This is a genomic window from Streptomyces yamdrokensis (genome assembly GCF_053890455.1).
The window spans coordinates 3,641,152-3,869,820 of record NZ_CM132679.1 but is presented as its reverse complement, the minus strand read 5'-3'; the positions used below and the strand labels follow the sequence as shown (position 1 = coordinate 3,869,820).

Sequence of the window (228,669 nt, the reverse complement as noted above, 5' to 3'; positions counted from 1 at the left end):
TGGTGTCCGGCGCCCGCCCGGATGTCCTTCTTCCTGGTGGACGCTCTGTTCGCGGGGCCTTAGCTCAGTTGGTAGAGCGCTGTCTTTGCATGGCAGATGTCAGGGGTTCGACTCCCCTAGGCTCCACAAGAAAACCCCTCCCACCTGCAGAAACGCAGAGGGAGGGGTTTTTGCGTATCGGCCCCCGCCGTCCGACATCAGCCTTCCGGCGCTCGCGCCCGCCCCGACCCCCGCCCCGGAACCTGTTTCACGTGAAACAGCCCGGTGGGGCAGAAGACATTGAAGTCTTCTGCCCCACCGGGCTGTTGACACCGCAGGTTGTTGATACCGCAGACTGATGATGCCGCCGCGCGGACAGACCTAGGGCTGCTCGTCGCGCTTGGCGGCCTCCTCTGCCTCCTTCTCCCGGACCTCGGGGTCGAGCGTGGACCCGCGGCTGCCGTCCACCGACGTCAACGTGCCGGACTCCTGGACATCGGTCGCGGGCGGCGGCTCCACCAGCCAGTCCGGGTTGGCCTGCTTGTCCCACCACTTCCAGGCGGCGAAGGCACCACCTGCGACGGCACCCAGAACAAAGACCACCTTCGCGGCACGGCCGGCCTTCGCACGCCGCTGCTGCTTGCGCACCAGCTTCTGGATCTGCTGAGCCGAGACCTGACCTCGGAGGGCGGCCAGCACCGCCGCGCTGCGCGCCGCCGCCTCGTCCTTCGCCGGCCCGGCGGCGGCCCTGGCCTGCTCGAGCCTCGGCCGGGAGTAGTCCGCCGCCTGCTGGGCGGCCTTGCGGGTACGGGCGGCGGCCTCATGAGCGGCCAGATCGACCTTCGGCGGCACATGGGTACGAGCCTGCTCCACGTACGGCTGGACATGGGCTCCGTACTGGACGAGGGCATGCCCTGCGGCCTGCGACACCCTGGGGGCCAGCCGTACGCGTGCCTCCTGCGCGTACTGCGCGGCCTTCACCTTGGCCGTGTCGGCGTAGGGCGCCACCACGTCCGCGGCGTGCAGCACGCTGTCCTTCGCCGAATCAGTCGCAGCGCGCACGCTTTCGATGCGGGTCACGGTTCCTCCTCCTCGGTGGCGTACGTTTTTCGACTGTCCACCCTTTTACGGATCATGCCTCCCGCTTCGCCGTGGGGCATGTGCGGGCGGGCATACGGGTTCCGATGGCGTTGACCGAGTGGGACAGCGGATGAATACGGGGAACGCCGGCCAGTCGTCGACAATGCCACGGATCGATGCCGAGTGCCCCCGTCGCGTCGGCACTCACCCGGTTTCCGCAAGTCGTTCGGCACAGTCGCCCCCTGTGAACGGGCGTCGGGCGACTGCGCGCCCCGTCCGTGCGAGGATCAGGGCGTTACGGAAAGACAACGGAAGGCACACCGTGGCTGACCAGCTCTACGCCACCCTGAAGACCAACAACGGCGACATCGAGGTCCGGCTCTTCGCGAACCAGGCACCGATCACCGTCAAGAACTTCGTCGAGCTCGCCAAGGGCGAGCGGGAGTGGACGCACCCCGAGACCGGGGCGAAGTCCACGGCCAAGCTCTACGACGGCACGGTCTTCCACCGGGTGATCAGTGGCTTCATGATTCAGGGCGGGGACCCGCTGGGCAACGGCACCGGCGGTCCCGGCTACCAGTTCGAGGACGAGTTCCACCCGGACCTGCGCTTCGACAAGCCCTACCTGCTGGCGATGGCCAACGCCGGCCCGGGCACCAACGGCTCGCAGTTCTTCATCACCGTCTCTCCGACGGCGTGGCTGAACCGCAAGCACACCATCTTCGGCGAGGTCACCGACGCCGCGAGCCAGAAGGTGATCGACACCATCGCGGCTGCGCAGACCAACCCGCGCACCGACCGTCCGCTCAATGACGTCGTCATCGAGTCGGTCGAGATCCGCGAGGGCTGAGGACGGCCCCGTCCCCGAGGAGTGCGCAAGCCCCCAGAGGGAACCAAACGCCCCGCTCATCCGTAAGGATGGGCGGGGCGGGTTTTTTCCACACGACCTAGGGGATCCCATGGACGACCAGGCTGCCGGCAGCCCGCAGAACGCCCACGGCGTCCTCGCCTGCTATCGCCACCCGGACCGTGAGACCGGCATCCGCTGCGCCCGCTGCGAGCGCCCGATCTGCCCCGAGTGCATGATCAGCGCCTCGGTCGGGTTCCAGTGCCCCGAATGTGTCCGCGGCGGCTCGGGCACCGGCCACGCGCCCACGGCCTCCATGCCCCGCACCATCGCGGGCGGCACCATCGCCGCGGATCCCCGGCTGGTCACCAAGATCCTTCTCGGGCTCAATGCCGCGGTGTTCGTCGCGGTGCATGTCTGGTCGTCGCTGCTGGGCCATCTCGTGCTGATCGGGGTCTGGCCCCCGGTGTCGTTCAACCCCACCGAGGGCGTTGCCGAGGGCGAGTGGTACCGCCTGGTCACCTCGATGTTCACCCACGAGGCGATCTGGCACATCGCCTTCAACATGCTCAGCCTGTGGTGGCTCGGCGGCCCGCTCGAGCAGGCCCTGGGCCGGGCCCGCTATCTCGCGCTCTATCTGATCTCGGGCCTGGCGGGCAGTGCGCTGACCTATCTGCTGGCCTCGGGGACCACGGCCTCGCTCGGTGCCTCCGGCGCCATCTTCGGGCTGTTCGGCGCCACCGCGGTCCTGGTGCGCCGGCTCAACTACGACATGCGGCCGATCATCGCACTGCTGGTGATCAACTTGATCTTCACCTTCGGCTGGAGCAACATCGCCTGGCAGGCCCATATCGGAGGGCTCGTCGCCGGTGTCGTGATCGGGTACGCCATGGTCCATGCCCCGCGTGAGCGGCGGGCGCTGATCCAGTACGGCACCTGTGCACTGGTTCTCGCCGCGGTCGCGCTGGTGACCCTGGTGAGGACGGCCCAGCTCGCCTGAGTGCGGGTTGTCCACAGCATGTGGCGGATCTTGTGCACACGGTGCGCACACGTCGGTGCCCGATGCCGCCGACCTTCGTTTCCCCAGGTCAGAGGCGCGCGAACGGGTATTCGGTTACCGGTACTTCTGTCGTACCGGCGTCAACGTTCGAGGGGTTATCCACAGATCGTGGTTTCTTTTCCCCACGCTGTGGAAACGCCTGTGGATAACTCGGTGGACAGCCCTGCCCGGAGCCGGCGACAGCCCTGCTCCGAGCTGTCGGGCAGCTCGGAGCAGGGCCTGGTCCAGTGGGCGATGGGCGCTGCCGGGCGTTACTTCCACTGCGTGGAGACGCCGAATCCGGCAGCGATGAAGCCGAAGCCCACCACGATGTTCCAGTTGCCCAGGGCATCGATGGGGAGCTTGCCGTCGGTGACGTAGAAAACGACGATCCAGGCCAGGCCGATCAGGAACAGGGTCAGCATCACCGGCGCGACCCAGGCACGGCTGGTCAGCTTGAGAGCGGTCGTCTGCTTCGCCGCCGGCGGCGTGTAGTCGGCCTTCTTGCGGATACGTGACTTCGGCACGAGGGTCTCTCCTGTCGATGCGCTGCGTGGCCGCGCAGGTAACTGGGGCGGGCTCGGGGCGGTTGGAAGGGGACTCCGAGCGCTCCCCCGGGCGTCCGTTAGCGTAGTCCTTCCGCGGCGCCGAAGGAGATAAGGGTACGTTGAGCAATTCTGCCGACTTCCCCGGGAGGGAATCCAGCCCTGCCCGCCGACGGCGCTTTTGGCCCGTCCGGATCCTCACCGCGGGTGTCTTCGCCCTCGCGGGTCTGCTCTTCTTCACCAGCTTCAACACGGCGAAGGGGACCAACATCCGCACGGACGATTCCCTGCTGAGGCTGTCCGACCTCATTCATGAGCGCAGCCACAGGAACGGTGAGCTGGAGGAGTCCAACGGGGCCCTGCGCGGGGACGTCGAGTCCCTCGCCGAGCGCGACGCCGGCCGGAGCGCGGCGGAGGACGACGAACTCGCCGGCCTGGAGCGTCGCGCGGGGACGCAGGAACTCGAGGGCGAGGCCGTCACGGTCACGCTCGACGACGCCCCGCCGGACGCCACCGCCAAGCTTCCCGGGTACCCCGAGCCGGAGCCCGACTACCTGGTCATCCACCAGCAGGACCTCCAGGCCGTGGTGAACGCGATGTGGCAGGGCGGCGCCGAGGGCATCAAGGTCATGGACCAGCGGCTGATCTCCACCAGCGCGGTGCGCTGCGTGGGCAACACCCTGATCCTCCAGGGCCGCGTCTACTCGCCGCCGTACAGGATCACGGCAATCGGTGACCCAGAGAAGCTGAAGAACGCGCTCGCGGCCTCCCCGTCGATCCAGAACTACATGGTGTACGTCAACGTCTACGGGCTCGGCTGGAAGGTCGAGGACGACGGGCCGGTGACTCTGCCCGGTTACTCGGGCACAGTGGACCTGCACTATGCGAAGCCCGTGGAGTAGAGCCCGCGGGGCAGGTTCTGGACCGGGGCCGGGGCCGGCCGGGTCATGGACGACCGGATCACTCTCCTCGAGGACCAGTGGGCGAGCGGGAGCGTCCTGCCGCGCCATTCCCACGTCGGCCGCCACGTCCTCGTCCGTGCCCGCCGCGAGGTCCGGTGGCGGCGCTGTCACTGCGGGCCCTCCGAGGCCGAAGCCGTATGCCGCGGGGAGGCCTTTCGCGATCATGTGCCTCCCGCGCCTTGGTTCCACGTGGAACCAGTCCGTGCTCGAGGGCACGGAGACCGGGACCCTGAGGAAGGGGCCCGGGCACCACGCGAACACCGCGCGGCTGGGCCGGGAGGGCGACTTCGCCGTCGCCGGCCACCGGCGCACCCATGGCGACCCGTTCGAGGGCTTTCCCCGGTTCTGGCGGGGTGACGCGGTGGTGCCGGCCGAGGGGACGACCCGGTTCGCGTACCGGGTCGACCGGGGGCCGTGCAAGACGGTGCCGACGGACATCGAGGTGATCGGCCCTGTGCCACGTACTTCCGGGTACACGCGTCCGGTCCGCTGTCCGAGCCGGCGACGTGCGAACCGGAATGGGGGCGCGGTCACCGGCTGATCGTCCGGGCGCATCCGGACTCCACGCAGCCTGTGGAGGCCGGGAAACCGGAGGCGTTGCGCCGTTAGTCTGGTGACGTACGGCGTGGGTCTGGTGCCGTGGTGCGACGGAAGGGACGGCATGTACAGCTGGATCTGGCGGCATCTGCCGGGGAACGGATGGGTGCGGGCACTCATCTCGCTCGTGCTGATCATCGCTGTGGTCTATGTCCTCTTCCAGTACGTCTTTCCCTGGGCCGAGCCGCTGCTGCCCTTCAACGATGTGACGGTGGACAACCAGTGAGCGCGCGCATTCTCGTGGTCGACAACTACGACAGCTTCGTCTTCAACCTGGTCCAGTACCTGTACCAGCTGGGCGCCGAGTGCGAGGTCCTGCGCAACGACGAGGTGTCGACGGCGCATGCGCAGGACGGTTTCGACGGCGTTCTGCTGTCCCCGGGGCCCGGCACTCCCGAGCAGGCGGGGGTCTGCGTGGACATGGTGCGGCACTGCGCGTCGACCGGGGTGCCCGTTTTCGGTGTCTGCCTCGGCATGCAGTCCATGCAGGTGGCCTACGGCGGTGTCGTGGACCGTGCGCCCGAGTTGCTGCACGGGAAGACCTCGCGGGTCGAGCACGAGGGCCGGGGTGTGTTCGCGGGTCTGCCGTCGCCGTTCACGGCGACGCGCTACCACTCGCTGGCCGCGGAGCCGGACACAGTGCCGAAGGAGCTGGAAGTGACGGCCCGGACGCCGGACGGCATCGTGATGGGTCTGCGCCACCGTGAGCTGCGTGTCGAGGGTGTGCAGTTCCACCCCGAATCGGTGCTCACCGAGCACGGGCACCGGATGCTGGCCAACTGGCTGGTGGAGTGCGGGGACGAGGGAGCGGTGGCGAGATCGGCGGGGCTCGCCCCGGTGGTGGGCAGGTCGCCGGCGTGACCGCGCTGCGCCCCGAGCGCGAGTCCGGTGCCGGGCACGGGGAGTCCTTCACGGACGGTTCCCCGTACGGCGCCGGCGGCGAGCAGGGGACCTCGTACGGGCAGCAGCCGTACGGGGCACCCGGCACGCTCGGGGGCGGCGACTGGTACGAGACCACCCAGCAGGGCGCCTACTCCTACGGCGGCGCGGGCTCGGCCGGTCCAGGAGCGGCCGACAGCGGCGCGGCCGGATCCGAGGACGGCACCGCGTACCTGCCGCCCGTCGACGAGGGCGCGTTCCTGCCGCCCGTCGACGAGGAGACGATGGCGCTGCGGATCCCTGATCCGCCGCCGCAGCGCATGGAGTCCCCGGTGGCTGCCGGGGGCCGGGCGGAGCGCAGGAAGGCCGCCAAGAGGCGTCAGGGGCGTCGTGGCGGTGCGAACAGCCCTTCCGAGGTCCGCGATGTTCCGCAGGGCCGTAGTGGCCCCCAGGTGCCGCTCTCGCGTGTGGAGGCGCGGCGGCGGGCCCGGGAGCGCAAGGCCAGTCCCGCCGTCGTCGCGAGCCGGGGGATCGGCGAGGTGTTCATCACCTGCGGTGTGCTGATGCTGCTGTTCGTCACCTACCAGTTGTGGTGGACGAACGTGCGCGCGCAGGCACAGGCCGGCCAGGAGGCCAGCGATCTCCAGAGCGACTGGGCCAACGGCGAGCGCAAGCCGGGCGCGTTCGAGCCGGGGCAGGGTTTCGCGCTGCTGCACATTCCGCGGCTGGACGTGGTGGTGCCGATCGCCGAGGGCATCGACAGCAAGAAGGTGCTCGACCGGGGCATGGTGGGCCACTACGCGGAGGGCGCCCTGAAGACGGCGATGCCCGACGACAAGGAGGGCAACTTCGGGGTCGCGGGGCACCGCAACACGCACGGGGAGCCGTTCCGGTACATCAACCGGCTCGAGCCGGGCGACCCGATCGTCGTGGAGACGCAGGACACGTACTTCGTCTACAAGATGGCGTCGATCCTGCCGGTGACACCGCCGAGCAACGTGAGCGTCCTCGAACCGGTTCCGAAGGAGTCGGGCTTCACCGGGCCGGGCCGCTACATCACGCTGACCACCTGCACGCCGGAGTTCACCAGCAAGTACCGCATGATCGTCTGGGGCAAGATGGACGAGGAACGGCCGCGCAGCAAGGGCAAGCCGGATGCGCTCGTCAGTTAAGGGCAGAGGAAACGTGGCAGCGACCGCCGACGACACCGAAGAGCACACCAGCATGCCCGCGTCACCGTCGCCTCCGGCCCGCCGCCGTATGGGACCGGGCGCGATGCTGGTCAGCGCCCTCGGGGAGCTCCTCATCACCGCGGGCCTGGTGCTCGGCCTGTTCGTCGTCTACTCGCTGTGGTGGACGAACGTGCTCGCCGACCGGGAGGCGGGCAAGCAGGCGGACAAGGTGCGCGACAACTGGGCCCAGGGGCCCGGCGGCGACGGCACCGGTGACGGTCCCGCCTCCTACGACAGCAAGAACGGCATCGGTTTCCTGCACGCGCCCTCGATGGGCGGCGGCGACATCCTGATCGAGAAGGGCACCACGATGAAGGTGCTCAACGACGGCGTCGCCGGCTACTACACCGACCCCGTGAAGGCGACCCTGCCGACGTCCGGCAAGAAGGGCAACTTCTCGCTGGCCGCGCACCGGGACGGTCACGGGGCCAAGTTCCACGACATCCACAAGATCAAGGACGGCGACCCGATCGTCTTCGAGACGAAGGACACCTGGTACGTCTACAAGACCTACGCGATCCTTCCCGAGACCTCGAAGTACAACGTGGACGTCCTTGCCAAGGTGCCCGAGGAGTCCGGCCGCAAGAAGGCCGGCCACTACATCACCCTGACGACCTGCACGCCGGTGTACACCAGCAAGTACCGCTACGTCGTCTGGGGCGAGCTGGTCCGCACGGAGAAGGTCGACGAGGACCGGACGCCACCGGAGGAACTGCGCTGAGGCGACAGGGCTACTTCACGTGGCTCTGTCGCCTAACATGGCGAAGGCCCGAAGCCGCAACTTTCTCTTGCGGCTTCGGGCCTTCGCGGTCCATCCCCTGTCGCAGCGCCTTGAGACGCATCCCGGTGGTCCAGGCCTCGACTTCCTCCCGATTGACCGTGACGACTCCGGTCAGGCCGGCGATCGCCTGCGATTCGTGGCTGAAGTCGCAGGTGGCGACGAAGAGCGCGAGGTCCACGCGCTTGATGGCCCGCGCCGCGCCGGCGAACTTCCGCAGGTCGGCACCGGGTACCGTCCAGCGGCCGGACCGGTTCTTGCACCGGACGGCCACGGTCCGCCCGTCCGCGGTGCGGCCGGTGATGTCGATGCCCCTGTCGCTGCGGGCCTGCCGTACGACGACGTCGGTGCGGCCGTCGCGCCGCAGCAGGTCGGCGACATGCTGTTCGAACGCCTGCCAGGTCATCGCCCTGAGCGTCGACCTGACGTTCTCCGCGGGGGCCGTTCCTTCCAGGGTGGCGAGGCGCTTGTGGTGCCGGCACAGCCTGCGTTCGACGTTCTCGATGTCCTCGCGGAGTTCGAGGAGCTCGCGGCGGTGTTCGCCGGACGCGGCGATCAGGGTGTTGAACATCGGCACGACCGTCCTGCCGAGGATGTGGGTGATGCGCTGGTCGATGCGGTCATCGAGGCTGACGGGTTCTGCCGGGGCCGGGTTGTCCACAGGCTGTGTGCGGGCCAGGTACTCCATGTCCAGGAGGTAGGCACGCACCTGACGTGCTACTTCGCTGTCACGGAGCAGCATGGCGACGTTGAGGACGGCACGGCGGGACCAGATGGCGAGGGCCGAGCGCGGCTGCGGATGGCCATAGGAACTCAGGTTGAGTTCCTTGAAGTTCCGCAGTTCCGCAGTTCCGAGCCACGCAGGACTCGCATTCCGTTGGACTGGAGTTCATGGCGGTGGCGGCTGAGCAGGTTGTTGACGACTGTCTCGGCCACCTCGAAGTACGCCGCCACCATCGCCGTCGTCACATGCATCCCGTCCGGCAGCAGTGACAGGGCCTTGACCTTCTCGAGTACGTCCGTGCGGTCCAGCACGCTGCTGCGCAGCGTCTGTGACTCCAGCAGTACCGATTCCTTGATCACCTTCTGCTCCCTCGGTTCCCGTGGTCGGAGCAGAACTCGGATGCCCCACCCCACCCGGTCAACGAGCGGTGGCACGCGAAGGCACGAGCGAAGTGGGGACGCGTGTTCAGGCCGGGCTCATGAAGGAGCCCCGACCCCCTCCGAAGAGGGCGCCGGGGCTCTGTCGTGTCCGGGGTGCCGGAGGTGGGTCAGTCGTCCTCGTTGCCGCCGGTGAGGCCGCCGAAGAGGCCGCCGCCGCCGTTGTTGCCGTTGTTGCCGCCGTTGTTGCCGCCCTGGTCCAGGGTGAGGAGGCTGACCGCCGTGCCCTTGTCGACCTGGTTGCCCTGGCCCGGGTCGGCGCCGACGACGCGGGAGTCGGGGTCCTGTGAGCCCTTGATCTCGCCGACCGCCAGCCCGGCGTCCTGGAGCAGCTTCTGTGCGTCCTTCAGGGTCTGGCCGTTGACGTTCGGGACGGCGACCTTCTCGTTCGCCTTGGCCTTGCCGACGACGATCTGCACCTGGGAGTTCTTGTCGACCTGCTGGTTGGCGCCCGGCGTGGTCGAGATGACCTTGCCGACCTGGTTCTGGTCGTCGACCTCCTGCTCGGTGCAGGCGCCCACCAGGTCGTTGTCGGTCATCTGGGCCTTGGCGTCGTCGCACGTCCTGCCGAGGACGTCCGGGACCGTCGACCTGGCCACCGCCTTGGCGACGGTGAGGGTGACGGTGGTGCCCTTCTCGACCTCCTCGCCGAGAGCCGGGTCCTGTTCGAGGACGGTGCCCGCTGTCTCCGTGGACTCCTTCTCCTCCGTCTTGACGACGAAGGCGTACTTGTCGCCCTCCAGCTCCGCCGTGGCGTCGTCGACGGTGTCGCCGACGACGCTCGGCACCGCCACCTTGGGCGCCCCGGTGGACACCACGAGGTTGACGGTGGACTCCTTCTTGACGTCGGTGCCCGGGTCGATGTCCTGGCTGCAGATGTTGCCCTTGGTCTGGTTCTCGCAGGGCTTCGAGGTGAACGCCAGGACCAGGTCCGTGTTGGTGGCCTGTTTCTCCGCGGCTTCCTTGGTCGTGCCGACGAAGTTCGGGACCGCGACGTTGTCGTTGCCCACGCCTCCGTTGCCGGAGAAGGCCCAGCGGCCGATGAGGATGGCGCCGATCAGGACCAGGACGCCCGCCGCGACCAGCAGGATCGTCGAGGTGTTGTTCTTCTTCTGCTGGCGGCGCCGGCCGGGGCGGTCGTCGTAGCCGTAGCCGCCGTCGTCCGGGTTCATGGGGGGCAGCATCGACGTCGCGGCGCCGGAGTCCGAGTGCAGGGCCGTCGTCGCCTGGTCGGCGGGGTAGCCGCCGTAGCCGGCCGCGCCCATCGTGGCGGCGGCGGCGACGGGCTGGCCGTCGAGGTAGGCCTCGATGTCGGCGCGCATCTCGTCGGCCGACTGGTAGCGGTAGTCGGGGTCCTTGACGAGCGCCTTCAGCGTGATCGCGTCTATCTCGGGCGTGACCTCGGGGTCGAAGACGCTCGGCGCCTGCGGTTCCTCCCGGACGTGCTGGTAGGCGACCGCGACCGGGGAGTCGCCGACGAACGGCGGGCGGACGGTCAGGAGTTCGTACAGCAGACAGCCGGTGGAGTACAGGTCGGAGCGGGCGTCGACCTGTTCGCCCTTGGCCTGCTCCGGTGAGAGGTACTGCGCGGTGCCGATGACGGCCGAGGTCTGTGTCATCGTCATGCCGGAGTCGCCCATGGCGCGGGCGATGCCGAAGTCCATGACCTTGACCTGGCCGTTGCGCGTCAGCATGACGTTCGCGGGCTTGATGTCGCGGTGGACGATGCCGGCCCGGTGCGAGTACTCCAGGGCCTGGAGGATGCCGATGGTCATCTCCAGCGTCCGCTCCGGCAGCAGCTTGCGGCCGCTGTGCAGGAGTTCACGGAGCGTGGAGCCGTCGACGTACTCCATGACGATGTACGGGATGGAGACCCCGTCGATGTAGTCCTCGCCCGTGTCGTAGACCGCGACGATCGCGGGATGGTTGAGCGAGGCGGCCGACTGGGCCTCCCGGCGGAACCGGGCCTGGAAGGACGGGTCGCGCGCGAGGTCGGCGCGGAGCGTCTTCACTGCAACGGTGCGGCCGAGGCGGGTGTCATGGGCGAGGTAGACCTCTGCCATGCCTCCGCGGCCGAGCACCTGGCCCAGTTCGTACCGGCCGCCTAGGCGACGCGGCTCTTCCATAGCTACCTACCAGCCCTCTCCGTCGGTCCCGGCCGGCACGTTCGTGCGGCCGGAGGCTGCCGTCCGGGCCTACCGTACCCGGCTAGCTTTGTGTGACCTGGCCAAGTACCGCAGCCGATACAGGACCGGTACCGCTACGTGCACCTATGGGCAGCGGACGTGATCGGGGTCACTGCTTGCCCTTGACGACCGCCTCCATCACGCTCTTCGCGATCGGGGCCGCGAGGCCACCACCGGAGATGTCGCCCCGTACGGCGTCGTCGTCCTCGATGATCACGGCGACGGCCACCGGCGAGCTGCCGTCCTCGCCCTTGGCGTAGGAGATGAACCACGCGTAGGGGTTCTCGCTGTTGTCCACACCGTGCTGGGCGGTGCCCGTCTTGCCGCCGACGGTGACGCCGTCGATCTGGGCGTTGGAGCCGGTGCCCTCGGAGACGACGGTCTCCATCATCGACTGGAGGATCTGGGCGTTCTCCGCCGACATCGGCTTGCTCAGCTCCTCCGGGTCCGTCTTCTCGATGGTGTCGAGGCTCGGGGCCTGGAGCTCGTCGACCATGTAGGGCTGCATCAGGGTGCCGTTGTTGGCGATGGCGGCGGTGACCATGGCCATCTGCAGCGGGGTGGCGGCGGTGTTGAACTGGCCGATGGAGGAGAGCGCGGTCTGCGACTCGTTCATGTCGTCGGAGAAGATCGAGGAGCTGGAGCGGACCGGGGTGAACTGCTCCTCGGTGAAGCCGAACTTCTTGGCGTACTCGAGCATCGTGTCGTTGCCGAGGTCGGCGCCGATCTTGCCGAAGACGGTGTTGCAGGAGACGCGGAGTGCTTCGCGGAGGGTGGCGTCCTCGCAGGGGAGGTCGCCGTCGTTCTTGAGCTCGGTCGTGGTGCCCGGCATGACCCACGGCAGGGGCGTGTCGGTCTTGTCGTCCGCGTTCTCGTACAGGCCCTCCTCCAGGGCGGCGGCCGCGGTGAGGACCTTGAAGGTGGAGCCGGGCGGGTAGACCTCGCGCAGGGCCCGGTTCAGCATCGGGTCGTCGTCGTTGTCCTTCTTCTGCAGCTTCTGCCACGCCTCGGCGTCCTCGGCGCCGTCGCCGGCGATCGTGGACGGGTCGTAGGAGGGGAAGGAGGCGAGGGAGAGGATCTTGCCGGTGGAGGGCTCGATGGCGACGACGGCGCCCTTGCCGCCCTGCTTCTTCAGACCCTCGTAGGCGGCCTTCTGCGCGTCGGCGTTGAGGGTGGTGACGACGTTGCCGCCCTCCTTGTTCTTGCCCGTCAGCATGTCGAGCGTGTTGCGGAAGAACAGGCGGTCGTCGTTGCCGGTGAGGATGCCGTCCTCGATGGACTCCAACTGGTTGGCGCCGAAGGCCTGGGAGACGAAGCCGGTGACCGGCGCCCACATGGCGCCGTCCTTGTAGGTGCGCTTGTACTTGAAGTCGCCCTTGGTGGTGGCGTGTCCGGTGATCGGTTCGCCGCCGACGATGATGTCGCCGCGCGGTGACGCGTACCGCTCGATGGCGACCCGGCGGTTGTGCTCGTCGGTCCTCAGCTCGTCGGCCTTGACGTACTGGAGCCAGTTGTCGCGGATGAGGAGCGTGAGGATGAGGAGGCCGCAGAAGATCGCGATTCGGCGCAGGGGCTTGTTCACGGGCGGACCACCTGGGTCATCTCGGCGTCGGGGTTGGTGGCGGGGGCGGGGGCGGGGCGTCTGGCGGTGTCGCTGATTCTCAGCAGGATGCCGATCAGCGCCCAGTTGGCGATGACGGACGAACCGCCGTACGCCAGGAACGGCATCGTCATACCGGTCAGCGGGATCAGGCCCATGACGCCGCCGGCGACGACGAAGACCTGGAGTGCGAAGGCGCCGGACAGGCCGATGGCGAGCAGTTTGCCGAAGGGGTCGCGGGCGGCGAGGGCGGTGCGCACGCCGCGTTCCACGATCAGTGCGTAGAGCAGGAGCAGGGCCATGATGCCGGCCAGGCCGAGCTCCTCGCCGAAGGTGGCGAGGATGAAGTCGGAGTTGGCGGCGAACCGGATGAGGTCGGAGTGGCCCTGGCCCCAGCCGGTGCCGAGGGTGCCGCCGGAGCCGAAGGCCCACAGCGCCTGCATGGCCTGTTCGGAGTGGCCGACGACGCCTTCCCGGCTGAGGGTGTACTCCTTCATCGGGTCGAGCCAGGCGTCGACGCGCTGCTGGATGTGGGGTTCGAAGCTGGCCACGCCGACGGCGCCGACGGCGGACATCAGCAGGCCGAAGACGATCCAGCTGGTGCGTTCGGTGGCGACGTACAGCATGATCACGAACATGCCGAAGAACAGCAGCGAGGTGCCGAGGTCGGTCTCGAAGACGAGGATGAGGATCGACATCGCCCAGACGACGAGGATCGGGCCGAGGTCGCGTCCGCGCGGCAGGTACAGCCCCATGAAGCGGCGGCTGGCCAGGGCGAGTGCGTCGCGCTTCACCATCAGGTAGCCGGCGAAGAAGATCGCCAGGACGATCTTGGCGAACTCGCCGGGCTGGATGGAGAAGCTGCCGACCTTGATCCAGATCTTGGCGCCGTAGATGTTCTGGCCGAGGCCGGGCACCAGCGGCAGCAGCAGGAGGACCAGCGCACCGAGCATCGAGATGTAGGTGTAGCGCTGCAGGACGCGGTGGTCCTTGAGGAAGACCAGCACGGCGACGAACAGGCCGATGCCCATGGCGGTGTAGAGCAGCTGCCGGGGTGCGGCGGTGCCCGCCTGCTTGATTCCCTGCAGGAGTTCGGACTGGTCGAGCCGCCAGATGGCGACGAGTCCGAGCCCGTTGAGCAGGGTGGCCAGCGGCAGCATCAGCGGGTCCGCGTACGGTGCGAACTTCCGTACGACGAGGTGGCCGATGCCGGCCATCAGGCCGAGGCCCAGGCCGTAGCTCAGCAGGCCGGCCGGGATCTCGTCGTTGAGGGCCAGCCCGACGTTGGCGTAGGCGAAGACCGGGATGACGACGGCGAAGACGAGCAGCGCGAGCTCGGTGTTGCGCCGGCTCGGCGCCCCGATCGCACCGATCGTGGACGTGTGCTGCGCCGATGGATTGGTAGTACTGCTCATCGTGTGACAGGGCCTCTCACGGCTTGCCTACTGCTTACCGCACAGCGAGACGACCTTCTGCTCCTCCTCCGAGAGGCTGGGGCCGGGGCTGGGAGTAGGTGCGGACGGGGGCGTGGACTGCTGCGGTGCCTCGGTCGAGCCCGAGGGGGTCGGCGTCGGCGTGGCCTTGGACGTGAAGGAGGCGGGTGTGGTTCCCGTGGTGCCTCCGGCCTCGCCCTCGCCGGTCTTCGCGCTGTTCTTGCTGTCGGCGGCGCGGCGTTCGGCTTCCTTCCTGCAGGCGGAGGCCTGTACCGCGAGTTCGTCGATCTTCGTCCGGGCGCCGTGCAGGTCGCCCTCGGCGATGGTCGCCTCGACCAGTTCCCGCTGGTAGGGCGGCAGGTACTTGAGTTCGATCTCGGGGTGGTCCTTCTCGACCTTCGAGAGCGAGACCCAGGCCAGGTCCTGGCTGATGCCCTGGTAGAGCGCGACGTGTTCGCCGTTGGTGCCGACGTAGTACTGGGTCTGTGTCCAGCGCCAGCCGCTGTACACGCCGCCGCCGAGGACGGCGAGGGTGAGCAGGCCGAAGAAGGAGCGTTTGAGCCACCGGCGGCTCTTGCGGGGCTTGACGAAGGTTTCCTCGTCGTAGCCGAAGCCGTCGGTCTGGATGAAGCCGGTGACGTCGCCGCCGCTGCCGGGCGGGCCGAACTCGCCCTCGCCGTCCCCGCCGCCCTGGCCGCGTCTGCGGCCGAGTCCGGCGGCGCGGCCGGCCGGGGTCTGCATGGCGCTGCTGTCGCTGGACTGGTTCTGGTTCTCGGCGACGGCGCCGACCACGACCGGGGCGTCGGACAGCCGGCCGGCCAGGGTGTCGCCGGTGTCGAGGTCGAGGACGTCGGCGATGATCACGGTGATGTTGTCCGGGCCGCCGCCGCGCAGTGCCAGTTCGATCAGGTTCTGGACGGTGTCCTCGGGGCCCTGGTAGCCGGCGAGGGCCTCTTCCATGGTCTGGTGGGAGACCACGCCGGACAGGCCGTCGGAGCAGATCAGGTACCGGTCGCCCGCCCGGACCTCACGGATCGACAGGTCGGGTTCGACGTGGTCGCCGCTGCCGAGGGCCCGCATGAGCAGGGCCCGCTGCGGGTGGGTGGTCGCCTCCTCCTCGGTGATCCGGCCCTCGTCCACCAGCCGCTGCACCCAGGTGTGGTCCTGGGTGATCTGGGTGAGGACGCCGTCGCGCAGCAGGTAGGCCCTGGAGTCGCCGACGTGGACCATGCCGAGGCGCTGGCCGGTCCACAGCAGCGCGGTCAGGGTGGTGCCCATGCCCTCGAGCTGGGGGTCCTCCTCGACCATCATGCGCAGCTGGTCGTTGGCGCGCTGTACGGCCGAGCCGAGGGAGGTGAGCAGGTCGGAGCCGGGTACGTCGTCGTCGAGCGAGACGATGGTGGAGATGGCCTCGGAGGAGGCGACCTCGCCGGCCGCGGCGCCGCCCATGCCGTCGGCGATGGCGAGCAGGCGGGGGCCGGCGTAACCGGAGTCCTCGTTGCCCTCGCGGATCATCCCCTTGTGCGATCCGGCGGCGAAGCGCAGGGACAGACTCATGCGCACCTCGCCCGTCGGCTCCGGGTACAGCCGGTCGTGTCGAGCCACACTGCCCACCCTCCGGTCGGGAGCGCGCCGGGGCCCGGGGTGGGGGCCCCCACTGCGTGCTCGCTCCGCTCGCTCATTGTCGTACTACTTCCGCAGCTCGATGACGGTCTTGCCGATGCGGATCGGGGAACCCGGTCCGATCGGTGTGGGGGTCGTCAGCCTGGACCGGTCCAGATAGGTGCCGTTCGTGGAACCCAGGTCCTCGACGATCCACTGGCCGTCGCGGTCCGGGTAGATCCGGGCATGGCGGCTGGAGGCGTAGTCGTCGTCCAGCACGATCGTGCTGTCGTGTGCCCGGCCCAGCGTGATGGTCTGGCCCTGGAGCGCGACGGTGGTGCCCGTGAGGGTGCCCTCGGTCACGACCAGCTTGGTGGGGGCGTTGCGGCCGCGGCGGCCGCCCCCGGACTGCTGGCGCTGCGGCGGTGGTGCCTGCCGGGCGCTCTGTTGCGGCCGGGCGGCCTCCCGGCGTGCTCCGCGCTGGGTGACCCGCGTGCCGAACAGGTCACTACGGATGACCTGCACGGCCACGATCACGAACAGCCACAGAACGGCCAGAAAACCCAGCCGCATGACCGTGAGGGTCAGCTCTGACATTGCCCCCGCTTCACCCTTCGGCTTGCCGGTAAATGATGGTGGTGCTGCCCACGACGATTCGCGAGCCGTCGCGGAGCGTAGCGCGGGTGGTGTGCTGTCCGTCCACCACGATGCCGTTGGTGGATCCGAGATCCTGGATCGTCGAGGGCGTTCCGGTCCGGATCTCGCAGTGTCTGCGGGAGACGCCGGGGTCGTCGATCCGCACGTCGGCCTCGGTGCTGCGGCCCAGTACGAGCGTCGCGTTGGAGATCTGGTGGCGGTTGCCGTTGACCTCGATCCAGTGCCGGGTGCGTCCGGCGGACGCGGGTGCGGCGGGGGGCCGCTGTCCGCCCGCGGGCTGCGGGTAGCCGTAACCGCCGGGCCGGCCGCCGGGCGGCGGCGCGGCCGGCATGGGCGGGGCGCCGGCCGCGGGGCCGGCGGGCGGGTAGCCGTAGCCGCCGGGGCCGCCGGCGGGCGGGCCGCCCGTGCCGGGTCCGCCGGGGCCGGAGCCCGTGGGGCCCGCCTGGCTGGTGGAGGAGGCGAGCGTACGGCTGCGCACCCGGTACAGACCGGTGTCGAGGTCGTCAGCCTTCTCCAGGTGCACCTTGATGGGGCCCATGAAGGTGTAGCGCTGCTGCTTGGCGTAGTCGCGCACCATGCTGGCGAGTTCGTCCCCGAGCTGTCCGGAGTACGGGCTGAGCCGCTCGAAGTCGGGGGTGCTCAGTTCGACGATGAAGTCGTTGGGGACGACGGTGCGGTCGCGGTTCCAGATGGTCGCGTTGTTGTCGCACTCCCGCTGGAGAGCTCCCGCGATCTCCACGGGCTGCACCTCGGACTTGAACACCTTGGCAAAGGTGCCGTTGACCAGGCCTTCGAGTCGCTGCTCGAACTTCTTCAGGACTCCCATGGGGCACCTCCTCCGTCGTTGCCGTCCTGTGTACTGCCCTGTCTTCCACTGCTACTTCTACTGCGTCTACTGCCCGGTGCGCTGCCGCGTGCACCGCATAACTGGTACTGCTTACTGATCGTATCCACGCCCTGGTCGATCGGCTGGTTCCCCCTGCCCGCCCGGCCGACGGGTGTCGACGCCTGGCGGGTTCCTCCGGGCTCCCTTTGAACTCCTTCGGCCGTGCTTGTGCGAGCCCCCGCCATGGATCGTAGAGGGGGCCGCGGACCAGTGTCCCGCACCCGGCTGTGGACTCCGCCCGGCACCTGGGGGGACGGGGGGTACCGGTACGAGGTTTATACGTGAAGCGGTTCTCATCGGTTCCCGATCGGTTCTTGACCGGTGGATGAACTCTCCCCGCACGCATCTTCGGGGTGGGTGGGAGCGGTACGGGGCGACAGGGGGCGGGGCGGTGGGGTGGCGCCGTTGATCACGCGTGACTGGTCGGGGGTGGTCAGGGGACGCTTCGGGGGCGGCCGGTGCGCGGCTCGAGGGCTGCTCACGGGCCGCTGGTGGGCTGCTCGTGGGCAGCGGTGCTGCTCGGCGAGGGTGGGGCCGGGGCGGGGGAAAGGGATGTGAGTCCACCCCGACCAGCGTGCTAATGTTCAGGAGTCGGAAGGCGCCGGACCCCACGGGGAAGGGCCCGATGACACACCCAATGCGCGGGTGGCGGAATAGGCAGACGCGCTGGATTCAGGTTCCAGTGCCCGCAAGGGCGTGGGGGTTCAACTCCCCCCTCGCGCACACCGTCGAACGGGCGGCATCCCTCTCGGATGCCGCCCGTTTCGCATGCCCGGACCGGGTGTGGCGGGATGGGGGCGGGGGTGGGGACGAACCCGGACCGTGTGAGGAACATCTCATGATCCTTTCGGCTGCGGGGTGACCGCATGTGCGGGCGTCGGTGCGTTCCGCGGTCGGGCCGAGAGGGTGCGGGGCGGCTGGGGTTCGAGGGTGCGACCGAGCGGCCCCGCGGTCCGCGGGGCGGTGTCGAATGTCTGTCGCGAAAATCAAACCGATAGGTCGGTTTTGCCTCGAGGGTTCGGGCTCAGGGGCAGGTGGGAGCGGTGGGAGTGGTGGGCGCGGTGGCGGTCGGTCAGGGGGCGGTGACGAACGACCGGTACCAGGGGGCTGCGCGCGGGAAGGCGCGGAGGAAGGGCTCACCCGGGGAGCAGTCCAGGGCGTCCCAGAAGGAGTCGTCCTTGAACCAGTGGTCGACGGTGAGCATGCCGAGGTGATGCAGGGCGCGCGGGGAGCCGGCGGCCCGTGCGTAGGCGCTCGTGACGTCGACCGCGGCTTTCCCGGCAGGCTGTTCCACGTGCGCGCAGATCGCCGTGAGCAGTTCCGACGTGGAGACCGGGTCCGGGTGGTTGACGTAGTGGACGCCGGGCCCGTGAGACGGGGAGAGCGCCGCGGCGACGGCCGCGCGGCCCAGGGTGTCGACGTCGATCATCGAGTGCAGAGCCCCGCAGCCCGACACGGTGGCCGACAGCTCCCGCAGGAGTCCCACCAGGCCGGGGACCATCCAGCGGTCGCCGGTGCCGTGCACCAGGTGGGGCCGCAGCACCAGGCCGCCCGCGTCGAGGACGTGCCGCTCGGCCGCGGCGCGCGTGCGGCTGGTGGTGGAGGCGGGGGCGACGGGGGCCTCGCCGGGCCGTACGCCCCGGAAGGGGCCCCTGCCGTGGACGGCGGCGGTACTCACGTACACGATGCGGCGCACCCCACTGCGTACCGCCTCCTCCACCAGGGCCCTCGTGCCCCGGTCGTTGACCGCCGCGACGGATTCGGGGTCGCCGGTGATGCGCGAGGCGCAGTGGACGAGGACGTCGACGCCGGCGCAACCGCCTTGCAGGGAGGCGGGGTCGGCGAGGTCGCCGGGGACGGTTCTGGCGGGCGGTGGCGCGTCCGGGGTGGTGTGCGCCGCTTGCGGAGCCTCGGACGTCCGCGCGTTCCCGGCGGATGTGCGGCGGGAGAGCAACCGGACGCGAGTGTCCGCGCGTTGGCGCGCTGCGGCGGTGATCCGGCTGCCGATGAAGCCGGTGCCGCCCGTGATCAGGAGGTTCACCGTCATGTCAGCGACCGTACCGGGGCCGGGGGCAGCCCTGGGGGCGGCCCCGGGCTCCGGCGGTGGAGGGCGCGGGTGAGGGTGACGGTGAAGACGGGTTCGCCGTGCTGCAGGCCGCGGACCCGCACGGTCGCGTCGTTCCCGTCGCCCTTGTCGTGGACCTCGGTTTCGAGGAGGCAGGGGCTGTCCAGTTCGGTGTAACGGCTGAAGGAGGAGGCCAGGTCGGACGGCAGGAAGACGCGGCCGCCGGTTGCCGCTGTCGCCGCCTGGCGGGCCGCCTCGAACAGAACCATGCCGGGGACGTGGTCGTTGGGCCGGGCGAAGAGCACGGGGTGACCGGTGTCGACGCGCAGGAGCCAGGTGCCGGGGCGGTCCGAGCGGGCGAGGACGACGTCCTCCGCGCGGTGGCGGCCGACCAGTGCGTGAGGGACCGGGGGTAAGGGAGGTATCGCGTTGTACACGCCGGCCGGCCGCCCGGCTCGCAGGCGGCGGTACGCGGCCGGCGAGGTGCAGCCCATGCTGCCGGTGCCCCGGGCGACGAGCCGTCCCGCGCGGTGGAACTCCATGACCGTCCGCATGCTGCTCAGGCCGCGGCCCCGGCGGCGTACCTCGGAGCAGACGACGTCGACGGCGACCGGTTCCGCGGCGTTCGCGAGCAGCAGTTCGGAGGGGGCGGTGGAGATGCCCAGGTCCCACATGACGAAGTGGGTGTCGAGGGGGGCGCCGAACTCGGCGTGGGCGATGGCCATCGTCGTCTGGCGCAGTGTCTCGGCGACGACCATCGGGTCCTGGTGGAGGTCGTCCACAGGGCCGAAGAAGGGGTGGTCGGCGGGCCAGTGCGCGGTGACGCGGAAGTCGCGTTCGGACAGGCGGACCCATTCCGTCGGGAAGACGTCCGCCGCGCGGGCGCGGTGGGCGAGTTCCGCGGTGACCCGGGTGGCGGTGGCGGTGGCGGTGGCGGCACTGTTACCGGCGGCCTGCCCGGCGGTGGTTGCGGGCGCGTTCCGCTGTCCGGTCCGATCCTCCGTGGGCGTGTTTGTGGCACCTGACTGCGGCATGAGGAACCCTCCGGATAGAAGGCCTGTCTCCGGTCGACTTCGCACTAAGATACGGGCGAGCCGGTTTTTTTCAAGGGTGATCCACATAGTTGGGGACGAACCCACAGCCCGCCCACGCGTTCGAACGCATCGCGGTACGGCGATAGGGCGACCGCGTTGCTCCCGCCAGGCTGCTTCACGGCGATCCACGAACTCAACAGAGATCCACAGAGATCAGGAGGCATCCGATGGCGCGACAGGAGCGCGCGATCCGCACCCGGCGGACCATTCTGGACGCGGCGGCGGCCGTCTTCGACGAACGCGGTTACACCTCGGCGACCATCGGCGAGATCCTGGACCGGGCCGGGGTGACCAAGGGCGCGCTGTACTTCCACTTCGGCTCCAAGGAGGAGCTGGCGCTCGGCATCTTCGAGGAGCAGCTGGCGGTCGCTCTGCCGCCCCAGTCCAGCAAGCTCCAGGAGCTCGTCGACTCCGGTCTGGTGCTGGCCCTGCGGCTGCGTACGGATCCGCTGGTGCGCGCCAGTGTCGGGCTGGCCCTGGACCAGGGGGCGTTGGGACTGGACCGGACTCCGGCGTTCCGGATGTGGATCGACCAGACCGCCCGGACCCTGGCCGAGGCGAAGGCGGGGGGTGAGCTGCTGCCGCACGTCGAGGTGACGGAGACGGCGGAACTGCTGGTCGCGAGCTTCTCGGGAGTGCAGCTCCTCTCACAGCTGCGCTGTCAGCGGCAGGATCTGGAGCACCGGGTCGTGGTGCTGTTCCAGCACATACTGCCGGGCGTCGCGGTGCCGGCGGTGCTGGCCCGGCTGGACATCTCGGCGGACCGCGGCCGGCGGGTCCTCGCGGAGGGGCGACTGGAACCGGCCACGGGGAGTGTGGCCGAGGCGGGAGCGGGATAGCGGGCGGGGGCAGACAGGAGCCGTGTCCCAGGTGGTGGCAGGGGGCGCGGGCGGGTGACGGTGTTGTCCACAGCCCCGGAGTTGTCCACAGGATCTGACGTGTTTCGGCCACCGGGTTGTACGGTCGACACGGTTGATGTCATCGCCTGCGCCGGTGTCCGCGTCGGTTTCGAGGCGGGCCGACGGCCGGATCGTCGTTCACGTGCGACCGGCCGCCGTGGGTACGGGCGTACGCGTGGGCGTACGGGGGAGGCGGTTGTGGTGACCGAGGTGGATGCCGGCGGGGCCGGGACGGGCAGGGCGGCGGAGCGGGCGGAACCGGAGCCCGCTGCCGGTGAGGCGCGGCGGCTGCCGCGTGTACCGGGTTTCGCGGCGTGGCCGCCCGAGGGCTCGGCGAAGGAGAACGGCAAGGCCCTGCGCCGACTGGTGCCGCGCGGTGCGCATTCCGCTCTCGACCTGGATCCCTCGCGCCCGGACGCGGTCAGCGCGGTGGAGGAGTCCAACCGGGGCCGGCTGCCCGAGCTGACGCCGATGCGGGTGGGCCGGATGGCGGCGACACCGTTCGCCTTCCTGCGCGGATCGGCGGGCCTGATGGGCCACGACCTGGCCCGCACCCCCGTGACGCGGATCCGCGCGCAGCTCTGCGGCGACGCGCACGCGGCGAACTTCGGCCTGTACGGCGACGCGCGCGGCGGGCTGGTCATCGACCTGAACGACTTCGACGAGACGGTGTGGGGCCCCTGGGAGTGGGACCTCAAACGGCTCGCCACCTCGCTGGTGCTCGCGGGACGGGAGGTCGGCGCGGACGAGGGCACCTGCCGCAAGGCCGCCCGTGACACGGTGGGCGCCTACCGCCGCACGATGCGGCTGCTGGCGAGGATGCCGGTGCTGGACGCGTGGAACGCCATCGCCGACGAGGAACTGGTCTCCCACGCCGACGCGCACGATCTGCTCGGCACGCTGGAGCGGGTCTACACGAAGGCCCGCGCCAACACCAGCGGCCGTTTCGCGGCCAAGTCCACCGAGGCGGTGGAGGACGGCGGGCGTCGCTTCGTCGACGCCCCGCCGGTGCTGCGCCGTGTGCCCGACGCCGAGGCCCTCGCGGTGGCCACCTCCCTGGAACAGTACGTCGGCACCCTCCAGCCCGACCGGCTTCCGCTGCTGGCCCGGCACGCGGTGCAGGACGTGGCGTTCCGCGTCGTCGGCACGGGCAGCGTGGGCACCCGCTCGTACGTCGTGCTGCTCCTCGACCACCGGGGCGAGCCCCTCGTCCTGCAGGTGAAGGAGGCCCGCGCCTCGGCGCTGGTGCCACACCTGCTGACAGCCGGCTTCGACGTCCCCGACGCCGACCACGAGGGCCGGCGCGTGGTCCTGGGCCAGAAGCGGATGCAGGTGGTCAGCGACAACCTGCTGGGCTGGACGACCGTCGACGGGCGGCCCTTCCAGGTACGGCAGTTCCGCAACCGCAAGGGCAGCGTCGACCCGACGGCCCTGTCCGCCGACCAGGTCGACGACTACGCCCGGATGACCGGCGCCCTCCTGGCCCGCGCCCACTCCCACAGCGCCGACCCCCGCCTGATCTCGGGTTACTGCGGCAAGAACGACGAACTCGACGAGGCGATGGGCGACTTCGCCTTCCGCTACGCCGACCGCACGGAGGCGGACCACGCGGACCTGGTGGCAGCGGTCCGGTCGGGCCGGATCGCGGCCGAGACGGGGGTCTGAGCACCGCTTCACCGTCTCCGGCGGCTTCCCGGTGGCTTCCCGGTGGCTGATCCTCCGTGGGACGACGTCTCGTGCTTCTCCGACCCGGATCCGATGGGGACGCTGCCGGACCTGTGTGTTCCTGAATTCTCGGCGCAGGACTGGCGGGCGGTTCTCGATCTCGTCGTCGCGCGTGGCCGGGAGGGCGGGCACTCCGAATGCGGGACGGTGCTGCCGATCCCGCGGGCGGAGGCCGCGCCGTCCCGTCCGGCCGACGCGGAGCACCCGGTCCTGCGGGTGCGGCCGGCTGTCGAGGTGTCGGCGATCCTCCGTTTCCGGTCGGTGGATGCGATCGGCTTCGACGTGGAGCTGCGGGAGCTCCGGGGGCAGGAGCGACTCGATGTGTTCCGCGGGTTCCTGCGGGCGCTCGGGCGGCGGCTGGGCGAGCCGGTGGGCATGGGCACGGAGGCCGAGGGCGGTGACGGCGGCCGTCCGGTGCCGGGGTACGACGTCGGGCCGATCGGGGCAGGGTGCGGGTGGAGCCGGTGGGGCCATGCCCCTGGTCGGACCGGGGCGGAGAGGGCGGTCGGCTGCCGGGAGGCAGGGTGGGGCAGGGGGCAGGAGGGAGGAGGCAGGGTGACGGGATCCGGGGTGTGGCGGTCGTGGCCTACGCTGTCCGGGTGATGACCTCGGAGGGTGAGCAGGGCAGCGGCGGCGCCGGCGCGGAGCAGGTGGCGGCCGACGGTGGTGCGCAGCGTCCCGAGGCGCGGCTGGAGCAGGCCGTGCGGGCCGCGGAGCGGGCGCTGATCGAGTTCGAGATCGCGGTGGACACCTTCCGCATCGAGGTCGAGAACTTCTCCCGGCTGCACGAACAGCGGCTCGGCCCCGTGTACGCCCGTCTCGAGGAGCTGGACACCCGCATCCTGGAGGCCAAGGCCGCTCGCAGCGGTGACCCCGAGGACCGTCGGCTGGCCGACGACGCGCGCTCCCGGCTGCAGCCGATTTCCGGTGTGGAGGAACTGCTGGGCGGCTGGATGGACGGCAGCGGTCTCTTCCCCGAGGCCGCGGCCATGCTCACCGGCCAGCCCGTCCGGCCCCCGGAGCGGGTGCGGCCCAGCGAGGAGGCGCGCAGGCTCTACCGCGACCTCGCCCGCAAGGCCCACCCGGACCTGGCGCAGGAAGAGGCGGAACGCCAGCGCCGCGAGGAGTTCATCACCCGCGTCAACGCCGCCTACGCCCGCGGGAGCGAGGCCGAGCTGCGGGAGCTCACCGCGGAATGGGCGGCGGGCCCGAAGCTGAAGGAGCAGGCTCCGAGCGCCGGCGAAGAGCTCTACGCCCGGCTCGAATGGCTCGCCCGGCGCAAGGAACTGCTCACCCTGGTCGCGAAGGAGCTCGAGGAGGGCGCCATCGGCTCGATGCTCCGGCTGGCCCCCGACGACCCGGACCGCCTCCTGGAGGAGATCGCCGAGCAGCTGCGGGTCCAGGTGGCCGAGCGTGAGGCGGAACTGGCGGCTCTGGAGGCCCTCGGGGGCTGAGCCGCCGGTCCGGTGGGTGTGAGCCCCGGCCCGGGGCTTCCGGTAGCGTCGGGGGCATGAGTTTTGCGACTGGGGTGCCCACGGTCGGGGTCCGTGACCTCGAGGACGGCGACTTCCTGCTGGATGTCCGCGAGAGCGACGAGTGGGCGTCCGGTCATGCCGAAGGGGCGCTGCACATCCCGATCAGCGAATTCGTCGCCCGTTACGGCGAGCTGGCCGAGGCGGCCCCGCAGGACGGCCGGGTGCATGTGATCTGCCGTTCCGGTGGGCGTTCGGCCCAGGTCACGATGTATCTGGTCCAGCAGGGCATCGACGCCGTGAACGTGGACGGCGGCATGCAGGTGTGGGCGTCCGAGGGACGCCCCGTCGTCACCGATGACGGACAGCCCGGACACGTCCTGTAGAACCGGGAGGGGCAGGCGGCCGTCGCGGGCCGCGCATCAGGCCCCGGGACGGCGGCGGTCGACGCCCCGCCGCCACCGCTTCATCGGGTTTCAGCCCGGCGGACGCGACGCCGGCAGTCTCCCAGGGCCTCTTCGTGCGCAGGTGCCCGGCCGGACGGGAGCTCCACTCCGGAAGGTCCGCAGGCCACCCCCCGGCGCCCCGGAGCCGATCCGACCGAACGGCGTCGCAGGGGCCGGGGGCGGGGACGGCGCGGTGTCTGCGGGAGGGGTGTGCCGCCGTCACCGGTCGAAGTCCAGCTCCACCTTCTCCGTCACCGGACGCGACTGGCAGGCCAGTACGTAGCCGGCCTCGGTCTCCTCCGACTCCAGCGCGAAGTTGCGGTTCATCCGTACCTCGCCCGAGACGAGGAAGGCGCGACATGTTCCGCACACCCCGCCCTTGCAGGCGTAGGGGGCCTCTGGGCGGTTGCGCAGCACCGTCTCCAGCAGGGACTCGCCCTCCTGGACGGGCCAGGTGCCGCCGCGTCCGTCGAGCAGGGCGGTGACCGTGCTGTGGGCGGGGGCCGGCGCCGTGGGGGCGACCGGGGCGCCGGTGTCCACGTGGAAGATCTCCTCGTGAATGCGGGAGCGCACCACGCCGAGACCGCGCAGGGCCCGCTCGGCCCCCTCGACCAGCCCGTACGGGCCGCACAGGAACCAGCCGTCCACCTGCCCCACCGGCAGCAGGGCCGGCAGCAGGGCGGCGAGCCGCTCCTGGTCGAGCCGTCCGGACGGCAGTCCCGCCTGCTGCTCCTCCCGCGAGAGCACCGGCACCAGCTGGAACCGGTCGGGGTAGCGGTCCTTCAGGTCGGCGACCTCCTCCAGGAACATCGTCGAGGCGGCCGTCCGGTCACTGCGGATCAGACAGAACCGGGCCCCGGGCTCGCGCTCCAGAAGGGTCGAGACGATGGAGAGCACCGGGGTGATGCCGCTCCCGCCGACGATCGCCGCGTACCGGCCGGGCGCGGGCGGGAGGGTGAACCGGCCCGCCGGGGTCATCACCTCCAGCTCGTCCCCGACGCCGACCTCCTTCAGGGCGTACGTCGAGAAGGCGCCGCCCTCGACCAGACGCACCCCCACCCGCAACGTGCCGGGCCCCTCGCCTTCGGGGGCCGGGGAGCAGATCGAGTAGGTGCGCCGGATGTCCTCCCCGTCGGCCCTGCGCCGCAGGGCCAGATGCTGGCCGGGGGCGTAGCGGTACTCCTCGCGCAGGTCCGGCGGGACGGTGAGGGTGAGGGCGACGGAGTCGTCGGTGAGCCGGTCGACGGCGGCCACCCGGAGCCGGTGGAAGCGCGCCATCACAACTCCTTGAAGTGGTCGAACGGTTCACGGCACTCCAGGCACCGGCGCAGTGCCTTGCACGCGGTGGACGAGAAGCGGCTGAGCAGCTCGGTGCCGGCACAGCCGCAGTGCGGGCACCGCACGGGCTCGGGCGTCTCGCCGAGTGCCTCCTCGGTCATGGGCCCGGGCGTCCCGTTCGCCCACGGCTCGCGGGTACGCGTGCGGGTCGGCCCGAGCTCCACCGCGACCGCTCCCGACGCCGGCCGTACGCGCGGCGGGGCGATGCCGAACTCCCGCAATTTGCGGCGCCCTTCGTCGGTGATGTCGTCGGTCGACCAAGCGGGCGCGAGCACTCTGCGGACGGTGACCTCGCGCACCCCGTGCTCGCGCAGCACCCGCTCTATGTCCGCCGACATCGCCTCGACGGCCGGGCACCCCGTGTACGTGGGAGTCAGCTCGACCTCGACGGTGTCCGCACCGCGCGCGTGCACCGCGCGCACCACGCCCAGCTCGCGCAGGGTCAGCACGGGCAGCTCGGGGTCGGGCACCGAACCGGCCAGTTCGAGCAGTTCCGCCTCGAGCGGAGTGATGGCCGCCGGGGTCACCATGTCGCCCCCGGGTGGCTGCGGTGCAGGTGCTGCATCTCGGCGAGCATGCGGCCGAAGGACTCGGTGTGCAGTCCCTGGCGTCCGGCACCGGCCGCCCACGCACCCGTGCGCGGGCTGTCGGGCACGGTGAGGGTGGCTCGGCCCAGTACCTGCGTGATCCGCTCCAGCCAGGCCGTCTCCAGGCCCGGCCAGTCGACGTCGAGGCCCTCGACCGGCTGGAACATCTCGCCGGTGTACCGCCACAGCCCGTCCACGGCCCGCTGCATCCGGGTGTGGCCGGTGTCGGTGCCGTCGCCGAGCCGCAGGGTCCACTGCTCGGCGTGGTCGCGGTGGTAGGCGACCTCCTTGACGGCCTTGCCCGCCAGCGGTGCCAGCGGGCCGCCCCCGGCGGCGAGTTCGGTGTGCAGGAGGTACTGGTAGGCGGAGAAGTACAACTGGCGGGCGATGGTGTGGGCGAAGTCGCCGTTCGGCTGCTCGACCAGTTGGAGGTTGCAAAAGGCGCGTTCCTCGCGGAGGAACGCCAGCTCGTCCTCGTCGCCCGCCATCGACAGCAGCACGCGGGCCTGGCCCAGCAGGTCCAGCGCGATGTTGGCGAGGGCGACCTCCTCCTCCAGCACGGGGGCGTGGCCGGCCCACTCGCCCAGACGGTGGGAGAGCACCAGGGCGTCGTCGCCGAGGGTGAGTGCGGCCGTGGTGAGGACGGCGTCCCGGGAGGGTGCACGGGTGCCGGAGCCGGGTGTCGTCGTCACAGGTGGCGCACCCCCTCGGGGATCTCGTAGAACGTCGGGTGCCGGTAGGGCTTGTCGGCGGCCGGTTCGAAGAACGGGTCCTTCTCGTCGGGTGAGGAGGCGGTGACCGCTGACGACGGCACGACCCAGATCGAGACGCCCTCGCCGCGGCGGGTGTACAGATCGCGGGCATTGCGCAGGGCCAGCTCCGCGTCCGGGGCGTGCAGGCTGCCGGCGTGGGTGTGGGACAGTCCCCGGCGCGAGCGCACGAAGACCTCCCACAGGGGCCAGTCGGTGTCGGTCATGCGTGGTTCGCTCCTGTCTCACCGGTGGTGCGCTTGGCCGCGTAGGCGGCCGCCGACTCCCTGACCCAGGCACCCTCCTCGTGGGCACGCCTGCGCCGGGTCAGCCGCTCCTCGTTGCACGGGCCGTTGCCCCCCAGGACGTCCCGGAACTCCGTCCAGTCGATCGGGCCGAAGTCGTGCTGTCCCCGTTCCTCGTTCCATCGCAGGTCCGGGTCGGGGAGGGTGAGGCCGAGCGACTCGGCCTGGGGGACGCAGATGTCGACGAAGCGCTGCCGCAACTCGTCGTTGGAATGCCGTTTGATCTTCCAGGCCATCGACTGCGCGGAGTGCCGGGACTCGTTGTCGGGCGGGCCGAACATCATCAGCGACGGCCACCACCAGCGGTCCACCGCGTCCTGCGCCATCGCGTGCTGTTCCGGGGTGCCGCGGCTCAAGGCCAGCAGCAACTCGTAACCCTGGCGCTGGTGGAAGGACTCCTCCTTGCAGATGCGCACCATCGCGCGCGCGTACGGGCCGTACGAGCAACGGCACAGGGGCACCTGGTTGGTGATCGCGGCGCCGTCCACCAGCCAACCGATCGCGCCGACGTCGGCCCAGGTCAGCGTGGGGTAGTTGAAGATCGAGGAGTACTTCTGGCGACCGGAGTGCAACTTGTCCAGCAGCTCCTCGCGCCCCGTCCCGAGGGTTTCGGCGGCGCTGTAGAGATACAGGCCGTGCCCCGCCTCGTCCTGCACCTTGGCCATGAGGATCGCCTTGCGGCGCAGCGAGGGCGCGCGGGTGATCCAGTTGGCCTCCGGCTGCATGCCGATGATCTCGGAGTGCGCGTGCTGGGCGATCTGCCGGACGAGCGTGGCGCGGTAGGCGTCGGGCATCCAGTCGCGCGGTTCGATCCGCTCGTCGGCGGCGACGGCCGCGTCGAAGGCGCGCTCGTACTCCGCGCCGCCGCGCGCGCTGTCACCCGCGTCGGCGCCGACGCTGTCGACTGCTGTCGCCATGAGGTCCCCTTCGACCTGGGTTCTTCTCGACCCGGGCTTCCCCGGGTTCTTCCCGAAACACGCTCCCGACCGATCGTTCGGTTCGCGCGATTCCATGGTGGGACGGGTGCCGCGAGGTGTCAACAGCTGTGGATGACCTGCGGGCGGGATCGTCGGGGGCGGGCTGCCCGTGGACAACCCGGGCTCGGCCGGGCCGGGCCGTGGATGTGGTGACGGCCACGGAATGCGCGGACCGCTGGGACTGTGCCGGGACGGCCGGTGCTGAGTACCGTTCCCGTGCGACGCTGCGAAGCGGTGTACGGGCGGCACGATGCCCTCGCATGCCGCACGGTGGCGGCGATCGACCGGAATCCGGACCGGGATCCGGACCGGAACTGTGGGAACGGGGCGGGATGGACGCGTACGACGAGGGCTCGCACGCCCGGCACGGGCGGGCCGGGCCGGGCGCGCCGAGCGGCCCTGCCCCTGCACTGCCCCCGGATCCGCCTGCTCCCGCCCCTCCTCCCGCACCGCCTCCTCCCGCACCGCCTGCTCCCGCACCGCCTGCTCCCGCACCGGCGGGGCCCGCCGCCCAGGACGGTTCCCGGCCCTCGGACGTCCCTCCGGCCCCGGACGCGGGCCCCCCGCCCCCCGAGCCCCGTACCGGCGTGGCCGCCCTCCCGCTCCGTCGTCGGATCGTTGCCGCCGTGGCGCTCGGGACCGTCGCGGTCGTCGTCTGTGTGCACATGGGCATGACGTTCCTGCACGTCGCGCCCGCGAACACGGTCTCCAAGGAGCACGCCGAGGCGATCGAGGACTGGATCTACCCGGAGTTCGAGCAGAACTGGAAGCTGTTCGCGCCGAACCCGTTGCAGCAGAACATCTCCGTCCAGGTCCGCGCCGAGGTGCTGACGCCGGACGGGGGAGTGCGGACCACCGGCTGGTACGACCTGTCCGCCGAGGACGGCCGGGCCATCGACGGCAACCTCCTGCCCAGCCACACCCAGCAGAACGAGCTGCGCCGCGCCTGGGACTTCTTCGTCGCCACGCACGACGGTGAGGAGCGGCCGGTGGGAATGCGCGGCACGCTGGCCGAGTCGTATCTGCGCCGGATCATGGTGATGCGGCTCGACCGGTCGGACGCGGCCGGGCCGGGCGGTGTCGTCGACCGGATCCAGGTCCGCTCCCGCACGGCCGACGTGCCGCCACCGGAGTGGAGCGGGGAGGAGGTCTCCACGAAGCCGGTGTACCGCACACTGCCCTGGTGGCCGGTGCCGGAGGACGAGGCCCGGGGAGGCATCGGGTGAACCGCTTTTCGGCCAAGGTCTCCGGTGCCGTCGCACGGGTCACCGATTCAGCCCTCGGCCCTCACCAGACCGCGGTGATCCGGATCGGGTTCAGCGCGACCTGGCTGCTGTTCCTGCTGCGCGAGTTCCCCCACCGCCAGGAGCTGTACGGGCCCGACGGCCCGTGGGCCTGGGACCTCGCCGATCAGCTCGTCGGGTCCAACGGCGCCTTCACCGCGCTGCTGTGGTCGGACGGGCAGGGCTGGTTCGAGGCCCTCTACCTGCTCGCGGTGGTGTGGAGCGTCCTGCTGCTGCTGGGCTGGCGCACCCGCACCATGTCGGTGCTGTTCATGGTGGGCGTGCTGTCGCTGCAGAACCGCAGTGTCTTCATGGGCGACGGCGGCGACAACGTCCTGCACCTGATGGCGGTCTACCTCGTGTTCACGCGCTGCGGCCAGGTGTGGTCCCTGGACGCGCGGCGCGCCCGGCGCGCGGACGAGGCACGCGCGTGTGGAGAGCGGCCGCGGGACCGGACGGGCCCCGCGCTGTGGGGGGTGCTGGGTTTCCTGCTGCTCCTGGCGACCCTGGCCGGCCGGATGGACGGCGACTGGTTCGTCCCGGCGCTGCTGTGGGCCGTATGGTCGGCGCAGGCGCTGTGGTGGCTGGTGGGGCGCTGGGCGAGGACCCCGCAGCCACGCGTCCTGCTGGACGTCGTCGCCAACATCGTGCACAACGGTGCCCTGTTGGTGATCATGGCTGAGGCCTGCCTGATCTACGCCACGGCCGGCTGGTACAAGATCCAGGGCTCCCGCTGGCAGGACGGCACCGCGGTGCACTACCCGCTGCACCTGGAGTACTTCTCCCCCTGGCCGGCCCTCGGCGACCTGCTGACCGCCAGCGGCACCCTGGTGATGCTGGTGACCTACGGGACGGTCGCCGTGCAGGTGGCCTTCCCGTTCACCCTGTTCAACCGGCGGGTCAAGAACGTGCTCCTGGCGCTCATGATCACCGAGCACGCGGTGATCGCCGTCGTCCTGGGGCTGCCGTTCTTCTCCCTGGCGATGATCGCGGCCGACGCCGTCTTCCTGCCGACGTCGTTCCTGCGCCGCCTGGGCGACGTCTTCACGCGCCTTCGCGCGTGGGTACGCAGCCCGGCACTCCGGATACCGCCACCGCGCACGCGCAGGCACGCGGGTGGTGCGCCGGTGCCCGCACCCAGGACCGGGGGCCCGGGAGAGCCGGTGGATCACATGGGCCGTGCGGAGCAGGAGGAGCAGGTGGGTCGGGCCGCTCGGGGTCCGGCCGTCCCGGCACCCGGAAAAGCACCCGGCACGCGCCCGTAGGCTGCACGTCATGGCAGCCCCCGACCGCGAGACCGCCCCCGACGGCACCGCCGTGCCCCCCATGCCTCCTGCCCGGGACGACCCCGCCACCGTGACCCGTTGGCACCGGCGGAGCGGGGACGCGGTCCTGCTCGACGGATTCCACGCCCTCAAGCACGCCGTGCGCTTCGGCGCCGACGTCGAGACGGCGGTCACCGCGGACCGGGCCGCCGCGCTCGCCCTCGCCGACGAGCTGGCCCCGGACGTCCGGGAGGCGCTGGCGGCGCTGCTGGCCGAGGTGCCGTACGAGACGTACGCCTCGCTCGTGCCGCGCCCGCACCCCACCGCCGTCGCAGCCCTCGCCGTACGCCCCTCCCGCGCGGGCAACCTGGAGAGGCTGGCACACACCCCGCGCACCGCCCCCGTGGTGGTCCTGGACCAGCCGCGCAACCTCGGCAACGCGGGCGCCGTGATCCGGCTGGCCGCCGGTTTCGGGGCGACCGGGGTCGTCACCACCGGCACCCTCGACCCCTGGCATCCCACCGTCGTACGCGGCGGGGCCGGACTGCACTTCGCGACCGTCGTGGAGCGGCTGGCCGTCGGCGAACTGCCCGGTGGCCCGGTGTTCGCACTCGATCCAAAGGGCGAGGACATCCGCGGGCTGAGACTTCCGGACGACGCGCTGCTCGCCTTCGGCTCGGAGCGCAGCGGGCTCTCGCCCGAGCTGCGCGCGCGTGCCGACCACCTGGTGGCGCTGCCGATGCGCCCCCAGGTCTCCAGCTACAACCTCGCGACCAGTGTGGCCATGACGCTGTACCACTGGAGCGCCACCGGGGGCGCACCCGGTGGCGCACCCGCGTGAAAACACGGGCCCACGAGGGGCTCATGCCTCCCGCCGCACCTCGATCACCCGGAAGCGGTTGGCCACGAAGGCGGTGTCGGTGAGGGCCGCGTTGGCCGCCGGGTTGCCGCCGGAGCCGTGGAAGTCGGAGAAGGCGGCCGTCTGGTTGACGTACACCCCGCCGGTGAGGTTGAGGGAGAGCTGGGCGGCCTCCTCCAGGCAGACCTCCCGCACCGTCTCCTCGAACTCGGGGGAGGTCGTGTACGCGCCGACGGTCATCGCGCCCTTCTCACGGACGGTGCGCCGCAGCAGCTTCGCCGCGTGGGACGCGGAGTCGACGGCGACGGCGAAGGAGACCGGTCCGAAGCACTCGTTCATGCAGGCGGCCTCGGCGTCCGGCTTCGCACCGTCGAGCTTCACGATCACCGGCGTACGGACCACCGCGTCCGGGAACTCCGGGTGGGTGATCCCGCGGGAGGCGAGGGCGACCTCGCCGAGCCCGGCGGCGGCCTCCAGGCGGGTCCTGACACCGGGGTTGACGATCGCGCCCAGCAGGGCGTTCGCGCGCGTGTCGTCGCCGAGCAGGCCGTCGACCGCCTGCGCCAGGTCGGCGACGACCTCGTCGAAGGACTTGGGGCCCTGGTCGGTGGTGATGCCGTCGCGCGGGATCAGCAGGTTCTGCGGGGTGGTGCACATCTGGCCGCTGTAGAGCGACAGGGAGAACGCCAGGTTGGCGAGCATGCCCCGGTAGTTCCCGGTCGACTCCACGATCACCGTGTTGACGCCGGCCTTCTCCGTGTACACCTGCGCCTGGCGGGCGTTGGCCTCCAGCCAGTCGCCGAACTCCGTGGAGCCGGTGTAGTCGACGATCCGGATCTCCGGACGTGTGGCCAGGGTCTTGGCGACGCCCTCGCCGGGCCGCTCGGCGGCCAGCGCCACCAGGTTCGGGTCGAAGCCGGCCTCGGTGAGCACCTGGCGCGCGACCTGCACGGTGAGGGCGAGCGGCAGCACCGCGCGGGGATGCGGCTTGACCAGGACCGCGTTGCCGGTGGCGAGGGAGGCGAACAGGCCCGGATAGCCGTTCCACGTCGGGAAGGTGTTGCAGCCGATGACCAGGCCGATGCCGCGCGGGACCGGTGTGAACTGCTTGGTCAGCGCCAGCGGGTCGCGCTTGCCCTGCGGCTTGGTCCACTCCGCGGCGGTGGGGGTGCGCACCTGCTCGGCGTACGCGTACGCCACCGCCTCCATGCCGCGGTCCTGCGCGTGCGGGCCGCCGGCCTGGAACGCCATCATGAACGCCTGGCCGGAGGTGTGCATGACCGCGTGGGCGAACTCGGGCGTCCGGTCGCTGATCCGCTTGAGGATCTCCAGGCAGACCACCGCGCGGGTGTCGGCGCCCGCGTCCCGCCAGGTCCGCATCCCGGCCCGCATGGCGGGCAGCAGCACGTCGAGGTCCGCGTGCGGGTAGCCGACGCCCAGCTCGATGCCGTACGGGGAGGTCTCGCCGCCCACCCAGTCGTCGGTGCCGGGCTGGCCGAGGTCGAGGCGGGTGCCGAGCAGCGCGTCGAAGGCGGCCTTGCCCGCCGCGAGGTCCTGGCTGCCGTTCTCCCCGTAGGCCTTGGGGTGCTCGGGGTGCGGGGACCAGTACGCGCGCGTGCGGATCGCTTCCAGTGCCCGGTCCAGGGTGGGCCGGTGCTGGGCGGTCAGCTGCTGCGCGGTGTTTTCGGCGGCCATCGGGGACCAACTCCTCGTCGAGTTCGGGGACCGGGCAAAGCCTTGGGCAGGAGGCAGGGGTGGCGGAAGCCGACGACGCCGGAGTGGAGGGCGCCGGGGCATGGATGTCGGAAGTCGGGCGGTCGGAGTTAGAGTAACCGAACGATCGGTCGGGACAAGAGGGTCCGCCGCATCTGTGGACAAGCCCGTGCGGGAGGATCGCGCACATGACAGCACTCGACCTCAACAGCCCCGTGGCCGTCGTCGGCACCGGCACCATGGGCCAGGGCATCGCCCAGGTCGCACTGACCGCGGGGCACCCCGTGCGGCTGTACGACGCCGTCCCCGGCCGGGCCCGGGAGGCCGCCGAGGGGATCATGGCCCGGCTCGACCGGCTCGTGGCGAAGGAGCGGCTCACCGCCGCCGGCCGGGACGCCGCCCGCGACCGTCTGACGCCCGCCGACGACCTCACCGGACTCGCCGACTGCGCCCTGGTCGTCGAGGCCGTCCTGGAGCGCCTGGACGTCAAACAGGAACTGTTCCGCGCGCTGGAGGAGATCGTCCCCGACGACTGCCTGCTCGCCACCAACACCTCCTCCCTGTCGGTCACCGCCGTCGGCGGCGCCCTGCGCGTCCCCGGCCGCTTCGTGGGTCTGCACTTCTTCAACCCCGCTCCGCTGCTGCCGCTCGTCGAGGTCGTCTCCGGCTTCGCCACCGACGTCACCTGCGCCACGCGCGCGTACGAGACGGCCCGCGCCTGGGGCAAGACGCCGGTCGCCTGCGCCGACACCCCCGGCTTCATCGTCAACCGCATCGCCCGGCCCTTCTACGCCGAGGCCTTCACGGTGTACGAGTCCCAGGGGGCCGATCCGGCCACGATCGACGCGGTGCTGCGCGAGTCCGGCGGCTTCCGCATGGGTGCCTTCGAACTGACCGACCTCATCGGGCAGGACGTCAACGAGTCCGTCACCCACTCGGTGTGGCAGGCCTTCTTCCAGGACGTGCGCTTCACGCCCTCGCTCGCCCAGCGCCGGCTGGTCGAGTCCGGCCGCCTCGGCCGCAAGAGCGGCCGGGGCTGGTACGACTACGCGGACGGCGCCGAGCGTCCCGAGCCGCGCACCGCGGAGCAGGCCGGGGCGCCCGCGTACGTGGTCGCCGAGGGCGATCTGGGGCCCGCCTCGGACCTGCTCGCCCTGATCCACGAGGCCGGAATCCAGGTCCGTGCGGAGGACGAGGACAACGGCACCCGCCTGGTGCTGCCCAGTGGCGGCCAACTGGCGCTCGCCGACGGCCAGACCTCCGTGGAGTACCACGACGTCGTCTACTTCGACCTCTCACCGGACTACCGCGGGGCCACGCGTATCGCCCTGTCCCACTCCCAGGACACCTCCGCGCGGACCGTCGCCGAGGCCACCGGACTGTTCCAGGCGCTCGGGAAGAAGGTCAGCGTCATCGGGGACGTCCCCGGCATGATCGTCGCGCGCACGGTGGCGCGGATCATCGACCTGGCGCACGACGCCGTCGCCAAGGGGGTGGCCACCGAGGAGGACGTCGACACCGCGATGCGCCTGGGCGTCAACTACCCGCTGGGGCCCTTCGAGTGGAGCCGCCGCCTCGGCCGCGGCTGGGCCGGTTCCCTCCTCGACGACCTGCACGAGCGCGATCCGTCCGGCCGCTACGCGCCGTCCCTCGCGCTCTACCGGCACGCGTGCGCCACCGAGAAGCGGGAGGACACCCCATGACCACCGCCAGGCGCGACACGTACACCCCGGAGTCCCTGCTCTCCGTCGCCGTCCAGGTGTTCAACGAGCGTGGCTACGACGGCACCTCCATGGAGCACCTCTCCCAGGCCGCCGGTATCTCCAAGTCGTCGATATACCACCACGTGGCGGGCAAGGAGGAGCTGCTGCGGCGCGCGGTGACCCGGGCGCTGGACGGCCTCTTCGGCATCCTCGACGAGGAGCACGCGCGCGTGGGGCGTGCCGCCGAACGCCTGGAGTACGTCGTACGGCGCATGGTCGAGGTCCTGATCGCGGAGCTGCCGTACGTGACGCTGCTGCTGCGCGTGCGCGGCAACACGGGCACCGAGCGGTGGGCCCTGGAGCGGCGACGCGAGTTCGACCACCGGGTGGCGGCGCTGCTGAAGGCCGCGGCGGCCGACGGGGACGTGCGGGGCGACATCGAGGTGCGCCTGGTGACCAGGCTGGTCTTCGGGATGATCAACTCGCTCGTCGAGTGGTACCGGCCCGACGGGCGCGGCATGAGCGAGCGCGAGGTGAGCGACGCGGTGGTCCGGCTGGCCTTCGGCGGGCTGCGCAGGGCGGGCTAGGACGGGCTCCGGGAGGACCGGCCCGGCAGGGGTGGCCGGGTGGCCGGTGGTTCACCCCTGCGGCTCCAGGTCCTCCTCCTCGAACACCAGCAGGGTGCGCGTGCTGAGCACCTCGGGGATCGCCTGGAGCCGGGTCAGCACCAGTTCCCGCAACGCCCGGTTGTCCGGGGTGTGCACCAGGAGCAGTACGTCGAAGTCGCCGCCCACCAGGGCGATGTGGGAGGCGCCGGGAAGCTGCCGGAGCTGTTCGCGGACCGTGCGCCAGGTGTTCTGGACAATCTTCAGGGTGATGTACGCGGAGGTGCCGTGACCGGCCCGTTCGTGGTCGACGCGGGCCCCGAATCCCCGGATGACGCCGTCCTCGACGAGCCGGTTGATCCGGGCGTAGGCGTTCGCGCGGGAGACGTGGACCCGGTCGGCGACGGACCGGACGGAGGCGCGGCCGTCCGCCTGGAGCATGCGCAGGATGTCCTGGTCTATGGCGTCCAGGGGGCGCGCGGGCGGCACCGGCCCGCTCCCCTCCGGACTCCCGGCACTCTCGGCCATTTGTTCAGACGACACCCGGCCCCGCCTCCCCGCCATGGACGTACTGCGTCCATCTCAGGCCGTGGAGAACCGTTTGTCCACAGCCTGGTGCCACCCGTAGCCAAAATGTGCCGGCGACCGAACAATCGGTTGGTGAGGCGCGTCACAGACGCCGCGCCCCACCAAGCCACTCCCACGAGGAGGTGCCGTCATGACGGTCATGGAGCAGCGGGGCGCGTACCGGCCGACCCCGCCGCCCGCCTGGCAGCCACGTACCGACCCCGCGCCGCTGCTGCCCGACCCGGAGCCGTACCGCGTGCTCGGCACCGGGCGGGCCGACGCGGCCGACCCGGAGCTGCTGCGCCGGCTGTACGCGGAGCTGGTGAAGGGCCGCCGCTACAACGCGCAGGCCACCGCGCTCACCAAGCAGGGCCGTCTCGCGGTCTACCCCTCCAGCACCGGTCAGGAGGCCTGTGAGGTCGCCGCCGCGCTGGTCCTGAAGGAACAGGACTGGCTCTTCCCGAGCTACCGCGACACGCTCGCCGTCGTCGCGCGCGGGGTGGACCCCGTCGAGACCCTCACCCTCCTGCGCGGTGACCGGCACACCGGCTACGACCCCTACGAGCACCGGGTCGCGCCGTTGAGCACGCCGCTGGCCACCCAGTTGCCGCATGCCGTCGGGCTCGCGCACGCCGCCCGCCTCAAGGGTGACGACGTGGTCGCGCTGGCGATGGTCGGCGACGGCGGGACCAGCGAGGGCGACTTCCACGAGGCACTGAACTTCGCCGCCGTGTGGCGCGCACCGGTCGTCTTCCTCGTCCAGAACAACGGCTTCGCGATCTCCGTCCCGCTCGCCAAGCAGACCGCGGCCCCGTCGCTGGCCCACAAGGCCGTCGGCTACGGGATGCCCGGCCGGCTGGTCGACGGCAACGACGCGGCCGCCGTGCACGAGGTCCTGGCCGACGCCGTGCGCCACGCGCGCGCGGGAGGCGGCCCGACCCTGGTCGAGGCGGTCACCTACCGCGTGGAGGCGCACACCAACGCCGACGACGCGACCCGCTACCGGGGCGACGCCGAGGTGGAGACCTGGAAGGAGCACGATCCCGTCGCGCTCCTCGAACAGGAACTGACCCGCCGCGGCCTGCTCGACGACGACCGTCTCGCCGCCGTCCGTCAGGCCGCCGAGACCATGGCCGCCGACCTGCGGGCGCGCATGAACCAGGACCCGGCGCTCGACCCCATGGACCTGTTCACCCACGTCTACGCCGAGCCCACCCCCCAACTGCTGGAACAGCGGGAGCAGCTGCGGGCCGAGCTGGCGGCCGAAGCCGAAGCCGAGCCCGGTTCCGGGGTCGAGCCGGGGAGGACACAGCGATGACCACCGTCGCCGCCAAACCGGCCACCATGGCGCAGGCGCTCACCCGCGCGCTGCGCGACGCGATGACCGCGGACCCCTCCGTCCACGTGATGGGCGAGGACGTCGGCACCCTCGGCGGTGTCTTCCGGATCACCGACGGACTCGCCGAGGAGTTCGGCGAGGACCGCTGCACGGACACCCCGCTGGCCGAGGCGGGCATCCTCGGGACGGCCGTCGGCATGGCGATGTACGGGCTGCGGCCGGTCGTGGAGATGCAGTTCGACGCGTTCGCCTACCCGGCGTTCGAGCAGTTGGTGTCGCACGTCGCCAGGATGCGCAACCGCACGCGCGGCAGGATGCCCCTGCCGCTCACCATCCGCATCCCCTACGGGGGTGGCATCGGCGGCGTCGAGCACCACAGCGACTCCTCCGAGGCGTACTACATGGCGACTCCCGGGCTTCATGTCGTCACGCCCGCGACCGTTCCGGACGCCTACGGGCTGCTGCGGGCCGCCATCGCCTCCGACGACCCGGTCGTCCTCCTCGAACCCAAGCGTCTGTACTGGTCGAAGGACTCCTGGGACCCGGAGCAGCCGACGGCCGTCGATCCCTTGGGCCGTGCGGTGGTGCGGCGCTCCGGCCGGAGCGCCACGCTCATTACGTACGGACCGTCCCTCCCCGTCTGCATGGAGGCGGCCGAGGCGGCCCGCGCCGAGGGCTGGGACCTGGAGGTCGTCGACCTGCGCTCGCTGGTGCCGTTCGACGACGCGACGGTGTGCGCCTCGGTGCGGCGGACGGGACGTGCGGTCGTCGTCCACGAGTCGGGTGGCTTCGGTGGTCCCGGCGGGGAGATCGCGGCCCGGGTCACGGAGCGCTGCTTCCACCATCTGGAGGCGCCGGTGCTGCGTGTGGCAGGGTTCGACCTCCCGTATCCGCCACCGATGCTGGAGCGTCACCACCTGCCCGGCGTGGACCGGATCCTGGATGCCGTGGGGCGTCTGCAGTGGGAGGCCGAAAGCTGATGGCACAGGTGCTGGAGTTCAAGCTGCCCGACCTCGGTGAGGGGCTCACCGGGGCGGAGATCGTGCGCTGGCTGGTCGAGGTCGGCGAGGTCGTCGCCGTCGACCAGCCGGTCGTCGAGGTCGAGACGGCCAAGGCGATGGTGGACGTGCCCTGCCCCTACGGGGGCGTGGTCACCGCCCGCTTCGGCGAGGAGGGCGCCGAGGTGCCGGTGGGCGCCCCGCTGATCACGGTCGCGGTGGGCGGCCCGGCCGATGACGACGGCCGACCGGTGGAGGAGACGCCTTCCGCGACGGACGGCTCCCGCGCCGGCAGTTCCCGTGCCGATGCCTCGCGGGCGGCGGACTCCCGCGCAAAAGGCCCGCGATCGGCGGGTTCCGGCAACGTGCTGGTCGGTTACGGAACCTCGGAGGCACCGGCCCGGCGGCGCAGGGTGCGGCCGGGCCCGACGGCGCCGAGCGCGTCGGCGTCGCCGGCCGCTTCCACCGCTTCCACCGCTTCCACCGCTTCCACCGCTTCCACCACGTCCACGTCCACGTCCACGGTGAACGGTTGGGCCACCGCCGAAGGACAGGCACCCGCTGCCCGGCAGGCCCGTACGGCCGCCGGGGCGGTGGACGGGCCGGTACCCGTGATCTCGCCGCTGGTGCGCCGACTGGCCCGGCAGCACGGTCTGGATCTGCGCGAGATGTCCGGTTCCGGGCCCGAAGGGCTGATCCTGCGGGCGGACGTGGAGTACGCGCTCCGGGCCGCCGGAACACAGTCCGGCAAGGACAAGGACAAGGACCGGGCGCCCACGCCCTCCACCGAGCCACACCCGCGCGCGCCGCGGACACCGGCACAGGAACCGTCGCAGGTGTACACGCCGGCCGTCGGAGTCCCGACTGCCCCGGATTCCACCCGCATCCCCCTCAAGGGCATCCGCGGTGTCATGGCCGACAAGCTGTCCCGCAGCCGCACCGAGATCCCCGACGCGACCTGCTGGGTGGACGCCGACGCGACCGAGCTGATGCGGGCGCGGGACGCGATGCGGCGTTTCGCCGAGGAACGTCCACAGAGCCCCGCGGCCGGCGGGCCGAAGATCTCCGTGCTCGCCCTGCTGGCCCGGATCTGCACCGCCGCGCTGGCCCGCTTCCCCGAGCTCAACTCCTCCGTGGACATGACGGCCAGGGAGGTCGTCCAGCACAGGGCCGTGCATCTCGGCTTCGCCGCGCAGACCGAGCGCGGGCTCGTCGTCCCCGTCGTCCGGGACGCGCACGCGCGGAACGCTGAGTCGCTGACGGCGGAGTTCGCCCGGCTGACCGAGGCGGCCCGCACGGGAACGCTGACGCCGGCGGAACTCACCGGCGGCACGTTCACGCTGAACAACTACGGCGTCTTCGGCGTCGACGGCTCCACCCCGATCATCAACCACCCCGAGGCCGCCATGCTCGGCGTCGGCCGCATCGTCCCCAAGCCATGGGTGCACGAGGGCGAGTTGGCGGTGCGGCAGGTCGTGCAGCTCTCGCTCACCTTCGACCACCGGGTCTGCGACGGCGGCACGGCAGGCGGCTTCCTTCGGTACGTGGCGGACTGCGTGGAGCAACCGGCGGTGCTGCTGCGCACGCTGTGACGTCTGTTCTGCCCGACCGCATGGTGCGTGCCCCCGCGTTCCCCGTGATCGCGGGGGCACGCATACTCGGGGGGTGACCGACTACGAGCTCCCGGATGCTCCCGGAGCCGCTGGCGACCGCACCCGTGACCGCGACCCCGCGCCGGGCCGGGCGGCACCCGCCGCGTACGACGAATCCGCCGCGCACTCCCCGTCCTCCACACGCCCCATGCCCGACACACCCCTCGTCCACGACGCCCTCGTGCTGGCCGGAGGCGGTGCCCGGCGGCTCGGGGGCGCGGACAAGCCCGGGGTGCGGGTGGGCGGCCGGGCGCTGCTCGACCGGGTGCTGGCCGCCTGTTCCGGTGCCCGCACCACCGTGGTCGTGGCCGACCCCCGGCCCACCTCCCGGCCCGTGTCCTGGGCCCGTGAGGATCCGCCGGGCGGCGGGCCGCTCGCCGCGCTCGACGCGGGGCTCCGGCTGAGCACCGCGGAGTACGCCGTACTGCTCTCCGCGGACCTGCCGTTCCTCGACGGAGCCACGGTCGAGGAGCTGCTGACCACCCTGCGCACGAGCACGGCCGACGGGGTTCTGCTGACCGACGCCGACGGCCGGGACCAGCCGCTCGTGGCCGCGTACCGGACGGCGGCCCTGCGCCGCGGACTGGCCGCGCTCACCGAGCGGCACGGCGCGTTGGCCGGGCTGCCTCTGCGCCGGCTGACCGGCTCGCTCGACCTCACCCGAATCCACGGCCCAAAGGCGTCGTTCGACTGCGACACCTGGGACGACATCGCCACCGCCAGAGCACGCATCAGGGAGCATGGACACGTGTTGGATGAATGGATTTCCGCAGTCAAGGACGAGCTGGGCGTCGATCTGGACGTCGACACCAACGTCCTCCTCGACCTCGCCCGTGACGCCGCCCACGGTGTGGCCAGGCCGGCGGCGCCGCTGACCACCTTCCTCGTCGGCTACGCGGCGGCCCGCGCCGGCGGTGACCGGGAGGCCGTCGCCGAGGCCGCGCGCAAGGCCGTCGCCCTCGCCGCCCGCTGGGCAGACGAGGACACCACCGACGCCGCGTCCGCGCAGCACGACGACAAGCAGCGCGACGACAAGCAGCCCGACGCCCCCATCGCCGACGCAGCCCCCGGTGCGCGCCCGGACGCCGGATGAACGCGCCCGACGCCCGGGCCGACAAGGACACCGGGACCACCGACGACGTCGAGGATCCCGACGACCTCGACGTCGAGGAGGCTCTCGCCCTCGTGAACGACGCCTCCGGCCGTACCTCCGGTGACCCCGCGCACGCCCGCTCCCCCCGCAGGGGCGGGCCCCGGCCCGCCGCGGACGGTCCGGGCCCCGCCACCCGCCGGCACCCGCGCCACGCCCTCCCCTGGACCGAGGCCCGTGCCGTCGCCGAGCGTGCGGTCCGCCGGGGCACCGGCAGCCGGTCCGCCCGTCGCGCCCCGGCCCCGGTGCCGCTCGACGCCGCCCTCGGTCTCACCCTCGCCGCCCCCCTCACGGCCCTCACCGACCTGCCGTCCTTCGACACCTCGGCCATGGACGGCTGGGCGGTCTCCGGCCCCGGGCCCTGGGCCGTACGGGAGGAAGGCGTCCTCGCCGGGCACGCCGAGCACCCGCCGCTCACCGACGGCGAAGCCGTCCGTATCGCCACCGGGGCCCGTGTCCCCCCGGACACCACCGCCGTCCTGCGCAGCGAACACGGCCGCACGGACGACAACGGCCGGCTGCACGCCTCTCCGCCCCGACGGGCCACCCAGCCCGGGGCCGCCACCACATCCCGGTCAGTGGGCGCACCCCACGCCGGGCCCGCCTCCGCGGTCGCGCAGGGGCAGGACATCCGCCCCCGTGGCCAGGAGTGCCGCAGAGGCGACCAGCTGCTGTCCGTCGGCACCTTGGTGACCCCGGCCGTGCTGGGCCTCGCCGCGGCCGCCGGATACGACACGCTCAGCGCTCTCCCCCGCCCCCGCGTCGAAATCCTCGTCCTCGGCGACGAACTGCTCACCGAAGGCCTCCCCCACGACGGGCTGATCCGGGACGCGCTCGGTCCGATGCTGCCGCCCTGGCTGCGCGCACTCGGCGCCGAGGTCACCGCGGTCCGCCGAGTCCGCGACGACGCGCGGACGCTGCACAAGGCGATCACGAAGTCCGACGCCGACGTCGTCGTCACCACCGGAGGCACCGCCGCGGGCCCGGTCGACCACGTTCACCCGACGCTGCGCCGCATCGACGCCGAACTCCTCGTGGACGGAGTCGAGGTGCGCCCCGGCCACCCCATGCTTCTGGCCCGCACCAAGGAGAACCAGTACCTCGTCGGTCTGCCGGGCAACCCCCTCGCCGCGGTCTCCGGGCTGCTCACGCTCGCCGAGCCCCTGCTGCGGACCCTCGCGGCCCGCCCGGCCCCCGAGCCGTACGTGATGCCGCTGCGGGACGCCGTCCACGGGCATCCGCACGACACCCGGCTCATCCCGGTCGTCCTGCGCGGTGACGTGGCCCTGCCCCTGCACTACAACGGTCCGGCCATGCTGCGCGGCGTCGCGGCGGCCGACGCCCTCGCCGTCGTCCCCCCGGGTGGTACGCGGCCCGGCCAGGAGGCGGAACTGCTGGACCTGCCCTGGGCGTCCGGAGGAATCGGGGTGTGTTTCACGTGAAACTTCCGGGCCAGGACGCCATCGCCCGCCAGGCGGACGAGCACTTGGTGACCCATCGGGTGAAGCTGCCGAGGAAGGTGGTCGAACACCCGGTCCGCCAGGTCACCAAGCGGCTGTCCATGGCGTTGCTCCTCCTCGTGGTGACGGCGTTGATCGTGTACATCGACCGCGACGGCTACACCGACAACTCCGACGGCGCCCTCGACTTCCTCGATGCCTTCTACTACGCGACCGTCACCCTCTCCACCACGGGGTACGGCGACATCACCCCGGTCAGTGACGCCGCCCGGCTGACCAACATCTTCGTCATCACGCCGTTGCGTGTGATGTTCCTGATCATCCTGGTCGGCACCACCCTCGAGGCCCTCACCGAGCGCACGCGGGAGGAGTGGCGACTGAACCGCTGGAGGTCCACGTTGCGTGATCACACCGTCGTCGTCGGATTCGGCACGAAGGGCAGGTCCGCGATCAAGACCGTCTGCGCGACGGGGCTCCGCAAGGAGCAGGTCGTGGTGGTCGATCCCAGCAGCAAGGCGATCGAGGCCGCGGCGGCCGACGGATACGCGGGTGTCATAGGGGACGCGACGCGCAGCGAGGTGCTGAAGCGGGCCGAGGCCTACCGGGCGAAGCAGATCATCATCGCCACGCAGCGCGACGACACGGCCGTGCTGGTGACGCTGACGGCCCGCCAGCTCAACCGCGGCGCGAAGATCGTGGTCGCGGTACGCGAGGAGGAGAACGCCCCGCTGCTGAAGCAGTCGGGTGCCGACGCGGTCATCACCAGTGCCAGCGCGGCCGGCCGGCTGCTCGGTCTGTCCGTGCTGAGCCCCGCGGCCGGCATGGTGATGGAGGACCTCATCCAGCAGGGCACCGGTCTCGACATGATAGAACGGCCGGTCATAAAGGCTGAGGTGGGCAAGTCGCCGCGGGAGGTCGACGATCTGGTGGTGAGCGTTCTGCGCGGGCACCGGGTGCTCGGCTACGACGACGAGCACGTCGGGACGCTCGAGCTCACGGACCGGCTGATCACCATCGTGCGGGCGACCCCGGGCACCCCGGTCACCCCCGACATCCGACCGCTCCACGACTGACACCGCCGGGACGTCACGAGAAACACGAGAGATCACGAGAGGCCGCGAGAAACAACGCGGAGTCCCCGGGCCGGGTGCCCGGGGACTCCGCGTTTCCGCCCGCCTCGTCGGCCCGCGTCACTTGCGGTTGTAGAGCCGCATCGTGACCGGTCCGAAGACCAGGACGAACAGGGCGGACCAGCCCAGCGACCAGGCGACCTCGTCGGCCGGCCAGTCTCCCGCCATCAGTCCGCGCACCGCGGACGCGAGGTGCGTGACGGGACTGTTGTTGACGAAGGCCTGGAGCCAGCCCGGCATGGTGCCCGGGTCGACGAAGACGTTGGACAGGAAGGTGAGCGGGAAGATCACCATCATGCTGACGCCCATCACCGACTTCTCGGTGCGCAGCATCAGCCCGAACATCGTCCAGATCCACGAGAACGCGAACGCGAAGACCACCAGCAGCACGATCCCGGCGAGTACACCGGCGACCCCGCCGTCCGGCCGGTAGCCGAGGATCATGCCCACGGTCAGCATCACGACGGACGCGATGGTGTAGCGCAGGGCGTCGCCGAGCAGATAGCCGACCATCGTCGAGGGTCGCCAGATCGGCAGGGTGCGGAACCGGTCGAAGACGCCCTTCTCGATGTCCGTGTTGACCGAGACGCCGGTGTACATCGTGATCATCACGACCGACATCACCAGGATGCCCGGCAGCAGGAACTGGATGTACTCCTTGGGCGAACCGGCCAGCGCCCCGCCGAAGAGGTACGTGTACATCAGCACCATCATGATCGGGAACGCGGTGACGTCGAAGAGCTGCTCCGGCACATGCTTGATCTTGAGGATCGCGCGCCAGCCGAAGGTCAGGGAGGCCGACCACGCGCTGGGCCGCGGCGGACGCTCCTTGGCGACCAGCAGCTCGGCGAGGGAGTCGGTGCGGACCGGGGCGAGTTCCGCGCTCTTGGTGGTCGTCGTCACGGTGCTCATGCCGCCACCTCGTCCTTCGGGTTGTGGGAGTCTTCGGAATCGTCGGAGCCGGTCTGGGTGTCGTGGCCGGTGAGGGCGAGGAACACCTCGTCCAGGCTCGGCTGGCCGAGCGAGAAGTTGTCGACGGTGACGCCGGCCGCGGCCAGTTCGCCCAGGGCGCGGGCGGCCTGTTCGGCGGCGGTGTCCTGGCTCGCGGCCGCGCCCAGACGGGCGGTGAGCGTCACCGGGTCGGGCTCGGGCTGCACCGTCGCGTCGAGCAGGCGGCGCAGCAGATCCGCGGCGAGCGGCCGTTGGTCCGGGTCGCGCAGCCGCAGATGGACGGTGCCGGCGCCGACGGAGGCCTTCAGCTCGCCCTTGGTGCCCTCGGCGATCACCTTCCCGCGGTCGATGACGGCGATCCGGGACGCCAGCTGGTCGGCCTCGTCCAGGTACTGCGTGGTCAGCAGCACGGTCGTGCCCTGGGCGACCACCGCGCGCACGATGTCCCACACCTGGTTGCGGCTGCGCGGGTCCAGGCCGGTCGTCGGCTCGTCGAGGAACAGCAGGTCGGGTGTGTTGAGGATGGACGCGGCGATGTCGATACGGCGCCGCATGCCGCCCGAGTAGTGCTTGACCTGCTTCGCCGCCGCGTCCGTCAGGCCGAACGCCTCCAGAAGCTGGGCGGCACGGGTGCGGGCGGCCGGTTTGCGGTGGCCGAGCAGCCGGGCCAGCAGGATCAGGTTCTCGGCGCCGGTGAGGTCCTCGTCCACGGACGCGTACTGCCCGGTGAGGCTCACCAGGCCGCGCACCGTGTCGGCCTCGCGCACGACGTCATGGCCGAAGACACGGGCGTCGCCGCCGTCCGGCCTCAGCAGGGTGGCGAGCATCTTCACGGTGGTGGTCTTGCCGGCGCCGTTCGGTCCGAGGACGCCGTACACCGTGCCGGCCGGTACGGAGAGGTCGACCCCGTCGACGGCCCGGGTCTCACCGAAGGTCTTGACCAGGCCGGCGGTCTCGATCGCCAGGCCGGACGTCTGCGTGCTCATGCTTCGGGTCCTTCCACGTGCTTCCGGGTGCTGGGGCTACGCAGGGGGAGACCTTCACCGTCGCGCAAATTCATCGCTCCCGCACACGGATTTCCCGAGAACCGGCCCAACGACGGACCCCGCCCCCGCCCATGGACCCAGGCCGGGCCCAGGCCGGGCCCGGTCCGGGCCCGGACCTGCCCTCGCACCTGAGCCGTCCACGGCCCGGTCAGGGGTAGCGTCGTTCTCATGTATGCGATCACGATTCCCGAACCCGGTGGGCCCGAGGCGCTGGTGTGGGAGGAGGTCCCCGATCCCGTTCCCGGCGAGGGCGAGGTGCTGGTCGAGGTGGTGGCCGGCGCCGTCAACCGTGCCGACATCATGCAGCGGCAGGGCTTCTACGACCCCCCGCCCGGTGCCTCCCCCTACCCCGGCCTGGAGTGCTCCGGGCGGATCGCCGCACTCGGTCCCGGTGTGACCGGGTGGGCGGTCGGTGCCGAGGTGTGCGCGCTGCTCGCGGGCGGCGGCTACGCGGAGCGGGTCGCCGTCCCGGCCGGCCAGCTGCTTCCCGTTCCCAAGGGGCTCGGCCCCAAGCAGGCGGCGGCACTCCCGGAGGTCGTCTGCACGGTCTGGTCGAACGTCTTCATGGTGTCCCATCTCCGTCCCGGCGAGACGCTGCTCGTGCACGGCGGCTCCAGCGGCATCGGCACCATGGCGATCCAGCTCGCCAAGGCCGTCGGCGCCAAGGTCGCCGTCACGGCCGGTACGAAGGAGAAACTGGAGCGCTGCGCCGAGCTGGGTGCCGACATCCTGATCAACTACCGCGAGCAGGACTTCGTGGCCGAGCTGAAGCAGGCCACCGACGGCGTCGGCGCGGACGTCATCCTCGACAACATGGGCGCCAAGTACCTGGACCGCAACGTCAAGGCCCTCGCCGTCAACGGCCGGCTCGCGATCATCGGCCTGCAGGGCGGTGCCAAGGGCGAGCTGAACATCGGCGCCCTCCTGAGCAAGCGCGCCGCCGTCAGCGCGACCTCGCTGCGCGCCCGGCCGCCTGCGGAGAAGGCGGCGATCGTCGCGGCCGTACGGGAACACGTCTGGCCGCTGGTCGACGGCGGCCATGTCCGTCCCGTCGTCGACCGTGAGATCCCGATGCCGGACGCGGCCGGTGCCCACCGGGTCGTGGAGGCCAGCAGCCACATCGGCAAGGTGCTGCTGATCGCGCCGTAGGACTGCCGGATGCCGGATGCCGGATGTCCGTGGGGCCCGGCCCCCGGGCTTCAGCTCCGCCGCAGCCTGAGGCCCACGAACGCCAGCCCCAGCCCGAGCCCCATCAGGACGAGTCCGCTGCCCAGCGGCAGGATGCGCAGCATGGGCCCGGCGGAGTGCCCGGTGCCGGTGGCGGCGTTCGCCGTGGGCTGCCGTGACACCTCGGAGGGCACCGAGGGGGCGGTCTCCCGGGGCCGGGCCGCGTCCGGGGCGGGCCCGGTGTCCGCCGCGTCGGCACGGGCCCCGCCCGGCTTCTCGGGGACGCCGCTCACACCGTCGCCGCCGGTGTCGCGTCCGCCGCCACCCGGTTCGTAGTCCCGTCCACCCCACGGGTCGGCCTTCCCGGCCCCTCGGGGACTCTCGGGCCTCTCGCTCTGCTCCTCCGGCACGGACACCTCCCGCCCCGGCCGCTTCCGCCCTTCCCCGGGGCGGCTGCCGGCCCTGGAGGGCTCCGCGGAGGGCGAGATCGACGGCTTCGCGGCCGAAGTGGGAGCCGAGCGGAAGGGCGGGGGAGCGGAAGAGGGGGCGGAGGAGGATCGCGTGGTCGCGCGGGAGGGCGCGTCGGGCGGCCCGCCCAGCACCTCCTGGCGCCCGCCCACCGCCCCGTCGGCGCCGTACGCCACCGACGCACCGAAGGGCGCCGCGACAGGGCCGTACGGCATCGTCGCCCCCGCCCCGGTCGCCGTCCCTGCCGTCACCCCGAGCACGACACCCGCTCGCAGGGCGAGCCCCGCCCCTGTCGCCCCCGTTACACGTAGCCATGAAGTCACGACGGTGACCTCCCGCGCCGGCCGGTGCCCGTTCGCACCGTCGGCAAGATGGGCCGGATGGACCCCCACAGGCTCGCATTCCCGTGTGTACCCGGCATTTCGGATTACCCCACTCAGGGGGCGGCCGAGGGACGGCCGGGGAACGGCCCAGGGGCGGTCAGGGGGCCTCGAAGGTGTGCGACGGGCGTGCGAGAGAATGGCCGTATGGAGATGCCGAGGAATGAACGGTCGCCGGACGATCCGCAGGTTCTGGTCGTCGGCCAGGACGGCATGGCGCTCGGCGGGGGTGCCGGGGACGAGGACTCCCGCGAGGTCCCGGTCACGGATCAGGTGGAGCAGCCCGCGAAGGTCATGCGGATCGGCAGCATGATCAAGCAGCTGCTGGAGGAGGTGCGCGCGGCTCCTCTGGACGAGGCCAGCCGGGTCCGGCTCAAGGAGATCCACGCCAGCTCGGTGAAGGAGCTGGAGGACGGGCTCGCGCCCCAGCTGGTCGAGGAGCTGGAGCGGCTCTCGCTGCCCTTCACGGACGAGGCGACCCCGAGCGACGCCGAACTGAGGATCGCGCAGGCCCAGTTGGTGGGCTGGCTGGAGGGCCTCTTCCACGGCATCCAGACCACGCTCTTCGCCCAGCAGATGGCCGCGCGCGCCCAGCTGGAGCAGATGCGCCGGGCCCTTCCGCCGGGCGTCGGTGACGGCGGCCACGAGGAGCCCCCGATGGGCGGCCGCTCGGGTGGCCCCTACCTGTAGGCGTTGTAGTCGTTGTAGTCGTGTAATCGTCCGCTCGTCCCTGTCCCGCTGCGACAGGAACGAGCGAGGGGGGCCCGGTATCGAAGCCGGGCCCCCCTCGTGTGTCCTTGTGGTGTCCTTGTGGACTCAGGCGCTCGGCGGGTTGCCCGTGGAGACGTCGAGCTGGATCTTGGGCATGTCCTCGGGGTCGACGTCCGTACCGGCGGCGGGGAACTGGTTCATGACCGAGCCTTCGCCGTACGTGTTCTCGTCGACGGTGCGCACCTCGAGGTCCCAGCCGGCGGCCTGGAAGCACTCCTTGACCGACTTGATGTACTTGAACTTCAGCTTCGGGACCTGGATCTTGTCCTCGTCGTTGTAGGACTCCTGCGGGTCCGTGCACTCCTCCGGGTCGATCGTCTTGGTCGTGTCGGGCCCGCGGTGGCCGGACACCTTCGACGCCGACGCCGACACCGACGCGCTGACGCCCGGGTCGCCGCCCTTGTTGTCCTCGTCACCGCCGCCGTTGGCCAGCAGGACCGCGAGCAGGCCGCCGACGGCGAGGACGGACACGGCGATCGAGCCGATGATCACCGGCCTGTTGTTCCTGCCGCCGCCCGGTCCGCCCGAGCCCGAAACCTGGGGTGTCAGGTTGTACGGCGGCGGCGTCGACGGACCGCCCTGCTGCGCGCCGTACGGGGAATGGGGTGTCGCGTAGCCGCCCTGCTGCGGGTAGCCGTACGCCGAGGGGGCCGGGGCGCCGTACGGGTTCGGGGTGTGGTGCTGGGGCGGGACCGGCGTGTACGGGGTCTGGACGCTGCCCGGGGCCGCCTGCGCCGACTGGTCGACGGGCGGGAACACCGCGGAGCCGACACCCGCGCCGCTCTGCCCGTGCGCGCCGGGGACGATGCTCGGCGGGGCCGCCTGGAAGGACTGGCTCACCCGCAGGCACTCGCCGCGCATGGCCTCGGCGCTGGGGAAGCGCTCGTTCGGGTTCTTCTTCAGCGCGCGGGTGATCAGCGCGTCCACGGCCGGGGGCAGCGCGCGGTTGACCGAGGAGGCGAGCGGCGGCTCCTCCTGTACGTGCGCGTACGCGATGGCCAGCGGCGAGTCGGCGTCGAACGGAAGGCGTCCGGTGACCAGCTGGAAGAGCATGATGCCGACCGAGTACAGGTCGGAGCGGGCGTCGACGCCCCGTCCGAGCGCCTGCTCGGGCGAGAGGTACTGCGGGGTGCCGACGACCATGCCGGTCTGCGTCATCGACGTCACGCCGGACTGCATGGCGCGGGCGATGCCGAAGTCCATCACCTTGACCACGCCGCGCTTGGTCATCATCACGTTGCCCGGCTTGATGTCCCGGTGGACCAGGCCCATCTCGTGGCTGATCTCCAGGGCGGCCAGCACGTCCGCGGTGATCTTCAGCGCCTTGTCGGCGGGCATCGCGCCCTGCTGCCGCACGTCCTCGTCGAGCACGGAGCCGAGCGGGCGGCCCTCGACGTACTCCATGACGATGTACGGCGTCAGCATGCCCTCGACATCGTCCTCGCCGGTGTCGAAGACCGAGACGATGTTGGTGTGCGTGAGCTTCGCCACGGACTGGGCCTCGCGGCGGAAGCGTTCGCGGAAGGCCTGTTCCCTGCCGAGTTCCGTGTGCAAGGTCTTGATCGCGACCTGACGGTCGAGCACGCTGTCGTACGCGAGGTGGACCGAGGCCATGCCGCCCTGGCCGAGCAGGTCCCGCAGTTGGTAGCGGCCGCCTGCGAGCGCCCGCCCCGCGTTGTGGCCCCGTGCGCCGTCCTGGCTCATGTTCCGCGTCCCCCGTAGCCTCTCCGGCGCTGCCGTCGACGACCGATTCCTCGTAGATCCCATGCGCTATTCCCGGCCAAGTCTGCCCGAGGCCACGGACACGTCAAGCGTGGGGCCCGTTCCGTGACCGTACGGGACAGAAGAGTCGCGGAAGCGTTACAGGGGGCGGGAGCCCGGGCCGCCACCCAGCACACAGAATTTGCATGACGATACGGATTACGGGTTTCATGATCGGTCCGTCTCGTGCCGGTCCTGGCGTCCCGTCCCGGACCGGAGGTCGGCGCGGAGGCTGTAGCGTGGCCGACGGAGACCGTGACAACACCGCGCGCACCGCGGGCAGAAACGACGGCGAGGACTGATGGCACAGCAGCAGCGCGCCCAGGGCCCGTCCGACCCCGAGGCGACTGGCGGCGGCATGTCGGACGCGCCGGACAACTGGGGTAACGGCGGACTTGTGGGCGACGGCCGTTACCGGCTGACGCACAGACTCGGCCGGGGCGGCATGGCCGAGGTGTTCGCCGCCGAGGACGTGCGCCTCGGGCGTACGGTCGCCATCAAACTGCTGCGCGCCGATCTCGCCGAGGACCCGATCTCCAAGGCGCGGTTCACGCGCGAGGCGCAGTCGGTGGCCGGTCTCAACCACCACGCGATCGTCGCCGTGTACGACTCCGGCGAGGACGTCGTGGGCGGCCAGTCGGTGCCGTACATCGTCATGGAGATCGTCGAGGGCCGCACGATCCGCGATCTCCTGCTCAACGCCGAGGCGCCCGGCCCCGAACAGGCGCTGATCATCGTCTCCGGCGTCCTGGAGGCGCTGGCCTACTCGCACCAGCACGGCATCGTGCACCGCGACATCAAGCCCGCCAACGTCATCATCACGCACAACGGCGCCGTGAAGGTGATGGACTTCGGCATCGCCCGCGCGCTGCACGGCGCGTCCACGACGATGACGCAGACCGGCATGGTCATGGGCACCCCGCAGTACCTCTCGCCGGAGCAGGCGCTCGGCAAGGCCGTCGACCACCGGTCCGACCTGTACGCGACCGGCTGCATGCTGTACGAACTCCTGGCACTGCGGCCCCCGTTCACGGGGGAGACGCCGCTGTCCGTGGTCTACCAGCACGTGCAGGACATCCCCACGCCCCCGTCGGAGGTCTCGGACGGCTGTCCGCCGGAGCTTGACGGGCTTGTCATGCGCTCACTCGCCAAGGAGCCGGACGACCGGTTCCAGACGGCCGAGGAGATGCGCGGACTGGTCCAGTACGGGCTGCAGATGCTCTACGACCAGGGCGGTCACACGGGCACCTGGAACACCGGCCCGGTCGCCATGCACGACGGCCGGCACACCCCGGCGGCGGGTTTCGCGGGCACGGCGGCGATGCCGCACCCGGAGGCCTCCGGTACCGCGGCCATCCCGAAGCCGATCCTGCCCAACCGGTACGGCGCCGGGGACGACGGCGGCTTCGAGGGCGGCGACCACCGGGGCGACGGCCGCGGCAAGCTGTGGATCCTCGCGGTGCTCGCGGTGATCGCCGTGGTCGCGGGTGTCGCGCTGGCGCTGAACGGTGGCGGAGACGGCGGGGGCGACGAGAACCCGACCAAGTCGCCGTCCTCCTCGCAGACCACCGAGGAGGAGAAGCCCAGCGAGTCGCCGGACGAGGACGACGAGTCCGAGGAGCCGGAGGCGCCGAACACGGACACCGGTACCGGCAGCGGTTCGGGTGGCGGTGGCTACGTCCCGTCGTACGACCCGGTCCCGTCGCCGACGCAGAGCCAGACGGATCCGGAGGAGCCGACGGGTGACCCGACGGACGTCCCGACGACGCCGGTCGAGACCGACACCGAGGAGCCGACGGAGCCGGGTGGCGGCGAGGACGGCGGCGGCGACGGCGGTGCGGCCGACGGCGGTGCGGCCGACGGCGGTGCGGCCGACGGCGGTACGGGTACGGAGAGCGGCGGCGACACCGCCGCCGTCACCGGCGGCTGACCGCGGGTCACGGACCACGGACACGGACCCCGGACCACGAGGCGGGCCCAGAGCCCGCCACCCCACCCCGCGCGGAGCACGTCCGCGCGGGGTGACGTCGTGAACGGGCCGTCCGGCGCCCAGCCTCACCCGGTGAACGCCGCGCGCACCGCCTCGTACTCCCGGGTCCACCACACCACCAGCGCGGCCGTGGCCGGGAACTGGGGATCCGCGCGGGTGTCGCCGCGCTCGTAGTGCCAGCGGAGCATCCAGAAGTCGTTGAGGCGTTCCCACCACACCCGGTGCACCGCCGCGGCGAACTGGGCGGGGGTGGCCCCCGCGCCGCGCCGGTACGCGCGGGCGTAGGACCGTACGCGGGGCAGGTCGAGGGTGCCCGAGGGCCGGACGAAGAAGATCGCCGCGGCGCGTACGGCCTCCTCCGCGCGGGGCCGCACACCGAGCCGGTCCCAGTCGACGATCGCCGCGGGCGCGTCCCCCCGGTACAGCACGTTGAACGGGTGGAAGTCGCCGTGCACCCACCCCACCGCGCCCCCGCGCGGAGGACGCCGGTCGGCGTGCCGCTCCAGGAGGGTCCGCCGTTCCAGGAGCCGGCGGCGGGCGAGGGCGTCGAAGGAGTCGGCGGGGCGGTGCCGGCGGGCGCGGCCGAGCAGGTCGTCGATGAGGGTGAGGGTGTCGGCCGGGTCGGCGCTCTCCGCCGGAGCGCCGTGGGTTCGTGCGTGAGCCGGCATGACGCGTTCCAGACCGGCGTGCACCGCCCCGAGCAGTGCCCCGAGCCGTGCGCACTGCCCCGGTGTGAGTTGCCCGCCGTGCCGGTGCCGGCCGTCGATCCAGGGGTGCAGGGCGTACGCGTGACCGCCGACCACGGCGACCGTGCGCCCGTCCCGGGCGGGCAGCGGCGGGGCCACCGGCACGCCCAGTTCGGCCAGGCGCCGGGTGGCCCGGTGCTGGCGGACGATCGCGGCCGGATCGGCGGTCTCGGGGTCGAAGTGGTGCTTGAGGAAGTAGCGGCCGTGGGTCGTCCGCAGGCGGTAGCCGCGGTTGAGCAGACCCTCGTCGACGGGCTCGCAGGTCACCGCGGAACCGGCGGAGTACCGGCGCAGCAGGGCGCCCAAAGGGGGCGCGCAAGGAACAGGGGGTGGTACACGTAAGCGCGACACGCGCCAGATGCTAGGGCACCACGCGAGGCCGTGAGCTGCGTGTTGTCGCACTCAGTCATTTCCGGTCGCACTGTGTGCCCGATCTTCCGTCGGGCGGGGGGCCGGCGGGGGTGCCGGGCGGCGGTCGGGCGGAGTGCCGGGCGCGGGACACGACCCTTCCCGTGTCCGGGGTCGCCGGGATAACGTGCCGTTGCTCCGGCCTCCTGCAAGGCTGTGACCAGCGCGCTTTTCCCACCTTTCCGATTTACTTGGAAATCCAAGCAAAATCGCAGGTCAGGAAGGGTTTCACAGAAATGTGGCGCACTGGGTAACGTGCTATTTGCAGGTCGCTCGCCGGGGCACCTGTCACGCCTGTTCCCGGCCGGGCGGCACCCACCCCGTGCCCGTGGTCGAGAAGAGGTGAGCCTCCCCCAGGCCTCGACGAGCTGGAGGGGGACCCCAGACCTACCGGCAACCCCGGGGGTCGGACCGACGGAGGAGCACACGTGACCGTGGAGAGCACCGCCGCGCGCACACCGCGACGCAGCGCCGGAAGCGATGCCGGCGCCACCGGCACCAAGCGCACTACCAGCACCACCGGCACCACCGGCACCACCGCCAAGAAGGCGGCCCCGGCGAAGAAGGCGGCCCCCGCCAAGAAGGCGCCCGCGGTGAAGAAGGCCACCGTCGCCAAGAAGGCCCCGGGGGCCGGGAGGGCCGGCGGCGCGAAGCCGCGGAGCGTGGCCGAACCCGGACTCGTCCAGCTGCTGACGCCCGAGGGCGAGCGGGTCGAGAACGCCGAGTTCGACCAGTACGTCTCCGGCGTCACCCCGGAGGATTTCCGCGGCCTGTACCGCGACATGGTGCTCACCCGCCGTTTCGACGCCGAAGCCACCGCGCTCCAGCGCCAGGGCGAGCTGGGCCTGTGGGCCTCGCTGCTGGGCCAGGAGGCGGCGCAGATCGGCTCCGGACGCGCGCTGCGCGACGACGACTACGTCTTCCCGACCTACCGCGAGCACGGCGTCGCCTGGTGCCGCGGGGTGGACCCGACCAACCTGCTCGGCATGTTCCGCGGCGTCAACAACGGCGGCTGGGACCCGAGCAGCAACAACTTCCACCTGTACACGATCGTCATCGGCTCCCAGGCGCTGCACGCCACGGGTTACGCGATGGGTGTCGCCAAGGACGGCGCGGACAGCGCGGTGATCGCCTACTTCGGCGACGGCGCCTCCAGCCAGGGCGACGTGGCCGAGGCCTTCACCTTCTCCGCGGTCTACAACGCCCCGGTGGTGTTCTTCTGCCAGAACAACCAGTGGGCGATCTCCGAGCCGACCGAGAAGCAGTCCCGCGTCCCGCTGTACCAGCGTGCGCAGGGCTTCGGCTTCCCGGGCGTACGGGTGGACGGCAACGACGTGCTGGCGAACCTCGCCGTGACCCGGTGGGCGCTGGAGCGGGCCCGCGCCGGTGAGGGGCCGACACTGATCGAGGCGTTCACCTACCGCATGGGCGCCCACACCACCTCCGACGACCCCACCCGCTACCGCCACGACGACGAGCGGGTTTCCTGGGAGGCCAAGGACCCGATCCTGCGCCTTCGCCGCTACCTGGAGTCCGTACACCACACGGACGAGGGATTTTTTGCGGAACTGGAGACCGAAAGCGAGACGTTGGGCAAACGAGTGCGCGAAGCGGTCCGTGCCATGAAGGACCCCGACCACTTCGCCATCTTCGAGAACGCGTACGCGGACGGACACGCCCTCGTCGACGAGGAGCGGGCCGAGTTCGCCGCGTACCAGGCGTCGTTCGCGGACGCAGACGGGGGTAAGTGACATGACGGAGAAGATGGCCCTGGCCAAGGCGATCAACGAGTCGCTGCGCCGTGCTCTGGACACGGACCCCAAGGTCCTCGTCATGGGTGAGGACGTGGGCAAGCTCGGCGGCGTGTTCCGGGTGACGGACGGGCTGCAGAAGGACTTCGGCGAGAGCCGCGTCATCGACACCCCGCTCGCCGAGTCGGGCATCGTCGGCACCGCGATCGGCCTCGCCCTGCGCGGCTACCGCCCGGTGGTCGAGATCCAGTTCGACGGTTTCGTCTTCCCGGCGTACGACCAGATCGTCACGCAGCTCGCGAAGATGCACGCGCGGTCGCTGGGCAAGGTGAGGCTCCCGGTCGTCGTGCGCATTCCCTACGGCGGCGGCATCGGCGCGGTGGAGCACCACTCCGAGTCCCCGGAGTCACTGTTCGCGCACGTGGCGGGTCTGAAGGTGGTCTCGCCGTCGAACGCGTCGGACGCGTACTGGATGATGCAGCAGGCCATCCAGAGCGACGACCCGGTGATCTTCTTCGAGCCCAAGCGGCGCTACTGGGACAAGGCCGAGGTCAGCACCGAGGCGATCCCCGGTCCGCTGCACACCGCGCGCGTGGTCCGCGAGGGCACCGACCTGACGCTGGTGGCGTACGGCCCCATGGTGAAGCTCTGTCAGGAGGTCGCGGACGCGGCCGCCGAGGAGGGCCGCTCCCTGGAGGTGCTGGACCTGCGCTCGGTCTCCCCGCTCGACTTCGACTCGGTCCAGGCGTCGGTGGAGAAGACCCGCCGTCTGGTCGTCGTCCACGAGGCACCGGTGTTCTTCGGTTCGGGCGCGGAGATCGCCGCGCGGATCACGGAGCGCTGCTTCTACCACCTGGAGGCCCCGGTCCTGCGGGTGGGCGGATACCACGCCCCGTACCCGCCGGCACGCCTGGAGGAGTCCTACCTCCCGGACCTGGACCGGGTGCTGGACGCCGTCGACCGCTCGCTGGCGTACTGAGAGGGGGAGAGTCATGACGACGACGACACAGACGTCCGTGCGTGAGTTCAAGATGCCCGACGTGGGTGAGGGGCTGACCGAGGCCGAGATCCTCAAGTGGTACGTCCAGCCCGGTGACACGGTCACCGACGGCCAGGTGGTGTGCGAGGTCGAGACGGCGAAGGCGGCCGTGGAGCTTCCCATCCCCTACGACGGGGTGGTGCGCGCGCTGCACTTCCCCGAGGGCACCACGGTGGACGTGGGCACGTCCATCATCGCGGTGGACGTCTCGGGGGACGCGGCCCCGGCGGCGGAGACCCCCGCGGAGCCGGTCGCCGAAGCCCCGGCCGCCGCCCCCGCCGAGCAGCCGGCGGAAACCGAGCCGACCACGGCGGTCGGCTCGGGCCGTCAGCCCGTACTGGTCGGCTACGGCGTGGCGACGTCCTCCACGCGCCGCCGCCCCCGCAGGGCCGCCCCGGACCTCCCCGCCCAGCAGGCGGCAGCCACCGCCGTGCAGGCGGAACTGAACGGCCACGCGGCGGCACCCGTACCGGCCCCCGAGCCCGAGCCCGCTCCCGCGCCGGTCGCCGGAGGGCGGCGCCCGCTGGCGAAGCCGCCGGTGCGCAAGCTGGCGAAGGACCTGGGCGTCGACCTGGCGGCGGTCGCCCCGACCGGCCCGGACGGCGTCATCACCCGCGAGGACGTCCACGCGGCGGTGGCCGCCGCCGAGGCCGGCCCCACGGCGCCGGAGCCCGGGGCGCCTGCCCCGGCGGTCCCCGCCGCCGCTCCCGCCTCCGTGCCGGCTCCGGGGCCGGCCCCGGAGCCGGTGTCGTACGACACCGCTCGCGAGACCCGTATCCCGGTCAAGGGCGTGCGCAGGGCGACGGCGGCGGCGATGGTCGGCTCGGCGTTCACGGCGCCGCACGTCACGGAGTTCGTGACGGTGGACGTGACACGGACGATGAAGCTGGTCGAGGAGCTGAAGCAGGACAAGGAGTTCGCGGGCCTGCGGGTGAACCCGCTCCTGCTGATCGCCAAGGCCCTGCTGGTCGCGATCAGGCGCAACCCGGACGTCAACGCGTCCTGGGACGAGGCGGCCCAGGAGATCGTGGTCAAGCACTACGTCAACCTGGGCATCGCGGCGGCCACCCCGCGCGGCCTGATCGTCCCGAACATCAAGGACGCCCACGCCAAGACGCTGCCGCAACTGGCCGAGTCCCTGGGCGAGCTGGTGTCCACGGCGAGGGACGGCAAGACCTCTCCGTCCGCGATGCAGGCCGGCACGGTCACCATCACCAACGTCGGCGTCTTCGGCGTCGACACGGGCACACCGATCCTGAACCCCGGCGAGTCCGCGATCCTCGCGGTCGGTGCGATCAGGCTCCAGCCGTGGGTCCACAAGGGCAAGGTGAAGCCCCGTCAGGTCACGACCCTCGCCCTGAGCTTCGACCACCGCCTGGTCGACGGCGAACTGGGCTCCAGGGTCCTGGCCGACGTGGCGGCGATCCTGGAGCAGCCGAAACGGTTGATGTCCTGGGCGTGAGGGCCGGGAACCGAGTAGGTTCCTCACAGGAGGGGCGCCGCAAGTTGGAGTTGCGACGCCCCTCTTGCTGTGCCCGGGCTCAGACCTGATGGAGCACGTACACCGGAGCGCCGTTCTCGGCCCCGCCCCGCGAGCGAATGCAGGCGTGCTTGCGCAGCAGCCGGAGGCATTCGTTGACGCGGCGCGCGGAGATCCCCGTACGGGCGGCGATCGATTCCAGCGGCTCGCGCAGTTCGCCCTTTTCGACGAGCACCGGGGCGATCACCACGGCCACCGCCCACACGTCCTCGGTCACGGACAGCCGCTGCCGCCAGTCGGCCAGCACCGACTCGGTGGTGGGCGGCGCGGTGAGGTGGCCAGGGGGCGTCCGACGTTCGAGGACGAGGGTGTCGAACCGGTCCGCGATACGTTCCATCGCCCGGACCATGGCCTGTTGCACGGCGAGGGTGGCCTGTTGCGTGGCCAGCATCTCCCTTTGCAACGCGATCGATTCGCGCTGCCCGCCGACCAGTTCCTCATCCAGTTGGAGGTTGTGCGCTTCCAGCCGGACGATGGCCTCGGCGACCTGTTCCGGCATGGCGTAGGCGATGGGGGCACCAGGTTCGCCAGGCTGCACCTCGGCCTCCGTCAAGGTGTAGTGACCTTCCCGCTGCACGGTCTCGATCACCTCGGCCACCCACTGCTTGAAGGGGGCGCAGGCCGGCTTGGTGCAGGCGTTGACGAGGAGGATGAGACCTCGGAGAGAAATGACGTTCAGGTCTCGACGCCACCGCCTACCTGCGGGAATGCTGAGACCGTAAGCTCCAGTTACGGTCTCGAGAACCTCTCGGTGCTCGTCGGGAACATGATCTGCGAGCGCCTGCCGGGAGTTGGTGTGTCCGAGTTCCTTGCAGACATCCACCGCCGGAAACCAGTGCGTCCCGTCCGGCATGGTCAGCCTTCGTACCCGGGCTCCGGTAGCCGCGTACACAAAGTCGCTGACGTCGATCGCCTCGTGCTGCTCGGCAGAGTTCTGCCGTTTGCTCGGTTCGTTCACGTGAACCACCTCCGTCGCGGAACGTAGAGCGGGGCGGAGGGCATATGCCAGCCGGTTCGAGGATGTTCACGACTGCGGGCGAAGATGGTCGAAACCGCTGTAACGGCCGGTGGGAGTGTGTATGGCGGACGGGGGCGTCAAGGCACGGGAAAGGGGCCCACCGGGATCGGTGAGCCCCGTGACGGCCCGCGTACCTTCGGGGGAATCAGATCTTGCCGAAGCCGTAGTTCATGATCTTCTTGGCGTCCGTTTCGCGCTGGGTGGACCCCGTCGAGGCCAGGACCGTGCCGATGACGGTCCTGCCGTTGCGCGTCGCGGCGAAGACCAGGCAGTACTTGGCCTCCGGGCCCGAGCCGGTCTTCACGCCGGTCGTGCCGCTGTAACCGCTGAGCAGCCCGTTGGTGTTGGTCCACGGCGCCATCGTGCGGGTGCCGCCCGTCTTCGTGACGGTCTTGGCCGTGTACTTCTTCGTCTTGACGATCGCGCGGAAGTTGGCGCTCTTCATCGCGCTGCTGGCGATCTTCGTCAGGTCGCGCGGCGTGGAGTAGTTCTTGCCCTTGCCGATGCCGTCGAACGAGTCGAAGTTGGTGTTCTTCAGGCCCAGGTTCTTCGCGTCGGCGTTCATCTTGCCGATGAAGGACTTCACGCGCGCGGCCCGCGTCGAGCCGGTGCCGAACTTGTCGGCCAGCGCGTACGCCGCGTCGCAGCCGGACGGCAGCATCAGGCCGTACAGCAGCTGGCGCACGGTGACCTTGTCACCGACGATCAGCCGTGCGGACGACGCGTTGTTCGCCACGATGTAGTCGCTGTAGGCCATCTGGATCGTGACCTTGGCGTCCAGGTTCAGGTTCTTCTGCGCGAGCACGACCTTCGCGGTCATGATCTTCGTCGTGGAACCGGTCGAACGCCGGGTGTCCGCGGCCTTCGTGTAGAGGGACTTGCCGTTCGCGTTGTTCATCACGAAGCCGCCCTTGGCGGTGATCGTGGGCGCGGCGGCGGCCTGCGCGGGCGCCGCGTAGAGGGCGCCGGAGGCCAGCACGGCGCCGGTGGTCACGGCGACGCCGACGGATCTGCGGACCCGGATGCCTTGAATGCCGATGTTCAACTGAATACCCCGATTGCGTTGAATGTCCCATTGTCATGGTCGACTTGAGGCGCGACCGAGAGGGGCCGCACGAGTCTGACACGTGGGTGGGGCGGAAGGTTGTGTGCCGGGGGTCGGCGACTTCCGGCGGTCTCGCGCGAGCCGTCCGCGCGGCCGGTCCGGATGACGGACGGATGCGTCCATGCGTACGTGTTGTATCTATCCTGTCGGCATGAGTCCGGTCCCCGTGAAGCAACCCCCCGCCGCCGATCGCGTCTACGCCCACGTCAAACAGGGTGTCCTGGAGCGTCGTTACGAGGGCGGCACGCTGCTGACCGAGGGGGAGCTGGCCGACGCCGTCGGGGTCTCGCGCACACCGGTGCGCGAGGCGCTGCTGCGGCTGGAGGCCGAGGGGCTGATCCGGCTCTACCCGAAGAAGGGTGCCCTCGTCCTGCCCGTCTCCGCGCAGGAGATCGCCGACGTCGTCGAGACCCGGCTGCTCGTCGAGGAGCACGCGGTGCGCAAGGCCGTCCCCGCGTCCCCGGGGCTCATCGAGCGACTGGAGGCGCTGCTCGCCCGGCAGGAGGAGCAGGCCACCGCCGGTGACTTCGCCGCCGCGTCCGTCACCGACCGCTGTTTCCACGCGGAGATCGTCCGCAGCGGTGGCAACGAGATCCTCTCCCGTCTCTACGACCAGCTCCGCGACCGTCAGCTGCGCATGGGGGTCGCCGTCATGCACTCGCACCCCGACCGCATCGCCAAGACCCTCTCCGAGCACCGGGAGATCCTCGAGGCGCTGCGCTCGGGGGACCCGGACGCGGCCGCCGAGGTGGTGGGCCGGCACGTCGGCTGGTTCTCCCACCTGGCCCGGGGAGAAGTGCGATGAGCGGTACAGGAGTCACGGGCGCCCTGCCCGGGGACCCTCCGGGCGGGCGGCGTGCCCTGATGATGTGGGGGATCGGCGTCTCGGTCTACTTCGTCGCCGTCACCTTCCGTACGTCCCTGGGCGTGGCCGGCCTCGACGCGGCCGACCGCTTCGGCGTCAACGCCTCCGCCCTGTCCACCTTCTCCATCCTCCAGCTGCTGGTCTACGCGGGCATGCAGATACCCGTCGGCCTGCTCGTCGACCGGCTCGGCACCAAGAGGGTGCTGGGCATCGGCGTCGTGCTGTTCACCGTCGGGCAGCTCGGCTTCGCCCTCTCCCCGTCGTACGGCATGGCGCTCGCCTCCCGCGCCCTGCTCGGCTGCGGGGACGCCATGACGTTCATCAGCGTGCTGCGGCTGGGCGGCCGGTGGTTCCCGGCCCGGCACGGGCCGCTGATCGGACAGTTCGCCGGGCTGGCCGGCATGGCGGGCAACCTCGTCTCCACCCTGGTCCTGGCCCGGCTGCTGCACGGCATCGGCTGGACGGCCGCCTTCGGGGGCAGCGCGCTCGCCGGTGTCGCGGTGTTCGTCCTGCTCGTCCTGTTCCTGAAGGACCACCCCGAGGGCCACGAGCCCGGCCCCGTCCCGCACCGGGGCGCCGCCTACGTACGCCGGCAGATCGCCGCCTCCTGGCGCGAACCGGGGACCCGGCTCGGGATGTGGGTGCACTTCACCACGCAGTTCCCGGCGATGGTGTTCCTGCTGCTGTGGGGCATGCCGTACCTCGTCGAGGCGCAGGGGCTGTCCCGGGCCACCGCCGGTGAGCTGCTCACCCTCGTGGTGCTGTCCAACATGGTCTTCGGGCTGGTCTACGGCCAGGTCATCGGCCGTCATCACGGCGCGCGGCTGCCGCTGGCCCTCGGGACGGTGGGAGCGACGGCCCTGCTGTGGGCCGTCACGCTGGCCTACCCGGCGGAGACGGCGCCGATGTGGCTGCTCGTGGTGCTGTGCACGGTGCTGGGCGCCTGCGGGCCGGCCTCGATGATCGGCTTCGACTTCTCCCGCCCGGTGAATCCGCCGGAGCGGCAGGGCACGGCGTCCGGCATCACCAACATGGGCGGTTTCGTCGCGTCCATGACGACCCTGTTCGCCGTCGGCGTCCTGCTGGACGCCACCGGCGGGGACTACGGAGTCGCCTTCACCGCGGTCTTCGTCCTCCAGGCCCTCGGGCTCACCCAGATCCTGCGGCTGCGCGGGCAGGCGGCGCGCAGGGAGCGGGAGCGGCTGGTCGCCGGCCGGGTGGAGAGCGTGCACGTGCCGGTGTAGGGACGCGGGAGTGCCCGGAGCGGGAGCGCCGGGCACCGGCCGGGACCCCCGCGTCTCCCGGCTGCCCACGTCATTGCACCTAGGGCGTCACCGCGAAGTGTCGCAGGATCGCCGCGGCCAGGTCCGGGTCGCCCTCCGTCTTCACCCGGTCCGACACCGCGTCCGGCGTCACCCGGCCGCACGCCAGGCGGACGTACGTCTCCCAGTCGAGGACGAGGGTGGCGGCAGGGCCGAGGGCCGGGGCGCTCTCCAGCGTGCCGCGGCCCTGGATGTCGACGCGGACGGTGCGCAGGAACTCCACGGGGCCGTGGACGTCGATGACCACGGCCGAGCTGCGCGGTGCCTGGGCCTTATCGGCCACCACCCGCGGCAGCTCGGCGAGCAGCACGTCGCGGGCGACGTGCGCGCCGGGGGAGTCGAGGTTGCCGGGGCGGCCGAGGGCCGCCCGCAGGTCCTGCTCGTGCACCCACACGTCGAACGCGTGCCGGCGCATGGACTCCTCCAGCGTGAGCTCCGAACCGAGCGGGCCGCGCACCGTTCTGCCCGGCTCACGCGACTCGTTCCGCAGCTGGCGGCTGCGGCGGATGACGACGTACTCCAGCTCGGAGGTCATCTCCGGTGCCGTGTGGTGGCGGCGCACGTCGACCTGGATCTCCGTGTAGCGCTGCCGGTCGTTGGTGACGTGGAACAGGTCGCGAGGCAGGGTGTGGATGGGGCGGGGGTCGCCCAGCATCTCGGTGTCCAGTCCGATGACGTGGGAGACCACATCGCGGACCGACCACCCCGGGCACGGCGTCCGCCGGTTCCAGTCGGCCTCCACGAGCGGCTGCACCAGCTCGGATATCGCCTCGACGGAATGGGTCCAGGCGTCGGCGTAGGGCTGGAGGGTGGGATGCAGACTCACGGAACGGGACCCCTCGGCGGTCGGTACACGGGCGGTTGCGGCGGCGGTGCCAGTGGGCGGTGGCTGCACTCGGCGGGCGTCTCGGGACTCCCCCGGTTCTCGGCTACGCTCGAACCGGGAGGGCCCAAGTTACGCTGCTGTGAGGCACCCCGGCAGTGCTTTCGTGTGACGATCGTAGGCCGTGCCGACGAGTCGAATGCCAGGACGGTGGTATTGTGCGCGCTTCGTTGCTCCAAGTCGCCGTGAACGAGGGCGAATCGGTCGAATCCCGTCGGCGCAGGGTCGCCGCTCTGGTACGGGAGCAGGCCGGAGCCGACCTCGTCGTCCTGCCGGAACTGTGGACGACCGGCGCGTTCGCCTACGAGGACTTCGCGCACGAGGCGGAAACCCTCGACGGGCCGACCCGCGGGGCGATGGCCGCGGCCGCGCGCGACGCGGGCGTATGGCTGCACGCGGGCTCCGTCCCGGAGCGGGGCACCGCCGACGGCGGTCCCTCGGAGGGTGACGGGCCGCTCTACAACACCTCGCTCGTCTTCTCCCCCGCCGGCGACCTGGCCGTCGTCTACCGCAAGATCCACCGCTTCGGCTTCGACAAGGGCGAGGCCGTGCTGATGAGCGCGGGCGACGCGCTGGTGACGGTGGAGCTGCCGCACACCACGCTCGGTGTGGCGACCTGCTACGACCTGCGTTTCCCCGAACTCTTCCGCGGTCTGGTCGACGCCGGTGCCGAGACACTCGTCGTCCCGGCGGGCTGGCCGGACCGCCGCCGGTCCCACTGGACGCTGCTGGCGCAGGCACGCGCCGTGGAGAACCAGGCGTTCGTCCTCGCGTGCGGAACGGCCGGGACCCACGCCGGAGTTCCGCAGGCGGGTCACTCGATCGTGGTCGACCCGTGGGGAGAGGTCCTGGCCGAGGCGGGCCCCGGCGAGCAGGTCCTCACGGTCGACTTCGACCCGGCGGAGGTCGCGAGGACCCGAGACCGGTTCCCGGCCCTCAAGGACCGCGTCCTGGGCCTGGACCGCCCGCACCACTGAGCCCTCACGCCGGACGGACGGCCCTCCGAGGCCTGTCCGGGGGGCCTGCCCGGGGGGCCTGTCCGGCGGATCATGCCGAAGACGCGGGGTCCGGCACGCCCGTCCGCGGCGTTGTCGTCGGTCGCCGGTTCCCCCGGGCTCCCGGCTCCGCTCGGGCAGGGAGGGACCCCCATCGCGTCGGCGCCCTCCTGCGCCTCGCGGCCGAACGCACCGGACCCCACCCGCCCCGGCCGGATGGACGGATACCGCCGATCGCCCCCGACGTGATCCGACGGACAGGCTCTAGTCCTCCCGCTCCTTCTCCGCCAGGTGGATCACGCAGACCGCCACCGCGATCAGCAGCGCCGGGTCCGCGTCGTCCCGTACGACGTCGACGCCGTACGTCTCCCGGATGTGCCGCCAGCGCCGTGAGATCACGGCGAGCAGCTCACCGTCGTACTCCACGGCGAACTCACGGTCGAGGATCTTGCCGCTGACGTCCAGCTCGGTGCCGTCCCTCAGGGCGACCCGGTAGTGGTTGCGCAGCAGGGACAGCCGCTTGCGCCGGATCGTCGCCAGATCCTCGCCGTCCCGTTCGATCACCATGGTGTCGCGCAGGGCGAGCATCTTCTTGCGGATGTCGATGAGGACGCGGCCCTGGACGTCCTTCAGTTCGAACGTGTCCCGCAGCCGCATGGCCTTGCCGTCGACGAGGAAGACCTTGTTGCCCCGGTCGTCCTCGATCCAGTAGTCGTCACCGATCCCGAGGATCCGGTCGCGTACGAGGAATCTCATGAGACCAGGGGTGCCCTCTCTCCCGTGCGCCGATGCCGCCGCTGGGCCGATTGCCGGAGGCCGAACCGGGTCCGACGTCCCGTCAGACCCCGTACCCGTCGCTGTAGCCGTCGCGGGTGTGCGGGCGGGTGCTGTCGACGACCGGCGTGGCGGGCGGTACGACGACGCGCCTGCGCCGCGCGATGCTGCTGAAGGTCGCCACACCGATCAGGCCGACGATCATGAGGATGATGCCGACCAGGTCCAGGTTGACCCCTTGCATGTCCCAGTCGGTCGCGAAGGTGAGGATCGCCCCCGCGGCGATCAGGATGATGCACCCTCCGAGTCCCATGAGTGCCGCCTTCCTGGCCGTTGCTTCCGGCTCTTCCCCGGTCCTTCCGGTTGCCTCCGGGTACCCGGGCAGTCATCACTCATGCGTCGGAGGCGAGTTGGCCTCCTGCCGGAGGACGCGGATGTCCGGCAGGAGGCCGGCCGGCCCTACCCGTCCAGGAACGCCGTCAGCGCGTTCGCCAGCAGGAACGGGTCCTTCGCTCCGCACAGTTCGCGCGCGCTGTGCATCGACAGGATGGCCACGCCGATGTCGACGGTCGTGATGCCGTGCCGGGCCGCGGTGATCGGACCGATGGTGGTGCCGCACGGCATGGAGTTGTTGGAGACGAACGACTGGAAGGGCACCCCCGCCTTCTCGCAGGCCGCCGCGAACACGGACCGGCCCGAACCGTCGGTGGCGTAACGGTTGTTGACGTTGACCTTGAGGATCGGGCCGCCGTCGACGCGCGGGTGGTGCGTGGGGTCGTGCCGCTCCGCGTAGTTGGGGTGGACGGCGTGTCCGGTGTCCGAGGAGAGGCAGACGGTGCCGGCGAAGGCGCGCGCCCGGTCCTCGTACGAGCCGCCGCGGGCGAACACCGAGCGCTCCAGCACGCCGCCGAGCAGCGGTCCGTCCGCACCGGTGTCGGACTGGGAGCCGTTCTCCTCGTGGTCGAAGGCGGCGAGGACGGGGATGTGGGGCAGATCCGCCCCGGCCGCGGCGGCCGCCGTCAGCGCGGCCGTTCCGGCGTGCACGGACAGCAGGTTGTCCATGCGCGGGCCGGCCAGCAGTTCCTTGTCGCGGCCCAGGTACGCGGGCGGCTCCACGGAGTGCACCATCAGGTCCCAGCCGGTGACCTCGCCGGACGGGACCCCGGCGGTGTCCTCCAGGAAGGCGATGAGGTCGCCGTCGCGCACGTCCTCGCCCAGGCCCCAGACCGGCTGCATGTGGCGCTGCTTGTCGAGCTTGAGGCCGTCGGCGTTGACCGAGCGGTCCAGGTGGATGGCGAGCTGCGGGACACGCAGCAGCGGACGGTCGACGTTCACCAGCCGGGTCGAGCCGTCCCGCAGGGACAGCCGGCCGGCCAGGCCCAGGTCGCGGTCGAGCCAGGAGTTGAGCAGCGGACCGCCGTAGATCTCCACGGCCACCTGGCGCCAGCCCTGCGTCCCGCTGTCGGGCCGCGGCTTCACCCGCAGGTTGGGGGAGTCGGTGTGGGCGCCGACGATGCGGAACGGCGTGTGGGGCGCCGTGCCCTCGGGGACGTACCAGGCGACGATCGCGCCGCCGCGCAGTACGTACCTGCCGCCGGCCGTCCCGTCCCAGGCGTCCGTCTCCACGACCTGACGGAAGCCCGCCTTCTCCAGCCGCTCGGCGGCGTTCGCCACCGCGTGGTACGGCGTGGGTGAGGCGGCGAGGAAGGTCATGAGGTCGTCGGTATGACTGCGGTGGAAGCGGGGGGGTTCGCTCATGGGTTCACCTTAACGAGGGCGAGGGCCCGCTTCCCTGTGCGGAAGCGGGCCCTCGTACGGGCTCGGGCGGTTCCCGGACGGACTCGGAGGGGATCGGGCGGATGCCCTCCGGTCTGTGCCGGGAGGTCCGGGGACGTCCTAGAAGGCCGCCTCGTCCAGCTCCATCAGGTCCAGCTCGACGCCCTCGGCGATCTTGCGCGCCAGGGTGACGCCGGGGAGCACGTTGGCCGCGAAGAACTTCGCCGCGGCGATCTTGCCGGTGTAGAAGGGGACGTCCTTGCCGGAGGCCGTCTGGAGCTTGTCGGCGGCGACCGCGGCACCCCGCAGGAGCAGGTAGCCGACGATGACGTCGCCGGAGGCCATCAGCAGGCGGGTGGTGTTCAGGCCCACCTTGTAGATGTTCTTGACGTCCTGCTCGGTGGCCGCGAGGTCGGTGAGCATCAGGCCGACGACGGCCTCCAGCTCGACGGTGGCCTTGGACAGGTGCTCGCGGGCGCCCGCCAGTTCCTCACCGCCGGTGCCGAGGGCGAGGAACTGCTTGATGTCCTCGGCGACCGAGTTCAGGGCCGCGCCCTGGTTGCGGACGATCTTCCGGAAGAAGTAGTCCTGGCCCTGGATCGCGGTGGTGCCCTCGTACAGGGTGTCGATCTTGGAGTCGCGGATGTACTGCTCGATCGGGTACTCCTGCAGGAAGCCGGAGCCGCCGAAGGTCTGCAGCGACTGGGCGAGCTGCTCGTAGCCCTTCTCGGAGCCGTAGCCCTTGACGATGGGCAGGAGCAGGTCGTTGAGCGCGTGCTCGGCCGAGGTGTCCTCGCCGGCCGCCGCCTTGACCGCGATCGTGTCCTGCACCGAGGCGGTGTGCAGGACGAGCGCGCGCATGCCCTCCGCGTACGCCTTCTGCGTCATCAGCGAGCGGCGCACGTCGGGGTGGTGGGTGATGGTGACCTTGGGGGCGGACTTGTCCATGAAGTTCGCGAGGTCCGGGCCCTGGACGCGCTCCCTGGCGTACTCCAGCGCGTTGAGGTAGCCGGTGGAGAGGGTGGAGATCGCCTTCGTGCCGACCATCATGCGGGCGAACTCGATGATGCGGAACATCTGGCGGATGCCGTCGTGCTTGTCGCCGATCAGCCAGCCCTTGGCGGGGTGCCGGTCACCGAAGGTCATCTCGCAGGTGTTGGACGCCTTCAGGCCCATCTTGTGCTCGACGTTCGTGGCGTACACGCCGTTGCGCTCGCCCGGCTCGCCGCTCTCGGCGTCGAAGAGGTACTTCGGGACGAGGAAGAGGGACAGGCCCTTGGTGCCGGGTCCGGCGCCCTCGGGACGCGCGAGCACGTAGTGGAGGATGTTCTCCGACATGTCGTGCTCACCCGAGGTGATGAACCGCTTCACGCCCTCGATGTGCCAGGAGCCGTCCTCCTGCTCCACGGCCCTGGTGCGGCCGGCGCCCACGTCCGAGCCGGCGTCGGGCTCGGTGAGGACCATGGTGGAGCCCCACTGCCGTTCGACGGCGATCTGCGCGATCTTCTTCTGCGCCTCGTTGCCCTCGTCGTACAGGACCCCGGCGAAGGCGGGGCCGGAGGAGTACATCCACACGGCCGGGTTGGCGCCCAGGATCAGCTCGGCGTACGCCCAGATCAGCGACGGGGGAGTCGTCGTGCCGCCGATGGCCTCGGGCAGGCCCAGACGCCAGTACTCGGAGTCCATGAAGGCCTGGTAGCTCTTCTTGAAGGACACGGGAACCGGCGCGGTGTTGGTCTCCGGGTCGAAGACCGGCGGGTTGCGGTCGGCGTCGGCGAAGGACTCGGCCAGCTCGTTCTCCGAGAGGCGGGTCAACTCCTCGAGGACGCTCTTCGCGGTGTCGGCATCCATCTCCTCGAACGGTCCGGTGCCGTACAGCTTGTCGCGTCCGAGCACCTCGAACAGGTTGAACTCGATGTCGCGGAGATTGGACTTGTAGTGCCCCATGGTGACGGCTCCCGGTCCGTAGAGAGAACGGCGAGGCACTTGGTTCCTCGCACAGGTTTGCATACCAACAAGTAGCTACGATGATGCTACCCGCCAGTAATAAGAAGCAAGCCCGATCCGGCCATGTGTGACGAGATCCGCGGTTCCGCCCCCGCTCCCCCTGTCCGTCCCTACCCGCCCGTACCCCGTCCGGCCCCGCGGTGCTCTCGGTACGCTTGCGCGCATGTACGGCTACGACCAGAACGTAGGGGCACAGCAGGGGTATGTCCCGCAGCAGCAGATGCCGGGCGGCTATGGGCAGCAACAGCAGCAGCAGCCGCCGCTGTACCCGGAGCCGTCCGCACCGTCGCTCGCGGACGCGGTGCGCGCCTTCACCACGGGCCAGGTGACCGCCGAGGACTTCCAGCAGGTCTTCGCGACGTCCAAGGTGTACTGCCCGCGCGGCGACAACCCGGGCTTCCTCGCTCTGCACAACACCCAGCAGCCGGTGATCCCGATGTTCACCTCGCTGAAGGAGCTGCGGCGGTACGCGGGCAAGGAGTCCAAGTACTTCGTGATCACCGGCGCCGAGGTGATCGACCTGCTGCCGACCGGCTACGGCTTCGTGCTGGACATGGAGGGCGAGCACCGGATGGTGTTCGACGCGAAGGCCGTGGAGCAGATGGTCGAGTTCGCGATGCGGCGCATGTACGGCTAGGCGGTTTCGTCTGGATCGGTCGGCCGTTGGCCCGGATGTGCCGTTGGCCGACACGCGGTGGGCGCGGATCGAGCCCTTGCTCCCGGACCGCACGCCGAAGCGGCGGGGGCGAGCCCGGCCCCGGCGCGGCCCTCACTCCTGGGCGGCGTCGTCCTCGCCCTCGGCGGCGTCGTCCTCGAAGAGGATCGCGTGGACGCGTTGCAGCACGTCGAGGTGGGCGCGGTTGTGGAACTCGACCAGCGCGTGCACGACGACCGACTCCGCGACCGCCCTTTCCCGGTGCGAGGACAGCCCGAGGTCGGCCAGGCCGGGGTGGTCCCTGTGCTGTTGGCGGACTTCGGGTGCCAGCCGTTCGGCCAGCCGCTGCCGTACTTCGTCGGGAGCGTCCTCGTCGAGCGCTGCGAACTCCGCGTCGAGGTCACCGCGAGGTCCCGAGAGCTGTTCTTGGAGGGCGGCCATCGCCACGGGTGTGAGGATGCTGGAGTAGGCCAGCAGCAGGGACCGCTGGGTCTCGGGCAGGTCGTCGGTGAGCGTCCTGAAATGCGGGGTCATGTCGAGCGCGGCCCGGTTCTCCATGACGGCCGCCAGTTCCCGCCGCATCCGCTGTCGGCGTTCGATGTCCGCCGCGAGTTCGTCGTCCAGGTCCCGGAGGATCTGCCGCGCCCTCTCGTCGCCGCCCTCGACCGAGGGGACGTCCGCGAGGGCCACGCCGAGGTCGGTCAGTCTGCGGATGCGCAGCAGGCGGACCAGATGGCCGACGCCGTACCGTTTGTAGCCGTTGGACGCCCGTTCCGGCTCGTCCAGCAGGCCGATCTCGTGGTAGTGCCGGACGGTCTTGGTCGTCGTGCCCGCGAGTTCCGCCAGCTGACGCGTACTCCACGCCACCAGGAGCCCTTTCTCCAGCCTCGTTCCCGGCGGCCATTGAAAACCGTGCCCCTGGGGCACGGTCAACCACCGGCCGGTTCCGTGCCGGCCGTTGTTGACCATGCCCCAGGGGCACGGAGTGGGATGGTCGCGACCACGACCACGAACCGGTATTCGGAGACTGGACATGAAACGACAACTCAGTGTCGGCCAGAGCCTGGCCCTCCTGGTGGTCCTCGGCCTGGGCGGCTCGCTGGCCCCGGTGCCCGCCGCCGCCGAGGAGCCGAGGACGCCGCAGACGGAGTGGGGCCAGTGCCCCGACGACGTCGTGGCCGAAGCCGCTCCGACCGAGCTGCAGTGCGCCACCGTGCCCGTGCCGCTGGACTACGCCGACCCGGAGGGCGAGCAGATCGACCTCACCGTCTCCCGGCTGGCCGCCGCCGACCCGGACGAGCGGCGCGGCGTCCTCATGCTCAACCCGGGCGGCCCCGGCGGATCCGGGCTGGCGCTGTCCGCGCTGCTGGTGGCCCAGGGCCTGCCCAGCAGCGTCACCGACCGCTACGACCTGATCGGCATGGACACCCGCGGGGTCGGTCATTCCACACCGGTCAGCTGCGGCTTCACGCAGGACAACCCCTACAACGCCAACATCCCGCCCTACGCGGTCGACGACGCCGCGGTCACCGCGCAGGCGAAGGTCGCCGAGCAGGCGGCCGAGCAGTGCGCGGGCAACGACCGCGACGGCCGGCTGCGCCACCTCACCACCGCGAACACCGCCCGCGACCTGGACCGGATCCGGGCCGCGCTCGGCGAGGAGAAGACCAGCTACCTGGGCTACTCCTACGGCACGGCACTCGGCGCCGCCTACGCGTCGATGTTCCCCGAGCGCGCCGACCGGATCGTGCTCGACAGCAACATCGGAGACACCCACCTCGACCGCGACGGCATGCGCCGCTTCGCGCTCGGCATGGAGCAGACCCTGCCGGACTTCGCGAAGTGGGCCGCCCGCCGGCACGACAGCTACGGCCTGGGCCGCACACCCCGACAGGTCCGGACGTCCTACCTCACCATCGCCGGCAGACTCGACAAGGCTCCGGTCGCGGGGATCGACGGCAACCTCTTCCGGCTCCTGACGTTCGGCCACCTGTACAAGCAGTCGCAGTACCCCACGCTGGCACAGGCCTGGCAGACGATGCTCGAAGGCGACGAGGCGGCGGCCCGCGACCTGCCGGCCCTCCAGGAGGAAACGACGGACGGGACGCTGTCGCCGGTCGACAACGCCCTGACCGTGTTCCTCTCCGTCACCTGCAACGACGTCGAATGGCCCGAGGACGTCAACACCTACCGGCGGGGCGTCACCGAGGACCGCGAACGCTACCCGCTGTACGGCGCCGCCACCGCCAACATCACACCGTGCGCCTTCTGGCCGTACGCCCCCGCCGAACCGCCGGTGGAGGTCGACGCCGAGGGCCCGCGCAACGTGCTGCTCCTGCAGAACCGGCGGGACGCGTCGACCCCGCACCGGGGCGGGAAGATGCTGCGCGAGAAGTTCGGCGACCGGGCCCGGCTGGTCAGCGTCGACGACAGCGGGCACGGCGTCTACGTCCTGGGCAGGAACTCCTGCGCGTTGAACACCGCCACGCGCTACCTCGTCGAGGGCGAGATGCCCGCGAAGGACACGTTCTGCCGCGCGGACTGACCAGCGGATCCCCGGCGGCGCTCACACCGCCCGCGGCCCGTCCGCCGGCGGCGTCCGCAGGGCGTGCCGGGTGGGTAGCTCGATCGTGAGGTACGACGTCACCACCGCCACCGCCACCGCCACCGCCACCGCCACCGCCACCACCGCCACCACCGCCGGAAGCAGCCGGGCGGGGCCTGCCGGCCAGGGGTGGTCCAGGAAGCCCTTGGGCCACCCCTGGCCGAGGAGGATCAAGGTGTTCTGCCTCGGGAGGCCCTGGACGGGGGATGCAGGTCTCGGCCCCCTGCCCGGTCCAGAGGACTCATGAAGATCTTGGGGTTCTGGCCCCGGCGCGCGAGCGGCGGGGCCAGACTCTTTCTCGTGGTGACGGGGGAACGGGCCGGGGAGACGGTCGGGCCGGATGTGTGGGAGACCTGCGGGGGCTGATCCCGGCAGGGAGTGCGGTCGCGTTCCTGGCCGAACATCGCGGGGCACTGTTTCCGGCGGAGATGTTCGCGGACATGTACCCGTCGGTGAACGAGCGGCCGGGTATGCCGCCGCAGATCCTGGCCGCGACGGTCACGTTGCAGGCCCTGCGCGGGCTGTCGGACTTCACATAGCGAAAGGGGCCACCCTGCCTACGGCCGGGCAGCCCCTCACCGAGATCTTCACGAGTCTTCTGGACGTCGTGCGACGGGCGGGTGGTCTCGACGCCCGTCGAGGAGCCTGCCGAGCCCGGAGGGAATGCCCTCCGGGCTTTCTCCGTTAGAGGTGGCAGAAAGTTCAATGCTCAACTAAAATGGCCGTACAAGAGGAGGTACCGACATGCCTGCAGTGACCGTCGAGAACCCGCTGACGCTTCCCCGTGTGGCCGCTTCGGCCGACGCCGTGGCGCGCCCCGTGCTCACCGTCACCACCGCGCCGAGCGGTTTCGAGGGCGAGGGCTTCCCGGTGCGCCGGGCGTTCGCCGGGATCAACTACCGCCATCTCGACCCGTTCATCATGATGGACCAGATGGGCGAGGTGGACTACGCGCCCGGGGAGCCGAAAGGGACCCCGTGGCACCCGCACCGCGGCTTCGAGACCGTCACCTACATCGTCGACGGGATCTTCGACCACCAGGACAGCCAGGGCGGTGGCGGCACCATCACCAACGGCGACACCCAGTGGATGACGGCCGGCTCGGGCCTGCTCCACATCGAGGCGCCGCCGGAGCAGCTGGTCATGTCCGGCGGTCTCTTCCACGGCCTCCAGCTGTGGGTGAACCTGCCCGCCAAGGACAAGATGATGGCGCCGCGCTACCAGGACATCCGCAGCGGCAGCGTCCAGCTGCTCACCTCCCCCGACGGCGGCGCGCTCCTTCGCGTCATCGCCGGTGAGCTGGACGGTCACCAGGGCCCCGGCATCACGCACACGCCGATCACGATGGTCCACGCGACGCTGGCACCGGGCGCCGAGATCACCCTGCCCTGGCGCGAGGACTTCAACGGGCTGGCCTACGTCATGGCCGGCCGCGGCGCGGTCGGCACCGACCGCCGTCCGGTCCACGTGGGACAGACGGCCGTCTTCGGCGCCGGTGGCTCGCTGACCGTCCGCGCGGACGAGAAGCAGGACTCGAACACGCCGGACCTGGACGTCGTCCTCCTCGGCGGACAGCCCATCCGGGAGCCGATGGCCCACTACGGCCCGTTCGTGATGAACACCCGCGAAGAGCTCCAGCAGGCCTTCGACGACTTCCAGAAGGGCCGCCTGGGGACCATTCCGGCCGTGCACGGCATGTCGGCATCGGGACCGCAGGAGTCCTGATTCGCCGAGCGTGTGGCGGCCCCGTCCGATCCCGGGCGGGGCCGTCGGCCGTTCCCGGCACTGCGTGCGGTTCCGGGCGGCAGTGCTTCCCGTACTGCTCGCCCTGCCCGGTACGGCGCTCCTGCGGGCGCTGCACCGGAGGATGACGAGGGCCTTCACGGGGTGGTGCGGTCCTCGGGGAGCTTGCGGTCCTCGGGGGGCGTCGAGGCAGCGGTCCTCCCGGTCCCGTCGGCCCCCTCGGGCGGGGTGTCCGACTCGTCCAGCTCGAACCAGATGCTCTTGCCCTTGCCGCGCGGGGCGACGCCCCAGGTGTGGGCCAGGAGTTCGATCAGGAGCAGGCCGCGGCCGGAGGACGCCAGCTCGCCCGGTGTGCGGATGTGCGGGAGGTCGGCGCCCCCGTCGGTGACCTCGATGTGCATCCGGCGTCCCTCGGGCCCGCCGATGACCTCGGCTTGGAGGAGGGCGTCGGCGTCGGTGTGCACGAGGACGTTGGTGAGTACCTCCGACAGGAGCAGGACCGCCGAGTCGACCTGGTCCGGCGAGCACCAGTCGTGCAGCAGCTCGCGCAGGTGCTGCCGGGCCTCCGCGACCCGTTCCGGCTCGGACTGCTCCACCGTCAGCATGGTGCGGCGCAGCGCCCGCCGTACCGTGCCCGGACCGGTGCCGGTGTTCTCGGCCTGCCGGGTGAGCAGCAGCAGGGCGATGTCGTCCTCGCGGCGGTCGGTCAGGGGGCCGGTGGTGTGGTGCGAGGAGGGGCCGTGGACGGCCTGCACCAGGGCGTCGGCCAGTTCCTCCAGGCTGCCCCGGTGGCGTTCGAGGACGGTGCGCAGCCGCCGCCAGCCGGTGTCCAGGTCGTGGCCGCCGGTCTCGATCAGGCCGTCCGTGCAGACCAGCATGGTCTCGCCGGGCTCCAGGACCATTCGGGTGGTGGGGTAGTCGGCGTCCGGAGTGATGCCCAGGGGGACCCCGCCCGCCGTCTGCCGGGTCAGTACGGTCGCGTCGGGCATGCGGACCGCGGGATCGTGGTGTCCCGCGCGGGCGATGTCCAGCACTCCGCCGGTGGGGTCCACCTCGACGTACAGGCACGTCGCGTAGCGCGGATCGGCGGGGTCCGCCTCGTTGATCCCGTACAGGAAGCGGGAGGCGCGGGAGAGCACGGCGTCGGGCCGGTGTCCCTCGGAGGCGTACGCCCGCAGGGCTATGCGCAGCTGGCCCATGAGTCCGGCGGCCCGCACGTCGTGGCCCTGCACATCCCCGATGACCAGGGCGAACCGTTCGTTCGGCAGAGTGATCACGTCGTACCAGTCGCCACCGACCTGGAGGCCGCCGCCGGTGGGGATGTACCGCGCGGCGACGCTCATCCCCGGGATGCGCTGCGGGCCGAGCCTGGGCAGCATCGAGCGCTGCAGGCCGTCGGTGAGGGCCCGCTCGCTCTCGGCGGTGCCCGCGCGGGTCAGCGCCTGGGCCAGCATCCGCGCCACGGTGGTCAGCACCGACCGCTCGTCGGGGGTGAAGGCGACCGGGTGGGCGAAGGCCGCCATCCAGGTGCCCATCGTGCGGCCGGACGCCGTCAGCGGCAGGAAGGCCCAGGACTGGTGGCCGAAGCGTTCGGCGAGCGGCCAGGTGAGGGGATACCGGGCCCGGTACTGCTGTGGGCTGGACACATAGATCGCGCGGCCCGTCCGTGCCACCTCGGCGGCCGGGAAGGCCGTGTCCAGGGGCATGGAGAACGGGCCTTCGGAGTCGGGCTCCTGTCCGTGGTGGCCGATGACGGTGAGCTGGTCGCCCGTCACGCCGTACACCGCGAGTCCGTCCGGTGAGAAGCCCGGCATCGAGAGGTTCGCCGCGACCCGCAGCACCTCCTGGGTCGACCGCGCCTCGGCCAGCGCCCTGCCCGCGTCCAGCAGGAACGCCTCCCGTGACCGGCGCCAGTCGCCGGTGACCGCGCTGCGGCCGGCGGGGGTGCCGGGAGCCGGGTCGGTGACCTCCTGAAGGGTCCCGGTGAGCAGGTACGCCTTGCGCAGGGGGTCGAAGGTCGGCTTGGAGCGGCTGCGCACCACCCGTACGACCCGCCCCTGGTCGTCCATGATCCGGATGCGCACCTCGGCGAGGGTGCCTTCGGCGACGGCGAGCTGGACCACGCCGGTGATCTCGTTCCAGTCGACCGGGTGGAGTCGTGCCCGTACCTGGGCCTCCGTGAGGGTGACCTGCTCGGCGGGCAGCTCCAGGAGCCGCGCCGAGACCTCGTCGACCGTCACCAACCCGGCTGCTGTGTCCCAGTGCCATCTCCCGGTCTCGACGAGGGCGAGGACATCCCTCATGGAGGGCAAGGGCTCACCAGTGCGCATTGCCCCACTTTATGAAGACTCGGGAGGAAGATGCCACCGGCGGTGTCCGCGGGACCGGCCGGCAATCCTGGGGCGGCGATCTTGGACCGGCCGGTAGGCTTGGGGGAGTTTCACGTGAAACAACGGCCCCGACCCCAAGACCCCGATCAGCGAAGGCTGGATGAACGACGATGCATCGGTACAGGTCCCACACCTGCGGCGAGCTCCGCGCCTCTGACGTCGGCACCGACGTCCGGTTGAGCGGCTGGCTGCACAATCGGCGCGACCTGGGCGGCATCCTCTTCATCGATCTGCGCGATCACTACGGCATCACGCAGCTCGTGGCCCGTCCCGGCACGCCCGCCTACGAGGCCCTGGACCGGCTCTCCAAGGAGACCGTCGTCCGGATCGACGGCAAGGTCGTCTCCCGCGGCACGGAGAACGTCAACCCCGAGCTGCCGACCGGTGAGGTCGAGGTCGAGGTCGGCGAGGTCGAGGTGCTGGGCGCGGCGGCTCCGCTCCCCTTCACGATCAACGCCGAGGACGGGGTCAACGAGGAGCGGCGCCTGGAGTACCGCTTCCTGGACCTGCGCCGCGAGCGCATGCACCGCAACATCCTGCTGCGGACGTCGGTGATCTCGGCCATCCGCCACAAGATGACGGCGCTGGGCTTCAACGAGATGGCGACGCCGATCCTCAGCGCCACCTCCCCCGAGGGCGCCCGCGACTTCGTCGTCCCGTCGCGCCTCAACGCGGGCAGGTTCTACGCGCTGCCGCAGGCTCCGCAGCAGTTCAAGCAGCTGCTGATGGTCTCCGGCTTCGACCGCTACTTCCAGATCGCGCCCTGCTTCCGCGACGAGGACGCCCGCGCGGACCGCTCGCCGGGCGAGTTCTACCAGCTCGACGTGGAGATGAGCTTCGTCGAGCAGGAGGACGTCTTCCAGCCGATCGAGAAGCTGATGACCGAGCTGTTCGAGGAGTTCGGCAACGGCCGCCACGTGACGTCCCCGTTCCCGCGGATCCCGTTCCGCGAGGCGATGCTGAAGTACGGCTCCGACAAGCCGGACCTGCGCGCCAAGCCGGAGCTCGTCGACATCACCGACGTCTTCGAGGGCTCGGAGTTCAAGGCGTTCGCCGGCAAGCACGTGCGCGCGCTGCCGGTGCCGGACGTCTCCGGCCAGCCGCGCAAGTTCTTCGACCAGCTCGGTGACTACGCGGTCGCGCAGGGCGCGAAGGGCCTGGCGTGGGTGCGGGTGGCCGAGGACGGCTCGCTGACCGGTCCGATCGCGAAGTTCCTCACCGAGGAGAACGTCGCCGAGCTGACCAAGCGGCTCTCGCTGGCCCCCGGACACGCGGTGTTCTTCGGCGCCGGCGAGTTCGACGAGGTCTCGAAGATCATGGGCGCGGTCCGCGTCGAGGCCGCCAAGCGGGCCGGGCAGTTCGAGGAGGACGTCTTCCGCTTCTGCTGGATCGTCGACTTCCCGATGTACGAGAAGGACGAGGAGACCGGCGCGATCGACTTCTCGCACAACCCCTTCTCGATGCCGCAGGGCGGCCTGGAGGCCCTGGAGACCCAGGACCCGCTGGACATCCTGGGCTGGCAGTACGACATCGTGTGCAACGGCGTCGAGCTGTCCTCCGGCGCGATCCGGAACCACGAGCCGGACATCATGATCAAGGCCTTCGAGATCGCGGGCTACGACCGCGAGACGGTCGAGGAGAAGTTCGCCGGCATGCTCCGCGCGTTCCGCTTCGGCGCCCCGCCGCACGGCGGCATCGCGCCCGGTGTCGACCGCATCGTCATGCTCCTCGCCGACGAGCCCAACATCCGCGAGACCATCGCCTTCCCGCTCAACGGCAACGCCCAGGACCTGATGATGGGCGCCCCGACCGAGCTGGACGAGGCCCGGCTGAAGGAACTGCACCTCTCGGTGCGCAAGCCGCAGGCGAAGTAGACCGGCCACACGCGAGGGGCCCGGAACCGATACCGCTATCGGTTCCGGGCCCCTCGCGTGTGCCGATGCGGGATCGGTGTCCGGTCCGGTCAGCCTGAGCTGCGGTTCCTCGTCGAGCCGAGCGCGCGGGCGTACTCCTGCGCCGCCGCCAGCCGGCTCGCGCGGTGTTCCGCCTCGATCTCCTCGTCGTCCCGGTCCTCGGTGCCCAACTGATCAAGGAGACGTGCGGAGCGCTCGGCCTCGGCCGGGTCGTCTCGGAGGAGCGCGCGCCTGTGCTCGCGCCAGCTGTCGCCGGTCACAGTCGCACCTTTGGGTAGCCGCGCGCCGGTAGTGCCGTGCGCGTCGCGGAGTCGCGGAATTCCGGTGCGCTGACCAGTATGGACTCCGCTTCGTCGAGGGAGACGGAGTACCGGCCCAGGGGGAGGAATCCGTTGGCGGCGAAGGTGGGCAGCACGTGAGGTCCTGTCGGGTGTCGGCGAACGTCGTCACAGCGGTCGCAGCGGGGCGGTACGGGTCCTCCTGCCGGGGCGGCTTCAAGGCAGCCGACGGTTCCGGAGAGCTGCTCCGCCGACGCGCGTTCCCGGCCGGCGGCGCAGGTGGGTCCCTCCGTCAGCCGTGACTACTCGTCCGCGAAGATGTCTTCGGCCGTCGGGGCCGTGACGGCCCGCCGGTGCCAGTGGCGCAGGATCTCGGGGTCGCCACAGCCGGTGACGCGTTCCCGGACCGCTTCGGGGACGTCGATGCCGCGTACTTCCAGGATGTCCAGGACGTCCTCGGCGGCACGGCGCGCCTCGCCTTCGGCCCGGCCCTCGGCCCGGCCCTCGTCGCGGATTTCCTCGGAGAGGGGTGACTTGTAAAAGGAGAGGTCCACGGCCACCAGTTTCCTCCACAGGTGTGCGGCCGGGTGTTTGCCCAGGTCTTGTGCGACGAGTTCGATGATCGGGTCGGCGATGCTCTGCGGTGTGTCCCGCAGAACGGCCGTCCTTGATTTCAGTACCCCAGGTAGGTGATCTGGACGATGTAGACACGTTCGCCGCGTACGACGACCTGGTATCTGAACATGCCGCCGGGGACGATGACGTCGCCCCCCTTCGGGTCGATGCCCTCGTGGGCCCGGCCGTGAAGGTGGACGGCTTCGGCGGCTCTGACCAGCTCGTCCGCCTTCCTCTGCACACCGGCGAGGAAGTCGGCGGGTGCGGTGCGGGCGGTTTCCTCCGCACCGAAGGCGTACTCCCACTTCCAGCTCAACCGCGCACTGCTTTCATGGCTTCGTCCAGGACGGCGCTCAGCTCCCGCAGAGCCTCCTCGGCGATGGCGGGATTCTCGTGCTCCAGCCTGTTCTGTGCCTGCGCGAAGCGGGAGGACAGAGCAGGGCGCCGGGCGATCTCGATGTCTCGGGCCCAGGTGAGGACCCAGCTCCGCACGGGGCTCAGGGACTGCCACTCCACGGCTTTGGTGAAGGCGTCGTCCTTTGTGGCCTGCATCTCCTCCAGGCGCCCCGGATCGACCACCGCGAGAGCCGTGCGCAGGGCGTCAGGAGTCTGCTCGGGACGTGGGATCAGCTCGTGTCCGTGATCGGCCTGAGTACTCATGGTGTCCTCCACAGGGTGCCCCGGCCAGGGTATCCGGACGGGGCCGCGGAGGAGCCGGACCGGGAACCGGGCAGGCCGCGAGCGGCCTGTCACGGTCGGCCCTGTCCAACGAGGGACGGCTCGTCGGTTCCGGTGCCGGGGACACCGGAACCGACACCCGCTGAGGCGCAGCCCTGGCAGTGGTGGGGGTCGGGGCCGCGGTAGGCGTGGTCGCAGGTGTCGCAGTTGCGCAGGGGGTGCCGGACGGGCCTGGGCTGTTCGGGGGCGCGGTACGGCGGGAGGGGCGGCAGTTTGGCCGTCAGGCGGTGGGCCAGGAAGGCGGCCGGGCGGACCAGGGGTTCCAGGGGCAGGTCGCCGGCCAGGGCCCTGCGTACGGCGGCGGGGGTCAGCTCGCGCTCCAGCCAGGCGACGACACCGGGCGCGAGGTGTTCGGCGTCGGTGGCGGAGAGCAGCAGCCGGGGGTCCTCGCGGCGCAGGCCGGCGAGGACGTCGGTGGCAGCCTGGAGGAGGTCGGGGGAGGTGTAGCCGGGCTTCGGTACGGCAGGGAGGGCGCGGCGGCGTGGGGGTTCCTGCTGCGGGGCGGCGGCCGCGCGGCGGGTTGGGGGACGGGCCGGAGGGTTGGGCGCCTCGCCCGGTTCGGACGGAGCGTCGCGTCGGCCGGGCTGGTTGCAGGAGACCGTGCGGGTGACGATGCGGCCGGTCGGGGTGCGTTCGCGGGTGCGGCGCAGGTAGCCGTGGGTCTCCAGCTCGCGCAGGGCGGCGGCGATCCGGGTCGGGCCCTCGGGGAAGCGGGCGGCGAGGGTCTTGATGCCGATGGGGGCGCCGGTGGGGAGGGACTGGATGTGGCAGGCCAGCCCGATCGCCAGCAGGGAGAGGTCCGGGTGCTGGGCGAGGTGGTTGCCGATCACCGTGAAGCGGGCGGTGTGGCGGGCGTTGTCGTGGGTGACGCCGCCGGGATGCCGCTTCGCGCGGGTGCGGTGGGAGGGGTGGTTTTTCCCGTCGTTACGGGACTGGGCGTGCGGGGGCACGCTAGTGTTTTGGGTGTTCATCGGGAAGGGGCTTTCTTCCTTGGTGGGCAGGCCCTCGCAACGGGACGTCACTCCCGGCGGGGGCCGTTTACGTGTCTGGGGCTGTGTGCCGTGCTGTGTTGCGCTGAGCGTAGGACAGACAACCTGTCGCATATCTACTCCAGTTGGTGATGTTCACTCGCGCGAGTGAGCGTGCGCCGTGGGCGGGAGGGGTGGGGCTTGGTGGGGTTTCTTTCTCTCCCGTGGTCCTTGGAAAAGACGGCCGACGGCACCGGAACACACACGGCGGGGTTCCGGTGCCGGTGTCGTTTCCGCAGGTCAGGCTGGCGGTAGGTCGAGTTCCGCCCATACGGTCTTGCGGGGGACGGGTCCGAGGTCCACGCCCCGGCGGTCGGCGAGGGCCTCGACGAGGAGCAGGCCGTGTCCGGACTCGGCGTCGGGGGCGGGTACGCGGCGGCGCGGGAGGTCGTCACCGCGGGTGTCCGTGACCTCGATGCGGAGAGTCGCGCCGTCGGTCAGGAGGGCGAGGCGGAAGTCGCGTCCGGCGAGCCGGCCGTGGGTGGCCGCGTTGGCGGCGAGTTCGGCGACGAGGTGTTCGGCGGCCTCGGTGGTGCGGTGGGGCAGGTCCCGGTCGCGAGTCCAGTCCGCGGCGAGCAGCCGGGCGAGGCGGGCGCCGCGGGGTGTGGGTGACAGGAGCACGCTGAAGTGGCCGGCGGGTGAAGGGAATTGGGTGGACTTTTCGCTGTTCACGGGACCGAGCGTGGCCGGACGTGCTTACCGTGAACAGTGACAGCCCCGATACACAGGGTGACTGTCGGAGCTTGTCGGCCGCTGTCCGGACCATCGGAAACCGGCCTACGAGTACGGGCGTTGCACAGCACGGCGGTACGACAGAGGGGTGCGGTATGTCGGTGGACGGCGAGGCGGTACGGCTCCGGACCGAGACCGAGGAGGACGAGCCGGGGTGGGAGGTGGACCCGGAGGACGAGTGGGGGGTGGCCGTTCTCACCACGGTAGGGCGTCAGTTGAGGCTGCGGCGGGAGGCGATGGGCATGCGGGTCGCCGACTTCGCGGCGGCGGTCAAGTACGGGGACGACCTGGTCTACAAAGTCGAGGGTGGGAAGCGGATTCCCCAGCAGGAGTATCTGTGCAGGGCCGACAAGGTGTTGGGCGCAGGCGGGCTCATCGCGGCAGCCTGGGAGGACGTGAGGAAGGTCCGGTACCCGAAGAGTGTGCGGGCGCTGGGCAAGCTGGAGGCGCAGGCGGTTGAGGCGGCGCTGTACAGCAACCACAACATCCACGGTTTGTTGCAGACCGAGGAGCACATGCGGGCGCTCTTCGAAGCGTGGCTTCCTGCCTACTCGGATGAGGAAACGGAGCGCATGGTGGCCGCGCGGATGGCCCGTCGTTCGATCTTCGAGCGGTCACCGGCGCCGACGCTGAGTTTTGTCCAGGAAGAGGTGACGCTGCGGCGCCCGGTCGGGGGCAGAATGGTTTGGCGGCGGCAACTCGAACGCCTGTTGGAACTCGGGCAGTTGCGGAACGTCTCGATTCAGGTAATGCCGACTGACTGCGAGGACCACTTCGGCACGGGCGGACTGATCGAGGTGCTCAAGTTTCCGGACGGCACGGCGGTGGGGCGCTCCGAAGGTGCGTTCAGCGGTCGCCCGGTGTCCGAGCCGAAGCAGCTCAGGATCCTTGAACTGCGCTATGGCATGATCCGGGCGCAGGCTCTCACGCCCCGAGAGTCGCGGGCCCTCATCGAGCAGATGCTTGGAGAGACATGATCAGCACCTCCACCGGCCACGACGCTTCTGCGCTGGTCTGGTTCAAGAGCAGCTACAGCAGCAGCGGCGACGGCAACGACTGCATCGAGACCGCCAAGGCCCCTGACGTGGTGCACGTCCGCGACTCCAAGAACATAGAGGGCCCTCAGCTTGTGCTTACGCACCACGCGTGGGCGGACTTCGTGGCAGACGTGTCGGGAAGCTGACCCTTCAACTGCGCATCGCCCCGCACCTGGTTGTCGCTGGATGCGGGGCGCGTTGGTGTGCGACTCAGAACAGTGCGTCGGAGTTGGGGAACAGGCCATCGTCGGCGAAGCCTTCGGTGGCGCGCTGGGGGGCGGTGGGCTCAGTGCGGGTCAGCGGGCCACGAACTGGGTGAGGATGGCCTGGACCTCGTAGATGTCGACGCCCTTGGTGAAGGTCTTCTGCACCGGGGTGGGCGTGCCGGAGATCCAGATCTTCAGCTCGGCGTCGAGGTCGAAGGTGCCGGCCGTCTCGACGGCGAAGTGGGTGATGCTGCGGTACGGGACGGAGTGGTACTCGGTCTTCTTGCCGGTGATGCCCTGCTTGTCGATCATGATCAGCCGACGGTCGGTGAAGAGGATGGTGTCGCGGATCAGCAGGTAGGCGGCGTGCACCTGCTCGCCCTGGCCCAGGAGGCGGGCGTACTCCTGCTGCGCCTGCGACGGGTCGATGCTGTGCGCGTTGCCGAACAGTGCCATGGATGCTCCCCCTGCGTGAAGTGATCTCCCTGGAACGCTATCGAACGCGTCAGGGCCCGGGAACCTCTGTTCCCGGGCCCTGACGTCGGTGGTGCGGAGTCGTTACGCGGGCTGCGGCTCGCCGCCGAAGCGCTCCTTGTACGCCTCCAGGTCGTCGTCCGTCAGCTTGGCGAACAGGACCGGCGGGACGGTGAAGGGGGTGCCGGCGGGGACCGAGGCGAGTGCGCGGGTCTCCTCGGCGCCGGCCCAGGTCGCGGTGTCACCGGGCAGGGTGAAGACCTGGCGCATCGCCGCCGATGTGGACGGGATGAACGGCTCCGACACCACCGCGTACAGGCGGATCAGGTTCATCGCCGTACGCAGCGTGAGGGCGGCGGCGTCCTTGTCGGTCTTGATCTCCAGCCAGGGGGCCTTCTCCTCCAGGTAGGAGTTGCCCGCGGACCACAGGGCGCGCAGCGCGGCCGCCGCCTTGCGGAACTGCAGCGCCTCCATCTGGGACTCGTACTCCGCGAGGAGCGACGCGATCTCCTCCCCGAGCCTGCTCTCGGCCTCGCCGGGCTCGCCGCCCGCCGGGACCTCCTCGCCGAAGCGCTTCTTCGAGAAGGACAGGACACGGTTGACGAAGTTGCCCAGGGTGTCGGCCAGGTCCTTGTTCACCGTGGCGGTGAAGTGCTCCCAGGTGAACGACGCGTCGTCCGACTCCGGCGCGTTGGCGATCAGGAAGTACCGCCAGTAGTCCGCCGGGAGGATGTCCAGCGCCTGGTCGGTGAAGACACCGCGCTTCTGCGAGGTGGAGAACTTACCGCCGTAGTACGTCAGCCAGTTGAAGGCCTTGACGTAGTCGACCTTCTTCCACGGCTCGCGGACACCCAGCTGCGTGGCGGGGAACATCACCGTGTGGAACGGGACGTTGTCCTTCGCCATGAACTCCGTGTAGCGCACGGTGTCGTCCGCCTCGTACCACCACGACTTCCAGTCGCGCGTCTCACCGTCGGGCGCGGAGTCCGCCCACTCCTTCGTCGCGGCGATGTACTCGATCGGGGCGTCGAACCAGACGTAGAAGACCTTGCCCTCGGCCGCCAGCTCCGGCCAGGTGTCGGCCGGCACCGGGACGCCCCAGTCCAGGTCGCGGGTGATCGCGCGGTCGTGCAGGCCCTCGGTCAGCCACTTGCGCGCGATGGACGCGGCCAGCTGCGGCCACTCCTGCTCGTGCCGGGCCACCCACTCCTCGACCTCGTGCTGGAGCTTCGACTGGAGGAGGAAGAGGTGCTTGGTCTCGCGGACCTCCAGCTCCGTGGAGCCGGAGATCGCCGACCGCGGGTCGATCAGGTCGGTCGGGTCCAGCACGCGGGTGCAGTTCTCGCACTGGTCGCCGCGCGCCTTGTCGTAGCCGCAGTGCGGACAGGTGCCCTCCACGTAGCGGTCCGGGAGGAAGCGGCCGTCGGCCGGGCTGTAGACCTGGCGGATCGCGCGCTCCTCGATGAACCCGTTCTCCCGGAGGCGGCGGGCGAAGTGCTGCGTGATCTCCACGTTCTGCTGCGAGGAACTGCGGCCGAAGTGGTCGAAGGCGAGGGCGAAGCCGTCGTAGACCGCCTTCTGCGCGTCGTGCGCCTGCGCGCAGAACACGTCGACGGGCAGGCCCTGCTCCTTCGCGGCCAGCTCGGCCGGGGTGCCGTGCTCGTCCGTCGCGCAGATGTACAGGACGTCGTGGCCGCGCTGGCGCAGGTAGCGGGAGTAGACGTCCGCCGGGAGCATGGACCCCACCATGTTGCCCAGGTGCTTGATCCCGTTGATGTACGGAAGGGCGCTGGTGATGAGGTGTCGAGCCATCGGAGGCTGCTCCCGGGTTGAAACGTACGGAACCTCCAAATCGTAGCCGACACGGGTACGCCGCCCGCTTCTCGTTTTACGGGATGAGAAGCGGGCGGCGCGGAGCAAAGTGCCCGTGAGCGGTCGAGCCTGTGGGCTGCGCCTTGTGGGCCGCAGCCGTGGGGCGGGGCCGCGGTTACGGGCGCCAGGACTTCAGTACGGCCTCGTAGAGCTCCTTGTCGGTGAGCTCCAGCGGGGACTCCCCGGCGAGGAAGTGGGCCGTGTTCGGTGTCTTCAGCTTGCGGAGGTAGTCGAACGCCTTGTTCTCCGGGTCACCGAAGGCGACGAAGGAGAAGAAGACGGAGGGGTGGGTCTTCGCGGCCTCCGTGAGGGACTGGGTCGCGGGGGTCTTCGCGTCGGGGGCACCGTCCGTCTGGAACACCACCAGGGCGGGCGTGCCGGGTGCCGCCTTGTCGTGCAGGGCGAGGACCTCGGCCACCGCCGCGTGGTAGCTGGTCCGGCCCATACGGCCGAGGGACGCGTGCAGGGTGTCGATCTTGTTCTCGTGGTCGGCGAGGGTCAGCTCGCCGGTCCCGTCGACCTCGGTGGAGAAGAAGACGACCTTGACCGTGGCGGCCTCGGGGTCCGCGTCGAGGTGGGCGGCGAGAGCGAGGGTCTGCTCCGCGAGGGCCTGTGCGGAGCCGTCCTTGTAGTACGGGCGCATCGACGCGGAGCGGTCGAGGACGAGGTAGACGCGGGCGCGGGTGCCGGTGAGGTCGCGCTCCGCGAGGGCTGCGGCGGCGGCTTCGTAGGCGGTGCGGATCGCCTCCGGCGCGGTGGAGGGAGTGGTGGGGGTGACTTCGGCCTCGGCTTCGCCTTCGGCTTCGGTCGTGTTCCCACCCGCACCGCCCGTGCGGCTTTCGTTGTCGGGTGCGGGTGGCCCCTGCGGGGTGTCCTCGCCGTCGGCGGCCGCGGGCTGGGGGGCCGGCTGCGCCTCCGCGTCCGCCTCCGGCTTCGGCTCGGCTTCGGGCTCGGATTCGGGTTCGGCCTTGGGCTCGGGTTCGGTGGTGACCTCGGCCTCGGCTTCGGTCGTGTTCCCACCCGCACCGCCCGTGCGGCTTTCGTTGTCGGGTGCGGGTGGCCCCTGCGGGGTGTCCTCGCCGTCGGCGGCCGCGGGCTGGGGGGCCGGCTGCGCCTCCGCGTCCGCCTCCGGCTTCGGCTCGGCTTCGGACTCGGCTTCGGCCTTGGGCTCGGGTTCGGTGGTGACCTCGGGCGCGGGCGCGGTCTCGGGCGCGGGCTCGGCCTTGGCCTCGGGCGCGGGCTCAGCCTCGGGCTCGGCCTTGGCCTCGGGCGCGGGCTCAGCCTCGGGCTCGGCCTTGGCCTCGGGCGCGGGCTCGGGCTTGGTCTCGGGCTCGGCCTCGGGCTTGGTCTCGGGCTCGGTGGTTGCCTCGGGCGCGGGTTCCGGCTTCGGCTTGGCTTCAGCTTCGGGCTTGGCCGGGGGCTCGAGGTCGGCGTCCGCCTCGGCGGCGGCCTTGCTCTCGGGCTCGGGCTGCGGGGCCTCGGGGGGCGTTGCTGCCTTCGGTTCCGCCTCGGGCTTTTCGGCTGCGGGCTCGGGGGCCGGCTCCGCGGCGGGCTCGGGGGCTGCCTCCGGTTCCGGGGTCGGGGAGGTGGGGGTGGAGGGCGTTACGTTGTTGAAGGCCGCTGAGACGAGATCGTGTTCGTCGCTGCGGGGTTCCGGGACGGAGGCCGTGGTGGTCTCCGGCGTCGGTTCGGGGGAGGGGGACGGGAGCCGGGGGGCCGAAGCCTCGGCCGCCGTGGACTCGTCGGCCGGTTCGGGCGGCGTCGGGGTGGCCGCGGTCGCGGCGTCCGGACGGGCGGATCGTCCCGCGTCGTCCGTTTCGGCGATCGGCGCCGCACCCTCCGCCTCTGCCGTATTCGCTTTGCGTGACCGGCCGAACGCGTTCCGCAGGAGAGTGAGAATGCCCATGTGCGCAACCCTTCGCGTGAGTTGTAGCCCGTGGATCCCTGGCCAGGACGGACACGTAAGGTTAGCGGCCCTTGTGGGTGATCTTGGGCAGGGTGTCAAGGGCGTCATTCGGCCCCTGTGGATGATCATGTCGTGACACCGGCAACTCCATTTGTTCTGCCGCAGGTTCACTTTCCGTTCACCCTGGCGCCCGGCTGCCGCACATATGTACTCCTACGGTCACGCTGACACCCCGGGTATCCAAGGAGAGAACACGTGCGCAAGCTGCTTCCGTTGATCGGGACGCCGTCCAGTTCGCACCCTGGCGGCCGGTCCGCCCTGACCTGCCGTTTCCGGTGTGGTGACGCCTGTTTCCACGAGGTGCCCAACACCAGCTCCAACGAATACGTCGGTGACGTCATCTCCGACGCCCTCAGCCGCCGGTCGATGATGCGGGCCGCCGCCGCCGTCACGGTCGTCGCGGCCGGTGCCGGCGCGGTCAACCTCGCCGGCGCCCCCGACGCCCAGGCGGCCCCCGCCGCCGGCAAGGGGGGACACGGGCACGGAAACGGCCACGGGAACCAGAAGCCGAAGGGTGCCCGCGGTCTGCGGTTCACGCCCGTCGCGCCCAACACCGCCGACGCCGTCACCGTGCCGGAGGGCTACGGCCAGAACGTCGTCATCCGCTGGGGCGAGCCCATCCTGCGCGGCGCGCCCGCCTTCGACCCGGAGAACCAGACGGCCGAGGCCCAGGCCGGGCAGTTCGGGTACAACGTCGACTTCCTCGCGCTGCTCCCCCTCAAGGGTGAGCGCGACCGGCAGCTGCTCGTGGCCAACCACGAGTACAGCGACGAAGTCCTGATGTTCCGCGGCTACGACTCCGACAACCCCACCCGCGAGCAGGTGGAGATCGGCTGGGCCGCGCACGGCCTGGGCGTCGTCGTCGTCGAGGAGGACCGCAGGAGCGGCAAGCTCACGCCCGTCACCCGGCACCACCTCAACCGGCGGCTCACCGCCACCTCCGAGTTCCGGCTGACCGGCCCCGCCGCCGGGTCCGACCTGGTGAAGACCTCCGCCGACCCGACCGGCCGCAAGGTGCTCGGCACCCTCAACAACTGCGCCGGCGGCACCACCCCGTGGGGCACGACCCTGCACGGCGAGGAGAACTTCAACCAGTACTTCGCCCACGGCGGCAGCGCGACCGACAAGCGGTACGGCATCGGCACCGGCGCCACCGGGCGCAAGTGGGAGCGGTTCGACAAGCGGTTCGACCTCGCCCAGGAGCCCAACGAGGCGCACCGGTTCGGCTACGTCGTCGAACTCGACCCGTACGACCCGGACTCCGTCCCGCGCAAGCGCACCGCGCTCGGCCGCTTCAAGCACGAGGGCGCGACCGTGCGCCTGACGCACGACGGCCGTCCGGTCGTGTACTCCGGTGACGACGAGCGGTTCGACTACCTCTACAAGTTCGTCGGCAGCAAGCGGATGAAGCACGGCAACAGCCGCGCCGCGCGCGAGCACAACCTCACGCTGCTCGACGAGGGCACGCTCTACGTCGCCAGGATCACCGGTGACTCGCCCGCCATCGAGATCGACGGCACCGGCAAGCTCCCGAAGGACGGCGAGTTCGACGGCAGCGGCGAGTGGATCCCGCTGGCCACCGCCACCGCCAGGGGCGCCGTCTCGCACGTCGACGGCATGACCGCCGAGGAGGTCTTCGTCTTCACGCGGCTCGCCGGCGACAAGGTGGGCGCCACCAAGATGGACCGCCCCGAGGACGTCGAGCCCAACCCGGTCACCGGCAAGGTCTACGTCGCGCTGACCAACAACACCAACCGCGGTGTCGGCTCGAACCCCAAGGCGGACGAGGCCAACCCGCGCAACGCCAACAAGCACGGCCACGTCCTCGAGCTGACCGAGCGCTGGAACCGGCCGGAGAGCACCCGGTTCGCCTGGTCGCTGTTCCTGGTCGCGGGCGACCCGCAGGACCCGGCGACGTACTTCGCGGGCTTCCCGAAGGACTCCGTGAGCCCGATCTCCTGCCCGGACAACGTCGCCTTCGACGACCACGGCAACCTGTGGATCTCCACCGACGGCGCCGCCCTCGGCTCGCACGACGGACTCTTCGGCGTCGCCACGCGCGGTGACCGCCGCGGTGAGCTGAAGCAGTTCCTCACCGTGCCGAAGGGCGCGGAGACCTGCGGTCCGATCGTCCAGGACCGGCGGGTGCTCGTCGCCGTGCAGCACCCGGGCGAGGTGGACGGCGCGTCGGCGGAGAACCCGGGCAGCACCTGGCCCGACGGCCCCGGCACGTACCCCCGGCCCGCCGTGGTCGCCGTGTGGCGCAAGGACGGCCGGGACATCGGCGTCTGACGTCACCCGGGGACCCGGGTCCGGACGTCCGGACCCGGGTCCGGGTCCGTCATCGGTCACGGGCGGGGTGCGGGCTCCCGGCGGGGCGTCCGCACCCCGCCCGCCGTTTCCGGGGGCGGCCGGACGCCGGCCCGCGGTCAGCCGTCGCGGTGCAGTGCGAGGTCGACGACCAGGGTGCGGTGGTCGGTGTCGGGAAGGTCGAGGAAGCGGGGCCGGTCCGCGGCGAACTGCCGGGACACCAGTACGTGGTCGATCTGGACGCCGAACCTCGGCGCGGTCCCGGCCGGCCAGGTCGGGACCCGGTGGGCGCCTCCCAGCCGCGAGGCGTCGCTGAGCCCGGAGTCGAGGAGGCGCCGGAAGGCGGCGTGGTCCTGGGAGGCGTTGAAGTCCCCGGCGAGCACCATGGGGGCCGTCGGGTCGGCGGTGACGACGTCGCGCAGCCGGCCGAGCTCCCGCTTCCAGACGTCCACCTGGCCGGGGACCGGCGGCATGGGGTGGGCGAGCTGGAGCCGTACGGCGTGCCCGTCGACGTCGGCGACGGCTCCCGGCATGCCCATGCTGCTGCCGGGGACGCCGTCGGTGCCCTCGAGCGGGAAGCGGCTGAGGATGACGGAGCCCTCGGAGCCGCCGCCCTCCACGGCCCGGCGGTGCGGATAGTCCGACGTCAGCTCCCGCCGCAGCCGCGCGTCGCAGGTGTACTCGCACTCCTGGACGAACACCACGTCCGGCTTCAGCCGGCGCACCGCGCCGACCAGCCCGTCGGTGGCCCGGCCGAACTCGACGTTGGACGTCATCACCCGGAACTCGGCGACGGGCGGCCCGACGGGCACGCCGGTCCTCCCGTACGGCTCGATGAACCAGGCCAGCAGCCCGAGCAGGGCGACGCCCCACACCGCGCCGGTCCACCACCGGGCGAGCAGGGTGCACAGCAGTCCGAGGGCGGTCGGTACGAGGAGCCAGGGCAGGAACGCGAGCAGCTGGGGCACGGGGGTGACCGCGTCGGTGCCGACGGCCCGGCAGCCGACGACCACGCTCACCCCGGTGAGGAGCAGCGCCGCCGACCAGCCGCCGAACCGCCGCTTCGCGCTACGGCGTCCGGGCTTTTCCCCGGTGTCCGCCCACTCGGCCGTCCCGGCAGTCGCAGTGTCCAACGTCCGGCCTTCCGTTCGCGGTGGATCGGTCCGTGAAGATCCTCCCTCGAAGACGAGGACCGGCGACGGGAGGTTGCGGCGATCCGTTCCGCGCCTCGTCACGGGCCGGTGACGCCGGTGACGCCGCCGGCGCCCACTCGCGGCGGGGCGGCACGGGCGGTTCCGGTGGTCCGGGCGGTACGGCGTGGGGTGGCATCCCCTCGGGCAAGGCGCGGGGCGACGCACACGCGAACGCGGGGCGGGCATCCGGAGTACCGGGGCCACCCGGAGCATCCCGGATGCCCGCGCTCCGCGTCCGCCGGACCGGAGGGACGGCCGCGTCACTCGATGGGGTGCCCCTGCGCGTCCTCGTGCGTGTAGTACCGGTAGAACAGGAAGGCGAAGACGCCCGCCGCGACGACCAGGCCCAGCACCGTCGACCGCAGCACGCTCATGTCGGCCTGGTTGACCAGGAAGCCGACCGCGACGCCGGAGAACGCGCCCCACAGCACGGCGTGCTCCTCGCGCCGCAGCCTCGGCGCGATGCTCGACAGGGCCACGCACAGGACGGCGAACGCCAGCGCGGTGAGGAGGCCGAACAGGATGTTCCAGCCGGTGAGGGGACCGCCCTCGCGCCGGTTGGCCGCCGCCCAGTAGCCGTAGACGAGCCCGAGGACGACGGGCACCGCCAGCTTGGCGCCGGCATGGGCCCGCTCGCTGAAGACGCGGATGCCGCCCGGCCGCCTGGACGCGATCCGGGCTCTGGGTGCCGCATGAGCCATGAGCACACTCCTCTCTCCTCGCCCCCCGCCTCCAGCGCACACCTGCGCGGGTCGCCCGGCAACTCGGCCACTCGAACGTGTGTCGGGATCCGCCCCCTCGCCCCGCCCTGTCGCCTCCCGCCCTGTCGCCTCCCGCACCGGACCGCCCCGCATTCCGTACCGAACGGATGCGGGCCGCGCACCCGCGTGTTTCGCTGGGGCGGTGCGCCAGGGCAGCAGCGGGCCCGGCCCGCTCGACCGGCGGTACGCCCGGGACGGCCGCCGCGACGTCACGCACCGGCACGAGATGCTGCACGTGCGCGGGCGCAGTGTCGCGTGGGTGCCGCCGCTTCTGCTGCTGGCCGCCATCGCCGTGGTCGACTACCACACCACCGGCGAGTTCCGGATCGTCTCCTGGATCGTGCTGGTCCCGGGCATCGCGGCCGCGATCTGCGGGGTGTGGGGCACGGCCGTCTTCGGGGTGCTCTCGATCACCACCTTCACGCTCGTGGACAACGCCTGGCCGCACGAGTTCCGGACGGAGCTGCCCGACTTCATCCTCGTCGCCGTCGGCGGGGTCCTGGCGACGCTGGCGTGCGCGGTCCGGGTGCGCGGCGAGCGGCGCGCGCTGCACCTGCGGGACGTCGCCGACACGGTCCGCCGGACGGTGCTGCGCCCCCTGCCGCCGTCCTGGGGCGGTCTGGAGCACGCCGGCGTCTACCTGGCCGCGGACGCCGGTGCCAGGGTCGGCGGCGACTTCTACGACATCCAGCCGGGCCCGAACGGCACCCGGGTCCTGGTCGGGGACGTGCAGGGCAAGGGGCTGGGCGCGGTGGAGACGGCGGCGGCGCTGCTCGGCACGTTCCGCGAGGCGGGCTACCACGAGCCGGAACTGGCGGTCGTGGCCGCCCGTCTGGAGGAGCGGATGCTGCGGCACCGGAACTACGTCGCGGCCCTCGACCGGGCCGAGGCAGACCGTTTCGCCACCGCCGTGCTGCTGGGCTTCCCGTCGGACCGGCCGGACGCGGCGGGCTGTGGTCCAGCGGGTTTCGGGACGGTGGAGGCCGTGGTCTTCGGTCATGAACCGCCGCTGGTCGTCGGCCCCGGGGGCGTACGGCCGCTGCCGGTGACCGGCGGGCTCCCGCTGGGCCTGCGCGACCTGGCCCCCGCACCGGTGCACGTGCACCGGCTGCCGCTGGCCGCCGACGAGACGCTGCTGGTGGTCACCGACGGGGTGACCGAGGCGCGCGACGCCGACGGGACGTTCTACCCGCTCGCCGAGGACGTGGCGCGGGCGGTCGCGCGGGACGCGCGCGCCGCCGAACCGGCCCGGCTGGCCGTCGTCGTACGGGACGGGACGCTCCGGCACAGCGGCGGTCACCTGGACGACGACACCACGGCCTTCGCCGTGCGCCGGATCGGCGGGCCGGGGGCGAACGCCTCGAAGAGGGACGTTCACTGACCCGAGACCCCTTGTTGGAGCCACAACGGTTACGGTGCTGCTCTGGGTCGTGATCGACAGGGGAGGGAACATGCCCGGGACCACACCCGCAGCCAAGTCCGGGGCCACGCCCGGCACCGTACTGCTGCTGGCCGCCTCGCCGTTGGGGAGAGGCCGGCTGGTGGACGCGGCGTCCGTGCTCCCCGTCCTGGCCGCCGTACCGCCCGCCGTCCTGTCCGGCACGGACACCGCGAACGTCGTCGAGCTCGCCGACCCGCTGGAGCCGCAGGCGGTCCTGACCCGGCTGCGCGCCGCCGCGACCGCCCCAGGACCGCTCACCCTGTACGTCGCGGGGCAACTGCTGCTCGACCGCCGCCAGCGCCTGCCGCATCTGGCGCTGGCCCGCACCACCGCGTCGACCGTGCGCTACACGGCGTTCCCGTGGCACTGGTTCCGGGACGAGCTGCGACTGCGCCCCCCGGGCGTCACGACGCTGATCCTCGACCTGCACGCGGACCAGGAGACCTGGCAGGCGCTGGGCGCCTCGCAGCCGCCGGGCACACCGGGGGCGGCGCCGGTTCCGGTCACACCGCCGGCCGCGCTCGACGCGGGCCGCGACACCGCCGTCTACGGCCGCGTCGCGCCGCCGTCCTCCCGCTCCCCCCGTCGTGCGGTCGCGGAACCGGCGTACATGAAGGCGGTCGCGACGCTGCTGCGCAGCGGAGTACGTCCGCCGGAAGAGGAGTTGCACCAGCAGGCGCTGGCCCGGGTCGCCGCCGAGGGCACGCACCCCGGACTCGTCCTGGCGAGGCGTGGGCCCGGACCCGTGCAGGGGGACCCGCACACGGTCATCACGGAGGCAGTGCGCTCCGGCCGCCACGCCGACGCCCACGCGCTCGCCGCGCGGTACGAGCAGAACGCCGCCCTCACCCACGGACCCGCCTCCGAGGAGGCGCTGCACTGGGCCGAGGTCCGCGCGGACCTGGCGATGCTGGCCGGGGACGCGGCGCTCAGCTGCCACATCTGGCTGACCGTGGCCGCCGCACGCCTCGACACCGGTCAGGCGGTGGACGCCTCCGCCGTCGAGACGGCCGTGGACCGGGCGCACCACCAGTGGGGCCGGATCTCCGACCCGGTACGGGCCCGTGAACTCGGTCCGTCGCTCGCGGAGTTGCGCAGCCGTGTGCCCGGACGACGGGAAGGCGCCCTGGACCATGTGCGACGGCAGCTGAGCCAGTTGCAGACACAGAACTGAACCGGCACCCGACCGGATCGGTCCGTACCCTTCCGCTTCCGCCCGCGAGGACACAACCGTTGCCGACCCCTCCCCGTGAGGCAACAGCGGTGCCATGATGGTGAGTTATGGCTGAGGGGGAGGGTGTGGCCAACCAGGGCATTCGAATCAGGCTGGACGGTACCGCGAGCGCGAGCGACATCGGTGCGCTGCGCAAGTGGCTGGAGCGGGAGAAACCGCTCGACGAACGGGTGCGCGCGGGCGGTCTGCAGATCCAGGAGCGGCCGAGGACGGACGAGTCCGGCGCCCCGATGGGTCTCGGGATGGACATCGTCGTCCTGATCGTCGGCGCGGGTGCGGGCGCGATCGCCACGGAGCTGCTCGAGCAGGTCAAGAAGGCCGTGTCGGCCTGGCGGGCCAACCGGCGCGACGTCGAGGACGGTGAACCGCCCCAGGGCAGAGTCGAGCCGGTGAACCTCGACGACAGGTAGGCCGGTGATCCGTCTCGACCCGCGGGGGCTGCCCAACAGGGCGCTGTTGGTCGGCGTCTCCGAGTACGACCTGACGGAGCCGCCGCACGGCGTGCCCGGCGACCTTCCGGCGGTCAAGCACAACGTGAACCGCCTGCGTGAAGTGCTGACGCGCGGACGGGTGTTCGGCGAGCACGAGATCACGGCCGCCCGTTCACCGTCCCTGGAGCACTTCGAGCGGGCGCTGCTCTCCGCCGCCGCCGAGGCGGAGGGGGTACTGCTGCTCTACTTCGCCGGGCACGGCGCCATCCCCAGCGCGGGTGACGAGTTGTTCCTGCAGATGCGCAACGCGAGCGTGGTCGCCGGCGGACACGCGGTGTTCCCGGGCGCGGAGCCCTTCACCACCGTGCTGACGATGCTGGCGACCAGCCCGGCCCGGCGGATCGTGGTGATCCTGGACTGCTGCTTCGCGGGCAACGCCGCCTGGGTCCGGGAGACCCTGAGCGACAAGCACCGCCTGCTGCTGATGATGAGCGTCCAGGCCAACCACCGTATCGACGCGGGCGATCCGCGGACACCGACGCCGTACACCGCCGAACTCGTCCGGCTCCTCGACGAGGAGGGCGGGACGGGTTTCCTGGACCTCTCCGAGCGGATGCGGGAACGGATGGCCGCCCGCGGCCTCAGCACCGTGCGCGGCGACGCGTGGGAGCCGCAGTGGCGCGCGGAACCCGGCGAGGACGTCCTGCTGGCGGCGAAGCCGTCCGCGCCGGAGCGGAAGACGCCAAAGAGCTCGGCGGAGCACCCCGAGAAGGGCTCCCCCGGAAAACACCCGGACGCGCCCGCCCCCGTACCCACGCCCGACACCGCCGGCCCACCACGGGCCCCGCTCACGGTCCGGCTCCTCGACCGCCTCCGCAGCCTCCCCGGGAGGGACCGGACGGGCCGGAGGAGGGGTGGAACGGGCAGGACGGGCCGGTGGGGCCGCCGGGGCACTCCCTGGGCCGTCCTTCTGCTCGGTCTCCTCTCCCTCGGCCTCCTCACCGCCGGCACCTACGGCGTCATCGGCCTCGTCGGGCACCTCCGGGGCGGCGACGCCGCCACCGGCTGCGCCCCGCCGCTGGAGCTGCGCGTCCTGACCGACCCGGACCTGGAGCCGACGATCCGCGCCGCCGCCGACGCCCATCTGACCTCGGCGGCGAACACCCTGGACGACGGCTGCCGCCGCACCGGCATCACCGTCTACAGCGCCGGTTCCTCCGACGTGGTCACCGCGCTGCGCAAGCAGACCGACGCCTGGCACGAGCCGCACGACGTGGACACCGCCCGCTTCAACCCGCAGCGGGACATCGGGCCGCAGCCGGACATCTGGATTCCCGCCTCGCGTGCCGACGTCGCCCGGGTCGTGGAGGGCCAGGACACCGACGCGGTGGCCGTGCCGGAGGCCGCCGACGAGCCGCTCGCCTACTCCCCGGTCGTGCTGGCCGTCCCGAAGGCCATCGCACAGGCCGTCGCGGCCAGGGAACCGGAGGGCCGTACCGGCCTGCCCCTCACCCGCATGATCGAGCAGTTGTCCGAGCAGGACGAGAAGGCAGGGGTGCGCCGCCCCGACCCGGAGTTCACCGACGTCGGACTGCTCGCCACGATCGGTCTGTACGGCTCGGACGTGCCCGTCGGCGCCGCCGAACGCCTGGTCGCCCAGCCGGGCCCGCCCTCCCCCACCGCCGCCGAGCTGCTGTGCACCCTGCCCGACGACGACGAGGTGGACGACCGCACGGCCGCCCTGGTCCCCGAGTTCCTGATGCGCAGCGGTGTCGGCTGCGACAGCGCCACGCGCACCCCTCGCACGGCCCGGTACCCCATGGACGTCCCCGGCATGGCGCCGGTGTTCGTCCGGGTCCGCTGGCAGGGCGCCGACCGGGACGAGGAGGCCCGCGACGCGTCGGTCGCCGCCTTCCAGGACTGGCTGACCGGTGAGCAGGGGCAAGCGGTGTTCGCCGGGGAGGGCTTCCGCCGTCCGTACGAGTGGGACCTGATGGACCCGGACACGAAGGCCGACGGCGTGCTGGCCGCGCCGCCCGTGCTCGACCGGTTCGCCGGGAGGGACGCGATGGAGGCGGCCCTGGAGAAGTACCGGGAGGCGGGCGGCCCGGGACGGGTGCTCTACCTGCTGGACAGCTCCGGTTCGATGACGGACCTCTGGGAGGGGCCGAGCGGCGGCCCCGGGCTGCTGAAACAGTCGCTGGGCGGCCTCGGCGGACGGGACGAGTACGGCGTGTGGGCGGTGGCGGACACCGGTGACCGGCCGTACGAGACGCTGTTGCGGCTCGGCCCGCACCGGCGGGCCGACGCCGAGCGCGTCCTCGACGCCCGCGCCCGGATCCGGGACGCCGAGGCCGACCCGCGCGACGCCCTGGACGCCGCGTTCGACACGATGGAACCCTCCGGGGCGGACAGCAGGCCGCGGATGATCGTGTACATCACCGACGGAGAGGACAGCGACCAGCTCTCCCGGGACCGCCTGGACGACATCCTCACCGGGGCACGGACGTCCGACGTGCCGGTGACCGTGGTGTCCCTGACGAACGGCGGCTGCGACCCGGGCCGGCCGGACCGCGAGATCGCCGACGTGAGCAAGGGGCGCTGCCTGGACAGCGGCGACGACCCCGGCACGGCCCTGCGCGACGAGGTCGCCCGCACCGGAACGGGGGAGGAATGACGACCCGGCCCCCACGGCCCACCGCCGGGCCGGCGGCCCTGCTGCTCGCCCTGCTGCTGGTCGTCGTCTGCGCCTCCTGTACCGGGGGAGGCTCCCGCGGCACGGACGACGACGGTGACGGCGGCACCGCCGCCGGGTCCGCCGCCCCGGGCGACGTGACCGGTCACATCGTGGTCGCCAGCGGCCGGGACGTCACCGGCAAGAACGGCATACGCCAGCAGCTCATCGACGCCTGGAACCTCCGTGAGCAGCGACGGAACTCCGGCTTCCGGGCCCGTCTGGTCGAACTTTCCGGCAGCGCCGACGAACAGCGCAGCCAGCTGCTCGGCGCCCTGCAGTCCCGCAGCGCCGCCTACGACGTGGTCAACCTGGACGTGACCTGGGTGCCGGAGTTCGCCACCGCGGACCTGATCGAACCGCTGCCCCAAAACCTGGTCGACGCCGACATCATCCCCTCCGTGGCCGGCACGGCCTGGTGGGACGGGGAGGTGTACGCGGTGCCGTTCAACAGCGACGTCGGTCTGCTGTACTACCGGCGCGACTACCTGAAGCGGGCCGGGGTCGAGCGCCCCGACCTCGGCGACGGCCTCACCTGGAACGGGCTGCGGGGCCTCGTCGAGGCCCTGGACGCCGAGCCCGCCCCGGACACCTACGAGAAGGGCTGGACCACCCAGCTCGCCGCCTACGAGGGCCGTACGGTCAACGCGGTGGAGGCGTTCGCGTCCGCGGTGCCGGGCCTCGAGCTGGTCGACGAGAAGGGCCGCTACACCGGCGACGTCGACGAGCTGACCGACGGGATCGCGGAGCTGCGGCGCCGCACGGAGACGGCGTACACCCTCCAGGACGCCCATTCCTCCGACGAGGACGCGTCCCTGAGCGACTTCGCCGAGGGCCGCACCGCGTTCCTGCGCCACTGGCCGTCGGAGTACCGCACGCTGTACCGGGCCTTCTCCGAGGAGCAGCTCGGCGTGGCCCCGCTGCCCGGCCGGGCAGCGCTCGGCGGGCAGAACCTCGCGGTCACCGGGGTGTCGCAGCGCAAGGGCAAGGCGGCCGAGCTGATCCGGTTCCTCACCGGGAAGGAGAGCGAGCGCTGTCTGCTGGAGGCGGGCTTCGCGGCGACCCGCACCTCGGCCTACGAGGACGGTGCGGGCGGCGAGCGGTGCACCGCCGTCGGCCCCGGGCCCTCGGCGTCCCCCACGGGCGAGGGAGCCGACCCGGTCCCGCGGGACGCGGGCGGCCGCCCCGCCTACGCCCGCGACATCCTCCTGCCCGCCCTGCGGAAGGCGGTCCACCGGCCGAGGACCCCGCTGTACGGCGCGTTCACCCAGACGTTCATCACACGGCTGGACCCACTGCACGGCGACGGCGTGCCGTCGGACGAGGCCCTGGCCGGGCAACTGGACAAAGCCCTGCGCAAGGCGCTCCCGGACTAGCGCCTGTCGTCACGTTCCCGTCGCGAGGCAGGCGGGAACGTGACGACAGGTCCTGGACGACAGACCCTGGACGGCAGGCCCTAGCGGACGGCGGCTTCCACCGGACTTGTGGTGCGGTGGTCCGGATCCTCGGGGTGGGTGGCCCTGGCCGGGCCTGCGTTGGCTGCCAGGACCAGTGCGGTGACCGCGGCGACAGCCGCGACGAAGCCTCTCGCGTAACGCCTGGTGGTGCGGATGCGTTCCAGCACGGCGACCTCGCAACAGCGATGGGTACGGGTTGGGCGGGGTGAATCCGCGGATGAACCTAAGGGCTGCCGGACTCGAACGGCAAGGGGCACAAAGGGAGGCGGCCGAGTGCGAGGGCGAGGACGGGAAAGCCCCCCGGGACTCCCTACGCTTGCCGACCATGGACACAGCCGTGCTCTTCCTCACCTCCGTCGTGATCCTCGGAATTCTGACCGTCCGGAACAACGTCTCCCGGGCCGAGCGCGACATCGCGCGCCTCGAACGCAAACTCGACCTGGTGCTCCAGCACCTGGACCTGCGCGAGGAGATCCCGGGCGAGGACGGGATCGTCGCGCTCGCGCGGGAGGGCAAGACGGTCCAGGCGGTCAAGGCCTACCGCGAGGCCACCGGGGCCGGTCTGCTCGAGGCCAAGCAGGCCGTGGACCGCATGACGTGACGGCCGGCCCCGGGCCGGTGGGGCCCATGACGAGGGGACCCGTGGCGGTCAGACCCGTACCCGGCCCTGCTTCTGGATCTCCGTCAGCCGGTTGGTGCCGAACTCCGCGATCACCTGGGTGACTTCGGACGCGACGTCACCGAAGCCGCCGTTGGTGAGGGTGATGGTCTCCTCACCGGCCCGGACCACTGCCAGGTCCAGTGTGAGACGCGTCAGCTGGTGGTCGGGTGTCTCGCCGGTCATGGTGATCCGCAGCGCCCGCCGGGCGTCCCCGGCCTTTGGCAGCGTCAGCGCGTCGACCTCGACCTTCTGGACGCCGTCCTTCCTGGCCGTGGCGGTGAACTCCCCGCACTTCTTCGGCAGTCCGTCCAGCCACCGCAGCGTCCGGTCCACCTCGGCGGGCCGGTACGCGGCCACCTGGTACCGCAGTTGGGCGCCGCTGTAGGCATCGTCCAGGGCGACCACGGCCCGCGGTCCGGCCGCCGTGCCGAACAGCTCCTCGGTGTAGAGGACGTCGAGCAGACGCCGGCAGTCGGCGTCCTTCGTGCTCGACTTGAGCAGGGCGTCCCGCCAGGTCGCCACGCCCCGCGTCGGCACCCAGGGCTGCCCCAGGTCCGTCTCCGTGATCAGAGCGGCCCGCAACTGCTCCTCGTTCAGCCCGGAGCCGGGCGCCGCCGGCGAGGACGGCTCGGCGGCCGGTGAGGCGGCGGAGGGCCGGGCGGGAGCGGTGACCGGGGCGGACGCCGGGGCCGCAGGACCGGCCGTGTCGTTCCCGAGGACGGAACAGGCTGCCGTGGTCAGCAGCGCGGACACCGACAGCACGGAGGCGAGAAGGGCGCGGGCGGCGGCCGGGGCGTGTGTCATCGGGGTGCCTCCTGGTGGAGCCGGGCTGGGAACGTGGCTGCGGCTGGCCGTGCACTGGCCGCCCGGGGCCGTTCCGGGTCCGGAACGGCCCCGGGCGGAGACACGTGCTCATACGGCATCACCGCGCCGCCCGCCCCACCAGCGCGGCGGTCCGTCCGGGTGAGGACGACCAGGGAAAATGTCCTCGTCCTCGTCCTCGTCCTCGCCCGTCCCCGCCCGCCGCGCCCCCGCACCCCACGAGGCGCGCCCGTGCCCCGCCCCGAAGGAGTCCTCGCCGTGCCGAACGGTCTGCCCATTCCGGTGATCATCGACTGCGACACGGGTGTCGACGACGCCCTCGCCCTGCTGTTCGCCGTCCGCCACCCCGGGATCGACCTGCGCGCGGTGACCTGCGTGGCCGGCAACACGGACGTGGACGGAGTCGTACGCAACACCCTCACCGTGCTGGAGACGGCGGGGGCGCCCGCCGTGCCCGTCGCGCGGGGTGCCGAGCGTCCGCTGCTCGAGGTCCCGCGGTCCGCGGCCCACGTCCACGGCCGCGACGGGATGGGCGACCTGGGCCTGCCGGTCCCGAAGCGCGCCCCGGCCGACGTGGACGCGGTGGCCCTGCTGCGCCACGAGATCCTCGCCTCCCCGCGCCCGGTCACCCTGGTGCCCATCGCTCCGCCGACCAACATCGCCCTGCTGCTGCGGACTCACCCCGAGGTCACCCGCAACATCGAGCGGATCGTGTTCATGGGCGGCGCGGCGGGTGCCGGCAACGCCACCCCGGTCGCCGAGTTCAACGTCTGGCACGACCCGGAGGCCGCCGCGATCCTGCTCACCGCCGGGGTGCCGATCACGATGTACGGCCTGGACGTGTTCAACCGGGTCGTCGTCCCGGCGGCCGAGGTGCACAGGCTGCGCGCGAGCCCCGAACCCGGCACCCGTCTGGCCGGTGACCTGCTCGCCCACCGCCCCGCGACCCCGGGCACCACCGCCGGCGGTACCGGCGGCACCGCCGTCCACGCCACCGCCGTCCACGCCGCCGGCCCCGACGGGACGGCGGGCGGGCTCGGCGACGCGGGCGCGCTGTGCGCGGTCGTCGACCCGGAGGGCCTGACCACCCACCGGCTCCCCGTCGAGGTCTCCCTGGCCCCCGGTCCGGCCCGCGGCCAGACCGTCGTCGACCGCCGCTCCCGCATCGGCGAGTCCGAACTCCACGAGGGCACGCGCGAGCAGGCCCTCGTGGACGTGGGGCTGGACGTGGACGTCCCGCGCTACGTGAAGCTCTACCTGGAGACCGTCGAGGCGGGCGGCGACGGAATCCGCTGAACCCGCCGAACCACCGCCGCCGGGAGCGTCGGGACAGGAGGGGGTCCGTCCGCCGTCATCCCGCCCTCGCCTCCCGGAGCGACGCCGTCGAGCTACGCGCGCCGGTCACACGTGTCCCGGGCCTCCACTGCCGAAGGCCCCGCTCGACCCGGGCAGCCAGCGCTTCCGTTGCTGGTCCTTCCCCGTTCTGGTGGAGGAGTGATGGAGCTGGTAGGGCATGAGCCGTTCGCCGTCCCTCGGTGCCATCGGCATCTCGTCCGGCTCCCGCATCTCCCGCATCTCGTGGACCGCGCCGGTCTCCGGCAGGCACGGCTGCTCCTCGGGGCGGGGGCGGCGTTCCTCCTGGTCCATGACCTTCATCCCGACGCGTACGGCCCAGATCAGCGCGCCGGCCACGACCAGCCCGCCGACGAAGGCCGCGAGCAGATTCAGTACGTGCTGACTTGCGGCCAGCAGTTCATACGTTGCCGTACTCATGTTCTGATTATGGCTGAGGAAATGAGATAAAGCGCCCGGAATGTCCAGCTGCTTCGTGCGGCCCTCCCGTTCGCGTGTGCGGCTCGGGGCCCACCCCGGCCTTCTCGCGCCCGCGCCCGTGCGCACCGCGCCCGCCGGCACCGCGCGTGCGCTCGCCCGATCTCGCGCCCCGGCGCCGCGTGCGGCCGTCGTGATCCCCGAGTCACCCGCCCTGCAACCACCCGGCACCACCCGTCCCCGTTACGTCGTTCGGTGGGGAGATCTGTTCGGGCCGCGGTAGTTTTTCCACCGAGGCCATTAGAGTTCCCGTGCGGGGAGTCCGTCCCCGTGGTGGCCCGCAGGAAGGTGCGCATGTCCTCGGAGAGTCAGCCGTATGCCGACACCCGGCAGCCGGTGGATGACCGGCTCCCCGTCGCCGACCGGCTCGACGACGATCATTTCCCGGCCTACACCATGGGCAGGGCCGCCGAACTGGTCGACCAGGGGACCCCGGTCGAGGCCGCGTGCCGCATCATCGGCCTGGAGGAGCGGCTGGGGCAGATCGAGCGGGACTACGAGAGACTGCGCCGGCAGGACGAGCATGTCGTGCTCCGCCACCAGTGAAAATCTGCTGTCGCCGGAACAAAAATATGGCGCCCGTCGTGGAAATCTCTTTCTTCAAACGCGTTGACCATGCTTTTCCTCAGTGATTTTCCTCGCTTGCCGTGGATATGTTCCGTGCTAGGCTGACGTCAGTTGCAGTTGTGGTTGCCAGTTTGCTACCGGGTTTCTCCGGGCAGGTGATCATCGCGACGATGAGGGAATTCGTAAAGTGCGCTTTCCCAGCACTGTCTCAGGAGATTTGATATGGCCACCGGTACCGTGAAGTGGTTCAACTCGGAAAAGGGCTTCGGCTTCATCGAGCAGGACGGCGGCGGCGCCGACGTCTTCGCCCACTACTCGAACATTGCCACCTCGGGCTTCCGTGAGCTCCAGGAAGGCCAGAAGGTGACCTTCGACGTCACGCAGGGCCAGAAGGGCCCGCAGGCCGAGAACATCGTTCCCGCCTGACCCGTAGTACGCGAGTACGCAGGGATTGCAGCAGGGGCCCCGCACATCAGTGCGGGGCCCCTGCTCCGTGCTGTGCCCGTTGTCGTGGTCGGGGTCCGTTGTCGTGGTCAGGCCTGCTTCGGGCCGGTCTGCTGCACCACCTCGAACGACCACAGCGTCGCGTCCGTGGCCGCGGGCTTCGGACGGTCGCCCCGCGCACCGTCACCACCGCCGTGCGCGGCCTGGCCGCGGCCGGCCATCCAGGCCTGGAAGTCCTCCTCGGTCCGCCAGCGGGTGTAGACGAGGTAGGTGTCGGTGCCTTCCACCGGACGGAGCAGCTCGAACCACTCGAACCCGTCCGAACCCTCCACCGCGCCCGCCCGTGCGGCGAACCGCTTCTCCAGCGTTTCCCGCTGCTCTTCCGGAACCGTGAGTACGTTGATCTTGACGATGCTCATGTCCCGATTGTCCCGCAGTACCGGCGTGGAGTGTGGGCGGGGCGGTCGTCGCCGTTTCGGCCGATGCGTTCGCGCAGGTGGTGGCGAACTCCTCCGTCCGCGCCGGCTACGTACCGTACGAAGATCCGCCTCCCCCCGGGCGGCCGTCAGCCGAGGCAGATCACCAGGAGGCAGAGCTCGGCGTCGGTGTCGGTGCCAGTGCCGGTGTCGGAACCCGAGCCGGACGAGCCCGGTGACTCCGGGGCGGGCGTCGAGGGGGGCGGGGCGGCGGGCTGCGAGCCGTCCTGACTGTCCGAGCCGCCGCTTTTGTCGCTGTCGTTGTCGTCGTTGCCGGAGGAATCCGCAGGTGGGATCGTCGGGCGGGTCGCCGCGGCGGAGCCGGAGCCGTTGGAGTCCGAGCCGTCCTGGCTGCCCGAGCCGCCGGACGAGGGTGTGCCCCGCGACGTGGGGGTGCCGGCGGCGTCGTCCGGCCGGGCGTCCGACGCGGTGGTGGGTGCCGGCGCGGTGCCGGTCGACCGCCGGTGCGTGTCGTCGTCCGGGGCGGGACGGGAGGGCCGTTCCTGGGAGCGCTGCGTGCCCGGCGGGCCCACGGAGGGCGCCGGACCGTCGTCCTGGTCCGCGGGCCCGTCCACGCCGCCCATGCCGGACACCTCGGGTGCCGTGGCGGCCCGGGCGCGGTCGCCGGACCCCCGGTCCATCGAGGCGAGGGTGAGTCCACCGCCGACGAAGGCCACCGCGGTGGCGACCAGGGCACGACGCTGGGTCTTCTTCCAACGGGCCAGCTGCCTCCGCCGTGCCGCCCGCCCCGTGGGCGCGGATATCGCGCACCCGAACGCGGACGCGGACACCGGGTCCGGGGTGTCCACGCCGGGGCCCGGTCCGCCCTTCTCCTCCCCCGGCTCCGACTGCGACTCCGTACGGATTGCCGTACCGGCCGTCGTGCCGAAGTCCGCCGTGGGTGCGGCCGAGGTCGCCGCGCCCGGGACGGCGCGACCGCCGATGACGCTCGGCGCGATGTCGGGGGCGTAGGCGCCGCACCCGGGGCACACGAGGGCGCCGTTCAGATGCCGACGGCACGTGGAGCAGTAGTCCATCCGTTGTCTTCCCGGTTGGCAGGCACCCGCCGGGCCGGGGACGGCCCGTTCGCGTCGCGCGGTGGGAGCGGGTGAAGCAGGGACAACAACGCTAACGACACCCGCGAGCCGCTGTGTGCAGCCCGTGTGCCACTCCTGCGCACATTCTCTGCCCGCTTCGCGTGAATACCGTGAGCATGTGCGTCAATCGGCGCGCAGGGCGGTCCGGATTGAATGTCATTCAGTCAGAATCCCTTGAGGCGAAGGGGGTCGAGGGCCGTCCGCGGAGTCGATTTGGGCTGTCCCGACCGGAAATCGGAACCGGCGGAAGATGCTCAAGGCCCGGGAATGACAGGGCTGTTCCCGTGAAAGGCGCGGTTTGACGCTGCGGGGCCGCGCGGCGTTGGCTTGCCCATCGCTTGGTCGCCACGCTGCACTCTCGCCTGGAAGGCACCTGATGTGAACCCCTGGACCACCCGCACGCGTACCCGCGGCATCCCCAGCACCACCACCACCTCCGCACGCCGTACGATCCGGGCGTCCCGGGGCACCACCGCTCTGACAGCCGCCCTCGCGGCCCTGTCGGTGCTCTCGCTCTCCGCGTGCGGTGCGCTCGACGCCATCGGCGCAGAGGGGGACTCCGCGTCGCCGGCCCACCGCGACGACATCACCGTGGGCCTCCTCCTCCCCGACAAGGACACGGCGCGCTTCGAGAAGTTCGACCGCCCTCTCGTCCAGGAACGGGTCGGTGTCCTCACCGGCGAGGAGGGCAAGGTCGTCTACGCCAACGCCGAGGGCAGCACGGCCAGGCAGAGCGAGCAGTTCGGCCGGCTGGTCGCCGACGAGGTCGACGTGATCATCGTGGCCGCGGTGGACGCCGAGGCCATCGCGCCGGACGTGGAGAAGGCCAGGAAGGCGGACATCCCCGTCATCGCGTACGACAGGCTCGCCCAGGGCCCGATCGACGCGTACGTGTCGCACGACAACGAACTCGTCGGCGAGGTGCAGGGCCGTGCGATCGTCGACGCGCTCGGTCCCGAGGCGGAGAACAGCAAGATCGTCATGATGAACGGTGAGCCCGCCGACCCGAACACCGCGCTGTTCAAGGAGGGTGCGATGAGCGAGTTGAACGGCAACGTGGACATAGCCGAGTCGTACGACACCGAGAAGTGGGTGCCCGCGGTCGCCAAGGCGAACATGGAGAAGGCGATCAAGGCCGTGGGCGCCGACGACATCGCCGCCGTCTACGCGGCGAACGACGGCATGGCCGGAGCGGTCATCGAGGCACTGGACGAGGCGGGCGTCTCGGACATCCCGCCGGTGACCGGGCAGGACGCCGATCTGGCGGCCGTGCAGCGGGTCGTCGCGGGCACGCAGTACATGACGGTGTACAAGTCGTTCCTGCTGGAGGCCGGGGGCGCCGCCGAGATGGCGGTGGCCAGGGTCCAGGGGCGGGACATCCAGTTCGACTCGCTGACCGGTGAACGGGTCGACAGCCCGACGCAGAAGGACATCCCGGCGATGCTGGTGCCGGTGGTCGCCCTGACGCGGGACAACATCGAGGACACGGTGATCCGGGACGGCGTCTACGACGTCGAGGACATCTGTACGACGAAGTACCGGGCGGCCTGCGAGTCGATCGGCCTCACGCCGTAGGAGCGGAAAGGGCCGCCGCCGGCCCGCTCACTGCTGGTCGGAGTACCCGATGTCGCCCACCGTCCAGGCGCTCACGTCGGCGAGCGCCACGCGGTACATGCCCCCGGTGTCCGGGATGCCGTAGCTCCCCTGGAGGATCCGGGCGACGTGAAAGTGCAGGTGGGAGGGGTGCGACAGCTCTTCGCCCCGGCCGGCCTCCGCGAACGGGACGGCGAAGTGGCTGAGCCGCGCGGAGTCGCGCAGCACCTCCGCCACGCGTTCCCGCCACAGGGCTTCGGGGGCCAGCCGCCCGGTGATGACGGCGCCGGGGATCACCACGGTCAGTGACATCTGGCTGTCCTGGTCCGACTCGACCATCGAAGCGATGGCGACAAGCAGATCGTCAGGGTGCGACATGGTCGAACAGCGTAGCCGAGCCCCGGTCCGGTGGGGTGATGCGGGTCCGGATCACTTCGCCGTGGCGGCTGTCGGGCCCCGCGACGGGGGCACGCGCGGAAGGCGGCGGCCCCCGTCTTCCCACCGGGGACCGCCGCGGGCCTGGGCCGGTGCCCCTGCCGGGACCGGCTGTCAGGGCTGCAGGGGCATGGTCCGGCAGTTGGACGCGGTCCGCTTGCCGGACAGCCGGTCGGTCAGCCAGTCGACGGCGTCGCCCTGGTCGGTCAGCAGCGGGGCGAAGTGGTTGAGCAGCGCGCTGCCGACGTTGGGGAGCAGGACGGCCTTGTACGTGACGTCGGCGCCCTTGGCGCACCAGTCGACGGCGAGGTCGCGGGCCTGCCCGTGCGGCACGAGGTTGTCGCTGACGCCGGTGGCCAGGCGCACGGGGCCGGACGGCTTCATCGTGCCGATGAGCTGCTTGTCCAGGAAGGTCTGGAGCGCGGGCGTGGCGGCGATGATGTCGCCGAGGGACTTTCCGTCCTTGGTCCACCTGGTGCTCTTGGTGAATCCGTAGCCGAGGAGGGCGTCGCCGACGCACATCGTCGAGAGGTCGTCGAGCGCCGCCCTGCCGGCCGCGTTCAGGTGCGCCTCGGCGATGGGCTTCAGGGACGGGTCGGACTGGAGGAAGCCGCTGAGCGACCAGCCCAGCGCGCCGGCCAGCTCGCTGCCGTCGATCGCCTTGGTGACGGCGGTCAGGTCGGCGGGCGGAGCACCGGAGTAGGTCCCGGACAGGGTGACGTCGGGGGCGTAGGAGGACTGGAGCTCGGCGGCCGCCGCGGTCGCCCCGCCGCCCTGGCTGTAGCCGTAGAGCCCGACCGGGGAGTTCGCGGTGACCGACGCCCCGCGGACCGAACGGGCGGCCCGGACGGCGTCCAGGACCGCGTGGGCCTCGTCGACCCGGTTCACGTAGGTGTGCAGGCGGTCGGTGGTGCCCAGGCCGGCGTAGTCGGTGACGACCACGGCGACGCCCTTCGCGAGCAGGCGGTAGATCACCAGGTCCTCGTAACCGACGGACACCGTCTGCCCGTTGAACCGCAGCGGGTGCTCGAGGCCCATGGAGGCGGCGCACTGGTCCCCCTGCCCCAGGGTGCCGGGTGCCACCGCGACCAGGGGGCGCGGTCCGGTGCCCTTCCAGGCGGCGGACGGCTCGATGTACGCGCCGGTGACGGCGACCGGCCGGCCGCCCGAGTCGGTGGACTTGTACATCAGCCGGGTCGCGGTCCCCGGCAGCGGGCCCTTGAGGCTGGGCAGGCTCAGGGCCAGCGGGAGGGGCTCGCTGCGGATGAGGGTGCCGTCGGCGTCGGGCAGGGACGTGGGCGGGGTGTAGAAGGCGGGGATCGTGACACCCCGGGACACGACCTCGTCCGTCGCCGCGGCGGGGGCGGCCGCGACGGCTTGGGCGCCGAGGCAGGCGGCGGCGGTGACGGCGGCGGCCAGAAGCCGGGGGCGCGGGCGTGCGGGCATGGCGAACCTCCTGTGGAGCGGCTGTCGGGAAGCGGCCTCCGTGCCGGGGCGTCCCGTGATCGGCCCGGACAGGGAGGTGCGGCGGCGAAGCCGGGGAGCTGTGGGGTTGCGGAACTGTGGGGCGTTGGGGCGTTGGGGCGTTGGGGCTGCGGAGCTACGACGGCACGGCGGCCCGGCGGCGCGGTGGGGCACACGCGTCCCGCGGGCTTTCCCGCGCCGCTCGGAAGTGGTTCGGGCTGAACTTACCTACCGGTAAGTTACTAGCGGTAGCAGTAGGAAGGTCACGGTTCGGTAATGTGACGGGCAGTCCGATGCCCCCATCGCCCGTGGGGTGCCGTGGAGCGCGGGCCGGGCTCGGCGCGTGGTCGAGACGGCGGTGTCGTCACTGGCGGCGCGAGGGCGGGTTGTCGGGGCGCGACGGCGGGCGGTGGCGGCACGGCCCGTGGCGACTTCCCCGGATGTCTGCGGCCGTGCCGCAAGGGTGTTGCAAGGTGGCTGCGACTTCTCGGGAATCAACTTCAACGGGACGGGCGGACCCTGACCGTGATCGGCCGACGGCACGTGGAGACGTGCCGCACGGTCAAAACGGTCAGCCGTACACCACCGACCACGGCCGCGGGGAGTCGTCCGGTGGCTGGTGGGCAGGGGAGCGGCGGGCGGCCGCGGTGTGGTCGCGGGCCAGGACGCCGGCCGCGAGGTCGGCGAAGCGGCCGGCGGCCGGGTGCGCTCCGCGGCCGGTGGGCCAGGCGCCGCTGACGCGCTGGGTGAGGGGGCGGCCGGCCAGGGGCCGCCAGGCGACGCGGGGTTCCTTGCGGGCCACCGGACCCTGGTCGAAGGCGACACCGTGCCCCGCCGTCACCAGCGCGAGCAGGAACTCGGGGTTCGACGCGTGCCGGACCCGGCCGGGTACGAAGCCCTCCGCGCGGCACACCTCGAGGACCCGGTCGTACCAGCCGGGCGCCTGCGCACGGGGGAAGAGCACCAGGTCGTGCCCGGAGAGCTCGCCGAGCGCCACTTCCGGCAGCCGGGCCAGCGGTGACGTACGCGGCAGGACGGCCCCCAGGTCCAGCGAGACCTCGGGGCCGAGCCGCAGTTCGGTCGCGTCGACCGGATGGTGCACGAGCCCGACGTCCAGCCCGCCGGAGGAGAGCAGCCGTACCTGCTCCTCGGTGGTGACCTCCTGAAGGTCCACGGACAGCCCGGGAGCGTGGTCCGCGCAGGCGGTGAGCAGGGCGGACAGCACGGCGGCCGTGGTGTCCGGCGGTACGCCCGCACGCAGCGTGCCGAGACCGCCGTCGGCGGCACGGCGGGCCAGCGTGCGCAGCCTCTTCTCCCGGGCGAGGAGTTCATGGGCCTCGTCCAGCAACGCCGCACCCGCGGAGCTCAGCCGGACGCCGCGGTGCGAGCGGTCGAACAGTTCCGCACCGAGTTCCTTCTCCAGCCTGCGGATCGCCTGACTGAGCGGCGGCTGGGCCATGCCCAGCCGCTCGGCGGCCCGGCTGAAGTGCAACTCGTCGGCTACGGTGACGAAAAGACGCAGGTGGCGCAAGAGATCCACGGTCACGACCCTACGCGAAGGCGGCAGATGGGAGCCGTACGCGGGGTCGTGCGGGAGGGGCGCGCCGGAGCAGGCCGATGGCCAGGGGGAAACAGTGACCGACGATCATTCCCGTACCTCCACCCGTACCGATGTCCGTATCCGGCAGGTCTTCGCCGAGGCGCGGGCCGAAGGGCAGCTGCACGCGATCCCGGTGCACGCGGGTGCGGAGGCGGCCGGCGCGGGGGCCGGGGCGGAGCCGGGTGGGTGTGAGGTCGGCGTCGGCGCCGACGACCCCGTCGTGATCGCCTCGATCTTCAAGGTGCTGCTGGTGCTGGAGTTCGCCCGGCAGGCCGTCGCCGGCCAGCTGGACCCGCGGGAGCGGGTACGGGTGACCGCGGCCGACCGGCTCGGCGGCTGGGGGACCGCCGGATGCCTGGACGACGTCGAACTGTCGCTGCGCGACCTCGCCCACTTCGCGATGTCGGTCAGCGACAACTCGGCGGCCGACCTGCTGCTGAGCCGCGTGGGCCTGGACACCGTACGGCTGCTCGCGGCGGAACTCGGCCTGGAGCGGACCAGGATCGTGGGCGGACCGCGAGATCTGCTGGAGTCGATGCTCGCGGAGGTCGGGGCGCGCGACGAGCGGGACTTCGCCGTCCGCTATCCCGCCCTGCCGGACGACCGCAAGAGACGGCTGGCCGTGCTGGATCCCCGCCACACCACGGCGAGCACCCCCCGCGAGATCACCCGGCTGCTCCGGCTCGTCTGGACCGACGCCGCCGGCCCACCCGAAGCCTGCGCGCTCGTACGCGACTTGATGGCGCGCCAGGTCTTCCGGCACCGGCTGGTGTCGGGTTTCCCGGACGACGTGGCGGTCGCGGCCAAGACCGGGACCCTGCCGGGGCTGCACATGGAGGCGGGCGTCGTCCGCTATCCCGACGGCGGGTGCTACGCGATCGCCGTCTTCGCGCGGACGCACGACCTGGCGGCGTCCCGTCCCACGGTGGACGCCGCGATGGGCAGGGCCGCCGAAATCGCGGTCGGTTTTCTCCGGGGCGAGGGCCGGTGACCCGACCCCACCTGACCGGAGCGCATATGCGTTCGCCTATCGGCTGAGCCGAATTCCGGTCTTGGACACGGGAGTTCACGCACTGATCTGCTGGCGCCATGACCAAGGAAACACGTTTCGCGGGCCTCGGCCGTCGTACGGTACTGCGCGGTGCCGCACTCGGCGCGACCGCCCCGCTGATCCCGGCCGCGACCGCCACCGCGGCCACCGCCGCCACCGCGGTTGCCCCTGCCACGGCCGTCGACGCCGGCGCGGCGTCGTTCCGCTGGCTCGGCACCGCCGGCTGGCGCATCGACGTCGGCGACCGGACCGTACTCTTCGATCCGTACCTCACCCGCTTCTCCACGGGCCTCTTCGACGGCGCCTTCGACCCGGGGACCCGCCTGCGGACCCTGCCGGAGGCCGTCGACGCGCACATCGGCAGCCCCGAACTCGTCCTGGTCAGCCACTCCCACTGGGACCACCTCGGCGACGTGCCGTACATCGCCCGGACCACCGGCGCCCGCGTCGTCGGCACCGAGACCACGTACCACCTGCTGGTCGCCCTGGGAGTCGACGCGGGGCAGATCTCCGTGGTGAAGGGCGGCGAGGTGCTGGATTTCGGCGGGATCGTCGTCGAGGTCGTGCCGAGCCTGCACAGCCGCAACAAGAAGTGCGCCTACTTCGCCCCCGGCACGCTGAACTCCCGCCCCGCGAAGGCCCCGAGAACCATCTCGGACCTGCCGGAGGGAGACACCCTCGCCTTCCGGGTGACCGCGGGCCGGGGCGGCCCGTCGGCGTTCCTCATGGGAGCCAGCGACTTCTGCGAGCGGGCGGTGCGGGGGCTGCGCCCCGACCTCGCGATGATCGCCGTACCCGCGGGCGCCGCCACACACCAGTACGTACCCCGGCTGATGCGGGCACTGGACGGGCCCGGTGTCGTCGTCCCCGTCCACTGGGACAACTTCGAGGTACCGCTGAGCGGTTCCCCCGTACGCGACCCGGCGATGGACCTGGACGGCTTCCTCACGCAGGTCGCCCAGGCGTCCCCCACGACCCGCACCGTCGTCCCGGACTACCGCACGGTGTACGACGCCGGCCTGCGCGGCACCGCCCCGGCACCCTCCCGGTGATCCTTCAGCGGCCGCTCTTCCCCTTGCCGACCGCGTTGCCGGCCGCGCTGCGGCGGGCCGTCTGCCCGGGGCGGCGGCTGCGCCGGCTCCGGGACGGGGACCCCGTGCGGGCGGGCTGGTTCTGGGCGGGCGGCGGAGTGAGCACGACGGGCACGCCCGACGGAGCCTGGGCTCCGGTGATGCGGCTCAGTTCGTCCTCGCCCGGACGTACCCGGGTGGTCCGCGGGGTGATGCCGGCGTCGGCCATCAGGCGGCTCATCTCCCGGCGCTGGTGCGGCAGGACCAGCGTGACGACCGTGCCGGACTCCCCGGCGCGGGCGGTGCGCCCGCCGCGGTGCAGGTAGTCCTTGTGGTCGCTGGGCGGGTCGACGTTGACGACGAGGTCCAGGTTGTCGACGTGGATGCCGCGGGCCGCGACGTTGGTGGCCACCAGGACCGTGACGTGGCCGTCCTTGAACTGGGTCAGGGTCCGGGTCCGCTGGGACTGGGACTTCCCGCCGTGCAGGGCCGAGGCCCGCACACCGACGGCCAGGAGCTTCTTGGCCAGCCGGTCGGCGGCGTGCTTGGTGTCCAGGAACATGATCACGCGTCCGTCGCGGGCGGCGATCTCCGTCGCGGTGGCGTGCTTGTCGTCGTCGTCCACGTGCAGCAGGTGGTGATCCATCGTGGTGACCGCGCCCGCGGACGGGTCGACGGAGTGGACGACGGGGTCGTGCAGGTAGTTGCGCACCAGGCGGTCGACGTTGCGGTCCAGCGTGGCGGAGAACAGCATGCGCTGGCCGCCGGGACGCACCCGGTCGAGCAGGGCGGTCACCTGCGGCATGAAGCCCATGTCGGCCATCTGGTCGGCCTCGTCCAGGACGGTGATGGCGACCTGGTCCAGGCGGCAGTCGTCCCGGTCTATGAGGTCCTTGAGCCGGCCGGGCGTCGCGACGACGACCTCGGCACCGCCGCGCAGGGCGCTCACCTGCCGGCCGATCGACACGCCGCCGACCACCGTGGCGATCCGCAGGCGCAGCGCGCGGGCGTAGGGGGTGAGAGCGTCGGTGACCTGCTGGGCCAGCTCCCGGGTGGGAACGAGGACGAGCGCCAGCGGGTGCCGGGGCTCGGCCCGCTGCCCGCCGGTGCGCGCCAGCATCGCCAGACCGAAGGCCAGCGTCTTGCCCGAGCCGGTACGTCCGCGGCCCAGTACGTCCCGGCCGGCCAGCGAGTTCGGCAGCGTCGCGGCCTGGATCGGGAACGGGGTGCTCATGCCCTCGGTGCTCAGGGCGGTCAACAGCTGCTCGGGCATGTCGAGTTCGGTGAACGTCTCGACCGGCGGCAGTGCCGGGGTGAGGGTGACCGGCGGCGCGAACTCCCCGCCGGCCGCGGCGGGGCGACCTCCGCGGCCGCCGCCGCGGCCGCCCTTGGCCCCGCCGCGGGACGGAGCGCCCTGGCGGCCACCCGCCCCCTGGGAGCGGGAGCGGCCGCCCCGGCCGGAAGCCGCGGAACCCGCGGCCTTGTCCGTACGGGAGCGGGACGAGCCGGAGTTGCCGGTGCTGTTGTTCGAACGAGCTGTGTGGTTGCGGTTCATGCGGAACCTTCCTCGATGCGGCACGTATCGAGGAATTCCTCCTGACGGCGAGGTGCCGGCCGCATGAGAATTCGCAAGAATGAGCCGAAAAACGGTGGATCAGTGCATCACGGCATCGGCGGGTCGGCGGACGCCGACCGGTGGACGCGGTGAAGCAGCGGCAGGCGACCGCGCGTTGCGGGCCGCGAGCACGAGTGCGGCGCCGGCTTCGTTGCCGGACCGGGGAACGCAGTGGGCCGGGGCCCCGCACCACAGGGATGCGGGGTCCCGGCCACACACTGCGCGTCGGCGGCGTCAGACGCCGCCGACGGTGTCAGCGTACGGGTCAGGCGGGAACGATGTTCTCGGCCTGCGGGCCCTTCTGGCCCTGCGTGACGTCGAAGGTAACCTTCTGGCCTTCCTGAAGCTCACGGAAGCCGGAGCTGGCGATGTTCGAGTAGTGGGCGAAAACGTCGGGGCCGCCGCCGTCCTGCTCGATGAAGCCGAAGCCCTTTTCCGAGTTGAACCACTTCACGGTGCCAGATGCCATGCTGAATCTCCTTGAGGGCAGTGCCCGAGACCCACACCTTGTGGGACCCGTCGTCGCAACAATGATTCACCCGGCTGTAATCCCCCGGAAAGCCGCGAAGCCCTCCAAGCACGAAAAAGAGTGCTCGTCGACGGAAGGTCGGAAGAGCACTCACAAGCCTCTGGTAACCAAAATTGCAACTCTTCACTTTAACACAGATGGAAAGCCGCTGCGATCAGCCGTCGGCCGCGACCGGGTGATCAGCCGGCCGTGGCGGGTCGTGGGCTGCCGTGGAAGACCTGGCTGGTGTGCCAGGAGCGGTGGGCGGCGGCGACGGGGAGGGCACCCGGCCGAGGGCCGACGAGCGGGCGGCCCGCGAGCGCTGTGACGTACTCGCGGGCGGCGGGGCTGTGGCCGACGAAGCGCTGCGAGACCAGGATGCGGTGCCCCTCACCGATGCCGAGAACACCCTTGTCGAGGAGCTTGTGGTGCAGTGAGCACAGACACAGTCCGTTGTCCACGTCGTCGGGGCCGTCGAACGCCCACCAGCGAACGTGCGCGGCCTCCAGCCCGACCGGCACGGCGCCGACCCTTCCGTCGTAGCCGCAGAACGCGCACCGGTACTCGTACGCCGTCAGCACCCGCTCCCGCATCCGCGGGTCCCGCCTCCTGCGCACGGTCGAGAGCGGTTCGGTCCCGGACGGCCCCGGCCCGAGACCGAGGGCTTCGCACAGGTCACCGTGGAGTGAGGGCGGGAAGTGCAGGTCGAGCAGGACCCGTGCCATCCGGCCGAGCAGCGACGGCTCTCGCCGCAGTGCCGTGCGCAGTTCCGAAGTGAGCCGTCCCGCGGCACCGGCGGCCCGTAGCTCCCGCGCCCCGCTTCCCGGGCTGCCCGGTCCGTGTTCGGTGCGCACCTCCCACACCCCGTCGCTCACCAGATGGTGGAACGGGTAGGCGGGTGTCGTCCGGTGGGGCGGACCGAACTCGGCCAGCAGCTGCTTCAGCTCCTCCTCCACGACGCTGTAGCGCAGCTCGCCGTCGGCATCCCGCCGGAACCGGCCGAGCGCGTACAGGAGCAGCAGCGGCTTGTGCGGAGCGCGGCTTCCGCCTCTGGTCCACTGCCTCAGATTCGCGGCGCGCTCGAGCCAGTCCATGACCGGCGATCGTAGTGGCGCCTCGTCGGACGGAGATCGTCGCCGCCCGGGGCAGCCGCACCGGGCGCGCCCGGGTGGGCAGGACGGTGCGAGGCCGTGACCGGTCTCCCGTCCCGGTCACGGCCTCGCTCGGGTGAAGGACGGTCCTCGTCGGTTCAGCAGCAGCAGCCGAGCCGCCGGGCCGCCGGAGGCCGGTTCACAGGCGGACGACGATCAGAGCGACGTCGTCCCGTCCGCCGTCGGCCACGCCGAGCCGGGTGAGCAGGGTGTCGGCCAGATGGTCGGGGTGGAGAGAGGTGTGACGGCTGAGGGTGTCGGCGAGGCGGTGCAGGCCGGCGTCGATGTCCTCGCCGCGGCGTTCGATGAGTCCGTCGGTGTAGAGCACGAGGGTGTCGCCCGGGGTGTAGGACACGGTGGCCTGGGGGCGCGGGGCGGGATCGGTGAGGACGCCCAGCGGAGGGTCGGTGGCCTGGTCGAGCAGGACGACGGTGCCGTCCGGCCGGGCCAGGAAGGGCGGGGGGTGGCCGGCGCTGGTGTAGGTGAGGTGCTGCCGGCGGGTGTCGACGACGGCTTTGGCCGCGGTCGTGGCCAGTGCGCCTTCGAAGGTGCGGGCGTACTCGCTCAGGACGTCCATCGCCTTGCCGGGTTCGTCGATGGCGCGGACGGCGGCGGACAGGGCACTGCGGAGCATGCCCATGACGGCGGCGGCCTCCAGGCCGTGGCCGACCACGTCGCCGACCGCGACGGTGAACCGGTCGTCGGACAGGTCCACCACGTCGTACCAGTCGCCGCAGACGTTGAGGGACCGGGCGGCGGGCAGGTAGCGCACGGCGATCTCGCGGTGACCGGCCAGGTCCGGGGAGCGCAGCATGGCCTCCTGGAGGGTGAGGGCGGTACGGCGTTCCCGGTCGTGGGCCTCGCGGAGTTCCTCGTTGAGGCGCTGGAGCTCCTGCGCCCGCGTGAACAGTTCGGCCTCCATGGCCTTGTGCTCCCCGCCCGGGTGGTCCGGCCTGGGGCGGCGGGGGCGAGTCAGCATGAACTCGGTCATGTCCTCCACCCGGTGGATGATCCACCACACCTCTCCGTCGGGTCCGAGGACGGGTGTGTTGACGGGCGACCACCACTTCTCCTGGAACACTCCCGGGCGGCCGGAGACCGGGATGTCGTACTTCTGCACCGCCATCGTGTCCGGTTCCTTCGAGCGGATGACCCGCTGCAGGGAGGCCTGCAGATTGTCCACCCCGTCGGCGTCCGGGTCCGCCGGATTGTCGGGATGGACGTCGAAGAGGCGTCGGCCGATCATCTCCTCCCGGGTCCGGCCCGTGGCCCACAGGTAGGCCTCGTTGGCTTCGACGACCACCAGGTCGGGGTCCAGCACCAGATAAGGGCTGGGCGTCATGGCGAACAACATCCGGTAGTCGATCCGCGGTGTGGTCACAAACGCTCTCCTGTCCGGCCCCCCTGTCCTGTCCTGTCCTGTCCCCGGGCCCCGACTGCGCGTTCAGCCGCGCGCGGCGGTCCGTCGGCTCGCCGGAGGCGATGCCGGCACCGGCCACGCCGACCTCGTGGCCGGTGCGGGCCGCGACGGGTGGGCGGCGCGCGTCGTCCGGCGGGTACCACGGGTACGGCACACCGAACGCCGTGCCGACCCGGCTGCGTCCGGCCGCAAGGTTTTCCCGGGCCGACGGGTCGAGGTTTCCCCGGGCCGACGGGTCGACGGGTCGACGGGTCGAGTGTCCGGTGGGGTCTCGGCGGCGGCGTACGCCTCGTCGAAGCCCGCTCCGCTGAAGCACAGCGGGCGTGTGCGGGTGATGTCGTAGCGGTCGGCCCGGGTGATGAGCTCACGGAGGTGGCGGAGGCGTTCGATGCGGGCGATGCCCATGGCGCCGTTCCAGCCGGCTTCGCCGATGGCCGGGAGCGGGGATTTCGCGTGTCCGTCGGTGATGCCCGCACCGGCCACGTCGACCTCGTGGCCGGTGCGGGCGCGGTGTCGTGCCGAGGGGCTTTTCAGTACGGGGCGAGCAGGTGAGGGGCGAGCAGGTGAGGGGCGCAGGGCTGCTTGGCACGGGACAGGCGTGTGCGGGGTTCGGGAGCCGCGTCGGTGCGACTCCCGAACCCCGGACGCGAGTGCCGTCAGTTCTTGCCGAGGAGCTTGTTCATCTCCTCGATCTCGGCGGTCTGTGCGGTGATGATGTCACCGGCCAGCTTCTTGGCCGGCCCGTACCGGCCCTCGTCCTTCTCGGTGGCGGCCATCTCCACGGCGCCCTCGTGATGTTCGACCATCATGGTCAGGAACATCGTGTCGAAGCCCTTGCCGGACGCCTTCATCAGTTCGTCCATGTCCTCGGGGTCCATCATCCCGGGCATGCCGGATGCGTCGGAGCTTCCGTGGTGCATGCCGGGCATGGACGAGGGCACGTCCTCGCCCCAGGACTCCAGCCATCCGGACATCGTCTCGATCTCCGGGCCCTGGGCCTTCTCGATGCGGGAGGCCAGGTCCTCGACCTCGGGGGAAGAAGCCTGCGTGGCGGCCATCTCCGCCATCTGGACGGCCTGCTGGTGGTGGGGGATCATCTCCTGCGCGAAGGAGACGTCCTGGCCGTTGTGGGCGCCGGCGGTGTCCTCGGCGCTCGCCGAGGCCGACGTCTGCGCGCCGGAACCGGTGCCGGAGCCGTCGTCGCCGCCACAGGCGGCGAGGACGAGGGCGGCGGTCGCGGCCGTGGCGACGAGGCCGGTGCGCCGGGCGAGGGAACGGATGCTGGTCATGAGTGAACTCCTGCGGAGTATGTGAGTCGCTGCGCACACGGGGGCGCGGCATGGGCATGGCTGAGTGCCGTGTCCCGGAGGCCGGGGACGGCCGGCCTTGTCCTAGATCCGCAGGAGTTGCAGTTCGGCAAGCGAAGGCGGCGCACGACCGCCCTCCGGCTCGGCTGCCGTGGACCGGTGGCCGCCGGCCGGCGACGCCGCCTGACCGGTGGGGTCGGGCAGCAGCGCGGGAAGGACCGGGCCCGCGCCGACGGCACCGGAGGAACACGTCGCGTCGGCGTGCTGTGCGTGCCCGCTGCCGTCACTGCCGCCGTGGCAGACGGACTCGGCGCTCACCGAGCCCGTCATGTCCTCACGCGCAGCGGCGTGTGCGGCGGCGGAGGCGTGATGGCCGACGGAGGAGTGCCGGCCGGTGACGTCGGTCGCGCCGCCCGGAGCGAGGCCATGCATGCCGAACAACCCGGTCAGCAGCCCGAGCACCAGCAGCGTCGGCCACCACGTCGGTGGCGACGGCGCGCGGCGGAGCTGTGCACGGACTGTCACGGCTCTCATGCTACGGAATCTCGTCGGCCTCCGCGGGCAGGCGGGCGCTCTCGCCCGCGACAGGCAACACGTCCGGGCCGGTCCGCCGGCGCCCGAGGACGTCGAGTGCAGCCGAACCGCGACCACGCCACGCCGAAGGGCCCCACCGCGAACGGTGGGGCCCTTCGGCATCGTGCCCGGTGAGGCACCGGCGGAGGATACGAGATTCGAACTCGTGAAGGGTTGCCCCACCACGCTTTCCACATGTTCGCTTGGGGGCCGAGGAAGGTCGGGTGTGTTCCGGCCTGCGGCGGTGCCGAGGCGGGTAGGACGTCTGAACGGCGCCGTACACCGGCGAATGAGACCAGAACCGAGACCACCAGGGCAGGTGCCCGGCAGCTTGGAGTACACCTCTTCGTGGCGCCCGCCCTGCCGCGTGGCCAGGAGTTCCTGGGACAGCCCCTTGCCATTCCCTCAGGCGTCGAAGAGCAGCGCCGCACCCACGGAGACGACGGCCGGCAATAGCATGAGAACGGCTCCGTGCACACATCTGTTCTTGTTACGGGCGATCCGGCTGGTCGCGGTCAAGGCACGGAACAGGCGGGGGCGTGGGTCAGAGCTGGTCAGGAGGAGCTCGGACGCTAGTTCCGCACGTTTCTCCGCTCTGACCACATCGTCGAAGTAGGCGAGAGCGCGTGAGCTCTCCCTGATTTTCGGTCCGTAGCGGGGGAGCAGCGCTGTCAGGAGAAGCAGCAGGGCGACGGTTGTGGTGAGCGTCGCCGTCCACCACAGGGGTTGGGGCCCGAGGGCGGCGGGCGGTCGGCGGACCAGAAGGAGCCCGAGCAGCGTCCCCCCGGTGGCCAGCAGGACGGCGGCCTTGCCATCCGCCCGGCCTATCTCGATGTGGTTCTGGGCGATCAGTTCGCGTGAAAGTTCCACCACGTGCTCCGGATCGGCCGTCCCCGGGCGGCGGACGAGGTGAAGCCGGGGGTTCACCGGAAGTCCTCGTACAGGTTTTTTCCGTCCTCAGGGCCATCAGCGTCGCTGATCCGGCGCAGAATTTCGTCCCCCTGCGGTACCCCCACATCGCTGAGAACCCGCGCCAGATTAACGCCGACGAAGCCCTTGTCCTCCGGTGTCAGTGACTGAAGCGTCGTGGCGAGGGTGTGCTCCCAGCTGTTCTGGTCGGAGAGGACATCGCGGTGGGTCACCGTCCAATCGAGCACCTCTCGTGCTTGTTCCGGCTGATGCAGCAGCCAGAGCGCCGCCAATCCGACGGGGCCGCCCGCGACAACCTCCCGGTAGAAGCGGTACGCCTCGCGGTGCGCTTCGCCGAAGCCTGCGGGAAGGAGTGGTACCGCACCGGTGCCGGGAGTGGGCAGGAACGCGGCCGGTGGGTCCAGGAACCAGTAAGTGAGGCCGAAGCCGTCGATCACCTGGGGCCGACCCGGCGAAGCGACCTCGGTCGTACCGAAGTGAGGCGGCGGCTTTCTCAACGGGTCGGCGGTGCCGGGCAGGGCTGCGTTCTCGCTGACGTGACCGGCCACCAGGTGCCGGGCCCGTTCCTCGGTGATCTGGTTTCTGGCCGCGAGGACCGGGTTGCTGATCTTCCAGGCGGCCCCGTAGCGGGCGGGGGGTTTCGGAGGCCGGCGCGGGATGTCGACCGACATCCGCCGCTCCGCGAGCGAGACCCACACGATGTCGTAGAAGTCTCCCTGACGCACGGCGCGCATCGTCGGGCGCGGATATCCCCAGTAGTCGCCGCTGCGGGGTGGCACCACCCCGTCGTCCCCGTCGTCCGAGAGGAACACCAGGGCCCGGTCGGTTGAGACGCCAAGGCGGTGGCGGAAGAGCTGCCAGGCGGGCGAGGAGCCCAGAGATGTGATGAGCGGGCCGGTCATGAGGCGAGTCCTTCTGCCGGAGGGAACGTACGGGCGCGGTGGCGGCGCAGGACGAAACGCAGGACGCCGCGGTGGCTCCGGGCCACGCCGGAGAGAGCACTGAGCAGTTGTGGGAATGCGGTCTGCTGCCGTAGTCCTGGGTCGCTCTCGATCAGGGAGAGACCCGTCACGGTCGCTTCGTATGTGGCTGGATCGTCCAGAGCCGTGACCACGAGATCGAAGGCCCGATCAAAGTGATCAGCAAGCAGGTCTGCGAGACGTAGGCGCTCTGGGCCGGGCGCGCCGGCCGGGGGGAAGGTCGTACGACTCATCGAATCGATGACGTGCACCACCATGGTGTGGTGCTGTGTGCCTGGCTCTGCTGCCTGCCACGACCGCAGGCGATCGAGGACCGGCGTGTGGTTGGCCTTCTCGGAAAGAAGAACGCTGAGAGCGAAAGAAACCGCGGAGCGCAATCTGCGATCCAGATCCTCGTCCGGATTGTTGAGAGCGGCGTCCAAGAGGCTCAGAGCGATGGCGGGGCGGGCCAGGCCGTAACTGCCTGCGCAGGTCTCGGCCACAGTGCAGCGGAGAGGTACCGAGACGGCCCGGCTCCAGTGGCGCAGCTGATCCCGTACCGCTCCAGTGAGGACAGGGTGCTGGACCATCTCCCCGAGCGCGTAGGCCACCAGACGACGGCGCCAGCGTTTGTCCGAGGCGGCGAAGGGGACCAACTGGCGCAGAGTGTTCGGCCCCGTCGCGTGCACCAGAACCTTTCCGATCGCCCGCCCCGCCGCCAGCTCGATACCGGTGTGGTGGGGAGTCTCGTCCAGGGCTTTCCACAACAGCGGAGCCATGCCTTCGTAGTCCAGCCAAAGGCACCGAAGCAGGGCGTCCGACCGGTGCCGTCCGGAGAAGACGACCGGCTGGACGGGGTAGCGCTGTACCGCCATGGAGCAGGTGGGCACAACGCGGGCGCCGACGGACTCCAACCGCTCCTCGAAGGCCGGGCCGAGCAGGTCACGGCGTGCCTGTGGTTCCTGTCCGACCGGTGCCGGGCCGTCGCGTTCGTCGATGAGGGGGCGCAGGATCGCGCTGAATTCCTCGATGATCGTCCGGTCCTGTCCGGCCAGCAACGAGATCGCCGCCATCAGGGAGAGGCTGTCCGCTCGGTGGCTCGATTCCGCCAGCGCCCGGTGAGCCGCCGCGGAGCTGCCGGTCCGCAGCCCGTCGAGTACGGACGTGCCGGATTTCCCTGACGTGACGAGTTCGCGCAGCCCCTCTGCCACCTCGACAGCGTCCTGTGGCAGCGGGTGGGCATGCAGGTGACCGGCGAAGTCCGCTGAGCCGAGGTGCCCCAGCGCCTCAATTTTCTGTGCACGGGTGAGTTCGCCCGCCTTGGCCATGGCATTGAGAAGTCCGGCAGCTACATCGGCCGGCAGCGGCGGGTGGTGTACGACTTGCCAAGGCGTCGTGTCACGGGGGAGCGTCACCTCCGCCCGAACCGTGACGACCAGATGGGCACCCGATTGACGCAGCAGGTCGGCCAGCGCGGTGAGTCCGACTTCGCCGAGTGAGTCAGCCGCTCCCGAGGACAATCCTTGGAGCAGGTAACCTCGTGCTTCCCTGGGGCGCCAACTAGCGAGATCCTCCGACGAGTCCAGACCGGTGACGCCGTCGGTCCCGTGCAGTTCTGCCAGCAGTGCGAATGCGGTGGTGCCTGCTCCTGAGCTACTGCGGGCCCGCAGGACGAGGAGCCGGCTGTCCAGCGTCTTTCGGCAACGCGCGTAAGTCGGCGGCTCGACGAACCCGCGCAAGCGGGTGTGGACGTCATCCGCTGGGTACGGGCCCTCCCGCAGGCGGGGTTTGACGATCTGGTCCGTGACGGCTTCATCGAGCCGGGCACCGTTGATCACGGTCACGTCACCCGAGATCCCACCCATGACCGCAATGCCCTGATCCAGCCGTTGCTGGTTTTCACGGTAGGCACTTGCCTGGTCCGGCCGGCCGTCGGCGTTCGGGCCGTGCAAGGCCGGAGCGGTGTTCGTGTCGGTGCTCACCGGTGGTCTCCGGATTCACCGACCCGCTTGTCGCCCGCTACGTTGTCGCCGCCGCCCCAGTGCTGGTTGGTGCCGTGGTACGAGGTGGAAGAGCCGGTGTACGTGAAGTCCCGTCCGACGTTTCCCATCAATGCGGCGCCCTCGCCCACACGTTGGGTGTTGCCGCTGTAGTGCGTGCCGGGCCGAGTCACCGGATCCCGCTCCTGACCGGCAGGCGCGCCGACCTGCTCCGCGGACTCCTCTCGCGGTCGCAACCCGGCCTGGACGAGGTTCCCCGACGGAGACGGAACGTACAACCAAGCCCGCTGCGAGAAGTTCTTCCCCTCCACGGTGGCCGGCACCTCCACACAACGATCAGGGTGCAGTCCGGTGTAGGCACCGAGTACCGCGTCCTCGTAGACGCGCTGGGAGATGACCGCAACCACATGCGTGACCTCTTCGCTCGACGCAGCAAGGATGGCCTTGACCGGACGGGAGTCCAGCAACCGATGTGTGTCGTTCCGGGCCGTGCCGTTGCCGTCGCCGGGACTGTCGGCGTCCGGCAGTGGTCCGACGTGAACACTGGCCCGGAGCCGGATACGGGGACCGACGCACTGCCTGTTGTACGCGCCGAGGACGTCGTCCAGCACTCCCAGAAACGGCCAGAGGACGAAGGGCAGCAGCGCCGGGTCGAAGCCGAACACCACCCCGTCTCCGGTATTGGCCGGAAACCGCTTCGAGTCACGCAACTCATGGAGTGCCGCGCGTTCCAACGCCTGGTCGACGAGTTCCGGGATCAGCTGGCTCACCGGGCCGTGCTGCACGGCGGGAAGGCCGGTGAAGTCCTTCGCGTCGACGGCGAACAGAGCCCGGTAGGGAGGAAGCAGTCGGCTCTCGGCGTGGGGGGCGGGCATGGGCGTAGACATGCGTGATCTCCTCGTGGACGGTGGGCCGGTGACGAAGCCGGTGGCCGGCTGCTCCGAGCCTCTGTCGGTTCGGTTCGTCCGACTGCACAGCACAGGGCGTTGAGCAGGTGTCCCACATCACAGCGGAGACGCATGTGAGTGACCGGTTGCCGCTGTACGGGTATGCCCGTTCGGCCTGGGCCGATGAATGCAGGTGTCCTACGAGGAGCTCATCGCCCAGTTCCGCAACAGCTGCATGTCCTTGACCACGACTACTCTGCGAGCCGTCTCCACCGCGCCGGCGTCACGCAGCCGCTGCAGCCCGGTGATTACCGCGTTGCGGGTCACTCCGATTGCCTGGGCGATCTCCTCCTGACTCAGACCGGTCAGCCGTACGACATCCGACTTGGTGCCGAAAGCGTTGAGCTCGACCAGCCGCAGAAGGGCTCGTGCAAGCCGGACGACCAGCGGCAGGGTCAGCAGCTCGGTGCGGTGTATATCGGACTCTCGCAACCGGGAGAGGGCCTGACGCATCAAATCCATGATGAGTCCATGATCTTCGACGAAGCGGCGGAACCGCTCAGCCTCCAGCACGACGGCCGTACAGGGGGTGAGAGCGACTACTTCCGCCGTCCGCAGGGTGTCGTGGAAGACGGAAACCTCGCCCAGCAAGTCACCCGGCCCCCGGAAGGCCAGCCAAGTTACGACTCCGCCCGGCTCCCGTCGTACAACCTTGGCAAGACCGGCGGTGAGGGCGAGCAGGTGTGTCCCCGCAGAGCCCTGCCTCAGCATCACGCTGCGTTCGCGAAAGGTGCGGGTCGGCCCTTGGTCCCGGAGCTCGTGCCACGCCTTGTCCGACAGCACTCGTTGCCTTTCCCGTCCGCCCCTGCCTCTCATGAGTTCTACGCTGCCTCGACCGCATCCACTGCCGGTCCAGCGACTGTGTCCGATAAACGCCGCTCCCTGTACGGCACCAAGCGGCGCGCTGATCTGCAGCCGCTACCAACACTTTCGCAACGGACATCAGGTCAGTCGGGGCGCGGCCCGCCCTGATATGGGCTTCGGCGACACGGCGCCGGCGGACCCGGACTCCGCCCGGACCACCCGTGTGCGGCGCGACAGCGGGAGCTTCGGTCGGCGTTAACGAAAACGTCGAACGATATTAAGTAACGGCTCGTCAGATCCGCCCTACCATGATCAGGACGCGGAGATTCCGCCATGGCCTCGAGCTTCCTTTCCACTCGGCCCGCACATGAGCCGCACATCTTGCTCATGTCGTGGAGGACGCGCTCTCCGCGTCGCGTCCGCCGGCAGCCGCGCGCCACCGCACTACTCGACAGGTCCTCAATGAATCGTCAGGGCTGGTCCATCCGACGTAAGTTCACCGCGCTTCTCCTGCTTCCACTGGTGTCACTGGCCGCGCTCTGCGGCTACGCCGCCTACCTGGCTCTCGGCAACGCGTTGACCCTCTCGCGCGTGGACACCATCGGCAATCACCTCGCCGCCCCCCTCGGCCGCGCCGTGGTGGCCCTCCAGACCGAACGGCGGGAGGCGGTCGTGGCGGCCACCGTGCCGGACGGCGACACCGCGTCGCTGGCCGCCGGGCGCGCGGCCAGCGACGCGGCGATAGCGGCGTTTCTGAAGGAGGCGCACAACGACGAGGTGCGCCGCGCGGAGAGCGACTCGGTGCGCGAGGGTGTCGACCGCGCCGAGGAGTCCCTCGCCACCCTGACCGGTATCCGACGCGGGACCGACGCGGGCACCAGCTCGCCGGACCAGATCATGGCCGCCTACACGGGCATCAACGACGACATCGCCGAGGCGCTGCGCACCATGACGATCCTCCCGGACCAGGACGCTCAGGAGTTCGGCCAGGCCCTCTACACCCAGGTGCCCGCTGGCGACCTCCTTTCCCAGGAGGACGCGCTGATCTCGGCCACCGCCGCCACCCCCGACCGCCGGCTGAGCCCCGCCGCCTACCGCACCCTGGTCCAGACCATCGGTGCACGGCGGCTGCTGAGCGCCGAGGTGATCGCCCGGCTGCCCACCGACCAGCGCAAGCCCTTCCTGGAGCTCGCCGCCCCCGGCGGGACGATGGCCAAGGTCGCCGCCCTGGAGGACAGCCTCATCGACGCGGGCCCGACCGCCCGCACGCTCCCCTTCACCCTCGCTCAGTGGCGTGCCGCCTTCGACGCCACGGCCAAGGTGACCAGTACGACCGCCCTCGACTACATCCACCTGGTGTTCACCCGAACCGGCCCTCCAGCCCGCCGCGCCTTCATCGAACTCATCGTCGCGGGCACGCTCAGCCTCGCCTCGCTGATCGTCTCGGTCGTGATGTCGATCCGCATGGCACGCTCCCTCGTCGGCGACATCAACCGCCTCAACACCTCCTCGCGCAACCTCACCGACGACCAACTCCGCGACGTCGTGGGCCGACTGCGCCGAGGCGAGACGGTGGACGTCCACACCGGTATGAAGAGCCCCGTCTTCGTCAACCGGGAGATGGCGGAACTGGGTGCCGCCTTCGACGCGCTGCAACGCACCGCCGTGGACCTCGCCCGGGAGGACGTCCGCCTGCACCAGGGCATCAACCAGCTCTTCGTCAACCTCGCCCGCCGCAGCCAGGTTCTCATCCACCGGCAGCTCAGCCTGCTCGACGTGATGGAACGCCACGAGGAGGACGCCAACGCCCTGGACCGGCTCTTCGAACTGGACCAGCTCGCCACCCGCATGCGGCGCTACGCCGAGGGCCTGCTGATCGTCTCCGGTTCCGCGCCGGGCCGGTTCTGGCGCCGGGCGGTCCCCGCGGTGGACGTCGTCCGCGGCGGCATCGCGGAGACCGAACAATACGCGCGGGTCGTCGTACTGCCCGTCCCCACGGTGGGCATCCAGGGCCGTGCCGCCGCCGACGTCATCCACCTGCTCGCCGAGCTCATCGAGAACGCGGAGATGTTCTCGCCCTCCGACAGCGAGGTCCGGGTCAGCGTGGGCAACGCGGCCAGTGGCCTGGTCATCGAGATCGACGACCGCGGCCTCGGTATGCCGCCCGAGGAACTGGCCGCGGCCAACCGGCGCCTCAGCGCCCCGCTGGACGTCACCACCCTGGACAGCACCCGTCTCGGCCTGATCACCGTGGGCCGCCTGGCCCATCGCCACGGCATCGAGGTGACCCTGCGCCGCTCGCCCTACGGCGGCGTCAACGCGGTGGTCCTCATCCCGGACGACCTGCTGGAGCGGACCCAGCCCCCGTCAGAGCCCCCGGCCCCGCCGACCCTTGAGGCCCTGGCCCCGGCACCCACGGGCCAACCGACACCCGCACCGGCTCACGCGGCGCCGGCCCCGGTGGCGGCCCCGGCACCCGCCCCCACCCCGATGGCGGCTCCGCCCCGCCCGGCACAAGCACAGGCACAGGCACCGGCACCGGCACAGGCACAGGCACCGGCACAGGCACAGGCACCGGTACAGGCACAGGCACCGGCACCGGCGCGCCCCCGCCCTGCCGCAGGTCCCATCCCAGCGCAGGGCGGCATGATTGACGGCCTCCCGGTCCGCGTACCCCAGGCGAATCTCTCGGACGAGGTCACCGTGGGCGGCGGTACCGGCGGTCGCGGACAACTCATGGACTGGGGCCGCACCGACTACGAGCGGCGTGTCGGCCCACCGGCGGCGGCACGGGTACCCGGACGGGCACCGGCAGCGGCACCGGGACCGGCACGGGCAGCAGCCGGGGCGGCGACGCGCGGCCCCGCCGTCTCCCAGCCCTCCCCGGGCGAACGGCTCCGCGACCGCGTGGCCGAACGCCCCGATCAGGTCCGTTCGATGATGTCCGCCCTCCAGGCGGGCGCGGCCCGCGCCCGGGTGGAGCAGTACGCCGTCCCCGGCGACCCGGCGGGCCGGCCGCGTGGCGACGCCCTCGGCCACGACGCGCACACCGCCTTCCCCGCCCACACCCCCACTCCCAGAAAGCGTGGTTGACAGCGTGGCTGACATGACCCAGGTCGGCCCGTCCGAGACGGGCTCCCAACTCGACTGGCTGCTGAGCGACATGGTGCGCAACGTGCCGGAGATCGGCCACGCCGTCCTGCTGTCCACGGACGGGCTGCTACTCGGTGCTTCCGAGGCACTCGACCGTGACCATGCCGAACGGCTCTCTGCGGTTGCCTCCGGTTTCCACAGCCTCGCCAAGGGCGCCGGCCGCCACTTCGGCGGTGGTGCGGTGCTCCAGACCATGGTGGAGATGGAGGGCGGCTTCCTGTTCGTGTGCGCGGCGGGCGACAACTCCTGTCTGACGGCGCTGACCCGCCAGGGCGCGGACATCGGCGTCGTCGCCTACGAGATGGCCATGCTGGTCAAACGTCTCGGCTTCCACATGTCGGTCGAATCCCGATGACCCATGCGCAATGGGTGGACGAGGCGGCCGGCCCGGTTGTCCGCCCGTACGCCATGGTGCGAGGACGGACCCGCAACGAGGGCTACTTCTTCGACCTGGTGGCCTTCGTGATCGCGACGGCCGACACCCTCCAGCACGAGGTGGAGATGCAACCCGAGCACCGGGCGATCCTCGCCCTCTGCCGCAGACCGCGCCCGGTGAGCGAGGTGGCGGCGCACATGAACCTGCCGGTGGGGGTCGTACGTGTCCTGCTCGGAGACCTCTTCAACGCCCAGGCCATCCGGGTGCGGCAGCCCGCCGACCCGGCGGCGCGGCCCAGCGTCCGCATGATCAGAGAAGTACTCGAAGGACTGCGCGCACTGTGAGTGTGAGACGGAAAGGCAAGCCCGCCATGTCTGATATGCCGCAAACGGAACTGCCGGACGCCGCGAAAATCCTGGTGGCAGGGGGATTCGGGGCGGGGAAGAGCACGCTGGTCTCCACGGTCAGCGAGATCGTTCCCTTCCACACGGAGGAGACGCTGACGCGGTCCGGCATCGACGTGGACGATCTGTCAGGTGTCGAACGGAAGGGCACCACCACGGTGGCCATGGACTTCGGCCGGATCACCATCCACAACCGTCTCGCGCTCTTCCTGTTCGGCACCCCCGGCCAGGACCGCTTCTGGTTCATGTGGGACGAACTGGCCGCCGGGGCGCTCTGCGCGGTCGTCCTGGCCGACACCCGGCGGCTGCCCGACTGCTTCTCGGCCGTCGACTACTTCGAGCGCAGCGGCCTGCCCTTCGTGGTCGCCGTCAACTGCTTCGAGGGCGCCCGCCAGTACCCGGCGGAGACGGTGCGTCAGGCACTGACGCTGGGCCCGCACGTACCGGTCCTGCTCTGCGACGCCCGCCTGCGCACCTCGGTCAAGGAGACGTTGATCCAAGCGGTCGAACACGTTCTGGCGGTGGAGACTCGGCGCGGGGCCGCGGTGTAGGAGACGAACACGCTCCGGGACCCGCCCACCAGGACAAGCCGGGCACCGCCCTCGACTCCGGCGGGAGGGTCTTGGAGCTGTCGGGTTCAGCCGTTGACGGCCCGCCAGGGCCCCGGGTGAGGGATTCCGTGCTGGCCCAGGTGGTTCTGGGATGCGGTCGGCGGTCGAGACACAGGTGCGGCGTCGGCTGATGACGTGCCACTGAGGCGCTCGCTTCCGGTACTGCACCAGGCCCTGGAGTGGGCCCAGGACCTGGTCGGCGGGCCGTTCCACCAGCACCGTGCGAGTGGGCAGGACACCGTTCCACCGGTTGCGGCCGCCGCCTGCTTCCTGGGTGGCGGCCGGCGCCTGCTTGCCCGCCGGGCGCGCCGTCGGCACGGTGAGCCGTGAGGTCGTTCTGCCTTTGCTGCTCCGCCGCCAGGTCACCTCGGTGAACCGGGCCGCGCCGGTCTGGGCGGCGTGCGGCGAGAGCGCCGGTGGCGGGGTCCGGTCGCGCGGCAGGGTCGGTGCTCCGAGCCCGCCGTAGCCGGCGTCGGCGACCACGGCCGGGGCCTTCAACCGCCAGTCGGCGAGTGTGCCGAGCAGTCCCGGGGCCGGGCGCCGTTTCCCCTGGTGGCCGGTGCCGTCCGGAACTCCTGCTCTGCGGCAGCGGTCCGGCCCGCCCGCCCCTTCCCGGGGGAGATGCAGCCGCCGGTCCAGCGGTCAGGAAGCGGTGTCGGTGGCGGCGTGGACGCCGACCGCGACCTGGCAGTTCACCCGCTTGCCCAGCGCACCGCAGCACCGCCGGGCGACCCCCACCGAAGCGGTGCCGCACCTCGAAAACGACACATCCTCGACCACCCGCGCCTCGGGCCCGACCGCCTCGGACAGCCGCCGGGCGGTCGATCCGCCGCCGCACCGGCAGCGGAGCCCACGGCGACTGGTTCACGAACTGCCGCAGGGCCTGCACGGTGCCGCCGGCGGACGCCCGGCCATCGGTCGGATCGACTTGCGCCGGCCGTCCAGCATCAGACCCCGCAGACAACACCCGCCCCACCGCCGCCGATCCCGCCACGACAACGAGACGAACACACCGGCAACGAACTCCGCCCCCTCACCCCGGAGCCGTTCCACCTCCCCCGGCCTCACACCGGAAAGATTCCCACCACCAGCAGCAGCGATCACCCAACGTAACGAAGCGCTACTGATTGACGGGTGACTTCGGCTTGCCCGCACGCTGATCCAGGACCCCTGTGGCCCGGTTGGGGCCATCGGCGTAGAGCGGGCCGCCTCCTCTGCCGCGCTGGGATGCCTGCCCCGGGAGCTCGGGCCGCACTCCGCCTGCGGCCGGCTGACGCGTCACTACCGGCGGAAACCGCCATGTACGGGGCCCGTGCCGGGCCGCCCTCAGTGAGGGACAGCCGTGACCGAGACCACGAACGTCGAAGGCCCCTTGAACCCAGGAACCCAAGAAGAGCTGCGGGGGCCTTCGGCGTATTGCCCGGTGAGAGCAATGGCGGAGGCTACGAGATTCGAACTCGTGAGGGGTTGCCCCCAACGCGCTTTCCAAGTCTTCGTCCGGACGTCCGGAGACGATCAGGTGCGTAATGACCTGCGACGGTTCAGGAGACTGTCGCCCATTCGGATGGCGTCGTACAGAGGTGAATGAGACCAGAACTGAGACCACGAGTCTTGTCGGGCAGATTCGGGCAGTCGTGATCGAGTCAAGGCAGCTTGAGTTGTCGGCCTTGCTCAGGCGGAATGCTTGGCGAGGTCGTAATACGCGTCATACACTGCTGGTATGCCGAAGACGAGGATCAGTATCAGCCTGGACAGTGAGCATGCCGAGCGCATCCGGACCCACGCGGAGCGGGCTGGAATGGATGTGTCCGCTTATCTCGTCAACGCTGCGACCCGGCAGATGGCCGAGGCGGAAGCGGCGGAGGCCCAGTTCGCCCGACTTGACGCGGTGATCGCGGCAGCTGAGGCGGAGGCTGCCGCACTGGCACCGCTGCCTGAAGTCGCCGACGACGACCTCACGGAGCAGGAGCGGCAGGAGGTGCAGGAGGCTATGGGGCTCATCTATGGTGCCGAGGGTCCTGCTACCCGATCCGGTAACGCGGCGTGACTGTCCGGGTGCCGGTCTACGACACCGGCATGCTGATCGCGCTCGCGGACCGCAAGGCGAAGGCCGTGCGTCTGCATGCCGGCCTTCGGGAGACGCCGCATCGGGCGCTCGTGCTCGGACCGGTACTGGCACAGGTCTGGCGGCCCAGCCCCGCCACGGTGCATGCCCTGACCGGGGTGATGAAGGATTGCACGGTGCCTCAGACTCGTAGTTCGGCCCCAGCCATGCGCCCTACCAGTGTGGGGCAGACGGCCTGCATCATGTGCGCCACCGGTCCTGACATCACCGAATGGCAACGCATTGGAAGCGCACTCGGTGCGGCAGAGCTGCCCCCGAAGAAGCGGCCGGACGCTGTGGATGCCCTGGTGGCTCTCACAGCCGCCCGACACGGCAGTGCCGTGGTCTTCACCAGTGATCCGGCCGACCTCGACGCCTATCTGAAGGCACTGGATGCCCAGGACGTGCACGTGGTGCAGATCTGAGCACCGATCGGCAGTTGGTCAACGTCGAAGGCCCCCACAGCAAGCTGCGGGGGCCTTCGACATCGTGCCCGGTGAGGCACTGGCGGAGGATACGAGATTCGAACTCGTGAGGGGTTGCCCCCAACACGCTTTCCAACTGTTCGTCAGGGTTCGGTTGGGTTCGTGGCTGTACTGACCTGCTGCGTAGCGCGGCCGGTCGGGCTGCTCGGACCCCCGCGAACGGAGGTGAATGCAACCCGAACTGCAACCCTCCTGCGCCCAGGCCGGCCCCTCTCGGTATCGGCCTGGCGGCTGATCCGGCAGTGCCCGCGTCCGCTCCGTTTCGGGGCACAGTCAAATCTGGCGATCGGGTGGACGACCGGGTGCCGAACGTACAGAGTCGTTGGTGTGGCTGCTGGGGCGGGCGACGGGGGCGGAGCATCCGGTAAGTCGGAGGTGGGGCATGGACAGTAACGAGTACGACGAGTATGAGGCCCTACTTCCTGGCCTTCCTCGGACTCGCGGCGGCCCTGACCTGCTACAAGAAGCTCGCAAAACCCGCCATGTGAGACACCCTCTTATACGGTGTTCGAGGATGACATGGAGGCGTATCTCGTCGAGAATTGGCCGGCATGGGTTGAGCGTCGCAAAGAGTTGGCGAAGCAGGGCGACGGGTACGTGGCCGACTGCAAGCACGCTCCGACGTACGCGGAGGCCGCTCGGACTGCTGGCGGAGAGCCGAAGCTTCTGTACTCGCTGATGGAGAACGTGATGGCACTGGTCAGCTAAGCGCTTCGCATCAGATCGTGCGTTTCCTTCAGGAGTCGCGACAGCGAGACGCTAGCGAAGATGGGAACGCGGCACGCCGGTATGGCACCGCGATGGCCAGCTTCGACGCGGACTCGCCGGTCCAAATCTCCGGATACGGCGGGGCGATGGCAGGAAACGTCCCTCATGCTAGGAGGGCGAGTTGACCGGCACCCGCGCCTTCACCACCCTCCGATCACGAGGTGATCTTCTCGTTGTGCGGTGCTTAGAAGTCATCTCAATTGGCTCGGTAGGCTGTGGGTCGTGGCGAGGATCGTTGAGCGGCTGGTGCCGGATGAGTTGTGGGAGCTGTTCCAGCGGGTGGTGCCGGAGGCGCCCTCGCGGCCTCAGGGTGGTGGTCGGCGTCGGCACGGCGACCGTGAGGTGCTGGCCGCGATCGTGTTCGTGGCGACCTCCGGCTGCACGTGGCAGCAGCTGCCCGCCGCGTCGTTCGGGCCGTCCGGCGCGACGGCCCACCGCCGGTTTTCCGAGTGGACCAAGGCCCGGGTGTGGGCCAAGCTGCACCGCCTGGTCCTGGACGAACTCGGCTCCCGGGGCGAGCTGGACTGGTCCCGTTGCGCGATCGACTCGGTGAACATGCGGGCCCTGAAAAGGGGGACCTGACGGGTCCGGATCCTGTCGACCGGGGTAAGTACGGGTCAAAGATCCACCTGATCACCGAGCGGACCGGTCTGCCCATCTCCGTCGGAATCTCCGGCGCCAACCTCCACGACAGCCAGGCCCTGATCCCGCTCGTGAAGGGCATGCCCCCGATCCGCTCCCGCCGCGGCCGACGCCGCCGCAAGCCCGGCAAGCTCCACGCCGACAAGGGCTACGACTACCGCCACCTGCGGCAATGGCTCTCCCGCCGGGGCATCCGGCACCGCATCGCCCGCAAGGGCGTCGAGACCTCGCAGCGGCTCGGACGGCACCGATGGACCATCGAACGCACCATGGCCTGGCTCGCCGGCTGCCGCCGACTCCACCGCCGCTACGAACGCAAGGCCGACCACTTCCTCGCCTTCACCAGCATCGCCTGCACCCTGATCTGCTATCGCAGACTCACCAAATGAGATGACTTCTTAGCCCCTGGTGGGGTAGGCGAGGAGTTCACGGTCCACCAGGACTAGGCCCTGGTACTCGTTTACCAATACCGGAGCGACGTCGAGCCCGGCGGGCCTGTCCCTGCCGGTCCGGGCGTCAAGGGCCACCGCGGTGGTCGACGAGGCCCGGGCGTAGATCCTGCCGTGCCAGGATGTTGTGACATCCGGGGCGAAACGGCCATCGGCCTGGTCGTCCTCCAGCCGCCAGAGTTCCTTGCCGCTGGTGGAGTCCAGGGCGACGAGGCGGTTCTGAGACGTGCAGACAAGAGTCTTGGCCTGGTCGAACGGGCAGCTCAAATTATCCAGGCCCTCGGGCACGTTCGCCTGTACCTTGCCGGTGCCAGGCTTCAGGAGCCGGTCGAAGCGCGTGCCACCGTCGCCGGCGTAGCCCCGCACCCGGACGAGGGACGGGCCGGCAGACTCGACGGTAGTGTCACCGATGTTCTTTTCTGTTCGCCACTTCTCCTCGCCGGTGGCCGGGTCGGCCCCGACCAGCTGGTCGGGGCCGTATCCGCCGAGAATATCGACGCCTACCGCAGCCTCGGCGGTGACGGCCCGCGTCCGGATGTTCTGTGCTGTCCACCGCACCTGGTGCGTGGCGATGTCGATACCGGCCGTCGCCGCGTTGTAGCCGGTGTACACGGTCACGATGACGTTGCCGCCCGCGAAGCCGACCACGTGAGCCTCGGGCGTGGAGTTGTCCCGCTGTGCCCATGCTCGCGGGATTTCGAGCGATGTACTCCAGGCGGCCTTTCCTGTCTCTGGCGTGGTGGCGATGACCTCAAGCTCCATCGAGGCAGACTGCGTTCCAGCGCCGGGCTGTCTGGTGACGAACGGCGTCACGACCAGGGAGCCGTCGGCCGACACGAGCGGCGCGGTCGCATCATCGTCCTCGCCCAGAGCCTCCGCGCGCGGGCGCGCCACCGCCACCACCTTCCCGGTGGTCAGGTCCACGGTCTGCATTCGGTCGGCGGAGGCCACATACGCCGACGTACGGTGCAGGGCCACCGCGAGGTCACGCACATCGCCCAGCAGATTGGTCCGGTCCGCCGTCGCCTCCGGCGGCAGGGCCACCGCGCCCCGGGCCGTGAACGACTCCGGCGGATCGTGCGGAACGCGCTCCGCCTTCCCCTTTTCTGCGGGCCCCTTCGAGGAAGAAGCCGACGGCCCCCCGTCTGCCGGACCCCTGTCCGCCGGCGCACCGCAGGCTGACAGGCCAATGGCGAGAAGTGCAACAAAACAGAACCGCCGCGCGCGCATGAACTCCCTTTCCACCCGCAGCGAGGCAACGCTGCCGCTGATGATCAAACCGCAGCATGTCACGCCCCGCACACGGTCGGATGCGGGTGCTCGGACACTGGCCGAAAGCCGACGGACGAGCCGCGTGCCCCGCACAGGACGCTGACTGGGACACGCCGGTGGGAGAACTGCCCGTCGGCCTTCTACGATCGGCGGTCAACCTGGCGCTGTTCCCACTCTGAGCAAGATCCGTTTGAAGCCGGGCCCTAGCGGCCGCAGTTCCGGAGTTCCCCGGCGGACTCGCGGTGGCGCTGGTCACCGCTTTGGTATCCCGGGCCCTGCATTTGAGACACGCCCGTCGGGCGGTCTCGGCTGCTGTTGAGGAAGAGCGCGACTGACGTTTCACTTGTCGGCTCCGGGCACCTTGCGCGTTGGCTCTACTCTTCGTGGCCGCCCTGCAGGATTGCCGCCCTGGCTGCCCAGGCCAGGATGCTCTGCCCGCGCATGGATAGTCCGATCCGGTTCCAGTGGAAGATCACGTGATAGCTGAGCACCTGTCGCAGCCCGCGGTCGAGTGTTCCGTCTTGGACGCCGCCGGCGAGGGCTTGGCCGACGCTGTGAAAAGCGGCGACCCACTCGGCGATGGGTTCCAGCGGGCCCCCGGGGCGCAGCAGGGTGTCGCTGTCGGCGAGAAGCAGGGGCCGGATCTCGCGGGCTCGGGTGTTGAGCCGTTCCGGCGGAACGTCGCTGGTGGCCGAGCGGTGTTCCGTCGTGATGACGCGGTCCCAGACATCGCCCTGCTCGTACCACTCCAACCGTGCGGCGCGCATCATGATTGTGCACAGCAGGACAGACAACTCCCTGGGCCCGATGGCGAGATCGTCGCGCAGGCGCAACTGCTGGATCTCTCGGCTGTCGGTGACGAACAGAGCGTGCGCGGCCGTCATGCTGGTCTTCCCGCCGAACGCTGGCGTCTCCGGTTCGTAGATGCCGGGCCACCAGCGCTGAAGGTGTCCGTCGGATACGAGGCGTTCGAAGCCGTCCCCGATGGTCAGCTTGGCGCCGCTCAGGGGCTGGACCCGGAGACGCAGCCGCCAGCAGGGGTGCTTTCTGGTGTACCACCAGCCGTCGATCGCGCCGACGGCTTCCGCCGCGCGCAGGATGGGCAGGACATGCGCGGCGAAGGTGCTGTCGGCGTTCGACCAGTCCGTGAAGTGGAGGTACGTCTGCCACCAGTCGGTGGTGGCCGCGTGGCGGACCAGGGCTTCCCGGCCGGCCTGGTCGTAGACCGCGACCGCGTCGGAGAGGACCACGGGGTCCATCCGGTACTGGCGTGCTGCGTCGGCGAGCGGGAGACCGGTCAGGACGGCGAGGACTGCGTGCTGCGCCGGACTCGGCTCGGTTTGCTGAGTCAGTTGATCAAGAGACATGCGTCCCATCCAGTGCTCGGCGCCTGCTGCGAGGCGAACGTGGTGAGGGCGAGCGCGGTGCCGGCGGCACCGTTGATCAGGCCGGGAGCCAGTGAGGAGCTGGGCTGGCCGGATGCGGTGAGGGCGTCACCAAGGCGCTCCGGGAGGGCGTGAAGTCGCAGGTCGAGAGCGTCTGCGGTTGCGCGGTGAGCTGTCTGGTAGATGCCTGCCCATCCGTGGCAGAGGCCGCTGTCAGTGACCAGGGTGAGTTGCGCGGGATCGGACAAGGCTCGATACAGGGCGTCCTCGTAGAACTTCTGAAGCGTGGGTGAGCGCAGGGCGATCCCCGCGAGCTGGCCTGCCCGTGCGATGCCTGTCGTGCCGTAGCACCAGCTCGGGCGGGCGGGGGCGTCGTGATGTGGCCGGCCGCGGTCGAGGTCGCGCCGGGAGATGTGCTCGGGCCACCACGGGCCGGAGTCACCGTGCTGGCACCAGGCGTCGAGGTGGGCGCAGATGGTGAACATGGCGTCTTGATGGCCATGGACGGTAATGCCACGCCGCAGGGCCTGGGCCAGGAGGAGAAGCGGGCCAGTGATGCCGTGGGCTGCGCCGAAGTTGCTGTGCCCGCCGGGGAAGTGAGGCGACTCGCCGCGCGCCGGGTCGTGGCGGACCCACCAGCCGGGCAGTCCGCGACCGGCGGGGGCGAGCGGCCGGGTCAGGGCGACGAGGTACTGCAAGATCCTCTCCAGGGCTGGGCCCTCGGACTCGGTGCGCAGGAGGTAGGCACCGATCCCCGTGAGGCCGTAGAAGAGGTCGTACTCCGCGAAGGTCGGCAGGTCTCCCCTGTCGATGCGGGCGAGCGCGGCGTCCACGCGGCGGTTGGCGAGGTCGGTGATGTTCTGGTGCAGGATCGCGCGCGCCGAGGCGTACAGATGCTGGTAGGCCGGAGGGACGGCGGTGAGGACGAAGCCGACGGCCGGGGCACCGAGGAGCAGGCCCGTCTGGTCGGCCGCGCTGAAGGGCTCGGAGGCCGCGCTCGTGATCCACCGGTGGGCGGAGAGCCAGGAGCCGCCGTACCGGCTGGCCGTCTCGATGTGCAGCAGGCTGATTCCGGCTGCGCCGTCGGCGAGCGATTGCACAGCCCAGGGCTCCTCCGGGGGCGGGGGAGGGGGCTCCGCCAGATGGGCGGAGTACTGCTCCAGGATCGCTGCGGCGGTGGCGGCCAGTGTGGTCATCGGGCCGCCATCCGGTGCTGGAGGGCCGCCGTTCGCACGAGCCGGATCGTGGTCTCCTCGGTGCGGGGATCGACGCCCAGAGCCCGAACGTGGTGCTGGTGCAGCAGCGACCGGACGACGTCGAGCGGATCACGCTCACCGGCCAGACTGTTCCGGTAGGTGTCCACGGCGACCGCGCGGGCCCGCCACGCTTCGGTGACCGGCGGGCCGCCGGGGAGGGCCGCGAGCGAGGAGGCGCCGTTCGGCGAGACAAGTTCGAGCACCTGGCTGCGCAGGGTCCGGTTCAACCGCCCGGTGCCCTGGGGGAGGTTGCGCACCAGCCACTCTTCGGCCGCCGCGGTGTCCGGTGCCAGGGGGGTGACGAGGTGCAGGGCGCTGGCTGCGGCGAGGGCTTGCGGGGCGAAGGCATCGGTGCGCTCAGTGAGCTGGATCTGCGCGAGGGCGGCGGCGGAGTCCGCGGCGAATACCTGGTGTGCGGCGTCCATGGCTCCCTCGCTGCCGAAGCGCCCAGTTTGCGGCTGGTAGGGAGCCAGGACGAGCCCGGACGCCAGACCCATCCTGTGCAGGCTGTCCGCCCAGGCCCGGACGTGCTGTGCGCCGGCCCCGTGCGTGTCCGGCGGCAGGTGCAGCGTGAGGTCGAGGTGCTGATCGGCGTCCGGCCGGGCCATTTCCCGGTGGCGGGTGAACCACCAGGCCGGCGGCTCCTCCCCGAACGCGGCGAGCAGGTGGGGGAGGTGGTGGCTCAGGATCTCGTTGTAGCGGCGCGGTTGGGCGTGGAGCTGTGCGTGAAGAACGTCGCCGCCGCCCGGCAGATGCCGTTCGGCTCCCGGCGACGTAGTGGAGCGCGGCCGGGGCACGTAGGGGGCGTCCGGCTCGGAACGGCCCAGGGAGAGCCAGATCTCGTGTGCCCGTCCGATCCATCCGTGGGCGTCTGCGTCCGGGACCTCGCGCAGTTCCACGCGCCGGGCGTTGTCGAGGTGGGCGCGCAGGACCCCGAGGTGGACCGGGTGGGTGAGGTCGAGTGGGAGGCGCTGGTCGTACTCGATGACGGCGACCTGCATCGGGACCCGCAGCCGGTCCCGCCAGGCGGTGAAGGCGTCCTCCCACTCCTGCCTCGGGGTTTTCCGGCCGGGCAGGTCTTCGGCCATCAGTAGCCATCGGGCCTGCGTGAGGATCGTGCGGCGGTAGCGGACCCGGGGGAGGAACGGGAGCCGGGAACCGGCACCGAAGTCGAACGGCTTGTAGGCGGCGTACCGCCCGTTGGCCACCTCGGCGAGGAAACGAGCCAGTGGCGGGGTCTGGGTTCCGCCTTCCAGGGCGTGCAGGACCCGCACGTCGATGCGCCGGCCGGTGGAGAGCTGCACGAGATGGAAACTGCGCGGGTCGGCGGTGACGGCGATGTCGGCGAGCCGGATCGTCGTCTCGCCACTCTCCTGGTGGCCGGACAGCTCGATGATGTGCGACAGCAGTCGCGATGTGCGGGTGACGTTCTCGTTGCGGTGCCGACGCGGTGGGAACACGAGCTGCGCCGTGAGGCGGTCCGGTGCCCCGCGATAGGTGGAGGCGAGGGCGTCTTGGTGCTCGGGCGGCAGGACATGGGCGAACCGCCCCGCCATGCTGCTGCCGGGGCGGGGCGCCGCAGTGAGCAGGAGGTTGAAGGTGCCGTTGGACAATGCCCGGGTGCTGGGGGCGTGGACTTCGAAGGCGGCCTCCACCCGGGGCACGAACAGCCGCTCGTCCGTTCCGGCGGCCTTCTCCAAGGCGTTGACCATGTCGTCCGTCAGTCGCAGTTCCTCGCGGCCGTCGAGGAGGACTTGTTGCATCAGTGCGAGCAGCAGCTCGTCGCGGTCGGTGCGTACCTTCAGGGTGGCACTGCGTTCGGAGCCGATAAAGCCGGCGGGCAGCCCGAGGCCGCTGTCGGCAACCAGGTCCATCACCGGCACCAAGGCGCCGACGCCGTACCGAGCCCGGAACCGGCGGTGGTAGTCGCGCCAGTGCTGGTAGCCGTAAGGCTGCGGGGTGGTCCGGTAGAGGGCCGACACGGCTGCCTGCGCTTCCGCGATCACGGCCTGCGGGAGCTGGGTCTCGCAGTCGAGGGCGGTGTCAATGAGCAACGGTGTCGGCGTGACGGCGGTGAGGGCGCGCATCCGCGCGGCGATGGCGCTCATGCTGGTGTCGGAGAGTGTCGGCAGGTGGGCGGACACCTCGTCGCGTAGCGCGTACAGCTCGTGGACCAGGTCCCGCACGTCGGGGATGCTGTCCGCGCCGTGCCGTTCCAGTTCGTGGCACAGGTGCTGGAGGGCGTCCACCGTGGTCATGGGCGCCCACAGGCCGGTGATGAGGAACTGCTGCTCGACCAGGCTGGTGAGAAGCGCGTCGATCTGCTCCGGTGTGGCCTGCGGGAAGCTGTCGCGCAGGTGGCTGTGCAGGGCACCGTAAGGGATGGGAGTGCGGGCGGCGTCCATGGCGGCGGCTACCGGCCGGGTGTTGCGGACGGATAGCTCGACCGGGGCCAGCAGGACGGCGTGCCCGTCGGAGGGTGGGCCCGGCGCCACGAGCCGATCGCCCCGCGTGTGGGCGGCGTTGTTGCCGACGAGCGGGAGCCGCGTCAGTAACGCGGGGCTGCGCTGAAGCTGGAGGACCATGTCGGTGACCCACTCGGAGTCCGGCCGGATCAGCACGTGGTGCTTGTCGCGCCACCGCGCAGTCGCCCGGGACCCGACCGTCACCGGGGCGGTGCCGGCGAACAGGCCCAGCGGGGTCGGCCGGTGCTGCCACCGCAGGAGATAGGAAACCGTCGATACCGCAGTGCGGCGGACGTGACGGGGCTCGGTCTGCCGGCCCTGGACGACTGCTTCGACGGCGTCGGACAGGACGGGGGTCGCCAGCTCCAGCGCGCTGCGGAAGTCCTCGCGCTGCCAGATGCGGTTCAGCCACCCGCGCGTGACGGCCACGTTGTCCAGGTCGAGGGTACGGGGGATGTCTGCCGGCCCGGGGTTGGTGGTGGCGCGCAGCATGGCGGCGCCCTGCCATTGGTAGTCGGCGACTGCTCGGGAAACCATGGGGCCCTCCGTCTGGCGGGGCGGGTGAGGGGCCGGTGGGCCGGGCGAAGCACTTCGCCCGGCCCACCGGCGGGGGACGGCCTGGATCAGGCCGGGTCCTCCGTGAAGGAGCCGCAGGCGGAGGCGCCGGTCGCGCAGGTGGTGCCGCAGCCGTCGCCCGTGGAGCACATGAGCTTGCCGTACGCGTGCTCGGCGATGACGACCTTCACGTCCAGGGGCGCGAAGTCGTCATCCAGGCCCGCCAGCGGGGCGGGTGGGGCCAGGGTGGCGCTCGTCATGTTCGTGCCTTTCCTCTTGGTGTTCGGATGGTGTGGAACGACCTGGCTTCCGGCGTTACGCCGAGGGCCAGGAGAGCGAGACCCGGCTGTGCACCTTGTCGATGTCCCGGTCGGCCGGGATCTGGTCATCAGAGGTATTGGCCGGATAGACCCGGATGACCGGGCTGGGGCCGCCGCGCCGGTTGGCCTCCCAGTCGCGCAGCACGTCGGCGACCTTGTCGGCGAACTGCTTCGCGTTCGGGCCGAGGGCGTGCACGCCGTACTCGATGTGCTTGTTGTCCTCGGTGCGGCGGGTGACGAGGTAGGCGAAGGTGTCGTCCTCGACGGCGGCGAGCGCGAACCGCTTGTTCACGGGGGCGACCAGGCCCGTGTCCAGATCCTCGTCGACGGCCAGCGTGCAGAAGCCGGGCAGGCTGATGGCCATTGCCATCTGGAGGGTGTCGATGAGTTCCGAGAGGCCGATGACGACGCCTGTCCACAGCTCGTGGCGCGGGAACGTGACCGCGTTGTCCAGCCGGTGTGGGTCGGCCGGTAGCCCGTCATCGAACTTCAGCCCGATCTCCGGGGTGCCGTTGACGAGAAGAAGTTCCTCCCGATGGGCTGTCGAGCCCTGCATCGGGACGAAGCCGCAGATGAGCGCCGACACGCTCTCCAGGTACGGGCCGTGTTCGCCCGTGATCTGGGTGAAGGCGACCGACCGCGTCAGACCGCGCATCCGCAGCGGCACCACAAGTCGACCGCCCTGCTTGAGCTGCGCGGTCCACGCCGGGGAGATGTCCCAGGCCCCGGCAGTCACCATGATGACGTCGACCTCGCCGAGGTCCGGAATGGGCTCGGCGGCGTCGGCGGTGACGACGCGCACCCTGCCGTAGCCGTGCTCGTCCAGGAGCCGGTGCGCCCGCTCGGTGACGACGGGGTCGATGTCCACGGTGACGACCTCGCCGTGCTCACCCACGAGCTCGGCGAGGTAGGCCGCGTTCAGCCCGCCCGAACCGATCTCCAGCACTCGCATCCCGGGCTTCACCCGGGCCTGCTCCAGCATCATCGCCTGGATCTGCGGGGCGGAGACGGAGCTGAGCTGCACACCGTGCTCGTCCGTCTTGGTGATCACCGCCGCATACGTGTCGTACGCCTTGTCCAGCGGGGTGTCGGGAATGAACGCGTGCCGAGGCACCTTGCGCATCACGGCTTCGATCTCCGGGGAGGAGATGTTGCCGTCCGCGCGCAATTCGTCCACCACCTTGTTCCGGAGGCGGGTCGCTTCGTCGGGCTCGACGGTCGTGTTCGTCATGGACTTCCTTCAGCCGTACGTGTTGGGGGATGTAGGCCGGCATCGCGTGCCGGATGGGCCGGGGGGAAACCTGGCGCGAACGCGCTCCGTTCTCGTCTCTCGTCGGCTCACCGACGGGGCCATGCGCAGAAGAGCGAGCTGGGAGGCCCACGCCTGCGGAGGGCCGTTCGGTGGGCCGGCCCGTGTCGACCAGCCCGCTGGGTGGCTCGCGGGTGGGCAGGGGCGTGCGTCACTCGATCCCCTTGATGTAGCGGGTCTCGATCAGCTCTTCGATCAGGTCAGCGATGACGAAGGCGAGACGGCGGGCGAGTCCAACAGCCTGCCGGTAGACAGCCGGAGTGTGCTCCTCCAGCAGAGGGGCTCCTCGCTCGACAAGTCGGGTCATCTCGGCCGTGGGCGGGAAGCTGTCGTCAGCCACCGTGATGTCGCTGAGCTGCTTCAGGTGTCTGCGGAGGCGGCCGAGCAGGGCGACAGTCGTTGCAACAGGTGGCGGCTGATTGCCGATCGCCGTGTCGAGGTCGTCGAAGACCTCCTCGATGTCGAGCGGTTTCCACGCCCGGAACCGCTCCAGCACGAGCCGTAAACCGTCCGCGTCGAGCGGTGGCGTCCACTCCTCGGCTGGAGGTTTTGGAGCCACTGCGGTGCTCACTGCTCTCTCCCCGCCGAAGCCTCGACCACAGCCCAGGTGACCTTGCCCCACGGGTGTGTCGTAGCCCCACCGCGAACTCATCGCCGCGACCAGACTCAGACCCCGGCCGCTCTCAGCGTTCAGGTCGGCGGTCTTCAGGTGGGGAGCGTCGTGCGAACGGTCGGAGACTCCGATGCGGACGGCACCGTTGCTCGGACGCTCGATGAGGATTCTCGACACCGGGGTCTCGGTGTGCTCGACGGCGTTGGCCAGCAGTTCGGTGACGATGATCTTTCCGCAGTCGGTCACGTCGTCGTCCATGCCCCAGACCGCCAGCACATTGGAGACGAGAGCGCGGGCGCGGCTCACGGACTCGCGTACGCAGGGCACCTCTGCGGTGTAACCCGGGGAGCCGATCGCATTCGGTTGAGCGACGGTCATGGTCACGAGGTCTTTCCCTCCGGCTGGGTTCCCGGTCCGGACAAGCGAGGCAGGACCGGGCTTTCCTCCGTGCCGCCGCACCGAACTCGGCTTGGCGACCGATGACCAGTCAACGAGCGACGAGCGCAACGCAACAGGAAGAGTCCCGGATTCGTGCACGCCCACCAACCGGAAGACTTTGCGTTCCCATTACCCGGGGCCTGGGCGTCTGCGTGACGGCGGTACTACGTTCGGTACATGGGAGGGAATCTCGTTCTTCAGAGCCGATTGGATCAACTCGGTCTCACGCAGGAAGAGTTGGCGGCACGCCTGAACGCCGCGCTTCAGGAGATCACCGGTCGGCCTGGCGACATCTCCTCCCGGACGGTGCGCAACCTGCTCAACGGATCAAGCCGACGCCCAATCGGACGCACTTGCGCCGCACTTGAGCGTGTGTTCGGCTGCCCCGTGGCGGACTTAGGGTTCAGCGCACCCAGCTCCATGCAACATCCCCCGGAGGGCCCCGTGCGGCGTCGCGACTTCATCGCTTCCACCACTGGAACGGCGGCCGCAGCCGTTCCAGTGGTCAAGCAACGTCGGTCGGTAGGCATGACGGACGTGGCCCGAGCATCGGCCGGCATGAACCAGCTCGTGGAGGCCGATGACCGCCAAGGCGGGCACGCCTCCCTGGCGACCGCAGCCCTCGAAGCTCGCGCCAAGGTGCTGGAGCTTCAGCAGCGGAACGCCAGCGAACGTGTACGCCGTGCCCTGTACGCGCTCGCGGCCGAGTTCACCACCGTCGCCGCCTGGTCGTGCATCGACCTACGCGACCTGGACAAGGCCCGGACGTACCTGCACGAGTCGTCCGCGTTCGCCGGCCTCTCCCAGGACCCGCCCACGGCCATGCGCGTGTGGGTCAACATGGCCATGCTCGCCTACCAGCGGAAGAACTGGCCGGAACAACTCGCGGCAGCGCAGGCGGCCAACGCCTCCCCTGCCGCCCGCAGGGATCCGTTCTTCGGCTCCATGGGCCGCGTCCGTCTCGCGCTCGCCCACTCGTCGCTGGGGGACCTGCAGGCCGCTCGGCGGGCCCTGGGCGCAGCGCAGGAGAACTACCGGAAGGCGACCGAGGACGAGCGTCCTCGATGGACCGCGTTCTACGGGTCGGCCGAACTCAACCACCTCGCGGCGATCATCCTCAACCACAACGGGGAGCCTGCCGAAGCCGAGGCAATGGCGCACCGAGCCCTGGCCAGGATCCCGGCGGAGTTCCAGCGCAACCGTGCGCTGGCCACCTGCCAGCTCGCCCTGGCACAACTCCGCCAGGGCGAGCCCGAGCAGGCCACGGCGACCGCGGCCACCGTCTTCACGATCATGGAGGGCGCTCCACTGCCGGGGCGCATGCGCACCCTGATCGGAGACTTCCACCGAGACCTGTTCCGGCTGGCGCCGTCGACGACGTACGCCCGCGACTGGGCAGACCGAATGAGAGATGAATGGAGTCGAACGTGACCAGGGTGATCGACCTGCGGCACTACGGCCAGGGAAGCCTCCCCGAGGGCTTCAAGCAGATGCTGATCGATGTGCACGCCGACGCCTACGCCGACGCGATGGACAACGAGTTCAATCAGCGGTTCCCATGGTTCGTCGATCACTGGTCAGGGATGGACGGCTTCAGCTGCGTCGTCGCATTCGACGGCGACGAGCCGACCGGCTTCGCGTACGGCGCTCCGCTCCAGCCGGGCCGTGAGTGGTGGCGTTCCACAGCGTTCGCGCCGAACAACGGGTACACCGCGACCTACGCCGTCTCCGAGGTCATGGTGCGCCCGCGGTGGCGGAAGCAGGGGATCTCGGAGCGGCTCCACGAATCCCTGCTGAAGGAACGCGGCGAGGATCTCGCGGTGCTCCTGGTCGACATGACGCACCCGAAGGTTCAGGACCTGTACGAGACGTGGGGCTACGAGAAGGCGGGCGAGCAGCAGCCCTTCGCCGACTCTCCGGTGTATGCGGTCATGGTGAAGAGGTTGCACCCCTGAGCAGCCCTGCTTCCGAATCGTCCACGTACGACGTCATTTGCCTTACCAGCTCGTGATCGCTGCAGGCAGGGGCAAGCATCGTCGGTGAGTTCGGATTAGCCAGTGGAGAGGCGGCCGTGTCATGGCCGTATATGTAAGCCGAAATCGGACGGATGCATCGCCAAAGCGAGCTGCGGAGCCGGACAGCGAGTTCTTCGAGAGAATCGCCGGCCCTTTTTGGGATCAGGTAAGGGATGTGATCAACGAGTGGTGGTCGCACCTTCCGGTCCAGTCTCGACCCGGCATGCGCAGTAGGCTGCTGGACCGTAACTCTGGCACGAATGTGTTCTCGGCGTTGTGGGAGCTCTACCTGCACGAAATGCTGCTCGGCTCCGGCTGCAAGGTGGCGATCGAGCATCGTGTCGGAACCGGTGGTAAGAACCCCGACTTCCTTGTCAGTCGAGAGGGCGAACGATTCGTCATCGAGGCGATCTGGTCGGCCCAGCGCTTGGCGGGCATGGGTGGCCAAATCCCACCCCCGTTGGTCGACGCCATCGACAATGTGCCCAGCCCCAACTTCTTCCTGTCGTACTCCGTTCACGAGATGGGGGCGGCAGCGCCTTCGCAGAAGCGGTTGAAGGAAGGCTTGGCGCAGTGGCTCACCGGCCTGGACCCCGACCAAGTCATCGCAGACTTTGAGCACAAGGTGCCGCTGCCAAGGCATACCTGGCGCGAGGCCGGCTGGAGCCTGTCATTCGAGGCGATACCCCGCAGCCCTGGCAAACGAGGCGACCCGACAGCCAGGGCAATTGGGGTTTACCCCGCGATTACCTGGTTCGACACCGGGTCGGATCGAGTGCTCGACGCGGTAAAGAAGAAGGGGAGTAAGTATGGTGACTTGGGGATGCCATTCATCGTGGCGGTGGGCCATGCAGCTTTCTTCCCTGAAAACCGAGACATCGAGACAGCGCTGTACGGGGCCTCGATCGAATACGCACACACCGACACTCCGGTCTTCGGCCGACTGTCCAACGGCTATTGGAACTCCACCTATGACCACGCCCACGGAAGAGTCAGCGGCGTGCTCACCGTAGACAACCCAGCACCCTGGACCTGGGCACAGAACACCCCTGTTCTTTGGCACAGCTCCGATCCCGCCTCGCTTCCGGCCCCCGTCCTGCCTTCCTGGGCTACCGCACAGCTCGCCGACGCCCAGGTCGAGCGGCGGATGCCGACCTGCCCCATTCAGGCTGTCCTCGGCCTTCCCCGGCTCTGGCCAGTCGGTGATGCCTTTCCCTGACCGCGGCCGGGGCAGCGCAGCAACCGGTTTCGCCAGCTCATCCGGCCGTCGGATCCCGAGCCCATTCGATCGACGCGTAAGAAGGGCGCTTGTGAGGATCCGCCTCACGAGCGCCTTTCATTGTTCCGTCCGCGCGTGAAGGTTGAGAAGACGCTGTTCTGGGATGGGGAAGTCCATGTCAGTGACCTGGACGAAGGCGTTTCACGTCCGTCGGCTGCGGTTGGACGGCCGGAACGGCAGGTGCTCCCGTCTTCGTCGTCAGAAGGTTGGTGCGAGCGCTACGGGTGGCCGCGCTCCGAGCACGTTGGCTGACTCGCTCGGCCGTGGCGGTCCGCAAGCGCCAGACCAGGACTTCGGCTGGCCGGTCCGCTGTGTCGAGTTCCCGTTGCCCGAACAGGTCGGCCAAGGTCTGGCGGGGCGGGGTGCCAGCGGACTCGGGCTGGGCGAGGGCGGTGGAGAGCGCGGGCCAAGCCGGGTCGGCGAGGATGCGATGCGCGTGCTCGGGGGTCGTGGCTCGGACGACTGCGGCGAGCCGATCCTGTGCCTGGGGACTCGGGGCGCGTGCGGCGAGCTGGGCGAGGGTTGGTCGGGCGGCCCGCCGTTGGGCGGTCCGGAGATGGGCGAGGGACTGCTGGGCGGCTGCCGCCTGCTGCTCGTGACCGCGCTGGGCATGCCACTCGGTGAGGGCGATGAGTAGGAAGACGGCGGAGGCGAGTGCCGCGGCGACGAAGTCACCGTCCCTGCGGGTGGGTGCGGTCAGCAGCGTCCTTCCGGCCTGACGCAGGGCGTCGGCGGCCCGGTGCTCGGCTCGGATGGCGGAGCGGTTAACGCGGTTGAAGGCGATGGCTGCCGCTTGCAGTTCTTCCCGGAGCTGGCGCGGCGCCGAGACTGCGGTGTTGTGCAGCAGCTCGGCGAATGCCGCAGCCTGAGCCTGCACTTGGCGCCGCTACCAGCACCTCACCAACCGGGTGCTCACTGACACCGCCGACAAGATGGGCGGCCTCCTCTGGCCGCTGCCTGAGGAGCCGCCTGCCGGCTGACCGGCGTAGGTCCCAGTCCGGCAAGAGGTCGGCCCGAACACATCTGGATTCGGGCCGACCCCTTCGAGCTGGCTGTGCACGCCCACCGAAGTCCTACTCTTCGGCGAGCTGCTCTTCGCCTTGCTCGGTGGTGTAGGGCCGACCAGCCCGGTCCGTGATGACGGCGACTGACGTGGGCAGAATCTCGACCCGGAGCATGGGCCATGCCAGGGGATCGCCACGACCATCGACGTAGAGCAGGTGACGCACGTAGGCGCCCACAAGGAAATCCCGTTCGGCGAGCTCGTGGACGTAGCCCTCAAGTGTCTTCTCCGCGTCCCGGTTGTCGCGCACACTGTGAAGCTCCGGGGCGATGTCCAGGTAGTCCCGGAGCAGGTCCAGGAACTCCACGATCAAGGACTCTTCGTCGTCAGGAAGACCGTCCGGCAGGGCGTACTCGAACGCCACACTCGTCTTGATCATGTTCCATAGAGGGTTCCCCCGGGTGATCAGTACCAACGCCCGGGGCTGCGGGAAAGCCGGGTCGGGAACGAGCTTCACGCCGCCTGAGGCGCCGTCGTCCAGTGAGCGCCGGACCCAAGCGGCATGCCGCTCCTTGATCTCCCTGAGTCGCCCTACCGTGAAGTGGGCTGGTTGATCATCGATCTGCTTGTGGTGCCTACTGCACAGCAGCAGCAGATTCGCATGGCTGTGCTTGGAGGCGTCGTCCAGGTCCCCCGCCCGCGGACCGCCTTTGGAACGAGCCACGATGTGCGCCTCTTCGCCGAACACGGACGGATCATCACAGTCCGTCCCTGGGGTGATCACCTCGCCACGGCAGATTGCACATCTCCCGCCGGCTTCAGCCCACACGATCTTGCGCGTCTTCTCAGAGACCCCCATGCGTGGCACCTTGCCAGAAGAGCTCAGGTGGGCGTAGAAGAACCAGACCAGCTTCTTCTACGCCCAGGGAACCGTCGCGGCCTGATCGCGGCAACTGCAACCCTCAACGCCGAAGGGCCCCACCGCTTGCGGTGGGGCCCTTCGACATCGTGCCCGGTGAGGCACTGGCGGAGGATACGAGATTCGAACTCGTGAGGGGTTGCCCCCAACACGCTTTCCAAGCGTGCGCCCTAGGCCTCTAGGCGAATCCTCCGCCGGGAACATTACATGACCGAGGGCGGTGCTCGCGAACTCGTTCCCACCCCGCGACATGGGGTAGCCTTTGCGCAGCCCCTCACGCGGCGCTATCTGACTGAACTCCCCCAGGGCCGGAAGGCAGCAAGGGTAGGTCGGCTCTGGCGGGTGCGTGGGGGGCGTCTGCTTTCCCGGTGTCCGGATCGGCGGCGCGGAGCCGCGGGCGGGGTGGGTTGTCGGTGGGCGCCTATAACCTCGTAGACGTGTCGTCTCTCGCGCTGTACCGCCGTTATCGCCCGGAGTCGTTCGCCGAGGTCATCGGGCAGGAGCATGTCACCGACCCGTTGCAGCAGGCGCTGCGGAACAACCGGGTCAATCACGCGTACCTGTTCAGCGGACCGCGCGGCTGCGGCAAGACGACCAGCGCGCGCATCCTCGCCCGGTGCCTGAACTGCGAGCAGGGCCCCACGCCGACGCCGTGCGGTCAGTGCCAGTCCTGTCAGGACCTCGCGCGGGGCGGGCCCGGTTCGATCGACGTCATCGAGATCGACGCCGCGTCCCACGGTGGTGTGGACGACGCGCGTGACCTGCGCGAGAAGGCGTTCTTCGGACCCGCGGGCAGCCGGTACAAGATCTACATCATCGACGAGGCCCACATGGTCTCCCCGCAGGGCTTCAACGCCCTGCTCAAGGTCGTCGAGGAGCCCCCGGAGCATCTCAAGTTCATCTTCGCGACCACCGAGCCCGAGAAGGTCATCGGGACGATCCGGTCGCGTACCCACCACTATCCCTTCCGGCTGGTGCCGCCCGGGGTCCTGAGGGACTACCTCGGTGAGGTGTGCCGGCGGGAGGACAGTCCCGTCGAGGACGGGGTGCTGCCCCTCGTCGTACGGGCCGGCGGCGGGTCCGTGCGTGACTCGATGTCCGTCATGGACCAGCTGCTCGCCAGCTCGGGGTCCGACGGCGTGACGTACGCCATGGCCACCTCCCTGCTCGGGTACACGGACGGCTCCCTGCTCGACTCCGTGGTCGAGGCATTCGCCACGGGGGACGGTGCCGCGGCCTTCGAGGTCGTCGACCGTGTGATCGAGGGGGGCAACGACCCGCGCCGGTTCGTCACCGACCTGCTCGAGCGGCTCCGGGACCTGGTGATTCTCGCCGCGGTTCCGGACGCCGCGGAGAAGGGGCTCATCGACTTTCCCGCCGATGTCGTCGAGCGGATGCAGGCCCAGGCCGGCATCTTCGGCGCCGCCGAGCTGAGCCGTGCCGCCGACCTCGTCAACGAGGGGCTCACCGAGATGCGGGGCGCCACCTCGCCCCGGCTCCAGCTCGAGCTGATCTGCGCGCGCGTGCTGCTGCCCGCCGCGTACGGCGACGAGCGGTCGGTCATGGCCCGCCTGGACCGGATCGAGCGGGGCGTGAACTTCTCGGCGGGCGGCGCGGCAGCGGGTGTGCCCGCCATGGGATACGCGCCCGGGGGCGAGGGGCACAGCGGGCACGTGGGGCACGGCGGCGGTGCGGGGGCTCCGGTCCCGCCGGCCGCTCAGGGGGGCCCGCCGCAGGCGCCGGTTCCGCCGGGGGGCGGTCCGGCCGCGGCTCGGGCGGCGGTACGGGGACAGGGGGCGCCGGTACCGGCATCGGATCAGTCTCAGCCTCAGCAGCCTGTACCGGCCCCCGCTCCGGCTCCGGCCCCCGCTCCGGCTCCGGCCCCCGCTCCGGCCGCGGCACCGAGCGAGCCCGCGCCGCCCGCGCCCGGTGCGCCTGCTCCCGGTGCCTGGCCCACCACCGCATCCGCCGGAAGCGGGCGGCGGCCCGGCGGCTGGCCCACGGCTGCCGTGGCGGGAGGAGGGCAGGCTCCGGCTTCTGCGGCCGCCGCTCCGAGCGCCTCCGCCCCCGCACCCGCGTCCACGTCCCCGAACCCGCCGGCCTCCGCGCCCTCCGGGGGCGGCGGCGGGCTCGACCCCAGGATGATCTGGCCGAACATCCTGGAAACGGTCAAGAACCGGCGCCGTTTCACCTGGATCCTGCTCAGCCAGAACGCCCAGGTGACCGGGTTCGACGGGACGACCCTCCAGATCGGCTTCGTGAACTCCGGCGCGCGGGACAACTTCCTGAGCAGTGGCAGCGAGGACGTGCTGCGCCAGGCCCTGGCCGAGCAGTTCAACGTGCAGTGGAAGATCGAGGCCGTGGTCGACCCCTCCGGGGGCGGTGCGGCGGCCCCGGCCCCGGGCGGCAGCCCCGTCGGCGGCCGTGGCGGCGGGAGCGGTGCGGGGTACGGCGCCGGAAGCGCGGGTGGCGGGTACGGGGGTGCGGGCGCCGGTGCCGGGCAGCGTCCCGGTGCCTCCCAGTCGGCGGCTCCCCAGGACCCTCCGGGCCCCTCGGGTCCGGCTGCCCCGTCAGGTCCTTCCGCCTCCGCGCGGTCGGGAGGTGCCCCGGCGGCAGCCTCCGCACCCAATCCCGCCCCCGCCCCGGCGCCCCGGCCCTATGCCCCGGAGCCGCCGCCCCCCGTCTCCCCTGAGGACGACGTCCCGGAGGACGACGACCCCGACCTGGACGAGTCAGCCCTCTCCGGGAAGGAACTGATCGTCCGGGAGCTGGGCGCGACGGTGGTCGAGGAGATCACGAACGAGTGATCAGGTGAACGGGTGAGCGAGTGAAGCGGCTCGGCGACGCGGGCCGGCCCGTCGGTCGCCGTCCGGGTTGGAGGAAACCACGAGCCGGTTCGCCCCGGTCCTTCGGAAGCCCGCACAAAGCGAAACTCCCGGATCCCGTTAGGCTGACCCCCGTGAAGGTCCTCGTCATCGGCAGCGGTGCCCGCGAACACGCCCTGTGCCGTTCCCTGTCCCTCGATCCCGACGTCACCGCGCTGTACTGCGCCCCCGGCAACGCCGGTATCGCCGAGGTCGCCGAACTGCACCAGGTCGACGCCCTGGACGGCGCGGCCGTGTCCGCGCTGGCCACACGGCTCGGCGCGGACCTCGTGGTGGTCGGCCCGGAGGCCCCCCTGGTCGCCGGTGTCGCCGACGCCGTGCGCGACGTGGGCATCCCCGCCTTCGGTCCCTCGAAGGAGGCCGCGCAGCTCGAGGGCTCCAAGGCCTTCGCGAAGGACGTCATGGCGGGAGCCGACGTACCCACCGCGCGTTCGTACGTCTGTACGACCCCCGAGGAGGCCGCCACCGCCCTCGACGCCTTCGGCGCGCCGTACGTCGTCAAGGACGACGGGCTCGCCGCCGGCAAGGGCGTGGTCGTCACCGACGACATCGAGGAGGCCAAGGCGCACGCCGGCGCCTGCAGGCAGGTCGTCATCGAGGAGTACCTGGACGGCCCCGAGGTCTCCCTCTTCGCCGTGACCGACGGGGTGACCGTGCTGCCCCTGAGGCCCGCCCAGGACTTCAAGCGCGCGCTGGACGGCGACGCGGGCCCCAACACCGGCGGCATGGGGGCGTACTCCCCGCTGCCGTGGGCCGATCCGAAGCTGGTCGACGAGGTCATGCAGTCGGTGCTCCAGCCGACCGTCGACGAGCTGCGGCGGCGCGGAACCCCGTTCTCCGGTCTGCTCTACGCCGGTCTCGCGATCACCTCGCGCGGTGTTCGCGTGATCGAGTTCAACGCCCGCTTCGGCGACCCCGAGACGCAGGTCGTGCTGGCCCGTCTGAAGACCCCGCTGGCCGGGGTGCTGATGGCCGCCGCCACCGGAAATCTCGCCGATCTGGAGCCGTTGCGCTGGAGCGACGACGCCGCCGTCACGGTCGTCGTCGCCTCGCACAACTACCCCGGCACCCCGCGCACCGGCGACCCCGTCGCCGGCCTGGACGAGGTCGCCGCGCAGGACGCCCCGCACGCGTACGTGCTGCACGCGGGAACGAGGCGCGAGGGCGACGCGACCGTCAGCGCGGGCGGCCGGGTGCTGTCCGTCACGGCGACCGGCGAGGATCTCACCGAGGCCCGTGACCGTGCCTACCGCGCGGTCGCCCGCATCCGCCTCGACGGTTCCCAGTACCGTACGGACATCGCCGCGGAAGCGGCCGAGGCGGCGAAGGCCGCCCGGACGGAGCAGGCGGCACGGGGCGCGTAAGCGCTGCTGTGCGCGCCCCGGCGCGGGTCAGCCGGGCATGCGCCGTCGGACCGCGCCACGAACGGCACGAAACCCCAGGGCCCCGGATCCGTCTCAGGATCCGGGGCCCGATCCTTGCCCTCCGTCATCCACCTTTCCCCCAAGCCATTCCATCGAGTGACCGATGCGGTATCCGGCTGACGAGGGCCGGAGCCCCAACTAGGGTGCCGCGCAAGCGTTCCGGCACTTGGCCCACCGGCATTGCGATGTCGGTGACGGGTGCCACAGTGGGGGAATGGACAACGCCGGGACAGCGTCAGGACCGTCGGGAGGGGGGTGAGGCGGGGCATGAGCGGAGGCGGCATGGGCAGTGAGGCGAGCACGCGGACCGCGCGTTCACGGGCGCTCGCGGTGCTGCGCCTGCGGGGCAGGGCACTGGCCGTCGCCCTGCTGCCCGCGGCGGCCGCCGTGATCCTGCTCGTCGGCGTCCCCACCGGCCATTTCACCGGCATCGGCTGGGACCTCGTCCGCTGGACGCTCACGCCGTTCGCCGTGCTGGTCCTGTTCGCCGCCGCCGGGGTCGCCCTGGTCGTCGCCCGCGCCCGGCCCGCGACGACTCCGACGGTCTCGATCGCCGAGGAGGCCGCCCCGGACCTGTACCGGATGGTGCGCGACCTCGCCGACCGGCTGGGCGTCCCCGCCCCGTCCGCGATAGCGCTCACCCCCGACTGCGACAGCTGGCTGGAGGACCGCACCCACCCGGCGCACGGCAGCCCTCCACCCGCCGAGGAGCACGACGACATGGCGGGCGTGGACCGGCGTCCGCGCCACCGGGCCGGCGCCGCGCCCGTGCTGGTGATCGGCTCCCCGTTCCTGTGGTGGATGCGCGTGGGCGAGCTGCGCGCGGTCCTCGCGCCGGTCGTCGCCGGTACGGGGCCTTCGGCGCATCCGGACATAGCCGCCGCCCGGCGCTTCGTCCGCGGTCTCGACGCGGCGGTGGCGGTGACCTCGGAGCACCGCCGCGGGCCGGCGCTCCGCGCGGTGTTCGCGGGCCTCGGCTGGGTCGCGCGGGTACTGCTGCGCAACTGCCGGGGCCATGCGGCCGAGATGGAGCGCAGGGTCGCCGCGGCGGCGGCCGAGCGTGCCCAGGCGGTGGACTACGGGCTGCGGATCGTCGCCCAGGAGCAGGTGGGACTGGCGTACGCGGGCTGGGACCGGCTGCTCACCCGGGTCGCGCTGCCCGCCTGGCGGATGGGCCGCTGGCCCTCGCGGCTCAACGCGGGGGTGGTGGCCGCGCTCACCGAGCTGTCCCGCCGGGACCGGCTGGCCGAGGGGTTCGCCTCCCGCCTCGGTGAGCGGCCCGCCTGCGATCTGCTCGAGGAGCCCGGCGCGGTGGACGAGGCCACCTCCCTCCTCGCCGCCCGGCTCTTCCACGGCGGTCCCGCCGGGCGCGGGCCGGGCTGGTCGCCGGTCCACTGGGGCGACTACCCGGAGGAGGTCGTCGACCGCAAGTGGCGTACGGACGCGGCCCGCCTCCACCGCGTCCTGGACGCCCTCGGCGTACGTCCCGCCGTCGGCGCGGACAGCCCGGGTCCCGACGGCCCGACGCTCTCCCGCGTACTCGACCACCTGACGGACCCCGGTCCAAAACCGCGCCCGGAACCGGGCCGGCGACCGGACTCCCGCGCGAAACCCCCGCCGCACGCGATCCCGCCCGCACACGGAGAACACGGAGAACACAGGGCACGCGGGGACCGAGAAGCCGCCCCCGTCGCCGGAGTGGACCCGGACGACGCCGAAGACCTCGTCGGCACCACCCCGCGCAGCGTCGCCCTGGCCGCCCGCATCAGCGCCGAAGTGGCCCGCGAGGACGCGGCGGCCGCCGCGCGGGCCGCCGCGGCCCCGGCGGCTCCGACCGCCCCGGCCCCGACGCCCGTCCCCACCGACCCCTCTTCCCTCTGGGACGACCGGGCGCTGCCCCTGCTCCCCCTCCAGCCCCCGCGCACCGGTCGCGAACTGCTCGCCGACCACATCACGGCGATGGTCTGCTGCGCGGCCATGGACACCGCGGGCGCGACGCCCGGGCTCGACTGGCTCGACGGACCGGCCCTCCTCGTGGGCGGTGTGCGCGTCACGGACCTGCCCGCCCAGGTCATGACGCTGATCGAGGAGGGTGATTCCACTGCCCTCCGCCTGTGGCTGGCCCGGCAGGGCATACGCCCGGAGAAGCCGGTCCGGCTGGTCTGAGCCGGGTGAGCGGGGGAGCCGTCCTCCACTCCCGACCATCACCGGAGCCGAACCTTCCGCTTCTGGCCGGTTCGCGACGAAGGGTGACGCGGCGCATGCGTAATGTGATGTGCTTGGGTCGATCGCGCTCCTCGGCCAGGGCTTGCGACACACGACGAGCACATTGCTGACCGCCGGCAACGGGGCGTGCGGGAGGGGAGCGACCATGGGCGCGCGGCAGGGTCACCGCCGGTTCGAGGGGTTCAGCTCCACCGGCGGGGTGGCACCCGGAGGGGCGATCGACTTCCACGTCACCGTCGACCCGCCCCAGGAGTTCCGCGTCGACGTCCACCGCATCGGCCACTACGACGGGCGGGGCGCCGCCCGGATCATGTCCGGCCCCCGGCTCGCCGGTATCGCGCAGCCCCCACCGCTCACCGCCGACCGGACGGTCTCCTGTCATCACTGGTGGCTGTCCTGGCGGCTGCCGGTCCCGTCGGACTGGAGCACCGGCGCCCATGTGGCCGTCCTGACCACCGCCGACGGCCGCCACCGCTCCCGGATCCCTTTCACGGTCCGCGACCACCGCCCGGCCGACCTGCTCGTCGTCCTGCCCGACATCACCTGGCAGCTCCACAACCGCTACCCGGAAGCCGACGGGACGGGCAGGACCGACGCCGACGCCGGCGCCTGCACCGCGACCACCGTCTCCTTCGACCGCCCGTACGCGGGTGCCGGTCTGCCCGCGTACGCCGGTCACGCCTACGACGTCATCCGCTGGGCCGAGCGCTACGGCTACGACCTCGCCTACGCGGACGCCCGCGACCTGCACGCCGGCCGGGTCGACCCCACCCGGTACAAGGGCCTGGTCTTCCCCGGCCCCGACGCGTACTGGTCCCAGGCCATGCGCGGCGCCGCGGAACACGCCCGCACGTACGGCACCTCCCTCGTCTTCCTCTCCGCCCGGACCCTGTACGGGCAGGTGGAACTCGCGCCCTCTCCGTCCGGAGCTCCCGACCGCCTGCTGACCTGCCGCAGCGCCGGACGCGGGGCCCCGGGCCGCAGGGCACCGGGCAGACCGGCGCTGTGGCGGGAGACGGACCGTGCGGAGCAGCAGCTGATCGGCGTCCAGTACGCCGGTCAGGTCCCCGAGCCGCACCCGCTCATCGTGCGCAACGCCGGTCACTGGCTGTGGGAGGCGACCGGGGCCCTCGAGGGCGACGGGATCGAAGGGCTGGTCGCCGAAGGGGCCGACCGTTACTTCCCGCGCACCCCGCTGCCCGAGCACGAGGAACGGGTGCTGCTCGCGCACTCCCCGTACACCGACCGGGCGGGCGCCGGACGGCACCAGGAGACCTCGCTCTACCGGGCGCCCTCCGGCGCCTGGGTCTTCGCCTCGGGCACGCTCGCCTGGCCCCCGGCCCTGGGCCGTCCCGGCCGGACCGATCCGCGCATCCAGCGCGCCACCGCCAACCTCCTCGACCGCATCTGCAAGAACGACTGACCCGTCCGCCGCTCCGCCTGCCTGGCGCGTCACCGCCCGCCGCCCAGCCGCCCCGCCGGATTGGCGTCACCCCTGAGCGCCCGCCACTCCGCCCGCGCAGCGCACGTCACCGCCCCGCCGCCCCGTCGCCGTCCCGCCCGCCCGCCACTCTGCCCGCCCCGTCGCCGTCCCGCCCGCTCGCCACTCTGCCCGCCCGGCGTACACCACAGCCCGCCGCGACCGTCCCGCCGGACCAGTCGCCGCCACCCCCTCCGGTTGGCCGACTCCCACCGCCCCGGCCAGCGGGCGCGGCCGTTCGTGCGGGACAATCGGAGGCACTCGTCCCGCCGTCTCCCACCCACCCCGTGCGAGCCCCCGCGGGCGCCCTGTCCGTTGTTCCGAAACACGCGGAGGAACCGTGTCCGGATTCGTCGACAAGCCCGAGCCGACCCAGGTTCCGGGTCTGGTGCATCTGCACACCGGAAAGGTGCGCGAGCTGTACCGGAACGAGGCGGGTGACCTCGTGATGGTCGCCAGTGACCGCATCTCCGCCTATGACTGGGTGCTGCCGACCGAGATCCCGGACAAGGGCAGGGTCCTCACCCGGCTCTCCCTCTGGTGGTTCGACCAGCTCGCCGACCTGGTCCCGCACCACGTCCTGAGCACCGACCTCCCCGCGGGCGCCCCCGCAGACTGGGAGGGCCGCACCCTTGTCTGCAAGTCGCTGCGGATGGCCCCCGTGGAGTGCGTGGCCCGCGGCTACCTCACCGGCTCGGGCCTCGCCGAGTACCAGGAGTCCCGTACGGTCTGCGGCCTCGCGCTCCCCGAGGGGCTGGTGGACGGATCGGAACTGCCCGCCCCGATCTTCACCCCGGCCACCAAGGCCGCCGTCGGCGAGCACGACGAGAACGTCTCCTACGAGGAGGTCGCCCGCCAGGTCGGCGCCGACACCGCGGCGCAGCTGCGGCAGGCCACCCTCGCCGCGTACACCCGGGCCCGCGACATCGCCCGGAAACGGGGGATCATCCTCGCGGACACCAAGTTCGAGTTCGGCTTCGACGGCGACACGCTGGTCGTCGCGGACGAGGTGCTCACCCCGGACTCCTCCCGCTTCTGGCCGGCCGAGCAGTGGGAGCCGGGCCACGCGCAGCCGTCGTACGACAAGCAGTACGTGCGGGACTGGCTGACCTCCGCCGAGTCGGGCTGGGACCGGGCGGGCGAGCAGCCCCCGCCGGCGCTGCCGCAGCATGTCGTGGACGCGACCCGGGCGAAGTACGTGGAGGCGTACGAGCGTCTGACGGGCGTCCCCTGGAGCTGACCCCTGGAGCCGGGGCCCGTCCCTGTGCGCGCCGGCCTCGGAGCCCGGCGTCCGCGCCGGGCACGAACGAAGAAGACCCCGGCCCATGGGCCGGGGTCTTCTTTCTGCCAGAGCGGACGACGAGGTTCGAACTCGCGACCTCAACCTTGGCAAGGTTGCGCTCTACCAGCTGAGCTACGTCCGCATGCGCCGTGGCGCGAGAGCAACTATACCCAACCGCGCTCGCGCGCGAGCCGCACTGCGGCGTGACGGTTCTCCGCACCGAGTTTCGTGGCGGCGGACGACAGATAGTTCCGCACGGTCCCCTGGGACAGCGCGGCCCGCTCCGCGATCTCCGTCACGGGTGCCCCGTCGGCCGCGAGTTCCAGCACCTCGGCCTCACGCACGGTCAGTGGCGAGTCACCGGCGGCGATCGCGTCGGCCGCCAACTCGGGATCCACGTAACGGTTTCCCGCGTGCACGGTGCGGATGATCTCCGCGAGGTGCTGTGCGCTGACGGTCTTGGGGACGAAGCCGCGCACCCCCGCCGCGAGGGCCCGCTTCAGATGCCCGGGACGCCCGTGACTGGTCACGATCAGCACGCGGCAGCCGGGGAGTTCCGCCCGCAGCGATGTGGCGACCTTCACACCGTCCGCGCCGGGCATCTGCAGATCCAGTACCGCGACGTCGGGGGTGTGCGCCCGCGCCATCGCCAGCGCCTCCGGTCCGGAGGCCGCCTCGGCGACGATCACGAGGTCGTCCTCCAGGGACAACAGGGCGGCGAGCGCCCCCCGGATCAGATGCTCGTCGTCGGCCAGCAGCAGCCGGACGGGCCCGGGCGGTGTCGTCGTCATGAGGTGCCCTCGTTTGCGAAGTTCACGGAGACGGGTGCCGTCGTCTGCACGCCGAAACCCGTGGGCACGGAGGACTCGGCGGTCCTCGGCGCCACCACCCCGGTCCTCGGCCCCGCCTCCGTCCCGGCTCCCGCCCCCGCGGGCGCGGACGACGGCACCTCCGCCGTCAGCAGGAACCGCCCGTCCCCGGTCGGTCCGGCCCGCAGCGTGCCGCCGATCTCCGCCAGCCGCTCGCGCAGTCCGACGAGACCGGAGCCCCGGCCGGGCCCGCCGGCGCCGTCCGGCACCCCGTCGTTGTCCACCGTCAGCACCGCACGCCCCTCCAGCACCCTTATATCCACCGCGCATTGCCGCGCGTCGCCGTGCCGCAGCACGTTGGTCGTCGCCTCCCGTACCACCCAGCCCAGCGCGGACTGCACCTGTGCCGGGAGCCCGGCCGCGGGGCCGGTGACCGCGCAGTCGATGCCGGCCGCGGTCAGTACTCCCTTCGCGCCGGCGAGTTCGCTGTTCAGGTCGGCCTCGCGGTAGCCGCGTACGACCTCCCGCACCTCCCGCTGGGTCTCGTGGGCCAGCCGTTGCACCTCGACCATCTGCGTCACCGCCTCCGGTCGTTCGCGCTGGGCCAGCTGGACGGCCAGCTCGCTCTTGAGCGCGATCACGGCGAGGTTGCGGCCCATGACGTCGTGCAGGTCCCGCCCGAACCGCAGCCGCTCCTCCGCGACGGCGAGCCGGGTACGCGTCTCGCGGGCCTGGTCGAGTTCGTGGACGACGTTGAGCAGCCAGAGCGAGAGGACGTAGGTGGAGGTGACGAACCCGGCGCTGAGCAGGACCACGCCCGCGACGATCAGCGCGCCGGGGGCGGCCATGCCGAAGGCGGAGGCCACCAGCCCCGATCCCGCGGCGAAGCCCGCCGCGCAGACGAACATCCGCCGTCGGTCGCGCAGGCCGAGCGTGATCGTTCCCGCGCCGAAGGCCAGCACGACCACGAAGACCACGAGGGGCGCTCCGTCGGCGTCCCGGCCCGCCCGGTCGTGGTCGACGAGCGAGACGGCCGTCGCCGCGACGGCCGCGGTGACGACACCGAGGGCCCACAGCAGCCGCACCGGCTTCGCCCGCCGCCCGCGCTGCCAGTCCAGCGCCCGCGAGGCGAGTACGCCACAGAGCACGCAGTGCCCGGCGACGAGGAGCATCAGCGCAGCCGTCGCTCCCGGCCCGCCCGTCCCGGGCTGCTCACCCCGCACGAGCAGTCCGGGAAGCTGCCCGCCGGCCGTCACGAACTCGACCAGCACCATGAAGTGGAACGACCACCGTGTGTACGCCTCGACCTTCGCCGGGGTGCTCTTGCGCCGCCACCAGCGACCCGGCCTGCGGATGTCCTCGCCCGGCCTGCCCATGTCCTCGCCCGCCCCGCTCTCCGGTCCGCCCTCGCGCCCGCGTACTTCGTGTCCGCGTACCTCAGCGTCGCGGTTCCCAGCGGAACCACCGGCGTACAGCAAACACCGACACCAGTGTCCAGGCCATCCCGGTCGCCAGGGCGAACAGCGTCTCGGAGCCGGACAGGTTTCCGGTGAAGCCGCCGCGCACCAGGGTCATGACAGGAGTGAAGGGCAGCAGTTCGCAGATGGAGGCCAGCCGGTCGGGCAGGATCTCCAGCGGGACGGTCATGCCGGAGGCGAGCATCGAGACGAGGAGCACCGGCATCGAGGTGACCTGCGCGCTCTCGGCGGTCCGGGTGAAACTCGCGGTGACGGCGGCGAGTCCCGCGCTCAGCACCAGGCCCAGCAGTAGCCCGAGAACGGCCAGATGGGCGGCCTTCGGCGCTGCCATGTCCAGGAGGAGCGTGCAGCCCACCGCCAGGAGCAGCGACTGCGCCAGTCCGATCGCGGCGGACGGCAGCGAGGACGCGGTCAGGATCTCGGCGTCCCGCAGCTCCCCGGTGCGCAGCCGCTTCAGCACGAGTTCCTCGCGCCGGGTGACGAAGACGCCGACGAGCGCCGCGTAGACGGCGAACAGCAGGGAGAAACCGATCGCGGCGGGCACGATCAGGGTGCCGACGCTCAGCCCCGCCCCGGCGAGGTCCATCTCGTCGGCCGCGGTGCGGAGGCTGAACGGCACCACCACCGGGACGAACAGCGCGGCGAAGAGCGTGCCCCTGCTGCGCCCCAGCAGCGTCAGCTCGGCGCGGGCGAGGGCCCGTACACGTCCCACGGGGGTGCTGACCGCCGTGCTCCCGCCGCGTGTTCCCTTGGCCGCCCCCTCGGGCGTGATGACCGTGCCGCTCATACCGCGTACTCCCTTCCGGTGGTGGTGGACGCCTCGCCGGCCGAGGCTTCGTGCGCGTTCTCACGCGCGGAGACGTCGTGGGCGATGCCCAGGAAGGCCTCCTCCAGCGACGCCGAGCGCACGTCCAGTCCCTTCAGTTCCATTCCGGACCGCTCGGCCCACACCAGCAGGCGGGTCGCCGCGCGCTGCAGCTCACGGGTGTGCAGCTTGACGGTCCGTCCGTCCAGTTCGTGTCCGGTCACGCCCAGCTCGTCGAGCGGCGGCAGGTCGCCGGGGAAGTAGCCCTGGGGCAGTTCGAAGGTGATCCGGGACGGCTGCGCGGCGGTCACCTCGGCGGGCGTGCCGGTGGTGGCGATGCGTCCCTTGTGCATGATCGCGAGGTGGTCGGCCAGCGCCTCGGCCTCCTCCAGGTAGTGGGTGGTCAGCAGCACGGTGGTGCCGTTGTCGCGCAGCTCCCGCACCAACCGCCAGGTGTCGCGGCGCCCTTCGGCGTCCAGGCCGGTGGTCGGCTCGTCGAGGAACAGCACCTCGGGGTCGCCGAGCAGCGCGAGGGCCAGGTCCAGACGGCGCCGCTCGCCCCCGGACAGCTGCTTGACCCGTACGTCGCCCTTGTCACCCAGTCCGACCAGCGGCAGCACCTCCTGCGGCGGGCGGGCCCCGCTGACCGCGCCGGCCCACATCCGCGCGGTCTCCGTGACGGTCAGGTCGGACGGGAAGCCGCCTTCCTGGAGCATCACGCCGGTGCGGGGGCGTACGGCGGCGCGGTCGGGGTACGGGTCGTGCCCGAAGATCCTGACCTGCCCGCCCGTCGGTGCCGCGAGGCCCTCCAGCAGTTCGAGGGTGGAGGTCTTGCCCGCGCCGTTGGTGCCCAGCAGCGCGAAGACCTCCCCCCGCCGTGCGGAGAAGCTGATCCCGCGCACGGCCTCGAACCCGCCCCCGTACACACGGCGCAGGTCGGTGACCTCAATCACGTGTTCGTGTCCGTTTGCTCGCATGCTTCGATCATTCCGCCGGTACGGGCCGGACAGCAGTGCGCGCTGTCATCACCCGGGATGACAAATGTCAGACGGCCGGCACCGCGGGGAGCACGGAGGACCCGGGCCGGGACTCGGGGCACACGAAAAGACCCCGGTCCAATGGACCGGGGTCTGATTCCCGAGCGGACGACGAGGTTCGAACTCGCGACCTCAACCTTGGCAAGGTTGCGCTCTACCAGCTGAGCTACGTCCGCATTGCCTCCGACCGGCTTTCACCGATCGGTGCGAGCACCAGCCTACCTGATCGACTTGACCGACCGGTACGGCTGCGCAGAGCGGGTGACAGGAATTGCACACTGCGCCTTCCCCCTGGAAGGGGGATGTTCTACTACTGAACTACACCCGCATGTACTCCGTGAGCCGGGCCTTTCGGCCTTGCCCCTCGGCGTGTTCCAGACTCTAGCTGATCAGCGGGGGTGTTGCGCAAGTCGGCTGTTCCGGGGGGTCGATGACCGCAGGGTCCCCGGCACGCCGGCCCGGGCCGAGCCCGGCCGCCCGAGCCGGGCCCCGACCGCCGGAGGCGGTCACGGCCCGTTCCGCGGGGCGCTCACCGCGCCGCGGCGAACGCCTCGTAGACCCGCTTGGGGATCCGCCCGCGCGCGGGGACGTCCATCCGGTTCGACTGGGCCCAGGCGCGCACGGCCGCCGGATCGGGGGCGACCTCCGTCTGCTTGTACGTCCGTCCCGAGCGGGAACGCTTGCGGCCGGCCTCCACGTAGGGCGCGAGCGCCTTCCGCAGCCCCTCGGCGTTGTCTTCGTTCAGGTCGATCTCGTACGACTTGCCGTCGAGTCCGAAGGCGATCGTTTCCGCCGCTTCCGAGCCGTCGATGTCGTCAAAGAGAGTGACCACGACCTTCTGCGCCACGAATATCGGTCCCTTCGTGCGACACCTCTGTTGACGTCCGTGATGACGTGCCTGGGCGTCGCTGAGATGTTGGCTGTCCGCCTGTAATCGGGCAAAGTATCTGCTAATGACAATTCATTTGTACAGTGCCCGGCATTGCATTGTGAAGCTCGACTAAATCTGTCCGCGTGTCCTGTGCGCAATAGGGATACGTAACAGAACGCGGATCTTCCCCGAATTTTTTCCCGGAGGTCCCTCAGGGATGCCGAATCGTGATCGGGGTCACGTAGATTCCTCCAACTCTACTCGCGTAGAAATTTTGTACGGGTAGTCTGAAGGAACCTGCTCAGCACCACACACCGGGAGTGCCAGTGGCACGCGTCGTAGTCGACGTCATGCTCAAGCCGGAGATCCTCGACCCCCAGGGCCAGGCGGTGCAGCGCGCACTGCCGCGGCTGGGATTCGAAGGGATCTCGGACGTCCGCCAGGGAAAGCGATTCGAACTGGAAGTTGACGGACCGGTCGACGAGGCCGCGCTCGCCCGCATCCACGATCTTGCGGAATCCTTCCTCGCCAACACCGTGATCGAGGACTTCACCGTCAGGGTCGAAGAAGTCGCGGAGGCCGTGAAGTGACCGCTCGTATTGGCGTCGTCACTTTCCCGGGCAGCCTCGACGACCGTGACAGCCGGCGCGCGATCCGGCTCGCGGGCGCCGAGCCGGTCGCCCTGTGGCACAAGGACAAGGACCTCCACCAGGTCGACGCCGTGGTGCTCTGCGGCGGATTCTCCTACGGCGACTACCTGCGCGCCGGGGCCATCGCCCGTTTCTCGCCGGTGATGGACACCGTCATCGAGCAGGCGAAGGCGGGACTGCCCGTCCTCGGCATCTGCAACGGTTTCCAGATCCTCACCGAGGCGCACCTGCTTCCCGGCGGCATGCTGGGCAACGACCACCTGCACTTCATCTGCCGTGACCAGAAGCTGCGGGTGGAGAACGCGGACACCGCCTGGACCGGCGACTACACCGCCGGGCAGGAGATCAGCATCCCGCTGAAGAACATGGACGGCCGCTACGTCGCCGACGCGCGCACGCTGGACGAGCTCGAGGCCGAGGGCCGCGTCGCCTTCCGCTACGTCACCGACGGCGAAGCCGCCGACGGCTACGGCAACCCCAACGGCTCGCTCAACGACATCGCCGGCATCACCAACGCGGCGGGCAACGTCGTCGGTCTGATGCCGCACCCCGAGCACGCCGTCGAGCCGCTGATCGGCACCGGCCGCACCGACGGCCTCCCGTTCTTCACCTCGATCCTCAAGAAGCTGGTCAACGCATGAGCCGGACGCCTCTGGACACGGTCGAGCACGCGGCGAAGACCCCCGACGTCGAGCTGCCCTGGGCCGAACTCGGCCTCAAGAAGGACGAGTACGAGCGGGTGGTGGAGATCCTCGGCCGCCGCCCGACCGGCGCCGAGCTCGCCATGTACTCGGTGATGTGGTCCGAGCACTGCTCGTACAAGTCCTCCAAGGTCCACCTCCGCCAGTTCGGCGAGAAGGCCCCGCAGTCCGACGCGATGCTCGTCGGCATCGGCGAGAACGCCGGCGTCGTCGACGTCGGCCAGGGCTACGCGGTGACCTTCAAGGTCGAGTCGCACAACCACCCGTCCTACGTCGAGCCCTACCAGGGCGCCGCGACCGGTGTCGGCGGCATCGTCCGCGACATCATCGCGATGGGTGCCCGCCCGGTCGCCGTCGTGGACCCGCTGCGCTTCGGCGCGGCCGACCACCCGGACACCAAGCGCGTCCTGCCCGGCGTCGTCGCCGGCATCGGTGGCTACGGCAACTGCCTGGGCCTGCCGAACATCGGGGGCGAGGTCGTCTTCGACTCCTGCTACCAGGGCAACCCGCTGGTCAACGCCGGTGCCATCGGCGTCATGCGGCACGAGGACATCCACCTCGCCAAGGCATCCGGCGCGGGCAACAAGGTCATCCTGTACGGGGCCAGGACCGGCGGCGACGGCATCGGCGGCGCGTCCATCCTCGCCTCCGAGACCTTCGACGACGCGAAGCCCTCCAAGCGCCCCGCCGTGCAGGTCGGCGACCCCTTCCAGGAGAAGCTCCTCATCGAGTGCACCCTGGAGGCGTTCCGCGAGAAGCTGGTCGTCGGAATCCAGGACCTGGGAGCCGCGGGCCTGTCCTGCGCCACCTCCGAGCTGGCCTCCAACGGCTCCGGCGGCATGCGCGTCACCCTCGACGACGTACCCCTGCGCGACTCGACCCTCTCTCCCGAGGAAATCCTCATGAGCGAGTCGCAGGAACGCATGTGCGCGGTGGTCGAGCCGGAGAAGGTCGACCGCTTCCTCGAGATCTGCGACAAGTGGGACGTCATCGCCACCGTCATCGGTGAGGTCACCGACGGCGACCGTCTGGAGATCTACTGGCACGGCGGCAAGATCGTCGACGTCGACCCGCGCACCGTCGCCCACGACGGCCCGGTCTACGAGCGCCCCTACGCCCGCCCCGACTGGCAGGACGCGCTCCAGGCCGACGACGCCGGCAAGCTGCCCCGCCCGGCGACCTCCGAGGAGCTGAGGGACCAGGTCCTGAAGCTGGTGGGCTCGCCCAACCAGGCCTCGAAGCAGTGGATCACCCAGCAGTACGACCACTTCGTCCAGGGCAACACCGTCCTCGCCCAGCCCGAGGACTCCGGCATGATCCGCGTCGACGAGAAGACCGGCCTCGGTGTCGCCATCGCCACCGACGGCAACGGCCGGTACGCCAAGCTGGACCCGTACACGGGCGCGCAGCTGGCGCTCGCCGAGGCGTACCGGAACGTGGCGACGACCGGCGCCAAGCCCCTCGCCGTCTCCGACTGCCTGAACTTCGGCTCGCCCGAGGACCCGGCCGTCATGTGGCAGTTCGCCGAGGCCGTCCGCGGTCTCGCCGACGGCTGCCTGCAGCTCGGCACCCCGGTGACCGGCGGCAACGTCTCGCTCTACAACCAGACCGGCGAGGCCGCCATCCACCCGACCCCGGTGGTCGCGGTCCTCGGCGTCATCGACGACGTGGCCCGGCGCACGCCGGCCGCCTTCCAGGAGGAGGGCCAGCTGCTCTACCTCCTCGGCGACACGCGCGAGGAGTTCGGCGGCTCGGCCTGGTCCCAGGTGATCCACGACCACCTCGGCGGTCTGCCGCCCGAGGTCGACCTGGAGCGCGAGCGGCTGCTCGCCGAGATCCTGATCTCCGCGTCCCGCGACGGCATGATCGACTCCGCGCACGACCTGTCCGACGGCGGTCTGGTCCAGGCCGTGGTCGAGTCGGCGCTGCTGGGCGGCAAGGGCGCGCGGCTCGTCGTACCGGACGGGCTGGACGCGTTCACCCTCCTGTTCTCCGAGTCGGCCGGCCGCGCGGTCGTCGCCGTGCCGCGTTCCGAGGAGATGCGCTTCACCGACATGTGCGGTGTCCGCGGCCTCCCGGCGACGCGTGTCGGCGTCGTCGACGGGGACACGGTGGAGCTCCAGGGCGAGTTCACGCTCACCCTCGCGGAACTGCGCGAGACCCACGAGCGCACGATCCCGGCCCTGCTGGCCTGACCCACCCGCTTTCCGCCGCTCCGTTCCCCGTACGAAGCCCTCCGCCCGGTCCGCCGGGCGGAGGGCTTCGGCGTGCGCGGGGGCGGACGGGGGGCGGCATCATCGCCAAACCCGGGCCGGGAGCCCGTCCCGGGTTCTCCCCGCTGTGGCCGCCCGCCCGCCGCCCCACCGGCTTTCCCGCGTTCGGCACCCCGCTGCGGGCGGTCGCCGACGCCACGGTCGTACGGGTCCCGGACGGGCAGCGCGACCACCTCGGCCGCGCCCCGCTGCCCGGGCTGGTGTACCCGGTGCCCGTCGAGGGCCCGGCGCGTGAGAGGGGCGGCGGCCACCGGATCGTCGGCGGCCACCTCGCGCCGGATCTCGGCGACGCAACGTACGCCCCCTGGGCCCACCTGCGGCGCGGCTCGTTCACCGTCCGCGAGGGCGACGGGACGCGGGCCGGACAGGTGCTCGCCCGCTGCGGCGATTCGGGCAACTCCGCCGAGCCGCACCTGCGCTTCCAGCTGATGGACGGGCCCGGTCCGGACACCTCGCGGGGCGTCCCGTTCACCCGGCGCGGCATCGGCGTCCCCCGGGGCGGCGAAGTGTTCGACGTCCCCGGACCGGCGACCGCCACCCCCGCATAGGCTGCCGCCATGCCCCCGGCCAAGAAGCGCACCCGCTCCTACGACCCCGCCAGGACCCGGGCCGCCGTACTGGCCCAGCTCGTGAACGTACGACAGGCGGTGCACGCGCTGGACGAGCAGCAGCTCGCCCTGCCCACCCGCCTCGGCGACTGGACCGTGCGGGACCTGATCGCGCACCTGTCCCTGACCGTCGCGAGCGTCGGCCGGGCCCTGGAGCGGGACGAACCGGCGAAGCCCGAACTCGCGCTGCCGGACTACCCCGCCGCGACCGCCGCCCACGCCGGTGCCGTCGACGCGGCCTCCCGGGAGCCGGCCGGGGCCGCCGTTGATCTCGTCGCCCTGCTCGCCCGTACCGAGGAGGACCTGGCCCGGCACCTCGCCGCCGCCCCGCCGCACCGCGTCCTCGCCACGCGGGCCGGCGCCATGACCCTCACCGACTACCTGGTCACCCGCGCCGTCGAGCTCGTCGTCCACACCGACGACCTCCACGCCGCCGTGCCCGGCCTGGACGTCCCCCACGACCGGCAGGCCCTGGCCGCGTGCACCCGGATGCTGGCCGACACACTCGCCGCGAAGGCGCCCGGCGGCTCGACGGAGGTGCGGATCCCGCCGTACGCGGTCGTCCAGTGTGTGGAGGGGCCGCGGCACACCCGGGGCACTCCGCCCAACGTCGTCGAGACCGACCCGCTGACCTGGATCCGCCTGGCCACCGGGCGCACGGCATGGCGGGACGCGGTGGCGGACGGCACGGTCGGCGCGAGCGGGGAGCGGGCGGACCTCGGGCCGTACCTGCCGCTGATGACGTGAGGTGACGGAGGGCGACGGGAGGGGAACCGGAAGTCCCCCGCCTCCGTCGAAGCGGCATGCGCACACACAGGCACCGCCGGCACGCCGTTCTCGCGGCGGCCACCGCTGCCCTCCTGGTCCCCTTCATGGCGGCCTGTGGCGGTGAACGGGCCGGCGCGGTGGCGGACGCCGGGCGGGCGAGCGCGGTCGGCGCGACGACGGGCACGGCGCAGCAGTCCCTCACCGGCGTCCGCTGGAACGTCGACAGCGTCACCGTGGACGGCACCACCCACCGTGCCCCCGTCGACGCACACGTCACCATCGAGGACGACGGCCGGACCAGCGGCCGGTACGCCTGCAACCACTTCCGGGGCGAGGCCGGCTTCGACGGGGACCGGGTCCGGTTCACCCTCGACACCACCCTGGTGGCCTGCGACGACGAGCCGCGCAGGACCTTCGAACGCGCCCTCTCCCACGCCCTCGGGGACGGCGCTCTGAAGATCCGCGTGAACAACGGCCGCCCGGTCCTCACCGCCGGCGACGGCACCACCGCCCGTCTCAGCGAGGGCGGCGCGGACACCCCGCTGCACGGTACGAAGTGGAAGATCGTCTCCCCCGACGCCGCGGGCCGCGCCCACCTCACCTTCGACGAGGAGGAGGGCACCGTCTCCGGAAGCCTCGGCTGCAACAAAGTGAACGCCGACGCCACCGTCCGCGACGGCCGTATCACCGTCGGCACGCCCACCACGACCCGAATGGTGTGCGAAGACTCACTCATGAAGACCGAGAAGCGGCTCCTGCGGTTCTTCGACACCACGCTCAGCCATCGGGTCGATCACCGAAGCCTGACCCTGACCAGCGAAAACGCCGCATCCCTCGAAGCCTTCGCCGCCGCGTGAGCCGCGGCGGAGGCCGCGTACCCAATTCGGACCAGCACTCGACCTCGCCTACACTCGGTGGCGTGCCACGTGGTGACGGACGACTCAACCACGACCTGCTCCCCGGAGAGAAGGGCCCCCAGGACGCCTGCGGCGTCTTCGGTGTCTGGGCTCCGGGCGAAGAGGTCGCCAAGCTCACGTACTTCGGGCTCTACGCCCTCCAGCATCGGGGCCAGGAATCCGCGGGTATCGCGGTCAGCAACGGCTCCCAGATCCTCGTCTTCAAGGACATGGGCCTGGTGTCCCAGGTCTTCGACGAGACCTCGCTCGGTTCGCTCCAGGGTCATATAGCGGTCGGTCACGCCCGCTACTCGACCACCGGCGCCTCCGTGTGGGAGAACGCCCAGCCCACCTTCCGCGCCACCGCGCGGGGATCGATCGCGCTCGGTCACAACGGCAACCTGGTCAACACGGCGGAGCTCGCCGAGCTGGCCGCCGAACTCCCCAAGGAGAACGGCCGCGCCCCCAGGGCGGCGGCCACCAACGACACCGACCTGATCACCGCCCTGCTGGCCGGCCAGCGCGCCGCCGACGGCGAACCGGTGACCGTGGAGCAGGCCGCGCACGTGGTCCTCCCGCGGGTCAAGGGCGCCTTCAGCCTCGTCTTCATGGACGAGGACACGCTGTACGCGGCCCGCGACCCGCAGGGCATCCGCCCGCTGGTCCTCGGCCGCCTGGAGCGCGGCTGGGTCATCGCCTCCGAGTCGGCGGCCCTCGACATCTGCGGCGCCAGCTATGTGCGCGAGATCGAGCCGGGCGAGTTCGTCGCCATCGACGAGAACGGCCTGCGCTCCTCCCGATTCGCGGATGCGAAGCCCAAGGGCTGTGTCTTCGAGTACGTGTACCTGGCCCGCCCGGACACCGACATCGCCGGACGCAACGTCTATCTGTCGCGCGTCGAGATGGGCCGCCGTCTCGCCGAGGAGGCGCCCGCCGAGGCCGACCTGGTGATAGCGACGCCGGAGTCCGGCACCCCGGCCGCCATCGGCTACGCGGAGGCGTCCGGCATCCCCTTCGGCGCCGGCCTGGTCAAGAACGCGTACGTCGGACGGACGTTCATCCAGCCCTCGCAGACCATCCGGCAGCTCGGCATCCGCCTGAAGCTGAACCCGCTCAAGGAAGTCATCAAGGGCAAGCGCCTGGTCGTCGTCGACGACTCGATCGTGCGCGGCAACACCCAGCGCGCCCTGGTCCGCATGCTCCGTGAGGCGGGCGCCGCCGAGGTGCACATCCGGATCTCCTCGCCGCCCGTGAAGTGGCCCTGCTTCTTCGGCATCGACTTCGCGACCCGCGCGGAGCTCATCGCCAACGGCATGTCCATCGAGGAGATCGGTGTGACGCTGGGCGCCGACTCCCTGGCGTACATCTCCATCGACGGCATGATCGAGGCGACGACCATCGCCAAGCCGAACCTGTGCCGCGCCTGCTTCGACGGCGAGTACCCGATGGATCTGCCCGACCCCGAGCTCCTCGGCAAGCGGCTGCTGGAGACCGAGCTGGCCGCCGGCACGGCCGCACCGGCCGCGGTCGACGCGATCCGCCGTCCGTAAGCCCCTGCCCTGCCGTAACGAGACGAAGGCTCTCCCCGTCATGTCCGAGAACACTGGCGCCGGCCCCGCCGCGGCGTCGTACAAGAACGCCGGCGTCGACATCGACGCGGGCGACCACGCGGTCGAGCTCATGAAGGAATGGGTGAGGAAGACCCGGCGCCCCGAGGTCCTCGGCGGCCTCGGAGGTTTCGCCGGTCTCTTCGACGTCTCCGCGCTGAAGAACTACGAGCGTCCCCTGCTCGCCTCCGCCACGGACGGCGTCGGCACCAAGGTCGACATCGCCCGCCGGATGGGCGTCTACGACACCATCGGCCACGACCTGGTCGCCATGGTGATGGACGACATCGTGGTGTGCGGCGCGGAGCCGCTGTTCATGACCGACTACATCTGCGTCGGCAAGGTCCACCCCGAGCGGGTCGCCGCGATCGTCAAGGGCATCGCGGAGGGCTGTGTGCTGGCCGGCTGCGCCCTGGTCGGCGGTGAGACGGCCGAGCACCCGGGCCTGCTGGGCGAGGACGACTTCGACGTCGCCGGCGCCGGTACGGGCGTCGTGGAGGCCGACCGGCTGCTCGGCGCGGAGCGCATCCGCGAGGGTGACACGGTCGTCGCCATGGCCGCCTCCGGACTCCACTCGAACGGGTATTCGCTGGTCCGGCACGTCCTGCTGAACCAGGCCGGACTCGCTCTGGAGAACCACGTCGACGACCTGGGCCGCACCCTCGGCGAGGAGCTCCTGGAGCCCACCCGGATCTACTCGCTGGACTGCCTGGCCCTGACCTCCGTCACCGAGGTGCACGCCTTCAGCCACGTCACCGGCGGCGGCCTCGCGGCCAACCTGGCCCGTGTCGTCCCCGACGGGCTGCACGCGGTCGTGGACCGCTCCACCTGGACCCCGGGCCCGGTCTTCGACCTCGTCGGCCGGACCGGTTCGGTCGAGCGCCTGGAGCTGGAGCGGACCCTCAACATGGGCGTCGGCATGATCGCGATCGTGCCGCAGGAGTCCACGGACGTGGCGCTGACGACCCTGGCCGACCGCGGACTGGACGCCTGGGTGGCCGGCGAGATCACCGGTCGCGGCGACCGGACGACGGGAGCGGAACTGGTGGGGGACTACGCGGGCTGAGCGGACCGGGTGCGCGGAGCATGCGAAGGAAACCGGGCATGCCGAGCACACCCGGTACGGCGGCGGACCGCACGGGCGGTCAGCACAGAACCCGGTCGGTGACCGGAGTCACCGACCGGGCTGATGATTCAGTGCAGGGTCAAGCGCCACGACGCTGTGGCGAGGACTGGCCGTCCTCGTCGTCGTCGTCCTCCTCATAGAGGTCGGCGTACCGTGCGTACAGGTCGTCGTCCTGCTCATCGTCCTCCACAGGGTCACCGATGACATTCGGTGACGTGTTCGAAGGCGATGCACCCAGCTCCTCGGCCAGACGTGCGAGGTCCGTGCCGCCGCTGTTGTACTTCAGCTGGCGGGCGACCTTCGTCTGCTTGGCCTTGGCCCGGCCGCGCCCCATGGCTCGACCCCCTCAACGACGGGGCTCGACGGCCCCAGAGTCTTGACACGCGTTCATGGTCCGGCACGGACTCTCTGTGGAGAGGCCGGTCCGTAGGGCTCCCACGGTACCTGAGCCCACGCCCATACGGTACGTCGCCCGCATGCCGCGCCCCCGCCCGGGGCCCCCGAAGCACCCTGTTCTCCCTGGTCAAGTGCAATTTCAAGCACTTGTCGAGGGGCGACCCGCCGGGAGAAGTGAGAGTTCTCTCGAAGTACCCCTCCGCGGGTACCGGCCACACGTGCGAACAGCGCGGGGGTGGGCTCACCGGCCCGCCCCCGCATACGCCCCACGGGCGTCCGTACGCGCCGTGTGCGGGTCACGGCAGGTGCGCCGTACCCGTCCCGCATATGTCGCGTACACGCCCCGTACGTGCCCCGTACACGGCCCGGACGGGCCCTCTGCGGGCCCGGACGCCGCTCAGCGTGACGCGCGCGCCTCCGCCATCCGCTGTTCGGCGATCCGGTCGGCCGCCGCGGCCGGCGGAATCCCGTCCGACTTCGCACGTGCGAATATGGCGAGCGTGGTGTCGAAGATCTTCGCCGCCTTCGCCCTGCACCGGTCGAAGTCGAAACCGTTCAGCTCGTCGGCGACCTGGATGACCCCGCCGGCGTTCACCACGTAGTCCGGCGCGTAGAGGATCCCGCGGTCGGCGAGGTCCTTCTCGACGCCCGGGTGGGCCAGCTGGTTGTTGGCGGCGCCGCAGACCACCGCGGCGGTCAGCACCGGCACGCTGTCGTCGTTCAGCGCGCCGCCCAGCGCGCACGGGGCGTACACGTCCAGGCCCTCGGTGCGGATCAGCGACCCGGTGTCGGCGACGGCCGTCACGCCCTGCGGGTGCCGGTCCAGGATCCGTCGTACGGCGTCCTCGCGCACGTCGGTGATCACGACCTCGGCGCCCTCCTCGCGCAGGTGGTCCACCAGGTGGTGGCCGACCTTGCCGACGCCCGCCACGCCGACCTTGCGGTCGCGCAGCGAGGGGTCGCCCCACAGGTGCTGGGCCGAGGCCCGCATCCCCTGGTAGACACCGAACGCGGTGAGCACGGACGAGTCGCCGGCGCCGCCGTTCTCGGGGGAGCGGCCGGTGGTCCAGCGGCACTCGCGGGCCACGACGTCCATGTCGGCGACGTAGGTGCCGACGTCGCAGGCGGTGACGTACCGGCCGCCCAGCGAGGCGACGAACCGGCCGTAGGCGAGCAGCAGCTCCTCGGTCTTGACCGTCTCGGGGTCGCCGATGATCACGGCCTTGCCGCCGCCGTGGTCGAGGCCGGCCATGGCGTTCTTGTACGACATCCCGCGCGCGAGGTTCAGCGCGTCGGCGACGGCCTCCCTCTCGGACGCGTACGGGTAGAAGCGCGTACCGCCGAGGGCGGGGCCCAGGGCGGTGGAGTGGAGGGCGATGACGGCCTTGAGGCCACTGGCGCGGTCCTGGCAGAGCACGACTTGCTCGTGACCGCCCTGGTCCGAATGGAACAGGGTGTGCAGGACGCCGTCAGATACGTCGGTCACGGTGGTGACTCCTGAGTAAGTAGCGGCGGGTGGACACAGTTCCCGAAACTCCCCCGCGCTTGTGGCTGTGGGGGCGGTGGCGGAGGCTGTGGGCACGAGGTTAGAGCCTGCCGCCCGCGGGGACGGAACCGTGTCCAGGATCACCTCCGCGCGCCTCCTCCCGGAGGAACGGCGTGCGACGATTCGCGTGGATTACCCGTACGTGCGAGCCGTCCGTCCGCCGCCCGCCCGCCCATGGGCGGGCGGGCAGGTTTTCGCGCCGGTGCGCGGGGGAGGGAGCAGGCGTGCCCAAGGTCTCCTCGGTGATCGTCCCCTACGCGGCCTACCTGCGCGTGTACGAACCACTGACCGCCTTCCCCGAGCCGGAGCGCGGTCACTGGGCCCGTTACGCCCGCCGCCCCGACCTCCCCTCCTACCAGGACGAACTGCGCCGGGCCCTGGCCGACGTCGTGCCGACCCCGCCGGTCCCGGTTCCGGTGCGGGAGAGCGACGACGCGTTCGTGCTGGAGGTCGACGGCGCGGTCCGCGTCTGCCCCTGGCGCACCCGGCTGCGCGGCTGGCAGGCCCTGGGAGGGCTCGCCGAGGACTTTCCCCCGCCGGTCCTGGACGCGTTGCTGCCCCCGTTCGTACGGCGCCAGGCCGCCGAGGACTACGAGCGCTGGCTGACCGCCCACCCCGACGCCCGGCCGTGGATCCGCACCGCGACCTGGCAGGTGCCGATCAACTGGTTCGTGCTGGTCTCGGACGAGGAGCGCGAGTACGACGAGGGCTCCCGCGGCTTTCCGGGCCCCGCCGGCTCCACGAGTTCCGCCGGTGAGGCCCCCGTACTGCGTTACCGCACACCCATGGTCGAGGCGCGGCGGCGGGTGGCGCGCGGGCTGCGGGCCCTGAGGACCGCCATGGACGAGGGGCCGCTGATCGACGGCCTGGTGGATGTGGGGCGCTGGCTGGAGGAGTTCCATCCGCGTTCACTGGTCGAACTGGACTACGGCGGCCTGGTGCACGCCCTGCCGGCCGGCGCGCTGGAGGACGACCACTCCGCGGCGGACGTGGCCGAGGGGATCGCGGCACTGCGCCGCGGGGACGGGGTGACCGCGGGGGAGGCCTACGGGCGGCTGGTGGAGCGCTGGCGCTCGGTCCGGGACCTGCGGTCGGCCAACTGACGCCTGGTCGCGGAGCGATGACGAGTCGCGACGGCATAACGAACTGGCGTTTGACCAAACGTCCTTCTTGGGGTTTTCTCGTCGCCCTGAGGTGTGGTCAACCGGGACCCGACAACGGACGTAGGCGCCGATCCGGGCGTATGTCCCAAGCCGGTCAAGCGTGACGGACCGCACGTACGGGGGCCTTGCGCCGCTTGCCCACCCTCGTGCCAAAATAGGACAAGGAGTCCGGGGAGGGCTCCTCCGCCCTGCTGTGCTCGACTATGGGCGGAATCTCAGCATTGCGCGCTTTGGGGGGTCCGGTGACTCCTGATCGCGGCTGTGACTGATCGTCACAACCGTGTGACTGTCCGCTATGGCATGGTCCATCGGCTTCCGCGGCTGATGAACACCTGGGAGGGCAATTCCATCGGTTTGGCCGACGCGGCTGGACGGATGGTGTAGTTGTAGTGCCGAGGACAAGCCGTTCGTCCTATAACCGACTCGACCCGCGTCCGCCATTTCGGGCAACGCGGGTCAAGGTGCAGAATTTAGAGGAAAGAACCGAGAAGGTTCGGTTCTCCCGAGGAGGCCGCTCATGACCGCTCGCACCCCTGATGCCGAGCCGCTGCTGACCCCGGCTGAGGTCGCCACCATGTTCCGCGTCGACCCGAAGACGGTCACGCGTTGGGCGAAGGCCGGCAAGCTCACGTCGATCCGCACGCTCGGCGGGCATCGCCGCTACCGCGAAGCCGAGGTACGCGCCCTGCTCGCGGGCATTCCGCAGCAGCGCAGCGAGGCCTGACACAACTGAATAACCCGGACGAACCGGCTGGTCCCCCACTGGCCGAGGTGTTCGGACCCACAGCTCCACACGACGCGGGAACTGCCCCAACAGGACCCTCGCCCAAGCCGATCAGAGCTTTTCAGGCAGCTGAACCGGGTGCGTCGTCGATCGCGCTGGACTCCGCCGAGTCCGGCGCGATCTTTTGTGTGCGGGGACTGCCGGCGGTGTGCCGGTGCGGTGCTCCCCGGGTGGGTCTGTGCGGGATCCGTGCGCGGGCCTGTCGGACTCCGGGCAGTGGCTGTGAGGTCACCTGTGCGGAGGTTTGGGCGGGCCTCCGGAGGTAGTGCAATTGCACATATTAAATTGACTTGGTGTAGGCGACGGGTAAGTACCGAACTTTCCGAAACTCATGCGGTGACACCCGTCACACGCAGGTCGCCTTGTTGGGTCACCGGCATATGCGCTAGAGCGGCGGCGGGTGGGCCCGATGTGAAGCAACTCAGGTGCGTTGCCCGGGAACTGGGGCGGTCGGGCGGCTGGGCCGGGCGGTGGATGCACCCTCGCCCTCGACGCGTTCCGGGGGGCGCTCCGCGGGATCGGCGGGGCGCGCGGGCCGTTCGGTGCGTTCGGTGCGTTCGAGGGCTTCGGGTGTGTGGGGCGCGGAGTCCATCGCCAGGCGCAACAGGCGGTGGCAGACCGGACAGTGGCGGGTGTGGTGCCCGAACGACGAGGCAGCCGACAGGTGCGCGCGGAGCAACGCCCGCGTCTCGTGCCTGGCCGATGCCGGCATGTGCCACCTCCAGTGGCCGCGCCGAGGGCGGCCCTGCTGTCTGAGGTACCGGGGGATGCCCGCCCCGTCAAGACACCGGGGCCCTCGCCGGGAAGCCCCAGGAGTGCGCGAAACGGAGCGCGGCCTCCCCGAATACCCAGGACCACCTGAAAGGCCCTCAGTCGGCCGGTGAGGGGCGCGGAGTGGCGGATGCCGGCGGGCGCGGGGGAGGGAGGGAGCGCGGGGCGCGTGGGGCGGGCCCCTGCGCGGGGGCGGGCGGATCCTTCTCGGTGATGCGGTCCTGACGGGATGTGCTGTACCCGATTGCGGCTGCGCCGCGGGCGCGGTCTTCGCCTTGGCGGGTGGTGGGGGATGCGAGAAGGGCCCCACTGTGAGGTGGGGCCCTTCTCGGTGATGCGGTCCTGACGGGATTTGAACCCGCGGCCTCCACCTTGACAGGGTGGCGAGCACTCCAAACTGCTCCACAGGACCAGGTTTCGCAGTGCGATTGCTGCCTTGCGCTGCGAAAAGAGACTGTACAGGAGCGGTGGCCCACTGGTCGAACTCACCCTGCGTGCCGCTCGGGTTACGGAACGGCGGCGTCGATCGCCTTCACGATCCGCTTGTCCGAGACCGGGTACGCGGTGCCCAGCGCGTGGGCGAAGTAGCTGACCCGGAGCTCCTCGATCATCCAGCGGATGTCCAGCACCTGCTGCGGCACCGGCCGCCCCTGCGGCATCTGTTCCAGCAGCCAGGCGTACTCGTCCCGCATCTCATGGACCTTCTCCATGCGGGTCGTGTCCCGCTGGACGTTCGCCGGCATCTGCTGGAGGCGGCGGTCCACGGCCACCAGGTACCGCATCAGGTCCGGCAGCCGCCGCAGCCCCGTCTCCGTCACGAACCCCGGCTTCACCAGGGCGTCCAGCTGTGTGCGTACGTCCTGGAGGTTGGCCAGCAGCGCGGGGCTGCGTACACCCTTCAGCCGGCGCTCGCAGGCCTGCCAGGCGGCCAGGACCTGCTGCACCTGCCCCACCGCGCGGACGGTCGTGTCGACGATCTCGGCGCGCACCTTGTCGTACAGCTCGCGGTACGACTCCTCGTCCCACACGGGCCCGCCGAAGTCCGCGATCAGCCGGTCCGCCGCCGCCGTCGCGCAGTCGTCGAACAACGCCTGGACAAAACCGTGCGGATTCGCCGACAGGGCGAGCTTCTGGGCGTTCGTCAACTTCTCGGATGCGAACTTCGCAGGATTCACCGGGATATTGCGCAGGATCAGACGACGCGTGCCCTTCCACATCGCCGGCTGCTGCTCCGCCTCCGTGTCGAAGAGCCGTACGGAGACCGTGTCGCCGTCGTCGACCAGTGCGGGGAACGCCTTCACCGGCTGACCGGCCCGCCGCGTCTCGAAGACACGGGTCAGCGTGCCGACGGTCCAGTCGGTCAGGCCCGTCCGCTCCAGCGACTCACCGCCCTCGCGCTGGGCCGTGGCGGCCGCCGCCTGGGAGAGGGCCTGGCGGGCCTTCGGCTTCAGCCGGAGCCGGAGCGCCTCCAGGTCCTTGTCCTCGGCGATCTTCCGGCGCCGCTCGTCGACGATCCGGAAGGTGACCTTCAAATGGTCGGGGACCTTGGACCAGTCGAAGTCGTCCGCGTCGAACGGCACCCCGACCATCCGCTTCAGCTCGCGGGCCATCGTCGTGGTCAGCGGCTCCTGGAGGGGCACCGCCCGCTCCAGGAACGCCTTCGCGTAGTTCGGCGCCGGCACGTAGTTGCGGCGGACCGGTTTGGGGAGGGAACGGATCAGCTCCGTGACGACTTCCTCCCGCAGACCCGGGATCTGCCAGTCGAAGCCCTCGCCCGTGACCTGGTTCAGCACCTGGAGCGGCACATGGACCGTCACCCCGTCCGCGTCCGCGCCCGGTTCGAACTGGTACGTCACCCGGAACGTGAGGGCACCCTGCCGCCAGGAGTCCGGATAGTCGGCCTTGGTGACGGCCTCGGCCGACTCGCGGATGAGCATCTCGCGCTCGAAGTCGAGGAAGTCCGGCTGCTCGTGGCGCTTGTGCTTCCACCACGAGTCGAAGTGCGCCCCCGACACGACATGGCCGGGCACCCGCTGGTCGTAGAAGTCGAACAGGGTCTCGTCGTCGACCAGGATGTTGCGGCGCCGTGCCCGGTGCTCCAGCTCCTCGACCTCGGTGAGCAGCCTGCGGTTGTCCGCGAAGAACTTGTGGTGCGTGCGCCAGTCGCCCTCGACCAGCGCGTTGCGGATGAACAGCTCGCGGGAGACCTCGGCGTCGATCCGGCCGTAGTTCACCTTCCGCTGGGCGACGATCGGTACGCCGTACAGCGTGACCTTCTCGTACGCCATCACCGCGGCCTGGTCCTTCTCCCAGTGCGGCTCGCTGTACGTGCGCTTCAGCAGGTGTTCCGCGAGCGGCTCGACCCACTCCGGCTCGACCTTCGCGTTGACCCGCGCCCACAGCCGGGACGTCTCGACCAGCTCCGCCGACATCACGAACCGCGGCGGCTTCCTGAACAGCGCCGAACCCGGGAAGATCGCGAACTTGGCGTTGCGCGCGCCCACGTACTCGCTGCGCCCGCCACCGTCCTTGCGGCCGCTCCCGTCCTTGCGGGCGGCCTGGCCGGAGTCCTTCGACTCCTTCACGTCCTTCATCCCGATGTGGGAGAGCAGGCCGGCGAGCAGCGAGACGTGGATGCGGTCCTCGGGGGCGTCCTCCTCGTTGAGGTGGATGCCCATCTGCTTGGCGACCGTGCGCAGCTGCGTGTAGATGTCCTGCCACTCGCGGATCCGCAGGAAGTTCAGGTACTCCTGCTTGCACATGCGCCGGAAGGACGACGAGCCGCGCTCCTTCTGCTGCTCCCGCACGTAGCGCCACAGGTTGAGGTAGGCGAGGAAGTCGCTGGTCTCGTCCCGGAACCGGGCGTGCTGCTGGTCCGCCTGGGTCTGCTTGTCGGCCGGCCGCTCGCGCGGGTCCTGGATGGACAGCGCCGCCGCGATCACCATGACCTCGCGGACGCACCCGTTGCGGTCCGCCTCCAGCACCATGCGCGCCAGCCGGGGGTCGACCGGCAGCTGGGCCAGCTTCCGTCCGGTCTCCGTCAGCCGCTTGCGGGGGTCCTTCTGCGTCGCGTCCAGCGCGTTCAGTTCCTGGAGCAGCTGCACGCCGTCACGGATGTTCCGGTGGTCCGGCGGGTCGATGAAGGGGAACTTCTCGATCTCGCCGAGGCCCGCCGCCGTCATCTGCAGGATGACCGAGGCCAGGTTGGTGCGGAGGATCTCCGCGTCCGTGAACTCCGGGCGGGTCTCGAAGTCGTCCTCGCTGTACAGCCGGATGCAGATGCCGTCCGACGTGCGCCCGCAGCGGCCCTTGCGCTGGTTGGCGCTGGCCTGCGACACCGGCTCGATCGGCAGCCGCTGCACCTTGGTCCGGTGGCTGTAGCGGGAGATCCGTGCGAACCCGGGGTCGATGACGTACTTGATGCCCGGCACCGTCAGCGACGTCTCCGCGACGTTCGTCGCCAGAACGATCCTGCGGCCGCTGTGCTGCTGGAAGACACGGTGCTGCTCGGCGTGCGAGAGCCGCGCGTAGAGCGGCAGCACCTCGGTGCTGTGCCAGTCGGCGCCCTTGGCGCGGGGGTACGCCTTCTTCGTCAGCGCGTCCGCCGTGTCCCGGATCTCCCGCTCGCCGGAGAGGAAGACCAGGATGTCGCCGGGCCCCTCGGCCATCAGCTCCTCGACCGCGTCCGTGATCGCGGTGATCTGGTCGCGGTCCGCTTCCTGGGAGTCCTCCTCGAGCAACGGCCGGTAACGCACCTCGACGGGATACGTACGACCACTGACCTCCACGATGGGAGCATCGCCGAAGTGCCGCGAGAACCGCTCCGGGTCGATGGTCGCCGACGTGATGACGACCTTCAGGTCCGGGCGTCTGGGCAGCAGCTGGGCGAGATAGCCGAGCAGGAAGTCGATGTTCAGCGACCGCTCGTGGGCCTCGTCGATGATGATCGTGTCGTAGGCGCGCAGCTCGCGGTCCGTCTGGATCTCGGCGAGCAGGATGCCGTCGGTCATCAGTTTCACGAAGGTGGCGTCCGGACTCACCTGGTCGGTGAACCGCACCTTCCAGCCGACGGCCTCCCCGAGCGGGGTGTCCAGCTCCTCCGCGATCCGCTCCGCCACCGTGCGGGCGGCGATCCGGCGGGGCTGGGTGTGTCCGATCATCCCCCGGACGCCCCGGCCCAGTTCCATGCAGATCTTCGGGATCTGCGTCGTCTTGCCGGAACCCGTCTCACCCGCGACGATCACCACCTGGTGATCGCGGATCGCCTCGGCGATCTCGTCCTTCTTCTGACTGACCGGCAACTGCTGCGGATACGTGACCGCCGGCACCCGCGCCCGGCGCCCGGCCATCCGCTCCTCGGCCTTGGAGACCTCCGTCTCGATCTCGCCGAGCACGGCGGCCTTGGCCTCCGGTCTACGGATCCTGCGCGCGCCCTCGAGCCTGCGCCCGAGCCGCTGCGTGTCGCGCAGCGAGAGCTCGGTCAGGCGAGAGGCGAGAGCGCCGAAGGCCGGGGCGCCGGAGGCGTTGGCGGAGGCGCCGGAGGAGGGGGCGGAGGCAGGGTGCGTGGACATACGGGAACCAGGATCTCATCCCCGGGAAATCCGTGGCGAACGGTTTTGTCCCTGTGGGGAGACAAGAACACCCCCTCCGGGATCCCGGAGGGGGTGTCTGTTGTGGCTGGGGCCGGGGTCGAACCGGCGACCTATCGCTTTTCAGGCGATCGCTCGTACCAACTGAGCTACCCAGCCACGCAGTTCACCGAAGTGATCTGCAAGCGGTCCTGACGGGATTTGAACCCGCGGCCTCCACCTTGACAGGGTGGCGAGCACTCCAAACTGCTCCACAGGACCAAGCTCCGTACGACAGTGTCGCACAGGGTGATGCGTGCCCCCAACGGGATTCGAACCCGTGCTACCGCCTTGAAAGGGCGGCGTCCTAGGCCGCTAGACGATGAGGGCTATCGGCCCGCCTGGGCGCTTCTCAGCGCGTCGGGGACGTCCGAAGCATATGTGATGCCGGGAGGGATCGCCAAAACGGTTTACGGGGCGGGTGCCGAGGGGGTGGAGGAGGGGGGCCGGGCGGAGGGCGGGGAGGGGGAGCCGGACGCGGTGCCGGACGGAGCCCCGGACGGAGAGCCGGAGGGCGGACCGGAGGGGGACGCGCCCGGTTGGTTCTCCTCCGGGAGATGCCGGCTGACCTCCGCCTTGGTCAGGCCCAGGCCGCCCAGCCGGATCGCGTCCCAGGCCTGGAGGCGGCGGGTGTCGCGGTCGAAGTAGAGGATCGAGGCCTCGATGGGGTCGGGGTGCTTGCCCTCGACGGCGCGCAGGCCGCTGCCGCCGGTGGAGCCTTCGACGCGGAGCCGGGTGCCGTACTTCATGACCTCCGTCTCCTGGCGGTGGATGTGCCCGGCCAGGACGAGGGGCACCGTGCCGTCGACCTCGCGCGCCGCCGACGGTTCGTGGGCGACGGCGACGTCGACCGGGGTGCCGGCGGCCCGCTGGTCGCGCAGGGCGGAGGCCAGGCGGGCGCCCGCGAGTTCCTGGGACTGCTCGGCGCCGGGCTTCTTGGAGCGGTCCGGGGTGAACTGCGGGTCGCCGATGCCGGCGAAGCGCAGGCCGGCGACCGTCCTGGCCCGGCCGTCGTCCAGGACGTGGACGTTCTCGAGGCCCTCCAGGTAGCGCTGGGTGGCGGCCGAGTCGTGGTTGCCGCGGACCCAGACGTAGGGGGCGCCGAGGTCCTCGACGGGGTCGAGGAAGCCGTTCTCGGCGGCGCTGCCGTGGTCCATGGTGTCGCCGGAGTCGACGATGACGTTCACCTGGTACTGCTCGACGAGCGAGGCGATGATCATCCAGCTCGCGGGGTTGAGGTGGATGTCGGAGACGTGCAGGACCCGGAGGGTGGTCGGGTCGGGCTGGTAGGCGGGGAGCGTGGAGGTGGCGTCGTAGAGCTTCGTCACGTTGGTGACCAGGCGGGCCAGCTCCTTCTGGTAGACGTCGAACTCCGTGACGATGCTGCGGGCGTCGCCGACCAGGGAGGGCGCCGAGGAGAGCAGGCCGGAGAACCTGGGCTCGAGGACGGAGTCCGGGTTCCAGGAGGCGTACGCGGTGCCGCCGGACGCGGCCAGCAGGGTGAGGGCGAGGCCGCCCGCGGCCAGGGCCCGGCGCGGGCGGCGGTAGACGGCGAGGCCGAGGGCGGTGGCGCCGGTGACGACGGCGACGACGGAGCGCACGGCGAGGTCGGCGGTGCCGCGGGCGATGTCCCGGGTGACTTCGTCCTGAAGTCCGGAGAGGCGCTCGGGGTGGTCGACGAGGGCCTGGGAGCGGGCGGGGTCGAGCTGGTCGACGTTGACGTCGAGGCGGACGGGGGCGTGGTGGCTGTCGAGTTCGAGGGCGCCCAGGGGAGAGATGTTGATCTTCGTGCCGCCCGTGAACGACGGGCGCAGGGTCATGGTCGTGTCCATGGGGCCGACGGGAACGCGCACGTTGCCCACGATCAGCAGGCCGAGCCAGGCGCCCAGCAGGACGACGGCGAGGAGCCCCACGACGCGCTTGAAGGGGTGGGGCGGCCGGGCGGCGAGGGTGGTGGTGACGGCCGTCGCCGTGGCGGCGGGGCGACGGGAGCGGTGACGGCGGCCGAGGGCTCGCGGGACCCTTCGGACGCGGTGTCGGAGGTTCCTGACTGCGGCGGGGACGCGTGCCATTGGTCCCGTATGCCCGTGCGGCGCGCCGGATATGCGGGGTGCCCGGCGGGAGTCGTACGGATGGGTCATGGCCGACGACGGCTCCGCGCCGCAGAAGGCGCGGCTGAAGGACGCGGCTGAAGGGCGCGGCAGCGGCCGGGCGTCGTCGGTACTGGTACGGGCCGCCCGGGGCGTACGGCCGTGCGGATCAGCCCCAGCCCAGTTCGTGGAGCCGCGCGTCCTCGATGCCGAAGTGATGTGCCACTTCGTGGACAACCGTCACGGCCACCTCGTCCACCACGTCCTCCGCCGTTCCGCAGTAGCGCAGGGTCGGGCCCATGTAGATCGTGATGCGGTCGGGGAGGACCCCGGCGTACCACTCCCCGCGTTCCGTGAGCGGAGTCCCCTCGTACAGGCCCAGCAGCTCCGGATCGTCGGCGGGCGGTTCGTCCTCCACGAACACGGCCACGTTGTCCATGACCCGCGCCAGCTCCGGCGGGATCTGGTCCAGGGCTTCGCTCACCAGTTCTTCGAACCTGTCACGCGTCATCTCCAGCACAGGACCATTGTCGGGGACGATCGTGTGGAGCGGAGGTGTACGCGGACCCCGCGGGCCACGGGGGAGTGCGCGACGGGGTCCGGTCCTGGGGGCCGTATGTCCGCTGTGGGCCCAGGAGCGGGACCAGGGCCGGGTTCCGTGAGGTTTCAGCCCGAGGAACAGGTCGACGGTGGGTCACCGGTCTGTCACCGGTGTGCTGCTGAGGGGGTGCCGGCGTGTCCTCCCGCGGGCGGTGGGAGTTGGGTACATCGACCCAGCATCCCAACCGGAGGTGGCCTCGTGCGCCCCTTGTACGTACCTGTCCGCCTGGCTGCCACCGTCGTGGCCGTCGCCGCTGCCGCCGGCTGTATGAGTGTGGGTGGGGACGGGGTGGGCGGCGCCAGGCCGTCGCACTCCGCGGGCCGTTCGGGCGGTGAGGCGCCCGACGGGGGGCCCGCGGTGCCGGGTGGCGGGGGCGGTCACGGTGCCGCGGCGACCGAGGACGGGAGTGAGCGCCGCGCGGGCGGCGGCACGAGGGGCGAGCAGGGCGAACGGAGGAAGGGCGAGGCGGGAGCCCCGTCCGTCGCCGAGGCGGCGCCCTCCCCGGGGGCGAGCGGGCCGGTGCCGGTCGACGGCGGGCCGGGCGAGCCGGCGGGGCCGCCCCCCGACAGTCCGCCGGAACCGCCGGAGCCGACCGGGCCGGCCGGTCCGGAGCCCACGCAGGCGCCGTCCGAGCCCGCGGTCCCGCCCGAGCCGACGGCCGCGGAGCCGTCCTCGTCGGTGCACGAGCCACCGGAGGCCCAGCTGGCGCACCGGGTGCCCGCGCCGGAGGCGCGGGCACCCGTCTAGGAACCGGAACCTGCTTCACCGCCTTGCCCCCTCCCGCTCCCCGTCTGACCTGCTGGTTTGCTTTTGGTGGGACAGAGTGCGTATGGTGGCAGATCGTTTGATCCTATTTGCCCGGCGCCACTGCAGAGCGCGCCGTGTGGCGCGTACTCTCCCCTTACCGTGGTGGACCGCATCGAGGCGGTCATATTGCGATTGCGAATCACGGAGTTGACGGGCGCGTGCCGAAGAGACTCCGGAAGGTTTCGCATTCGTATGCCCATCGCCAGTACTGATCACGTCGTCGTGCCCGAGAACACCGAGGACACCGACACCACTGCTGTCATCACCGACATCACCGACGTCACTGACATCACCGACGTCACTGACATCACCGACGTCACCGACATCGCCGACGTCACCGCCGACGTCGAGGCCGACGTCACGGACGACGGCGACACCGGGACCGACAGCACCCCCGAGCTCACCTTCGCCGCCCTCGGTCTTCCCGAGGGTGTCGTGCGCAAGCTCGCACAGAACGGCGTGACCAGCCCCTTCCCGATCCAGGCGGCGACCATCCCGGACGCCCTGGAAGGCAAGGACATCCTCGGCCGCGGCCGCACCGGCTCCGGCAAGACCCTCTCCTTCGGTCTGCCGACGCTGGCCACGCTGGCCGGCGGCCGGACCGAGAAGCACAAGCCGCGCGCCGTCATCATGACGCCGACGCGTGAGCTCGCCATGCAGGTGGCCGACGCACTCCAGCCGTACGGGGACGTCCTCGGGCTGAAGATGAAGGTCGTCTGCGGCGGCACCTCCATGGGCAACCAGATCTACGCCCTCGAGCGCGGTGTGGACGTCCTGGTCGCCACCCCCGGCCGCCTGCGCGACATCATCAACCGCGGCGCGTGCTCCCTGGAGAACGTGCAGATCGCCGTTCTCGACGAGGCCGACCAGATGTCCGACCTGGGCTTCCTGCCCGAGGTCACCGAGCTGCTCGACCAGATCCCGGCGGGCGGTCAGCGGATGCTGTTCTCCGCGACCATGGAGAACGAGATCAAGACGCTCGTCGACCGGTACCTGAAGGACCCGGTCCACCACGAGGTCGACGCCGCCCAGGGTGCCGTCACGACGATGTCGCACCACATCCTGGTCGTGAAGCCCAAGGACAAGGCGCCGGTCACCGCGGCCATCGCCTCCCGCAAGGGCCGCACCATCATCTTCGTCCGCACCCAGCTGGGCGCGGACCGGGTCGCCGAGCAGCTGCGCGACGCGGGTGCCAAGTCCGAGGCGCTGCACGGCGGCATGACGCAAAGCGCGCGCACCCGGACGCTGGCCGACTTCAAGGACGGCTACGTCAACGTCCTCGTCGCCACGGACGTCGCCGCGCGCGGTATCCACGTCGACGGCATCGACCTGGTGCTGAACGTGGACCCGGCCGGCGACCACAAGGACTACCTGCACCGGGCCGGCCGTACGGCGCGGGCCGGTCGCACCGGCACCGTCGTGTCGCTGTCCCTGCCGCACCAGCGGCGCCAGATCTTCCGGCTGATGGAGGACGCGGGCGTGGACGCCACGCGTCACATCATCCAGGGCGGCGCGGCCTTCGACCCGGAGGTCGCCGAGATCACCGGTGCCCGGTCGATGACCGAGGTCCAGGCCGAGTCGGCGGGCAACGCGGCGCAGCAGGCCGAGCGTGAGGTCACCCAGCTCGCCAAGGAGCTGGAGCGGGCGCAGCGCCGGGCGTCCGAGCTGCGCGGCGAGGCGGACCGGCTGGTCGCCAGGGCCGCCCGCGAGCGCGGCGAGGACCCGGAAGCTGCGGTGGCCGAGGCCGCCGTCGAGGCGTCGGCCCAGCCCGAGGTCTCGCTGCCGGAGCAGCCGACCGCACGCGACACCGAGCGCTCCGAGCGCCCCGAGCGTCGGGACGGCTTCCGTCGTGACGACCGTGGTGGCGACCGCGGTGGCCGTTCCTTCGAGCGTCGTGACGACCGCGGTGGCTTCAACCGCGACCGTGACCGCGGCGACCGTGGCGGTTTCCGCCGTGACGACCGCCGTGACGGTGACCGTGGTGGCCGTTCGTTCGAGCGCCGCGACGACCGCGGTGGTTTCAACCGCGACCGCGGCGGCGACCGTCCCGGCTTCCGCCGTGACGACCGTGGTGACCGCGGCGGTGACCGTGGTGGCCGTTCCTTCGAGCGTCGTGACGACCGCGGTGACCGCGGTGGCGACCGTGGCGGCCGTTCGTTCGAGCGTCGTGACGACCGCGGTGGCTTCAACCGCGACCGTGACCGCGGCGACCGTCCCGGCTTCCGCCGCGACGACCGCGGCGAGCGTGGCGGCCACCGTGGCAGCGACCGCCCGTTCAACCGCGACCGCCAGGGCGACCGTCCCGGCAGCGACCGCCCGTTCAACCGCGACCGCCAGGGCGACCGTCCCGGCAGCGACCGCCCCGGCAGCGACCGCCCCGGCAGCGACCGCCCCGGCTTCCGTTCCGGTGCCTCCCACGACCGCCCGCACGGCCGTCGTGACGAGCACCGCGGCGGCGGCTCCTTCGGCCGCCGCGAGGACAAGCCGCGCTGGAAGCGCAACGGCTGATCCCGGTACCCCGGACTGACGTGACAGGGCCCGTACGACACCCGTCGTGCGGGCCCTGCCGCATACGGACGGAACACGTCCGGGCCCGCCGCACCGATACCCGATCAACACCGCGCCCACGTCCCGCTATGCTCGTGGGGGCGACATCGCCTGGGGCCCTTAGCTCAATTGGCAGAGCAGTGGACTTTTAATCCATTGGTTGTGGGTTCGAGTCCCACAGGGCCTACCGAGGCAGGGGAGGGGAAACCCCTCCGACCTGCTGTGCGGCGCCCCGACCGGTTGAACACGGTCGGGGCGCCGCGGTGTTCGGGGATGGGGAACCGTTCAGGCGGGTTCGTTCCGGCGGGCGGCCGGTGTCCTGTCGGGCCCGGTCTCCAGCAGTTGCCGGCGCCTGGGGCCTCCCGGGACGCGGTGCAGGTTGTACGAGCCGGGCCTGCGTGCCTCGCCGGACAGGTGCTTCACGATCCCCTTGCACACGAGTTCCTTGAGCTTCGCGCCGGGGCGGCCGTCGATGTGGAACCACACCGCGACGTCGTACCTGTGGGCGAACTGGAAGATGCCGCCGCGTCGGCCCAGGCTGATGCACTGGCCGGCGAACGCCTGGTTGAGGGGCGACGGCCGCTCACCCGCGATACGGCTCAGCACCGTGTCGGCGGCCCGCGCGCCCAGCGGCATCGCGGCCTGGCAGCTCATCCGCAGCGGCAGGTTCGACGGCGCCGCCGAGTCCCCGGCCGCGACGATGCGCGTGTCGTCCACGCACGTCAGCGTCTCGTCGGTGAGCAGGCGGCCCACGGCGTCGGTGCTCAGCCCGCTGCGGGCGGCCAGGTCCGGTACGGCGAATCCGGCGGCCCAGACGGTCACCTCGCTCGGCAGTTCCCGGCCGTCGCCGAGCCGTACGGTGTCACGCGTCACCGCCGTCACCCTCGCGTCCGGGCCTTCGATTACGGTCGCCCCGAGTGCCGCCAGCCGCCCGGCCACCGAGCGCCGGCCCCGAGGGTGCAGGTAGGGGCCGAGCACCTCACCGCACACCAGGGTCACGGCACGGCCGGCCTCCGCCAGTTCGGCGGCCGTCTCGATGCCGGTCGGACCGGCTCCGACCACCGTCACCGCGGCCGCCGCGGGAGCTGCGGCGAGGACCGGCCGCAGTCGCTCCGCCGCCTCCAGGGTGGCGATCGGGTACGCGAATTCGGCCGCTCCGGGCACACCCGGGTCGGCGCTGTCGCTGCCCACCGCGTAGATCAGATAGTCGTAGCCGGCCGTGCCGCCGGTCGCCAACGCCACGCCGCGCCCGGCGGTGTCGATCCGGGTCACGGTGTCGACCACCAGCCGGACGCCGTCGGCCAGGACGTCCCGGTAGTCGACGACCGCGTCGTGGGATCCGCCCACCAGTTGGTGCAGGCGGACCCGCTCGACGAAGTCCGGGCGCGGGTTGATCAGGGTCACCGCTACGTCGTCGCGCCGCGTCAGGCGGTTGGCCGCCATGACGCCGGCGTATCCGCCGCCGATCACGACCACACGGGTGTTCTCAGGCATGGTGTCTCCGTCGTCTCAGAGGTTCGACCGTTTCCAGGGGGCCGAACCTCAAGACACCGCCCGATCGTTCGCTGTGACAGCGGGGCTGCGGGGCTGCGGGGCTGCGGGGCTGCGGGGCTGCGGGGCTGCGGGGCTGCGGGGCTGCGGGGCTGCGGGGGCAGGAATGTGCGTTCTTCAACGAGGTTTGGGTGCCCGGGACTTCCCGTTCCGGTTACGTCGTGAGGCGGCGGTAGGCCGCGCGGGCGTGGGTGAGGCGGGCGGCGGCCGTGCCGGCGACGGTGGCCGCGAGGAGACAGCCGAGCCAGAGCGTGTCCCGGGAGCCGGTCCAGGTGAGGGTGCCGGCAGGCGGTATGGCCAGGCCGTTGAGGAACAGCCAGCACAGGAGCGCCGTGCCGGGGGCCGCGGTGAACCGCGCGCATCCGCCGAGGACGGCGGCGAGCAGGGACAGGGCCGTCAGGGCGAGCCCGGGGTGGTCCGGGCCCACCACCGTGTGGAGCAGGACCACCACCGCCAACGCGCCGCCGAAGGCGCCGGTCCACACCAGTGGGGTGGCGACGGGCCGGGGCACCGGCCGCGGGCCGGTGCCGAGGACGACCCACGCGATCATGCCGACGCCCCCTTCCGGCGCTCCCCGGCGCCGGCCCGGCAGGTGGGGACAGCCGGGGGTGGGCGCGCCTGGGCCCCGGCGGGCGTGGAGCGCGTACCGGGCTGATTTTCGCACCGCCGGGGCCGCCAGGCCGGGGGATCGGGCGCCGATGGCCGGATTCCGGTGGCCGGTCGATGCGGGCCGGGGCGCGAGGGAGGTGGAATCGTGGTGCCTGGTTCCGGCGGTCGGGACGTCCACGGGCGGGTTGCCCTGCCCTTCGCCGTGCCGGTGGTCAGCTGCTCGCGTGGGCCGGTTCCGACCGGTCGGCCGGGGTGGCCTGCGGCGTGTCCGGCGAGCGGCGGCGGACGAGACGGGTGGCCAGCGGTTCGGTCCAGCGGGCGGTGAGGGGGCCGAGGACGACCAGGAGCAGGACGTACGCCGTGGCCAGCGGGCCGATCCGGGGCTCCGTACCGACGGCGAGACCGGCGATGACGATCGAGAACTCGCCGCGCGCCACCAGAGTGCCGCCGGTCCGCCAGCGGCCCTTGGACGGGATGCCCGCGCGGCGGGCGGCCCACCAGCCGGTGGCGATCTTCGTCAGCATGGTGACGACCGCCAGGGCGAGCGCCGGGAGCAGCACCGGCGGGATGGCGGACGGGTCGGTGTGCAGCCCGAAGAAGACGAAGAACACCGCCGCGAACAGGTCCCGCAGCGGGGACAGCAGACCGTGCGCGCCCTCGGCGACCTCTTCGGACAGGGCGATGCCGACCAGGAACGCGCCCACCGCGGCCGACACCTGGAGGTGCTGGGCGACGCCCGCGACCAGCAGGGTCAGCCCCAGCACCGCCAGCAGCAGCATCTCGGGGTTGTCGGAGGAGACCGCGCGGCTGATGATGCGTCCGTGGCGCAGGGCGACGTAGAAGACGGCGCCGACGGTGCCCAGGGAGATCAGCAGGGTGATGCTGCCGCCCGCGAGACTGGCCCCGGTCAGCAGGGCGGCGAGGACCGGCAGGTAGACGGCCATGGCGAGGTCTTCCATGACCAGGACGCACAGGATGACCGGCGTCTCGCGGTTGCCCGTGCGCCCGAGGTCGCCGAGCACCTTGGCGATGACCCCGGAGGAGGAGATCCAGGTGACTCCGGCGAGGGCGACGGCGGCGACCGGCCCCCAGCCCAGGAGCAGCGCGGCGACGGCGCCGGGGGCGGCGTTGAGGACGAAGTCGACGGCGCCCGAGGGGTACTGGGTCTTGAGGGTGGTGACGAGGCTCGACGCGCTGTACTCCAGCCCGAGCATCAGCAGCAGCAGGATGACACCGATCTCGGCGCCCGTGGCGACGAACTCCTCGCTGGCCTGCAGGGGCAGGAGGCCGCCGTGGCCGAAGGCGAGCCCCGCGAGGAGATAGAGGGGTATGGGGGAGAAGCCCACCCGTCCGGCGAGACGGCCCAACAGCCCGAGGGCGAGGATGATCGCTCCGAGTTCGATGAGCATGGTGGTGGTGTTGTGCACGGGCGTCTGACCTCCGTGGATCGGTGCGGTGTCGGCGTCTGTGCCTGATGAGCGGGTGCCGGAACGGCGGGTGCGGTGCCTGGGGAGGGGCTTTCGGGGTCGGGTGGCAGGGCCCTGGCCACGGGGGACGGGGGCGAGCCGGGAGTGTCCCCTACGGGTTGGGAGTCCCCGCAGTGCCTCGGGCCGGGTGGGCCGAGGGAGCGGGGGTGCGGCGCGGACTGCTGCCGGGCCGAGGGCCGGCGGCGCTCGCGGCTGGTGAAGGGCGCTTCAGCGCCGTGGGCGGCTGCTCGGGCGGCAGGGAGCGCCACCGGTATCCGGGACGCCGTCGCGGGCGGCGTTGTCGACACGTACGGAGATCACCCGACCCATCTCACGCCCCCCGTTCTTCTTCTCATCGGTTCGACCGGTCGGCGACGCTCGGCAATCGGTACGCGGCACCCGGGACGCGGCGCGCTCGGTACGCCGCACTTGGTGCCCGGCACTCAACGTGCAGAGTTCGACGCTCGACGAAAGAGCGGAACGCTGCTCAACGGAGCGTAAGCGCTTGATAAAGATTTTAGCGCACCCCAAACCGGGGTGCGCCGGGAAGAACGTCACATGACATGACAAAGCGATGCGTGTGAAGGCGGAACGGTCCCGGGGCCCTCGCTCTCAGCGGGCCGACTGCCGCTCCTGGCCGTCCCCCTGCGGCGGGTACGGGTCGAACAACTGCACGCCGATTCCGCTGAGCACCAGACCTGCCGCGATGAGCAGCCCGTCGGGCATGATCAGACCGATGGCCAGCAGGACGAGGCCGATCCCCAGCGCCCACCAGGCGTGCGCGCGTCGGTACTCGCGGGGCCGGGTGGGCCGCCCGCTGGACATCGAACGCGCGAAACGCGGGTCGTCCTGCTCGATTCGGACCGCGAGATCGACGAGGCGCTTGTCGTCGGACTGGGGCACGTCTCCTCCTTCCCGAACGGTGGCAGCACGGTGAGACGGCCGGCCGCCACCTCCGAAGCAACGCCTCCGGGCGTCTGTGGTCGTGGGCACCGACGCCCGGGGCGAAGAAGTGAACCGACGGCCCTCGAGAACTCGACACTCCACCACCGGGCCGACCCTGGGAGTTTGCCCGTGCACCGAGGTCGTCACCCGCCCGGTAAGGGGTCGTTCGGCGGGGACGGGCCTGATTCCACTTCAAGGATCACCTGCCCGGGGCCCCGGGACCATCAGGGGCAGCCCTCATCCTCGCGGGGGCCCGGGCTGTACACGGACCGGCCGGGCACCGCACACCCACGGGAGAAATGGGGACTGTCACGGATGGCGATCCGCCGGGCCGGCGCTCACGCTGGGTTCGGCGGCACGCGCCCGCGCCCCCGGTCGCGCGGGCGGCCCACAGCTCCGCGGCACGGGAGCCCACGACAACAGGGCAGCACCAGACCGCACGCCTGCCGGACAGGGCCCTGTCCGGCGGTGCCCGGAGCAGGGCCGGGTCGCGGCGGTATCAGGGAAAGACCGGGGCGGCATCGGGGCGGCACCGCGGCCGTGCCGGGGCACAAGCACAGCAGGACGGCCGTACGCCGGCGGCCGGCTCCGGACGAGCGCGGTGAGGAGGCGGTACCGGGTGCCACTGTTCTGGCGGATCTTCCTGCTGAACGCCGTCGTGCTGATCGTGGCCACCGTCCTGCTGCTCGGGCCGGTCACCGTCTCCACTCCGGTCCTGCTCACCGAGGCCCTCGTGCTCACCGTGGGACTGGCCGCCATGCTCGGTGCGAACGCGCTGCTGCTGCGCGTCGGCCTCGCCCCGCTCCAGCGCGTCACCCGCGCCATGTCCACCACCGACCTGCTCCGCCCCGGACAACGCCCCGAGGTCACCGGGCGCGGGGAGATCGCCGAGCTGATCAGCACGTACAACACGATGCTCGACCGGCTCGAGGACGAACGCGCCGCGAGCAGCGCCCGTGCCCTGTCCGCCCAGGAGGACGAACGCCGCCGGATCGCCCAGGAGCTGCACGACGAGGTCGGCCAGAGCCTCACCGCCGTCCTGCTCCAGCTCAAGCGGGTCGCCGACCACGCCCCGCCGGAGCTGCGGGAGGAACTGAGCCTGGTGCAGGAGACCACCCGGGGCAGCCTGGACGAGATCCGGCGCATCGCCCGCCGGCTGCGCCCCGGCGTCCTGGACGAGCTCGGGCTGACCAGCGCGCTCAAGGCCCTCGCCACCGAGTTCGGCGGCGAGGGCCTGACGGTCCAGCACCGCCTGGACTCCGACCTGCCCGATCTGGGCCCGGAGGCCGAACTGGTCCTCTACCGGGTGGCCCAGGAGGGGCTCACCAACATCGTCCGGCACGCGCACGCCCGCCGCGCGGAGATCTCTTTGTGCCGCACCTCCTCCGGAGTGGAGCTGCGCGTCCGGGACGACGGCCAGGGCATCGGTGCCGCGTCCGAGGGTGCCGGCATCCTCGGGATGCGTGAGCGGGCCCTGCTCGTCGGTGCCGACCTCGATGTGGGTCCGGCCGCCGCGGGCGGGACCCTCGTGCGTCTCGCCGTCCCCGTTCCGGTGCGGGGCCCCGCGCCCGCACGGACCTCCCCGCCCCTGACCGCCGTCCCCGACCGGAAAACCCCGACATGACCGACCTCGGCTTCACCCGCCCCCCGTCCGGTACACCCGCCGGCGCCGAGACCACCACCCCGGCCGGTGCCGGGAGCGGTGGCGCCCCGACGCGCATCCTCCTCGCCGACGACCACGCGCTGGTCCGCCGCGGCGTACGCCTCATCCTCGACGGCGAACCGGACCTGACCGTCGTCGCCGAGGCCGACAACGGCGCCGAAGCCCTCGAACAGGCCCGTATCCACGAACCCGACCTGGCCATCCTCGACATCGCCATGCCCCGCCTGACCGGCCTCCAGGCGGCCCGTGAGCTCTCCCGCACCCTGCCGCAGACGCGGATCCTCATCCTGACCATGTACGACAACGAGCAGTTCTTCTTCGAGGCGCTGGGGGCCGGCGCCTCCGGGTACGTGCTCAAGTCCGTCGCCGACCGCGACCTGGTGGAGGCCTGCCGGGCCACCATGCGCGGCGAGCCGTTCCTCTACCCGGGCGCCGTCAACGCCCTCATCCGCAACTACCTCGAACTCGCCCGGGACGGCCGGAACCTGCCCGCCAAGGCCATCACCGACCGCGAGGAGGAGATCCTCAAGCTGGTCGCCGAGGGGAACACCTCGCAGCAGATCGCCGACCTCCTCGTCATCAGCCCCAAAACCGTGGAGCGCCACCGCGCGAACCTGCTGGCCAAGCTCGACCTGAAGGACCGGCTGGAACTCACCCGGTACGCCATCCGGGTGGGGCTGATCGAACCCTGACCGAGCACCTCTGTTCTCCGGGGCCGGCGGCCGGGGGCTGTCCGGCGGGTGAAGTCGCAGACGCGGGGGCCCGCACGCCGGCCCCCGAGCCCTTCGAGCAGGGGCCCCGACGGAGTTGTCGTCGCCCTCCCCACTCCCGGCCGCCCCTCCCATGAGTGGGAGGGGCCCTCATCGCTCCGCGTCGGTTCCCTCCTCCGCCCCGCAGCTGGTCGCACCAGCCTCCGCTCGCCCCGGCTGGACGGGCGCCGTCGGTCTCCTTCGATCCGATCCGCCGGACAGGCCCGAGGGGTCCTTGCACTGTGCCCGCCCGGGCCACGCGACCTCATCGGGCGCTCATAGTGCAAGGACTCCTCAGCGCTCGGCTTCGGCGGGCTCCCGTTCGGGCACGGGTCCGGCGTTCAGACCTCCGTCGGGGCCTGCGTCCAGGTCCGGGGGGAGTCCCGTGCCCGATGAGGGCCCGGCGTCCGGACCGGGCCCGGTGCCCCGGGAGGAGCCGCGGTCGGGCAGCCGTGCCTGGACGGCGCGCAGGGCGCACGCGAGCAGATGGGACTGCTTGGCGAGCACCGGGCCGAGGACGGCGAGGACGAGGACGTACCCGGCGATGAACGGCGTGAGCCGGTCGTCGAGCCCCGCGCCGGTGGCCATGGCGGCCAGGATCAGCGCGAACTCGCCACGGGAGACGAGGGTCGTGGCGATGTCGGCCGCGATGTCGACGCCGTACCGGTACAGGCGGGCCACCAGCAGGCCCGCGATCAGGTTCATCGCGAGGGTGAGCACCACCGCGGCGGCCACCGGACCGGCGACGGAGGCGATGTCCCCCGGGTCGATGGCCAGCCCGAAGGCGAAGAAGAAGATCGCCGCGAAGGCGTCCCGCAGGGGATGGACCAGGGTGCGGATCCGGGGCGCGGCGGGGGTGCCGGCCACGATCAGTCCGACCATGAACGCCCCGATGGCGTCGACGACCCCGAGCACCTCGGAGACACCCGCGACGAAGATCGCGGTTCCGAGGAAGGTGATGACCAGCAGCTCGTTGTCGCGTACGGACATGATCCGGCCGAACAGCCGGGTGCCATAGCGGGCGGCAATGGCCAGCACCATCAGGAAGCCGAACGCCTTGGACGCCTGGAACGCCATGTCCCCGAGCCCCCGGGCGCCGCTGAGTACGGGCTGGAGAGCCGCGAGATAGAGGGCGAGAAAGATGTCCTCGACGACGGTGACACCGAGGATGAGCCGGGTCTCGGGCCGGCTGATGTGACCCAGCTCGATGAGGATCTTCGTGACGATCGCGGAGGACGAGATGCCGAGTACCCCGGCGAGCACCAGGGCCTCCCGCGCTCCCCAGCCGAGGGCGAACCCGAATCCCAGCCCCGCGCCGACGTTGAGCGCCAGGTAGATGCCACCGGCGCTGATGAGCCGCTTGCCGCCCCGTCTCAGGTCGTCGAGGTGGAACTCCAGGCCGAGGTAGAAGAGCAGCAGGACGAGACCGAGCGCCGACAGCATCGAGAAGTCGTGGGCGTCCTCGACCAGGACGAGCCCCGGTGTGTGCGGGCCGAGCAGAATGCCGGCGAGCATGAACAGGGGGATCGTCGGCAGCCCGATCCGGCTCCCGAGGCGGGCGAGGAACGCTGCGGCGAGGAACGCGCCGCCCATGGCGAGCAGAGTGTCGGCATGTCCCACAAGTCACCACCTTCCACAGCACGGGGACGGAGCGGGATCCGATCGACCGACCCGAGCGGGGGCTGCTCCTTCGTGTCGGTGGGGGTTCTCCGCCATACGGGGCTGCGGCCGGTACATCCCCGGGTGCGGAGCGGTTGCGGCCGGTGCGTGCCGGGACCGGGCCCCCGGTGTTCCTCCACGCTCACATCCGGCCCCGGGCGCCCGCCATCCGTGACGCCACCCAAACGAGGTGGCGGACGACACCCATGAGGTGTGGGGGGGGGGGAAGGCCCCTCATCACGGGCCGGTCGCCGGGGACGACGGGGCCACCGCGCGTTTCCACGCCGTACGGTTTCGCGCCATGCGGCGGTGGCACACCGTACGGCTTCCCGCCGCGCGGGAACACACCGGGTGCAAGACTCTCTTCGCCCAGCCGATCCCAGCCGATCCCAGCCTTGCCCCCCGCCCCACCCCGCCCCGTCCGCCGTCCCCGTCAGGAGCGCCGTCGATGCCCCACCCGTACGTCCTGCTGTCCGCCGCCGTCTCGCTCGACGGGTATCTCGACGACACCGGGCCCGAGCGGCTGCTGCTGTCCGGCCCGGAGGACTTCGACCGGGTCGACGAGGTACGGGCGTCGGTGGACGCGATCCTGGTCGGCGCCGGCACGATCCGGGCCGACAACCCCCGGCTGCTGGTCAACGCGCCCGAGCGACGTGCCGCCCGGGCCGCCGAGGGCAGGCCCGCCTACCCGCTGAAGGTCACCGTCAGTGGCTCGGGCGACCTGGACCCGGCGGCGCGGTTCTGGCACACCGGTGGCGCGAAGGTCCTCTACACGACCGACAAGGGCTCCGAACGCGCCCGCGCCCACGGCCTCGCCGCCGACGTCGTGCCGCTCGGCGCCGAGCTCGACTGGCGCCGCCTCCTGACGCACCTGTACGACGTGTACGGCGTCCGGCGGCTCATGGTCGAGGGCGGCGGCCTGATCCACACCCAGCTCCTCACCCAGGGCCTCGCCGACGAGCTCCAGCTGGTCCTCGCCCCGCTCCTCGTCGGCGACCCGGACGCCGCCCGCCTCTTCGGATCCGGGACCTACCAGGGCGGCCGGCTGCGACTGCTGGAGACCCGCCCGATCGGCGACGTCGTCCTCATGCGCTACGAACCCACCGCCCCCGGCGCCGGCCCGCTCCCCGTCGCCGCCGACCACCACTGGCTGGCCCTCGCCTGTGAACTGGCAAAGCGGTGCCCGCCCTCGAAGACGGCGTTCAGCGTGGGCGCGGTGGTCGTCGCGGCCGACGGCACCGAACTGGCGCGGGGCCACTCCCGCGAGGGCGGTGATCCGGTGGTGCACGCCGAGGAGGCCGCCCTCGCCGGGATCGACCCCGCGGACCCGCGGCTCGCGACCGCCACCGTGTACTCCAGCCTGGAACCCTGCGCCCGGCGCGCCTCCCGGCCGGTGCCCTGCGCCCGGCTGGTCCTGGACGCGGGAGTACGGCGGGTGGTCACCGCGTGGCGGGAGCCGGACACCTTCGTGGAGGACGCCGACGGCAGCGGGGTACTGGCCGCGGAGGGCGCCCTGGTCGTCGTCCTGCCGGAGCACAAGGAGGCCGCCGAGGCGCCGAACGGCCATCTGCTCGGCCGGTGAGGCAGGGGCGGCGGCAACGTGTGTGCGAAGTGCCCCGCGGATGCCGTATGCTGGTGAACACAACGACGCGGGGTGGAGCAGCTCGGTAGCTCGCTGGGCTCATAACCCAGAGGTCGCAGGTTCAAATCCTGTCCCCGCTACTGAAGGCCGAGGGCCGGAATCCGAGAGGATTCCGGCCCTCGGCCTTTTGCGTCCGTCCCGTTTCGGGAGAGCGTCCCGGGGTACTTCCGCGAAGATGTGACGCCAGGTGATCGAGCCGCCTCGCTGCGCATAACAATTGACGCACCGTCAACTCGAGTGTGACGAGGACGGTGAAGTCAACTCGCCCGGTTTCGACCGGTCGTGGCGCTTAAGTCCGTGCGGAAGTCGTTAACGATCAAGAGGAACGGCTTGGAATACGACCCTCGCGTCTATTAACGTTCGATAACGCAGCGCGGTCGTCCCAGCCGTCACACGAGTCGGCTCCGTGCGCACGCGCCGAATCCCGCAAGGGAACCGGGGAACCAACATCTTGGGGTGAATCGCGCGGATGCCCCCGTGGAGACACGGACGGTATACGCGCGTAGGAGACCTTCCTGCTCCGAACCCGTCAGCTAACCCGGTAGGCGAGAAGGAAGGAAAGGAGTGCGCCCCACGTGGCGTCCAACCGGCCTGCCCCCGAGGCCCCCTTCATGCCGAGCCGACGCGACAGCGACACCTTCGGCTACGGCGGCATCCGCACCGACGAGGGCCCCTTCGAGGAGTGGAACCCCACCGAGGATTCCATTCGTCCCGTGCGCGGCCGGCATCGTGTCGGCAAGCAGCGCGGCGGAGGCCTCGCCCGTAGCTCCACCGTCCTGGGCGTCGGTGTCATAGCCGCTGTCGCCGGTGGCGGCATGGCCAGCGCCCAGACCGGCAAGCCGCCGGTCTCCATCTCCGTACCGGACCTTCCCTCTGTTGGTTCCCTCATCTCCGACGAGGAAACCCCCCAGGGCTCCGCCACCCCGCTCAGCAGCATCGGCGCGGTCGCCGACGAGGCCGAGCAGGGCAGCGCTTCCGACGCCGGCGAGGTGCTGCGCGCCCGGATCATGGCGCAGGTCGAGCAGCAGCAGAGCCAGGCCGAGGACAGGGCCGCCGCCGAAGCCGCCGCGAAGGCGGAGAAGGAGGCCAAGGAGCAGGCCGCCGCCGCGAAGAAGGAGGCCGAGGAGAAGGCCGCCGCGGCGAAGAAGAAGGCGGAGGAGGAGGCCGCGAAGAAGGCCGAGGCCGAGCGTCTCGCCGAACTGGCCACGCAGTACGCGCTGCCCACCTCCTCGTACACCATCTCCTCGACCTTCGGTCAGGCCGGCGCCTACTGGTCCTCCGGCCAGCACACGGGCCTGGACTTCGCCGCCCCCACGGGCACGCTGATCAAGGCGGTCCACACCGGCACGATCACCTCCGCCGGCTGGGACGGCTCGTACGGTTACAAGACCGTGCTGACCCTCGACGACGGCACCGAGATCTGGTACGCCCACCAGTCCTCCATCAGCGTCAGCGTCGGCCAGCAGGTCAACACCGGCGATGTGATCGGCCGCGTCGGCTCCACCGGCAACTCCACCGGCGCCCACCTCCACCTGGAGGTGCACCCGGCCGGCTCCGCCTCGGGCATCGACCCGATGGCCTGGATGCAGTCGAAGGGCCTCGCCGTCTGAGACCCCGGCCCCGGCCGGTCTTCGCGTCCCGCGCCCCACGCAGCCGCAGCCCCGGCAGCCCTGACGACGCCCCCCGACGTCAGGACTGCCGGTTCGGCGTTTTCAGGGGCGCTGCCAGGGGCGGTACGGGTGCGCGTAGGGGTTCGGCCCGGCCGCAGGGTGGCCGGGGTTCACGGCGCCGTACGGGCCGTATGCGCCGTACCCTCCGTACGCTTCGGGCAGGCCGTACGGGCCGTGCCCCGGCCGGGGCGGGGCGGGCGGCGCGGTGACCCGGGCCGCGTGCTCCAGGGCAGGGCGGGCCGTGTCGCGGCGGTGCCACATCTCGCGCAGCAGTTCGTGCTCCCGTACGACGAAGTCCGCGCCCGCGCGGCCGCGGCGCCCCCGGTGCCGCAGGAACGCCAGCGATGTCGCGTACGCCCCGTACTGCGCCACCGCGCGGGCAGCGGTCCGGCCGCCGTGCCGGTGCGCGTACCGCCGGGCGATGCGCCGGGCCCGCATCGAGCCGAGCGCGTAGGGCTGGGCCGGGGTCAGCCAGCCGGCCCTGACGTACGCGGGCAGCTCCTCCCGTACGGTCCGCAGCTCACGCTGCCGGGTCCACACCACCAGCCAGGTCAGCAGGCCGAACGACGGCACCATGAACGCCGCGTACACGGCGAAGAAGCCGTACCCGCCGAGGGCCGAGGAGGCGTTCCACAGGGCGTGCATGCCCATCGCGAGCAGCAGGCCGCCGAGCGGGAGCAGGACGCGCACCGGGCGGCGCCGCCGGGCGGCGAGCGCGGCCATTCCGAAGCCGATGCCGGTGAGGACCGTGAAGAGAGGGTGCGCGAACGGCGACATGACGACGCGGACGAAGAACGTCGCCGCGGTGACGGAGAAGACGCCGCTGCCGCCGGTGAGCTGGTCGGTGCCGAAGGCGGTGCCGAGGTAGAGGATGTTCTCGGTGAAGGCGAAGCCGGTGGCGGTGACCCCGGCTATCACCACGCCGTCGAGGATTCCGGTGAGGTCGCGTCTGCGGAACAGGAAGACCAGCAGGACGGCGGCGGCCTTCGCGGACTCCTCCACGACCGGGGCTATCACGGTCGCGCCGAGCGTGTCCGCGCGGGACGGGTCGGCCGTCTCCGTCGCTATCCACCGCGTGGCGAAACTGTTGGCGACGATCGCCATGAGCGCGGCGGCGCAGGCGCCCCAGGCGAAGGCGAAGACGAGGTTGCGCCACGGGCCCGGCGCGACACGCTCCAGCCAGCGGAAGGCGGCGACGAGCAGCGGCACCGGCAGCACGGCGAGGCCGAGCCCGACGAGGAAGCCCTCCGTGCCGGTCCGCTCGCGGACCAGGCCCAGGATGACCAGGCCCGAGAGCGCGAGGAGGGCGGTCAGCGCCCCGTACCGCACCCAGGGCCGCCGCCACCAGTGCGCGTGCCGCAGGGCGGGCCCGTCGGCCGGTCCTGCGGGACCGGAGGGCCCGCCGGGCCGGGTCGGGTACGGACGGCTGATGGCCACAACATTGACCCTAACGAGGGAACGGTGCTGCCCGCAGGAACACCGGGCGGGTTCAGGTGCCGACGGCGCCCCGGCCGGGCCGGTCGAGGTGCTGTACGCGGCGGAAGAGCAGGTCGTTCACCACGTGGCCCTTGTCCAGCCCCTGCCCCTCGAAACGGGTCAGCGGCCGGAACTCCGGACGCGGCGCGAAACCGCCGTCCACCAGGGTGTTCTCGAAGCCGGGGTGCGCGGTCAGCACCTCGAGCATCTGCTCGGCGTACGGCTCCCAGTCGGTGGCGCAGTGCAGGAGCGCGCCCGGTGCGAGGCGGGTCGCGGCGAGGTCGAGGAAGGCGGGCTGGATCAGCCGGCGCTTGTGGTGCCGCTTCTTCGGCCAGGGGTCGGGGAAGTAGACGCGCAGTCCGCCCAGCGCGTCGGGGACGAGCATCTCGCGCAGCAGGATGATCGCGTCGCCGTTGCCGACGCGGACGTTGTCCAGGCCGTGCTGGTCGGCGAGGCCGAGCAGATGGCCCTGGCCGGGGGTGTGGACGTCCACGGCGAGGATGTTGGTGCCCGGGTCGGCGGCGGCCATGCGCGCGGTCGCCTCGCCCATGCCGAAGCCGATCTCGAGGACGACCGGACGGTCGTTGCCGAAGAAGGCGGCGAGATCGAGGCGCTGCCTGCCGTCGACGTCGAAGCCCCACCGGGGCCACAGCCGCTGCAACGCGTCCGCCTGCCCGGCGGTGACCCGGCTCCGGCGTGGCTGGAAACTCCGGATCCGGCGCTCGAAGTGCGACCCGGCGGGATCGGCCTTCGGTCCGTCCGGGAAGCGGGGCTCGCCCTTCTCCCGGGTACGGCGGACCGACGCACCGGGCGTGTGCCCGGCGTGCGGGGTGAGGGCTTCGGGGGTGTTTACGGAGTCAGACACAGTGCTGTCGATTTTACGGGGGTTGCGCGAGGCCTCCGCGGCCGGTTCCGAACGGCACCGAGGCCGGGGTCGGTCCCGCGGGTGCGGGGGGCCGGTGGGGGCGGCCGCCTCAGCGGGGTGCGTCGTTCGGGGCGGCCAGGGCCGTCAGGGCCCGGCGGGCAACCTCGCGGCCGATGGGCAGGGACGCCGTCGCCGCGGGCGAGGGGGCGTTGAGGACGTGGACCGCGCGGGGTGTCTCCTGGATCAGGAAGTCGTCCGCCAGGGTGCCGTCGCGCAGGACCGCCTGGGCCCGTACGCCCGCCGGGGCCGGCACCAGGTCGGCCTCCCGGACCGCGGGCACGAGCCGGCGGACCGCCTCGGTGAAGGCCCGCCGGGACAGGGAACGGTGCAGCTCGCCGGCGCCGTGCCGCCAGTGGCGGCGGGCCAGGTGCCGGGAGCCCGGCCAGGCCAGCGTGGAGGCCAGCTCGCGCGGGCGGACCGTACGCCAGTCGTAGCCCTCGCGCGCCAGGGCCGGTACGGCGTTGGGTCCGACGTGGACGCCACCGTCGACGCCGCGCGTGAGATGGACGCCGAGGAACGGGAACGCCGGGTCGGGCACCGGATAGACCAGGCCGCGGATCAGCTCCGGGCGGGCCAGATGGTAGTACTCGCCGCGGAACGGCACGATGCGCATGCCGGGCTCGTCGCCGGTGAGGCGGGCGATCTCGTCGCAGTGCAGACCCGCGCAGTTCACCAGGACCCGGCCGCGCACGACGTCCCCGGCGGTGGTCAGAACGGCCACGCCCAGGTCCGCACGGCGGTCGACGCGGGTGACCCGCGCGCCGTAGCGGATCTCCGCGCCGGACGCGGACGCCAGCCGACGGGCGACCGCGGCGTAGTCGCAGATGCCGGTGGTGCCGACGTGTATGGCGGCCAGACCCTCGACCTCCGGCTCGTACGCGGCGATCTGCGCGGCACCCAGTTCACGGACCGTCAGGCCGTTCTCCCGGCCGCGCTGGGCCAGGGCGTGCAGGCGGGGCAGCTCGTCCCGGCCGGTGGCGACGATCAGCTTGCCGGTCACCGCGTGCGGGATGTCGTACTCCGCGCAGAACTTGACCATCTCGGCCGCGCCCCGCACCGCGTACCGCGCCTTCAGGGAGCCGGGGCGGTAGTAGATGCCGCTGTGGATGACGCCACTGTTGCGGCCCGTCTGGTGCCGGGCGGGTCCGGGCTCCTTCTCCAGCACCGTGACCCGTGTGCCCGGCGCCGCGCGGGTGATCGCGTACGCCGTCGACAGACCGACGACGCCGCCGCCGATCACCAGCACATCGCAGTCGTACGCCCACCGCGCCACCCGCACCACCTCCCGGTCCCGATAGTGCACTGCGCCACTGACGACACCCGTAAACCCCGAAAGCGGCAGGGGTCTGCCGCGGACCGCCGATATGGGGCGGTCGGGGTGGCGGCCGGAGTCAGGCGGGAGTCATCAGCAGCGGCCGGGCGCGCTCGCGCAGTTCGACCACGCGGGGTTCGTCGCCGTAGGGCTCCAGGCGGTGCAGGAGGTCCCTGACGTACTCCGTGGTGCGCGCGGACGAGATGCGGCCGGCCACCTCCACCGCCCGCACGCCCTGCTCACAGGCGGCGTCCAGGTTGCCGGACTCCAGTTCGGCGACCGCCGAGACGACGAGCCGCAGCCCGTGCGAGCGGACGAACTCCTCCGTCGGCCGCGACAGCGCCTGCTCGGTGAAGCGGCGGACCTGGCGGGGCGCCTTCAGGTCGCGGTAGCACTCGGCGGCGTCGGCGGCGAAGCGGTCGTAGGAGTAGAAGCCCAGCCAGACCGGGTCGCTGTCGCCGGGGCGGGAACGTTCCAGCCAGCCCTCGGCCGCCCTCAGGGACGCGCCGGCCGCCGGGGCGTCACCCGCGCGTGCGTGCGCGCGTGCCTCCACGAGCCGGAAGAAGCTCATGGTGCGGGCCGTGGCCAGGCCGCGGTTGCGCTCCAGCGCGGCCTGGGCGAGGTCGACGCCCTCGTCGCCGAAGCCGCGATAGGTGGCCTGGAGGGACATGGAGGCCAGGACGTATCCCCCCAGCGGGACGTCGGCCGCCGCGCGGGCCAGGCGCAGGGCCTGGATGTAGTAGCGCTGGGCGGCCTCCTGCTGGCCGGTGTCGAAGGCCATCCAGCCGGCCAGCCGGGTGAGTTCGGCCGACGCGCCGAACAGGGAACGGCCCACGTCGTCGGCGTACGAGCCGAGCAGCAGGGGAGCCGCCTCCACCCGCAGGCACTCGGGGACCATCGACGAACGCCAGTCGCCGCCCCCGTACTTGGAGTCCCAGCGGCGCGCGTCCTCGGCGGCCTCACGCAACTTGCGCACATCGCTGTGGCCGACCCTGGCCGGTGCGCCGGAGCCCTCCGTGGGGCTCACCTCGCGCGCGACCGAACTGTCGGCCGGGGTTATCAGCCAGCGCGAGGCAGGCGTTGCATATGCGCTCACTGCGAACGATCCGGCGAGCGACTGCCAGATGCCGCCGGACCCCGCGCGGCGGCCGGCCAGGTCCAGCCGGTACAGCTCGGTGGCGGACCTCACCGCCTGCGCGACGTCCCGGGGGAAGGCCAGGCCGACTTCGGGCGCGGGATCCGCGTCCGCCAGGCCGATCTCGTGGAGCGGCACCGGACGGCCGAGCTTCTGGCCGATGGCGGCGGCGATCAGGTGCGGTGCCGCGCCCTGCGGCACCATGCCCTTCGACACCCAGCGCGCCACCGACGTCTTGTCGTAGCGCAGGGTCAGCCCGCGCTGTGCGCCAAGGTCGTTGACGCGCCGCGCGAGGCCCGCGTTGGAGATACCCGCGAGGGCGAGGACGGTGCCGAGCTTCTCGTTCGGCCCGCGTAGCTCCCTGGACATGCGCCACCCCTCGACACAGACGGCTGCCGCTCTGGCATAACCGCGCGGCATTCGTAAACCCAGCGTAGTTCGCCGCATCCCAAGCGTTAAGGGGCATTCTTCCGGATGGCGGGATTGTGGTCCGTACTGAAGTACGGGTCCGATACGCGCAGTTGCGGCATGCTCCCGGCGTGTGGCCGTGCGCCTGTGCGTGCGCTCTACTCCGGCCATCACGGGAGCGGTTCCATGGTCCATGCGTGGGTCGGCCCGCTGTACTGGATCCAGTGGGCTGGGGGACGCCGCCGCCTTCATCCCCGCGGGCGGCGGAACGGTCCGGGAGACGCACTCCGTCTCCCGGACCGCGAGATCGCCGGGCGGTGCGCAGAACCTGTACGGAGCGTGTTCGAGGTTGCTCTCACATCTCCGAATTGGCTGAAAATCGACCCCGCCGTTCCGGGACTGTCAGCGCATCTACCATGGCAGTTGAGGGCGCGTTAGGGGTTCTTGGGGCGCGCTGGGGGGCGCATTCGCGTCGCAGCGGTGCAGGTGGGTGTGTGGTCGCGGACGGACGACCTCCTTGCCTCGGGCGGGTGTTCGGGGCGGGGGAGGAGTATCCGCCGGGGCGCATTCGACGGAGCACATGCGGTGCCGGCACCCCTCCTGAGCGCCTCCGTCATGGCAGCATGGGTGAACCGGTGCGTACGGTGCACCGGTTGTCCACAGCCTGTGGAGGCGTCGATGCGGTGGTTGGTGGGATGGAGCAGCGCCACCGCGGGCGCCCCGGTGTTCGGCTCCGCCGGCGCCACCGGTTCCGACGGCGAGACACTGCAACCGGTGGGGTCCCACCCGTTGTGGGGCGACCCCGACCCGCTGTGGGCGGTCGGCGACTGGCGCCCCGACGAGGTGCGGGTGGTGACCGGCGACGCCGACACCCGGATCGCCGTCCTCGGCACCTGCGGCGCCACCGACGAACAGCTGCGCGTAGCCCTGTTCGCCGCGCGCGGCGGCGCGCTGCGCCATCTGACCGCCTGGCCGGGCAGTTACACCGCCGTCGTGCAGGTGGGCCGCCGGGTCACCGTCTGCGGCGACCTCGCGGGCGCCCGGCCGGTGTTCCACACCCCCTGGGAGGGCGGCACCGCGTACGCGACCGCCGCGCTGCCCCTCGCCGACCTCGTCGAGGCCAATCTCGACTTCGGCCACCTCGCCGCGCTCCTGGCCGCCCCCGATGTGCCGGCCGCGCTCCACGACTCCACCCCGTACGACGGCGTGAAGCGCGTTCCGCCGGGGCATGCGCTGATCCTGCGCGCCGGGGCGCGCGAGATCGCCGGGTACGAGCCCGTCGCCTCGCTCGCCGTCGCCGCGCCGCCCGCCGACCCGGACCGCGCGGTGGACGCCGTCCGGGACGCGCTGATCGAGGCCGTCCGCACCCGGCTCGCCGCGCCCCGGCACGTCCCCGGCGCCGACATCGATCCCGGCCCCGTGCCGGGCATGGGCCCCGCCGAACGGCGCGCGGCGCGCGGAATGCCGGTGCCCGGGATCGGGGCCGACCTCTCCGGCGGGCCCGCCTCCGGGACGCTGGCGCTGCTCGCCGCCGGACTGCCGGGCATGCCGGGGACCGTGCTGGGGCACGGCACGGGCGCGGGGGAACGGCTGCTCGCCGTCACCTTCAACGATCTCGCGGGGGGCTCCGGTGGCGCGGGTGGCGGCACGGGAAGCGGATCGGCGGGCGGGCCCCACGGCGGGCGGGAGGACGAGATGACGCGCGCCGGGGCGCTGGCCGCCAACCCCCGGCTGCACCACGTGGTCGTCCCCGGCGGCGAGGACACCCTGCCGTACGCCGACCTCGACGGGCCGCTCACGGACGAGCCGGCCCCCTCCCTGGTCACCGCCGCCCGGCACCGGGCACGGCTGGCCGCGGGCAGCGCCGACCACTTCACGGGGTACGGGGCCCGGCAGGTGCTCGACGCGCATCCCGCGCGCCTCGCCGACCTCCTCATGGACCGCAAGCGGCGCCATCTCGTGCGGCCCGTCGCCGCGCTGGCGAAGGCCGACGGGTCCGTGATGGTGCCCGGGCGCGTGTACGCCGCGGCCCGGCGCCTGGCGCGTACGCCGTACCGCACGGGGCTCGAGACCCTCGCGGACCAGCTGCTGCACCACCAGCTGGACGACGGGGCCCCCTGGGGCGCGGCGGACGCCTCGCTGGCCTTGCTGACCTGGGGAAGACCCGGTCCGGCGGCGCGCTGGCTGACCGGCGAGGCGCTCGCTGAAGTATCGGTTCGCCTCCAGGCGTCCACCCGCCGGTCCGACGTGGGGCCGGGGCAGCGGCCCGGTGACTTCCGCGCGCGTGCGGCACTGGCCCGGCACGCGGCCGACGTACGGGTACTGGAGCAGGCCGCCGAGATCCGCTTCCAACGGCTGCACACACCGTTCCTCGACAACCAGGTCGTCCGCGCGTGCCGGGCACTGCCCGAGGCGCTGCGGGTGAAGCCGGGGGCACGGGCCTTTGTCCTGCGGTCCGTGCTCGAGGGCGCGGGCGTGCGGGACCTGCCCGCCGGGTGGGGCGCGCCGACCCAGGCGAACACCGCCGCCGCGACGCGGATCGGGCTGCGGGTCGCCGCGGACACCCTGATGACGTTGTTCGACACTCCGCTGCTCGCGGAGGCGGGGCTGGTCGAGGCCCGCGTGGTGCGCAAGGCGCTGCGGGCCGCCGCCGAGGGGGAGCCGCTGCCGCTGGACGGGCTCGCGGATCTGGTCGCGCTGGAGCTGTGGCTGCGGCGGCTGCTGGCGCGCCGGGGAACCTGCTGGACGGGGACGCCCGGACGGCAGCGGGCGGTGCCCGGGGGGATCGCGCCGGAGCGGGGGGCGTTGGCGCGCGGGGTCTGAGCGGAGGCCTGGGCCTGCGGCGCGGGTGACTGCGGCGCTTGGGCAGGACCGGCTCGGGTGCGGGTGGTGGGTCTGCGTCGGACGGCGGGGGCACACATCCATGCCTGCGGCGCCTCTGCGGCTTCGGTGGGGGTGTTCGTAGCGCCCGCGGTGCGTTGTGGGTCGGGGCCGGGGCGGGGCGCCCGCCCTCGGCCCGGCGCGAGGATCGGGTGACTGCGCGGGGACCGGCGTCGACGCGCCGGCCGCTGCGGGCGGACACCCCACCCCGTCACCTTCCCGCCGTGGGCGGCTGTTCTCCGCCCACCGGCCGGTGGGACCGCACGCCGTGCGCGGTGGTGAGGCCGGTGGGCCGCCGGGGCTGTGCGCCGTACGCGGCCGAGTCGTCCGTGGGGCACCTACGCGCAGGTGAAGCGGGACCGGGCCCAGTCGGCCAGGGCCAGGCTGTCGAAGTGGCCGTGGGGTTCCACCACCAGGCGTACGGTCTTGCGGCCCGTCAGGTCCACGTGGACCGGGATCGCCGGGGCGCCGCCCTCGATCCGGCCGGAGTTCCACAGGGGGACGCCGTCCGCGTGGACGGAGAAGGCGACCTTTCCCGGCTTCATCGTCAGGTCGTCCACGCCGACCATCGCGTCGTAGGCGCTGCACGGGCGGTTCAGGTCGATGGTGACGGAGGAGCCGCCGTGGGCCGTCACGCCGCGGGAGTGGCTCCGGTGGGCGATGGACAGGGCCGGCCTCTGCCAGACCCGGCTGCTCGCGCCGATGCGCATTTCGGGGGCGTCGCCGTCGCCGCTGATGTCGTGGGCGGGCTCGCTCCATTGGTGGACCGTCGGCGAGGGCGAGGGAGGGGGCGAGGAAGGGGGCGCCGGAGTCGGCGTGGGGGTGGGTTTCGGGGGCGGCGTGGATTCGGGGGGTGGGGCCGGCTTGGGGGCCGGGGCCGGGGCCTGTGCGGATTTCGGTGCGGAGGCCGGAGCGGCCGGAGCGGCCGGAGCGGGGAGTGGCGGTGCGGGGGCCGGTGCGGGGAGCGGGGATGCCGGTTCCGGGGTCTTCTTCCGGGCCGACGGGGGTTCCTCGCGGACCACGGGGGCCGAGGCGGGCGGGGCGGCCTTCGGCTCCTCGGGGGGCTTCTCGTCGCCCGAGAGGACGAGGGCGATGGCCGCCGCGGTCGCCACCGCGACCACACCGGCCGCCAGGCCCGCCTTCACCGGTGCGGCCAGGCCTTCCGAGGCCGCCGCGCCGGCCGCCCCGCCCGAGCCGCCGGTACCGGCGGCCGCCGCGCCCGCCGCTCCGGCCGTGGCCGTTCCTCCGGCGAGGAGAGCGGCCACCTTGGCGTACCCGGCGGCGCCGAACCAGCCGATGACGGCGACGGGCACCAGGGCGGGGATGCCGCCGGCGACTTCCTGGACCTGGACGGCCGCCAGCCGGCACCGCGCGCATGCGTCCAGGTGCCCCCGCAGCCCCCGTTCGGCGCGGGCGCGCAGCCGGCCGCGCGCGTACGTGCCGAGCTGGTCGGCGTAGCGGGCGCACTCCTCGTCCTCGGTGAGGGCGGCGCTGACGTGCGCCTGGAGGTACGCCTGCTTCAGGCCCTCACGCGCGCGGCCGGCCAGGACGCGGGTGCCGTTGGCGTCCAGGCCGAAGAGCGTGGCGACCGTGCTCGGCGACTCGTCCTCGACCTCGGTGTGCCACAGCACCGCCTGCCAGCGCTCCGGCAGCGACCTGAACGCCTGCATGGCCATGGACTGTTCGGCCTCGTGCATCGCCCTTACGTCGGCGCCCAGCTCCAGGGTGTCGGCGTCGGAGGCGGTGCGCAGGCTCGCGGCCTGGGCGGCGAAGGCCGCGAAGTCGTCGACCAGTCGCTCGCGCTTCGCCGACTGCGTCCAGGACGCCGCCACCCGTCGTACGGAGGTGAGCAGGTACGCGCGTACGGCGTGCTCGGGACCGGAGCCGCCGCGCACCGCCTGGAGCACGCGGACGAAGACCTCGGCGGTCAGGTCGTCCGCGGTGTGGGCGTCCCGGCAGCAGGTACGGGCGTACCGGCGCACCGCGTCCGCGTGACGCCGGTACAGCTCCTCGTACGCCGAGTCGTCCCCGGCGCGGAGCCGGGCGACGAGGTCGGCGTCGGACGGCGGCAGTTCGCGCGGGGGCAGCGGGACGCTCTCCCCGCGCCGGCCGCGCTGGGCGGGGACCACGCCGTCCGGGTCGTCCCTGTCGTCGGGGGGCACGCTCGCGCGCCATCCCTGTCCCGGCACCTGCGGTGGGCCCTGTGCCCCGGGGTCGTCGTCACCGTACGACTCGTCCCGCCCGTCAACGCTCATCGCGGAAGCCCCCGCCACCTGCACCATCAGTCCTGACCACGGGTCAGGGTGCCATATTGGCTTTTGGTCAGGACAGCTCAGGACGCCCCATCCACCCGTCCGAGGGTTTCTGTCGCACAGGAGTGTGGACAGTCACCCGTTCGGGAAAAGGGTGGAGCCCGTCCGGTGCGGACGGGCCCCGTCGGCCGCGCGCACCCTCACGCCGGGCGCGAGCGCAGGCCCTCCAGCAGGATGTCCAGCAGCCGGGCCGAGGCCGCCGCCTGCTGGGCAGGGTCCGGCAGCGAGGGCGCGGCCGTGGCGATCACCAGGAGCACGTCCGAGACCGACACGTCCGGCCGCAGCGCGCCCGCCTCACGGGCACGCTCCACGAGCCGGCCGACGACATCGAGAAGCTGCGCCGCACCGGCGTCGTCCCCCCCGGCGGCGGCCGGCCCCTCCTCGGGCACCAGCCGCAGCTCGGCGCCGGCCGGCTGCGAGCGCTGCTGCGGCACGCGCGCGTGGTCGTGCTCGTCCGCCACGCCCACCCGCAGCACCTGCGGCGGCAGCAGCCGCCCGGCGCCCGAGGCGACCGACGTGCGCAGGAAGCGGGCCAGCGCCGACCACGGCTCGTCCTCCTGACCGAGCGCCGTCCGTGCCTGGTCGGTCAGCCGGGAGGTCTCCTCCTCGGCTATCCGCCGCACCAGGACGTCCTTGCTCGGAAAGCGCCGGTACACCGTGCCCACACCGACCCGGGCCCGGCGCGCCACGTCCTCCATCGGCGCGCCGTAACCCAGCTCGCCGAAGACCTCGCGTGCCGCGCGCAGCACGTGCTCCAGATTGCGCTGCGCGTCCACGCGCAGCGGTGTCGTGCGCGGCCCTCCCGCGCGCCCGTGGCCCGGTGACGCGCTCAGCGCGGTGCCGGGCGCCACGGTGGACGCGGACGACCAATGAGAATCCTGAACATGCATACGTATTCCCCCGGTGATGACGTCTCCCCCCGGAGACTCCCCGCCACAGATGGCCGGCGTTCGAGGAACATGCCCGGTGGCCGGGCCCGCCTGTCGCGGACCCGAATGAGCGCATCCCCCTACACCCCGTCGACGTACGAACATAGTTGAGAGGGGGTCAATTCAGAAGGGGCAGGTTCCGCACGGAGTGCCCCCCGATCGGAGTACGGGGCGCATTGGTCCCGTGTGTACCCCGGGGAAAGCGCCGGAAAAGCGCAGCTGACCTGCGCACACGCCGTTCGTGCGGGCGATCCGGACCGCTCGGCGCGTTCACGGCCTCCGGTCACACAATTCGTCGGGGCTGTGGACAAACGCAAGCGGCGGGTGCGTCATGGGATGGTGAAGGAACGTGCGCGCATTCTCGTTGTCGGTGGCGGTTACGTCGGGATGTACACGGCCCTGCGCCTGCAGCGGAGGCTGAAACGGGAGATCGCCCGGGGCGCGGCCGAGATCACCGTCGTCACCCCCGATCCGTACATGACATACCAGCCGTTCCTCCCCGAGGCGGCCGCCGGTGCCATTTCTCCTCGCCACGTCGTCGTACCGCTGCGTCGCGTCCTGGACCGGTGCCGCATCCTCATCGGCGAGGTCTCCGCCATCGACCACGCCGCACGCGTCGCCACCGTCACCACCCTCGCCGACGAAGAGGCGGGCAGCAGCGGGAAGGACGGTGGCCGCGCGGTGGTGTACGACGAACTCGTCCTCGCACCCGGCTCCGTCTCGCGCACCCTGCCGGTCCCCGGTCTCGCCGACCACGCCATCGGCTTCAAGACCCTCGAGGAGGCCATCGGGCTGCGCAACCACGTCCTCGAACAGATGGACATCGCCTCCTCCACCCGCGACCCCGCGATCCGCGACGCCGCCCTCACCTTCGTCTTCGTCGGCGGCGGCTACGCGGGCGTCGAGGCGCTCGGCGAACTGGAGGACATGGCCCGTTACGCCACGCGGTACTACCACAACCTCCGCCCCGAGGACATGAAGTGGATCCTGGTCGAGGCCTCGGACCGCATCCTGCCCGAGGTCGGCGAGGACATGGGCCGCTACACGGTCAGCGAACTGCGCCGTCGCAACATCGACGTACGCCTGGAAACCCGCCTGGAGTCCTGCGCCGACCGCGTCGCCGTGCTCAGTGACGGCGCCCGCTTCCCCACCCGCACCGTCGTGTGGACCGCCGGCGTCAAACCGCATCCCGTCCTCGCCGCCACCGACCTGGCGCGCGACGAACGCGGACGGCTGCGGTGCACCGCCGAACTCGCCGTCGAGGGCGCCCCGCACGCGTGGGCCGCGGGCGACGCCGCAGCCGTCCCCGACGCCACCGCCGGGGAACCCGGCCGGGAATGCGCCCCCAACGCCCAGCACGCGCTCCGCCAGGCGAAGGTCCTGGCCGACAACATCGCGCACTCCCTGCGCGGCGAACCCCTTCAGACGTACGCCCACTCGTACGCCGGGTCGGTCGCCTCCCTGGGGCTGCACAAGGGCGTCGCCCACGTCTACGGGCGCAAGATCAAGGGCTACCCCGCCTGGTTCATGCACCGCACCTACCACCTGAGCCGCGTCCCCACCTTCAACCGCAAGGCACGCGTGGCCGCCGAATGGACCCTCGCCGGGCTCTTCAAACGGGAGATCGTCTCCCTGGGTTCACTCGAACACCCGCGGGCCGAGTTCGAACTCGCGGCCGGTGGAAAGCCTTCTCAGGACCCCCCGGACAACCCGAAGGAGTCGTCCTGAGCGCGCCCAGGAACTCCACGGACCGGCCCGACGTCTGACGGATGTCGGCCCGGTCGGCAGCCTGCCAGACTGGTCCACCACCGAGGGCGGGCCACTGCCTTTTCCCGGTGCGGCCCAGGGGCCCCGGCCGGTCCCGTTTCCCGGCCGCCGACAACTAACACGAGGCAAGGATTCGTGAACTTCACCCGCTGGAGCGCCCGGCTCCCCGGAACGCAGCGCCGCGCCGCAGCGCGCAGCGAGGACGCGGTCTCTCCGGACCGGCGGGGAGAGGGCTCCGTGCCCACGGCCCGCGCCGAACAACTCATCGAGGATTCACGGCCCGTGCCGGCCGTCGACGACCTCAGGGTGCGCGAGGTCCTCGACCACGTCCCCTCCCTCGTCGCCCTGGTGCACGGCCCGGACCACCGCATCGCCTACGTCAACGACGCCTACACGGCCCGCTTCGGCGCCCGCCCGGTCGGCGCCCCCGCGCGGGAAGCGCTCCCGGAACTCGCCGAACTCGGCCTGCTGCCCCTCCTCGACCAGGTCCTGCGCAGCGGAAAGTCCCGCACGGTCAAGTCCCGCAAGGCCCCCGACGGCCGCTCCTACACCTTCACCTGCACCCCGGTCACCCAGGGCGAAGGCAGCGCTGTGCTGGTCTTCGCCACCGACGTCACCGACCACGCCGAGGCCGCCGAACGCCTGCGCGCGAGCGAGCGCCGCCAGCGCGAGACCGCCGTCACCCTCCAGCGCTCCCTGCTCCCGCAGGAGCTCGAGGAACCCGACGACCTGCGGGTCGCCGCCACCTACCACCCCGGCGGCACCGAGGCCGCCGTCGGCGGCGACTGGTACGACGTGATCACCCTCGGCGGCGGGCGCACCGCCCTGGTCATCGGCGACGTCATGGGCCGGGGCGTGCGCGCGGCGGCCGTCATGGGCCAGCTCCGTACGGCGGTGCGCGCCTATGCCCGCCTCGACCTCCCCCCGCACGAGATCCTCCAACTGCTCGACGGCCTCGCCATGGAGATCGACGCCAACCAGATCGCCACCTGCGCGTACGCCATCCACGACCCCAACGAGGGCACCCTCGTCTACGCCTCCGCCGGCCACCTGCCCATTCTGGTGCGCGACGAGCACGGCACCGTCCAGCGCGCCGACGAACCCACCGGCCCCCCGCTCGGCACCGGCGGCTGGATGCACTCCTCCGGCTCGATCCCCCTGGCCCCCGGCTCCACCGCCGTCCTCTACACGGACGGCCTGGTGGAGCGCCGCAACGAGGACCTCGACGAGGGCATCGCCGCCCTGGAGCGCGCCCTGGCGGGCGCGACCGGCACCCCTCAGGTGATCTGCGACCGCCTGGTCCGCTCGGCGGGCGTGACCCCGGAGCACGACGACGACGTCGCCGTACTGGTGCTCCAGCACCCCGCTCGCGAGGGTCCGGAGAGCGAGCTGTTCCACAACGCCGCCCTGGACCTGCTGGGCGGCGTCGAGGCGGCTCCCCGTGCGCGTGCCTTCGCCTCCGGCGTGCTCACCAGCTGGCGCTTCCCCACCGACCTGCACGACCTGGGCGTCCTGGCCACCAGCGAACTGGTCGCCAACTCCCTCCAGCACGGCATCCCGCCCATGCGGCTGCGCCTGCGCCGCACCGACCGCCGGCTGATCGTCGAGGTCACCGACGGCGACGACCACCTGCCGAGACGCCGCCGCGCGGAACCCGCCGACGAGTCCGGCCGGGGCATCGCCATCGTCGCGACGATCGCCTCCAACTGGGGAAGCCGGCGCACCCCGGGCGGCGGCAAGTCCGTCTGGTGCGAGTTCGCCCTGCCGAAACCGGTCGCCCGCTAGCGAGCGGAACGCTGTGCGGGGTCGTCGCTCTCAGGCGTGCGCCGGGGACTGGCCCGCCGGTGCGGTACCGCCCTGGATGACGACCAGGCTCCGCGCCGTCGACGGCCGGTCCTGCACCTGTGTGAGCTGTCGGCCCAGCCGCAGCGCGAGCACGGTGATCGCCAGTGAGAACAGCACGAAGACCACGATGTACGGCCCGTGCAGCGAGGCCCCCATCGGCCCGCCCACCGCCGGCCCGAGGGCCAGCGCGAGCTGCTTCACCAGGGCGAACGCCGAGTTGTACTGACCCGCCAGCCCTTCCGGCGCGAGATCCACGACCAGCGGCGCGAGCGTCGGCGACAGCATCGACTCACCGAGCCCGAACAGGGCGTACGTCGAGATGAAGGCGGCGGTCGCCATCGCCTGGCTGCCGTTCCCGAGGCCCGCGTACCCGGCCACGGCCCACGCCACGGCCCAGAGCAGCCCCACCGACGCGATCACGCGCGTGCGGCTGCGGCGCTCCACGAACCGCAGCACCACGAACTGCGCGAGCACGATGGCCAGCGTGTTCGCCGCCAGCGCCGTTCCCAGCGTCGACGTCGAGATACCGGCCGCCTCGACCCCGTACGCGCTCAGCCCCGACTCGAACTGTCCGTAGCAGGCGAAGAACAGCACGAAGCCCAGCACGCACAGCTGCACCATGGCCCGGTTGCCCGTCAGCTGCTTCCAGCTGCCCTTGGCCGACGGGGCCGGCGCGCCCTCGACACGCGGCGAACGCGGCATCCGCACCGTCGCCATCACCACGACCAGCAGCAGGAACATCGCCGCCTCGATCGAGAACAGCACGGTGAAGGAGGAGGCCCTGGTCGTGTCGACGAGGTGCCCGCCGATGAGACCGCCGACCCCGAGTCCGAGGTTCTGCAGGAAGAACTGCATGGCGAACGCACGCGACCGGGTCTGAGCAGTGGAGCAGTCCACGATCATCGTCGCCAGCGCCGGCTGCATCACGGCCTGCCCGGCCCCGAGCGCGGCCGCCGACACCAGCACGCTCGACGCGCCGTTCGACAGGCCCAGGCTCAGCGCCCCGACGGCGGCCGTGACCAGGGCGACGAGCAGCACCGGCAGCGGACCCCGCCGGACGATGGCCCGCCCGGCGAACGGCAGCACGATCAGCGCCGCCACAGCGAACACGGCGAGCACGAGCCCCGCCGTCGTGGCCCCGAGCCCTCGTACCTGCGCCACATAGACGTACAGGTAGGGAACGGTGAAGCCGAGCCCGAACGCACTGAGTGCGTTGCCCACGTGGATCCGGCGCATCGCAGCGCCCATCGCCCTGGTCACGTTCACCTCTTTCAGAAGTTAGGAGTGAAGACTTAGAAGCTAAAGTTCGAAGGTGAAGAGTACACGTCGAACAACTTCAATGCGAAGGGCTTCGAGGTGAAGGGTGGCGTGCCATACTGCGGCCATGGGCGAGACCTCCGGCCTCAACGAGCCGACACTCGAAGAGCAGATCGCCGCGTACCAGCGCGAGTTCCAGGACCTCGACCCCCAGGTCGAGAAGATCGTCAACGCGCTGTCCCGGCTGAATCGCCGTATGAACGTCGCCTACGGCCGCCAGACCGCCGAGCTCGGCATCACCAATGCCGACTGGGAGGTCCTCAAGGTCCTCGTCCTGGCCGGCTCCCCGTACCGCATGGGTCCCAGCGATCTCGCCAAGCGTCTCGGACTCACGCCGGCCGCCATGACCCACCGGATCGACCGCATGGTCGCGGAGGGGCTCGTCAACCGGGAACGGGACGAGACGAACCGCGTGCGGGTCATCGTCGAGGCGACACCCGCCGGCCGCGAGAAGTGGCTCGAGGTGATGCGCATGGCGGCGGGTTTCGAGGAGGACCTGCTCCAGGACCTCTCCTCGGAGGAGCGGATCGCCCTGGGTGAGGTGCTCACCCGCCTCCTGCGCAGGGTGGAGGACGCCCAGCCCGACGCCGGTGGACGCCTCACCGACCTGGACTGACGGACTTGCCCCTCGGACGGTCGAAAAGATCTTGACAGAGGTCACTTGACTTCCCTCTCCCCGATCCGTAGGGTTCTTCGAGTTGTCATCGGGACGTAACGGTTCTTCGGCAGCACTTCCGCCGCGAGAGCGGCACTCAAAACCCCAGCACGACCTCCCCAGCGGACAGATTTCGGTATGCCCGAGTTCAATTCGCACGGGACGCCGCTGCTCGATTCGGATCCGAACGGCTCCGATTTGAGAAGCGGCGAGCGGGTCCGCTAAGGTTTGAGACGTCGGAACGGCCCAAGGGCCGGAAAGACGAACCCCGCTGACTGGGGGTCAGGTCGAAGAAAAAAGATCTGATAGAGTCGGAGCCGCCGGAAAGGGAAACGCGGAAGCGGGAACCCGGAAGGCGAAACCCCGAGGAAATCGGATCGGAAAGATCTGGTAGAGTCGGGGACACGAAATACCGAAGGGAAGCGCCCGGAGGAAAGCCCGAGAGGGTGAGTACAAAGGAAGCGTCCGTTCCTTGAGAACTCAACAGCGTGCCAAAAATCAACGCCAGATATGTTGATACCCCGTCTCCGGCCGTTCGGCCGGGACGAGGTTCCTTTGAAGAAAAACACAGCGAGGACGCTGTGAACGGCCGGGCCTATTCCGCCCGACCGTTCCGCTCTCGTGATGTGTCGACCCGCAGTCCTTAACCGGACGCAGCCGGGAAAGCATTCACGGAGAGTTTGATCCTGGCTCAGGACGAACGCTGGCGGCGTGCTTAACACATGCAAGTCGAACGATGAACCACTTCGGTGGGGATTAGTGGCGAACGGGTGAGTAACACGTGGGCAATCTGCCCTTCACTCTGGGACAAGCCCTGGAAACGGGGTCTAATACCGGATAACACTTCCACTCGCATGGGTGGGGGTTAAAAGCTCCGGCGGTGAGGGATGAGCCCGCGGCCTATCAGCTTGTTGGTGAGGTAATGGCTCACCAAGGCGACGACGGGTAGCCGGCCTGAGAGGGCGACCGGCCACACTGGGACTGAGACACGGCCCAGACTCCTACGGGAGGCAGCAGTGGGGAATATTGCACAATGGGCGAAAGCCTGATGCAGCGACGCCGCGTGAGGGATGACGGCCTTCGGGTTGTAAACCTCTTTCAGCAGGGAAGAAGCGAAAGTGACGGTACCTGCAGAAGAAGCGCCGGCTAACTACGTGCCAGCAGCCGCGGTAATACGTAGGGCGCGAGCGTTGTCCGGAATTATTGGGCGTAAAGAGCTCGTAGGCGGCTTGTCGCGTCGATTGTGAAAGCCCGGGGCTTAACCCCGGGTCTGCAGTCGATACGGGCAGGCTAGAGTGTGGTAGGGGAGATCGGAATTCCTGGTGTAGCGGTGAAATGCGCAGATATCAGGAGGAACACCGGTGGCGAAGGCGGATCTCTGGGCCATTACTGACGCTGAGGAGCGAAAGCGTGGGGAGCGAACAGGATTAGATACCCTGGTAGTCCACGCCGTAAACGGTGGGAACTAGGTGTTGGCGACATTCCACGTCGTCGGTGCCGCAGCTAACGCATTAAGTTCCCCGCCTGGGGAGTACGGCCGCAAGGCTAAAACTCAAAGGAATTGACGGGGGCCCGCACAAGCAGCGGAGCATGTGGCTTAATTCGACGCAACGCGAAGAACCTTACCAAGGCTTGACATACACCGGAAAGCATTAGAGATAGTGCCCCCCTTGTGGTCGGTGTACAGGTGGTGCATGGCTGTCGTCAGCTCGTGTCGTGAGATGTTGGGTTAAGTCCCGCAACGAGCGCAACCCTTGTCCCGTGTTGCCAGCAAGCCCCTTCGGGGGTGTTGGGGACTCACGGGAGACCGCCGGGGTCAACTCGGAGGAAGGTGGGGACGACGTCAAGTCATCATGCCCCTTATGTCTTGGGCTGCACACGTGCTACAATGGCCGGTACAATGAGCTGCGATACCGTGAGGTGGAGCGAATCTCAAAAAGCCGGTCTCAGTTCGGATTGGGGTCTGCAACTCGACCCCATGAAGTCGGAGTTGCTAGTAATCGCAGATCAGCATTGCTGCGGTGAATACGTTCCCGGGCCTTGTACACACCGCCCGTCACGTCACGAAAGTCGGTAACACCCGAAGCCGGTGGCCCAACCCCCTTGTGGGGAGGGAGCTGTCGAAGGTGGGACTGGCGATTGGGACGAAGTCGTAACAAGGTAGCCGTACCGGAAGGTGCGGCTGGATCACCTCCTTTCTAAGGAGCACTTCTTACCGGGCTTGCCCGGTCAGAGGCCAGTACATCGGCGCATGTCCGATGCTGGTTGCTCATGGGTGGAACGTTGATTATTCGGCACTCTTGATCGTCTTCTTCTTCCAGTACTGCCCGCACGGGTGTGGAACGTCGAGGGAGGCGGCGGGGAGTGCCGGGCACGCTGTTGGGTGTCTGAGGGCACGGCCGTAAGGTCTGTCTTCGGGATGCCGACCCCAGTGAACTCCGGTTGTTGCCGGGGGTGATGGGTGGTTGGTCGTTGTTTGAGAACTGCACAGTGGACGCGAGCATCTGTGGCCAAGTTTTTAAGGGCGCACGGTGGATGCCTTGGCACCAGGAACCGATGAAGGACGTGGGAGGCCACGATAGGCCCCGGGGAGTCGTCAACCAGGCTTTGATCCGGGGGTGTCCGAATGGGGAAACCCGGCAGTCGTCATGGGCTGTCACCCATACCTGAACACATAGGGTATGTGGAGGGAACGCGGGGAAGTGAAACATCTCAGTACCCGCAGGAAGAGAAAACAACCGTGATTCCGGGAGTAGTGGCGAGCGAAACCGGATGAGGCCAAACCGTATGTGTGTGAGACCCGGCAGGGGTTGCGCATGCGGGGTTGTGGGATCTCTCTTTCACGGTCTGCCGGCCGTGGGACGAGTCAGAAACCGTTGATGTAGGCGAAGGACATGCGAAAGGTCCGGCGTAGAGGGTAAGACCCCCGTAGTCGAAACATCAGCGGCTCGTTTGAGAGACACCCAAGTAGCACGGGGCCCGAGAAATCCCGTGTGAATCTGGCGGGACCACCCGCTAAGCCTAAATATTCCCTGGTGACCGATAGCGGATAGTACCGTGAGGGAATGGTGAAAAGTACCGCGGGAGCGGAGTGAAATAGTACCTGAAACCGTGTGCCTACAAGCCGTGGGAGCGTCGCGCAAGGACTTGTCCTTGCGTCGTGACTGCGTGCCTTTTGAAGAATGAGCCTGCGAGTTTGCGGTGTGTTGCGAGGTTAACCCGAGTGGGGAAGCCGTAGCGAAAGCGAGTCCGAACAGGGCGTTTCAGTAGCATGCTCAAGACCCGAAGCGGAGTGATCTAGCCATGGGCAGGTTGAAGCGGAGGTAAGACTTCGTGGAGGACCGAACCCACCAGGGTTGAAAACCTGGGGGATGACCTGTGGTTAGGGGTGAAAGGCCAATCAAACTCCGTGATAGCTGGTTCTCCCCGAAATGCATTTAGGTGCAGCGTCGTGTGTTTCTTGCCGGAGGTAGAGCACTGGATAGGCGATGGGCCCTACCGGGTTACTGACCTTAGCCAAACTCCGAATGCCGGTAAGTGAGAGCGCGGCAGTGAGACTGTGGGGGATAAGCTCCATGGTCGAGAGGGAAACAGCCCAGAGCATCGACTAAGGCCCCCAAGCGTACGCTAAGTGGGAAAGGATGTGGAGTCGCACAGACAACCAGGAGGTTGGCTTAGAAGCAGCCACCCTTGAAAGAGTGCGTAATAGCTCACTGGTCTAGTGATTCCGCGCCGACAATGTAGCGGGGCTCAAGCGTACCGCCGAAGTCGTGTCATTCATACAACAGGGCCAACGCCCGTATGGATGGGTAGGGGAGCGTCGTGTGCCGGGTGAAGCAGCCGCGGAAGCGAGTTGTGGACGGTTCACGAGTGAGAATGCAGGCATGAGTAGCGATACACACGTGAGAAACGTGTGCGCCGATTGACTAAGGGTTCCTGGGTCAAGCTGATCTGCCCAGGGTAAGTCGGGACCTAAGGCGAGGCCGACAGGCGTAGTCGATGGATAACCGGTTGATATTCCGGTACCCGCTGTGAAGCGTCAAACATCGAGCATCGTGATGCTAAGGCCGTGAAGCCGTTCCGGACCCTTCGGGGAATGGAAAGTGGTGGAGCCGCCGGCCCAAGCGGTTAGTAGGTGAGTGATGGGGTGACGCAGGAAGGTAGTCCAGCCCGGGCGGTGGTTGTCCCGGGGTAAGGGTGTAGCCCGTCATCCAGGTAAATCCGGATGGCATGTGGGTGAGACCTGATGCCGAGCCGATTGTGGTGAAGTGGATGATCCTATGCTGTCGAGAAAAGCCTCTAGCGAGTTTCATGGCGGCCCGTACCCTAAACCGACTCAGGTGGTCAGGTAGAGAATACCGAGGCGTTCGGGTGAACTATGGTTAAGGAACTCGGCAAAATGCCCCCGTAACTTCGGGAGAAGGGGGGCCATGTCCGGTGATGGGGTTTTCCCTCTGAGCTGGGTGTGGCCGCAGAGACCAGCGAGAAGCGACTGTTTACTAAAAACACAGGTCCGTGCGAAGCCGTAAGGCGATGTATACGGACTGACGCCTGCCCGGTGCTGGAACGTTAAGGGGACCGGTTAGTCACTCTTCGGGGTGGCGAAGCTGAGAACTTAAGCGCCAGTAAACGGCGGTGGTAACTATAACCATCCTAAGGTAGCGAAATTCCTTGTCGGGTAAGTTCCGACCTGCACGAATGGCGTAACGACTTCTCGACTGTCTCAACCATAGGCCCGGTGAAATTGCACTACGAGTAAAGATGCTCGTTTCGCGCAGCAGGACGGAAAGACCCCGGGACCTTTACTACAGTTTGATATTGGTGTTCGGTTCGGCTTGTGTAGGATAGCTGGGAGACTTTGAAGCTGCCACGCCAGTGGTGGTGGAGTCGTCGTTGAAATACCAGTCTGGTCGTGCTGGATGTCTAACCTGGGTCCGTGATCCGGATCAGGGACAGTGTCTGATGGGTAGTTTAACTGGGGCGGTTGCCTCCTAAAGAGTAACGGAGGCGCCCAAAGGTTCCCTCAGCCTGGTTGGTAATCAGGTGTTGAGTGTAAGTGCACAAGGGAGCTTGACTGTGAGACCGACGGGTCGAGCAGGGACGAAAGTCGGGACTAGTGATCCGGCGGTGGCTTGTGGAAGCGCCGTCGCTCAACGGATAAAAGGTACCCCGGGGATAACAGGCTGATCTTCCCCAAGAGTCCATATCGACGGGATGGTTTGGCACCTCGATGTCGGCTCGTCGCATCCTGGGGCTGGAGTCGGTCCCAAGGGTTGGGCTGTTCGCCCATTAAAGCGGTACGCGAGCTGGGTTTAGAACGTCGTGAGACAGTTCGGTCCCTATCCGCTGTGCGCGTAGGAGTCTTGAGAAGGGCTGTCCCTAGTACGAGAGGACCGGGACGGACGAACCTCTGGTGTGCCAGTTGTCCTGCCAAGGGCATGGCTGGTTGGCTACGTTCGGGAGGGATAACCGCTGAAAGCATCTAAGCGGGAAGCCTGCTTCGAGATGAGGACTCCCACCTCTATAAGAGGGTAAGGCTCCCAGTAGACGACTGGGTTGATAGGCCGGATATGGAAGCACGGCAACGTGTGGAGTTGACCGGTACTAATAGGCCGAGGGCTTGTCCTCAGTTGCTCGCGTCCACTGTGTTGGTTCTGAAACCACGAACAACCCCGCACCCGTCCCCGGACGGTGTGTGGTGCGGTTGGATTGATTGTTTCATAGTGTTTCGGTGGTCATAGCGTAGGGGAAACGCCCGGTTACATTCCGAACCCGGAAGCTAAGCCTTACCGCGCCGATGGTACTGCAGGGGGGACCCTGTGGGAGAGTAGGACGCCGCCGAACAATTTTTGTGAAGGGAAAGCCCCGTGCCATTCGGCACGGGGCTTTCTGCGTTTCCCGTGGGTTTATGACGGCTCCACCAGCTTGGTGTCGTACGCCAGGATCACTGCCTGGATGCGATCCCTCGAGCCCGTCTTCGCGAGGATGCGGCCCACGTGGGTTTTCACCGTCGATTCGGCGAGGTGGAGGCGGGTGGCGATCTCCGTGTTGGTCCAGCCCTGGCCGATGACAGTGAGGATCTCGCGTTCGCGTTCGGTGAGGGAGTCCAGACGGGGGTCGGTGGGCGGAGTCGTGGACGTGGAAGGGCCCTGGCGGGCCGGTGCCGGCAAGTGGTGGGCGTAGGCGTCGAGGAGACGGCGGGTCAGGCCGGGTGCGACGACCGCGTCGCCGGTGGCCACGGAGCGGATTCCGGAGAGGAGGTCCTCCGGCTGGGCGTCCTTGACGAGGAAGCCGGAGGCGCCGGCGCGGAGGCCTGCGTAGGCGTACTCGTCGAGGTCGAACGTCGTGAGGATGAGGACGCGGGTGCGGTCGCCGGCGGAGACGATGTGGCGGGTGGCCTCGATGCCGTCCATGCCGGGCATGCGGATGTCCATCAGGACGACGTCGGGGTGCAGTTCGGCTGTCATACGGATCGCTTCGCTGCCGCCCGACGCCTCGCCGAGGACCGTCATGTCGTCCTGGCTCTCCAGCAGCATGGGAGAAGCCGGCTTGGGCTGTCGGCGTTGTGGGTGATGGTGCGCCAGCCGCCGCCGAGGACGTCGATGAGGGCAGCGGTCAGCCAGAAGCCGGTGACGTGCAGGTCCCACAGCAGCGGGTGGCGCCGGTCGAAGGCGCGCACCCGCCGGGTGACGCGCTGGACGTACTGGGTGAGGGGTTCGGCGGCGCGCTCGCCCGTCGGATGCCTCGTCCCCTCTGCTGCGGGTGCTCTCCGGTCCGCCGCCACGAGGTCCATGGTGGTGGGTCCGTCCGTCGGGGAAACACTTGGGCTTCGATGCTCGTCCGGGTGAGGGCGCGGGACGTCGGTCCACGGGCGGTAATCCGGGTGAGGAGGGTGATACCCCGGTACTACGGTGACCGTTATGAGTACTGCGCGTTCCGGGGGAGGGGAGAGGGGCGGCGCCCTCTGCGGGGAGTACGTGGTCCGGCCCGTGCGGGCCGCGGAGTGGGCTGCGGTGCGGGCGCTGCGGCTCACCGCGCTGCGGGACCCGGTCGCGCCCATCGCCTTCCTGGAGACCTACGAGACGGCGGCAGCCCGTCCGGACGCGTACTGGCAGGAGCGGACGGCGAACGCGGCCGAGGAGGCGGGAGGGGTGCGGCAGTTCGTCGCCGAGACGGCGGACGGTGTTCTGGTGGGCACGGTGGCCGTGCTGATCGAGGAGGCCGGCACGACGGACTGGGCCGGGTACCCCGTCGAGCGGCGGCAGGGGCATCTCGTCGGGGTGTACGTAGGGCCCGAGCACCGGGGACACGGGCTCACCAGGTCGTTGTTCGAAGCCGCGCTGGAGTGGGCGTGGGCGCGGGGGACGGAGCGGGTGCGGCTCATCGTGCACCCCGACAACGGACGGGCTCTCGGCTTCTACCGAAAGGCGGGATTCACCGAGAGCGGGACGACCGTGCCGTTGGAGGGGAAGCCGGACGAGCGCGAGATCGAGATGGTCGTCGAGCGCTGAGGGACACCGGCACCTGCCCTGACGCCGGGACGGCCACTGTCGGCACGGGTCAGCCGGTCCGGAGAGCGGAGCGGGGGAAGGTGACTCCCGTCAGGTCTTCGGAGGCCTCCCACAGACGGCGGGCCACCTCCGCGTCCTGCGCCTTCGCCGAGCGGCCGACCAGTTCCGGGGAGCCGCGGCCTTCCATGAAGCCGCTCGGACCCGCGTAGCTGTCGCCGGGGACGTCCGCGACGGCCGCGTAGAGGGTGGGGAGGGCGCCGGTGTCCTCGCTCTGTGTGAGGAGGCCCGCCACCGCGGTCCTCACGCGGTGGCGGACACGTCCCCGGCCGTCGTACCTCAGCAGGTTGGTGGCCGCCAGGCCCGGGTGCGCGGCGGTGGCGATCACGGAGGAGCCGGCCTCGGTGAGCCGGCGCTGGAGCTCCGAGGTGAACAGCAGGTTGGCGAGCTTGGACTGCGCGTACGCGGGCATCGCCCGGTACGGCTTGCGTTCCCAGTTGAGGTCGTCGAAGTCGATCGAGCCCACCTTGTGGCCGTTGGACGAGAGGGTGACGACCCGCTCCCGGATCTGCGGCAGGAGGAGGTTCGTGAGCGCGAAGTGCCCCAGGTGGTTGGTGCCGAACTGCAGCTCGAAGCCGTCGGCCGTGCGGGAGAACGGCGGGATCATCACGCCCGCGTTGTTGACCAGTACGTCGACGGGGTCGGTGAGGTCCTCGGCGAACGCGCGGACCGAGGAGAGGTCGGCGAGGTCGAGCCGGCGGACCTCGGTGCGGCCGGACACCCCGGCGGCCGCCTCGCGCCCTTTCTCGGTGTCGCGTACGGCGAACACGACGCGCGCCCCCTTGGCGGCGAGGACGCGGGCGGCGACGCGGCCGATTCCGCTGTTCGCGCCGGTGACGACGATCGTGCGGCCCGTCATGGCCGGAATGTCCGCGGTGGAGAACGCTGATGTTGCCATGAACCACAAAGTAGACGCTGACAACAAAGTAGTCAATGGGTACACGCTGTTAGGGTGGGGTCATGTCAGACGTGACCGCGGACGCCGCCGAAGAGAGGCCCTACCATCACGGCAACCTCCGGGCCGCCCTGCTCGACGCGGCCGCGCGCGGCCTGCGGGAGCGTGGCGCGGACCAGCTGTCGCTGCGCGACCTGGCCCGGGAGGTCGGCGTCAGTCACGCCGCGCCGCGTCGGCACTTCCCGGACCGCCAGGCACTGCTCGACGCGCTCGCCGAGGACGGGTTCGCCCGGCTGGACACGGCGCTGCGCACCGCGCCGGCGGGCCCGGACGAGGACTTCCCCTCGCGCGTACGGGCCGCCATGACGGCCTACACCCGCTTCGCCACCGAGAACGCGGCGCTCCTCGAGCTGATGTACACCAGCAAGCACCGGCCGGGTGCGGAGCGGATCGTCAAGGCGGCGGAAGCGCCGTTCGGGCTCATGAACGACCTGATCATCCAGGGCCAGGAGCAGGGAGCGCTCCAGGCGGGCGAACCCGAGCGGATCGGGATCGTCCTGTTCGCGACCCTCCAGGGCATCGCTTCGATCATCAACGGCAACATCGTCCGGCCGGAACTGCTCGACGGGCTGGTGGAGACCGCGGTCGAGCAGTTCCTGCGCGGTGCCCGCCCGCTTGCGTAAGGCTCCCGACGCCTGCCCCGCGCCAACAGCAGCAGCTCACAGTGGCTCTTCCCCGGCCGTCAGCCCGGACAGCCCGTGAACCCGGTCGGCCTTCGAGTCCACCTGCGTGAGATCGGCGCCCCTCCGCAGCGCGGCAGGACCTCCGCGATCCGTCAGCTCCTCCTCCAAGCCCCGGCCCCCGTCATCGCGGAGGCACTCGGCCGTCACGACGAGGCCGCCACCCGCCCGGTCACCGAAACCGGCGGGACCTGGAACCGATACGCCTCCGGCGATCACCAGCGGTGAAGCGCGGGTGCTCACGCCGGGTCCGCTGAGCCTCGCTCGTCCTCGACGTGGACGACGTGGACGACGTGAGATCCAGTGCGGTACCGAGGTCGCTCCGGCTTCGTCGTCCGGGGGCTCTCGAGCCGACCGACCGGCGGGCGGTGAGCAGCCTCACGCCATCGCCCGGCGGGCGGGCGGTGAGCAGCTCAACGCACCAGGCCCGACTCCCACGCCCATGCCGCGATCTCCACACGGTTGCGGGCGCCGAGCTTGCTCTGGATGTTGCTGAGGTGCGCCTTGACCGTACCGGTGCTGATGTGGAGCCCGGCGGCGATCTCCGCGTTGGTGTGTCCCCGGGCCACCAGGCCGACGACGTCCTCCTCCCGCCGGGACAGCGCCCCGCCGGGTGGCCGGGCCCGCTGCCGGGCCGGTTCGGTGAACCGCTGGAGCAGCCGCACCGTGACGGACGGGCTGATCAGCGCCTCGCCCAGGGCCGCCGACCGTACGGCCTCCGCAAGCAGCCGGGGCCCGGCGTCCTTCAGCAGAAAGCCGCAGGCACCGCCCCGCAGCGCGTGGTGCACGTACTCGTCGTCGTCGAAGGTCGTCACCATCACCACCCTCGGCACATGAACCACCCCGGGGCGGGTGAGCAGCCGCAGCGCCTCCAGGCCGTCGAGTCGGGGCATCCGGATGTCCATCAGCACGACGTCCGGACGGTGCCGGGCCACCTGCTCGACCGCTTCCAGGCCGTCCCGGGCCTGCGCGACGACCTCGATGCCGTCCTCGGCCGCGAGGATCATGGCCATACCCGTACGGACGATGGCCTGGTCGTCCGCGATCAGCACACGGATCGTCGTCATCCGGTCCCGCCTCTTCCGGCGTGGAGGCCCGCGGCGCGGCCGTCACCCGCATCGCCGTGGAACGCGGCCGAAGCGCCGGAGAACGAGGCCGCCACCGTCCAACCGCCCCCGTCACCGCCCCTGGGACCGGCCCGAAGGGTTCCGCCGGCCAGGGCGACCCGCTCGCGCAGCCCTCGCAGTCCGTAGCCGTAGCCGTTCCCGCTCCTGCCGCTCCCGCCGCCCGGGGCGCGTCGGCCGTCTCCGTCGTCGCGGATCTCGACGTCGACCGCTCCTCCGGGCGCGGCGGTCAGCAGCACCTCGACCGTGCCGCAGCCGTGGGAGTGCCTGGCCACATTGGTCAGGGCCTCCATCACCACCCGGTGGATGCTGCTCGCCACCTCCGCCGGTATGCCGTCGAGCGGGCCCCGCTCGACGAGCCGGATACGCGCCCCCGGGTACGCGAAGCCGTCGACCAGGGACCGGACCCCGTCGAGCCCGCTGTCCACAGGCAACGGAACCCCCGCACCGGCTCCCGCCCCGACCCCGGCTTCCTCTCTCAGGGCGCCCACCATCCGCCGCATGGCCTCCAGTGCCTCGGCGCCGGTCCGCTCTATGAGTTCCAGGGCGGGCTCCACCAGCTCGGGGTTCCTCGCCGCGACGGCCCGGGCACCCTGGGCCTGGACGACGATGCCCGTCACATGGTGGGCGACGAAGTCGTGCAGGTCGCGGGCGAAGTCCACCCGCTGGTCGAGCCGGACCCGCTCGTCCCGCTGCTCCCGGGCGGCCACCACCAGCCGGGCGGTGAGCCCTGCGGCGAGCGCGGCGCTGGTGAGCAGGGTGAGGAAGAGCGCGACGGTCGTACTGCCCTCCTGCACCCGGATCGCCAGCGGTCGCAGCACCACGGCGGCGGTGAGCAGGGGCACCCCGAGCCCGGCCCCCAGGGGCGTGACCCGGCGCGCGGAGAACAGCAGCAGGACGAGCAGGGCCACGGGCTCGAAAGCCCCGTACGCGGACGAGGCCGCCGGGCCGAGGTCCCCCGCCCCGTCCGAACGGAGGCGGAGAGCCGACGAGCACCCCAGCGAGACGGCCCCCGCCCCGCAGGCGGCCCATGCGACGCCGGCCGCCGACAGCCGCGGAAGCAGCACCAGGGCGACCGCGGCCACGGCGGCCGAGATCAGCAGCGGGGTGCCGGTGACCGGCTGCCGGAACGTGCCCATCCGCAGGTCCAGCAGCGCCGCCGCCATCGCGACGCAGGCCGCGATGACGCCCCCCGCCTTGGCGAGGGCCGCCGCACGACTGGATGAGAGGGGTGAGCACCGCATGCCCCGAAGATATCCGTCGGCCGGGCGGGCCGGCCTCGGCCGAAAGTCATAGCCGCACGACGACGGACCGGCCTTTCAGCGGATACGGCAGGCGTGTGGCCGGCGGCAGAGTCGTCATCGTCAACCCGTCGTCGCCCGACGACCCCCGTCGCCCAGCCTGCGAGGACCCCACCATGAACGTGTCATTCCAGATCGGCGCCGCCCTCGTGCTCGGGCCGCTGCTCGCGGCATACGCCGTCGTCCTCGCCATCCGTGCGCGGCGCGGGACGGCAGGGCGCACCGGGCGGCACGCGGTGCTCCGCTTCACCGTCGTGCTGTACGCGGCGGCGGTGCTGTCCATCACCGTCTTCCCGCTCGACATCACCTGGGGCGAAGGCGCGAACCTGATGCCCTGGTACAACCAGCTGAACTGGCTTCCTCTGCTCACCATGGACGTCAGTGCCCTGCCCAACGTCGTCATGCTGGTCCCGCTGGGCCTGCTGCTCCCCCTCATATCGTCGCGGGCCACCTCGGCGGGGCGCGTCACCGCGCTGACCGCGCTGGCCAGTGCGGCGATCGAGAGTGCGCAGATGCTCTCGTACATCCTCTTCAACAACGGCCGGTCGGTCGACATCAACGACGTGATCGCCAATACGCTCGGCGGCCTGATCGGCTGGGCGCTGTCGCGGGCCGCGCTCCGCACGGAGGCGCTGGGCGGTGCACTGCGCGGCGCCGCCCTGCCCGGTTCGGCCGTCGGCCTCGGCACGGCGGACCCGTCGCGCCGCTCCCCTGCCCCGGTCGCGGGCTGACGTACGAAAGGGCCGGGGGACGACGTGCGGGGAGGGACGGGAACGCGGGCACGTCGGCCGCGCGTACTCCGCGTTGCGGCTGCCTCATCCGAGCCGATGAGCCTTTTCGCAAAGAAGCAAGTCTTCGGCCGTTGCGCGAGGGTCCGGCTCTGATGATGTCCACGTTGAACCCCGCCGTGAGCGGCACGCCCAGGCAGACCTCGTCCACATGGGGTGCGGCCGGCGGGACGATGCGCTCGGTGGCTCGCCATGGCGTCCTCCCACCGTGAAGGACCTCGGACATCTCGGCAGCTCGGCAGCGAGGGCCGACTCGGCCCCGATGCCGGCGATACAGCCCGACGAACACTTACGGTGACATGCGGGCCGCGGCCGTAAGGCATACGCGACACCTCTACATGCGAGCTCACCAGTCCCAGGGCCGATCCCGGCATCTGTCATTTGCCTAAAGCTATTAGGTAAATGCATAATACTTGTCGTCGACTGGGAGGAAGATTATGGTTCGAGCAGGGCTGACCCCGGAGCGCCTGACCCGGGCGGGGGCGGAACTGGCCGACGAGGTCGGCTTCGACCA

196 protein-coding genes, 12 tRNA genes, 3 rRNA genes, 1 other RNA gene, 3 pseudogenes and 1 riboswitch (1 of these 216 only partly in view) are annotated in these 228,669 nt (G+C 71.1%); of the genes and pseudogenes, 103 read left to right on the top strand and 112 right to left on the bottom strand.

What is annotated here, in order from left to right; genetic code table 11:
* Positions 1-53 precede the first annotated feature (53 nt).
* Positions 54-126, top strand: a tRNA-Ala gene (locus tag ACWZEH_RS17110).
* A gap of 234 nt (positions 127-360) precedes the next feature.
* Here ACWZEH_RS17110 and ACWZEH_RS17105 read toward each other — a convergent pair.
* Positions 361-1,059: a DUF5324 family protein gene (locus tag ACWZEH_RS17105; RefSeq protein ID WP_456192063.1), complete on the bottom strand. Its 699-nt coding sequence runs from the start codon at positions 1,057-1,059 to the stop codon at positions 361-363.
* A 322-nt stretch (positions 1,060-1,381) separates the two neighbouring features.
* On the opposite strand from ACWZEH_RS17105, the gene ACWZEH_RS17100 reads away from it, so the two are divergent.
* Complete coding sequence (locus ACWZEH_RS17100; protein ID WP_055594763.1) at positions 1,382-1,909, top strand: peptidylprolyl isomerase; 528 nt, start codon at positions 1,382-1,384, stop codon at positions 1,907-1,909.
* 109 nt (positions 1,910-2,018) lie between these two features.
* Positions 2,019-2,906: a rhomboid family intramembrane serine protease gene (locus tag ACWZEH_RS17095; RefSeq protein WP_456192062.1), complete on the top strand. Its 888-nt coding sequence runs from the start codon at positions 2,019-2,021 to the stop codon at positions 2,904-2,906.
* Positions 2,907-3,217: 311 nt separating this feature from the next.
* Here the strand turns inward: ACWZEH_RS17095 and crgA are convergent, their stop codons facing one another.
* The gene (gene crgA / locus ACWZEH_RS17090) at positions 3,218-3,472 is read right to left on the bottom strand and encodes a cell division protein CrgA (RefSeq protein WP_383807402.1); all 255 of its coding nucleotides are present in this window, start codon (positions 3,470-3,472) and stop codon (positions 3,218-3,220) included.
* Positions 3,473-3,612: 140 nt separating this feature from the next.
* Between crgA and ACWZEH_RS17085 the strand changes: the two genes are divergently transcribed.
* From ACWZEH_RS17085 to ACWZEH_RS17060, 6 genes are all read left to right on the top strand, one after another.
* Entirely contained in the window at positions 3,613-4,392 is a 780-nt protein-coding gene (locus ACWZEH_RS17085; RefSeq protein WP_456192061.1) for a DUF881 domain-containing protein, read from the top strand.
* A gap of 262 nt (positions 4,393-4,654) precedes the next feature.
* On the top strand, positions 4,655-4,993 hold the full coding sequence (locus ACWZEH_RS17080; protein WP_456192060.1) for a sortase domain-containing protein: 339 nt from the start codon (positions 4,655-4,657) through the stop codon (positions 4,991-4,993).
* 120 nt (positions 4,994-5,113) lie between these two features.
* Entirely contained in the window at positions 5,114-5,275 is a 162-nt protein-coding gene (locus ACWZEH_RS17075) for a hypothetical protein (RefSeq protein ID WP_176726179.1), read from the top strand.
* Positions 5,272-5,910 carry an aminodeoxychorismate/anthranilate synthase component II gene (locus tag ACWZEH_RS17070; protein WP_456192059.1) on the top strand — a complete coding sequence of 213 codons (639 nt, stop codon included), beginning with the start codon at positions 5,272-5,274 and terminating at the stop codon, positions 5,908-5,910. Before ACWZEH_RS17075 ends, ACWZEH_RS17070 begins: the two co-directional genes overlap by 4 nt.
* On the top strand, positions 5,907-7,100 hold the full coding sequence (locus tag ACWZEH_RS17065; RefSeq protein WP_456192058.1) for a class E sortase: 1,194 nt from the start codon (positions 5,907-5,909) through the stop codon (positions 7,098-7,100). Before ACWZEH_RS17070 ends, ACWZEH_RS17065 begins: the two co-directional genes overlap by 4 nt.
* Positions 7,101-7,113: 13 nt before the next feature.
* Positions 7,114-7,881, top strand: coding sequence for a class E sortase (locus ACWZEH_RS17060; RefSeq protein ID WP_456192057.1), 768 nt, complete (start codon positions 7,114-7,116; stop codon positions 7,879-7,881).
* A gap of 10 nt (positions 7,882-7,891) precedes the next feature.
* On the opposite strand, the gene ACWZEH_RS17055 is transcribed toward ACWZEH_RS17060, so the two are convergent.
* The 8 genes from ACWZEH_RS17055 to ACWZEH_RS17020 form a co-directional block, all read right to left on the bottom strand.
* Positions 7,892-8,647, bottom strand: a complete 756-nt coding sequence (locus tag ACWZEH_RS17055) for a restriction endonuclease (RefSeq protein WP_456192056.1) — start codon at positions 8,645-8,647, stop codon at positions 7,892-7,894.
* Positions 8,648-8,751: 104 nt separating this feature from the next.
* Positions 8,752-9,021 (bottom strand): hypothetical protein, encoded by a 270-nt coding sequence (locus ACWZEH_RS17050; protein ID WP_456192055.1) that lies wholly within the window; start codon positions 9,019-9,021, stop codon positions 8,752-8,754.
* A 188-nt stretch (positions 9,022-9,209) separates the two neighbouring features.
* The gene (gene pknB / locus ACWZEH_RS17045) at positions 9,210-11,225 is read right to left on the bottom strand and encodes a Stk1 family PASTA domain-containing Ser/Thr kinase (RefSeq protein WP_456192054.1); all 2,016 of its coding nucleotides are present in this window, start codon (positions 11,223-11,225) and stop codon (positions 9,210-9,212) included.
* A 169-nt stretch (positions 11,226-11,394) separates the two neighbouring features.
* The gene (locus ACWZEH_RS17040; RefSeq protein WP_456192053.1) at positions 11,395-12,867 is read right to left on the bottom strand and encodes a peptidoglycan D,D-transpeptidase FtsI family protein; all 1,473 of its coding nucleotides are present in this window, start codon (positions 12,865-12,867) and stop codon (positions 11,395-11,397) included.
* The gene (locus ACWZEH_RS17035) at positions 12,864-14,300 is read right to left on the bottom strand and encodes an FtsW/RodA/SpoVE family cell cycle protein (RefSeq protein WP_456199404.1); all 1,437 of its coding nucleotides are present in this window, start codon (positions 14,298-14,300) and stop codon (positions 12,864-12,866) included. The genes ACWZEH_RS17040 and ACWZEH_RS17035 overlap by 4 nt, the downstream gene beginning before the upstream one ends.
* Before the next feature lie 27 nt (positions 14,301-14,327).
* On the bottom strand, positions 14,328-15,875 hold the full coding sequence (locus ACWZEH_RS17030) for a Stp1/IreP family PP2C-type Ser/Thr phosphatase (protein ID WP_456199645.1): 1,548 nt from the start codon (positions 15,873-15,875) through the stop codon (positions 14,328-14,330).
* Positions 15,876-16,007: 132 nt separating this feature from the next.
* Positions 16,008-16,517: an FHA domain-containing protein FhaB/FipA gene (locus tag ACWZEH_RS17025; protein ID WP_042163133.1), complete on the bottom strand. Its 510-nt coding sequence runs from the start codon at positions 16,515-16,517 to the stop codon at positions 16,008-16,010.
* A gap of 10 nt (positions 16,518-16,527) precedes the next feature.
* A complete protein-coding gene (locus tag ACWZEH_RS17020; RefSeq protein WP_456199402.1) occupies positions 16,528-17,403 on the bottom strand; it encodes an FhaA domain-containing protein in 876 nt (291 codons plus the stop codon).
* 699 nt (positions 17,404-18,102) lie between these two features.
* On the opposite strand from ACWZEH_RS17020, the gene ACWZEH_RS17015 reads away from it, so the two are divergent.
* Positions 18,103-18,186, top strand: a tRNA-Leu gene (locus ACWZEH_RS17015).
* Positions 18,187-18,535: 349 nt separating this feature from the next.
* Here ACWZEH_RS17015 and ACWZEH_RS17010 read toward each other — a convergent pair.
* The gene (locus ACWZEH_RS17010; protein WP_456199400.1) at positions 18,536-19,510 is read right to left on the bottom strand and encodes an NAD-dependent epimerase/dehydratase family protein; all 975 of its coding nucleotides are present in this window, start codon (positions 19,508-19,510) and stop codon (positions 18,536-18,538) included.
* Positions 19,507-20,562, bottom strand: a complete 1,056-nt coding sequence (locus tag ACWZEH_RS17005; protein ID WP_456199398.1) for a ScbA/BarX family gamma-butyrolactone biosynthesis protein — start codon at positions 20,560-20,562, stop codon at positions 19,507-19,509. The genes ACWZEH_RS17010 and ACWZEH_RS17005 overlap by 4 nt, the downstream gene beginning before the upstream one ends.
* 227 nt (positions 20,563-20,789) lie before the next feature.
* On the opposite strand from ACWZEH_RS17005, the gene ACWZEH_RS17000 reads away from it, so the two are divergent.
* The 5 genes from ACWZEH_RS17000 to ACWZEH_RS16980 all read left to right on the top strand — a co-directional run bounded on the left by ACWZEH_RS17000 (position 20,790) and on the right by ACWZEH_RS16980 (position 25,104).
* Entirely contained in the window at positions 20,790-21,461 is a 672-nt protein-coding gene (locus ACWZEH_RS17000; protein WP_456199397.1) for a ScbR family autoregulator-binding transcription factor, read from the top strand.
* A 261-nt stretch (positions 21,462-21,722) separates the two neighbouring features.
* A complete protein-coding gene (locus tag ACWZEH_RS16995) occupies positions 21,723-23,186 on the top strand; it encodes a DUF2252 domain-containing protein (protein WP_456199396.1) in 1,464 nt (487 codons plus the stop codon).
* Between the two features lie 42 nt (positions 23,187-23,228).
* Positions 23,229-23,849: a hypothetical protein gene (locus ACWZEH_RS16990; protein ID WP_456199394.1), complete on the top strand. Its 621-nt coding sequence runs from the start codon at positions 23,229-23,231 to the stop codon at positions 23,847-23,849.
* A complete protein-coding gene (locus ACWZEH_RS16985) occupies positions 23,849-24,700 on the top strand; it encodes a hypothetical protein (protein ID WP_456199643.1) in 852 nt (283 codons plus the stop codon). The genes ACWZEH_RS16990 and ACWZEH_RS16985 overlap by 1 nt, the downstream gene beginning before the upstream one ends.
* Before the next feature lie 74 nt (positions 24,701-24,774).
* The gene (locus tag ACWZEH_RS16980) at positions 24,775-25,104 is read left to right on the top strand and encodes a rhodanese-like domain-containing protein (RefSeq protein ID WP_456199641.1); all 330 of its coding nucleotides are present in this window, start codon (positions 24,775-24,777) and stop codon (positions 25,102-25,104) included.
* A 279-nt stretch (positions 25,105-25,383) separates the two neighbouring features.
* Here ACWZEH_RS16980 and ACWZEH_RS16975 read toward each other — a convergent pair whose 3' ends face one another.
* The 5 genes from ACWZEH_RS16975 to paaA are packed head-to-tail and all read right to left on the bottom strand — an operon-like array spanning position 25,384 to position 29,060.
* On the bottom strand, positions 25,384-26,442 hold the full coding sequence (locus ACWZEH_RS16975) for a 2Fe-2S iron-sulfur cluster-binding protein (protein ID WP_456199392.1): 1,059 nt from the start codon (positions 26,440-26,442) through the stop codon (positions 25,384-25,386).
* Entirely contained in the window at positions 26,442-27,032 is a 591-nt protein-coding gene (gene paaD / locus ACWZEH_RS16970) for a 1,2-phenylacetyl-CoA epoxidase subunit PaaD (RefSeq protein ID WP_456199391.1), read from the bottom strand. Before paaD ends, ACWZEH_RS16975 begins: the two co-directional genes overlap by 1 nt.
* Entirely contained in the window at positions 27,026-27,781 is a 756-nt protein-coding gene (paaC, locus tag ACWZEH_RS16965) for a 1,2-phenylacetyl-CoA epoxidase subunit PaaC (RefSeq protein ID WP_456199389.1), read from the bottom strand. Before paaC ends, paaD begins: the two co-directional genes overlap by 7 nt.
* Positions 27,778-28,065: a 1,2-phenylacetyl-CoA epoxidase subunit PaaB gene (gene paaB / locus ACWZEH_RS16960; protein WP_055574617.1), complete on the bottom strand. Its 288-nt coding sequence runs from the start codon at positions 28,063-28,065 to the stop codon at positions 27,778-27,780. The genes paaC and paaB overlap by 4 nt, the downstream gene beginning before the upstream one ends.
* Positions 28,062-29,060, bottom strand: coding sequence for a 1,2-phenylacetyl-CoA epoxidase subunit PaaA (gene paaA, locus ACWZEH_RS16955; RefSeq protein ID WP_456199388.1), 999 nt, complete (start codon positions 29,058-29,060; stop codon positions 28,062-28,064). The genes paaB and paaA overlap by 4 nt, the downstream gene beginning before the upstream one ends.
* Positions 29,061-29,452: 392 nt before the next feature.
* Between paaA and ACWZEH_RS16950 the strand changes: the two genes are divergently transcribed.
* The 3 genes from ACWZEH_RS16950 (at position 29,453) to ACWZEH_RS16940 (ending at position 32,509) form a co-directional block, all read left to right on the top strand.
* Positions 29,453-30,346, top strand: a complete 894-nt coding sequence (locus tag ACWZEH_RS16950; protein WP_456199386.1) for a DUF5819 family protein — start codon at positions 29,453-29,455, stop codon at positions 30,344-30,346.
* Positions 30,343-31,668 carry an HTTM domain-containing protein gene (locus ACWZEH_RS16945; RefSeq protein WP_456199384.1) on the top strand — a complete coding sequence of 442 codons (1,326 nt, stop codon included), beginning with the start codon at positions 30,343-30,345 and terminating at the stop codon, positions 31,666-31,668. The genes ACWZEH_RS16950 and ACWZEH_RS16945 overlap by 4 nt, the downstream gene beginning before the upstream one ends.
* Before the next feature lie 61 nt (positions 31,669-31,729).
* Positions 31,730-32,509, top strand: coding sequence for a TrmH family RNA methyltransferase (locus ACWZEH_RS16940; protein WP_456199640.1), 780 nt, complete (start codon positions 31,730-31,732; stop codon positions 32,507-32,509).
* A gap of 21 nt (positions 32,510-32,530) precedes the next feature.
* Here ACWZEH_RS16940 and paaN read toward each other — a convergent pair whose 3' ends face one another.
* A complete protein-coding gene (paaN, locus tag ACWZEH_RS16935; protein ID WP_456199382.1) occupies positions 32,531-34,222 on the bottom strand; it encodes a phenylacetic acid degradation protein PaaN in 1,692 nt (563 codons plus the stop codon).
* A gap of 206 nt (positions 34,223-34,428) precedes the next feature.
* Between paaN and ACWZEH_RS16930 the strand changes: the two genes are divergently transcribed.
* Both ACWZEH_RS16930 and ACWZEH_RS16925 read left to right on the top strand, forming a co-directional pair.
* Positions 34,429-35,943 carry a 3-hydroxyacyl-CoA dehydrogenase gene (locus ACWZEH_RS16930; RefSeq protein ID WP_456199380.1) on the top strand — a complete coding sequence of 505 codons (1,515 nt, stop codon included), beginning with the start codon at positions 34,429-34,431 and terminating at the stop codon, positions 35,941-35,943.
* Positions 35,940-36,530: a TetR/AcrR family transcriptional regulator gene (locus ACWZEH_RS16925; protein WP_383807453.1), complete on the top strand. Its 591-nt coding sequence runs from the start codon at positions 35,940-35,942 to the stop codon at positions 36,528-36,530. Before ACWZEH_RS16930 ends, ACWZEH_RS16925 begins: the two co-directional genes overlap by 4 nt.
* A gap of 51 nt (positions 36,531-36,581) precedes the next feature.
* Here ACWZEH_RS16925 and ACWZEH_RS16920 read toward each other — a convergent pair whose 3' ends face one another.
* Positions 36,582-37,076, bottom strand: coding sequence for an Lrp/AsnC family transcriptional regulator (locus tag ACWZEH_RS16920; RefSeq protein ID WP_384012582.1), 495 nt, complete (start codon positions 37,074-37,076; stop codon positions 36,582-36,584).
* Positions 37,077-37,266: 190 nt separating this feature from the next.
* On the opposite strand from ACWZEH_RS16920, the gene pdhA (ACWZEH_RS16915) reads away from it, so the two are divergent.
* From pdhA (ACWZEH_RS16915) to ACWZEH_RS16890, 6 genes are all read left to right on the top strand, one after another.
* Complete coding sequence (pdhA, locus tag ACWZEH_RS16915; protein WP_456199378.1) at positions 37,267-38,433, top strand: pyruvate dehydrogenase (acetyl-transferring) E1 component subunit alpha; 1,167 nt, start codon at positions 37,267-37,269, stop codon at positions 38,431-38,433.
* Positions 38,430-39,434 carry an alpha-ketoacid dehydrogenase subunit beta gene (locus tag ACWZEH_RS16910; RefSeq protein ID WP_456199377.1) on the top strand — a complete coding sequence of 335 codons (1,005 nt, stop codon included), beginning with the start codon at positions 38,430-38,432 and terminating at the stop codon, positions 39,432-39,434. The genes pdhA (ACWZEH_RS16915) and ACWZEH_RS16910 overlap by 4 nt, the downstream gene beginning before the upstream one ends.
* Positions 39,434-41,044 carry a dihydrolipoamide acetyltransferase family protein gene (locus ACWZEH_RS16905; RefSeq protein WP_456199376.1) on the top strand — a complete coding sequence of 537 codons (1,611 nt, stop codon included), beginning with the start codon at positions 39,434-39,436 and terminating at the stop codon, positions 41,042-41,044. Before ACWZEH_RS16910 ends, ACWZEH_RS16905 begins: the two co-directional genes overlap by 1 nt.
* A 208-nt stretch (positions 41,045-41,252) precedes the next feature.
* Positions 41,253-42,197, top strand: a complete 945-nt coding sequence (locus ACWZEH_RS16900) for an NTP transferase domain-containing protein (RefSeq protein WP_456199638.1) — start codon at positions 41,253-41,255, stop codon at positions 42,195-42,197.
* Positions 42,194-43,696 (top strand): molybdopterin molybdotransferase MoeA, encoded by a 1,503-nt coding sequence (locus tag ACWZEH_RS16895; RefSeq protein WP_456199375.1) that lies wholly within the window; start codon positions 42,194-42,196, stop codon positions 43,694-43,696. Before ACWZEH_RS16900 ends, ACWZEH_RS16895 begins: the two co-directional genes overlap by 4 nt.
* Positions 43,693-44,787, top strand: a complete 1,095-nt coding sequence (locus ACWZEH_RS16890; RefSeq protein WP_456199636.1) for a potassium channel family protein — start codon at positions 43,693-43,695, stop codon at positions 44,785-44,787. Before ACWZEH_RS16895 ends, ACWZEH_RS16890 begins: the two co-directional genes overlap by 4 nt.
* A gap of 117 nt (positions 44,788-44,904) precedes the next feature.
* Here ACWZEH_RS16890 and ACWZEH_RS16885 read toward each other — a convergent pair whose 3' ends face one another.
* Entirely contained in the window at positions 44,905-45,756 is an 852-nt protein-coding gene (locus tag ACWZEH_RS16885) for an ABC transporter permease (RefSeq protein ID WP_456199373.1), read from the bottom strand.
* The gene (locus tag ACWZEH_RS16880) at positions 45,753-46,781 is read right to left on the bottom strand and encodes an ATP-binding cassette domain-containing protein (protein ID WP_456199371.1); all 1,029 of its coding nucleotides are present in this window, start codon (positions 46,779-46,781) and stop codon (positions 45,753-45,755) included. Before ACWZEH_RS16880 ends, ACWZEH_RS16885 begins: the two co-directional genes overlap by 4 nt.
* A gap of 228 nt (positions 46,782-47,009) precedes the next feature.
* Here ACWZEH_RS16880 and ACWZEH_RS16875 point away from each other — a divergent pair, with 228 nt between their 5' ends.
* Positions 47,010-47,990, top strand: a complete 981-nt coding sequence (locus ACWZEH_RS16875) for an NAD(P)H-quinone oxidoreductase (RefSeq protein WP_456199370.1) — start codon at positions 47,010-47,012, stop codon at positions 47,988-47,990.
* 50 nt (positions 47,991-48,040) lie between these two features.
* Here ACWZEH_RS16875 and ACWZEH_RS16870 read toward each other — a convergent pair whose 3' ends face one another.
* Positions 48,041-48,727 carry a hypothetical protein gene (locus ACWZEH_RS16870; RefSeq protein WP_456199368.1) on the bottom strand — a complete coding sequence of 229 codons (687 nt, stop codon included), beginning with the start codon at positions 48,725-48,727 and terminating at the stop codon, positions 48,041-48,043.
* 276 nt (positions 48,728-49,003) lie between these two features.
* Between ACWZEH_RS16870 and ACWZEH_RS16865 the strand changes: the two genes are divergently transcribed.
* Positions 49,004-49,546: a bacterial proteasome activator family protein gene (locus ACWZEH_RS16865; protein WP_456199367.1), complete on the top strand. Its 543-nt coding sequence runs from the start codon at positions 49,004-49,006 to the stop codon at positions 49,544-49,546.
* 126 nt (positions 49,547-49,672) lie between these two features.
* Here the strand turns inward: ACWZEH_RS16865 and ACWZEH_RS16860 are convergent, their stop codons facing one another.
* On the bottom strand, positions 49,673-51,331 hold the full coding sequence (locus tag ACWZEH_RS16860; protein WP_456199365.1) for a protein kinase domain-containing protein: 1,659 nt from the start codon (positions 51,329-51,331) through the stop codon (positions 49,673-49,675).
* Positions 51,332-51,689: 358 nt separating this feature from the next.
* Here ACWZEH_RS16860 and ACWZEH_RS16855 point away from each other — a divergent pair, with 358 nt between their 5' ends.
* The gene (locus tag ACWZEH_RS16855; protein ID WP_456199363.1) at positions 51,690-53,318 is read left to right on the top strand and encodes a protein kinase domain-containing protein; all 1,629 of its coding nucleotides are present in this window, start codon (positions 51,690-51,692) and stop codon (positions 53,316-53,318) included.
* A gap of 125 nt (positions 53,319-53,443) precedes the next feature.
* Here the strand turns inward: ACWZEH_RS16855 and ACWZEH_RS16850 are convergent, their stop codons facing one another.
* Positions 53,444-54,475 carry a phosphotransferase gene (locus tag ACWZEH_RS16850; RefSeq protein ID WP_456199361.1) on the bottom strand — a complete coding sequence of 344 codons (1,032 nt, stop codon included), beginning with the start codon at positions 54,473-54,475 and terminating at the stop codon, positions 53,444-53,446.
* A gap of 485 nt (positions 54,476-54,960) precedes the next feature.
* Here ACWZEH_RS16850 and pdhA (ACWZEH_RS16845) point away from each other — a divergent pair, with 485 nt between their 5' ends.
* From pdhA (ACWZEH_RS16845) to ACWZEH_RS16835, 3 genes are read left to right on the top strand one after another with little or no spacing between them, the layout of a single operon-like run.
* Positions 54,961-56,283, top strand: a complete 1,323-nt coding sequence (gene pdhA / locus ACWZEH_RS16845; RefSeq protein ID WP_456199360.1) for a pyruvate dehydrogenase (acetyl-transferring) E1 component subunit alpha — start codon at positions 54,961-54,963, stop codon at positions 56,281-56,283.
* A 1-nt stretch (position 56,284) separates the two neighbouring features.
* On the top strand, positions 56,285-57,262 hold the full coding sequence (locus tag ACWZEH_RS16840; protein ID WP_456199358.1) for an alpha-ketoacid dehydrogenase subunit beta: 978 nt from the start codon (positions 56,285-56,287) through the stop codon (positions 57,260-57,262).
* Positions 57,263-57,275: 13 nt separating this feature from the next.
* The gene (locus ACWZEH_RS16835; protein ID WP_456199357.1) at positions 57,276-58,784 is read left to right on the top strand and encodes a dihydrolipoamide acetyltransferase family protein; all 1,509 of its coding nucleotides are present in this window, start codon (positions 57,276-57,278) and stop codon (positions 58,782-58,784) included.
* 79 nt (positions 58,785-58,863) lie between these two features.
* Here the strand turns inward: ACWZEH_RS16835 and ACWZEH_RS16830 are convergent, their stop codons facing one another.
* Both ACWZEH_RS16830 and ACWZEH_RS16825 read right to left on the bottom strand, forming a co-directional pair.
* A complete protein-coding gene (locus ACWZEH_RS16830; protein WP_456199355.1) occupies positions 58,864-59,820 on the bottom strand; it encodes a BRO-N domain-containing protein in 957 nt (318 codons plus the stop codon).
* A gap of 205 nt (positions 59,821-60,025) precedes the next feature.
* Positions 60,026-60,925, bottom strand: a complete 900-nt coding sequence (locus ACWZEH_RS16825; RefSeq protein ID WP_456199354.1) for a D-alanyl-D-alanine carboxypeptidase family protein — start codon at positions 60,923-60,925, stop codon at positions 60,026-60,028.
* 211 nt (positions 60,926-61,136) lie between these two features.
* Between ACWZEH_RS16825 and ACWZEH_RS16820 the strand changes: the two genes are divergently transcribed.
* Both ACWZEH_RS16820 and ACWZEH_RS16815 read left to right on the top strand, forming a co-directional pair.
* A complete protein-coding gene (locus ACWZEH_RS16820; protein WP_456199352.1) occupies positions 61,137-61,790 on the top strand; it encodes a GntR family transcriptional regulator in 654 nt (217 codons plus the stop codon).
* The gene (locus tag ACWZEH_RS16815; RefSeq protein WP_456199350.1) at positions 61,787-63,094 is read left to right on the top strand and encodes an MFS transporter; all 1,308 of its coding nucleotides are present in this window, start codon (positions 61,787-61,789) and stop codon (positions 63,092-63,094) included. The genes ACWZEH_RS16820 and ACWZEH_RS16815 overlap by 4 nt, the downstream gene beginning before the upstream one ends.
* A gap of 79 nt (positions 63,095-63,173) precedes the next feature.
* Here the strand turns inward: ACWZEH_RS16815 and ACWZEH_RS16810 are convergent, their stop codons facing one another.
* The gene (locus tag ACWZEH_RS16810; RefSeq protein WP_456199348.1) at positions 63,174-63,998 is read right to left on the bottom strand and encodes a maleylpyruvate isomerase family mycothiol-dependent enzyme; all 825 of its coding nucleotides are present in this window, start codon (positions 63,996-63,998) and stop codon (positions 63,174-63,176) included.
* A 215-nt stretch (positions 63,999-64,213) separates the two neighbouring features.
* Between ACWZEH_RS16810 and ACWZEH_RS16805 the strand changes: the two genes are divergently transcribed.
* Positions 64,214-65,032, top strand: a complete 819-nt coding sequence (locus tag ACWZEH_RS16805) for a carbon-nitrogen family hydrolase (protein WP_456199346.1) — start codon at positions 64,214-64,216, stop codon at positions 65,030-65,032.
* Positions 65,033-65,314: 282 nt separating this feature from the next.
* Here ACWZEH_RS16805 and ACWZEH_RS16800 read toward each other — a convergent pair whose 3' ends face one another.
* The 4 genes from ACWZEH_RS16800 to ACWZEH_RS16785 all read right to left on the bottom strand — a co-directional run bounded on the left by ACWZEH_RS16800 (position 65,315) and on the right by ACWZEH_RS16785 (position 69,547).
* On the bottom strand, positions 65,315-65,806 hold the full coding sequence (locus ACWZEH_RS16800) for an LURP-one-related/scramblase family protein (protein ID WP_456199344.1): 492 nt from the start codon (positions 65,804-65,806) through the stop codon (positions 65,315-65,317).
* Positions 65,807-65,888: 82 nt separating this feature from the next.
* Positions 65,889-66,137 carry a DUF6458 family protein gene (locus ACWZEH_RS16795; RefSeq protein WP_456199343.1) on the bottom strand — a complete coding sequence of 83 codons (249 nt, stop codon included), beginning with the start codon at positions 66,135-66,137 and terminating at the stop codon, positions 65,889-65,891.
* A gap of 146 nt (positions 66,138-66,283) precedes the next feature.
* Complete coding sequence (locus ACWZEH_RS16790) at positions 66,284-67,582, bottom strand: M18 family aminopeptidase (RefSeq protein ID WP_456199341.1); 1,299 nt, start codon at positions 67,580-67,582, stop codon at positions 66,284-66,286.
* 138 nt (positions 67,583-67,720) lie between these two features.
* A complete protein-coding gene (locus ACWZEH_RS16785) occupies positions 67,721-69,547 on the bottom strand; it encodes an acyl-CoA dehydrogenase (protein WP_456199634.1) in 1,827 nt (608 codons plus the stop codon).
* A 223-nt stretch (positions 69,548-69,770) separates the two neighbouring features.
* Between ACWZEH_RS16785 and ACWZEH_RS16780 the strand changes: the two genes are divergently transcribed.
* Positions 69,771-70,244 (top strand): SseB family protein, encoded by a 474-nt coding sequence (locus tag ACWZEH_RS16780; RefSeq protein ID WP_456199339.1) that lies wholly within the window; start codon positions 69,771-69,773, stop codon positions 70,242-70,244.
* 132 nt (positions 70,245-70,376) lie between these two features.
* On the opposite strand, the gene ACWZEH_RS16775 is transcribed toward ACWZEH_RS16780, so the two are convergent.
* Positions 70,377-71,129, bottom strand: coding sequence for a helix-turn-helix domain-containing protein (locus ACWZEH_RS16775; RefSeq protein ID WP_456199337.1), 753 nt, complete (start codon positions 71,127-71,129; stop codon positions 70,377-70,379).
* A 166-nt stretch (positions 71,130-71,295) separates the two neighbouring features.
* Here ACWZEH_RS16775 and ACWZEH_RS16770 point away from each other — a divergent pair, with 166 nt between their 5' ends.
* Entirely contained in the window at positions 71,296-72,807 is a 1,512-nt protein-coding gene (locus ACWZEH_RS16770) for an alpha/beta hydrolase (RefSeq protein ID WP_456199335.1), read from the top strand.
* 21 nt (positions 72,808-72,828) lie between these two features.
* On the opposite strand, the gene ACWZEH_RS16765 is transcribed toward ACWZEH_RS16770, so the two are convergent.
* The gene (locus tag ACWZEH_RS16765) at positions 72,829-73,041 is read right to left on the bottom strand and encodes a hypothetical protein (protein ID WP_456199333.1); all 213 of its coding nucleotides are present in this window, start codon (positions 73,039-73,041) and stop codon (positions 72,829-72,831) included.
* 170 nt (positions 73,042-73,211) lie between these two features.
* Between ACWZEH_RS16765 and ACWZEH_RS16760 the strand changes: the two genes are divergently transcribed.
* Entirely contained in the window at positions 73,212-73,406 is a 195-nt protein-coding gene (locus ACWZEH_RS16760; RefSeq protein ID WP_456199331.1) for a hypothetical protein, read from the top strand.
* A 205-nt stretch (positions 73,407-73,611) separates the two neighbouring features.
* Entirely contained in the window at positions 73,612-74,592 is a 981-nt protein-coding gene (locus ACWZEH_RS16755; protein WP_456199329.1) for a pirin family protein, read from the top strand.
* A gap of 155 nt (positions 74,593-74,747) precedes the next feature.
* Here the strand turns inward: ACWZEH_RS16755 and ACWZEH_RS16750 are convergent, their stop codons facing one another.
* Complete coding sequence (locus ACWZEH_RS16750; RefSeq protein ID WP_456199327.1) at positions 74,748-76,940, bottom strand: ATP-binding SpoIIE family protein phosphatase; 2,193 nt, start codon at positions 76,938-76,940, stop codon at positions 74,748-74,750.
* A 170-nt stretch (positions 76,941-77,110) separates the two neighbouring features.
* On the opposite strand from ACWZEH_RS16750, the gene aspS reads away from it, so the two are divergent.
* A complete protein-coding gene (gene aspS / locus ACWZEH_RS16745) occupies positions 77,111-78,874 on the top strand; it encodes an aspartate--tRNA ligase (RefSeq protein WP_456199325.1) in 1,764 nt (587 codons plus the stop codon).
* Between the two features lie 89 nt (positions 78,875-78,963).
* Here aspS and ACWZEH_RS16740 read toward each other — a convergent pair whose 3' ends face one another.
* From ACWZEH_RS16740 to ACWZEH_RS16710, 7 genes are all read right to left on the bottom strand, one after another.
* Positions 78,964-79,173, bottom strand: coding sequence for a hypothetical protein (locus tag ACWZEH_RS16740; protein ID WP_456199323.1), 210 nt, complete (start codon positions 79,171-79,173; stop codon positions 78,964-78,966).
* Positions 79,170-79,328 carry a hypothetical protein gene (locus ACWZEH_RS16735; RefSeq protein ID WP_456199322.1) on the bottom strand — a complete coding sequence of 53 codons (159 nt, stop codon included), beginning with the start codon at positions 79,326-79,328 and terminating at the stop codon, positions 79,170-79,172. Before ACWZEH_RS16735 ends, ACWZEH_RS16740 begins: the two co-directional genes overlap by 4 nt.
* Positions 79,329-79,493: 165 nt before the next feature.
* Positions 79,494-79,745 (bottom strand): hypothetical protein, encoded by a 252-nt coding sequence (locus tag ACWZEH_RS16730; RefSeq protein ID WP_456199320.1) that lies wholly within the window; start codon positions 79,743-79,745, stop codon positions 79,494-79,496.
* A 119-nt stretch (positions 79,746-79,864) separates the two neighbouring features.
* On the bottom strand, positions 79,865-80,122 hold the full coding sequence (locus tag ACWZEH_RS16725; protein WP_456199318.1) for a hypothetical protein: 258 nt from the start codon (positions 80,120-80,122) through the stop codon (positions 79,865-79,867).
* Complete coding sequence (locus tag ACWZEH_RS16720; RefSeq protein ID WP_456199316.1) at positions 80,119-80,466, bottom strand: hypothetical protein; 348 nt, start codon at positions 80,464-80,466, stop codon at positions 80,119-80,121. Before ACWZEH_RS16720 ends, ACWZEH_RS16725 begins: the two co-directional genes overlap by 4 nt.
* A gap of 89 nt (positions 80,467-80,555) precedes the next feature.
* The gene (locus ACWZEH_RS16715; RefSeq protein WP_456199314.1) at positions 80,556-81,515 is read right to left on the bottom strand and encodes a helix-turn-helix domain-containing protein; all 960 of its coding nucleotides are present in this window, start codon (positions 81,513-81,515) and stop codon (positions 80,556-80,558) included.
* Between the two features lie 297 nt (positions 81,516-81,812).
* On the bottom strand, positions 81,813-82,244 hold the full coding sequence (locus tag ACWZEH_RS16710; RefSeq protein ID WP_456199312.1) for an ATP-binding protein: 432 nt from the start codon (positions 82,242-82,244) through the stop codon (positions 81,813-81,815).
* 155 nt (positions 82,245-82,399) lie between these two features.
* Between ACWZEH_RS16710 and ACWZEH_RS16705 the strand changes: the two genes are divergently transcribed.
* Positions 82,400-83,281: a helix-turn-helix domain-containing protein gene (locus ACWZEH_RS16705; RefSeq protein WP_456199310.1), complete on the top strand. Its 882-nt coding sequence runs from the start codon at positions 82,400-82,402 to the stop codon at positions 83,279-83,281.
* Positions 83,278-83,487 (top strand): DUF397 domain-containing protein, encoded by a 210-nt coding sequence (locus ACWZEH_RS16700; protein WP_456199308.1) that lies wholly within the window; start codon positions 83,278-83,280, stop codon positions 83,485-83,487. The genes ACWZEH_RS16705 and ACWZEH_RS16700 overlap by 4 nt, the downstream gene beginning before the upstream one ends.
* Positions 83,488-83,637: 150 nt before the next feature.
* Here ACWZEH_RS16700 and ACWZEH_RS16695 read toward each other — a convergent pair whose 3' ends face one another.
* The 3 genes from ACWZEH_RS16695 to ACWZEH_RS16685 form a co-directional block, all read right to left on the bottom strand.
* Positions 83,638-84,003 carry a PH domain-containing protein gene (locus ACWZEH_RS16695; protein WP_042163045.1) on the bottom strand — a complete coding sequence of 122 codons (366 nt, stop codon included), beginning with the start codon at positions 84,001-84,003 and terminating at the stop codon, positions 83,638-83,640.
* A 102-nt stretch (positions 84,004-84,105) separates the two neighbouring features.
* Positions 84,106-85,833, bottom strand: coding sequence for a methionine--tRNA ligase (gene metG / locus ACWZEH_RS16690; protein WP_456199305.1), 1,728 nt, complete (start codon positions 85,831-85,833; stop codon positions 84,106-84,108).
* A gap of 175 nt (positions 85,834-86,008) precedes the next feature.
* Positions 86,009-87,799 carry a VWA domain-containing protein gene (locus tag ACWZEH_RS16685; protein ID WP_456199303.1) on the bottom strand — a complete coding sequence of 597 codons (1,791 nt, stop codon included), beginning with the start codon at positions 87,797-87,799 and terminating at the stop codon, positions 86,009-86,011.
* A gap of 255 nt (positions 87,800-88,054) precedes the next feature.
* On the opposite strand from ACWZEH_RS16685, the gene ACWZEH_RS16680 reads away from it, so the two are divergent.
* A complete protein-coding gene (locus tag ACWZEH_RS16680) occupies positions 88,055-90,151 on the top strand; it encodes a PhoX family protein (protein WP_456199301.1) in 2,097 nt (698 codons plus the stop codon).
* A gap of 137 nt (positions 90,152-90,288) precedes the next feature.
* On the opposite strand, the gene ACWZEH_RS16675 is transcribed toward ACWZEH_RS16680, so the two are convergent.
* Positions 90,289-91,302, bottom strand: coding sequence for an endonuclease/exonuclease/phosphatase family protein (locus ACWZEH_RS16675; protein WP_456199299.1), 1,014 nt, complete (start codon positions 91,300-91,302; stop codon positions 90,289-90,291).
* 320 nt (positions 91,303-91,622) lie between these two features.
* Positions 91,623-92,063 carry a hypothetical protein gene (locus ACWZEH_RS16670; protein ID WP_456199298.1) on the bottom strand — a complete coding sequence of 147 codons (441 nt, stop codon included), beginning with the start codon at positions 92,061-92,063 and terminating at the stop codon, positions 91,623-91,625.
* A 202-nt stretch (positions 92,064-92,265) separates the two neighbouring features.
* Between ACWZEH_RS16670 and ACWZEH_RS16665 the strand changes: the two genes are divergently transcribed.
* From ACWZEH_RS16665 to ACWZEH_RS16645, 5 genes are all read left to right on the top strand, one after another.
* A complete protein-coding gene (locus ACWZEH_RS16665; RefSeq protein WP_456199296.1) occupies positions 92,266-93,504 on the top strand; it encodes a PP2C family protein-serine/threonine phosphatase in 1,239 nt (412 codons plus the stop codon).
* A gap of 70 nt (positions 93,505-93,574) precedes the next feature.
* The gene (locus tag ACWZEH_RS16660; protein WP_456199294.1) at positions 93,575-94,738 is read left to right on the top strand and encodes a hypothetical protein; all 1,164 of its coding nucleotides are present in this window, start codon (positions 93,575-93,577) and stop codon (positions 94,736-94,738) included.
* 107 nt (positions 94,739-94,845) lie between these two features.
* On the top strand, positions 94,846-95,208 hold the full coding sequence (locus ACWZEH_RS16655; RefSeq protein ID WP_456199292.1) for an effector-associated constant component EACC1: 363 nt from the start codon (positions 94,846-94,848) through the stop codon (positions 95,206-95,208).
* Positions 95,209-95,212: 4 nt separating this feature from the next.
* A complete protein-coding gene (locus ACWZEH_RS16650) occupies positions 95,213-97,906 on the top strand; it encodes a vWA domain-containing protein (RefSeq protein WP_456199291.1) in 2,694 nt (897 codons plus the stop codon).
* Complete coding sequence (locus ACWZEH_RS16645; RefSeq protein WP_456199289.1) at positions 97,903-99,339, top strand: extracellular solute-binding protein; 1,437 nt, start codon at positions 97,903-97,905, stop codon at positions 99,337-99,339. Before ACWZEH_RS16650 ends, ACWZEH_RS16645 begins: the two co-directional genes overlap by 4 nt.
* An 80-nt stretch (positions 99,340-99,419) precedes the next feature.
* Here ACWZEH_RS16645 and ACWZEH_RS16640 read toward each other — a convergent pair whose 3' ends face one another.
* On the bottom strand, positions 99,420-99,587 hold the full coding sequence (locus tag ACWZEH_RS16640) for a hypothetical protein (RefSeq protein ID WP_456199287.1): 168 nt from the start codon (positions 99,585-99,587) through the stop codon (positions 99,420-99,422).
* Positions 99,588-99,745: 158 nt separating this feature from the next.
* On the opposite strand from ACWZEH_RS16640, the gene ACWZEH_RS16635 reads away from it, so the two are divergent.
* The gene (locus ACWZEH_RS16635) at positions 99,746-100,021 is read left to right on the top strand and encodes a hypothetical protein (protein WP_456199285.1); all 276 of its coding nucleotides are present in this window, start codon (positions 99,746-99,748) and stop codon (positions 100,019-100,021) included.
* Positions 100,022-100,069: 48 nt separating this feature from the next.
* On the opposite strand, the gene ACWZEH_RS16630 is transcribed toward ACWZEH_RS16635, so the two are convergent.
* Complete coding sequence (locus ACWZEH_RS16630; RefSeq protein WP_456199283.1) at positions 100,070-100,885, bottom strand: hypothetical protein; 816 nt, start codon at positions 100,883-100,885, stop codon at positions 100,070-100,072.
* A 276-nt stretch (positions 100,886-101,161) separates the two neighbouring features.
* On the opposite strand from ACWZEH_RS16630, the gene ACWZEH_RS16625 reads away from it, so the two are divergent.
* Positions 101,162-102,199, top strand: a complete 1,038-nt coding sequence (locus tag ACWZEH_RS16625; protein WP_456199282.1) for a nucleoside hydrolase — start codon at positions 101,162-101,164, stop codon at positions 102,197-102,199.
* Positions 102,200-102,304: 105 nt separating this feature from the next.
* Here the strand turns inward: ACWZEH_RS16625 and ACWZEH_RS16620 are convergent, their stop codons facing one another.
* Positions 102,305-102,676, bottom strand: a complete 372-nt coding sequence (locus ACWZEH_RS16620) for a DUF6479 family protein (RefSeq protein WP_456199281.1) — start codon at positions 102,674-102,676, stop codon at positions 102,305-102,307.
* A 351-nt stretch (positions 102,677-103,027) separates the two neighbouring features.
* Between ACWZEH_RS16620 and ACWZEH_RS16615 the strand changes: the two genes are divergently transcribed.
* Together ACWZEH_RS16615 and ACWZEH_RS16610 are read left to right on the top strand one after the other, a co-directional pair.
* Positions 103,028-103,279 (top strand): hypothetical protein, encoded by a 252-nt coding sequence (locus ACWZEH_RS16615; RefSeq protein ID WP_456199279.1) that lies wholly within the window; start codon positions 103,028-103,030, stop codon positions 103,277-103,279.
* Positions 103,280-103,522: 243 nt separating this feature from the next.
* Complete coding sequence (locus tag ACWZEH_RS16610; protein WP_004985680.1) at positions 103,523-103,726, top strand: cold-shock protein; 204 nt, start codon at positions 103,523-103,525, stop codon at positions 103,724-103,726.
* Positions 103,727-103,833: 107 nt separating this feature from the next.
* On the opposite strand, the gene ACWZEH_RS16605 is transcribed toward ACWZEH_RS16610, so the two are convergent.
* Together ACWZEH_RS16605 and ACWZEH_RS16600 are read right to left on the bottom strand one after the other, a co-directional pair.
* Positions 103,834-104,163 (bottom strand): antibiotic biosynthesis monooxygenase family protein, encoded by a 330-nt coding sequence (locus ACWZEH_RS16605; protein ID WP_456199277.1) that lies wholly within the window; start codon positions 104,161-104,163, stop codon positions 103,834-103,836.
* A gap of 146 nt (positions 104,164-104,309) precedes the next feature.
* The gene (locus ACWZEH_RS16600; protein ID WP_456199275.1) at positions 104,310-105,257 is read right to left on the bottom strand and encodes an SCO2400 family protein; all 948 of its coding nucleotides are present in this window, start codon (positions 105,255-105,257) and stop codon (positions 104,310-104,312) included.
* A 510-nt stretch (positions 105,258-105,767) separates the two neighbouring features.
* Here ACWZEH_RS16600 and ACWZEH_RS16595 point away from each other — a divergent pair.
* Entirely contained in the window at positions 105,768-106,892 is a 1,125-nt protein-coding gene (locus ACWZEH_RS16595; protein WP_456199633.1) for a sugar ABC transporter substrate-binding protein, read from the top strand.
* 27 nt (positions 106,893-106,919) lie between these two features.
* Here the strand turns inward: ACWZEH_RS16595 and ACWZEH_RS16590 are convergent, their stop codons facing one another.
* The 3 genes from ACWZEH_RS16590 to ACWZEH_RS16580 all read right to left on the bottom strand — a co-directional run bounded on the left by ACWZEH_RS16590 (position 106,920) and on the right by ACWZEH_RS16580 (position 110,349).
* Positions 106,920-107,288, bottom strand: a complete 369-nt coding sequence (locus tag ACWZEH_RS16590; RefSeq protein ID WP_456199274.1) for a hypothetical protein — start codon at positions 107,286-107,288, stop codon at positions 106,920-106,922.
* 171 nt (positions 107,289-107,459) lie between these two features.
* Complete coding sequence (locus ACWZEH_RS16585) at positions 107,460-108,791, bottom strand: lipase family protein (protein ID WP_456199272.1); 1,332 nt, start codon at positions 108,789-108,791, stop codon at positions 107,460-107,462.
* A 589-nt stretch (positions 108,792-109,380) separates the two neighbouring features.
* Complete coding sequence (locus ACWZEH_RS16580) at positions 109,381-110,349, bottom strand: LysR family transcriptional regulator (RefSeq protein ID WP_456199270.1); 969 nt, start codon at positions 110,347-110,349, stop codon at positions 109,381-109,383.
* A gap of 94 nt (positions 110,350-110,443) precedes the next feature.
* Here ACWZEH_RS16580 and ACWZEH_RS16575 point away from each other — a divergent pair, with 94 nt between their 5' ends.
* Both ACWZEH_RS16575 and ACWZEH_RS16570 read left to right on the top strand, forming a co-directional pair.
* Positions 110,444-111,400 carry a serine hydrolase gene (locus ACWZEH_RS16575; protein ID WP_456199268.1) on the top strand — a complete coding sequence of 319 codons (957 nt, stop codon included), beginning with the start codon at positions 110,444-110,446 and terminating at the stop codon, positions 111,398-111,400.
* A 98-nt stretch (positions 111,401-111,498) separates the two neighbouring features.
* Positions 111,499-112,512 (top strand): MBL fold metallo-hydrolase, encoded by a 1,014-nt coding sequence (locus ACWZEH_RS16570; RefSeq protein WP_456199266.1) that lies wholly within the window; start codon positions 111,499-111,501, stop codon positions 112,510-112,512.
* Positions 112,513-112,516: 4 nt separating this feature from the next.
* Here ACWZEH_RS16570 and ACWZEH_RS16565 read toward each other — a convergent pair whose 3' ends face one another.
* The 11 genes from ACWZEH_RS16565 to ACWZEH_RS16515 all read right to left on the bottom strand — a co-directional run bounded on the left by ACWZEH_RS16565 (position 112,517) and on the right by ACWZEH_RS16515 (position 124,756).
* Positions 112,517-114,085: a DEAD/DEAH box helicase gene (locus tag ACWZEH_RS16565; protein WP_456199264.1), complete on the bottom strand. Its 1,569-nt coding sequence runs from the start codon at positions 114,083-114,085 to the stop codon at positions 112,517-112,519.
* 325 nt (positions 114,086-114,410) lie between these two features.
* Positions 114,411-114,614, bottom strand: a complete 204-nt coding sequence (locus tag ACWZEH_RS16560) for a cold-shock protein (RefSeq protein ID WP_042163016.1) — start codon at positions 114,612-114,614, stop codon at positions 114,411-114,413.
* Between the two features lie 239 nt (positions 114,615-114,853).
* The gene (locus ACWZEH_RS16555; protein WP_456199261.1) at positions 114,854-115,747 is read right to left on the bottom strand and encodes a phosphorothioated DNA-binding restriction endonuclease; all 894 of its coding nucleotides are present in this window, start codon (positions 115,745-115,747) and stop codon (positions 114,854-114,856) included.
* 196 nt (positions 115,748-115,943) lie between these two features.
* A complete protein-coding gene (locus tag ACWZEH_RS16550) occupies positions 115,944-117,185 on the bottom strand; it encodes a SpoIIE family protein phosphatase (RefSeq protein ID WP_456199260.1) in 1,242 nt (413 codons plus the stop codon).
* Positions 117,186-117,880: 695 nt separating this feature from the next.
* Positions 117,881-118,513 (bottom strand): DUF305 domain-containing protein, encoded by a 633-nt coding sequence (locus ACWZEH_RS16545; protein ID WP_456199259.1) that lies wholly within the window; start codon positions 118,511-118,513, stop codon positions 117,881-117,883.
* A gap of 102 nt (positions 118,514-118,615) precedes the next feature.
* Positions 118,616-119,065: a DUF6153 family protein gene (locus ACWZEH_RS16540; RefSeq protein WP_456199257.1), complete on the bottom strand. Its 450-nt coding sequence runs from the start codon at positions 119,063-119,065 to the stop codon at positions 118,616-118,618.
* Between the two features lie 444 nt (positions 119,066-119,509).
* Entirely contained in the window at positions 119,510-120,031 is a 522-nt protein-coding gene (locus tag ACWZEH_RS16535; protein WP_456199255.1) for a Pycsar system effector family protein, read from the bottom strand.
* Entirely contained in the window at positions 120,028-120,936 is a 909-nt protein-coding gene (locus tag ACWZEH_RS16530; protein WP_456199253.1) for a hypothetical protein, read from the bottom strand. The genes ACWZEH_RS16535 and ACWZEH_RS16530 overlap by 4 nt, the downstream gene beginning before the upstream one ends.
* Positions 120,933-122,975 carry a hypothetical protein gene (locus ACWZEH_RS16525; RefSeq protein WP_456199251.1) on the bottom strand — a complete coding sequence of 681 codons (2,043 nt, stop codon included), beginning with the start codon at positions 122,973-122,975 and terminating at the stop codon, positions 120,933-120,935. The genes ACWZEH_RS16530 and ACWZEH_RS16525 overlap by 4 nt, the downstream gene beginning before the upstream one ends.
* Positions 122,972-123,880, bottom strand: a complete 909-nt coding sequence (locus tag ACWZEH_RS16520; protein ID WP_456199249.1) for a hypothetical protein — start codon at positions 123,878-123,880, stop codon at positions 122,972-122,974. The genes ACWZEH_RS16525 and ACWZEH_RS16520 overlap by 4 nt, the downstream gene beginning before the upstream one ends.
* A 198-nt stretch (positions 123,881-124,078) precedes the next feature.
* Positions 124,079-124,756 (bottom strand): Crp/Fnr family transcriptional regulator, encoded by a 678-nt coding sequence (locus ACWZEH_RS16515; RefSeq protein ID WP_456199248.1) that lies wholly within the window; start codon positions 124,754-124,756, stop codon positions 124,079-124,081.
* Between the two features lie 450 nt (positions 124,757-125,206).
* Here ACWZEH_RS16515 and ACWZEH_RS16510 point away from each other — a divergent pair, with 450 nt between their 5' ends.
* The 5 genes from ACWZEH_RS16510 to ACWZEH_RS16490 all read left to right on the top strand — a co-directional run bounded on the left by ACWZEH_RS16510 (position 125,207) and on the right by ACWZEH_RS16490 (position 129,618).
* Positions 125,207-127,837, top strand: a complete 2,631-nt coding sequence (locus ACWZEH_RS16510; RefSeq protein ID WP_456199246.1) for a sensor histidine kinase — start codon at positions 125,207-125,209, stop codon at positions 127,835-127,837.
* A 13-nt stretch (positions 127,838-127,850) separates the two neighbouring features.
* Positions 127,851-128,252: a roadblock/LC7 domain-containing protein gene (locus tag ACWZEH_RS16505; protein ID WP_456199631.1), complete on the top strand. Its 402-nt coding sequence runs from the start codon at positions 127,851-127,853 to the stop codon at positions 128,250-128,252.
* Positions 128,249-128,617, top strand: a complete 369-nt coding sequence (locus tag ACWZEH_RS16500) for a DUF742 domain-containing protein (RefSeq protein ID WP_456199244.1) — start codon at positions 128,249-128,251, stop codon at positions 128,615-128,617. Before ACWZEH_RS16505 ends, ACWZEH_RS16500 begins: the two co-directional genes overlap by 4 nt.
* A 26-nt stretch (positions 128,618-128,643) precedes the next feature.
* Entirely contained in the window at positions 128,644-129,228 is a 585-nt protein-coding gene (locus ACWZEH_RS16495) for a GTP-binding protein (RefSeq protein ID WP_456199242.1), read from the top strand.
* 195 nt (positions 129,229-129,423) lie between these two features.
* Positions 129,424-129,618, top strand: a complete 195-nt coding sequence (locus tag ACWZEH_RS16490) for a hypothetical protein (RefSeq protein WP_456199240.1) — start codon at positions 129,424-129,426, stop codon at positions 129,616-129,618.
* Between the two features lie 138 nt (positions 129,619-129,756).
* Here the strand turns inward: ACWZEH_RS16490 and ACWZEH_RS16485 are convergent.
* Positions 129,757-129,927, bottom strand: a pseudogene (locus ACWZEH_RS16485) (transposase); the annotation flags it as partial.
* Positions 129,928-129,930: 3 nt separating this feature from the next.
* Positions 129,931-130,479, bottom strand: a pseudogene (locus ACWZEH_RS16480) (transposase).
* A 529-nt stretch (positions 130,480-131,008) separates the two neighbouring features.
* Here ACWZEH_RS16480 and ACWZEH_RS16475 point away from each other — a divergent pair.
* The 4 genes from ACWZEH_RS16475 to ACWZEH_RS16460 all read left to right on the top strand — a co-directional run bounded on the left by ACWZEH_RS16475 (position 131,009) and on the right by ACWZEH_RS16460 (position 133,676).
* Positions 131,009-131,335 (top strand): hypothetical protein, encoded by a 327-nt coding sequence (locus ACWZEH_RS16475; protein ID WP_266071625.1) that lies wholly within the window; start codon positions 131,009-131,011, stop codon positions 131,333-131,335.
* Positions 131,336-131,364: 29 nt separating this feature from the next.
* The gene (locus ACWZEH_RS16470) at positions 131,365-131,817 is read left to right on the top strand and encodes a hypothetical protein (RefSeq protein ID WP_456199238.1); all 453 of its coding nucleotides are present in this window, start codon (positions 131,365-131,367) and stop codon (positions 131,815-131,817) included.
* Positions 131,818-132,381: 564 nt separating this feature from the next.
* Complete coding sequence (locus ACWZEH_RS16465) at positions 132,382-132,585, top strand: hypothetical protein (protein ID WP_456199236.1); 204 nt, start codon at positions 132,382-132,384, stop codon at positions 132,583-132,585.
* 291 nt (positions 132,586-132,876) lie between these two features.
* Positions 132,877-133,676, top strand: a protein-coding gene (locus ACWZEH_RS16460; protein ID WP_456199630.1) for an IS5 family transposase whose coding sequence is annotated in 2 segments (ribosomal slippage) — positions 132,877-133,212 and positions 133,215-133,676 — 798 coding nt in all. Because the reading frame shifts where the segments join, the coding sequence is not laid out codon by codon here.
* A 9-nt stretch (positions 133,677-133,685) separates the two neighbouring features.
* Here the strand turns inward: ACWZEH_RS16460 and ACWZEH_RS16455 are convergent.
* The 7 genes from ACWZEH_RS16455 to ACWZEH_RS16425 all read right to left on the bottom strand — a co-directional run bounded on the left by ACWZEH_RS16455 (position 133,686) and on the right by ACWZEH_RS16425 (position 143,289).
* The gene (locus tag ACWZEH_RS16455; protein WP_456199234.1) at positions 133,686-135,014 is read right to left on the bottom strand and encodes an outer membrane protein assembly factor BamB family protein; all 1,329 of its coding nucleotides are present in this window, start codon (positions 135,012-135,014) and stop codon (positions 133,686-133,688) included.
* A 368-nt stretch (positions 135,015-135,382) separates the two neighbouring features.
* A complete protein-coding gene (locus ACWZEH_RS16450) occupies positions 135,383-136,375 on the bottom strand; it encodes a thiopeptide-type bacteriocin biosynthesis protein (RefSeq protein ID WP_456199233.1) in 993 nt (330 codons plus the stop codon).
* Positions 136,357-137,589 carry a lanthionine synthetase C family protein gene (locus ACWZEH_RS16445; protein ID WP_456199231.1) on the bottom strand — a complete coding sequence of 411 codons (1,233 nt, stop codon included), beginning with the start codon at positions 137,587-137,589 and terminating at the stop codon, positions 136,357-136,359. Before ACWZEH_RS16445 ends, ACWZEH_RS16450 begins: the two co-directional genes overlap by 19 nt.
* Positions 137,586-140,651, bottom strand: coding sequence for a lantibiotic dehydratase (locus tag ACWZEH_RS16440; protein WP_456199229.1), 3,066 nt, complete (start codon positions 140,649-140,651; stop codon positions 137,586-137,588). The genes ACWZEH_RS16445 and ACWZEH_RS16440 overlap by 4 nt, the downstream gene beginning before the upstream one ends.
* Positions 140,652-140,737: 86 nt before the next feature.
* The gene (locus tag ACWZEH_RS16435; protein ID WP_012380187.1) at positions 140,738-140,929 is read right to left on the bottom strand and encodes an FxLD family lanthipeptide; all 192 of its coding nucleotides are present in this window, start codon (positions 140,927-140,929) and stop codon (positions 140,738-140,740) included.
* 55 nt (positions 140,930-140,984) lie between these two features.
* A complete protein-coding gene (gene fxlM / locus ACWZEH_RS16430; RefSeq protein WP_456199228.1) occupies positions 140,985-142,220 on the bottom strand; it encodes a methyltransferase, FxLD system in 1,236 nt (411 codons plus the stop codon).
* Positions 142,221-142,449: 229 nt separating this feature from the next.
* Positions 142,450-143,289: a DUF6415 family natural product biosynthesis protein gene (locus ACWZEH_RS16425; RefSeq protein ID WP_456199226.1), complete on the bottom strand. Its 840-nt coding sequence runs from the start codon at positions 143,287-143,289 to the stop codon at positions 142,450-142,452.
* Positions 143,290-143,907: 618 nt separating this feature from the next.
* On the opposite strand from ACWZEH_RS16425, the gene ACWZEH_RS16420 reads away from it, so the two are divergent.
* From ACWZEH_RS16420 to ACWZEH_RS16410, 3 genes are all read left to right on the top strand, one after another.
* A complete protein-coding gene (locus ACWZEH_RS16420; RefSeq protein WP_456199224.1) occupies positions 143,908-144,780 on the top strand; it encodes an NsdA family TPR-like regulatory protein in 873 nt (290 codons plus the stop codon).
* Entirely contained in the window at positions 144,765-145,304 is a 540-nt protein-coding gene (locus ACWZEH_RS16415) for a GNAT family N-acetyltransferase (RefSeq protein WP_456199222.1), read from the top strand. The genes ACWZEH_RS16420 and ACWZEH_RS16415 overlap by 16 nt, the downstream gene beginning before the upstream one ends.
* Before the next feature lie 235 nt (positions 145,305-145,539).
* Positions 145,540-146,583 carry a hypothetical protein gene (locus ACWZEH_RS16410; protein WP_456199220.1) on the top strand — a complete coding sequence of 348 codons (1,044 nt, stop codon included), beginning with the start codon at positions 145,540-145,542 and terminating at the stop codon, positions 146,581-146,583.
* A 178-nt stretch (positions 146,584-146,761) separates the two neighbouring features.
* Here ACWZEH_RS16410 and ACWZEH_RS16405 read toward each other — a convergent pair whose 3' ends face one another.
* The 3 genes from ACWZEH_RS16405 to ACWZEH_RS16395 all read right to left on the bottom strand — a co-directional run bounded on the left by ACWZEH_RS16405 (position 146,762) and on the right by ACWZEH_RS16395 (position 148,758).
* A complete protein-coding gene (locus ACWZEH_RS16405) occupies positions 146,762-147,520 on the bottom strand; it encodes a hypothetical protein (RefSeq protein ID WP_456199218.1) in 759 nt (252 codons plus the stop codon).
* 196 nt (positions 147,521-147,716) lie between these two features.
* A complete protein-coding gene (locus ACWZEH_RS16400; RefSeq protein WP_456199216.1) occupies positions 147,717-148,505 on the bottom strand; it encodes an HNH endonuclease in 789 nt (262 codons plus the stop codon).
* A 165-nt stretch (positions 148,506-148,670) separates the two neighbouring features.
* Positions 148,671-148,758: transfer RNA gene (locus ACWZEH_RS16395), tRNA-Ser, on the bottom strand.
* Positions 148,759-148,830: 72 nt separating this feature from the next.
* On the opposite strand from ACWZEH_RS16395, the gene ffs reads away from it, so the two are divergent.
* From ffs to ACWZEH_RS16365, 6 genes are all read left to right on the top strand, one after another.
* An RNA gene (gene ffs, locus ACWZEH_RS16390) (signal recognition particle sRNA small type) lies at positions 148,831-148,927 on the top strand.
* A 75-nt stretch (positions 148,928-149,002) separates the two neighbouring features.
* Complete coding sequence (locus tag ACWZEH_RS16385) at positions 149,003-151,372, top strand: DNA polymerase III subunit gamma and tau (RefSeq protein WP_456199214.1); 2,370 nt, start codon at positions 149,003-149,005, stop codon at positions 151,370-151,372.
* Between the two features lie 152 nt (positions 151,373-151,524).
* Complete coding sequence (gene purD / locus ACWZEH_RS16380) at positions 151,525-152,814, top strand: phosphoribosylamine--glycine ligase (RefSeq protein ID WP_456199213.1); 1,290 nt, start codon at positions 151,525-151,527, stop codon at positions 152,812-152,814.
* Between the two features lie 327 nt (positions 152,815-153,141).
* Complete coding sequence (locus ACWZEH_RS16375; RefSeq protein ID WP_456199211.1) at positions 153,142-155,040, top strand: hypothetical protein; 1,899 nt, start codon at positions 153,142-153,144, stop codon at positions 155,038-155,040.
* 205 nt (positions 155,041-155,245) lie between these two features.
* Positions 155,246-156,523, top strand: a complete 1,278-nt coding sequence (locus ACWZEH_RS16370) for a N,N-dimethylformamidase beta subunit family domain-containing protein (protein ID WP_456199210.1) — start codon at positions 155,246-155,248, stop codon at positions 156,521-156,523.
* Between the two features lie 397 nt (positions 156,524-156,920).
* Positions 156,921-157,820 (top strand): phosphoribosylaminoimidazolesuccinocarboxamide synthase, encoded by a 900-nt coding sequence (locus tag ACWZEH_RS16365; protein ID WP_456199208.1) that lies wholly within the window; start codon positions 156,921-156,923, stop codon positions 157,818-157,820.
* 111 nt (positions 157,821-157,931) lie between these two features.
* Here ACWZEH_RS16365 and ACWZEH_RS16360 read toward each other — a convergent pair.
* The 8 genes from ACWZEH_RS16360 to ACWZEH_RS16325 all read right to left on the bottom strand — a co-directional run bounded on the left by ACWZEH_RS16360 (position 157,932) and on the right by ACWZEH_RS16325 (position 162,838).
* Positions 157,932-158,004, bottom strand: a tRNA-Gly gene (locus tag ACWZEH_RS16360).
* A gap of 22 nt (positions 158,005-158,026) precedes the next feature.
* Positions 158,027-158,653, bottom strand: a complete 627-nt coding sequence (locus ACWZEH_RS16355) for a response regulator (RefSeq protein WP_456199207.1) — start codon at positions 158,651-158,653, stop codon at positions 158,027-158,029.
* A complete protein-coding gene (locus tag ACWZEH_RS16350) occupies positions 158,650-160,026 on the bottom strand; it encodes a sensor histidine kinase (RefSeq protein WP_456199628.1) in 1,377 nt (458 codons plus the stop codon). Before ACWZEH_RS16350 ends, ACWZEH_RS16355 begins: the two co-directional genes overlap by 4 nt.
* 82 nt (positions 160,027-160,108) lie before the next feature.
* Positions 160,109-160,936, bottom strand: a complete 828-nt coding sequence (locus ACWZEH_RS16345) for an ABC transporter permease (protein WP_456199206.1) — start codon at positions 160,934-160,936, stop codon at positions 160,109-160,111.
* Positions 160,933-161,931 carry an ABC transporter ATP-binding protein gene (locus tag ACWZEH_RS16340; protein WP_456199204.1) on the bottom strand — a complete coding sequence of 333 codons (999 nt, stop codon included), beginning with the start codon at positions 161,929-161,931 and terminating at the stop codon, positions 160,933-160,935. The genes ACWZEH_RS16345 and ACWZEH_RS16340 overlap by 4 nt, the downstream gene beginning before the upstream one ends.
* Before the next feature lie 163 nt (positions 161,932-162,094).
* A tRNA-Gly gene (locus tag ACWZEH_RS16335) sits at positions 162,095-162,167 on the bottom strand.
* An 80-nt stretch (positions 162,168-162,247) separates the two neighbouring features.
* Positions 162,248-162,319 (bottom strand) — tRNA-Gly (locus ACWZEH_RS16330).
* Between the two features lie 201 nt (positions 162,320-162,520).
* Positions 162,521-162,838 (bottom strand): histone-like nucleoid-structuring protein Lsr2, encoded by a 318-nt coding sequence (locus ACWZEH_RS16325; RefSeq protein ID WP_456199202.1) that lies wholly within the window; start codon positions 162,836-162,838, stop codon positions 162,521-162,523.
* A 350-nt stretch (positions 162,839-163,188) separates the two neighbouring features.
* On the opposite strand from ACWZEH_RS16325, the gene purS reads away from it, so the two are divergent.
* The 8 genes from purS (at position 163,189) to purM (ending at position 171,431) form a co-directional block, all read left to right on the top strand.
* On the top strand, positions 163,189-163,452 hold the full coding sequence (purS, locus tag ACWZEH_RS16320; RefSeq protein WP_010045045.1) for a phosphoribosylformylglycinamidine synthase subunit PurS: 264 nt from the start codon (positions 163,189-163,191) through the stop codon (positions 163,450-163,452).
* On the top strand, positions 163,449-164,153 hold the full coding sequence (purQ, locus tag ACWZEH_RS16315) for a phosphoribosylformylglycinamidine synthase subunit PurQ (protein WP_456199201.1): 705 nt from the start codon (positions 163,449-163,451) through the stop codon (positions 164,151-164,153). The genes purS and purQ overlap by 4 nt, the downstream gene beginning before the upstream one ends.
* The gene (gene purL / locus ACWZEH_RS16310; protein ID WP_456199199.1) at positions 164,150-166,408 is read left to right on the top strand and encodes a phosphoribosylformylglycinamidine synthase subunit PurL; all 2,259 of its coding nucleotides are present in this window, start codon (positions 164,150-164,152) and stop codon (positions 166,406-166,408) included. Before purQ ends, purL begins: the two co-directional genes overlap by 4 nt.
* A gap of 287 nt (positions 166,409-166,695) precedes the next feature.
* Positions 166,696-167,034, top strand: coding sequence for a peptidoglycan DD-metalloendopeptidase family protein (locus ACWZEH_RS16305; protein ID WP_456199197.1), 339 nt, complete (start codon positions 166,696-166,698; stop codon positions 167,032-167,034).
* Positions 167,035-167,043: 9 nt separating this feature from the next.
* Complete coding sequence (locus tag ACWZEH_RS16300; RefSeq protein ID WP_456199195.1) at positions 167,044-167,841, top strand: maleylpyruvate isomerase family mycothiol-dependent enzyme; 798 nt, start codon at positions 167,044-167,046, stop codon at positions 167,839-167,841.
* A 56-nt stretch (positions 167,842-167,897) separates the two neighbouring features.
* Entirely contained in the window at positions 167,898-168,719 is an 822-nt protein-coding gene (locus ACWZEH_RS16295) for an META domain-containing protein (protein WP_456199194.1), read from the top strand.
* A 62-nt stretch (positions 168,720-168,781) separates the two neighbouring features.
* A complete protein-coding gene (gene purF, locus ACWZEH_RS16290; protein ID WP_456199192.1) occupies positions 168,782-170,308 on the top strand; it encodes an amidophosphoribosyltransferase in 1,527 nt (508 codons plus the stop codon).
* A gap of 40 nt (positions 170,309-170,348) precedes the next feature.
* Positions 170,349-171,431, top strand: coding sequence for a phosphoribosylformylglycinamidine cyclo-ligase (gene purM, locus ACWZEH_RS16285; protein WP_456199190.1), 1,083 nt, complete (start codon positions 170,349-170,351; stop codon positions 171,429-171,431).
* 139 nt (positions 171,432-171,570) lie between these two features.
* Here purM and ACWZEH_RS16280 read toward each other — a convergent pair whose 3' ends face one another.
* Together ACWZEH_RS16280 and ACWZEH_RS16275 are read right to left on the bottom strand one after the other, a co-directional pair.
* Entirely contained in the window at positions 171,571-171,825 is a 255-nt protein-coding gene (locus tag ACWZEH_RS16280) for a DUF3073 domain-containing protein (RefSeq protein ID WP_042175219.1), read from the bottom strand.
* Between the two features lie 459 nt (positions 171,826-172,284).
* Positions 172,285-173,373, bottom strand: a complete 1,089-nt coding sequence (locus ACWZEH_RS16275) for a Leu/Phe/Val dehydrogenase (protein WP_456199188.1) — start codon at positions 173,371-173,373, stop codon at positions 172,285-172,287.
* 284 nt (positions 173,374-173,657) lie between these two features.
* Between ACWZEH_RS16275 and ACWZEH_RS16270 the strand changes: the two genes are divergently transcribed.
* Together ACWZEH_RS16270 and bldC are read left to right on the top strand one after the other, a co-directional pair.
* Entirely contained in the window at positions 173,658-174,536 is an 879-nt protein-coding gene (locus ACWZEH_RS16270; RefSeq protein WP_456199186.1) for a DUF8083 family protein, read from the top strand.
* A 577-nt stretch (positions 174,537-175,113) separates the two neighbouring features.
* Entirely contained in the window at positions 175,114-175,320 is a 207-nt protein-coding gene (gene bldC / locus ACWZEH_RS16265; protein WP_003949541.1) for a developmental transcriptional regulator BldC, read from the top strand.
* A gap of 481 nt (positions 175,321-175,801) precedes the next feature.
* On the opposite strand, the gene ACWZEH_RS16260 is transcribed toward bldC, so the two are convergent.
* From ACWZEH_RS16260 to ACWZEH_RS16225, 8 genes are all read right to left on the bottom strand, one after another.
* Entirely contained in the window at positions 175,802-176,092 is a 291-nt protein-coding gene (locus ACWZEH_RS16260) for a DUF6274 family protein (protein WP_456199185.1), read from the bottom strand.
* A gap of 396 nt (positions 176,093-176,488) precedes the next feature.
* Positions 176,489-176,563, bottom strand: a tRNA-Asp gene (locus tag ACWZEH_RS16255).
* Positions 176,564-176,657: 94 nt separating this feature from the next.
* A complete protein-coding gene (gene hrpA, locus ACWZEH_RS16250) occupies positions 176,658-180,722 on the bottom strand; it encodes an ATP-dependent RNA helicase HrpA (protein WP_456199184.1) in 4,065 nt (1,354 codons plus the stop codon).
* 103 nt (positions 180,723-180,825) lie between these two features.
* Positions 180,826-180,899: transfer RNA gene (locus ACWZEH_RS16245), tRNA-Phe, on the bottom strand.
* Positions 180,900-180,926: 27 nt separating this feature from the next.
* Positions 180,927-181,001 (bottom strand) — tRNA-Asp (locus ACWZEH_RS16240).
* Positions 181,002-181,036: 35 nt separating this feature from the next.
* Positions 181,037-181,109, bottom strand: a tRNA-Glu gene (locus ACWZEH_RS16235).
* Between the two features lie 80 nt (positions 181,110-181,189).
* Positions 181,190-182,851 (bottom strand): metallophosphoesterase family protein, encoded by a 1,662-nt coding sequence (locus ACWZEH_RS16230; RefSeq protein WP_456199183.1) that lies wholly within the window; start codon positions 182,849-182,851, stop codon positions 181,190-181,192.
* A gap of 187 nt (positions 182,852-183,038) precedes the next feature.
* Positions 183,039-183,380: a metallopeptidase family protein gene (locus tag ACWZEH_RS16225; protein WP_456199626.1), complete on the bottom strand. Its 342-nt coding sequence runs from the start codon at positions 183,378-183,380 to the stop codon at positions 183,039-183,041.
* 288 nt (positions 183,381-183,668) lie between these two features.
* Between ACWZEH_RS16225 and ACWZEH_RS16220 the strand changes: the two genes are divergently transcribed.
* The 3 genes from ACWZEH_RS16220 to ACWZEH_RS16210 all read left to right on the top strand — a co-directional run bounded on the left by ACWZEH_RS16220 (position 183,669) and on the right by ACWZEH_RS16210 (position 187,011).
* Positions 183,669-184,217 (top strand): hypothetical protein, encoded by a 549-nt coding sequence (locus tag ACWZEH_RS16220; RefSeq protein WP_456199181.1) that lies wholly within the window; start codon positions 183,669-183,671, stop codon positions 184,215-184,217.
* A 252-nt stretch (positions 184,218-184,469) separates the two neighbouring features.
* Positions 184,470-186,785, top strand: coding sequence for a DEAD/DEAH box helicase (locus ACWZEH_RS16215; RefSeq protein ID WP_456199180.1), 2,316 nt, complete (start codon positions 184,470-184,472; stop codon positions 186,783-186,785).
* A 153-nt stretch (positions 186,786-186,938) separates the two neighbouring features.
* Positions 186,939-187,011 (top strand) — tRNA-Lys (locus ACWZEH_RS16210).
* A gap of 98 nt (positions 187,012-187,109) precedes the next feature.
* On the opposite strand, the gene ACWZEH_RS16205 is transcribed toward ACWZEH_RS16210, so the two are convergent.
* The 4 genes from ACWZEH_RS16205 to ACWZEH_RS16190 all read right to left on the bottom strand — a co-directional run bounded on the left by ACWZEH_RS16205 (position 187,110) and on the right by ACWZEH_RS16190 (position 191,353).
* Positions 187,110-188,318 (bottom strand): NAD(P)/FAD-dependent oxidoreductase, encoded by a 1,209-nt coding sequence (locus tag ACWZEH_RS16205; protein ID WP_456199178.1) that lies wholly within the window; start codon positions 188,316-188,318, stop codon positions 187,110-187,112.
* 211 nt (positions 188,319-188,529) lie between these two features.
* Positions 188,530-188,925 carry a hypothetical protein gene (locus ACWZEH_RS16200; RefSeq protein ID WP_456199176.1) on the bottom strand — a complete coding sequence of 132 codons (396 nt, stop codon included), beginning with the start codon at positions 188,923-188,925 and terminating at the stop codon, positions 188,530-188,532.
* Positions 188,926-189,196: 271 nt separating this feature from the next.
* Positions 189,197-190,411 (bottom strand): cation:proton antiporter, encoded by a 1,215-nt coding sequence (locus tag ACWZEH_RS16195; RefSeq protein WP_456199174.1) that lies wholly within the window; start codon positions 190,409-190,411, stop codon positions 189,197-189,199.
* Between the two features lie 651 nt (positions 190,412-191,062).
* Positions 191,063-191,353 carry a DUF3040 domain-containing protein gene (locus tag ACWZEH_RS16190; protein ID WP_456199172.1) on the bottom strand — a complete coding sequence of 97 codons (291 nt, stop codon included), beginning with the start codon at positions 191,351-191,353 and terminating at the stop codon, positions 191,063-191,065.
* Positions 191,354-192,014: 661 nt separating this feature from the next.
* Between ACWZEH_RS16190 and ACWZEH_RS16185 the strand changes: the two genes are divergently transcribed.
* Positions 192,015-193,019 (top strand): HAMP domain-containing sensor histidine kinase, encoded by a 1,005-nt coding sequence (locus tag ACWZEH_RS16185; RefSeq protein WP_456199170.1) that lies wholly within the window; start codon positions 192,015-192,017, stop codon positions 193,017-193,019.
* The gene (locus tag ACWZEH_RS16180) at positions 193,016-193,750 is read left to right on the top strand and encodes a response regulator (RefSeq protein ID WP_456199168.1); all 735 of its coding nucleotides are present in this window, start codon (positions 193,016-193,018) and stop codon (positions 193,748-193,750) included. The genes ACWZEH_RS16185 and ACWZEH_RS16180 overlap by 4 nt, the downstream gene beginning before the upstream one ends.
* A 351-nt stretch (positions 193,751-194,101) precedes the next feature.
* On the opposite strand, the gene ACWZEH_RS16175 is transcribed toward ACWZEH_RS16180, so the two are convergent.
* Positions 194,102-195,427, bottom strand: coding sequence for a cation:proton antiporter (locus ACWZEH_RS16175; protein WP_456199166.1), 1,326 nt, complete (start codon positions 195,425-195,427; stop codon positions 194,102-194,104).
* A 487-nt stretch (positions 195,428-195,914) separates the two neighbouring features.
* Here ACWZEH_RS16175 and ACWZEH_RS16170 point away from each other — a divergent pair, with 487 nt between their 5' ends.
* From ACWZEH_RS16170 to ACWZEH_RS16160, 3 genes are all read left to right on the top strand, one after another.
* Positions 195,915-197,048: a dihydrofolate reductase family protein gene (locus ACWZEH_RS16170; protein ID WP_456199164.1), complete on the top strand. Its 1,134-nt coding sequence runs from the start codon at positions 195,915-195,917 to the stop codon at positions 197,046-197,048.
* 66 nt (positions 197,049-197,114) lie between these two features.
* Positions 197,115-197,188 (top strand) — tRNA-Met (locus ACWZEH_RS16165).
* Between the two features lie 325 nt (positions 197,189-197,513).
* Positions 197,514-197,671, top strand: a riboswitch (cyclic di-AMP (ydaO/yuaA leader).
* Between the two features lie 12 nt (positions 197,672-197,683).
* Entirely contained in the window at positions 197,684-198,718 is a 1,035-nt protein-coding gene (locus ACWZEH_RS16160; RefSeq protein ID WP_456199162.1) for a M23 family metallopeptidase, read from the top strand.
* Between the two features lie 102 nt (positions 198,719-198,820).
* Here ACWZEH_RS16160 and ACWZEH_RS16155 read toward each other — a convergent pair whose 3' ends face one another.
* From ACWZEH_RS16155 to ACWZEH_RS16140, 4 genes are all read right to left on the bottom strand, one after another.
* Positions 198,821-200,215, bottom strand: coding sequence for a PrsW family intramembrane metalloprotease (locus ACWZEH_RS16155; protein WP_456199160.1), 1,395 nt, complete (start codon positions 200,213-200,215; stop codon positions 198,821-198,823).
* Positions 200,216-200,267: 52 nt separating this feature from the next.
* Positions 200,268-201,119, bottom strand: a complete 852-nt coding sequence (gene trmB / locus ACWZEH_RS16150) for a tRNA (guanosine(46)-N7)-methyltransferase TrmB (protein ID WP_456199159.1) — start codon at positions 201,117-201,119, stop codon at positions 200,268-200,270.
* Between the two features lie 109 nt (positions 201,120-201,228).
* Entirely contained in the window at positions 201,229-202,482 is a 1,254-nt protein-coding gene (gene lhgO / locus ACWZEH_RS16145; RefSeq protein ID WP_456199157.1) for an L-2-hydroxyglutarate oxidase, read from the bottom strand.
* An 88-nt stretch (positions 202,483-202,570) separates the two neighbouring features.
* On the bottom strand, positions 202,571-203,995 hold the full coding sequence (locus ACWZEH_RS16140) for an NsdA family TPR-like regulatory protein (protein WP_456199156.1): 1,425 nt from the start codon (positions 203,993-203,995) through the stop codon (positions 202,571-202,573).
* 717 nt (positions 203,996-204,712) lie between these two features.
* On the opposite strand from ACWZEH_RS16140, the gene ACWZEH_RS16135 reads away from it, so the two are divergent.
* The gene (locus ACWZEH_RS16135) at positions 204,713-206,857 is read left to right on the top strand and encodes an asparagine synthase-related protein (RefSeq protein WP_456199154.1); all 2,145 of its coding nucleotides are present in this window, start codon (positions 204,713-204,715) and stop codon (positions 206,855-206,857) included.
* A gap of 395 nt (positions 206,858-207,252) precedes the next feature.
* Here the strand turns inward: ACWZEH_RS16135 and ACWZEH_RS16130 are convergent, their stop codons facing one another.
* Positions 207,253-209,169 carry a sigma-70 family RNA polymerase sigma factor gene (locus ACWZEH_RS16130; RefSeq protein ID WP_456199152.1) on the bottom strand — a complete coding sequence of 639 codons (1,917 nt, stop codon included), beginning with the start codon at positions 209,167-209,169 and terminating at the stop codon, positions 207,253-207,255.
* Between the two features lie 197 nt (positions 209,170-209,366).
* Positions 209,367-210,116, bottom strand: a complete 750-nt coding sequence (locus ACWZEH_RS16125) for a TetR/AcrR family transcriptional regulator (protein WP_456199150.1) — start codon at positions 210,114-210,116, stop codon at positions 209,367-209,369.
* Positions 210,117-210,491: 375 nt separating this feature from the next.
* On the opposite strand from ACWZEH_RS16125, the gene ACWZEH_RS16120 reads away from it, so the two are divergent.
* Positions 210,492-211,883 (top strand): NAD(P)/FAD-dependent oxidoreductase, encoded by a 1,392-nt coding sequence (locus ACWZEH_RS16120; protein WP_456199148.1) that lies wholly within the window; start codon positions 210,492-210,494, stop codon positions 211,881-211,883.
* Positions 211,884-212,057: 174 nt separating this feature from the next.
* A complete protein-coding gene (locus tag ACWZEH_RS16115) occupies positions 212,058-213,707 on the top strand; it encodes an ATP-binding SpoIIE family protein phosphatase (protein ID WP_456199146.1) in 1,650 nt (549 codons plus the stop codon).
* A 30-nt stretch (positions 213,708-213,737) separates the two neighbouring features.
* On the opposite strand, the gene ACWZEH_RS16110 is transcribed toward ACWZEH_RS16115, so the two are convergent.
* The gene (locus ACWZEH_RS16110) at positions 213,738-215,015 is read right to left on the bottom strand and encodes an MDR family MFS transporter (RefSeq protein ID WP_456199625.1); all 1,278 of its coding nucleotides are present in this window, start codon (positions 215,013-215,015) and stop codon (positions 213,738-213,740) included.
* A 136-nt stretch (positions 215,016-215,151) separates the two neighbouring features.
* Here ACWZEH_RS16110 and ACWZEH_RS16105 point away from each other — a divergent pair, with 136 nt between their 5' ends.
* The 4 genes from ACWZEH_RS16105 (at position 215,152) to rrf (ending at position 221,583) form a co-directional block, all read left to right on the top strand.
* A complete protein-coding gene (locus ACWZEH_RS16105) occupies positions 215,152-215,700 on the top strand; it encodes a MarR family winged helix-turn-helix transcriptional regulator (protein WP_456199144.1) in 549 nt (182 codons plus the stop codon).
* 707 nt (positions 215,701-216,407) lie between these two features.
* Positions 216,408-217,937, top strand: a 16S ribosomal RNA gene (locus tag ACWZEH_RS16100).
* A 310-nt stretch (positions 217,938-218,247) separates the two neighbouring features.
* A 23S ribosomal RNA gene (locus ACWZEH_RS16095) occupies positions 218,248-221,367 on the top strand.
* A 99-nt stretch (positions 221,368-221,466) separates the two neighbouring features.
* A 5S ribosomal RNA gene (rrf, locus tag ACWZEH_RS16090) occupies positions 221,467-221,583 on the top strand.
* The 16S, 23S and 5S rRNA genes sit together here, the layout of an rRNA operon.
* 62 nt (positions 221,584-221,645) lie before the next feature.
* On the opposite strand, the gene ACWZEH_RS16085 is transcribed toward rrf, so the two are convergent.
* Positions 221,646-222,275: a response regulator gene (locus tag ACWZEH_RS16085; RefSeq protein ID WP_456199143.1), complete on the bottom strand. Its 630-nt coding sequence runs from the start codon at positions 222,273-222,275 to the stop codon at positions 221,646-221,648.
* 2 nt (positions 222,276-222,277) lie between these two features.
* Positions 222,278-222,532: pseudogene (locus ACWZEH_RS16080) on the bottom strand (sensor histidine kinase); the annotation flags it as partial.
* A 127-nt stretch (positions 222,533-222,659) separates the two neighbouring features.
* On the opposite strand from ACWZEH_RS16080, the gene ACWZEH_RS16075 reads away from it, so the two are divergent.
* The gene (locus tag ACWZEH_RS16075; protein ID WP_456199142.1) at positions 222,660-223,250 is read left to right on the top strand and encodes a GNAT family N-acetyltransferase; all 591 of its coding nucleotides are present in this window, start codon (positions 222,660-222,662) and stop codon (positions 223,248-223,250) included.
* A gap of 49 nt (positions 223,251-223,299) precedes the next feature.
* On the opposite strand, the gene ACWZEH_RS16070 is transcribed toward ACWZEH_RS16075, so the two are convergent.
* Positions 223,300-224,205 (bottom strand): oxidoreductase, encoded by a 906-nt coding sequence (locus ACWZEH_RS16070; protein WP_456199140.1) that lies wholly within the window; start codon positions 224,203-224,205, stop codon positions 223,300-223,302.
* A gap of 62 nt (positions 224,206-224,267) precedes the next feature.
* Here ACWZEH_RS16070 and ACWZEH_RS16065 point away from each other — a divergent pair, with 62 nt between their 5' ends.
* Positions 224,268-224,885, top strand: a complete 618-nt coding sequence (locus ACWZEH_RS16065) for a TetR/AcrR family transcriptional regulator (RefSeq protein WP_456199139.1) — start codon at positions 224,268-224,270, stop codon at positions 224,883-224,885.
* A gap of 75 nt (positions 224,886-224,960) precedes the next feature.
* Positions 224,961-225,170 carry a hypothetical protein gene (locus ACWZEH_RS16060; RefSeq protein WP_456199137.1) on the top strand — a complete coding sequence of 70 codons (210 nt, stop codon included), beginning with the start codon at positions 224,961-224,963 and terminating at the stop codon, positions 225,168-225,170.
* A 185-nt stretch (positions 225,171-225,355) separates the two neighbouring features.
* Here the strand turns inward: ACWZEH_RS16060 and ACWZEH_RS16055 are convergent, their stop codons facing one another.
* Both ACWZEH_RS16055 and ACWZEH_RS16050 read right to left on the bottom strand, forming a co-directional pair.
* Positions 225,356-226,009 carry a response regulator transcription factor gene (locus ACWZEH_RS16055; RefSeq protein WP_456199135.1) on the bottom strand — a complete coding sequence of 218 codons (654 nt, stop codon included), beginning with the start codon at positions 226,007-226,009 and terminating at the stop codon, positions 225,356-225,358.
* Complete coding sequence (locus ACWZEH_RS16050; protein WP_456199134.1) at positions 226,006-227,310, bottom strand: sensor histidine kinase; 1,305 nt, start codon at positions 227,308-227,310, stop codon at positions 226,006-226,008. The genes ACWZEH_RS16055 and ACWZEH_RS16050 overlap by 4 nt, the downstream gene beginning before the upstream one ends.
* Before the next feature lie 173 nt (positions 227,311-227,483).
* On the opposite strand from ACWZEH_RS16050, the gene ACWZEH_RS16045 reads away from it, so the two are divergent.
* The gene (locus ACWZEH_RS16045; RefSeq protein WP_456199132.1) at positions 227,484-228,098 is read left to right on the top strand and encodes a VanZ family protein; all 615 of its coding nucleotides are present in this window, start codon (positions 227,484-227,486) and stop codon (positions 228,096-228,098) included.
* A gap of 494 nt (positions 228,099-228,592) precedes the next feature.
* A protein-coding gene (locus ACWZEH_RS16040; protein ID WP_384019463.1) for a TetR/AcrR family transcriptional regulator crosses the window boundary here: on the top strand, positions 228,593-228,669 show its start. It continues 493 nt past the right edge of the window; 77 of the gene's 570 nt are visible here — the first part of the coding sequence; its start codon is at positions 228,593-228,595; its stop codon lies beyond the right edge, outside the window.

Coding starts and splice junctions, on each gene's coding strand:
- ACWZEH_RS17010 (WP_456199400.1), bottom strand. CDS start 19,510: ATGACGGTGAACCTCCTGATCACGGGCGGCACCGGCTTCATCGGCAGC.
- ACWZEH_RS16790 (WP_456199341.1), bottom strand. CDS start 67,582: ATGAGCGAACCCCCCCGCTTCCACCGCAGTCATACCGACGACCTCATG.
- ACWZEH_RS16415 (WP_456199222.1), top strand. CDS start 144,765: ATGGAGTCGAACGTGACCAGGGTGATCGACCTGCGGCACTACGGCCAG.
- pknB (WP_456192054.1), bottom strand. CDS start 11,225: ATGGAAGAGCCGCGTCGCCTAGGCGGCCGGTACGAACTGGGCCAGGTG.
- ACWZEH_RS16880 (WP_456199371.1), bottom strand. CDS start 46,781: ATGAGCACGCAGACGTCCGGCCTGGCGATCGAGACCGCCGGCCTGGTC.
- ACWZEH_RS17000 (WP_456199397.1), top strand. CDS start 20,790: ATGGCGCGACAGGAGCGCGCGATCCGCACCCGGCGGACCATTCTGGAC.
- fxlM (WP_456199228.1), bottom strand. CDS start 142,220: ATGACGAACACGACCGTCGAGCCCGACGAAGCGACCCGCCTCCGGAAC.
- purL (WP_456199199.1), top strand. CDS start 164,150: ATGAGCCGGACGCCTCTGGACACGGTCGAGCACGCGGCGAAGACCCCC.
- ACWZEH_RS16370 (WP_456199210.1), top strand. CDS start 155,246: ATGGGCGCGCGGCAGGGTCACCGCCGGTTCGAGGGGTTCAGCTCCACC.
- ACWZEH_RS16615 (WP_456199279.1), top strand. CDS start 103,028: ATGTCCTCGGAGAGTCAGCCGTATGCCGACACCCGGCAGCCGGTGGAT.
- ACWZEH_RS16545 (WP_456199259.1), bottom strand. CDS start 118,513: ATGACCAGCATCCGTTCCCTCGCCCGGCGCACCGGCCTCGTCGCCACG.
- ACWZEH_RS16440 (WP_456199229.1), bottom strand. CDS start 140,651: ATGGTTTCCCGAGCAGTCGCCGACTACCAATGGCAGGGCGCCGCCATG.
- ACWZEH_RS16585 (WP_456199272.1), bottom strand. CDS start 108,791: ATGCCCGCACGCCCGCGCCCCCGGCTTCTGGCCGCCGCCGTCACCGCC.
- ACWZEH_RS16755 (WP_456199329.1), top strand. CDS start 73,612: ATGCCTGCAGTGACCGTCGAGAACCCGCTGACGCTTCCCCGTGTGGCC.
- ACWZEH_RS16130 (WP_456199152.1), bottom strand. CDS start 209,169: ATGAGCGTTGACGGGCGGGACGAGTCGTACGGTGACGACGACCCCGGG.
- ACWZEH_RS16840 (WP_456199358.1), top strand. CDS start 56,285: ATGACGGAGAAGATGGCCCTGGCCAAGGCGATCAACGAGTCGCTGCGC.
- bldC (WP_003949541.1), top strand. CDS start 175,114: ATGACCGCTCGCACCCCTGATGCCGAGCCGCTGCTGACCCCGGCTGAG.
- ACWZEH_RS16660 (WP_456199294.1), top strand. CDS start 93,575: ATGCCCGGGACCACACCCGCAGCCAAGTCCGGGGCCACGCCCGGCACC.
- ACWZEH_RS16920 (WP_384012582.1), bottom strand. CDS start 37,076: ATGGCCGAGAGTGCCGGGAGTCCGGAGGGGAGCGGGCCGGTGCCGCCC.
- ACWZEH_RS16770 (WP_456199335.1), top strand. CDS start 71,296: ATGAAACGACAACTCAGTGTCGGCCAGAGCCTGGCCCTCCTGGTGGTC.
- ACWZEH_RS16135 (WP_456199154.1), top strand. CDS start 204,713: ATGCGGTGGTTGGTGGGATGGAGCAGCGCCACCGCGGGCGCCCCGGTG.
- ACWZEH_RS16425 (WP_456199226.1), bottom strand. CDS start 143,289: ATGACCGTCGCTCAACCGAATGCGATCGGCTCCCCGGGTTACACCGCA.
- ACWZEH_RS17020 (WP_456199402.1), bottom strand. CDS start 17,403: ATGGGAGTCCTGAAGAAGTTCGAGCAGCGACTCGAAGGCCTGGTCAAC.
- ACWZEH_RS16795 (WP_456199343.1), bottom strand. CDS start 66,137: ATGGGACTCGGAGGGTGCATCATCCTGATCGCCGCGGGGGCGATCCTC.
- ACWZEH_RS16340 (WP_456199204.1), bottom strand. CDS start 161,931: ATGCGAGCAAACGGACACGAACACGTGATTGAGGTCACCGACCTGCGC.
- ACWZEH_RS16800 (WP_456199344.1), bottom strand. CDS start 65,806: ATGAGATTCCTCGTACGCGACCGGATCCTCGGGATCGGTGACGACTAC.
- ACWZEH_RS16170 (WP_456199164.1), top strand. CDS start 195,915: ATGCCCCACCCGTACGTCCTGCTGTCCGCCGCCGTCTCGCTCGACGGG.
- ACWZEH_RS16475 (WP_266071625.1), top strand. CDS start 131,009: ATGCCGAAGACGAGGATCAGTATCAGCCTGGACAGTGAGCATGCCGAG.
- ACWZEH_RS16855 (WP_456199363.1), top strand. CDS start 51,690: ATGGCACAGCAGCAGCGCGCCCAGGGCCCGTCCGACCCCGAGGCGACT.
- ACWZEH_RS16590 (WP_456199274.1), bottom strand. CDS start 107,288: ATGTCGCACCCTGACGATCTGCTTGTCGCCATCGCTTCGATGGTCGAG.
- ACWZEH_RS16515 (WP_456199248.1), bottom strand. CDS start 124,756: ATGAGAGGCAGGGGCGGACGGGAAAGGCAACGAGTGCTGTCGGACAAG.
- ACWZEH_RS16070 (WP_456199140.1), bottom strand. CDS start 224,205: ATGGCAACATCAGCGTTCTCCACCGCGGACATTCCGGCCATGACGGGC.
- ACWZEH_RS16520 (WP_456199249.1), bottom strand. CDS start 123,880: ATGTCTACGCCCATGCCCGCCCCCCACGCCGAGAGCCGACTGCTTCCT.
- ACWZEH_RS16875 (WP_456199370.1), top strand. CDS start 47,010: ATGTATGCGATCACGATTCCCGAACCCGGTGGGCCCGAGGCGCTGGTG.
- ACWZEH_RS16910 (WP_456199377.1), top strand. CDS start 38,430: ATGACCACCGTCGCCGCCAAACCGGCCACCATGGCGCAGGCGCTCACC.
- ACWZEH_RS17095 (WP_456192062.1), top strand. CDS start 2,019: ATGGACGACCAGGCTGCCGGCAGCCCGCAGAACGCCCACGGCGTCCTC.
- paaD (WP_456199391.1), bottom strand. CDS start 27,032: ATGGTGACCCCGGCGGCCATCACTCCGCTCGAGGCGGAACTGCTCGAA.
- ACWZEH_RS16610 (WP_004985680.1), top strand. CDS start 103,523: ATGGCCACCGGTACCGTGAAGTGGTTCAACTCGGAAAAGGGCTTCGGC.
- ACWZEH_RS16975 (WP_456199392.1), bottom strand. CDS start 26,442: ATGGCGCGCTTCCACCGGCTCCGGGTGGCCGCCGTCGACCGGCTCACC.
- ACWZEH_RS16450 (WP_456199233.1), bottom strand. CDS start 136,375: ATGTCTCTTGATCAACTGACTCAGCAAACCGAGCCGAGTCCGGCGCAG.
- ACWZEH_RS16045 (WP_456199132.1), top strand. CDS start 227,484: ATGAACGTGTCATTCCAGATCGGCGCCGCCCTCGTGCTCGGGCCGCTG.
- ACWZEH_RS16695 (WP_042163045.1), bottom strand. CDS start 84,003: ATGGCACTGTTCGGCAACGCGCACAGCATCGACCCGTCGCAGGCGCAG.
- ACWZEH_RS16815 (WP_456199350.1), top strand. CDS start 61,787: ATGAGCGGTACAGGAGTCACGGGCGCCCTGCCCGGGGACCCTCCGGGC.
- ACWZEH_RS17030 (WP_456199645.1), bottom strand. CDS start 15,875: ATGAGTCTGTCCCTGCGCTTCGCCGCCGGATCGCACAAGGGGATGATC.
- ACWZEH_RS16985 (WP_456199643.1), top strand. CDS start 23,849: ATGACCTCGGAGGGTGAGCAGGGCAGCGGCGGCGCCGGCGCGGAGCAG.
- ACWZEH_RS17005 (WP_456199398.1), bottom strand. CDS start 20,562: ATGCCGCAGTCAGGTGCCACAAACACGCCCACGGAGGATCGGACCGGA.
- metG (WP_456199305.1), bottom strand. CDS start 85,833: ATGGCTCGACACCTCATCACCAGCGCCCTTCCGTACATCAACGGGATC.
- ACWZEH_RS16900 (WP_456199638.1), top strand. CDS start 41,253: ATGCCCGACACACCCCTCGTCCACGACGCCCTCGTGCTGGCCGGAGGC.
- ACWZEH_RS16560 (WP_042163016.1), bottom strand. CDS start 114,614: ATGGCATCTGGCACCGTGAAGTGGTTCAACTCGGAAAAGGGCTTCGGC.
- ACWZEH_RS16635 (WP_456199285.1), top strand. CDS start 99,746: ATGGACACAGCCGTGCTCTTCCTCACCTCCGTCGTGATCCTCGGAATT.
- ACWZEH_RS16885 (WP_456199373.1), bottom strand. CDS start 45,756: ATGAGCACCGTGACGACGACCACCAAGAGCGCGGAACTCGCCCCGGTC.
- ACWZEH_RS16420 (WP_456199224.1), top strand. CDS start 143,908: ATGAACCAGCTCGTGGAGGCCGATGACCGCCAAGGCGGGCACGCCTCC.
- ACWZEH_RS16895 (WP_456199375.1), top strand. CDS start 42,194: ATGAACGCGCCCGACGCCCGGGCCGACAAGGACACCGGGACCACCGAC.
- ACWZEH_RS17025 (WP_042163133.1), bottom strand. CDS start 16,517: ATGTCAGAGCTGACCCTCACGGTCATGCGGCTGGGTTTTCTGGCCGTT.
- ACWZEH_RS16085 (WP_456199143.1), bottom strand. CDS start 222,275: ATGCTGCTGGAGAGCCAGGACGACATGACGGTCCTCGGCGAGGCGTCG.
- pdhA (WP_456199378.1), top strand. CDS start 37,267: ATGACGGTCATGGAGCAGCGGGGCGCGTACCGGCCGACCCCGCCGCCC.
- ACWZEH_RS16600 (WP_456199275.1), bottom strand. CDS start 105,257: ATGGACTACTGCTCCACGTGCCGTCGGCATCTGAACGGCGCCCTCGTG.
- ACWZEH_RS16110 (WP_456199625.1), bottom strand. CDS start 215,015: ATGGGCGCTGCGATGCGCCGGATCCACGTGGGCAACGCACTCAGTGCG.
- ACWZEH_RS16715 (WP_456199314.1), bottom strand. CDS start 81,515: ATGAACACCCAAAACACTAGCGTGCCCCCGCACGCCCAGTCCCGTAAC.
- ACWZEH_RS16205 (WP_456199178.1), bottom strand. CDS start 188,318: ATGCCTGAGAACACCCGTGTGGTCGTGATCGGCGGCGGATACGCCGGC.
- ACWZEH_RS16215 (WP_456199180.1), top strand. CDS start 184,470: ATGCCCATCGCCAGTACTGATCACGTCGTCGTGCCCGAGAACACCGAG.
- ACWZEH_RS16300 (WP_456199195.1), top strand. CDS start 167,044: ATGCCCCCGGCCAAGAAGCGCACCCGCTCCTACGACCCCGCCAGGACC.
- ACWZEH_RS16645 (WP_456199289.1), top strand. CDS start 97,903: ATGACGACCCGGCCCCCACGGCCCACCGCCGGGCCGGCGGCCCTGCTG.
- ACWZEH_RS16375 (WP_456199211.1), top strand. CDS start 153,142: ATGAGCGGAGGCGGCATGGGCAGTGAGGCGAGCACGCGGACCGCGCGT.
- ACWZEH_RS16670 (WP_456199298.1), bottom strand. CDS start 92,063: ATGGCTCATGCGGCACCCAGAGCCCGGATCGCGTCCAGGCGGCCGGGC.
- paaA (WP_456199388.1), bottom strand. CDS start 29,060: ATGGCGACAGCAGTCGACAGCGTCGGCGCCGACGCGGGTGACAGCGCG.
- ACWZEH_RS16620 (WP_456199281.1), bottom strand. CDS start 102,676: ATGAGTACGGCAACGTATGAACTGCTGGCCGCAAGTCAGCACGTACTG.
- ACWZEH_RS16260 (WP_456199185.1), bottom strand. CDS start 176,092: ATGCCGGCATCGGCCAGGCACGAGACGCGGGCGTTGCTCCGCGCGCAC.
- ACWZEH_RS16950 (WP_456199386.1), top strand. CDS start 29,453: ATGGACGCGTACGACGAGGGCTCGCACGCCCGGCACGGGCGGGCCGGG.
- aspS (WP_456199325.1), top strand. CDS start 77,111: ATGCATCGGTACAGGTCCCACACCTGCGGCGAGCTCCGCGCCTCTGAC.
- ACWZEH_RS16105 (WP_456199144.1), top strand. CDS start 215,152: ATGGGCGAGACCTCCGGCCTCAACGAGCCGACACTCGAAGAGCAGATC.
- ACWZEH_RS16530 (WP_456199253.1), bottom strand. CDS start 120,936: ATGACCGGCCCGCTCATCACATCTCTGGGCTCCTCGCCCGCCTGGCAG.
- ACWZEH_RS16345 (WP_456199206.1), bottom strand. CDS start 160,936: ATGAGCGGCACGGTCATCACGCCCGAGGGGGCGGCCAAGGGAACACGC.
- ACWZEH_RS16930 (WP_456199380.1), top strand. CDS start 34,429: ATGACAGCACTCGACCTCAACAGCCCCGTGGCCGTCGTCGGCACCGGC.
- ACWZEH_RS16500 (WP_456199244.1), top strand. CDS start 128,249: ATGACCCATGCGCAATGGGTGGACGAGGCGGCCGGCCCGGTTGTCCGC.
- ACWZEH_RS16925 (WP_383807453.1), top strand. CDS start 35,940: ATGACCACCGCCAGGCGCGACACGTACACCCCGGAGTCCCTGCTCTCC.
- ACWZEH_RS16230 (WP_456199183.1), bottom strand. CDS start 182,851: ATGGCACGCGTCCCCGCCGCAGTCAGGAACCTCCGACACCGCGTCCGA.
- purM (WP_456199190.1), top strand. CDS start 170,349: ATGTCCGAGAACACTGGCGCCGGCCCCGCCGCGGCGTCGTACAAGAAC.
- ACWZEH_RS16940 (WP_456199640.1), top strand. CDS start 31,730: ATGCCTCCTGCCCGGGACGACCCCGCCACCGTGACCCGTTGGCACCGG.
- ACWZEH_RS16905 (WP_456199376.1), top strand. CDS start 39,434: ATGGCACAGGTGCTGGAGTTCAAGCTGCCCGACCTCGGTGAGGGGCTC.
- ACWZEH_RS16075 (WP_456199142.1), top strand. CDS start 222,660: ATGAGTACTGCGCGTTCCGGGGGAGGGGAGAGGGGCGGCGCCCTCTGC.
- paaB (WP_055574617.1), bottom strand. CDS start 28,065: ATGACCGACACCGACTGGCCCCTGTGGGAGGTCTTCGTGCGCTCGCGC.
- ACWZEH_RS16570 (WP_456199266.1), top strand. CDS start 111,499: ATGACCAAGGAAACACGTTTCGCGGGCCTCGGCCGTCGTACGGTACTG.
- ACWZEH_RS16400 (WP_456199216.1), bottom strand. CDS start 148,505: ATGGGGGTCTCTGAGAAGACGCGCAAGATCGTGTGGGCTGAAGCCGGC.
- hrpA (WP_456199184.1), bottom strand. CDS start 180,722: ATGTCCACGCACCCTGCCTCCGCCCCCTCCTCCGGCGCCTCCGCCAAC.
- ACWZEH_RS16055 (WP_456199135.1), bottom strand. CDS start 226,009: ATGACGACGATCCGTGTGCTGATCGCGGACGACCAGGCCATCGTCCGT.
- ACWZEH_RS16510 (WP_456199246.1), top strand. CDS start 125,207: ATGAATCGTCAGGGCTGGTCCATCCGACGTAAGTTCACCGCGCTTCTC.
- ACWZEH_RS16065 (WP_456199139.1), top strand. CDS start 224,268: ATGTCAGACGTGACCGCGGACGCCGCCGAAGAGAGGCCCTACCATCAC.
- ACWZEH_RS16700 (WP_456199308.1), top strand. CDS start 83,278: ATGATCAGCACCTCCACCGGCCACGACGCTTCTGCGCTGGTCTGGTTC.
- ACWZEH_RS16605 (WP_456199277.1), bottom strand. CDS start 104,163: ATGAGCATCGTCAAGATCAACGTACTCACGGTTCCGGAAGAGCAGCGG.
- ACWZEH_RS16470 (WP_456199238.1), top strand. CDS start 131,365: ATGCTGATCGCGCTCGCGGACCGCAAGGCGAAGGCCGTGCGTCTGCAT.
- ACWZEH_RS16280 (WP_042175219.1), bottom strand. CDS start 171,825: ATGGGGCGCGGCCGGGCCAAGGCCAAGCAGACGAAGGTCGCCCGCCAG.
- ACWZEH_RS16225 (WP_456199626.1), bottom strand. CDS start 183,380: ATGACGCGTGACAGGTTCGAAGAACTGGTGAGCGAAGCCCTGGACCAG.
- ACWZEH_RS17075 (WP_176726179.1), top strand. CDS start 5,114: ATGTACAGCTGGATCTGGCGGCATCTGCCGGGGAACGGATGGGTGCGG.
- ACWZEH_RS16050 (WP_456199134.1), bottom strand. CDS start 227,310: ATGCGGTGCTCACCCCTCTCATCCAGTCGTGCGGCGGCCCTCGCCAAG.
- ACWZEH_RS17035 (WP_456199404.1), bottom strand. CDS start 14,300: ATGAGCAGTACTACCAATCCATCGGCGCAGCACACGTCCACGATCGGT.
- ACWZEH_RS16865 (WP_456199367.1), top strand. CDS start 49,004: ATGGAGATGCCGAGGAATGAACGGTCGCCGGACGATCCGCAGGTTCTG.
- ACWZEH_RS16630 (WP_456199283.1), bottom strand. CDS start 100,885: ATGACACACGCCCCGGCCGCCGCCCGCGCCCTTCTCGCCTCCGTGCTG.
- ACWZEH_RS16860 (WP_456199365.1), bottom strand. CDS start 51,331: ATGAGCCAGGACGGCGCACGGGGCCACAACGCGGGGCGGGCGCTCGCA.
- ACWZEH_RS16495 (WP_456199242.1), top strand. CDS start 128,644: ATGTCTGATATGCCGCAAACGGAACTGCCGGACGCCGCGAAAATCCTG.
- ACWZEH_RS16780 (WP_456199339.1), top strand. CDS start 69,771: ATGTACGGCTACGACCAGAACGTAGGGGCACAGCAGGGGTATGTCCCG.
- ACWZEH_RS16655 (WP_456199292.1), top strand. CDS start 94,846: ATGGCTGAGGGGGAGGGTGTGGCCAACCAGGGCATTCGAATCAGGCTG.
- ACWZEH_RS16720 (WP_456199316.1), bottom strand. CDS start 80,466: ATGAGTACTCAGGCCGATCACGGACACGAGCTGATCCCACGTCCCGAG.
- paaN (WP_456199382.1), bottom strand. CDS start 34,222: ATGGCCGCCGAAAACACCGCGCAGCAGCTGACCGCCCAGCACCGGCCC.
- ACWZEH_RS16505 (WP_456199631.1), top strand. CDS start 127,851: ATGACCCAGGTCGGCCCGTCCGAGACGGGCTCCCAACTCGACTGGCTG.
- ACWZEH_RS16750 (WP_456199327.1), bottom strand. CDS start 76,940: ATGCGCACTGGTGAGCCCTTGCCCTCCATGAGGGATGTCCTCGCCCTC.
- ACWZEH_RS16295 (WP_456199194.1), top strand. CDS start 167,898: ATGCGCACACACAGGCACCGCCGGCACGCCGTTCTCGCGGCGGCCACC.
- ACWZEH_RS16125 (WP_456199150.1), bottom strand. CDS start 210,116: ATGCATGTTCAGGATTCTCATTGGTCGTCCGCGTCCACCGTGGCGCCC.
- ACWZEH_RS16835 (WP_456199357.1), top strand. CDS start 57,276: ATGACGACGACGACACAGACGTCCGTGCGTGAGTTCAAGATGCCCGAC.
- ACWZEH_RS16705 (WP_456199310.1), top strand. CDS start 82,400: ATGTCGGTGGACGGCGAGGCGGTACGGCTCCGGACCGAGACCGAGGAG.
- ACWZEH_RS16820 (WP_456199352.1), top strand. CDS start 61,137: ATGAGTCCGGTCCCCGTGAAGCAACCCCCCGCCGCCGATCGCGTCTAC.
- ACWZEH_RS16785 (WP_456199634.1), bottom strand. CDS start 69,547: ATGGGGCACTACAAGTCCAATCTCCGCGACATCGAGTTCAACCTGTTC.
- ACWZEH_RS16180 (WP_456199168.1), top strand. CDS start 193,016: ATGACCGACCTCGGCTTCACCCGCCCCCCGTCCGGTACACCCGCCGGC.
- ACWZEH_RS16685 (WP_456199303.1), bottom strand. CDS start 87,799: ATGGGCATTCTCACTCTCCTGCGGAACGCGTTCGGCCGGTCACGCAAA.
- ACWZEH_RS16355 (WP_456199207.1), bottom strand. CDS start 158,653: ATGACGACGACACCGCCCGGGCCCGTCCGGCTGCTGCTGGCCGACGAC.
- ACWZEH_RS16555 (WP_456199261.1), bottom strand. CDS start 115,747: ATGGACTGGCTCGAGCGCGCCGCGAATCTGAGGCAGTGGACCAGAGGC.
- ACWZEH_RS16120 (WP_456199148.1), top strand. CDS start 210,492: ATGGTGAAGGAACGTGCGCGCATTCTCGTTGTCGGTGGCGGTTACGTC.
- ACWZEH_RS16540 (WP_456199257.1), bottom strand. CDS start 119,065: ATGAGAGCCGTGACAGTCCGTGCACAGCTCCGCCGCGCGCCGTCGCCA.
- ACWZEH_RS16435 (WP_012380187.1), bottom strand. CDS start 140,929: ATGACGAGCGCCACCCTGGCCCCACCCGCCCCGCTGGCGGGCCTGGAT.
- ACWZEH_RS16565 (WP_456199264.1), bottom strand. CDS start 114,085: ATGAACCGCAACCACACAGCTCGTTCGAACAACAGCACCGGCAACTCC.
- ACWZEH_RS16200 (WP_456199176.1), bottom strand. CDS start 188,925: ATGATCGCGTGGGTCGTCCTCGGCACCGGCCCGCGGCCGGTGCCCCGG.
- ACWZEH_RS16140 (WP_456199156.1), bottom strand. CDS start 203,995: ATGTCCAGGGAGCTACGCGGGCCGAACGAGAAGCTCGGCACCGTCCTC.
- ACWZEH_RS16445 (WP_456199231.1), bottom strand. CDS start 137,589: ATGACCACACTGGCCGCCACCGCCGCAGCGATCCTGGAGCAGTACTCC.